The 219410-nt window shown below is 61.5% G+C and carries 229 protein-coding genes and 12 tRNA genes (2 of these 241 running past the window's edge); 123 read left to right on the forward strand and 118 right to left on the reverse strand.

Features of this window, described 5'->3' with window-relative positions; translation table 11 throughout:
- The 5 genes from yajC to AC3WVQ_RS06530 form a co-directional block, all read left to right on the forward strand.
- On the forward strand, positions 1-36 hold the 3' end of the coding sequence (gene yajC / locus AC3WVQ_RS06510; RefSeq protein ID WP_034796611.1) for a preprotein translocase subunit YajC. Its footprint begins 300 nt before the window's first position; only the last 36 of its 336 coding nucleotides appear in the window; its start codon lies off the left edge, out of view; the stop codon is at positions 34-36.
- A gap of 45 nt (positions 37-81) precedes the next feature.
- The gene (gene secDF, locus AC3WVQ_RS06515; protein WP_090295623.1) at positions 82-2652 is read left to right on the forward strand and encodes a protein translocase subunit SecDF; all 2571 of its coding nucleotides are present in this window, start codon (positions 82-84) and stop codon (positions 2650-2652) included.
- Position 2653: 1 nt separating this feature from the next.
- A complete protein-coding gene (locus AC3WVQ_RS06520; protein ID WP_034796607.1) occupies positions 2654-3040 on the forward strand; it encodes an Mth938-like domain-containing protein in 387 nt (128 codons plus the stop codon).
- Between the two features lie 19 nt (positions 3041-3059).
- On the forward strand, positions 3060-3902 hold the full coding sequence (locus AC3WVQ_RS06525; protein WP_060583192.1) for a phytoene/squalene synthase family protein: 843 nt from the start codon (positions 3060-3062) through the stop codon (positions 3900-3902).
- A gap of 139 nt (positions 3903-4041) precedes the next feature.
- Positions 4042-4509 (forward strand): hypothetical protein, encoded by a 468-nt coding sequence (locus AC3WVQ_RS06530; protein WP_034796603.1) that lies wholly within the window; start codon positions 4042-4044, stop codon positions 4507-4509.
- A gap of 86 nt (positions 4510-4595) precedes the next feature.
- Here AC3WVQ_RS06530 and trmFO read toward each other — a convergent pair whose 3' ends face one another.
- From trmFO to AC3WVQ_RS06545, 3 genes are all read right to left on the reverse strand, one after another.
- Positions 4596-6014, reverse strand: coding sequence for a methylenetetrahydrofolate--tRNA-(uracil(54)-C(5))-methyltransferase (FADH(2)-oxidizing) TrmFO (trmFO, locus tag AC3WVQ_RS06535; RefSeq protein WP_034796601.1), 1419 nt, complete (start codon positions 6012-6014; stop codon positions 4596-4598).
- 100 nt (positions 6015-6114) lie between these two features.
- The gene (locus AC3WVQ_RS06540) at positions 6115-6258 is read right to left on the reverse strand and encodes a DUF1127 domain-containing protein (protein ID WP_064816989.1); all 144 of its coding nucleotides are present in this window, start codon (positions 6256-6258) and stop codon (positions 6115-6117) included.
- 432 nt (positions 6259-6690) lie between these two features.
- Positions 6691-6834, reverse strand: a complete 144-nt coding sequence (locus AC3WVQ_RS06545) for a DUF1127 domain-containing protein (RefSeq protein WP_064816990.1) — start codon at positions 6832-6834, stop codon at positions 6691-6693.
- 934 nt (positions 6835-7768) lie between these two features.
- Here AC3WVQ_RS06545 and AC3WVQ_RS06550 point away from each other — a divergent pair.
- The 4 genes from AC3WVQ_RS06550 to tig all read left to right on the forward strand — a co-directional run bounded on the left by AC3WVQ_RS06550 (position 7769) and on the right by tig (position 11382).
- Positions 7769-8878, forward strand: coding sequence for a DUF2157 domain-containing protein (locus tag AC3WVQ_RS06550; protein ID WP_090295620.1), 1110 nt, complete (start codon positions 7769-7771; stop codon positions 8876-8878).
- Positions 8875-9456 carry a GDYXXLXY domain-containing protein gene (locus tag AC3WVQ_RS06555; protein ID WP_034796596.1) on the forward strand — a complete coding sequence of 194 codons (582 nt, stop codon included), beginning with the start codon at positions 8875-8877 and terminating at the stop codon, positions 9454-9456. Before AC3WVQ_RS06550 ends, AC3WVQ_RS06555 begins: the two co-directional genes overlap by 4 nt.
- Positions 9457-9639: 183 nt before the next feature.
- Positions 9640-9724, forward strand: a tRNA-Leu gene (locus AC3WVQ_RS06560).
- A 179-nt stretch (positions 9725-9903) separates the two neighbouring features.
- The gene (tig, locus tag AC3WVQ_RS06565) at positions 9904-11382 is read left to right on the forward strand and encodes a trigger factor (RefSeq protein WP_034796594.1); all 1479 of its coding nucleotides are present in this window, start codon (positions 9904-9906) and stop codon (positions 11380-11382) included.
- A 177-nt stretch (positions 11383-11559) separates the two neighbouring features.
- Here tig and AC3WVQ_RS06570 read toward each other — a convergent pair whose 3' ends face one another.
- Together AC3WVQ_RS06570 and sthA are read right to left on the reverse strand one after the other, a co-directional pair.
- The gene (locus AC3WVQ_RS06570) at positions 11560-12363 is read right to left on the reverse strand and encodes an endonuclease/exonuclease/phosphatase family protein (RefSeq protein WP_090295617.1); all 804 of its coding nucleotides are present in this window, start codon (positions 12361-12363) and stop codon (positions 11560-11562) included.
- A 190-nt stretch (positions 12364-12553) separates the two neighbouring features.
- Positions 12554-13969: a Si-specific NAD(P)(+) transhydrogenase gene (sthA, locus tag AC3WVQ_RS06575; protein ID WP_034796590.1), complete on the reverse strand. Its 1416-nt coding sequence runs from the start codon at positions 13967-13969 to the stop codon at positions 12554-12556.
- A gap of 257 nt (positions 13970-14226) precedes the next feature.
- Here sthA and AC3WVQ_RS06580 point away from each other — a divergent pair, with 257 nt between their 5' ends.
- Together AC3WVQ_RS06580 and AC3WVQ_RS06585 are read left to right on the forward strand one after the other, a co-directional pair.
- Positions 14227-15216, forward strand: a complete 990-nt coding sequence (locus AC3WVQ_RS06580) for a magnesium and cobalt transport protein CorA (RefSeq protein WP_244546742.1) — start codon at positions 14227-14229, stop codon at positions 15214-15216.
- 51 nt (positions 15217-15267) lie between these two features.
- Positions 15268-16446, forward strand: coding sequence for a zinc-binding metallopeptidase family protein (locus AC3WVQ_RS06585; RefSeq protein WP_090295611.1), 1179 nt, complete (start codon positions 15268-15270; stop codon positions 16444-16446).
- Positions 16447-16530: 84 nt separating this feature from the next.
- Here the strand turns inward: AC3WVQ_RS06585 and radC are convergent, their stop codons facing one another.
- The 4 genes from radC to phaC are packed head-to-tail and all read right to left on the reverse strand — an operon-like array spanning position 16531 to position 20763.
- On the reverse strand, positions 16531-17319 hold the full coding sequence (gene radC, locus AC3WVQ_RS06590; protein ID WP_192370799.1) for a RadC family protein: 789 nt from the start codon (positions 17317-17319) through the stop codon (positions 16531-16533).
- The gene (map, locus tag AC3WVQ_RS06595; RefSeq protein ID WP_034796583.1) at positions 17316-18155 is read right to left on the reverse strand and encodes a type I methionyl aminopeptidase; all 840 of its coding nucleotides are present in this window, start codon (positions 18153-18155) and stop codon (positions 17316-17318) included. Before map ends, radC begins: the two co-directional genes overlap by 4 nt.
- Positions 18156-18185: 30 nt before the next feature.
- On the reverse strand, positions 18186-18905 hold the full coding sequence (gene sfsA, locus AC3WVQ_RS06600) for a DNA/RNA nuclease SfsA (RefSeq protein ID WP_034796581.1): 720 nt from the start codon (positions 18903-18905) through the stop codon (positions 18186-18188).
- Between the two features lie 19 nt (positions 18906-18924).
- Positions 18925-20763 carry a poly(3-hydroxyalkanoate) polymerase subunit PhaC gene (phaC, locus tag AC3WVQ_RS06605; RefSeq protein ID WP_060517017.1) on the reverse strand — a complete coding sequence of 613 codons (1839 nt, stop codon included), beginning with the start codon at positions 20761-20763 and terminating at the stop codon, positions 18925-18927.
- A gap of 109 nt (positions 20764-20872) precedes the next feature.
- Here phaC and AC3WVQ_RS06610 point away from each other — a divergent pair, with 109 nt between their 5' ends.
- From AC3WVQ_RS06610 to recJ, 4 genes are all read left to right on the forward strand, one after another.
- On the forward strand, positions 20873-21181 hold the full coding sequence (locus AC3WVQ_RS06610) for a hypothetical protein (RefSeq protein ID WP_089044642.1): 309 nt from the start codon (positions 20873-20875) through the stop codon (positions 21179-21181).
- A gap of 126 nt (positions 21182-21307) precedes the next feature.
- Positions 21308-22525: an LL-diaminopimelate aminotransferase gene (locus tag AC3WVQ_RS06615; protein ID WP_492382616.1), complete on the forward strand. Its 1218-nt coding sequence runs from the start codon at positions 21308-21310 to the stop codon at positions 22523-22525.
- A gap of 87 nt (positions 22526-22612) precedes the next feature.
- Positions 22613-23935 carry a homoserine dehydrogenase gene (locus AC3WVQ_RS06620; protein WP_492382617.1) on the forward strand — a complete coding sequence of 441 codons (1323 nt, stop codon included), beginning with the start codon at positions 22613-22615 and terminating at the stop codon, positions 23933-23935.
- Between the two features lie 233 nt (positions 23936-24168).
- Complete coding sequence (recJ, locus tag AC3WVQ_RS06625; RefSeq protein WP_110818922.1) at positions 24169-25971, forward strand: single-stranded-DNA-specific exonuclease RecJ; 1803 nt, start codon at positions 24169-24171, stop codon at positions 25969-25971.
- A 43-nt stretch (positions 25972-26014) separates the two neighbouring features.
- Here the strand turns inward: recJ and AC3WVQ_RS06630 are convergent, their stop codons facing one another.
- From AC3WVQ_RS06630 to AC3WVQ_RS06665, 8 genes are all read right to left on the reverse strand, one after another.
- The gene (locus tag AC3WVQ_RS06630) at positions 26015-26794 is read right to left on the reverse strand and encodes a hypothetical protein (RefSeq protein ID WP_143034212.1); all 780 of its coding nucleotides are present in this window, start codon (positions 26792-26794) and stop codon (positions 26015-26017) included.
- 14 nt (positions 26795-26808) lie between these two features.
- Positions 26809-27144 carry a hypothetical protein gene (locus AC3WVQ_RS06635; protein WP_127889031.1) on the reverse strand — a complete coding sequence of 112 codons (336 nt, stop codon included), beginning with the start codon at positions 27142-27144 and terminating at the stop codon, positions 26809-26811.
- A 379-nt stretch (positions 27145-27523) separates the two neighbouring features.
- Positions 27524-27598: transfer RNA gene (locus AC3WVQ_RS06640), tRNA-Glu, on the reverse strand.
- A gap of 138 nt (positions 27599-27736) precedes the next feature.
- Positions 27737-27811 (reverse strand) — tRNA-Glu (locus tag AC3WVQ_RS06645).
- A 199-nt stretch (positions 27812-28010) separates the two neighbouring features.
- Positions 28011-28085 (reverse strand) — tRNA-Glu (locus AC3WVQ_RS06650).
- A 199-nt stretch (positions 28086-28284) separates the two neighbouring features.
- A tRNA-Glu gene (locus AC3WVQ_RS06655) sits at positions 28285-28359 on the reverse strand.
- Positions 28360-28495: 136 nt separating this feature from the next.
- On the reverse strand, positions 28496-29839 hold the full coding sequence (locus AC3WVQ_RS06660) for a YcbK family protein (protein ID WP_034790899.1): 1344 nt from the start codon (positions 29837-29839) through the stop codon (positions 28496-28498).
- A gap of 398 nt (positions 29840-30237) precedes the next feature.
- Positions 30238-30678: a VOC family protein gene (locus AC3WVQ_RS06665; RefSeq protein ID WP_060517024.1), complete on the reverse strand. Its 441-nt coding sequence runs from the start codon at positions 30676-30678 to the stop codon at positions 30238-30240.
- A gap of 196 nt (positions 30679-30874) precedes the next feature.
- Here AC3WVQ_RS06665 and AC3WVQ_RS06670 point away from each other — a divergent pair, with 196 nt between their 5' ends.
- From AC3WVQ_RS06670 to AC3WVQ_RS06680, 3 genes are all read left to right on the forward strand, one after another.
- Complete coding sequence (locus AC3WVQ_RS06670) at positions 30875-31453, forward strand: cold-shock protein (RefSeq protein WP_034790903.1); 579 nt, start codon at positions 30875-30877, stop codon at positions 31451-31453.
- The gene (locus AC3WVQ_RS06675; RefSeq protein WP_034790906.1) at positions 31453-31938 is read left to right on the forward strand and encodes a DUF192 domain-containing protein; all 486 of its coding nucleotides are present in this window, start codon (positions 31453-31455) and stop codon (positions 31936-31938) included. The genes AC3WVQ_RS06670 and AC3WVQ_RS06675 overlap by 1 nt, the downstream gene beginning before the upstream one ends.
- 163 nt (positions 31939-32101) lie before the next feature.
- On the forward strand, positions 32102-32755 hold the full coding sequence (locus AC3WVQ_RS06680; protein ID WP_060517027.1) for an outer membrane protein: 654 nt from the start codon (positions 32102-32104) through the stop codon (positions 32753-32755).
- Between the two features lie 65 nt (positions 32756-32820).
- Here AC3WVQ_RS06680 and AC3WVQ_RS06685 read toward each other — a convergent pair whose 3' ends face one another.
- The 3 genes from AC3WVQ_RS06685 to AC3WVQ_RS06695 form a co-directional block, all read right to left on the reverse strand.
- Positions 32821-33450, reverse strand: a complete 630-nt coding sequence (locus AC3WVQ_RS06685; protein ID WP_060517029.1) for a DUF1062 domain-containing protein — start codon at positions 33448-33450, stop codon at positions 32821-32823.
- A 500-nt stretch (positions 33451-33950) separates the two neighbouring features.
- Positions 33951-35132: a GGDEF domain-containing protein gene (locus tag AC3WVQ_RS06690; protein WP_110818921.1), complete on the reverse strand. Its 1182-nt coding sequence runs from the start codon at positions 35130-35132 to the stop codon at positions 33951-33953.
- A gap of 237 nt (positions 35133-35369) precedes the next feature.
- A tRNA-Pro gene (locus tag AC3WVQ_RS06695) sits at positions 35370-35446 on the reverse strand.
- Between the two features lie 225 nt (positions 35447-35671).
- On the opposite strand from AC3WVQ_RS06695, the gene AC3WVQ_RS06700 reads away from it, so the two are divergent.
- Entirely contained in the window at positions 35672-35977 is a 306-nt protein-coding gene (locus AC3WVQ_RS06700; RefSeq protein ID WP_034791376.1) for an ETC complex I subunit, read from the forward strand.
- 37 nt (positions 35978-36014) lie between these two features.
- A tRNA-Arg gene (locus AC3WVQ_RS06705) sits at positions 36015-36091 on the forward strand.
- 384 nt (positions 36092-36475) lie between these two features.
- Here the strand turns inward: AC3WVQ_RS06705 and AC3WVQ_RS06710 are convergent.
- Positions 36476-36856: a hypothetical protein gene (locus tag AC3WVQ_RS06710; RefSeq protein ID WP_176960282.1), complete on the reverse strand. Its 381-nt coding sequence runs from the start codon at positions 36854-36856 to the stop codon at positions 36476-36478.
- Between AC3WVQ_RS06710 and AC3WVQ_RS06715 the strand changes: the two genes are divergently transcribed.
- Complete coding sequence (locus AC3WVQ_RS06715; protein WP_089044651.1) at positions 36786-37766, forward strand: GlxA family transcriptional regulator; 981 nt, start codon at positions 36786-36788, stop codon at positions 37764-37766. The genes AC3WVQ_RS06710 and AC3WVQ_RS06715 overlap by 71 nt on opposite strands.
- A 216-nt stretch (positions 37767-37982) precedes the next feature.
- Here AC3WVQ_RS06715 and AC3WVQ_RS06720 read toward each other — a convergent pair whose 3' ends face one another.
- The 3 genes from AC3WVQ_RS06720 to AC3WVQ_RS06730 all read right to left on the reverse strand — a co-directional run bounded on the left by AC3WVQ_RS06720 (position 37983) and on the right by AC3WVQ_RS06730 (position 38955).
- Positions 37983-38246, reverse strand: coding sequence for a hypothetical protein (locus AC3WVQ_RS06720; protein ID WP_043623603.1), 264 nt, complete (start codon positions 38244-38246; stop codon positions 37983-37985).
- 155 nt (positions 38247-38401) lie between these two features.
- On the reverse strand, positions 38402-38656 hold the full coding sequence (locus AC3WVQ_RS06725; protein ID WP_034790944.1) for a YMGG-like glycine zipper-containing protein: 255 nt from the start codon (positions 38654-38656) through the stop codon (positions 38402-38404).
- Between the two features lie 223 nt (positions 38657-38879).
- A tRNA-Lys gene (locus AC3WVQ_RS06730) sits at positions 38880-38955 on the reverse strand.
- Positions 38956-39146: 191 nt separating this feature from the next.
- On the opposite strand from AC3WVQ_RS06730, the gene AC3WVQ_RS06735 reads away from it, so the two are divergent.
- Together AC3WVQ_RS06735 and AC3WVQ_RS06740 are read left to right on the forward strand one after the other, a co-directional pair.
- Positions 39147-39893: a cytochrome c biogenesis CcdA family protein gene (locus AC3WVQ_RS06735; protein ID WP_034790946.1), complete on the forward strand. Its 747-nt coding sequence runs from the start codon at positions 39147-39149 to the stop codon at positions 39891-39893.
- 116 nt (positions 39894-40009) lie between these two features.
- Positions 40010-40972, forward strand: a complete 963-nt coding sequence (locus tag AC3WVQ_RS06740; protein ID WP_060517046.1) for an AEC family transporter — start codon at positions 40010-40012, stop codon at positions 40970-40972.
- On the opposite strand, the gene AC3WVQ_RS06745 is transcribed toward AC3WVQ_RS06740, so the two are convergent.
- A complete protein-coding gene (locus AC3WVQ_RS06745; protein ID WP_110818920.1) occupies positions 40940-42151 on the reverse strand; it encodes a UbiH/UbiF family hydroxylase in 1212 nt (403 codons plus the stop codon). The two genes, AC3WVQ_RS06740 and AC3WVQ_RS06745, sit on opposite strands and share 33 nt — an antisense overlap.
- 273 nt (positions 42152-42424) lie before the next feature.
- On the opposite strand from AC3WVQ_RS06745, the gene pcsA reads away from it, so the two are divergent.
- The 8 genes from pcsA (at position 42425) to AC3WVQ_RS06785 (ending at position 51336) form a co-directional block, all read left to right on the forward strand.
- A complete protein-coding gene (gene pcsA / locus AC3WVQ_RS06750; protein ID WP_034790952.1) occupies positions 42425-43150 on the forward strand; it encodes a phosphatidylcholine synthase in 726 nt (241 codons plus the stop codon).
- A gap of 9 nt (positions 43151-43159) precedes the next feature.
- Positions 43160-44131, forward strand: coding sequence for a quinone oxidoreductase family protein (locus AC3WVQ_RS06755; protein ID WP_060517050.1), 972 nt, complete (start codon positions 43160-43162; stop codon positions 44129-44131).
- 48 nt (positions 44132-44179) lie between these two features.
- Positions 44180-45754, forward strand: coding sequence for an ABC transporter ATP-binding protein (locus AC3WVQ_RS06760; protein WP_060582171.1), 1575 nt, complete (start codon positions 44180-44182; stop codon positions 45752-45754).
- Complete coding sequence (locus AC3WVQ_RS06765) at positions 45744-46838, forward strand: ABC transporter permease (protein ID WP_060517054.1); 1095 nt, start codon at positions 45744-45746, stop codon at positions 46836-46838. The genes AC3WVQ_RS06760 and AC3WVQ_RS06765 overlap by 11 nt, the downstream gene beginning before the upstream one ends.
- Positions 46838-47758, forward strand: coding sequence for an ABC transporter permease (locus AC3WVQ_RS06770; protein ID WP_090295594.1), 921 nt, complete (start codon positions 46838-46840; stop codon positions 47756-47758). Before AC3WVQ_RS06765 ends, AC3WVQ_RS06770 begins: the two co-directional genes overlap by 1 nt.
- A 49-nt stretch (positions 47759-47807) precedes the next feature.
- A complete protein-coding gene (locus AC3WVQ_RS06775) occupies positions 47808-48878 on the forward strand; it encodes a BMP family ABC transporter substrate-binding protein (protein WP_090295794.1) in 1071 nt (356 codons plus the stop codon).
- Between the two features lie 219 nt (positions 48879-49097).
- On the forward strand, positions 49098-49877 hold the full coding sequence (locus tag AC3WVQ_RS06780; protein WP_051659212.1) for a FadR/GntR family transcriptional regulator: 780 nt from the start codon (positions 49098-49100) through the stop codon (positions 49875-49877).
- Between the two features lie 166 nt (positions 49878-50043).
- Positions 50044-51336 carry a hemolysin family protein gene (locus AC3WVQ_RS06785; RefSeq protein WP_090295591.1) on the forward strand — a complete coding sequence of 431 codons (1293 nt, stop codon included), beginning with the start codon at positions 50044-50046 and terminating at the stop codon, positions 51334-51336.
- A 276-nt stretch (positions 51337-51612) separates the two neighbouring features.
- On the opposite strand, the gene AC3WVQ_RS06790 is transcribed toward AC3WVQ_RS06785, so the two are convergent.
- Genes AC3WVQ_RS06790 through AC3WVQ_RS06810 form a run of 5 tightly spaced genes read right to left on the reverse strand, consistent with a single transcriptional unit; the run spans position 51613 to position 57067 of the window.
- The gene (locus tag AC3WVQ_RS06790) at positions 51613-52824 is read right to left on the reverse strand and encodes a molybdopterin molybdotransferase MoeA (protein ID WP_492382618.1); all 1212 of its coding nucleotides are present in this window, start codon (positions 52822-52824) and stop codon (positions 51613-51615) included.
- A 4-nt stretch (positions 52825-52828) separates the two neighbouring features.
- Positions 52829-53317, reverse strand: a complete 489-nt coding sequence (gene moaC / locus AC3WVQ_RS06795; RefSeq protein WP_090295584.1) for a cyclic pyranopterin monophosphate synthase MoaC — start codon at positions 53315-53317, stop codon at positions 52829-52831.
- Positions 53317-54132: an indole-3-glycerol phosphate synthase TrpC gene (gene trpC, locus AC3WVQ_RS06800; protein WP_090295582.1), complete on the reverse strand. Its 816-nt coding sequence runs from the start codon at positions 54130-54132 to the stop codon at positions 53317-53319. The genes moaC and trpC overlap by 1 nt, the downstream gene beginning before the upstream one ends.
- Before the next feature lie 14 nt (positions 54133-54146).
- Complete coding sequence (gene trpD, locus AC3WVQ_RS06805; protein WP_090295580.1) at positions 54147-55160, reverse strand: anthranilate phosphoribosyltransferase; 1014 nt, start codon at positions 55158-55160, stop codon at positions 54147-54149.
- Positions 55161-55177: 17 nt separating this feature from the next.
- The gene (locus tag AC3WVQ_RS06810) at positions 55178-57067 is read right to left on the reverse strand and encodes a peptidylprolyl isomerase (protein ID WP_090295578.1); all 1890 of its coding nucleotides are present in this window, start codon (positions 57065-57067) and stop codon (positions 55178-55180) included.
- Between the two features lie 350 nt (positions 57068-57417).
- On the opposite strand from AC3WVQ_RS06810, the gene AC3WVQ_RS06815 reads away from it, so the two are divergent.
- Positions 57418-59064: a Na/Pi cotransporter family protein gene (locus AC3WVQ_RS06815; protein WP_034791009.1), complete on the forward strand. Its 1647-nt coding sequence runs from the start codon at positions 57418-57420 to the stop codon at positions 59062-59064.
- Between the two features lie 11 nt (positions 59065-59075).
- On the opposite strand, the gene AC3WVQ_RS06820 is transcribed toward AC3WVQ_RS06815, so the two are convergent.
- Positions 59076-60836, reverse strand: a complete 1761-nt coding sequence (locus tag AC3WVQ_RS06820) for a hypothetical protein (protein ID WP_090295576.1) — start codon at positions 60834-60836, stop codon at positions 59076-59078.
- A gap of 243 nt (positions 60837-61079) precedes the next feature.
- Here AC3WVQ_RS06820 and glmU point away from each other — a divergent pair, with 243 nt between their 5' ends.
- The 4 genes from glmU to AC3WVQ_RS06840 all read left to right on the forward strand — a co-directional run bounded on the left by glmU (position 61080) and on the right by AC3WVQ_RS06840 (position 65725).
- Positions 61080-62450: a bifunctional UDP-N-acetylglucosamine diphosphorylase/glucosamine-1-phosphate N-acetyltransferase GlmU gene (gene glmU / locus AC3WVQ_RS06825; protein ID WP_090295573.1), complete on the forward strand. Its 1371-nt coding sequence runs from the start codon at positions 61080-61082 to the stop codon at positions 62448-62450.
- Between the two features lie 231 nt (positions 62451-62681).
- Positions 62682-64508, forward strand: coding sequence for a glutamine--fructose-6-phosphate transaminase (isomerizing) (gene glmS, locus AC3WVQ_RS06830; RefSeq protein ID WP_034791015.1), 1827 nt, complete (start codon positions 62682-62684; stop codon positions 64506-64508).
- Positions 64508-65005, forward strand: coding sequence for a GNAT family N-acetyltransferase (locus AC3WVQ_RS06835; RefSeq protein ID WP_034791382.1), 498 nt, complete (start codon positions 64508-64510; stop codon positions 65003-65005). Before glmS ends, AC3WVQ_RS06835 begins: the two co-directional genes overlap by 1 nt.
- Positions 65006-65023: 18 nt before the next feature.
- Positions 65024-65725 (forward strand): DUF502 domain-containing protein, encoded by a 702-nt coding sequence (locus AC3WVQ_RS06840; protein ID WP_034791018.1) that lies wholly within the window; start codon positions 65024-65026, stop codon positions 65723-65725.
- A gap of 40 nt (positions 65726-65765) precedes the next feature.
- Here the strand turns inward: AC3WVQ_RS06840 and recG are convergent, their stop codons facing one another.
- The gene (gene recG, locus AC3WVQ_RS06845) at positions 65766-67871 is read right to left on the reverse strand and encodes an ATP-dependent DNA helicase RecG (RefSeq protein WP_110819792.1); all 2106 of its coding nucleotides are present in this window, start codon (positions 67869-67871) and stop codon (positions 65766-65768) included.
- Positions 67872-68026: 155 nt separating this feature from the next.
- On the opposite strand from recG, the gene AC3WVQ_RS06850 reads away from it, so the two are divergent.
- Both AC3WVQ_RS06850 and mfd read left to right on the forward strand, forming a co-directional pair.
- Positions 68027-68332, forward strand: a complete 306-nt coding sequence (locus tag AC3WVQ_RS06850; RefSeq protein ID WP_034791024.1) for an FAD assembly factor SdhE — start codon at positions 68027-68029, stop codon at positions 68330-68332.
- 7 nt (positions 68333-68339) lie between these two features.
- Positions 68340-71843, forward strand: coding sequence for a transcription-repair coupling factor (mfd, locus tag AC3WVQ_RS06855; protein WP_060517410.1), 3504 nt, complete (start codon positions 68340-68342; stop codon positions 71841-71843).
- Between the two features lie 77 nt (positions 71844-71920).
- Here mfd and AC3WVQ_RS06860 read toward each other — a convergent pair whose 3' ends face one another.
- Positions 71921-72583 (reverse strand): DsbA family oxidoreductase, encoded by a 663-nt coding sequence (locus tag AC3WVQ_RS06860; RefSeq protein WP_060517076.1) that lies wholly within the window; start codon positions 72581-72583, stop codon positions 71921-71923.
- An 88-nt stretch (positions 72584-72671) separates the two neighbouring features.
- On the reverse strand, positions 72672-74486 hold the full coding sequence (locus tag AC3WVQ_RS06865; RefSeq protein WP_082572999.1) for an extracellular solute-binding protein: 1815 nt from the start codon (positions 74484-74486) through the stop codon (positions 72672-72674).
- Between the two features lie 272 nt (positions 74487-74758).
- On the opposite strand from AC3WVQ_RS06865, the gene AC3WVQ_RS06870 reads away from it, so the two are divergent.
- The gene (locus tag AC3WVQ_RS06870) at positions 74759-75388 is read left to right on the forward strand and encodes an invasion associated locus B family protein (RefSeq protein WP_034791027.1); all 630 of its coding nucleotides are present in this window, start codon (positions 74759-74761) and stop codon (positions 75386-75388) included.
- Between the two features lie 78 nt (positions 75389-75466).
- On the opposite strand, the gene hspQ is transcribed toward AC3WVQ_RS06870, so the two are convergent.
- The 3 genes from hspQ to AC3WVQ_RS06885 all read right to left on the reverse strand — a co-directional run bounded on the left by hspQ (position 75467) and on the right by AC3WVQ_RS06885 (position 77893).
- Positions 75467-75796, reverse strand: coding sequence for a heat shock protein HspQ (gene hspQ, locus AC3WVQ_RS06875; protein WP_034791060.1), 330 nt, complete (start codon positions 75794-75796; stop codon positions 75467-75469).
- 283 nt (positions 75797-76079) lie between these two features.
- Positions 76080-77489: a type I glutamate--ammonia ligase gene (gene glnA, locus AC3WVQ_RS06880; protein WP_034791062.1), complete on the reverse strand. Its 1410-nt coding sequence runs from the start codon at positions 77487-77489 to the stop codon at positions 76080-76082.
- Between the two features lie 65 nt (positions 77490-77554).
- On the reverse strand, positions 77555-77893 hold the full coding sequence (locus AC3WVQ_RS06885; protein ID WP_003528058.1) for a P-II family nitrogen regulator: 339 nt from the start codon (positions 77891-77893) through the stop codon (positions 77555-77557).
- Between the two features lie 343 nt (positions 77894-78236).
- Between AC3WVQ_RS06885 and AC3WVQ_RS06890 the strand changes: the two genes are divergently transcribed.
- Positions 78237-79712 (forward strand): NAD(P)H-hydrate epimerase, encoded by a 1476-nt coding sequence (locus AC3WVQ_RS06890; RefSeq protein ID WP_110819791.1) that lies wholly within the window; start codon positions 78237-78239, stop codon positions 79710-79712.
- A 71-nt stretch (positions 79713-79783) separates the two neighbouring features.
- Here the strand turns inward: AC3WVQ_RS06890 and gpt are convergent, their stop codons facing one another.
- Positions 79784-80281 carry a xanthine phosphoribosyltransferase gene (gpt, locus tag AC3WVQ_RS06895; RefSeq protein WP_034791068.1) on the reverse strand — a complete coding sequence of 166 codons (498 nt, stop codon included), beginning with the start codon at positions 80279-80281 and terminating at the stop codon, positions 79784-79786.
- A gap of 129 nt (positions 80282-80410) precedes the next feature.
- On the reverse strand, positions 80411-81166 hold the full coding sequence (locus tag AC3WVQ_RS06900) for a competence/damage-inducible protein A (RefSeq protein WP_089044665.1): 756 nt from the start codon (positions 81164-81166) through the stop codon (positions 80411-80413).
- Positions 81167-81330: 164 nt separating this feature from the next.
- Here AC3WVQ_RS06900 and wrbA point away from each other — a divergent pair, with 164 nt between their 5' ends.
- The 3 genes from wrbA (at position 81331) to AC3WVQ_RS06915 (ending at position 82701) form a co-directional block, all read left to right on the forward strand.
- On the forward strand, positions 81331-81930 hold the full coding sequence (wrbA, locus tag AC3WVQ_RS06905; RefSeq protein WP_034791083.1) for an NAD(P)H:quinone oxidoreductase: 600 nt from the start codon (positions 81331-81333) through the stop codon (positions 81928-81930).
- A 229-nt stretch (positions 81931-82159) separates the two neighbouring features.
- The gene (locus AC3WVQ_RS06910; RefSeq protein ID WP_034791085.1) at positions 82160-82402 is read left to right on the forward strand and encodes a DUF2188 domain-containing protein; all 243 of its coding nucleotides are present in this window, start codon (positions 82160-82162) and stop codon (positions 82400-82402) included.
- Positions 82403-82482: 80 nt separating this feature from the next.
- The gene (locus AC3WVQ_RS06915; RefSeq protein ID WP_034791089.1) at positions 82483-82701 is read left to right on the forward strand and encodes a hypothetical protein; all 219 of its coding nucleotides are present in this window, start codon (positions 82483-82485) and stop codon (positions 82699-82701) included.
- Positions 82702-82785: 84 nt separating this feature from the next.
- Here the strand turns inward: AC3WVQ_RS06915 and AC3WVQ_RS06920 are convergent.
- From AC3WVQ_RS06920 to AC3WVQ_RS06935, 4 genes are all read right to left on the reverse strand, one after another.
- Positions 82786-82870 (reverse strand) — tRNA-Leu (locus tag AC3WVQ_RS06920).
- 96 nt (positions 82871-82966) lie between these two features.
- Entirely contained in the window at positions 82967-84037 is a 1071-nt protein-coding gene (locus AC3WVQ_RS06925; RefSeq protein ID WP_492382619.1) for a tyrosine-type recombinase/integrase, read from the reverse strand.
- Complete coding sequence (locus tag AC3WVQ_RS06930; RefSeq protein WP_113080778.1) at positions 84006-84266, reverse strand: hypothetical protein; 261 nt, start codon at positions 84264-84266, stop codon at positions 84006-84008. Before AC3WVQ_RS06930 ends, AC3WVQ_RS06925 begins: the two co-directional genes overlap by 32 nt.
- Complete coding sequence (locus AC3WVQ_RS06935; protein ID WP_492382620.1) at positions 84263-84646, reverse strand: HNH endonuclease; 384 nt, start codon at positions 84644-84646, stop codon at positions 84263-84265. The genes AC3WVQ_RS06930 and AC3WVQ_RS06935 overlap by 4 nt, the downstream gene beginning before the upstream one ends.
- Before the next feature lie 71 nt (positions 84647-84717).
- Here AC3WVQ_RS06935 and AC3WVQ_RS06940 point away from each other — a divergent pair, with 71 nt between their 5' ends.
- Entirely contained in the window at positions 84718-85014 is a 297-nt protein-coding gene (locus AC3WVQ_RS06940) for a hypothetical protein (RefSeq protein ID WP_492382621.1), read from the forward strand.
- Positions 85015-85034: 20 nt separating this feature from the next.
- Here the strand turns inward: AC3WVQ_RS06940 and AC3WVQ_RS06945 are convergent, their stop codons facing one another.
- Genes AC3WVQ_RS06945 through AC3WVQ_RS06995 form a run of 11 tightly spaced genes read right to left on the reverse strand, consistent with a single transcriptional unit; the run spans position 85035 to position 89537 of the window.
- Positions 85035-85229 (reverse strand): hypothetical protein, encoded by a 195-nt coding sequence (locus AC3WVQ_RS06945; RefSeq protein WP_492382622.1) that lies wholly within the window; start codon positions 85227-85229, stop codon positions 85035-85037.
- Positions 85226-85774, reverse strand: coding sequence for a hypothetical protein (locus AC3WVQ_RS06950; protein ID WP_492382623.1), 549 nt, complete (start codon positions 85772-85774; stop codon positions 85226-85228). The genes AC3WVQ_RS06945 and AC3WVQ_RS06950 overlap by 4 nt, the downstream gene beginning before the upstream one ends.
- A complete protein-coding gene (locus tag AC3WVQ_RS06955; RefSeq protein ID WP_492382624.1) occupies positions 85771-86211 on the reverse strand; it encodes a hypothetical protein in 441 nt (146 codons plus the stop codon). Before AC3WVQ_RS06955 ends, AC3WVQ_RS06950 begins: the two co-directional genes overlap by 4 nt.
- Positions 86208-86543, reverse strand: a complete 336-nt coding sequence (locus AC3WVQ_RS06960) for a hypothetical protein (protein ID WP_492382625.1) — start codon at positions 86541-86543, stop codon at positions 86208-86210. The genes AC3WVQ_RS06955 and AC3WVQ_RS06960 overlap by 4 nt, the downstream gene beginning before the upstream one ends.
- Positions 86540-87058, reverse strand: a complete 519-nt coding sequence (locus AC3WVQ_RS06965; protein ID WP_492382626.1) for a hypothetical protein — start codon at positions 87056-87058, stop codon at positions 86540-86542. Before AC3WVQ_RS06965 ends, AC3WVQ_RS06960 begins: the two co-directional genes overlap by 4 nt.
- 3 nt (positions 87059-87061) lie before the next feature.
- A complete protein-coding gene (bet, locus tag AC3WVQ_RS06970) occupies positions 87062-88021 on the reverse strand; it encodes a phage recombination protein Bet (protein ID WP_492382627.1) in 960 nt (319 codons plus the stop codon).
- A 2-nt stretch (positions 88022-88023) separates the two neighbouring features.
- Entirely contained in the window at positions 88024-88557 is a 534-nt protein-coding gene (locus AC3WVQ_RS06975; protein ID WP_492382628.1) for a siphovirus Gp157 family protein, read from the reverse strand.
- Positions 88557-88796, reverse strand: a complete 240-nt coding sequence (locus AC3WVQ_RS06980) for a hypothetical protein (RefSeq protein ID WP_492382629.1) — start codon at positions 88794-88796, stop codon at positions 88557-88559. Before AC3WVQ_RS06980 ends, AC3WVQ_RS06975 begins: the two co-directional genes overlap by 1 nt.
- Complete coding sequence (locus AC3WVQ_RS06985; RefSeq protein WP_492382630.1) at positions 88793-89080, reverse strand: hypothetical protein; 288 nt, start codon at positions 89078-89080, stop codon at positions 88793-88795. Before AC3WVQ_RS06985 ends, AC3WVQ_RS06980 begins: the two co-directional genes overlap by 4 nt.
- Positions 89077-89304 carry a hypothetical protein gene (locus AC3WVQ_RS06990; RefSeq protein WP_492382631.1) on the reverse strand — a complete coding sequence of 76 codons (228 nt, stop codon included), beginning with the start codon at positions 89302-89304 and terminating at the stop codon, positions 89077-89079. The genes AC3WVQ_RS06985 and AC3WVQ_RS06990 overlap by 4 nt, the downstream gene beginning before the upstream one ends.
- A complete protein-coding gene (locus AC3WVQ_RS06995; RefSeq protein WP_255380817.1) occupies positions 89304-89537 on the reverse strand; it encodes a hypothetical protein in 234 nt (77 codons plus the stop codon). Before AC3WVQ_RS06995 ends, AC3WVQ_RS06990 begins: the two co-directional genes overlap by 1 nt.
- 184 nt (positions 89538-89721) lie before the next feature.
- Here AC3WVQ_RS06995 and AC3WVQ_RS07000 point away from each other — a divergent pair, with 184 nt between their 5' ends.
- Both AC3WVQ_RS07000 and AC3WVQ_RS07005 read left to right on the forward strand, forming a co-directional pair.
- Positions 89722-89949, forward strand: coding sequence for a hypothetical protein (locus AC3WVQ_RS07000; RefSeq protein ID WP_492382632.1), 228 nt, complete (start codon positions 89722-89724; stop codon positions 89947-89949).
- Positions 89946-90251 carry a hypothetical protein gene (locus tag AC3WVQ_RS07005; RefSeq protein WP_492382633.1) on the forward strand — a complete coding sequence of 102 codons (306 nt, stop codon included), beginning with the start codon at positions 89946-89948 and terminating at the stop codon, positions 90249-90251. The genes AC3WVQ_RS07000 and AC3WVQ_RS07005 overlap by 4 nt, the downstream gene beginning before the upstream one ends.
- On the opposite strand, the gene AC3WVQ_RS07010 is transcribed toward AC3WVQ_RS07005, so the two are convergent.
- Positions 90248-90934, reverse strand: coding sequence for a LexA family protein (locus tag AC3WVQ_RS07010; RefSeq protein ID WP_492382634.1), 687 nt, complete (start codon positions 90932-90934; stop codon positions 90248-90250). The two genes, AC3WVQ_RS07005 and AC3WVQ_RS07010, sit on opposite strands and share 4 nt — an antisense overlap.
- Before the next feature lie 92 nt (positions 90935-91026).
- On the opposite strand from AC3WVQ_RS07010, the gene AC3WVQ_RS07015 reads away from it, so the two are divergent.
- From AC3WVQ_RS07015 to AC3WVQ_RS07030, 4 genes are read left to right on the forward strand one after another with little or no spacing between them, the layout of a single operon-like run.
- Positions 91027-91284, forward strand: a complete 258-nt coding sequence (locus AC3WVQ_RS07015; RefSeq protein ID WP_492382635.1) for a hypothetical protein — start codon at positions 91027-91029, stop codon at positions 91282-91284.
- Positions 91281-92159, forward strand: a complete 879-nt coding sequence (locus tag AC3WVQ_RS07020; RefSeq protein ID WP_492382636.1) for a DUF2312 domain-containing protein — start codon at positions 91281-91283, stop codon at positions 92157-92159. The genes AC3WVQ_RS07015 and AC3WVQ_RS07020 overlap by 4 nt, the downstream gene beginning before the upstream one ends.
- Positions 92156-92329, forward strand: a complete 174-nt coding sequence (locus AC3WVQ_RS07025; protein WP_492382637.1) for a hypothetical protein — start codon at positions 92156-92158, stop codon at positions 92327-92329. The genes AC3WVQ_RS07020 and AC3WVQ_RS07025 overlap by 4 nt, the downstream gene beginning before the upstream one ends.
- The gene (locus tag AC3WVQ_RS07030) at positions 92326-92514 is read left to right on the forward strand and encodes a hypothetical protein (protein WP_492382638.1); all 189 of its coding nucleotides are present in this window, start codon (positions 92326-92328) and stop codon (positions 92512-92514) included. Before AC3WVQ_RS07025 ends, AC3WVQ_RS07030 begins: the two co-directional genes overlap by 4 nt.
- Positions 92515-92539: 25 nt before the next feature.
- On the opposite strand, the gene AC3WVQ_RS07035 is transcribed toward AC3WVQ_RS07030, so the two are convergent.
- Positions 92540-92791 (reverse strand): hypothetical protein, encoded by a 252-nt coding sequence (locus AC3WVQ_RS07035; protein ID WP_492382639.1) that lies wholly within the window; start codon positions 92789-92791, stop codon positions 92540-92542.
- A 48-nt stretch (positions 92792-92839) separates the two neighbouring features.
- On the opposite strand from AC3WVQ_RS07035, the gene AC3WVQ_RS07040 reads away from it, so the two are divergent.
- From AC3WVQ_RS07040 to nusG, 9 genes are all read left to right on the forward strand, one after another.
- Positions 92840-93244: a hypothetical protein gene (locus AC3WVQ_RS07040; protein ID WP_192493450.1), complete on the forward strand. Its 405-nt coding sequence runs from the start codon at positions 92840-92842 to the stop codon at positions 93242-93244.
- Positions 93245-93295: 51 nt separating this feature from the next.
- Entirely contained in the window at positions 93296-94030 is a 735-nt protein-coding gene (locus AC3WVQ_RS07045; protein ID WP_492382640.1) for a hypothetical protein, read from the forward strand.
- On the forward strand, positions 94027-94236 hold the full coding sequence (locus tag AC3WVQ_RS07050; protein ID WP_492382641.1) for a hypothetical protein: 210 nt from the start codon (positions 94027-94029) through the stop codon (positions 94234-94236). The genes AC3WVQ_RS07045 and AC3WVQ_RS07050 overlap by 4 nt, the downstream gene beginning before the upstream one ends.
- A 244-nt stretch (positions 94237-94480) precedes the next feature.
- Entirely contained in the window at positions 94481-94834 is a 354-nt protein-coding gene (locus tag AC3WVQ_RS07055) for a RusA family crossover junction endodeoxyribonuclease (RefSeq protein WP_492382642.1), read from the forward strand.
- A complete protein-coding gene (locus tag AC3WVQ_RS07060; RefSeq protein WP_492382643.1) occupies positions 94831-95304 on the forward strand; it encodes a hypothetical protein in 474 nt (157 codons plus the stop codon). The genes AC3WVQ_RS07055 and AC3WVQ_RS07060 overlap by 4 nt, the downstream gene beginning before the upstream one ends.
- Positions 95301-96041, forward strand: a complete 741-nt coding sequence (locus tag AC3WVQ_RS07065; RefSeq protein ID WP_492382644.1) for a DNA replication protein — start codon at positions 95301-95303, stop codon at positions 96039-96041. Before AC3WVQ_RS07060 ends, AC3WVQ_RS07065 begins: the two co-directional genes overlap by 4 nt.
- Positions 95983-96783 carry a hypothetical protein gene (locus AC3WVQ_RS07070; protein ID WP_492382645.1) on the forward strand — a complete coding sequence of 267 codons (801 nt, stop codon included), beginning with the start codon at positions 95983-95985 and terminating at the stop codon, positions 96781-96783. The genes AC3WVQ_RS07065 and AC3WVQ_RS07070 overlap by 59 nt, the downstream gene beginning before the upstream one ends.
- Entirely contained in the window at positions 96773-97339 is a 567-nt protein-coding gene (locus AC3WVQ_RS07075) for a helix-turn-helix domain-containing protein (RefSeq protein WP_492382646.1), read from the forward strand. Before AC3WVQ_RS07070 ends, AC3WVQ_RS07075 begins: the two co-directional genes overlap by 11 nt.
- The gene (gene nusG / locus AC3WVQ_RS07080) at positions 97336-97926 is read left to right on the forward strand and encodes a transcription termination/antitermination protein NusG (RefSeq protein ID WP_492382647.1); all 591 of its coding nucleotides are present in this window, start codon (positions 97336-97338) and stop codon (positions 97924-97926) included. The genes AC3WVQ_RS07075 and nusG overlap by 4 nt, the downstream gene beginning before the upstream one ends.
- Before the next feature lie 193 nt (positions 97927-98119).
- Here the strand turns inward: nusG and AC3WVQ_RS07085 are convergent, their stop codons facing one another.
- The 7 genes from AC3WVQ_RS07085 to AC3WVQ_RS07115 form a co-directional block, all read right to left on the reverse strand.
- Complete coding sequence (locus AC3WVQ_RS07085) at positions 98120-98410, reverse strand: hypothetical protein (protein ID WP_492382648.1); 291 nt, start codon at positions 98408-98410, stop codon at positions 98120-98122.
- 682 nt (positions 98411-99092) lie between these two features.
- The gene (locus AC3WVQ_RS07090; RefSeq protein ID WP_060530062.1) at positions 99093-99320 is read right to left on the reverse strand and encodes a hypothetical protein; all 228 of its coding nucleotides are present in this window, start codon (positions 99318-99320) and stop codon (positions 99093-99095) included.
- A gap of 547 nt (positions 99321-99867) precedes the next feature.
- Entirely contained in the window at positions 99868-100152 is a 285-nt protein-coding gene (locus AC3WVQ_RS07095) for a hypothetical protein (protein ID WP_159415515.1), read from the reverse strand.
- Positions 100153-100322: 170 nt separating this feature from the next.
- On the reverse strand, positions 100323-100880 hold the full coding sequence (locus AC3WVQ_RS07100) for a hypothetical protein (RefSeq protein WP_492382649.1): 558 nt from the start codon (positions 100878-100880) through the stop codon (positions 100323-100325).
- Between the two features lie 106 nt (positions 100881-100986).
- Positions 100987-101238 (reverse strand): hypothetical protein, encoded by a 252-nt coding sequence (locus tag AC3WVQ_RS07105; protein ID WP_492382650.1) that lies wholly within the window; start codon positions 101236-101238, stop codon positions 100987-100989.
- A gap of 149 nt (positions 101239-101387) precedes the next feature.
- Entirely contained in the window at positions 101388-101582 is a 195-nt protein-coding gene (locus AC3WVQ_RS07110) for a hypothetical protein (protein WP_156624189.1), read from the reverse strand.
- Between the two features lie 101 nt (positions 101583-101683).
- The gene (locus AC3WVQ_RS07115) at positions 101684-102400 is read right to left on the reverse strand and encodes a GDSL-type esterase/lipase family protein (protein ID WP_492382651.1); all 717 of its coding nucleotides are present in this window, start codon (positions 102398-102400) and stop codon (positions 101684-101686) included.
- A 57-nt stretch (positions 102401-102457) separates the two neighbouring features.
- On the opposite strand from AC3WVQ_RS07115, the gene AC3WVQ_RS07120 reads away from it, so the two are divergent.
- The 26 genes from AC3WVQ_RS07120 (at position 102458) to AC3WVQ_RS07245 (ending at position 128057) form a co-directional block, all read left to right on the forward strand.
- Positions 102458-103102, forward strand: coding sequence for a terminase small subunit (locus tag AC3WVQ_RS07120; protein WP_492382652.1), 645 nt, complete (start codon positions 102458-102460; stop codon positions 103100-103102).
- Positions 103047-104513 (forward strand): phage terminase large subunit, encoded by a 1467-nt coding sequence (terL, locus tag AC3WVQ_RS07125; RefSeq protein WP_492382653.1) that lies wholly within the window; start codon positions 103047-103049, stop codon positions 104511-104513. Before AC3WVQ_RS07120 ends, terL begins: the two co-directional genes overlap by 56 nt.
- Complete coding sequence (locus AC3WVQ_RS07130) at positions 104513-105865, forward strand: DUF4055 domain-containing protein (protein WP_492382654.1); 1353 nt, start codon at positions 104513-104515, stop codon at positions 105863-105865. The genes terL and AC3WVQ_RS07130 overlap by 1 nt, the downstream gene beginning before the upstream one ends.
- Before the next feature lie 48 nt (positions 105866-105913).
- Positions 105914-106630, forward strand: a complete 717-nt coding sequence (locus AC3WVQ_RS07135; RefSeq protein WP_492382655.1) for a hypothetical protein — start codon at positions 105914-105916, stop codon at positions 106628-106630.
- Positions 106631-106752: 122 nt separating this feature from the next.
- On the forward strand, positions 106753-107721 hold the full coding sequence (locus tag AC3WVQ_RS07140) for a major capsid protein (RefSeq protein ID WP_060530069.1): 969 nt from the start codon (positions 106753-106755) through the stop codon (positions 107719-107721).
- A 59-nt stretch (positions 107722-107780) separates the two neighbouring features.
- Positions 107781-108206: a hypothetical protein gene (locus AC3WVQ_RS07145; RefSeq protein WP_492382656.1), complete on the forward strand. Its 426-nt coding sequence runs from the start codon at positions 107781-107783 to the stop codon at positions 108204-108206.
- Positions 108203-108718 carry a DnaT-like ssDNA-binding protein gene (locus AC3WVQ_RS07150; protein ID WP_492382657.1) on the forward strand — a complete coding sequence of 172 codons (516 nt, stop codon included), beginning with the start codon at positions 108203-108205 and terminating at the stop codon, positions 108716-108718. The genes AC3WVQ_RS07145 and AC3WVQ_RS07150 overlap by 4 nt, the downstream gene beginning before the upstream one ends.
- Positions 108718-109077 (forward strand): hypothetical protein, encoded by a 360-nt coding sequence (locus AC3WVQ_RS07155; RefSeq protein ID WP_404526162.1) that lies wholly within the window; start codon positions 108718-108720, stop codon positions 109075-109077. Before AC3WVQ_RS07150 ends, AC3WVQ_RS07155 begins: the two co-directional genes overlap by 1 nt.
- Entirely contained in the window at positions 109074-109247 is a 174-nt protein-coding gene (locus AC3WVQ_RS07160; protein WP_404526160.1) for a hypothetical protein, read from the forward strand. Before AC3WVQ_RS07155 ends, AC3WVQ_RS07160 begins: the two co-directional genes overlap by 4 nt.
- Entirely contained in the window at positions 109247-110299 is a 1053-nt protein-coding gene (locus tag AC3WVQ_RS07165; protein WP_492382658.1) for a putative phage head morphogenesis protein, read from the forward strand. Before AC3WVQ_RS07160 ends, AC3WVQ_RS07165 begins: the two co-directional genes overlap by 1 nt.
- The gene (locus AC3WVQ_RS07170) at positions 110299-110781 is read left to right on the forward strand and encodes a hypothetical protein (RefSeq protein WP_492382659.1); all 483 of its coding nucleotides are present in this window, start codon (positions 110299-110301) and stop codon (positions 110779-110781) included. Before AC3WVQ_RS07165 ends, AC3WVQ_RS07170 begins: the two co-directional genes overlap by 1 nt.
- A gap of 170 nt (positions 110782-110951) precedes the next feature.
- Positions 110952-111383, forward strand: a complete 432-nt coding sequence (locus AC3WVQ_RS07175; RefSeq protein ID WP_492382660.1) for a phage tail terminator-like protein — start codon at positions 110952-110954, stop codon at positions 111381-111383.
- Positions 111384-111440: 57 nt separating this feature from the next.
- On the forward strand, positions 111441-112178 hold the full coding sequence (locus AC3WVQ_RS07180; RefSeq protein ID WP_492382661.1) for a hypothetical protein: 738 nt from the start codon (positions 111441-111443) through the stop codon (positions 112176-112178).
- Positions 112178-112594 (forward strand): hypothetical protein, encoded by a 417-nt coding sequence (locus AC3WVQ_RS07185; protein ID WP_492382662.1) that lies wholly within the window; start codon positions 112178-112180, stop codon positions 112592-112594. Before AC3WVQ_RS07180 ends, AC3WVQ_RS07185 begins: the two co-directional genes overlap by 1 nt.
- A 53-nt stretch (positions 112595-112647) precedes the next feature.
- Positions 112648-112944, forward strand: a complete 297-nt coding sequence (locus AC3WVQ_RS07190; protein WP_492382663.1) for a phage tail assembly chaperone — start codon at positions 112648-112650, stop codon at positions 112942-112944.
- A 3-nt stretch (positions 112945-112947) separates the two neighbouring features.
- Positions 112948-115767, forward strand: coding sequence for a phage tail length tape measure family protein (locus AC3WVQ_RS07195; protein WP_492382664.1), 2820 nt, complete (start codon positions 112948-112950; stop codon positions 115765-115767).
- A gap of 3 nt (positions 115768-115770) precedes the next feature.
- Positions 115771-116505 (forward strand): hypothetical protein, encoded by a 735-nt coding sequence (locus AC3WVQ_RS07200; RefSeq protein WP_492382665.1) that lies wholly within the window; start codon positions 115771-115773, stop codon positions 116503-116505.
- Positions 116505-117104, forward strand: a complete 600-nt coding sequence (locus AC3WVQ_RS07205; protein ID WP_492382666.1) for a hypothetical protein — start codon at positions 116505-116507, stop codon at positions 117102-117104. Before AC3WVQ_RS07200 ends, AC3WVQ_RS07205 begins: the two co-directional genes overlap by 1 nt.
- Positions 117105-117112: 8 nt before the next feature.
- Complete coding sequence (locus AC3WVQ_RS07210; protein WP_492382667.1) at positions 117113-117532, forward strand: DUF6950 family protein; 420 nt, start codon at positions 117113-117115, stop codon at positions 117530-117532.
- Positions 117529-120123: a phage tail protein gene (locus AC3WVQ_RS07215; protein ID WP_492382920.1), complete on the forward strand. Its 2595-nt coding sequence runs from the start codon at positions 117529-117531 to the stop codon at positions 120121-120123. Before AC3WVQ_RS07210 ends, AC3WVQ_RS07215 begins: the two co-directional genes overlap by 4 nt.
- 10 nt (positions 120124-120133) lie before the next feature.
- Positions 120134-122044: a hypothetical protein gene (locus AC3WVQ_RS07220; protein ID WP_492382668.1), complete on the forward strand. Its 1911-nt coding sequence runs from the start codon at positions 120134-120136 to the stop codon at positions 122042-122044.
- A gap of 12 nt (positions 122045-122056) precedes the next feature.
- Positions 122057-122818, forward strand: coding sequence for a hypothetical protein (locus AC3WVQ_RS07225; RefSeq protein ID WP_492382669.1), 762 nt, complete (start codon positions 122057-122059; stop codon positions 122816-122818).
- A gap of 93 nt (positions 122819-122911) precedes the next feature.
- Positions 122912-123331, forward strand: coding sequence for a hypothetical protein (locus AC3WVQ_RS07230; protein ID WP_492382670.1), 420 nt, complete (start codon positions 122912-122914; stop codon positions 123329-123331).
- Between the two features lie 197 nt (positions 123332-123528).
- Positions 123529-124503 (forward strand): FkbM family methyltransferase, encoded by a 975-nt coding sequence (locus tag AC3WVQ_RS07235; RefSeq protein WP_492382671.1) that lies wholly within the window; start codon positions 123529-123531, stop codon positions 124501-124503.
- Positions 124504-127230 (forward strand): glycosyltransferase, encoded by a 2727-nt coding sequence (locus tag AC3WVQ_RS07240; protein WP_492382672.1) that lies wholly within the window; start codon positions 124504-124506, stop codon positions 127228-127230.
- Between the two features lie 32 nt (positions 127231-127262).
- Positions 127263-128057, forward strand: coding sequence for a hypothetical protein (locus tag AC3WVQ_RS07245; RefSeq protein ID WP_492382673.1), 795 nt, complete (start codon positions 127263-127265; stop codon positions 128055-128057).
- Positions 128058-128116: 59 nt separating this feature from the next.
- Here the strand turns inward: AC3WVQ_RS07245 and AC3WVQ_RS07250 are convergent, their stop codons facing one another.
- The 3 genes from AC3WVQ_RS07250 to AC3WVQ_RS07260 all read right to left on the reverse strand — a co-directional run bounded on the left by AC3WVQ_RS07250 (position 128117) and on the right by AC3WVQ_RS07260 (position 130309).
- Entirely contained in the window at positions 128117-128920 is an 804-nt protein-coding gene (locus tag AC3WVQ_RS07250) for an acyltransferase (RefSeq protein ID WP_492382674.1), read from the reverse strand.
- A gap of 113 nt (positions 128921-129033) precedes the next feature.
- Positions 129034-129369, reverse strand: coding sequence for a hypothetical protein (locus tag AC3WVQ_RS07255; protein ID WP_492382675.1), 336 nt, complete (start codon positions 129367-129369; stop codon positions 129034-129036).
- Between the two features lie 727 nt (positions 129370-130096).
- Positions 130097-130309: a hypothetical protein gene (locus AC3WVQ_RS07260; RefSeq protein WP_492382676.1), complete on the reverse strand. Its 213-nt coding sequence runs from the start codon at positions 130307-130309 to the stop codon at positions 130097-130099.
- A 106-nt stretch (positions 130310-130415) separates the two neighbouring features.
- Between AC3WVQ_RS07260 and AC3WVQ_RS07265 the strand changes: the two genes are divergently transcribed.
- The 3 genes from AC3WVQ_RS07265 (at position 130416) to AC3WVQ_RS07275 (ending at position 132211) form a co-directional block, all read left to right on the forward strand.
- Complete coding sequence (locus AC3WVQ_RS07265; RefSeq protein ID WP_492382677.1) at positions 130416-131387, forward strand: peptidoglycan-binding protein; 972 nt, start codon at positions 130416-130418, stop codon at positions 131385-131387.
- Positions 131387-131647 carry a hypothetical protein gene (locus AC3WVQ_RS07270; RefSeq protein WP_492382678.1) on the forward strand — a complete coding sequence of 87 codons (261 nt, stop codon included), beginning with the start codon at positions 131387-131389 and terminating at the stop codon, positions 131645-131647. The genes AC3WVQ_RS07265 and AC3WVQ_RS07270 overlap by 1 nt, the downstream gene beginning before the upstream one ends.
- Before the next feature lie 171 nt (positions 131648-131818).
- The gene (locus AC3WVQ_RS07275; RefSeq protein ID WP_492382679.1) at positions 131819-132211 is read left to right on the forward strand and encodes a hypothetical protein; all 393 of its coding nucleotides are present in this window, start codon (positions 131819-131821) and stop codon (positions 132209-132211) included.
- 34 nt (positions 132212-132245) lie between these two features.
- Here the strand turns inward: AC3WVQ_RS07275 and AC3WVQ_RS07280 are convergent, their stop codons facing one another.
- Positions 132246-132512, reverse strand: a complete 267-nt coding sequence (locus AC3WVQ_RS07280; RefSeq protein ID WP_492382680.1) for a Y4lK-related protein — start codon at positions 132510-132512, stop codon at positions 132246-132248.
- 750 nt (positions 132513-133262) lie between these two features.
- Here AC3WVQ_RS07280 and AC3WVQ_RS07285 point away from each other — a divergent pair.
- A complete protein-coding gene (locus tag AC3WVQ_RS07285; RefSeq protein ID WP_492382681.1) occupies positions 133263-133556 on the forward strand; it encodes a hypothetical protein in 294 nt (97 codons plus the stop codon).
- Between the two features lie 32 nt (positions 133557-133588).
- On the opposite strand, the gene AC3WVQ_RS07290 is transcribed toward AC3WVQ_RS07285, so the two are convergent.
- Entirely contained in the window at positions 133589-134173 is a 585-nt protein-coding gene (locus AC3WVQ_RS07290; protein ID WP_492382682.1) for a GNAT family N-acetyltransferase, read from the reverse strand.
- Between the two features lie 233 nt (positions 134174-134406).
- Here AC3WVQ_RS07290 and ligD point away from each other — a divergent pair, with 233 nt between their 5' ends.
- Positions 134407-135342, forward strand: a complete 936-nt coding sequence (gene ligD, locus AC3WVQ_RS07295) for a non-homologous end-joining DNA ligase (RefSeq protein WP_492382683.1) — start codon at positions 134407-134409, stop codon at positions 135340-135342.
- A 39-nt stretch (positions 135343-135381) separates the two neighbouring features.
- Here the strand turns inward: ligD and AC3WVQ_RS07300 are convergent, their stop codons facing one another.
- The 5 genes from AC3WVQ_RS07300 to AC3WVQ_RS07320 form a co-directional block, all read right to left on the reverse strand.
- Positions 135382-135720: a MarR family transcriptional regulator gene (locus tag AC3WVQ_RS07300; RefSeq protein WP_492382921.1), complete on the reverse strand. Its 339-nt coding sequence runs from the start codon at positions 135718-135720 to the stop codon at positions 135382-135384.
- A 351-nt stretch (positions 135721-136071) separates the two neighbouring features.
- Complete coding sequence (locus tag AC3WVQ_RS07305) at positions 136072-136206, reverse strand: hypothetical protein (RefSeq protein WP_255380875.1); 135 nt, start codon at positions 136204-136206, stop codon at positions 136072-136074.
- A 132-nt stretch (positions 136207-136338) separates the two neighbouring features.
- On the reverse strand, positions 136339-137049 hold the full coding sequence (locus AC3WVQ_RS07310) for an HAD family hydrolase (RefSeq protein ID WP_210187439.1): 711 nt from the start codon (positions 137047-137049) through the stop codon (positions 136339-136341).
- A gap of 4 nt (positions 137050-137053) precedes the next feature.
- Entirely contained in the window at positions 137054-137644 is a 591-nt protein-coding gene (locus tag AC3WVQ_RS07315) for a hypothetical protein (RefSeq protein ID WP_034791097.1), read from the reverse strand.
- Between the two features lie 81 nt (positions 137645-137725).
- Positions 137726-139180 (reverse strand): TrkH family potassium uptake protein, encoded by a 1455-nt coding sequence (locus AC3WVQ_RS07320; protein WP_034791099.1) that lies wholly within the window; start codon positions 139178-139180, stop codon positions 137726-137728.
- 155 nt (positions 139181-139335) lie between these two features.
- On the opposite strand from AC3WVQ_RS07320, the gene ilvA reads away from it, so the two are divergent.
- Both ilvA and AC3WVQ_RS07330 read left to right on the forward strand, forming a co-directional pair.
- Positions 139336-140583, forward strand: coding sequence for a threonine ammonia-lyase (gene ilvA / locus AC3WVQ_RS07325; RefSeq protein ID WP_090295555.1), 1248 nt, complete (start codon positions 139336-139338; stop codon positions 140581-140583).
- A 74-nt stretch (positions 140584-140657) separates the two neighbouring features.
- Positions 140658-140978 carry an HlyU family transcriptional regulator gene (locus AC3WVQ_RS07330; RefSeq protein WP_090295552.1) on the forward strand — a complete coding sequence of 107 codons (321 nt, stop codon included), beginning with the start codon at positions 140658-140660 and terminating at the stop codon, positions 140976-140978.
- Positions 140979-141149: 171 nt separating this feature from the next.
- Here the strand turns inward: AC3WVQ_RS07330 and AC3WVQ_RS07335 are convergent, their stop codons facing one another.
- Entirely contained in the window at positions 141150-143123 is a 1974-nt protein-coding gene (locus tag AC3WVQ_RS07335) for a bifunctional 2',3'-cyclic-nucleotide 2'-phosphodiesterase/3'-nucleotidase (protein WP_090295792.1), read from the reverse strand.
- Between the two features lie 42 nt (positions 143124-143165).
- Here AC3WVQ_RS07335 and AC3WVQ_RS07340 point away from each other — a divergent pair, with 42 nt between their 5' ends.
- Entirely contained in the window at positions 143166-143342 is a 177-nt protein-coding gene (locus AC3WVQ_RS07340) for a hypothetical protein (RefSeq protein ID WP_156552957.1), read from the forward strand.
- Between the two features lie 23 nt (positions 143343-143365).
- Positions 143366-144613, forward strand: a complete 1248-nt coding sequence (locus AC3WVQ_RS07345; RefSeq protein ID WP_176960284.1) for a GGDEF domain-containing protein — start codon at positions 143366-143368, stop codon at positions 144611-144613.
- Between the two features lie 14 nt (positions 144614-144627).
- On the opposite strand, the gene AC3WVQ_RS07350 is transcribed toward AC3WVQ_RS07345, so the two are convergent.
- Complete coding sequence (locus tag AC3WVQ_RS07350; RefSeq protein WP_034791115.1) at positions 144628-145089, reverse strand: Lrp/AsnC family transcriptional regulator; 462 nt, start codon at positions 145087-145089, stop codon at positions 144628-144630.
- A gap of 155 nt (positions 145090-145244) precedes the next feature.
- Here AC3WVQ_RS07350 and ald point away from each other — a divergent pair, with 155 nt between their 5' ends.
- A complete protein-coding gene (gene ald / locus AC3WVQ_RS07355; RefSeq protein WP_034791117.1) occupies positions 145245-146363 on the forward strand; it encodes an alanine dehydrogenase in 1119 nt (372 codons plus the stop codon).
- Positions 146364-146416: 53 nt separating this feature from the next.
- Here the strand turns inward: ald and AC3WVQ_RS07360 are convergent, their stop codons facing one another.
- From AC3WVQ_RS07360 to AC3WVQ_RS07380, 5 genes are all read right to left on the reverse strand, one after another.
- Positions 146417-146884 carry a DUF1203 domain-containing protein gene (locus tag AC3WVQ_RS07360; protein ID WP_090295550.1) on the reverse strand — a complete coding sequence of 156 codons (468 nt, stop codon included), beginning with the start codon at positions 146882-146884 and terminating at the stop codon, positions 146417-146419.
- Between the two features lie 92 nt (positions 146885-146976).
- Positions 146977-147540 carry a GNAT family N-acetyltransferase gene (locus AC3WVQ_RS07365; protein ID WP_034791121.1) on the reverse strand — a complete coding sequence of 188 codons (564 nt, stop codon included), beginning with the start codon at positions 147538-147540 and terminating at the stop codon, positions 146977-146979.
- 4 nt (positions 147541-147544) lie between these two features.
- On the reverse strand, positions 147545-148399 hold the full coding sequence (sseA, locus tag AC3WVQ_RS07370) for a 3-mercaptopyruvate sulfurtransferase (RefSeq protein ID WP_244546735.1): 855 nt from the start codon (positions 148397-148399) through the stop codon (positions 147545-147547).
- A 16-nt stretch (positions 148400-148415) separates the two neighbouring features.
- Positions 148416-149165 (reverse strand): alanyl-tRNA editing protein, encoded by a 750-nt coding sequence (locus AC3WVQ_RS07375; protein WP_090295547.1) that lies wholly within the window; start codon positions 149163-149165, stop codon positions 148416-148418.
- Between the two features lie 7 nt (positions 149166-149172).
- On the reverse strand, positions 149173-150213 hold the full coding sequence (locus tag AC3WVQ_RS07380; RefSeq protein WP_110819790.1) for a cysteine synthase A: 1041 nt from the start codon (positions 150211-150213) through the stop codon (positions 149173-149175).
- Between the two features lie 283 nt (positions 150214-150496).
- On the opposite strand from AC3WVQ_RS07380, the gene AC3WVQ_RS07385 reads away from it, so the two are divergent.
- Positions 150497-151336: an SDR family NAD(P)-dependent oxidoreductase gene (locus tag AC3WVQ_RS07385; protein ID WP_090295543.1), complete on the forward strand. Its 840-nt coding sequence runs from the start codon at positions 150497-150499 to the stop codon at positions 151334-151336.
- Here the strand turns inward: AC3WVQ_RS07385 and AC3WVQ_RS07390 are convergent.
- The 5 genes from AC3WVQ_RS07390 to AC3WVQ_RS07410 all read right to left on the reverse strand — a co-directional run bounded on the left by AC3WVQ_RS07390 (position 151324) and on the right by AC3WVQ_RS07410 (position 155062).
- Complete coding sequence (locus AC3WVQ_RS07390) at positions 151324-151650, reverse strand: SMR family transporter (RefSeq protein ID WP_034791131.1); 327 nt, start codon at positions 151648-151650, stop codon at positions 151324-151326. The genes AC3WVQ_RS07385 and AC3WVQ_RS07390 overlap by 13 nt on opposite strands.
- Positions 151637-152008: an SMR family transporter gene (locus AC3WVQ_RS07395; protein WP_060517105.1), complete on the reverse strand. Its 372-nt coding sequence runs from the start codon at positions 152006-152008 to the stop codon at positions 151637-151639. The genes AC3WVQ_RS07390 and AC3WVQ_RS07395 overlap by 14 nt, the downstream gene beginning before the upstream one ends.
- Before the next feature lie 78 nt (positions 152009-152086).
- Positions 152087-153340 carry an SAM-dependent methyltransferase gene (locus AC3WVQ_RS07400; protein WP_090295540.1) on the reverse strand — a complete coding sequence of 418 codons (1254 nt, stop codon included), beginning with the start codon at positions 153338-153340 and terminating at the stop codon, positions 152087-152089.
- A gap of 85 nt (positions 153341-153425) precedes the next feature.
- Positions 153426-154889: a cryptochrome/photolyase family protein gene (locus AC3WVQ_RS07405; RefSeq protein ID WP_090295538.1), complete on the reverse strand. Its 1464-nt coding sequence runs from the start codon at positions 154887-154889 to the stop codon at positions 153426-153428.
- 98 nt (positions 154890-154987) lie between these two features.
- Positions 154988-155062: transfer RNA gene (locus tag AC3WVQ_RS07410), tRNA-Asn, on the reverse strand.
- Positions 155063-155221: 159 nt separating this feature from the next.
- On the opposite strand from AC3WVQ_RS07410, the gene AC3WVQ_RS07415 reads away from it, so the two are divergent.
- The 4 genes from AC3WVQ_RS07415 to AC3WVQ_RS07430 all read left to right on the forward strand — a co-directional run bounded on the left by AC3WVQ_RS07415 (position 155222) and on the right by AC3WVQ_RS07430 (position 157237).
- Entirely contained in the window at positions 155222-155515 is a 294-nt protein-coding gene (locus AC3WVQ_RS07415) for a hypothetical protein (RefSeq protein WP_090295787.1), read from the forward strand.
- A 222-nt stretch (positions 155516-155737) separates the two neighbouring features.
- A complete protein-coding gene (locus tag AC3WVQ_RS07420) occupies positions 155738-156472 on the forward strand; it encodes a thermonuclease family protein (protein ID WP_090295536.1) in 735 nt (244 codons plus the stop codon).
- A 152-nt stretch (positions 156473-156624) separates the two neighbouring features.
- Positions 156625-156698: transfer RNA gene (locus tag AC3WVQ_RS07425), tRNA-Cys, on the forward strand.
- Between the two features lie 197 nt (positions 156699-156895).
- Positions 156896-157237 carry a hypothetical protein gene (locus AC3WVQ_RS07430; protein WP_034791197.1) on the forward strand — a complete coding sequence of 114 codons (342 nt, stop codon included), beginning with the start codon at positions 156896-156898 and terminating at the stop codon, positions 157235-157237.
- 88 nt (positions 157238-157325) lie between these two features.
- On the opposite strand, the gene lexA is transcribed toward AC3WVQ_RS07430, so the two are convergent.
- Together lexA and AC3WVQ_RS07440 are read right to left on the reverse strand one after the other, a co-directional pair.
- On the reverse strand, positions 157326-158048 hold the full coding sequence (lexA, locus tag AC3WVQ_RS07435; protein ID WP_034791199.1) for a transcriptional repressor LexA: 723 nt from the start codon (positions 158046-158048) through the stop codon (positions 157326-157328).
- A 235-nt stretch (positions 158049-158283) separates the two neighbouring features.
- Positions 158284-158580, reverse strand: a complete 297-nt coding sequence (locus AC3WVQ_RS07440; RefSeq protein WP_034791202.1) for a hypothetical protein — start codon at positions 158578-158580, stop codon at positions 158284-158286.
- 338 nt (positions 158581-158918) lie between these two features.
- Between AC3WVQ_RS07440 and AC3WVQ_RS07445 the strand changes: the two genes are divergently transcribed.
- Entirely contained in the window at positions 158919-159536 is a 618-nt protein-coding gene (locus AC3WVQ_RS07445; RefSeq protein ID WP_089045905.1) for a hypothetical protein, read from the forward strand.
- Positions 159537-159662: 126 nt separating this feature from the next.
- Entirely contained in the window at positions 159663-160256 is a 594-nt protein-coding gene (locus AC3WVQ_RS07450; protein ID WP_492382684.1) for a hypothetical protein, read from the forward strand.
- Positions 160257-160409: 153 nt separating this feature from the next.
- On the opposite strand, the gene AC3WVQ_RS07455 is transcribed toward AC3WVQ_RS07450, so the two are convergent.
- Positions 160410-160485, reverse strand: a tRNA-Ala gene (locus AC3WVQ_RS07455).
- 377 nt (positions 160486-160862) lie between these two features.
- Here AC3WVQ_RS07455 and adhP point away from each other — a divergent pair.
- A complete protein-coding gene (gene adhP, locus AC3WVQ_RS07460; RefSeq protein ID WP_492382685.1) occupies positions 160863-161888 on the forward strand; it encodes an alcohol dehydrogenase AdhP in 1026 nt (341 codons plus the stop codon).
- A 161-nt stretch (positions 161889-162049) separates the two neighbouring features.
- The gene (locus AC3WVQ_RS07465) at positions 162050-164398 is read left to right on the forward strand and encodes an ethanolamine ammonia-lyase (protein WP_110819789.1); all 2349 of its coding nucleotides are present in this window, start codon (positions 162050-162052) and stop codon (positions 164396-164398) included.
- A 137-nt stretch (positions 164399-164535) separates the two neighbouring features.
- On the opposite strand, the gene AC3WVQ_RS07470 is transcribed toward AC3WVQ_RS07465, so the two are convergent.
- The 5 genes from AC3WVQ_RS07470 to uvrA all read right to left on the reverse strand — a co-directional run bounded on the left by AC3WVQ_RS07470 (position 164536) and on the right by uvrA (position 173942).
- Positions 164536-164964: a GNAT family N-acetyltransferase gene (locus AC3WVQ_RS07470; RefSeq protein WP_060517123.1), complete on the reverse strand. Its 429-nt coding sequence runs from the start codon at positions 164962-164964 to the stop codon at positions 164536-164538.
- A gap of 130 nt (positions 164965-165094) precedes the next feature.
- Complete coding sequence (locus AC3WVQ_RS07475; RefSeq protein ID WP_089045908.1) at positions 165095-168892, reverse strand: vitamin B12-dependent ribonucleotide reductase; 3798 nt, start codon at positions 168890-168892, stop codon at positions 165095-165097.
- Positions 168893-169677: 785 nt separating this feature from the next.
- The gene (locus tag AC3WVQ_RS07480; protein ID WP_034791394.1) at positions 169678-170481 is read right to left on the reverse strand and encodes a DUF72 domain-containing protein; all 804 of its coding nucleotides are present in this window, start codon (positions 170479-170481) and stop codon (positions 169678-169680) included.
- Between the two features lie 42 nt (positions 170482-170523).
- Positions 170524-170976 carry a GNAT family N-acetyltransferase gene (locus AC3WVQ_RS07485; RefSeq protein WP_060606523.1) on the reverse strand — a complete coding sequence of 151 codons (453 nt, stop codon included), beginning with the start codon at positions 170974-170976 and terminating at the stop codon, positions 170524-170526.
- Between the two features lie 44 nt (positions 170977-171020).
- On the reverse strand, positions 171021-173942 hold the full coding sequence (gene uvrA, locus AC3WVQ_RS07490) for an excinuclease ABC subunit UvrA (protein WP_034791261.1): 2922 nt from the start codon (positions 173940-173942) through the stop codon (positions 171021-171023).
- 279 nt (positions 173943-174221) lie between these two features.
- On the opposite strand from uvrA, the gene AC3WVQ_RS07495 reads away from it, so the two are divergent.
- Positions 174222-174782 carry a single-stranded DNA-binding protein gene (locus AC3WVQ_RS07495; RefSeq protein ID WP_034791264.1) on the forward strand — a complete coding sequence of 187 codons (561 nt, stop codon included), beginning with the start codon at positions 174222-174224 and terminating at the stop codon, positions 174780-174782.
- Positions 174783-174894: 112 nt separating this feature from the next.
- Here the strand turns inward: AC3WVQ_RS07495 and AC3WVQ_RS07500 are convergent, their stop codons facing one another.
- Entirely contained in the window at positions 174895-175524 is a 630-nt protein-coding gene (locus tag AC3WVQ_RS07500; RefSeq protein WP_090295526.1) for a MarC family protein, read from the reverse strand.
- Positions 175525-175946: 422 nt separating this feature from the next.
- Here AC3WVQ_RS07500 and gyrA point away from each other — a divergent pair, with 422 nt between their 5' ends.
- Positions 175947-178727, forward strand: a complete 2781-nt coding sequence (gyrA, locus tag AC3WVQ_RS07505) for a DNA gyrase subunit A (RefSeq protein ID WP_034791267.1) — start codon at positions 175947-175949, stop codon at positions 178725-178727.
- A gap of 101 nt (positions 178728-178828) precedes the next feature.
- Here the strand turns inward: gyrA and AC3WVQ_RS07510 are convergent, their stop codons facing one another.
- Positions 178829-179743, reverse strand: a complete 915-nt coding sequence (locus tag AC3WVQ_RS07510) for a LysR family transcriptional regulator (protein ID WP_492382922.1) — start codon at positions 179741-179743, stop codon at positions 178829-178831.
- 101 nt (positions 179744-179844) lie between these two features.
- Between AC3WVQ_RS07510 and AC3WVQ_RS07515 the strand changes: the two genes are divergently transcribed.
- Positions 179845-180852: an NAD-dependent epimerase/dehydratase family protein gene (locus AC3WVQ_RS07515; RefSeq protein WP_090295520.1), complete on the forward strand. Its 1008-nt coding sequence runs from the start codon at positions 179845-179847 to the stop codon at positions 180850-180852.
- A gap of 40 nt (positions 180853-180892) precedes the next feature.
- Here AC3WVQ_RS07515 and AC3WVQ_RS07520 read toward each other — a convergent pair whose 3' ends face one another.
- Together AC3WVQ_RS07520 and AC3WVQ_RS07525 are read right to left on the reverse strand one after the other, a co-directional pair.
- A complete protein-coding gene (locus AC3WVQ_RS07520; protein WP_090295517.1) occupies positions 180893-181765 on the reverse strand; it encodes a lytic transglycosylase domain-containing protein in 873 nt (290 codons plus the stop codon).
- 178 nt (positions 181766-181943) lie between these two features.
- Entirely contained in the window at positions 181944-182453 is a 510-nt protein-coding gene (locus AC3WVQ_RS07525) for a GNAT family N-acetyltransferase (protein ID WP_090295516.1), read from the reverse strand.
- Positions 182454-182490: 37 nt separating this feature from the next.
- On the opposite strand from AC3WVQ_RS07525, the gene AC3WVQ_RS07530 reads away from it, so the two are divergent.
- A complete protein-coding gene (locus AC3WVQ_RS07530; RefSeq protein WP_492382686.1) occupies positions 182491-183060 on the forward strand; it encodes a helix-turn-helix domain-containing protein in 570 nt (189 codons plus the stop codon).
- 2 nt (positions 183061-183062) lie between these two features.
- Here AC3WVQ_RS07530 and AC3WVQ_RS07535 read toward each other — a convergent pair whose 3' ends face one another.
- The 5 genes from AC3WVQ_RS07535 to trxB all read right to left on the reverse strand — a co-directional run bounded on the left by AC3WVQ_RS07535 (position 183063) and on the right by trxB (position 187986).
- The gene (locus AC3WVQ_RS07535) at positions 183063-183866 is read right to left on the reverse strand and encodes an aminoglycoside phosphotransferase family protein (RefSeq protein WP_090295782.1); all 804 of its coding nucleotides are present in this window, start codon (positions 183864-183866) and stop codon (positions 183063-183065) included.
- 63 nt (positions 183867-183929) lie between these two features.
- A complete protein-coding gene (locus AC3WVQ_RS07540; protein WP_090295514.1) occupies positions 183930-185051 on the reverse strand; it encodes an alkene reductase in 1122 nt (373 codons plus the stop codon).
- 42 nt (positions 185052-185093) lie between these two features.
- Positions 185094-185384, reverse strand: coding sequence for an ArsR/SmtB family transcription factor (locus tag AC3WVQ_RS07545; RefSeq protein WP_090295510.1), 291 nt, complete (start codon positions 185382-185384; stop codon positions 185094-185096).
- 614 nt (positions 185385-185998) lie between these two features.
- Complete coding sequence (locus tag AC3WVQ_RS07550) at positions 185999-186895, reverse strand: LysR family transcriptional regulator VtlR (protein WP_034791460.1); 897 nt, start codon at positions 186893-186895, stop codon at positions 185999-186001.
- A gap of 116 nt (positions 186896-187011) precedes the next feature.
- On the reverse strand, positions 187012-187986 hold the full coding sequence (gene trxB, locus AC3WVQ_RS07555; protein WP_034791290.1) for a thioredoxin-disulfide reductase: 975 nt from the start codon (positions 187984-187986) through the stop codon (positions 187012-187014).
- Positions 187987-188610: 624 nt separating this feature from the next.
- Here trxB and AC3WVQ_RS07560 point away from each other — a divergent pair.
- Genes AC3WVQ_RS07560 through AC3WVQ_RS07570 form a run of 3 tightly spaced genes read left to right on the forward strand, consistent with a single transcriptional unit; the run spans position 188611 to position 190942 of the window.
- A complete protein-coding gene (locus tag AC3WVQ_RS07560; RefSeq protein ID WP_034791292.1) occupies positions 188611-189081 on the forward strand; it encodes an Lrp/AsnC family transcriptional regulator in 471 nt (156 codons plus the stop codon).
- A gap of 9 nt (positions 189082-189090) precedes the next feature.
- Positions 189091-189912: a glycosyltransferase family 2 protein gene (locus tag AC3WVQ_RS07565; RefSeq protein WP_034791294.1), complete on the forward strand. Its 822-nt coding sequence runs from the start codon at positions 189091-189093 to the stop codon at positions 189910-189912.
- 7 nt (positions 189913-189919) lie between these two features.
- The gene (locus AC3WVQ_RS07570; RefSeq protein WP_060517419.1) at positions 189920-190942 is read left to right on the forward strand and encodes a glycosyltransferase; all 1023 of its coding nucleotides are present in this window, start codon (positions 189920-189922) and stop codon (positions 190940-190942) included.
- A gap of 38 nt (positions 190943-190980) precedes the next feature.
- On the opposite strand, the gene AC3WVQ_RS07575 is transcribed toward AC3WVQ_RS07570, so the two are convergent.
- Together AC3WVQ_RS07575 and greA are read right to left on the reverse strand one after the other, a co-directional pair.
- Entirely contained in the window at positions 190981-192039 is a 1059-nt protein-coding gene (locus AC3WVQ_RS07575) for a glycosyltransferase family 4 protein (protein WP_090295508.1), read from the reverse strand.
- Between the two features lie 87 nt (positions 192040-192126).
- The gene (greA, locus tag AC3WVQ_RS07580) at positions 192127-192603 is read right to left on the reverse strand and encodes a transcription elongation factor GreA (RefSeq protein WP_034791305.1); all 477 of its coding nucleotides are present in this window, start codon (positions 192601-192603) and stop codon (positions 192127-192129) included.
- A gap of 293 nt (positions 192604-192896) precedes the next feature.
- Here greA and AC3WVQ_RS07585 point away from each other — a divergent pair, with 293 nt between their 5' ends.
- Positions 192897-194390 carry an MFS transporter gene (locus AC3WVQ_RS07585; RefSeq protein WP_090295505.1) on the forward strand — a complete coding sequence of 498 codons (1494 nt, stop codon included), beginning with the start codon at positions 192897-192899 and terminating at the stop codon, positions 194388-194390.
- A 53-nt stretch (positions 194391-194443) separates the two neighbouring features.
- Here the strand turns inward: AC3WVQ_RS07585 and AC3WVQ_RS07590 are convergent, their stop codons facing one another.
- From AC3WVQ_RS07590 to AC3WVQ_RS07600, 3 genes are all read right to left on the reverse strand, one after another.
- Complete coding sequence (locus tag AC3WVQ_RS07590) at positions 194444-194779, reverse strand: hypothetical protein (RefSeq protein ID WP_060606488.1); 336 nt, start codon at positions 194777-194779, stop codon at positions 194444-194446.
- A 134-nt stretch (positions 194780-194913) separates the two neighbouring features.
- Complete coding sequence (gene carB / locus AC3WVQ_RS07595; RefSeq protein WP_034791307.1) at positions 194914-198405, reverse strand: carbamoyl-phosphate synthase large subunit; 3492 nt, start codon at positions 198403-198405, stop codon at positions 194914-194916.
- 218 nt (positions 198406-198623) lie between these two features.
- Positions 198624-199652, reverse strand: a complete 1029-nt coding sequence (locus AC3WVQ_RS07600) for a zinc-dependent alcohol dehydrogenase family protein (protein ID WP_090295503.1) — start codon at positions 199650-199652, stop codon at positions 198624-198626.
- Positions 199653-199915: 263 nt separating this feature from the next.
- Between AC3WVQ_RS07600 and ypfJ the strand changes: the two genes are divergently transcribed.
- Positions 199916-200854, forward strand: coding sequence for a KPN_02809 family neutral zinc metallopeptidase (gene ypfJ, locus AC3WVQ_RS07605; protein ID WP_034791344.1), 939 nt, complete (start codon positions 199916-199918; stop codon positions 200852-200854).
- A gap of 61 nt (positions 200855-200915) precedes the next feature.
- Here ypfJ and AC3WVQ_RS07610 read toward each other — a convergent pair whose 3' ends face one another.
- On the reverse strand, positions 200916-201908 hold the full coding sequence (locus tag AC3WVQ_RS07610; protein ID WP_110819787.1) for an aldo/keto reductase: 993 nt from the start codon (positions 201906-201908) through the stop codon (positions 200916-200918).
- A gap of 121 nt (positions 201909-202029) precedes the next feature.
- On the opposite strand from AC3WVQ_RS07610, the gene AC3WVQ_RS07615 reads away from it, so the two are divergent.
- The 3 genes from AC3WVQ_RS07615 to AC3WVQ_RS07625 all read left to right on the forward strand — a co-directional run bounded on the left by AC3WVQ_RS07615 (position 202030) and on the right by AC3WVQ_RS07625 (position 205970).
- Positions 202030-202938 carry a LysR family transcriptional regulator gene (locus AC3WVQ_RS07615; protein ID WP_090295498.1) on the forward strand — a complete coding sequence of 303 codons (909 nt, stop codon included), beginning with the start codon at positions 202030-202032 and terminating at the stop codon, positions 202936-202938.
- 166 nt (positions 202939-203104) lie between these two features.
- The gene (locus AC3WVQ_RS07620) at positions 203105-204418 is read left to right on the forward strand and encodes a TCR/Tet family MFS transporter (RefSeq protein WP_090295496.1); all 1314 of its coding nucleotides are present in this window, start codon (positions 203105-203107) and stop codon (positions 204416-204418) included.
- 142 nt (positions 204419-204560) lie between these two features.
- Entirely contained in the window at positions 204561-205970 is a 1410-nt protein-coding gene (locus AC3WVQ_RS07625; RefSeq protein WP_110819786.1) for an MATE family efflux transporter, read from the forward strand.
- A gap of 133 nt (positions 205971-206103) precedes the next feature.
- Here AC3WVQ_RS07625 and AC3WVQ_RS07630 read toward each other — a convergent pair whose 3' ends face one another.
- The gene (locus AC3WVQ_RS07630) at positions 206104-206232 is read right to left on the reverse strand and encodes a hypothetical protein (protein WP_255380878.1); all 129 of its coding nucleotides are present in this window, start codon (positions 206230-206232) and stop codon (positions 206104-206106) included.
- An 11-nt stretch (positions 206233-206243) separates the two neighbouring features.
- Positions 206244-206366 (reverse strand): hypothetical protein, encoded by a 123-nt coding sequence (locus AC3WVQ_RS07635; protein ID WP_255380879.1) that lies wholly within the window; start codon positions 206364-206366, stop codon positions 206244-206246.
- 226 nt (positions 206367-206592) lie between these two features.
- On the opposite strand from AC3WVQ_RS07635, the gene coaD reads away from it, so the two are divergent.
- The 5 genes from coaD (at position 206593) to tgt (ending at position 210514) form a co-directional block, all read left to right on the forward strand.
- Complete coding sequence (gene coaD, locus AC3WVQ_RS07640) at positions 206593-207087, forward strand: pantetheine-phosphate adenylyltransferase (RefSeq protein ID WP_060517145.1); 495 nt, start codon at positions 206593-206595, stop codon at positions 207085-207087.
- 35 nt (positions 207088-207122) lie between these two features.
- Complete coding sequence (locus AC3WVQ_RS07645; protein ID WP_034791360.1) at positions 207123-207695, forward strand: peptidylprolyl isomerase; 573 nt, start codon at positions 207123-207125, stop codon at positions 207693-207695.
- A 22-nt stretch (positions 207696-207717) separates the two neighbouring features.
- Positions 207718-208227, forward strand: a complete 510-nt coding sequence (locus tag AC3WVQ_RS07650; RefSeq protein ID WP_034791362.1) for a peptidylprolyl isomerase — start codon at positions 207718-207720, stop codon at positions 208225-208227.
- A gap of 73 nt (positions 208228-208300) precedes the next feature.
- On the forward strand, positions 208301-209383 hold the full coding sequence (gene queA / locus AC3WVQ_RS07655) for a tRNA preQ1(34) S-adenosylmethionine ribosyltransferase-isomerase QueA (RefSeq protein ID WP_090295490.1): 1083 nt from the start codon (positions 208301-208303) through the stop codon (positions 209381-209383).
- Positions 209384-210514 (forward strand): tRNA guanosine(34) transglycosylase Tgt, encoded by a 1131-nt coding sequence (gene tgt, locus AC3WVQ_RS07660; RefSeq protein ID WP_034791366.1) that lies wholly within the window; start codon positions 209384-209386, stop codon positions 210512-210514.
- Positions 210515-210536: 22 nt separating this feature from the next.
- Here tgt and AC3WVQ_RS07665 read toward each other — a convergent pair whose 3' ends face one another.
- The 3 genes from AC3WVQ_RS07665 to AC3WVQ_RS07675 form a co-directional block, all read right to left on the reverse strand.
- Complete coding sequence (locus AC3WVQ_RS07665) at positions 210537-210959, reverse strand: DUF4864 domain-containing protein (protein WP_090295488.1); 423 nt, start codon at positions 210957-210959, stop codon at positions 210537-210539.
- A 231-nt stretch (positions 210960-211190) separates the two neighbouring features.
- A complete protein-coding gene (locus tag AC3WVQ_RS07670) occupies positions 211191-211988 on the reverse strand; it encodes an SRPBCC family protein (RefSeq protein ID WP_090295485.1) in 798 nt (265 codons plus the stop codon).
- Positions 211989-211999: 11 nt separating this feature from the next.
- Entirely contained in the window at positions 212000-212620 is a 621-nt protein-coding gene (locus AC3WVQ_RS07675; protein ID WP_090295482.1) for a helix-turn-helix domain-containing protein, read from the reverse strand.
- 285 nt (positions 212621-212905) lie between these two features.
- On the opposite strand from AC3WVQ_RS07675, the gene AC3WVQ_RS07680 reads away from it, so the two are divergent.
- Positions 212906-213382, forward strand: a complete 477-nt coding sequence (locus tag AC3WVQ_RS07680) for a hypothetical protein (protein WP_244546734.1) — start codon at positions 212906-212908, stop codon at positions 213380-213382.
- A 269-nt stretch (positions 213383-213651) separates the two neighbouring features.
- On the opposite strand, the gene AC3WVQ_RS07685 is transcribed toward AC3WVQ_RS07680, so the two are convergent.
- Positions 213652-215025, reverse strand: coding sequence for an ISNCY family transposase (locus tag AC3WVQ_RS07685; protein ID WP_112984237.1), 1374 nt, complete (start codon positions 215023-215025; stop codon positions 213652-213654).
- A 116-nt stretch (positions 215026-215141) separates the two neighbouring features.
- Complete coding sequence (locus AC3WVQ_RS07690) at positions 215142-216152, reverse strand: IS30 family transposase (protein WP_060517157.1); 1011 nt, start codon at positions 216150-216152, stop codon at positions 215142-215144.
- Positions 216153-216387: 235 nt separating this feature from the next.
- Between AC3WVQ_RS07690 and AC3WVQ_RS07695 the strand changes: the two genes are divergently transcribed.
- Positions 216388-217335 carry a phosphoribosylaminoimidazolesuccinocarboxamide synthase gene (locus tag AC3WVQ_RS07695; protein WP_090301558.1) on the forward strand — a complete coding sequence of 316 codons (948 nt, stop codon included), beginning with the start codon at positions 216388-216390 and terminating at the stop codon, positions 217333-217335.
- Positions 217336-217367: 32 nt separating this feature from the next.
- Here the strand turns inward: AC3WVQ_RS07695 and AC3WVQ_RS07700 are convergent, their stop codons facing one another.
- The 3 genes in view from AC3WVQ_RS07700 to metG are tightly spaced (at most 10 nt apart) and all read right to left on the reverse strand, a layout consistent with a single transcriptional unit that may run on beyond the window.
- Positions 217368-218201, reverse strand: a complete 834-nt coding sequence (locus tag AC3WVQ_RS07700) for an MBL fold metallo-hydrolase (RefSeq protein ID WP_060517160.1) — start codon at positions 218199-218201, stop codon at positions 217368-217370.
- Position 218202: 1 nt separating this feature from the next.
- Positions 218203-218982, reverse strand: coding sequence for a TatD family hydrolase (locus tag AC3WVQ_RS07705; protein WP_492382687.1), 780 nt, complete (start codon positions 218980-218982; stop codon positions 218203-218205).
- A 10-nt stretch (positions 218983-218992) separates the two neighbouring features.
- Positions 218993-219410, reverse strand: partial view of a methionine--tRNA ligase gene (metG, locus tag AC3WVQ_RS07710; RefSeq protein WP_110819174.1) — the end only. 1136 nt of this gene lie beyond the right edge of the window; 418 of the gene's 1554 nt are visible here — the last part of the coding sequence; the start codon falls outside the window, past its right edge — the gene reads right to left on this strand; its stop codon occupies positions 218993-218995.

Consider the following 219410-nt stretch of genomic DNA (forward strand, 5'->3'; position numbering starts at 1 on the left):
GAAGTTCGCGTCAAGGGCGAGCCTGTCAAGGAATAAGGCAGGAACAGCCACCACCAGCCGAGCAACTGGAGCGTTTGAGGCATGCGCAGATTACCGCCGTTGAAACGTATCCTCGTCTGGTTGGTGGCGCTTGCCGGCATCGCCTTTGCGCTGCCGAACGTTCTAAGCCGGGAGGAGGCAGCCGAACTTCCGTCTTGGCTGCCCCATCGCCAGGTGGCGCTCGGGCTCGATCTCCAGGGTGGCTCCCATTTCATGCTGCGGGCGGCGCGCAGCGACATCGTCGCTGAACGGCTCGAGACGATCGCCAACGAGGTCGGCAAATCGCTGCGCGATGCCGACATCGCCTATATCGGCCTTTCCGGCGAAGGCCAGTCGATCGCCTTCCGCGTTCGCGACCGGTCGCAACTCTCTGCCGCTCGCGAGCGGCTGAGGCCGCTGACGGCGCCCGTCGATATCGGGGGGTTCGGCTCCGAGCCGATTTCCGAGGTCGTGTTCGACAGTGCAGAACCGGATGAACTGGTTCGCCTGCGCCTCACGGACGAAGGCATCGACTACCGGCTCTCGCTGGCCGTGGCGCAGTCCATCGACGTCGTACGCCTCCGCGTCGCCGAAGTTGGCGCCATCGAGCCGCTGATCCAGCGCCGTGGCGATGACCGGCTGATCGTGCAGGTGCCTGGCCTCGGCGATCCGCAGCGGTTGAAGGATCTGCTCAGCCAAAGGGCCAACCTGGCCCTGCGGATGCTGGATACCTCCGTGCCCGTGCAACGCGCCGTGGAGGGCCAGCCTCCGTCCGGCACGGAAGTCCTATATTCCTTCGACGACCCGCCAGTGCCCTATCTCGTCGAAAAGGCACCGCTGCTTGCAGCGGCGAATTTTGTTGCAGCCCAGCCGGAACCTGATGCTTCCGGCGAAAGCGCGTCGGTCGCCATCAAGATCGATACCGCTTCGCAGCAGCGTGTTGCCGCCCTTGCGGCGCAGCAGCCGCCAAAGGATGCAGCGATCGTTCTCGATGGACAGGTCATCGCGACGCTCAAGCTGTCGGAGGCTGTCAACGGCGACACCTTGCGCATCTCCGCAGACCTGCCGACCGAAGGTGCGACCGACCTTGCCGCTCTCGTGCGCACAGGGCCACTCGCGACGCCCCTGACCTTCGTCGAAGAGCGAACGGTCGGCCCCGGCGTCGGTGGCGACGCCATCGCAGACGGCCTGAAGGCGGGTCTGGTTGCGGCTGTCGCAGTCGCCGCATCGATGATCTTTTTCTACGGCGTCTTCGGCGTCTTTGCGGTCATTGCGCTCGCCCTGAACATTGTCCTGATTATCGCGGCGCTTTCCCTTTCGGGCGCGACGCTGACCCTTCCGGGCATTGCCGGCATCATTCTGACGATCGGCGTGGCCGTCGATTCGAACGTGCTGATCTACGAGCGCCTGCGTGAAGAGGTTCGCGGCGCCGAGCCCCTGCGGCGCACCATCAACAACGCCTTTTCGCGTGTCTTCAGCAGCATCTTCGATGCCAACCTGACGATGCTGATTGCGAGCGCCATCCTCTTTTATCTTGGCTCCGGATCGGTGCGCGGCTTTGCCGTTACGCTTGCGATCGGTAGCGTGACGACGCTCTTCACCGCTTACACGGTCACCCGCCTGATCGTGAAGCGCTGGCTGCGCCAATGGAAGTCGGAACGCTTGCCGAAGGGTATTCGGACCGGCCGCTTCAGCGACCTGGACATCCGCTTCATGCGGATCCGCAACCCGGTCTTCATCCTGATGGCGGCGCTGTCGCTCGCCTCCGTCCTGCTGCTTGCCGGCATCGGGCTCAATCTCGGCGTCGACTTCAAGGGCGGCTCGATCATCGAGCTGCATTCCAAAGGCGGACCGGTCGATGTCGCCGATCTTCGCGCGCGCCTCGACGAGCTGAATTTCGGCGAGGTCCAGGTGCAGCAGCTCGGCTCGGGCGAGGACGTTCTGGTGCGGGTACCGTCGCAGGAGGCGGGAGACAACGCCGAACAGACGGCCGCCGGCGTCATCCGGTCGGAACTTTCGGACGAGTATGATTTCCGCCGCGTCGAGGTGGTCGGCCCCGTCGTATCCGGCGAACTGACACGCGCCGGCACTATCGGGCTTGCTGTTTCGTTCCTTGCTATCCTGCTCTATGTGTGGCTGCGCTTCGAGTGGCGCTTCGCCGTCGGCGCGATCATTGCCACGACGCACGACGTCCTGCTGACGATCGGTTTCCTCGTGCTGACCGGCATCGAGTTCAATCTCGGCAGCATTGCCGCGGTTCTGACGATCGTCGGCTACTCGCTGAACGACACGGTCGTCATCTACGATCGCATCCGCGAAAACCTTGCACGCTACAAGCGCATGCCGTTGTCGGTGCTGATCGATACGTCGATCAACCAGACACTGTCGCGCACCATCCTGACAGCGCTGACGACCGTTCTGGCACTGACAGCGCTTTATCTCTTCGGTGGCGGCCTTATCCGCGCCTTCAGTGTTACAATGCTGTTTGGCGTTATCGTCGGAACGATCTCGTCCATTTACATCGCCGGGCCGATCCTCATCCTCTTCAGAAAGCGCACCGACCACATTCCGGGGGACGAGAACGCCTCCGGCGCGGATACGGGTGCGGCGGGCGCGGCAAAGGGTGCTGTTTGAAATGCCTAAGGGAATTGAAATTCGCGAAGCCCATTTTCCGGGACGTGCGCCCATTGATGCCTACGGCAATGGTGGCTTTCGCTTCGCAGACATGTCGCATCGTGGCTCGATCCTGATGCTGCCCTCGGGCGTCTATGCATGGGACGTCGCGGAGGGCGATGCGCTGACGGTCGAGAAGTTCTACAAGGTCGTCGATGAAGCGAAGGACATTGAGGTGCTGCTGGTCGGCACCGGCAAGGACATTCGCCCGCTGCCGGCCGATGTGAAGACAGCTTTACGCGCCGCCAACATATCGTCGGATCCCATGAGCACCGGGGCCGCTGTCCGCACCTACAATGTGATGCTGGCCGAATCGCGCGCAGTCGCCGTCGCACTGATCGCAGTCTGATCGGCCTGGGGAAGACGACGTGCACGACAATTCTGCCCAGATTCTGGCTGACCTGCGGGATACGGACCGCGACCGCTATCTCGCCTGCCTGCTTGCGCCGGCCGACAAGCAGCCCGCGCTTGCCGCACTCTATGCCTTCAGTGCGGAGATCGCCCGCATCCGCGATCTCGTGCACGAGCCGATCCCCGGTGAGATCCGCATGCAATGGTGGCGGGACCTCATCGGCAACGACGCATCGACCGGAGAAGGGCATCCGCTTGCTGAAGCGCTCCTTGGCTGCATTCGCACGCATCGGCTGCCGGTCTCCGTGTTCGAGAACATGATCGATGCCCGGATCTTCGATCTCTACGACGATCCGATGGAAGACCGTTCGGCGCTTGAGGGCTATGCCGGCGAGACCGCCTCGGCGCTGATCCAGCTCTCATCCCTGGTCCTTGATCCAGAGAATGCCGCGAAATCGGCCGAAGTCGCCGGTCACGGCGGTGTCGCGCAGACGGTCGCAGGCCTCCTCATGCTGTTGCCGCTGCATTTGCGCCGTGGCCAGGTCTACCTGCCGGCTGAATTGCTGCGCGCCACCGGTCTCGATCGCGAAACGCTGATCGCCGGCGAAGACAGCGCCGCGATCAGCCAGGCGATCCGGGCCTTCGCGGGCTTCGGGCGAGATCATCTCGCCAGGGCGCGTGCGCAGCTGGCGGCGATCGCGCCGTCGAATTTCCCCGCCTTCATACCGCTTGCGCTTGTCGAGCCTATCCTTAACCGCGCGGAGGCTGCGGGCGCCGGGCTTCTGCAGAAACCCATCCGCCCGGCCCAATGGCAGCGGCAATGGTGGATGTGGCGCGCGGCACGGCGCCGCCGCTTCTGATACGTCAGAGGTTCGGCCTGATCGGTCTGCTCGGGGCTTTGGCGCAGACGCGCACGCCGTGACGACAAATTGGCGCAAGCCTCGCAGCGTATAGAAGCGCTTTATCGGCGTCATGCCGAGCGAAGGGGAGCGCCCGCGGATGCTTTGGTTATTGCTCATCGCCGTCATCGTCTTGGTCGGCGCATTCTACATGTGGATGAACGCCCGCGCCGAGCGGGACTGGGACAATCCCGATGCCGGCTCTGCGATGGTGGAATTCGGGCGTGCCTTTCCGGACGAGGCGATCCGGGCGCTGCACTCGACGGCGGACCGCACGGCGATCTTCCTGCGGCTGCATGACGGCAAGGCGGGCTTCATCCAGTCGCACGGCACCCACTATGTCTGCCACGTGATCCAGCCCGGAAAGGTTCGGGTCAATAGCTCCGAGACCGGCCGAGGCCTCATCGTGCATTTCCCCGATTTTGCTTATCTCGACAACGACTTCGAGTTTCAGAGCGCCGGCGAGGCGGCCGAGGTTTCGCTCTGGCTGCTCGGCAGCTTCAGTCCGAAATCGGAGTTCGAGCAGCCCGCCGCCGAGCCGCCGCATACGGCACAGGCGACCGAGTAGCTCTCACCGCGTTCTTCCATAAGAAAAGGCCCGCTTGCATCACTGCAGGCGGGCCTTTTGTCGTGGAACAAATGCGTGTCCGCCTGTCAGGCGGACTTGCCGAGCCAGGCGGCGCAATCAGCGAGCGCGCGCGACGCCGTCGCCTGCTTCTTGGCGACTGCCTTTTCCTTACCACGGAAGCGCTTGACGCCTTCCGGCTTGGTGATCGCGCCCGGATCGAGCGGCGGGAACAGGCCGAAATTGACGTTCATCGGCTGGAAAGAGCGCTTGCCCGGTTCATCGTCGGAAACGATGTGGCCGCCGGTGATGTGGTTGAGCAATGCGCCGAAGGCGGTGGTCGCCGGCGGGGTCGCCAAAGTCTCGCCCTTGCGTTCGGCAGCGGCGAAGCGGCCAGCGAGCAGGCCAATGCTGGCGCTTTCGACATAACCTTCGCAGCCGGTGATCTGTCCGGCAAAGCGCAAGCCCGGCCGCGACTTCAGCGTCAGCGTTCCGTCGAGCAGCGTCGGCGAGTTGATGTAGGTGTTGCGGTGCAGGCCGCCCAGACGGGCGAATTCGGCATTCTCGAGGCCGGGAATCATGCGGAAGACTTCGGCCTGAGCGCCATACTTCAGCTTCGTCTGGAATCCGACCATGTTGTAGAGCGTGCCGAGCGCATTGTCCTGGCGCAGCTGTACGACGGCATAGGGCTTGACGGTGGGGTTATGGGCATTGGTGAGGCCCATCGGCTTCATGGGCCCGTGGCGCAGCGTCTCGCGGCCGCGTTCCGCCATCACCTCGATCGGCAGGCAGCCGTCGAAATAGGGCGTGCCTTCCCATTCCTTGAAGCCGGTCTTGTCGCCGGCGATCAACGCATCGACGAAGGCATTGTACTGCTCCTCGGTCATCGGGCAGTTGATATAGTCCTTACCGGTTCCGCCGGGGCCGACCTTGTCGTAGCGCGACTGAAACCAGCAGATGTCCATGTCGATCGTCTCGGTATAGACGATCGGCGCGATGGCGTCGAAGAAGGCGAGCGCATCGGCGCCCGTTTCCGCGCGGATCGCTTCGGCAAGACCGGGTGCGGTCAGCGGGCCGGTCGCGATGACGGCGAGATCCCAATCTTTCGGCGGCAGACCGGTGACTTCTTCGCGCACCACCGTGATCAGCGGATGAGCGGCGATCGCCGCGCTGACCGCGTCGGAGAAGCCGTCACGGTCGACCGCAAGCGCACCGCCCGCAGGCACCTGGTTGGCGTCGGCGGATTTCATGATCAGCGAGCCGGCAAGGCGCATTTCCGCATGCAGCACGCCAACCGCGTTGCTGGTCGCGTCATCCGAGCGGAAGGAATTGGAACAGACGAGTTCGGCAAGGCCGTCGGTCTTGTGCGCGTCAGTGCCGCGCACGCCGCGCATCTCATGCAGGATGACCGGTACGCCGGCTTCGGCGATCTGCCAGGCGGCTTCCGATCCGGCAAGGCCGCCGCCGATGACGTGGATGGGGGAGTGGGAAGAAGTGTCTTTGCTCATGGCCGGCTTCCTATCACGGCTCGGCCTTTCGTTCCAACGCCTATAAACGAAAACGGCGCCTTGAAGGCGCCGTCTTGGAAGTCCTGGTCGTTCGTTCCGATTAACGGAAGGAACGGGCCGCAATGTTGCGGATGTCGTAACGGGTGATGCCGATGTCATTGAGAGCGTGGTTCGACAGGTTGCCGAGCTCGCTGACGGTGCGGCGGTAGTTGATCCAGCTTTTTGCGATACGAATCGGGTTCATGGTCTTTTCCTCAAAATCAGGTTGTCGCGACAGCCATCTGTCTGCGTCGTTGAGGTTCTTATACGCTTGTCTAATTAGAAGGTGGAGTGCAAAGAAAATGCAGCTGCTATGCATTTGTGCAGTGCATCGCCGCATAGATGGGCACCGCTTCAAAAGGCGGCATCGATTAATGATTGATTAAAAGCTTAATTGCCCGTTGATAAGCGATTGTTTTCAAAGGGACTTACGAGCCGATGGTGAGCAAGGACGCAGCGTCTGTCGATGGACGCGGTTCGGCCGCATGGGCAGTCGCAGATGGCGAAGCATCCGGGCCTCTCGCAAGTGCGAAGGCGTCACCTGGATCGTACTCGCTGCGACAAAAGAAAACGCCCCCCGGAATGAACCGGAGGGCGTCTTACTTGGAGGTCGGTTGCGCTTGACGCGCAGCCTGAACTACTTGATCGCCTGGCGAGCAACGTACGGGATGTCGCCACGGCCGATGCCGAGGTCAGACAGTTCGCGGTCGGTCATACGGCCGAGTTCGTTGCAGGTCTGACGATACTTGCGCCAATTGTTGAAAGAACGTGCGAGGTTCATGATCCTATCCTTTCTAGGGTCGTGTGCCAGCGCTCATCTCTCTTGCTGGCCGTAATCTGATGCTCTGAAATATAATCTTTTTGAGCAGAAGTTACAGAGACAATGCTGCATCGCACCCATGCAGGCCGTGCAAGCCTCTACGCGATGGCGTGTTCGCAGCTGGCGCCTAAAACGCGCGGCGCAATCGAGTTGTCGTGGCTGGAAAGCTGCCCGAAATGTGAGGGGCCAAAAACAAACAACGCCCGCTGGGGGAGGAGATCCAGCGAGCGTCGCTTTGTTCTGATCGGCAACCGGGAGGAGGAGTGTCGCCGATCCAAATCGAGGGGCGCTGGGAGGAGGAGTGCGCCGCCCCGATCGATGAGTTGAAGATAGTACGCAGGCGGGTGGAAGGGTAGCGCTGTTCCAGAATGGCACCTATGCATCCAGTGCATGGCGTGGGGCGAGCGCAGCGAAATTATGCACGAATATTGTGCAGGTGCGCAGACGCAGGCTTCTTTGTGGAGAGGAGGGCTGAAAAGAATAACGCCCGCTGGGGGAGGAGGTCCAGCGAGCGTCATTAGGGGTGATTGGCAACTGGGAGGAGGAGTGTTGCCAATCTGATCGGAAGAGCGCTGGGAGGAGGAGTGCGCTCGTCCGAATTCCGTCGGTTTTACCCGGGCCTTTCTCAGCAAACTGAGGCGGCTGGCCATTTCCGCTGGCGACCGTCTGGCTTCATGCCTTCGTTCGCCTTTGATGATTTGAATATAGGACCTTTAAATCGATTTGTGCAGTGCAATATCTGCATGGAAGATATGCGCATTGCGCAAGCCGTTCGTTCGTCCTCATCGGTTTGGTGCGCAGTCGCGAGTGAGCGATTGTGTTTCCGCACCGATACGTGATTAGTTGGGAGCTGAACCGGACCATTTCAAGCATCGGATTCTAGGCTGGGGGCAGGATGTACCGCGCGCGTCTCGAACGAGACTTCAAGCACTGGATGGACAAGGGGCTGCTGCAGGAGAATGCAGCACGCGCAATGCTGGCCGAATATGACGGTCGCGAGTCCACGTTCCGGGCAGGGCGCGTCCTGCTCATTCTCGCCGCACTCCTGTTGTCCGCCTCAATCCTGCTGCTTGTCGCCGCCAACTGGGAGGCGCTGCCACGCCTTGCGCGGGTGGCCGGCATCGTCGCTCTGGTCTGGGGCTTTCATTTCGCCGCTGCCTGGCTGACCCAGACCGGCCGCACGACGCTTGCCGCAGCGGCCCTCGTTCTGGGGGTGGCCGCCTTTGGGGGCGGCATCGCGCTGATCGGGCAGATGTATCACCTGTCGGGTGACGCGGCCGATGCCGCGCTGCTGTGGTTTGCCGGCGCCGTCCTCTCTGCCTTGGCATTTCGCTCAGCAGCAATGACCGCAGTTGCGGGTGGGCTTGCCTGGTTCTATTTCGGAACGGTGCTGCAGGACAATGGGTTCGGCGCCACGCCGGACTGGCGCGTGTGGTCCGTTCCGGTGCTCGCGGTGATCGTCGTTCTGCTGGTGCGCCTCACGGCCGCCGACCGGGCCCGTCATCTCCCCTATCTGCTGGTCCTGTCGTGGCTGGCCTGGCTTTACCTCGACAACGCGTCGCTTGCCTTGGCAGGTGGCCTTGCGGCGTTCGGCCTCGTGGCCTTTCTGGCGGCGACGCTGCCAGGCTCTCCGCTTCGCGCCCTGGCGGTCGATGCCGGTTCGGCACCCGCTTTCTATTCCTTCGCGCTCGCCTTGCTCGGATTTACCGCTCTTCAATTTGAAGCCGTCGGAGTGACAACGGAGGTCGCGACCGGGGCGGGCACGCTGCTGGTGGCCCTCCTTGGGATCGCGCTTGCCGGGGCGCAGAACGGCGCCGTGCGCTATCTCGGCTACGTCGCCTTTGCCGGTGAGCTTCTCTATCTCGCCTTCGAAACCCTCGGCTCCATGCTCGGTACCTCCGGTTTCTTCCTGATCTCCGGATTGGTGGTTGCCGGCATCGCCTGGCTCGTCATCCGCATCGAGGGGCACTTGGCAAATGCGCGCGGGACGGAGGCGCCACGATGACCACCGCAAAGACCCGTTGGTTGAACCCATTGCTGGCGGCCCTGCTGGTTGCGGGCGTACAGACGGCGGCACTTGGCTATATGATCGAGAGCAGGGCCTCGATCCTCAGAAGCGGCCGTGACGTGCTGTTGAAGACCGTGCCTGTCGATCCCCGCGATCTGCTTCGGGGCGACTACGTGATCTTGAGCTACGACATTTCAAGGCTCCAGCCGGAATTGTTCAAGGGCGATACGCCGAAGCAGTCGGAAGAGGCTAAGGTCTACGTTCGGCTGGAAAGGCAGCTCGACGGCTTTTGGGCGGCGACCGAAGCGTCCTTCGCGCCGCTTAGCCCTGCCGGCGACAGCGTCGTCCTTCGCTCTCTGCCATTTACCTACTATCCCTCGTCTGCGCTCTCGTCCGTCAATGTAGAATACGGGATCGAGCGTTTCTATGTGCCGGAAGGCGAGGGGCGGACGCTGGAGGAGGCGCGCAACGCCGAGGCGCTCTCCGTCAATATCCGCGTGGACGCCAAGGGAAAGGCCCAGATCCGCGAGATCGCAGTCAATGGCAGCCCGGTCTATGAGGAGCCTCTCTATTGAGGCACGCCGTGCCAACCCGCTTGGTCGTGGAATTCCCGCATTTTCCCTTTGATCCCGCGAAAACGAGTGATATAGAGACGCCGCGCTCGGGAAAGCCCTGAACTTTCAGCATGCCCATTCTATCCGCGGTATTCCGCTGGTTGGTCTTGCGGGAATACGGTCAGGCGGTGCGATTGTCTGAACGCGGGTATGGTGAAATTGGTAGACACGCCAGATTTAGGTTCTGGTGCCGTAAGGCGTGGGAGTTCAAGTCTCTCTACCCGCACCAGATCAGCGATCGCGCCCAAAGTCCGGATTCTGCGAGGATGAGGGGGGCTGGAGTGCCATTTTGCTTGCAAAACGGTTGCAGAACTGCGTAAAGCCACTCCCGGCAAATGGATCGGCTCACGTGCTCGCCAGACCTTTCGAAGGGGAAGAGCACAGTCAACGTGAAATGAAGGTTTGAACATGCAGGTTATCGAAACGCTCGCTCAAGGGCTGAAGCGCGAACTCAAGGTCGTTATCCCGGCCAAGGACATGGAAGCTCGGATGAACGAGCGTCTGGCCGAAGTGAAGGACCGTGTGAAGATCAACGGCTTCCGTCCCGGCAAGGTGCCGGTTGCGCATCTGAAGAAGGTCTACGGCAAGTCGATCATGGCTGACCTGGTCAACGAGATCGTTCGCGACAAGCCGACCGAGATCCTGTCGGGCCGTGGCGAAAAGTCGGCCACCCAGCCGGAAATCGCGATGACCGAGGACGAGGCCGAAGCCGACAAGATCCTCAACGCTCAGGCCGACCTCGAGTTCACCGTTGCCTACGAAATCATCCCGGCGATCGAACTCAAGGACGTCAGCGGCATCAAGGTGACCCGCGAAGTCGTCGAGATCGCTGAAGACGAAGTCAACGAGCAGATCCTGAAGATCGCCGAAAGCGCCCGCAGCTACGAATCGAAGAAGGGCAAGGCCGCCAACGGCGACCGCGTCACCATCGATTACCTCGGCAAGGTCGACGGCGTCGCCTTCGACGGCGGCAAGGACGAAGACGCTGAGCTGGTTCTCGGTTCCAACCGTTTCATCCCGGGCTTCGAAGAGCAGCTCGTTGGCCTGAAGGCTGGCGACGAGAAGGTCATCACCGTGACTTTCCCGGCTGAATACCCGGCTGCAAACCTTGCTGGCAAGGAAGCCACCTTCGACATCACCGTCAAGGACGTGGCTGGCGCCCAGGACATCGAAATCAACGACGAACTGGCCACCAAGCTCGGCCTCGAATCGGCTGACAAGCTGAAGGAAATCGTCCGCGGCCAGATCGAAAGCCAGTACGGCAACCTGACCCGTCAGAAGGTCAAGCGTCAGATCCTCGACCAGCTCGACGAACTCTACCAGTTCGAAACGCCGGAGCGCCTCGTCGAGGCCGAATTCGAAAACATCTGGCGCCAGATCAACACCGACCTGCAGCAGGCCGGCAAGACCTTCGCCGACGAAGAAACCACCGAAGAAGAAGCCCGCGCTGAATACCGCAAGCTCGCTGAGCGTCGCGTTCGCCTCGGCCTCGTTCTCTCGGAAATCGGTGAAAAGGCCGGCGTCCAGGTCAGCGACGACGAACTGCAGCGTTCGCTGTTCGAACAGCTCCGCCAGTTCCCGGGCCAGGAGAAGCAGATCCTCGACTACTTCAAGAACACCCCCGGCGCTGCTGCTTCGCTGCGCGCTCCGCTGTTCGAAGAAAAGGTCGTCGACCACCTGCTCGGCGAAATCTCGGTAACCGACAAGACGGTTTCCAAGGAAGAGCTGACGGCTGACGACGAAGAGACTGAAGGCAAGGCTGCCAAGAAGGCTCCGGCCAAGAAGAAGGCCGCCGCCAAGGCTGAAGCCACGGAAGGCGAAGAAGCCGCTGCTCCGAAGAAGAAGGCTCCGGCCAAGAAGAAGGCCGCTGACGACAGCGCCGAGTAATCGGATCGAAGCCTTAGGAATCGAAAGGCCCTGCCGCTTGCGGCAGGGCCTTTTTCGTTGCGGGAGGCGAGCTCTTCGTCCAGCGCTGGCCGAGAGCATGCTGCTTTCAGCGACACACGGAAGTGTCAGCTGATTCAGCCAGAGCCGACTTCGTGGCTCAGTGAAACCCGCGGCGCGCTAAGCGATGTCGAGGAGGAGGGCGCGATGGTCGGAGACTTCGGGCTCTGCGACGACATCGAAGCGAGCGACGCTGACTGCACCGTTCGCCAGCATGTAATCGGCAAAGCGGCCGCTCTTTAGATAGTGCGACGTGCGCGTGTCCGTGTGGCCGCGGGAAACGACGAGGTCGACGAGCCCCAACTGGCCGAGCGTCTGAAACGTTTGGCTGTCTGGGAGCACATTGAAATCACCGCACACGACAAGCCGCTCGTCTCCGGGCCAGACCTGGTGGACGAGACCTACCAGCGCCTCCGCCTGCGCGCGGCGTGCCGGACTGTCGTTCTTGCCGCCGACCTCCCGCAGGCCGTGCATCTGCGCGATGGTGATGGGAGTGCCAGCGTCGTGATCGAACAGGCGAATGCAATGGGCGTTGCGCGCACGCGGATGCGGCCCCCAGCTGTCGGGCGAAAAACTGCCATGCACAAAACCGAGGGCCTGGCCGATGACGGAATAGCCCCGCCGAACGAATGTTGCCAGACCGAATTCCGATGCCACGGGCGTGTCTCCAGAAAAGAGCGTCCCTCGCGCGGTCGGGCAGAAGAATCCATCATGTCCCGGTAGTACGGCGGCGATCTCGTCGAAGAGGTTGGCGCGTTGCGGCAGTTCCACATCCGCATCGCGATAGCTCAGCCATTCGGCCTCGGTCGTCGGTGATCGTGCGACCTCCTGCAGGCACAGGACATCGGCGTCGACATCGGCGAGATATTTCATCAAGGGCGAATGGAGCTTGCCGCCCCAGGCATTGAGCGAAAGGATGCGCATGGTGTTCGGCTCTCTTGATCGGGAGAGGTGAAGCTAGCCGATTCGCCGGCGTCCTGCGCACTTCGGATGCGGTCTGCGGGATGGCAAACCCGGAGAGATCGGTTCGGCAACGCGGAACCAAAATCGTTGCCCTCTAGGCACGTGGCCGCCGCCGTCAGCGTTGACGGCGGTCAGCTCTGTCGCTGGATGCTTACGCTTTCGGCGCTTCCTGCTTGATCTCGCCCATACGGTTCCAGGCGTCGAGGCCGGCGATCTTGTAGGCCTCGGCCAGCGTCGGGTAGTTGAAGGTGTTTTCGACGAAGTACTCGACCGTGCCCTTGAGGTTCAGCACGGCCTGGCCGATATGCACTAGTTCTGTCGCGCCTTCGCCGATGATATGCACGCCGAGCAGGCGGCGGGTCTTCAGCGAGAAGATCATTTTCAACAGGCCGGAATCGAGCCCCATGATGTGGCCGCGCGAGGTCTCGCGGAAGCGGGCGATGCCGCATTCGTAGGGGATGCCGCGTTCCTTGACCTCTTCTTCCGAGAGACCGCAGGTGGAGATCTCAGGCACGGCGTAGATGCCGTAGGGGAAGTATTTCTGCGGCTCCATCGCGATCGCGCCGATGGCGACCCGGGCGGCGATGCGCCCCTGTTCCATCGAGGTTGAGGCGAGGCTCGGGAAGCCGACGACGTCGCCGGCGGCGTAGATGTTCGGGACGGAGGTCTGGAACGTCTCGGGATTGACCTTGAGGCGCCCTCGGTTGTCGGCTTCGAGCCCGGCTGCGGGCAGGTTCAGCGTATCGGTGGCGCCCATGCGGCCCGCGGCAAAGAGCACCATGTCGGTTGTGATCTTGCGGCCGTTGTCGAGCGTCAGCAGCACCTTACCATCGTCGAGCCGCTCCACCGTGTCGGCCTTCTGCCCGAGGTGCAACTTCATGTTGCGGTCACGCAACTGGTAGATGAAGTCTTCGACGATTTCCTTGTCGATGAAATCGAGCATCGTCGTCTTCGGATCGATCACCGTCACCTGGGTGTCGAGCGCGCTGAAGATCGTCGCGTATTCGATACCGACGACGCCGGCGCCGATCACCACCATGGAGCGCGGCAGGGTCTCGATATCGAGCAGTTCATCGCTGTCGAGCACAGTCTTGCCGTCGAACGGCATGTAATCCGGGCGGAAGGGCTTGGTACCGACGGCAAGCATGATGCTGGTGCCGGACACGAGCATGGTCTCGCCGTCGTCCTTGACGACTTCGAGCGTGGTCGGATTGACGAAGCTGGCTTTCCCGCGCATCTGCTGCACGCGGTTGCGCGCGAACTGATGTTCGAGAACCTCGACTTCATGATTGAGGGTGATGATCAGCCGCTGCCGGAGGTCATCGGCGCTGATCTCCTGCTTGACGCGATAGGAGCGCCCGTAAAAGCCGCGCTCGCGCCAGCCCGAAAGATTGAGCGCCGTTTCGCGCAGCGTCTTGGAGGGAATCGTACCGGTGTGAACCGAAACGCCGCCAACGCGTTTTCCCTGTTCGATGACGAGGACCTTCTTGCCGAGCTTGGCTGCCTGGATGGCGCCGCGGCGGCCGGCAGGTCCGCTTCCGACAACGATGAGATCGAACTGGTTCATAGGCGTTTCCGTTAGAAGGTGGAATCGTTGTGCGTTGCGAAAACTCTCGCTCGCAAGCCTCTATACCGTCAATGGCACGGTTTGATGAAGTGGTTTTCATAGCCGAAACAGTCGGATGAGAATATATAAGGGAGTGCGCGTATGCTTGGCTTCGTTACGACATGCGGAGCCCGTCGGTGTCGTATTTGCCTGGGAGGCTGACGATGGGATTGGAGCTGACGAACAGGGCTTTGCCACAGTCTGGCGCTGAGGGCGTCATGCCGCATTCGCAGCCGCAGCCGGGCGTCGTAGCGGCCGCGGTCTACGAGAACGGCGTTCGCGTCCGCGATATCCGCATCGAAGACGCAGGCAAGTGGCGCGGCCGCCCGGGCACAGTGATCTGGATCGGCCTGCATGAGCCCGATGCGGAACTGTTGCGGCAGATCCAGCAGGAATTCGATCTGCATGACCTGGCGATCGAGGACGCCTGCAAGGCGCACCAGCGGCCGAAACTGGAGATCTATGGCGACTCGATCTTCGTCGTCGCCCGCACCGCGCATATGGTTGGCGACGAGATCGCCTTCGGCGAGACGCATCTGTTCGTTGGGCGCGGTTACGTCATCTCGGTCCGGCACGGCGCGTCGACCTCCTACATGGCCGTGCGCCAACGCTGCGAAGCATCTCCTGCAGCCTTGGCCCACGGCGAAAACTACATCCTCTATTCGATCCTCGATTTCATCGTCGACAACTACATGCCGGTGATCGAGGCGATCCACGAAGAGGTCGAGGAACTGGAAGACCGGCTGCTGCGCGAGCGGCTGGTCAAGGGCGACATCGAACGCCTCTATCTGCTGCGGCGCAATCTCTTGCGCCTGCGAAACGCGGTCGTGCCGCTGGTCGACGTCTGCCGACGGCATGAGCACATCGATCTACCGGGCATGGATGCAGCACTGCAGCCGCTCTTCCGCGACGTTACGGACCACGTGCGCCGCGTTCAGGAGGATATCGACGCTTTGCGTGAGGTTCTTGCCTTCACCTTCGAGGCGAGCCTGATGGTCGGTCAATCCGAGCAGACGGAAATCTCGCGCAAGCTCGCGTCCTGGGCCGCGATCCTCGCGGTGCCAACGGCGATCGCCGGCATTTACGGCATGAACTTCGACGACATGCCGGAACTGAAGTTCCGCTACGGCTACTTCGTCGTCCTTGCAGTGATCATCGGTCTTTGCGGCACGCTCTACCGGTTCTTCCGCCGCGCGAAATGGCTTTAGGCCGGAGCACCGACCGGCAGACCTTACCAATTCCCGAACTCGGAGGATGTGGTGGCAACCCTTCTGCAAACGCTCGGCGACCTGATCGGTACGAACTGGAAACATCGCGAGGTACCCAAGCGGTACTCGCGCACCTTTGTGTGTCGCTGTGGCAGTCACGTGTTTTTCGGCAACATGTTTTGTAACAGCTGCCAGACGCCGCTCGGATATCTGCCAGGTGAAGATGCGTTGCTGCCGCTCGACCCCGGCCCACAGCCAGGTATCTGGGCCGCAGGCGAGGAACGGCCATTGCTGAAGTATTGCGGCAACCGTGACACGCCGGCGCAGTGCAACTGGATGCTGATGGCCAGCGAGCCGGGGGAACTTTGCATCGCCTGCCGGCTGAACCGGACAATTCCGAATCTCGATCGCGAGGACAATGCCCGCTACTGGGGTCTGCTTGAGGTGGCGAAGCGACGGCTCGTGTCGCAGTTGCTGGCACTCGGCTTGCCCGTGAAGTCCAAGGTCGACGAGGACGAGAAACACGGTCTGATGTTCGATTTCCTGCGTTCGCCACCGAGCGGGCCGCGCGTGCTGACCGGGCACGCCGACGGTTTGATTACGGTCAACATCGAGGAGGCGGATTCGGTCCAGCGCGAGAAGATGCGGCTCGAATTCTACGAGCCCTATCGGACGCTGCTGGGCCATCTTCGACATGAGGTCGGTCACTACTACTGGAACCGGCTCGTTTTCAACGGACCCTGGCTGGAGCCGTTTCGCACGCTGTTCGGCGATGAGCGGGCCGATTACGCGGCGGCATTGAAGGCGAACTATGACAATGGCGCACCCCCAGACTGGGCCGATCGGTACATCAGTTCCTATGCTTCCACACATCCCTGGGAAGACTGGGCCGAAACTTGGGCGCATTACCTGCATATGATCGATAGCCTGGGCACGGCACTCGGCTTTGGGCTCGATGCAGAGGATCTTGAAGCGATTGTCGAGCCATTCGAGCGCGACGCCTTGTATGCGCCCGACGACACCGGCGCCGACGGGTTTCTGTCGCTGTTGAACTCCTGGATCGAAATGACGATGGTGCTTAACGAGTTGGCGCGCAGCATGGGCCAGCCGGACTTCTACCCCTTCGTAATGTCGAAACCGTCAGTGGCGAAACTGCAGTTCGTGCATATGGTCGTCGAGGCTTCACGCTCGGCGGGGACGGAGTCTGTCGAAGCCGGCTTTTTGGGGTAAACGCCTTCGCCACTGTTTGCGGCAGGGCGGCGTCACCACCGGGCTGCTACCTCCGCCGCGCGAAACGGCTGGGTGCCAGCGCGCTCAGAACAGCCGCAGCCCTTTCAGGCTCACGTGGCCGTCCTTGCCGATGATGATGTGGTCGTGCACGGCGATCCCCAGCGGTTTCGCCGTTTCGACGATCAGCTTCGTCATGTCGATATCGGCGCGCGACGGGGTCGGATCGCCGGATGGATGGTTATGCGCCAGGATGATCGCGGTGGCCGAGAGTTCCAGCGCGCGCTTGACCACTTCACGCGGGTAGACCGGCGTGTGGTCGATCGTACCTTTCTGCTGCACCTCGTCGGCAATCAGCGTGTTGCGCTTGTCGAGGAACAGGATGCGGAACTGTTCCTTCGTCTCGTAAGCCATCGCCGCGTGGCAATAGTCGATGACGGCGCTCCAGGACGAGAGAAGCTGCTTCTGGCGAAGTTCGCTCTTCAGCGTGCGGTGACCAATTGTGGAGATCAGCTTGAGGTCGAGGGCGACGGCCTCGCCGATACCGCTCACCTCCTGCAACAGCGCGATCGGGGCGCCGAAGACACCGGCGAGCGTGCCGAAGCGCGCGAGCAGAGCCTTGGCGATCGGCTTGGTATCCTTGCGTGGGATCAGCCGAAACAGCAACATTTCCAGGATTTCGTAGTCGGCGAGTGCGGCATCGCCGCTTTCGCGGTAGCGCGCCCTGAGGCGATCGCGATGACCGTGATAGTGCGCCTCGAGTGCCGGCGCCTTCTTGGCGGCCGGCGAGTTATCTAACTGCAATTGCGGAAAAAACGTCCTCTCGTCCGCCGATGGCACAAAATCGCCGTCAGGGGAGATCGAGCGTTTCGTCATGCGGCGCCGAGCGTGCTGACGCCGGGCTTGAACAGGCCGGCGGGCGAAAGCGTGAAGATCTCGCAGCCATCGGCGGTGACGCCGACCGTGTGCTCGTATTGCGCCGACAGCGACCGGTCGCGGGTCACGGCGGTCCAGCCGTCCGAGAGCACCTTCACATGCGGGCGGCCGAGATTGATCATCGGCTCGATGGTGAAGATCATGCCCTCGCGCAGTTCCGGCCCTTCATTGGCGCGGCCGTAGTGCAGGATGTTCGGCGCGTCGTGGAAGAGCTTGCCGACGCCGTGGCCGCAGAAATCGCGCACGACGGAGCAGCGCTCCGCTTCGGCATAGACCTGGATCGCTTCACCGATGGCGCCGGTGCGGGCGCCCGGGCGCACGGCGGCTATGCCGCGCATCAGGCTCTCGTGGGTGACGTCGAGCAGTCGCTCGGCCGCGCGCTTGATCTCGCCGACCGGATACATCCGGCTCGAATCGCCATGCCAGCCATCGACGACGTAGGTGACGTCGATGTTGACGATATCGCCCTCGCGCAGCGGCTTGTCGTTCGGGATGCCGTGGCAGACGACGTGGTTGATCGAGGTGCAGGACGATTTCGTGTAGCCGCGATAGTTGAGCGTCGCCGGCAGCGCGCCATTGTCCATGCCGAACTCGAAGACGAACCGGTCGATCTCGTCGGTGGTGACGCCCGGCTGTACCCGCGAGACGAGCTCGTCCAGACAACGCGCAGTCACCTGGCAGGCCTTTCGCATGCCCTCGAAACCTTCCGGTCCATAGAGCCGGATTACGCCGGTGTTCTTGTAGGGCGCAGACCCTGCCTCGATGTAAGTCACCATTCGAAAGCTTTCAGTTGTTCCAGTCGGATTTCATAGAGCAGCGAGGGCCGCTTCGTCCACTGTCATCAATCCAGTTGGGCGGATTTGCGTTGGCGAAACCTGACATTTGACCGCATAGGCCTCAACCCCACGTGACATCGCGCGGTCGAATGCGCGCGCATAGGCGGGATCGAACTCGCGGCAGATCCTCAACCGGTCACAATCGTCGCGCTGCACGAGATAGATCATCACCGCGCGGTGACCGGCCTCAACCATATCACCGAGTTCGTCGAGATGTTTCGCCCCCCGCGTGGTCGGACTGTCAGGAAATTCGGAAAGACCGGGCGAGCGGCTGAAATGCACGTTCTTGACCTCGACATAGGCACGGCCGCGCTCGGGATCGCTGAGGAGAATGTCGATGCGCGAGTTGCGTCCGTATTTTTGCTCGCGTGCACTATGCTCATAGGTATGCAGGTCGGAAACGAGCCCCAGCCGGATGGCTTCTTCCGCAAGCCGGTTGGGCAGGCCGGTATTGATGCCGACCATCGTTCCGTCGGCTTCGACGATTTCCAGCATCTGGCGGTACTTCCGCGTCGGGCTGTCGTGTTCTGACATCCAGATGCGTGAACCGGGTGTCGTCAGCCCGCGCATCGATCCCGTGTTGGGGCAGGATCCGGTCATGGCCGTGCCATCAGGCAACAGGGCGTCGAAGAGAAAGCGCTTGTAGCGCTGCACAAGGGTTGCGGTCGTCAGCGGAGGATCGAAGATCAAGGCAGGTCCTGCGAATGATTCAGGCGCGGGCGCGTACGTAGGAGCCCGGCGCTTCCTCGAGCGAGTTCAGCGGACCGCCCGGCTTGCGGGGCGCAACGCGTCGCTTGTCGAGTTTCTCGATCCATTGGTGCCAATGCGGCCACCAGGATCCCGGTGTTTCCTTGGCGGCCTTGAACCAATCGTCGAAGTCACCCGTGGGGGCGCCTCCGGTCCAGAACTGATACTTGCCCTTGTCCGGCGGATTGACGACGCCAGCAATGTGGCCCGAACCCGAGAGAACATAGGTGACCTTGCCGCCGAACGAAGCGCTGCCGAGAAATACAGAGCGCGGCGGGGCGATGTGGTCTTCCTTGGTCGCGAGATTGTAGATCGGGATCTTCACGTCGCCGAGCGATACCTGCTTGCCGGCAAGAACCATCTCGCCCTTCGAAAGCTTGTTATCGAGGTAGCAGTTGCGCAGATAGAAGGAATGGTTGGCGGCCGGCATCCGCGTCGAATCGGAGTTCCAGTAGAGCAGGTCGAAGGGCAGGGGTTCCTGGCCCTTGAGGTAGTTGTTGACGAAGTAGGGCCAGATCAGCTCCGAGGCGCGCAGCATGTTGAAGGCGGTCGCCATCTTCGAGCCGTCGAGATAGCCGGTCACGCTCATGTTCTGTTCGATCTGGCTTATCTGGTCCTCGTCGACGAAGACCTTGAGGTCGCCAGCGTGAGTGAAATCGACCTGCGTCGTGAACAGTGTCGCCGAGCGGATGCGATCGTCGCCCTCGGCCGCATGCAATGCGAGCGTCGCGGCAAGCAGGGTGCCGCCGACGCAATAGCCGATGGCGTTGACTTCCCGCTCACCGGTGGCCTGCTCGACGATATCGAGCGCAAAGCCGATGCCTTCGCGGGCATAGGCTTCCCAGTCCTTGGTCGCGTGCCGTTCGTCCGGGTTCACCCAGGAGATGACGAAGACCGTGTGTCCCTGATCGACCGCCCATTTGATGAAGGATTTCTGCGGGTTGAGATCGAGCACGTAGAATTTGTTGATCCAGGGCGGGCAGATCAGCAACGGCCGCTTCAGCACGGTTTCCGTCGTCGCCTCATATTGCAGCACCTGGCAGACGTCGCTCTGGGCAATGACCTTGCCCGGCGTCATCGCGATATTCTCGCCGATCGCAAACTTGCTGGTGTCGGTTTGCCGGAGCTTGAGGTCGCCGCGACCGGCGGCGATGTCCTCGGCAAACATCTGCATGCCCTTGACCAGATTGGCGCCGCTTGAGGCAACCGTCTCGCGGTAGAGCTGCGGATTGGTGGTGACGAAGTTGGTCGGAGACAGCGCGCTCGAAACCTGGCGAACGTAGAAAGCAGCCTTGTGTTTCGTGTGGTCGTCGAGCCCCTCGGCGTCTTCGACCATGCGTTCGGCCCAGTCCGACGTTACGAAATAGGCCTGGCGAATGAAGTCGAAGAACGGGTTCTTCACCCAGTCCTCGTCGGTAAATCTCTTGTCGTTGCGCTGGAGGCCGGCCGGCTCCGCCGTCTCTTCGCCGGACATCCGGTGCAGCGTGCGCGACCAGATCTCGAAGAAGCTGCCCATCAAGTGAGTCTGCGCTTCGAGCGTGCGGCGCGGATCGGAAAGCCAGTACTCCGAGACCTTGGACAGCGTCTTGACCATGTCGGTGACGGGTTCGGCGAAGGTATCGGACTTCTGGCCCGATTCCCGCGGCGCCAGCCAGGCGGAAGCCGCTTTGCCAAGCTGTTCCATGGCGCGGGCGAGGTTGACTGCGAGGCTTTCCGGATCCTTGACGATATAAGGTTCGACGGATTTGGGATCGAAGCCTGCGTAGCCGTCCTTGCCTTCCGCATTCCTCTCTGCTGTCACCCGGCGTCCTCCACAGCATCTTGTTTGTTTTGTATTTTTACATTCTGCCCGAAAATGATTACAAGGGCTAGCGCATCGTCGCGCCATCAAAATAGAGGTCGTCTCCAGTATGCTTGCCGTCGGAAAACAGCGTTCCATCACCTGGGTTGCCGGGATCGTTCTGCTAGGCACGCTTGCAGGCTGCAACAGCCAGGGGACCAACTTCGAGAACTATCCGTCGGTTTACGGCCAGAAGCCGGCCGCAACGACGCAGATGACCAACGATGAAGCGGCAAGCATGCAGGCGCGCCTGAGCTCTCTCGGCGCTGCACGCAAGTCCGGCGCGATCTCCGAAGCCGAGTATCAGCGTCGCCTGAAAGAAATGCGCGCGCTGGCCGAACAGCACGGCGCCGACACGCTGAAAGAGATCCAGAATTAGCGCTTGCCTTTCCGGTGATTTGGACGCAAAGCGTTCAATGGCCGCATGGACGGCCGTTCACCACAGCGCACGGTTTCGCAAAGGCTTGAGCCGCTGGCGGGAGCGTGCGCCAAACGAGGTTTGGAGATGGAAGAGTTTCACAAAGTCCGGCGTTTGCCGCCCTATGTTTTCGAACAGGTCAACCGTTTGAAAGCAAGCGCGCGAGCGGCCGGTGCTGACATCATCGACCTCGGCATGGGCAATCCGGATCTACCCACACCACAGTCGATTGTCGACAAGCTCTGCGAGGCCGTTCAGGACCCGCGCACGCATCGTTATTCGTCGTCGAAGGGCATTCCCGGGCTGCGTCGTGCCCAGGCCGCCTATTACGCCCGCCGCTTCGGCGTCAAGCTCAACCCGGATACCCAGGTCGTCGCTACCCTTGGCTCCAAGGAAGGCTTCGCCAACATGGCGCAGGCGATCACCGCACCTGGCGACGTCATTCTGTGCCCGAACCCCACCTATCCGATCCACGCCTTCGGCTTCCTGATGGCCGGCGGCGTCATCCGCTCGATCTCGGTCGAGCCGGACGAAACCTTCTTCGGACCGCTGGAACGCGCCGTTCGCCATTCAATCCCCAAGCCACTGGCGCTGATCCTCAACTATCCGTCGAACCCGACGGCGCAGGTTGCGACGCTCGACTTCTATAAGGACGTGATCGCCTTTGCGAAAAAGCACGACATCATCGTGCTTTCGGACCTTGCCTATTCGGAGATCTACTTCAACGACGCGCCGCCGCCGTCGGTGCTGGAAGTGCCGGGCGCGATCGACTGCACGGTCGAGTTCACCTCGATGTCGAAGACCTTCTCAATGCCGGGCTGGCGCATGGGCTTTGCCGTCGGCAACGAGCGGCTGATCGCAGCCCTGACACGCGTGAAATCCTACCTCGACTATGGCGCCTTCACGCCGATCCAGGTGGCCGCCGCCCAGGCGCTGAACGGTGACGGCAGCGACATCGCCGAAGTGCGCAATATCTACAAGCGCCGCCGCGACGTCATGGTCGACAGCTTCGGCAAGGCCGGCTTCGAAGTGCCGCCGCCGGCAGCGACGATGTTTGCCTGGGCAAAGATCCCGGAGAAGTTCCGTCATCTGGGCTCGCTCGAATTCTCGAAGCTCCTCGTCGAGAAGGCGGATGTCGCGGTCGCTCCGGGCATCGGCTTCGGCGAACAGGGCGACGACTATGTGCGCCTCGCTCTCGTCGAGAACGAGCACCGCATCCGCCAGGCGGCGCGCAACATCAAGAAATTCCTGTCGACCGCCGACGAGACGATGCACAACGTCATCTCGCTCAACGCTCATAGGTAAGAAGTCGGGAGGCGGGCTTGACGCGCGCCTCCTTCCACACTGGCCCCGCTGTTCTCGCGGGCGCCCTCTACATGTTAGGAAATGGCTATGGCAGATGCCCTCAAAATCGGCATTGCGGGCTTGGGTACCGTCGGTGCCTCGCTCGTGCGAATCCTCCAGGATCGTCACGAGATGCTTGCGACAACGTGCGGACGGGCAATCGAGACCACGGCCGTAACGGCGCGCGACCGCAACAGGGACCGCGGCGTCGATCTTTCGAAGACCGCCTGGTTCGACGATGCCATTTCGCTTGCGCGTGACGCCGATATCGACGTTTTCGTCGAGCTGATGGGCGGTGCCGGCGATCCCGCCTATTCGGCCGTCAAGGCGGCGCTGCAGCGCGGCATTCATGTGGTGACCGCCAACAAGGCGCTGCTGGCTGCCCATGGCATCGAACTTGCAAAGATCGCCGAGGAGAAGGGCGCGCTGCTCAACTACGAAGCGGCTGTTGCCGGCGGTATCCCCGTCATCAAGGCGCTGCGCGAATCCATGACCGGCAATACGATCTCGCGCGTCTATGGGATCATGAACGGCACCTGCAACTACATCCTGACGAAGATGGAGAAGGAACAGCTTTCCTTCGTAGCCTGCCTCAAGGAGGCGCAGCGCCTCGGCTATGCCGAAGCCGATCCGGCCTTCGACATTGAGGGCAACGACACGGCGCACAAGCTGTCGATCCTGACGAGCCTTGCATTCGGTACGGCGATCGCTGCCGACGACATCTACCTCGAAGGCATCACCAATATCTCGATCGACGACATTCATGCAGCCGCCGATCTCGGTTACCGCATCAAGCTCCTCGGTGTCGCCCAGCGCACCGAAAGCGGCATCGAGCAGCGCGTCCACCCGACGATGGTGCCTTACGATTCCGTCATCGCCCAGGTCGATGGCGTGACCAATGCCGTTGCGATCGAATCCGACATTCTCGGCGAGCTCCTGATGGTCGGCCCGGGTGCCGGCGGCAACGCGACGGCGTCGGCCGTGCTCGGCGATATCGCCGACATTGCCAAGAGCCGCCCGGGCGCCCAGCACGTTCCGGCCTTCGGCCGTCCGACCAATGCGCTGCTGCCCTATAAGCGCGCGCAGATCCAGAGCCACGAGGGCGGCTACTTCATCCGCCTGAAGGTCGTTGACCGCACCGGCGTCTTCGCCAGCATCGCGACCCGCATGGCCGACAACGGCATCTCGCTGGAATCGATCATGCAGCATTCCAAGCATCTGATGGACACGGGCGAGCCGCAGACGATCATCTTGGTCACGCACGCGACATCGGAGCACTCCGTTCGCGATGCGATCAAGGCGATCAAGGGCGAGGGCTACCTCGTCGGCGAGCCGCAGGTCATTCGCATCGAACGCCCGAAGGCAAACTGACGGCGAAGGACCTCGGGCCGTTCGGCATGACGGTGCGCAGTGCCGTTTGTGGCCAACAAATTAGAAGCCTCGCCGCGCAAGCAAGCCGGCGAGGCTTCTTTTTTGGGAATTGGGCGCCTGCGGCGGCCCAACCCCCTACGAAACGTGGATCTCTGTGTATGCCGTTCCAAAAACGGTCACGATTTCCAGGGTTATGCGCTAAGAGGAATGAAGCGCCAAGCGGATGGACGAGCATGGAAGAATTGGTGGATCCGGTACAGCGGGCCTTTCTGAATGTCGAGCGGTCGGTCAGCGGCCAGCGATGGGTGTCGCGCCTCGACCAGGCGGGCCAGAACCGCGCGCTCGCCATTAGCCAGGTTCACGGCTACTCCGATCTGCTCGGTCGCGTCCTTGCCGGCCGCGGCGTCGTACTCGACGATGCCGCAAGCTTCCTTGATCCGACGCTTCGCTCGCTTATGCCGGACCCGGACACGCTTACCGATTGCCGCAAGGCTGCAGAGCGTCTGGCGGCCGCCATCAAGCGCCGTGAAAAGACGGTGATCTTCGGTGACTATGACGTCGACGGTGCCGCGTCTTCGGCTTTGATGGCGCGTTTCCTGCGCCATTTCGGCGTCGACGCGGAAATCTACATTCCCGATCGGATCTTCGAGGGCTATGGCCCGAACCCGACGGCAATCGAGCAGCTGATCGACAAGGGCGCCGATCTCATCGTCACCGTCGACTGCGGCTCGACCAGCCATGAGGCGCTCGCCGTTGCCGATAAACGCGGCGTCGATGTCGTCGTCATCGACCACCATCAGGTCGGCTCGGCGCTGCCGCCCTGCCATGCGCTCGTCAATCCCAATCGGGAGGACGATCTTTCGGGGCAGGGGCATCTTTGTGCTGCCGGTGTCGTTTATCTGGTTCTCGTCAATACCTTGCGCGTTTTGCGCAACGCCGGCGACAGCCGCGTTTCTTCGTTCGACCTGCTGTCCCAGCTCGATCTGGTGGCTCTGGCGACGGTCTGTGACGTGGTGCCGCTCAAAGGGCTCAACCGCGCCTATGTCGTCAAGGGACTGATCGCGGCGCGTCACATGGGCAATGTCGGGCTTTCGGCACTGCTGCGGAAAGCTGCGATCGGCGGCCCCGTCACGCCCTATCACCTGGGCTTTCTCGTCGGCCCGAGAATCAATGCCGGCGGACGCATTGGCGATGCGGCGCTCGGCAGCCGCCTGCTGGCGATGGAGGATGCGGCCGAGGCGGAGAAGATCGCCGCGCAGCTCGATGAGCTCAACCGCGAGCGGCAGGCGATGGAAGCCGTCATGTTGGCCGAGGCGGAAGCTGAGGTTCTGGCCGAATACGGCACGGGCGAGGGCGCTTCGGTGATCGTTACCGCGCGCGAAAACTGGCACCCGGGCATCGTCGGACTGCTCGCCGCCCGCATCAAGGAAAAATTCCGACGACCGACTTTTGCCATCGCCTTTGATCCGAACGGACGCGGCACCGGTTCGGGCCGCTCGATCAATGGCTTCGACATGGGCAAGATGGTTCGGGCCGCCGTCGATGGTGGCCTGCTGGTAAAGGGCGGTGGCCATGCCATGGCTGCCGGTCTCACCGTCGAGCGCGCGAAACTCGGCAAGCTCAGGCAGTTTTTCGAGGGACGTGCGGAAGCGGCGGTGCGCGAACTCGTCGCCATCCAGACGCTCAAGGTGGACGGCGCGCTTGCAGCCTCCGGCGCGACCCTGGAACTCATCGATCTCCTGGAGCAGGCCGGCCCCTACGGCTCGGCCCACCCGCAGCCGGTCTTCGCCTTCCCGCAGCATCGCCTGCGCGACAGCAGGCAGGTCGGCGCCAACCACATCAAGGTGATGCTGGAGGGGCAGGACGGCAGCCGCCTTGACGGTATTGCTTTCCGGGCGACCGAGACACCGCTCGGCGACTTCCTGCTGTCGAGCCGCGGAACATCCATCCACGTCGCGGGATCGGTGTCCGCCGATCTGTGGCAGGGCCAGCGACGGGTACAGCTGCGCGTCACGGACGCGGCAAAGGCGCTGTAGCACCCGTCGCGAAGTGTGCTGACAGATATTTCGCTGGGCCGTGTTATGGCTGACCGTACCGCACACGCTTCAAAACATCTCGAGGATTCACAGCGAGGATGGTGTTGAAGAACGTCGTTTCGACGATGGTGTCGCCATCGGCTTGCAGGCGAAAATGCACGCTCTTGTTGCCGCCACAGTTCGTTGCGTCGATCATCGCGATAACTCTTTCGACCTCGTCGGGCGTCTTTTCGTCCAGCCTGACAAGGGCAGGATAAAGGGGGGCGCAACTTGCATCGCCGTCGCGAACAAGTTCTCCTTGTCGATCAAAGAGATAGCTGAGGCGTGCGAACTCTCCCTTGTGCGAGCCGCTATGGGCGCTGCCCCACATGGCACTTAGGTACTGAGCCACAGCGCTCAAAGATCCGAGATCATTGAACGGTCGCAAGGCTTCAACATTGTAAACCACGGAGTAGAGGCGACTGCCGCTGAGTGGTGAATTCAGTGTGAGCGAGTAGGTACGACGGAAACCCTGCTGCTGGTCCAGTCGGGTAATGTGTATGCGCTGCAGATAGGGTGCTTTGGCATAAGCTGGGAGCTTCGGGTCTTTGCGATTGTTCAGGCTTCGCGTCGTTTCGGAGCGTTCCCAGTCTTTGAAATCCCGCTCGAGCAACGTTTCTAACTCTTCAATTGGCATCCCCAGCTTGAACACCGGACTCGGTACCAAGTCTGCAGGCGTCAGCGTTTGCTCGCCAGAAACCGCGTTGGTTGGGGCCGCAAAAGGAGATCCGGGACAGCACGAAATTGTGATTGTGGCGAGCGCGGCAGCAATGACGCGAAACAAAACTAGATTCCCGTTCAACTGATTCGAGGAACGCCCGACTTGCGATCGGAGCGTGTTTCCCCAGCGATCAAACGATCAAGAATCAGGTCGAAATCGTCGGCGCGTTGAAGTTGCTCCTGAAGAGCAGGAAGATATTTCGCACGGCTTCGGATGGCGTCGCCAGCAGATCGAAGGCTGAGCAGAATCTGTTTAGAGATTGCGTATTCGCTCTGCAGTCCTTCTGCCTTTTGCCAGATATGGTCTTCCAGAGCGTCAAATGCCGACGCATCGAAGGTATCGGACTTGAGAAGCCGGCCGACTGCTTGATCCGTCAGCCTCTCCAATACGACGTCAAACTGATTTTCCGACACCCGAGTGCGCCTCATTCTGTTGAGCTGTAAACTCAAAGCAGAACTGCAATATTTCGTCGAGTCCGGGTTTTGACATCTGTAGCCGCATCAGAAATCAGGCGGTGAAGGCTGCCGCGCGTGGTCGAGAACGCGAGTCGCCACCGATGCAACAGAACGGCCCCTGCGACCGCGCCGTTGCAGGAGTCCCTGCTTTGGAAAGCTACGCACATACCCCTGGTGTGCGGAAACCGGCCACGATCCTGTTGCCGCTCACGTCGCTGTCTCTTCCAAAGGATATCTGCGAAACACCAGTATGCGCTTGGGAATTACGTGAGACGCGCATCAGTGTGGGCACCCGCATTCGCCAGCAATAGCAATCGGGAATTTGCCGAACCGGCCTTGGCACGCCCAACGGGAATCGAACCCGTGTTGCCGCCGTGAGAGGGCGGCGTCCTGACCGCTAGACGATGGGCGCATCTCTATTCGATTGAGCGCAAGCGGTTGCTGCGCAACGCGCTATCCTAGTCCTGTTCGACGAAAACGACGAGAAGAATCGAAGGCGATCCGTCAGCCGATGGAACAAGGCTTTCGATGTAGGGGAGGTTCAACACAGTGGCACGCCCTAGGGGAGTCGAACCCCTCTTCCCAGAATGAAAATCTGGTGTCCTAACCGATAGACGAAGGGCGCACTCGCTGTGTGGGCGCCTTATAGCCAGCGACTCTGAATAGAGCAAGCGCCAATCTCGGGAATGTTGTGATTTTCCTGTTCAAAATACCAAGAAAGATTCATGGCGGCACGAGGCGGAAATTTAGGTGTCGAAACGCGCGGTAAATCGCTGTTCCAACAACAGAAAATCGATTTTCATTTGGGGAGAAGATCAACACAGTGGCACGCCCTAGGGGAGTCGAACCCCTCTTCCCAGAATGAAAATCTGGTGTCCTAACCGATAGACGAAGGGCGCACTCGCTGTGTAGGCGCCTTATAGCCAGCGACTCTGGATACCGCAAGCGCCAATCTCAGTTTTTTTGTGCTTTCCCTGTTAAAACCGGTGAGAAAAATTCGGCGGTCAAAGAGCTGGAATCGGAGATGCGTACGGTGCAGCGGAGTTGCTGCTTCAGATGCTTAAAACGTCGATTTTCGGGAGAAGGAGATCAACACAGTGGCACGCCCTAGGGGAGTCGAACCCCTCTTCCCAGAATGAAAATCTGGTGTCCTAACCGATAGACGAAGGGCGCACTCGCTGTGTGGGCGCCTTATAGCCAGAGGATTTCAGAACCGCAAGCGGCAATCTTCATATTTCTGTAAAAATTCCACAGGCCGGAAGCAAAGGAGGCTTCTCGTCGAATCCTCCATGGAAACAAATGCTTGCCTTCAGCCCTTGGCGCGCCGGCAGCGCCAGTTCCAGTCCCGCTGTGCGCCGATATCGATATGGACCGACTCCGTGTGGCAATAGGTGCCGACGCCGCCGCGGCCGGGGACGCTACGCAGGAATTCGGCGAGATCCCACTTGCTGACGCCCTGAACCTGAATGTCAGCCGCCTCGCAGCGTGTATGCAGCGATTGCTTGGCGCGGTTGACCTTGATCGGCCTGAGGCCCGAGGTCACCATGACCTGCTTGCCGTAATGCGTTTCCACCTTCTTCAGCATCTGCATGAGCTCGGGCTTGAAACAGCCGGCATCGACTTTCTCGGTCTGCAGAATGAGCCCGCTCGGCGCCAGTCGAGCGAGCCCCGAGAGCGAGGCGACCTGAACCGGTGCGCCGTCGTCGTCATCGCCGAGGTGCTCTTCGTGCTCGTAGTTGTAGAGCGAGTTCAGTTTGACGCCCGGAAGCGTGTAGGCGAGGGAGGCCGTTTGCGGCTGGCTCGCATTGCTGGTGGTAATCGTCTTCTTTTCCGCCGGCGGAGCCGAGCGAAGTGCCGCCTGCTGCGGCTTCTCCTTGCGCTTGCCGGCAAAAAGGGCCGCGAGCGTCCAGGTTTTGGACGTGTCCTTGTTATCGTCTGCTGGCGTGGCTTCTGGTGCTGCCTGCTGCGCGGCGGCGACCTCGGTCGCTGCTGGTGTGGCGTCGGCATTGGCCACCGCCTGTGGCGTCGAAGAGGTCTGGCCGCTGGCGGCAGCCTCGGCGCTCAGCGGCACCGGAACGGCAACAGGAAGGGTGGCGTCCTGCGCGGGAGAGGGAGCATAGGCGGCGACAGCGGCGTCCGTCACGACGTCGTTGGCCGTGTTGGCGGCCCCCTGTTGCGGCGCTATTACCGGCAGCGGCTGTCGCTGGGTGCCGCTGAAAAGACTGTTGTTGGTTGCGTTCATGCCGGGCTGGCCGGCGGGTAGCGGAACAGTTCCCGTCGTCTGCGGCTGGACGGTCGTCGTTGCCTGTGCGGCAGGTGCCTGGCCATAGATGCTTGAGGAGGCGGCGCGCAGGCCGGTGCCCTGCATCGTCAGCGATTGCGGCTGTCCGCCATCGTGGGGAACTGTGGCATTGCCGGCTGCCTGTTGCGCCTGCGGATTGCTGCCGAGCGCAACCACCTGTCCATCCTGGACTGTGGCCTCCGATTCGGCGGTTTGCACAGGGGCTGCTTGCCCCTCGGCCTTCAGCGCGGTCGCTGCATCGTTTTCCCCGACCGCCGACATGCAGCCGCTCAAGGCCAGCAGCGATACGGATAAGGCTGCCGCCCGCGCAATGGTGACGAGCACCGCGCCCTTCGTGTCCGGATGTTGCAACGTCCTATCCCCGCTCTCCGTGCATGACCGACGAAGCCTCGCCTTGTCATGCATTAAGTCTCAGTTCCGAAACATCGCTCAGAACAAACAAACTCATGCTTCTCGCGGCGATCGGAATGAGCGCCACGGGAAAAGATCAGGCCAAGTACAAAAGGGGGTCGCCGCCACGAGATATCGCGGATAGGACCCGGCATCAACGTTTCGCGCGAAAAAGTACTCAACGACACGCGATTTGTAAACCGGCGCTAACCTTGAGCCCGCATGTTTCCAACATGCAAAGGCCCGGATAGACCGGGCCCTGGATCATTCATAGCTGCTGCTGATCGACGGCTCGGCCATGCCCGCCGGATTTCACCGACAGCACGGGGCCATCTTCGTTCGCGAGAATTGTGCGGAGCTTACCAGGCGCCCGTATTGGCCATCGACGCCCAAGGTTCCTGCGGCGGCCGGTTTTCGCCTTTCTGTAGGATCTCGATCGAAATGCCGTCGGGAGAGCGCACGAACGCCATGTGGCCGTCGCGCGGCGGCCGGTTGATGGTCACGCCGTTCTCCATCAGGTGCTGGCAGAAACCGTAGATGTCGTCGACTTCGTAGGCGAGGTGCCCGAAGTTGCGCCCGCCCGTATAATCTTCCGTATCCCAGTTGTAGGTGAGCTCGAGGCAGGGAGAGAGTTCGCCGCGGGCGCGATCGATGTCGCCGGGAGCGGCCAGAAACACCAGCGTGAACCGGCCCTTTTCATTTTCGTAGCGGCGGATCTCCGTCAGGCCGAAAATCTTGCCGTAGAAGTTCAAGGCCTCGTCCAGATTCTTGACGCGAACCATCGTGTGCAGATAGCGCATTGCAATGTCCCTGTTTTGCAGAAGATGGCGTATACTGGTCCGTCAGCAAGCCAGAGGCAAGGCTGCGTCCCCATATTAGTTCTCGGCCAAAATATGCCGAGGGTCTTGCGTATCCGCGGCGGGACGATGTTATTCTGGTCAATAAGAATCAGTTAACCGTATCGGTAGTCGCGCGTAAACGAGGGGCTGGGAGAGAATGGCGGATAGGACATCTTCAAAAGACGTCATGCATGGTGACGACTTTGGCAGCGACGCTCTCGACCTCATCGAAATCACCGGCGTGATCAAGTGGTTCGACGTCGCCAAGGGCTTCGGCTTCATCGTTCCCGACAACGGCATGCAGGATGTGCTGGTGCACGTGACCTGCCTGCGCCGCGACGGCTACCAGACGGTTCTTGAGGGTGCGCGGGTCGTTGCTCTCATCCAGAAGCGGGACCGCGGTTACCAGGCGTTCCGTATCCTATCGATGGACCAATCCACGGCGGTGCATCCGTCGCAGCTGCCGCCGGTCCGAACCCACGTGCAGGTAACGCCGACCAGCGGCCTTGAGCGCGTTCTCGTCAAGTGGTTTAACCGCACCAAGGGCTTCGGCTTCCTGACCCGCGGCGAGGGAACCGAAGATATCTTCGTCCATATGGAAACGCTCAGGCGTTTCGGCCTGACGGAACTGCGGCCAGGCCAGGTGGTGCTCGTCCGGTTCGGCGATGGCGAAAAGGGCCTGATGGCCGCTGAGATACATCCGGATGGACCGTCGCCGACGAGCCGGGCGCACTGATGGTCGCGGCTCGAAACCTTGTCGGAAAAAGCGCCTTCCTGGCGCTTTTTTTGTTGCTTGCCCTGACGGTATCGTCTTTCGCCGACGTTCAGTTCACAACGGACAAGATGCGCCTGGTCACCGCGGACAAGGCTGTGCACGAACTGACGGTCGAACTGGCCCTCGATCCGGCCCAGCGTGAGCAGGGCCTGATGTTTCGTACCTCCATGGCGCCGGATCACGGCATGCTGTTCGATTTTGGCGAGACACGCCGCGTGATGATGTGGATGAAGAACACCCATTTGTCGCTCGATATGCTGTTCATCGACAACAAGGGCGTTGTGCGCACGATCCATGAAGGCGCCGTGCCTTTTTCGGAAGCGATCATTGATTCGAAAGAACCGGTGGCTTTCGTGCTTGAGCTCAATGCCGGCGCGGTCAAGCGGCTGAATATCCGGCCCGGAGACCGGCTGGAAGGTGCCCGCATGCCGTCTTCGAAGCCGTAGACGCCGGGGCCACTTCGCGGTCCGCCTTGCCCTTGCCCGATCATTTCCTAAATTATGTGTCTGAACCCCACGGGTTTCATGGTTGAGATCATGGAGCCTTTCGGGCAGACTGCGCGTTAACGAGTTGCTAATATTCTTCTGGCGACAACAGGAGGCAGCCGTGATGATCCGGAGTGTGCTTGTTGCAATGGTAGCGGCCTGCGCCGTTGCGCAAACAGCGATGGCAGCGGACTTGGCAGCCGATCTGAGCCAGCCGCCGGCACCGGTCGCGCAGCCATCTCCAGGATTCGTCTGGACCGGCGGTTATGTCGGCCTCCAGGGCGGCGGCGGGTGGCTCAATGGCGATTTCAGTGCGCCCGGCAGCAGCGCTTCAGAAGACTTCAATGGCGGATTGCTCGGCGCCTTTGCCGGTTTCAACTTTCAGCAGGGCGACTGGGTTTACGGCATCGAGGGTGACGTCAACTACAATTGGAACGACAAGACGTTCGACGTCGGCGGAACCTCGACCGAAGTTGGTACCGACGTTTCCGGCGCAATACGCGGCCGGGTCGGCTACCTGCTGAATGACAAGGCGCTGCTCTATGGCGCCGGCGGCTGGGCGGTGACCCGCGGCTTCGTCGATGTGCCCGGCGCATCGAAGGAAAAGGAAACCTTCAACGGTTGGACGATCGGTGCCGGTGTCGACTATTCGTTCACCGACAGCGTCTTCGGCCGCGCCGAGTACCGCTACAACGACTACGGTGACAAGGACTTCGGCGGCGTCAATGTCGATCTCGACCAGCACCAGTTCACCGTTGGTGTCGGCGTAAAGTTCTGACCAGCAACCATTGGCATCGCGGAGCGCGCCGGCATGCTGCCGGACGCTCCGCGGTATCCTTTCAACTACGGGCCGCCGCGGGCACGCCGGGCAATCTCGGCACGGTCATCTTCCGCGGTAAGATCGAGGACGATGCGGCTGCCGTCTCTGATCGGGCGTCGCAGGGCCTTCCGCGACTCGGGCAGAAGCGTGAGTCGCCCTTTGGTTTCGAGCTTGCTCAGTCTGGCGCGTGAAAGCGCGAGTTCCGCCGATAGCAGGCGGTCGACGCGCAGGCTGCTTGCCTGGCGCACGACAAGGACAATCTCAAGCCGTGCGCAACCTGCACTCCCACCCAATACGTGCCGTTCCACGTTAGAATCGGCCAAATCCTCGATCCGGTCCGTGCATTGGCGAAGACCTTCGATGTCGAACGCCGCCTGGCGGACCCAGACGGGATCGTTGCTTTGAAGCGCTGCGAGCGCATCCGGGGCGACGCTGGCGACATTCCGCCGCTCGAAGATCGGACGGTTCCAGGTGTCTTCGCAGACGGCGCAGCGATAGATCAGCCAGGCGTCGAGCCGCCGCCCGTTGGCGTTCAACCGTGTCTTGCCGCTGCATACGAAGGGGCGGTGGCCGCCGCAGCGGCTGCAGACAAGCCACGGGCGGGGGGCGGATTGGGGTTCGATGGTCCACTGGACCGTCAATGTATGAGACATGTCGTCTGGTTCTTCCAATTGGAAGTCCATCGAGACGACGGTTTGAGTACCCGTTCCGGGGACGCGGCCTGGCAGCTGTTGGACGTGATGGTTCCGCCTGACGAAGTTACGTCGGGCTTGAGATCGGCAATGCCATTCCGGTCTCGAACCGCCACCTCAACGAACGCATGAAAATTCTATCCGACAGCTGGAGTGCTATCGGGCGTACGGGGTGAAACTAGCGAGACCGGATTTTACAAAGGCAAAGCGAAACTCCAGGAGAGACAGCGCAATCGTGGCTGCCTGAACGTCCTATACGCTTGCGCGGATGGCGAAAAGTGCAACGATGCCACAGGCTCGCGCCAAGGTGGCGTGCGATGGCGCGCTAGGCGAAATTTGGCCACAAGCGAATTCGGCGCATTGCGGTAAAATACGCCTTACACCTCCAATCTGAAGCGGATCGGAAATGCTTGGATCCGCTTCTCTTTTTTGAAGGTGGTCTGCGGCGAAGCATCGCCTGATTAGCCGGCGCGGTGAAGGCTCGCCGCAAGCGGCTTCGAATCCGCAAGCTCCGCATCGGACGCGACACGGTTACGCCCGCCTCGTTTGGCCGCGTAGAGCGCCGCATCTGCCCTATTGAACAATTCCTCCCAGGAACGCTCCGTGCCGCTGGCGGTGGCAACCCCGATGCTGATGCTGACTGCTACGCTTTGCCCGTTGCTCACGACCCGCAGTTCTTCCACGGCGCGGCGTAGCCTTTCGGCGATTGCAAACGCCTGTGTCTCGCTTGTCCGCGGGAGATAGAGCCCGAATTCCTCGCCTCCGAGACGCGCGAAGCTGTCGCCCCTGCGCAGGTTCTTCCTGACCAGATCGGCGAAGGCGACGAGCACCTGATCACCCGTATGATGACCGTAGCGGTCGTTGATACGCTTGAAATGGTCCAGGTCCATGACGAGGAGGCAATCGCCCTGCCAGCTCGCCTGAGGCAGTTGCGCCAGAAACCAGCGCCGGTTGCCGACGCCGGTCAGCGCATCGGTATCGGCAGACCGGCGCAGCTCCGCTTCCGCCCGCTCCTTGACGAGCACGAGGGCGAAGAGCGCGATGGCGAAATGGCAGATGATCGAGAGAAAGAAGGCGTAGGTCGTGGTGATCGGCACGATGCCGGGCTTGAGGAGGCCAATGACCACCGCGAGGCAAAGGCAGGCCCCGACGGCCATGGCGGCCGCCAGCATGGCGCGCGCCGGCAGCGGCTCCTTCGAGCGATCGGCGATGACGGCGACAGCCGAAGCCGCGAGGAAAAGAAAGGCGGCGGCGTTGAAGACGCTGGCCCTGACGACGTTGACGACATGGAAATCCGTGGCGAGTCCGATGAGCGCGCCGGCAAACGGCACAAGAAGCGCCAGCCAGTCCGCCAGCCGGCGCCGGCCGCCGCTGAGGCGTCGCACGCCGATCCAGAACAGGGCGTATCCGCCGATCCCGAGCGTGAAGCTGGAAAGCCTCCACAGAGTGGGCGGCAACAGCTTTTGCTCGCCATAGCCCGCGAGCGTCGAGGCGAGCGCCAGGAAGAGGAAGCCGCTCGCCAGGATACCAAGCCCTTCGTCTCGCGGCGATTGCCAGCGCGCATAGAGGAAGCAGAAGGCGCCGATCAGGAACGACGACTTGTGAAGCAACAGAACGGTGGCAAGGTCGAGTTGGGCAGTCATTGGATCGCTCGGGCGGGCTTGGGGGGCGCGCAGGGCACAAAAGCGCGCCGATTCGCTCTATCCACAATGGATTTAGCGATTCCTAAATTCGTATGACAAATAGGCATTCTTGTCCCAACTCGGGACGATTCGATCGTTTGCCAACGCAATCGAGTGATCTACGGCGATGTTAGCCTGCAGATCTGCGATCACGAACAGATTGAAAAAAAAGGAGAATGACGCTTCCGTCTCAATGAATGGTCGGAGTGGAGAGATTCGAACTCCCGACCCTCTGGTCCCAAACCAGATGCGCTACCAGACTGCGCTACACTCCGTGCCAACGGCGCCGGAGATACACGCTTCGCAGCAGGGCTGCAACAGCAAAATTTCCCAATGCCTCATCTTAGACTGGGACAAGCCCACAAGTTCGCTCATCTCCGACTGAAAGCCAAATTTATCCGCCCAAAAGTCATTCCGTTTTAAATCATTCTGCGTTATGGGAAGACGGAATGCTGGCGCCCGTGAATGTTGCCAGCGAAAGTATGGAGCCGTTCGAAACCATGTCCGCAAAGATCTATCGTCCAGCAAAGACCGCCATGCAGTCTGGCAAGGCCAAGACGAATCTGTGGGTGCTGGAGTTCGATCAGGAAAAGCCGCGCACCATCGACCCGATCATGGGCTACACCAGCTCGGGCGACATGAAGCAGCAGCTGCGGCTGACCTTCGAAAACGCCGAGCAGGCGATCGCATACGCCGAGCGAAACGGCATCGAATACCGCGTCATCGCGCCGAAGGAAGCGACCCGCAAGAGCGTGTCCTATCCGGACAACTTCCGTTTCAACCGGATGCAGCCCTGGACTCACTAAGGTCCTTCAGCCGCATTCGACGGGCACAGCCCGGGACGGCCCCTTAGCTCAGTTGGATAGAGCACCTGCCTTCTAAGCAGGTTGTCGCAGGTTCGAATCCTGCAGGGGTCGCCAATAATTTCAAGAACTTAGAAGCTTTTTTTGGGAGTTCGAAAGAAGCTCGTTTGCAGCTTCCTATTGCCGATAGCCGAATGCGTCGGCCTGGTGATCTCTCATCCGCGAAACGGCACTGTCGCTGGCCCGTTGTCTCCCGGTAGATTTGTTCGTCCGCCGTGAGCGGCAGATCTCCGGTACGCCACCACGCGGCGGATAAGTCCGGCGGTTCGCGCCGCACCACTCAAGGAAAGCTACGCGCTCGTTTCCGGAAGCAGGAAAGAAGCGCGGTAACAGGCTTGAACAAGAGCCTGTGGCCCTTGGTGAACATGCGGCCCGGACGATGGATCGTCAGTGCGTAGAGATACGAGCGCTTTCCTTGCAGGTAGGACCGGAATTTCTGGATCATCTGGCGCCGGGCATCGTTCTCCTGGATTCGACACTTCCGTGATCGAGAGGCGGATCGTTGCAGAGCAGATGGAGCGCAACCGTGTCGCTGACCATCGGAAGTGTAAATGCCCGTGCGCTGAAATCGCTCCATAAAAAAACGGGCCGGCGGACGGTTTCCGACCGGCCCGTTCCGGCAAAAGGCGGAAAGGGGAACGTCTCTGCGCGGGGCTGCAGCGCCGCGCGTAGGGAGATCGATACGGTCTGATAATGCCCGAAAGGCAGCATTGGAATTGACATTTCCCGCTTGAAATTTGACATTTCCCGCATGCCTTCCGATGGACGTCTACAATCTGTGATCGAAGTTTCCGTCGTTATCCTGCCGGAGTCGTCGATCATGTCGCTTGCCTCAGTGCTGGACCCGATGCGCGCCGCAAACCGTATCTCGGGGCGCGAGGTGTTTCGCTGGCGGCTGCTCTCGGCCGATGGCAAGCCGGTGGTCCTGACCTGCGGCGTGCCGATTGCGGTCGAGGGCACACTTCGCCCGCCGCTTGCCGGCGACGCGCTGCTGGTGATCGGCGGCTTCAACCTTGATCGTCACGCCGGCAAGAAATTCATCGGTGCATTGCAGGAGTGCTCGCGCCATTTCGATATCGTCGCCGGCATCGAATCGGGCTGCTGGCTGCTCGGCCGCAGCGGTCTGCTCAATGGCCGCAAGGCGACAGCGCATTGGGAGGAGCTCGAGGATTTCAGCCAGGCCTTTCCGGAGTTGACGGTGCTTGGCGACCGGTTCGTCATCGACGGCAAGTTCTGGACCTCGGGCGGCGCTTCGCCGACCTTCGACATGATGCTGCACTGGATCACCCAGCGGCTAGGGTCTGCACTGGCGCTCGATGTCGCCAGCATCTTCGTCTACGACCAGACGCATAGTGCAGCCGACGTGCAGCCCTATGTTTCGCTCGGGAGGATCGAGACGCGCGACCCGAAGCTCGCCGAGGCCATCCGCCTGATGGAACGCACGCTGGAGCGTCCCTTGACGATCGCCGCGTTGACGAAGCGGCTGTCGATCTCGCAGCGCAAGCTGGAGTTGCTGTTTGCGCGCGGACTATCGACGAGTCCCGGCGCCTATTACCTACGCCTGCGTCTTCAGTTCGCCCATCGGCTGGTGCGCGACTCCGCTAGCCCGATCCGCGAGATTGCCCTTCGATGCGGTTTCGACAGCCTGTCTGCATTTTCGCGCGCCTATAGCCGCGAGTATGGAATGAGCCCGCTGAAGATGCGACTGGCCCGCAGAGGAGCGGAAGCATAGGCAGCGCCGTCAGGCACGCGACTAATGGGAGGCCGGGGTGAGGGGCCCGCGAATTGCTCACGGCATAGCCGATCCGGATTGTTCGCGTGTTTTGAGGCAACCGCGCAGACGGCACCCGCTGATGCGTCCCCATCATGCATGGAGTGCGACGTCGTTCCGCACGCCCGGCGTCGCCGGGCCGCATCCGGCCGGGCGCAGTCGCGGGGTCATTATGCCCTAATGAACCGTTTGTGGCGGCTCGTCGGTAAAGGCTTGGATGCCGTCGCGCTGGACCGTGGCGATAAACTCCTCGAAAGCTTCCCTGTCGGTCGGGAAGGGCTCCTCCCATGTCGTAGAGAAGCCTTCCTCGTCGATGACCTCGAGGGTCCAGTCGCGATTCGTGCCCGCCTCCCGGTAGATCCGCAATTCCACGACGACGCCATCGTCACTGAATTGGCCGGAAAATTCCGAAAACTCGTAGTTCTGTTCTTCGTCAGTCATGTCTGAAGTGTAACACGCTTGCTTGAGGACGTCCTGCCATGTTCGGCCTCGACGATATTGCTCGCAGCTTCAGCCGGGCACACAGGCGCATTCGCCGGCCTCCACGAAGGTTTGGACCGGGGATGCGCCTGTCACCTTGGCGAATGGTCTTGCTGTTACCGGCAGCGGGCTTCGTAGCGGCGGCCGTAGCGGTCGCGATAGATGCAATAGCCCTGGCGCTCCTGGGAGCGTCCGATCAGGTTGCCGATAACGCCACCGGCGACCGCGCCGATTGCCGCGCCGCCCCAGCTGTCGCTGACCGCGCCACCAATGATCGCACCGGTGCCGGCGCCGATCGCCGTGCCTTTCTCGGTCTGCGTGCAGGAAGCAAGCGTACCAATCATCAAAACCGCAATGACAAGCTTTCTCATGCCTTCACCCCTTTGCTCGATACCAAACTGGGCAGTTCACCGCCTTGCATCCTCAGCGTGAGCCTCAGCATCTACTCAACGCGTCGAATTGTCGATAGCACGGAATGCAACAGGCGAAGATACGGCGGGGTTCGCTCCAAAAAGTGTAGAGAATGGGCTCGCATGGCGATGCATTTTGATGTCCAAGGACACCAGCAAGCGATTGATTTCGATGGGGTTTGCGTGGTGAGCGCGCAGGGATTCGAACCCTGGACCTACTGATTAAAAGTCAGTTGCTCTACCGGCTGAGCTACGCGCTCCCTGGCCGCGGCGGTGAAGCCCGGCGGAAGTGGCCGGACATATGCACGCGTGTTTCCCCCCGGTCAACCGAAAAATTGCGGGTTTTGTGAAGAAACGGTGCATGGCGCAATGATCGCCAAAAGGTGATTGGTATCATCATGATCCTGCGGCTAAGGAATGGCCCAAATGCCGCGTGCCGGAGTTGTTGCCGTTGTCGATCGCCGATATTTCCATCTGGACCGCCGTCCTTGCCGGCGCCCTTTCGTTCCTTTCTCCCTGCGTTCTGCCGCTCGTACCGCCCTATCTCTGCTATATGGCGGGCGTCTCGGTCGATCAGTTCCGCAGCGGTGATGCGGCGACCATCGGCAGCACGAGACGCGCTGTCTTGCCGGCAGCCCTGTTGTTCACGCTCGGTTTTGCCACCGTCTTCGTGGCGCTCGGGGCGGGGGCCTCGTCGATCGGCATGCTGCTTCGGCAGCATATGGACCTGCTGTCGCGCGTCGGCGGCGTGATCATCATCATCATGGGCCTGCATTTCCTTGGCGTGTTCAAGATCGGGCTGCTCGCGCGGGAAGCGCGATTCCAGGGCGGCGGCAAGCCGGCGACGCTCTCGGGCGCCTACATCATGGGTCTTGCCTTTGCCTTCGGCTGGACGCCCTGCATCGGCCCGGTACTCGGCACGATCCTCGGCGTTGCTGCCGCACGTGACACCGTGTCCGACGGCGCAATGTTGCTGGCGATCTATTCGCTGGGCCTTGCCGTGCCGTTCTGGATCGCGGCTGCGTTTTCCGGCTCCTTCATGCGCTTCCTCTTCCGCTTCCGTCGCCATCTCGGTCTGGTCGAGAAGCTGATGGGCGGCCTTCTGGTGCTGGCGGGCCTGGCTTTTCTCTTCGGCTTCATCAGTTCCGTCGCCATCTGGTTCCAGACGACCTTCCCGATCCTGATGAAAATCGGCTAGGGCATACCCTCGTATTTTAGAATCACTTTTCGGCTTAACCGGCCTAATCGTCAGGCCGGTTCGTGCGCTAGGCGTGCGGGCGTCGGCGCGGGAAGGTGAAGGATGCGAGGGACAAGATGACGGAAATCGCGGGCCTGGTGCTGCCGTTCTTCGGCCTGATCTTCCTCGGTTATCTGACGGCGCGCTTCGTCCACCATCCGGGCGAGGCGATGGGGTGGCTGAACACCTTCATCATCTACCTCGCGCTGCCGGCGCTGTTCTTCAAGCTCGTCTCGCGCACGCCGATTGAACAGCTGGCGCGTGCCGACTTCATCCTGACCACCGTCGGGGCGACCTACATCGTCTTTTCGCTGATCTTCCTCATCGGGGTTTATGTCAGGCGAAACTCCATTGCCGAGGCGACGATCCAGGGTTTTGGCGCTGCTTATGGCAATATCGGCTACATGGGGCCTGGCCTTGCGCTCCTGGCGTTGGGCGATGCCGCTGCCGTACCGGTGGCGCTGATCTTCAGCTTCGAAAACGCCGCGCATTTCGCGGTCGCACCGGCGATGATGGCGATATCAGGCGGTCGGCAGGAAAAGCCGCTGGCGCTTGCAGCCAGCGTCGCGCGCAAGATCATTCTGCACCCGTTCATCCTGGCCACACTTGCCGGTGTGGTCGCCGCTTTTTTCGCCGTGCAGCCGCCAGTTCCGGTTCAGCGGCTGATCGATTATCTCGCCCAGTGTGCGGCGCCCTGCGCGCTCTTTGCCATGGGGGTGACGCTGGCGCTGCGCCCAATCAAGCGCATTCCCGTCGAGATCGGCTACATCGTCCCGGCGAAGCTGCTCTTGCATCCGCTCGTCATGTTCACGGCAATGAGCCTGACGGGGAATTATGATCCGGTCTGGGTGCAGACGGCGGTACTGCTCGCAGCCCTTCCGACGGCGACGAACGTCTTCGTTATCGGCCATCAATATGGCGTGTGGCAGGAGCGAGCCTCGGCGACGATCCTCATCACGACGACACTGTCGGTCGCAACGGTGACCGGCCTGCTTTACCTGATCCGTTCAGGCGCTCTTCCGCCCGATCTTTTCCCTTAAGCCTTCCTTGAAGACGTTGAGCGCGCTGCCGGGGTGCACGCCTTCGCGCATCAGCAGGCTGCGGAGCGGCCCAACCGCGGAAAGCACGTGCAGCCCCAGCGCGCGCAGCGCCTGCACCGGCAGGAAGCCGGAGAGCAGCGAGCGGTTGAGCAGATCCACACTTGCGGTGCGGCTGATGATGTCCGGCCGGCGGCGGCTGTCGAAGCGGTCACCGATATCGCCGGCAAGCGGCTCGCCGCTGGATACACCGATGATATCGACGAGCGTCATCACATCGCGGAGGCTAAGGTTGAGCCCCTGAGCGCCGATCGGCGGGAAGGCGTGCGCTGCTTCGCCAAGAAGCACGGCGCGGCCCTTGCCGAAGCGCTGGGCGGTCATGCCCGAGAGCGGGAAGGATTGCGGCGTGCCCTCGACGGTTACCTTGCCGAGGATTGATTGCATCCGGTCTTCGACGGCGCGGGAGAGTGCTGCGAGATCCAGCGTCAGCGTTTGTGCGGCATCCTCGGGTTTGCGGACCCAGACCAGGCTGGAGCGGTTGCCCGGCAGGGGCACTTGCGTGAAGGGACCGCTTTCGGTGTGGAATTCGGTCGAAATGTTCTGGTGCGGCAGCTCGTGCGCAAAGTTCAAGACGACCGCCGTCTGCGGATAGGACCAGGTGCTGACGGAGATCTTCGCCGCTTCGCGCACCGGCGACCGACGACCATCGGCGCCGACGAGGAGATAGGCGCTGCATTGGCTGCCGTTTGAAAGCTCGATCGTTGCGACAGCGTCCGAAAGTTCAAAGCCGATCGCCGACGTGGTGATGCGTGTCAGCGTCGGGCTCTCTTCGGCGCGGTGGCAGAGAATATCGATGAAGGGCGCATTGGGGATATTGTAGCCGAAGGCGTCGAGCCCGACTTCCGAGGCACGGAAGTTGACCGGTGGCGCCCGCAGCAACCGGTTGGTGCCGTCGAGGATACGCATGGTCGAAAGCGGAGCCGTCAGCGGCTCGACCTTTTCCCAAAGGTTGAGCGTCTTCAGATACTCGATCGATTGGTCCATCAGCGCGGTGGTGCGTCCGTCGGCAACCGCCGGCTCCGGTCCGATCAAGGCCACGCGGTAGCCCGCATCGGCAAGCGCGATGGCCGCAAGCGATCCGGCAAGGCCCGCACCGATAATGGAGATGTCGAAGTGGTCCATGATGCAAAAGCCCTTTCGTGCAAGCTGTGAGGCGTCTTTGCCCAGCCTCGATCATACCTCTAGTCGCCGGCGCCTGCGAAATAAATGGGTAGAATCAGCGCAGAAGCAATTTGCAGGTGTCCACAGGACAATGGGGCGAGGGGAGGCTGTAATACTTGAATTTTAGTGGCGATGCGTTGCAAAGGGTGCATATTACGGGCAACGCGCCGCACAGCGGTCGAGGCGGGTCAAGGCCCGCACGGGGAAAACAGCAGGGGTGGGCGGCATCCGCAGATGAAGTTCTTTAACTATAGACGAGTTCCCTACGCCGAGATTCGCGCCTTTTCCGTGCATATCTTGACCGCCTCGGGGTCGTTTCTCGCCTTCCTGGGTGTCGTGGCTGCGGCCGAGCATCGCTTCGTCGACATGTTCTGGTGGCTGGGGCTGGCGCTGCTCGTCGACGGCATCGACGGGCCGATCGCCCGCAAGGTGCGCGTCAAGGAAGTGCTGCCCAACTGGTCGGGCGATACGCTCGACAACGTCATCGACTATGTGACCTATGTGCTGTTGCCTGCCTTTGCGCTCTACCAGAGCGGCATGATCGGCGAGCCCTGGTCCTTCGTGGCGGCCGGCGCGATCGTGGTTTCGAGCGCGATCTACTATGCCGATATGGGCATGAAGACGGACGAATACTTTTTCTCCGGTTTCCCCGTCGTCTGGAACATGGTCGTCTTCACATTGTTCGTCATTCAGGCGAGCGAGCTGACCGCGTCGATCGTCGTTTTCGTGTCGGTGGTCTTGACCTTCCTGCCGATCAACTTCCTTCATCCGGTTCGCGTCCAGCGCTTGCGACCGCTGAACCTCGGCATCTTCCTCTTGTGGTCGGCGCTCGGCATCTATGCGCTGCTCCTGCATTTTGCGACGCCGGCATGGGTCGTGACCGGCTTCGTCGTCACAGGCATCTATCTCTACGTGATTGGCTTCGTGCTGCAGATTTTCCCAAGTCTCGGCCGGAAATAGGAGCAGGCAATGGCACAGGCGATTGTGGTACGCGAACTCGGAGGACCAGAGGTCCTGAAGCTCGAAGGCGTGACACTCTCGCCGCCGGGGCCGGGTGAGGTACAGATCCGGCAGGTGGCCGTCGGCCTCAATTTCATCGACGTCTACTTCCGCACCGGCCTCTACAAGTCGGCTTTGCCCTTCGTGCCGGGCAAGGAAGGTGCCGGCATCGTCACTGCGGTTGGCGACGGAGTCAGCCTGTTTTCCGTCGGTGATCGCGTCGCCTATGCCTCGGCCGATGGTGCCTATGCGAGCGAGCGCAACGTCGATGCTGCGCAGTTGGTGAAGGTGCCCGACGGCATCAGCCTCGAGACTGCGGCTGCGATGATGCTGAAAGGCATGACGGCACAATACTTGCTCAACCAGACCTATCAGGTCGGTCCGGGCACGACGATTCTCTTCCATGCCGCAGCCGGCGGCGTCGGGCTGATTGCCGGCCAATGGGCGAAGGCGCTTGGCGCGACCGTTATTGGCACAGCGGGCTCGCAGGACAAGATCGATCTGGCGCTGGCGCATGGCTACGACCACGTGATCAACTACCGCACCGACAATTTCGTCGCGCGGGTCAAGGAATTGACCGACGGCCGCGGCGTTGATGTCGTCTACGATTCCGTCGGGCGCGACACCTATCCGGCGTCGCTGGATTGCATCAAGCCGCGCGGCCTCTGGGTCAGCTTCGGCAATTCGTCCGGACCGGTGGAGGCTTTTAGCATCGGCATCCTGGCGCAGAAGGGGTCGCTTTTTGCGACGCGTCCGACACTCTTTGGTTACGTTGCCACGCGGCCTGCGCTGGAAGCGTGTGCAAATTCCCTGTTTGATATTGTGCAAAGCAACAAAGTGCGTATCAATATAAATCAGACTTATCCGCTTGCCGATGCGGGGCGAGCGCATACGGATCTCGAGACAAGAAAAACAAGTGGAACAACACTGCTGATTCCGTGATCGAAGCCTTAAGGCGGACGCGGATCAACAGAGGGGAAAGAGGGCAGCGTGCCTGTTGAGGGAGTAGCGGCGAACGGTCATCTATTGGCTGTGAGCAACCTGACGAAATTGTTTGGCAGCTTCGCGGCCTGCAATGGGATCAATCTGCAGATTGAACCGGGCGAAATTCACGCCCTTCTCGGCGAAAACGGCGCCGGAAAATCGACCTTGGTGAAGATGCTGTTCGGCGTATTGGCGCCGACGGCCGGCGAGATCCTCTGGCAGGGCCAGAGCGTGCGCATCGCCAATCCCGCGGCTGCACGCAGGCTCGGCATCGGCATGGTTTTCCAGCATTTTTCGCTGTTCGAGGCGCTGACGGTCGCCGAGAACATCGCGCTTTCCATGGATGCGAACATCTCGCTGGCGAGGGTAGCGGAAGAGGCGTCGCGCCTGTCGCATGCGTACGGCCTTCCGCTCGACCCCAAGGCGCATGTGGCGGATCTCTCGGTCGGCGAGCGCCAGCGCATCGAGATCGTGCGCGCGCTCTTGCAGAACCCGCGCCTCATCATCCTCGACGAGCCGACCTCGGTGTTGACGCCGCAGGAAGCCGACCGCCTGTTCGAAACGCTCTACAAGTTGAAGGCGGAGGGGCGCTCGGTTCTCTATATCAGCCACCGACTGGAAGAGGTGCAGCGCATCTGCGACCGCGCCACGGTGTTGCGTCACGGCAAGGTAACGGGCGCCTGCGACCCGAAGGCGGAAACCCCGTCGTCGCTGGCGCGCATGATGGTTGGCGGTGACGTCGCGGCGGTGACGGCCGAAGGCACCAGCGCCAAGGGCCAGGTGCATCTGGAAGCGCGGCACTTGACCGTGCCGGCGCGCACGCCCTTTGCCGTTTCGCTGAAGAACATCTGTCTCAAGGTGCATGCCGGCGAGGTGCTGGCGATTGCCGGTGTTGCCGGCAACGGCCAGGGCGAACTGTTCGATGCGCTCTCGGGCGAGTACCCGGTTGCCGACGATAATGCGGTGCAGATCCGCCAGAAGCCGGTCGGCAACCGCAACATCAATGCGCGCCGCCTGATGGGCGCGGGCTTCGTTCCCGAGGAGCGCCACGGCCATGCCGCGGTATCGGCGTTGCCGCTTTCGGACAATCTCGTGCTTGCCCGCAGCCGCTCGGACGCCAAGGCGTTTCTCGGCGGCGGCTTCCTCAAGATCATCCGTCGCGATGCGGTGACGAGCGCCACGAAGCGCATCTCCGAGGCGATGGACGTGCGCAAGAGTGGTGAGGATCCGCCGGCCGGCTCGCTTTCCGGCGGCAACCTGCAGAAGTTCATCGTCGGGCGTGAGCTCGACCGTCAGCCGAGCGTGCTCGTCGTCAATCAGCCCACCTGGGGCGTCGATGCGGGTGCTGCGAGCCGCATCCGCCAGGCGCTCGTCGACCTCGCCAAGGCCGGCTCTGCCGTGCTCGTCATCAGCCAGGACCTCGACGAAATCTTCGAAGTGGCGACGGAGATCGCCGTCATCAGCGACGGAAAGCTATCCGATCCCTATCCGGCAAAAGAGCTTTCGCGCGAAAAGATCGGCCTGCTGATGGGCGGCATGTACGGCAAGACGGAAGGCACGGAGGCCGCACATGCGCATTGAACTGGAAAAGCGCGCCAAGGTCTCGACGCTGTTTTCGATCCTGTCGCCGTTCATCGCCTTCCTGCTGACGATCGTCTTCGGCGGCATCATGTTTGCGCTTCTCGGCAAGAATCCGGTCATGGCGCTCTACAGCTTTTTCGTCGAGCCCTTGAGCGAGGTCTGGTCGCTGCACGAGCTGGCAATCAAGGCAGCGCCCCTGATCCTGATTGCCGTCGGGCTTTCGGTCTGCTTCCGCTCCAACAACTGGAACATCGGCGCCGAGGGCCAGTTCATCATGGGCGCGATTGCCGGCTCGATCCTGCCGGTGGTGTTTTATGACTGGCAGTCGCCGCTGGTGCTGCCGCTAATGATGCTGATGGGCATGCTCGGTGGTGCGCTGTTTGCCGCCATCCCCGCCTTCCTAAAGGCGCATATGAACACCAACGAGATCCTGACGAGCCTGATGCTGGTCTATGTCGCCCAGCTCTTCCTCGATTGGCTGGTGCGTGGACCCTGGCGCAATCCAGGCGGCATGAACTTTCCGGAGACGCGCACCTTCGCCGTCGATGCGATCCTGCCGGAAATGCTTGCCTCGGGACGCACCCACTGGGGCTTCGCCTTCGCCATCATAGCGGCGATCCTCGTCTGGTTCATGATGCGTTACACGCTGAAGGGCTTCGAGATTTCCGTGCTTGGCCAATCGGAGCGGGCAGGGCGCTTCGCCGGTTTCTCCTCGCGCAAGATGATCTGGTTTTCGATGCTGCTTTCGGGCGCTTTTGCCGGTCTGGCCGGCATCTCCGAAGTCAGTGGCGCGATCCAGCAGCTGCGCCCGGTCATCTCGCCCGGCTACGGCTTCACCGCCATCATCGTTGCGTTCCTCGGCCGCCTCAATCCGCTTGGCATCGTCGCCGCCGGCCTGGTGCTGGCGCTCACCTATCTCGGCGGTGAGGCGGCGCAGCTGTCGATCGGCGTTTCCGAGAAGGTGACGCGCGTCTTCCAGGGTCTCCTGCTCTTCTTCGTGCTCTCCTGTGACACGCTCATCCACTATCGCATCAAGCTGGTCTTCGACCGGTTGACCGCGACCAATAGCGAGGGGAGCCGCTGATGGGTATCGTCGAAGCGATCCTTCTGAGCGTCATCACTGCCGCAACGCCCCTGGTGTTGGCCGCGATCGGCGAACTGGTGACCGAACGGTCCGGCGTGCTGAACCTCGGCGTCGAGGGCATGATGATCATGGGGGCGGTCTCCGCCTTCGCGATTACCCAGATTACCGGTTCGCCCTATCTGGGCATACTTGCCGGCATCGCCTGCGGCGCACTGTTCTCGCAGCTCTTTGCCTTCCTCACGCTGAGCCTGGTAGCAAACCAGGTGGCGACGGGCCTGGCTTTGACCCTGCTCGGCATCGGCGTCTCCGGCATGATGGGCGAGAGTTTCCTCGGCATGCAGGGCGTCAAGCTGCAGCCGATCGCGATACCGCTTCTCGCGGATATCCCCTATATCGGGCCGCTGCTCTTTCGGCAGGATATCATTTTCTATCTTTCGATCGCGATCGTCGCGGGCGTGCATTGGTTCCTGTTCAAGAGCCGTGCTGGCCTCAAGCTTCGCGCCGTCGGCGATAGCCACGCCTCCGCGCACGCGCTTGGCGTCAACGTCATTCGCACCCGCTATCTCGCCGTGATGTTCGGCGGCGCCTGTGCCGGGCTTGCCGGCGCGCAGCTGTCGCTCGTCTACACGCCGCAATGGGTGGAAAACATGTCGGCCGGTCGCGGCTGGATCGCACTGGCGCTGGTGGTCTTTTCGTCCTGGCGCCCCTGGCGGCTGGTGGCCGGTGGCTATCTCTTCGGTGCCGTATCGATCAGCCAGTTGCATGCGCAGGCCTTCGGCCTCGGCATTCCCTCGCAGCTCCTTTCGTCGCTCCCCTATGTCGCGACGATCGTCGTCCTCATTCTCATTTCGCATAACCGGCGCATGACCCTGATCAATACGCCGGCATCGCTCGGCAAACCGTTTGTGCCGGACCGATGATTGCAAGCATTTCATACTGACGTTTCTCAAACCGACAGAGGTCAAGAAAATGAAAAAACTACTGCTCGTTCTCGCAAGCTCCGCGGCAGCGATCGGCTTTGCCACCGGTGCAAGCGCCCAGGAGAAGGCCAAGGTCTGCTTCGTCTACGTCGGTGCCAAGACCGACGGCGGCTGGACCCAGGCGCACGACATCGGCCGCCAGGAGCTGGAAAAGGCGCTCGGCGACAAGATCGAGACGCAGTATCTCGAAAGCGTGCCGGAAGGCCCGGATGCCGAGCGCGCGATCGAGCGTCTCGCACGCTCGGGCTGCGGCCTGATCTTCACGACGTCCTTCGGCTTCATGGACGCGACGATCAAGATCGCGCAGAAGTTCCCGGACGTGAAGTTCGAGCATGCGACCGGCTACAAGACCGCGCCGAACGTCGCGACCTACAACAGCCGCTTCTATGAAGGCCGCTACATCCAGGGCGTGATCGCCGCCAAGATGTCGCAAAAGGGCGTCGCCGGCTACATCGCCTCCTTCCCGATCCCGGAAGTGGTGATGGGCATCAACTCCTTCATCATCGGCGCGCGCTCGGTCAACCCGGACTTCAAGATCAAGGTCGTTTGGGCAAACACCTGGTTCGACCCCGGCAAGGAAGCCGATGCTGCCAAGGCATTGGTCGACCAGGGCGTCGATATCCTGACGCAGCACACCGACACGACGGCACCGATGCAGGTTGCCGCCGAGCGTGGCATCAAGGCCTTCGGCCAGGCCTCCGACATGATCAAGGCCGGCCCGGAAACGCAGCTGACGGCGATCGTCGATACCTGGGGCGCCTACTACATCAAGCGCACGCAGGCCTTCCTCGATGGCAAGTGGGAAACGACGTCGAGCTGGGACGGCCTGAAGGACGGCATCTTGACGATGGCGCCCTACACCAACATGCCTGACGACGTGAAGAAGCTCGCTGAGGACGCCGAAGCCAAGATCAAGTCGGGCGAACTGAAGCCCTTCACCGGCCCGCTGAAGAAGCAGGACGGCAGCGAGTGGCTTGCTGGAGGGGCGACGTCTGACGACGGCACGCTGCTTGGCATGAACTTCTACGTCGAAGGCGTCGACGATCAGCTGCCGAAGTAAGCAAGAGCCTACGAAACAGAATGCAAACCCCGCCATTTCGGCGGGGTTTGTCGTTTGGAAAACGCGTAAGGGTTGTTTCATCGTTCGGCGGTGCGCGGTTTACGGTTTTGCGGCCACCCTGGGGCTTTCCGGAATCGACTGTTCAAACTACATTCATTTGCGCAGGTTTAGGGGTGCCCCGCGTGCTCCGCACGAAGGCCTTGTGGCGCGTCGCGCCGTATGAAATCAGGCAGGGGAGTGCCTGGAGGAGATGGATTGAACAGGAGTTTGCTGGAAACCGTCGTGTCCGGCTCGCGCAAGCGCACGAGCCACGCACATGTTGTCGATCAACTCGGCAAGGCAATCATATCCGGCGAATTTCCGGTCGGCTCCATTCTTCCGGGTGATCCGGAACTTGCGGCACGCTTCAAGGTATCCCGAACTGTTCTGCGCGAAGCCATGAAGACGCTGGCCGCCAAGGGGCTGGTCGTGCCGCGTGCCCGCATCGGCACCCGCGTGACGCCGCGCAACGACTGGAACCTGTTCGACAACGACATCCTGACCTGGCACTTCGAATGCGGTGTCGACGAGGACTTCCTCTATCACCTCAGCGAAGTGCGCCTGGCCTTCGAGCCGCATGCGGCAGCACTTGCGGCGCGAAACGCGTCTGAGGCCGAAATCAGCCGCATGATGCGGCTCGCGGTTGCGATGGGCGAGGAGGGGCATAGCGCCGAGAGCCTCGCAAGCGCCGACCTGAAGTTCCACCTGGCTGTCGCCGAGGCCTCCGGCAACCCATTCATGCGCACGGTCGGCGGGCTGATCGAAGCGGCGCTGGTCGGTGTCTTCAAGCTGAGCTCTCCGGTCGCCGAAAAGGGCGGCATAGACGAGGTTGCCCGCAACCACATCCGTATCGTTGAGGAGATCGGCAGGCGTGACGAGGTCGGCGCACGGCTTGCCATGGAAAACGTGATCAAGATCGGGCGCGAGCGCGTTCGCAGCGCGCTGCAAAGTCGCAGTTGAGGCTGCGACCGGTCGAGATTGTTCAACAAAACAGCGCTCGGCCCTTCCAATGTTCAGAAGATTGCAGCGATTTCATTGCTTGTGCTTGCTCGGATCGCGCGCTGGCCTTATTTGGTGAGGGCTCGCTCCTTGTGGAGCGGCTTTCGTCAACGGTGATCTGGAGACCATGTCCGAGTTTTTTGTCATTTTCGTCCTGCTTTTGATCAATGCATTTTTTGCTCTCTCGGAAATGGCAATCGTCTCGGCAAGCAAGCCAATGCTTCGCCAGATGGCAAAACAGGGAAATGCCCGCGCCGAAGTGGCGCTGAGGCTCGCTGAAGATCCCGGCAAGTTTCTTTCTACCGTACAGGTCGGCATCACGCTCGTCGGCACCTTAGCCGGCGCCTACGGTGGCGCGACAATCGCTGCGAAATTTGCACCGCTGCTCGATGAGGTCGCTTGGATCAATCCTTACGGCAACACGGTTGCCCTCGTACTCGTCGTTACCCTCATCACCTTCCTGTCCGTGGTTATCGGCGAGCTCATTCCGAAGCAGCTGGCGCTGAAGAATTCCGAGGCGCTGGCCATGTTCGTCGCGCGCCCGATGCACTTCTTGTCGCGGATCACCGCGCCGGTCGTCTATCTCTTCGAGACCGCGGCGTCGCTTGCCATGCGTCTCCTCGGCATCCGTCCTGACGATCCTGATCATGTGACGGAAGAGGAAGTCCACGCGATCATGGCCGAAGGCGTCGAAAGCGGCGCCATCGAAAAGTCCGAGCACGAGATGCTTCGGCGAATCATCCGCCTCGGCGACCGCAACGTGAAGTCGATCATGACCCACAGGACCGAAGTGAGCTTCATCGACGTCAATGACAGCTTGGAAACGGTCGGTCGTAAGATCGATCAGTTCGGCCATTCCCGCTATCCGGTGGTCGATGGTCCGAGCGGCGACGTTCTCGGCGCGGTTCTCGCCAAGGAAATCCTGAACGCGCCGACCTCCGGTCCGTTCGACGTGCGTAGATACATCAAGGAAATCCACACCTTGCCGGAGACGGCGTCGTGCCTAAAGGCACTGGAAGCCTTCAAGTCGTCAAGCATCAACATGGCGATGATCGTCGACGAATATGGAAGCACTGAGGGCATTATCACCATCGCCGACATTCTCGAGGCGATCGTCGGCGTGCTGCCGTCGAACTACGACGACATCGAGCATGCGTTGATCCGCCAGCGCGAAGACGGAAGCTACCTTGTCGACGGCCGCACGCCGATCGACGAAATCCACCTGACGATCGGCATCGAGGGAATCGACGCCGACGGCAACTTCGAGACCATCGCCGGCTTCCTGGTGCAGCAGTTGCGCAAGACGCCGGAGGAGGGCGATGTCGCGATTGCCCATGGCTACCGCTTCGAAGTGGTCGACATGGATGCGCGCCGCATCGACAAGATCCTGGTCAGCCGCTCCGACGAGACGGTCAACTGATCCATGCGCGGCCAGGGGCGCACCCCGGCCTGCTGCGGCAAGAGCGGTGGCTGCCCCATGCGGCCACTTACACCGCTGCAAAGTGCTTCGTCACAAAACGTAGAGGGTCCGTGTCACGGCGCCGAATTGATGGCGCTCAATGACGAGGCCACGTGATCATCGCTGAGATTGTCCGAATAAGGATGATCGAGAGGACCCGCCATGAACGCGAAAAAGGTCGGGTTCTGCCCGGTCTTTTGTTTTTGCGCTCCCAGAGGTGGCTCGCGCTTGGTTCGTTCAGCGAAGCCTGAGAATGTCGCAGGTTGTGCCCGCAGGCGCTTCGGTGGCGTGCGGCGGGCGCACGATCAGGCAATCAGACTGCGCGAAAACCTTCATCATCGACGAGTCCTGCCGCGAGAAGGGATGGGCGACCAACGTGCCGTCGCTGTCCCGCGTAAGGCGCGCGCGCACATAGTCCTGCCTGACGTCGTTGCCCGGAAGCGGGCCTGCAAGCCGCGCGGTCGTTATGCGGTCGCGCGATGGTAAGCGGGCGAGCTTACGGGTCAGCGGCTCGAGGAAGAGCAGGGCGCAGACGAGGCTGGAGACCGGATTGCCCGGCAGGCCCAGCACCGTGGCCGTTCCGAGCTGGCCCACCATGAGCGGCTTTCCCGGCCGCATGGCGATGCGCCAGAAGTCGAGCGTCATGCCGCAGGCAATGAGCGTCGATTGCACCAGGTCATGGTCACCGACCGAAGCGCCGCCGAGCGTGACGATCACGTCGACATCGGCGTCCTGCGCCCGCCTGACCTCGGCACTGATCGCGTCCCGATCGTCGTAGACGATGCCGAGATCGATGACCTCGGCGCCGTTGTCGCGCGCGATCGCCGCGACGCCGAAGCTGTTGGAGGCGATGATCTGATCGTCGCCCGGCCTGTTGCCCGGAGCCACCAGCTCGTCGCCCGTGGCGAGGATTGCGATCCGCGGGCGCTTGAAGACCGGCAGGCTCGCATGGTTCATCCCCGCAGCGAGCGTCAAGCGTCCGGCGTCGAGCACGTCGCCCGCCGAAAGTGCCGCTTCGCCGGCGATAAAATCCTGGCCGGCCGTTCGAATATGCCGCCCCTTGCCGGGCACGAATTTGGTGCGGATCCGGTTGCCCGGCAACCGCTCGGTATCCTCCTGGATGATCACCGTATCGGCGCCCAATGGCACCGGCGCACCGGTGAAGATGCGCACGGCTTCGCCCGCTTTCATCTCCCCCTTGAAGCCGTGGCCCGCAGCCGATTGGCCGATCACGGTCAGTTCGGCCCCGACGGTCTCAATGTCCCCGTGGCGCACGGCGTAGCCATCCATCGCCGAATTGTCGAAGGCCGGATGGGTGACGCGCGCCGGGATATCTTGAGACAGCACGCGGGCGAGCCCGTCATGGAGGCCGACGAGCTCTGTCAATTGCGGTGGCGTGGCGCCGTGTAGGATCCGCTCGAGCGCGTCTTCGACGGACAGCAACACCATGGCCTCAGTTCCCTTCGCGTCGATAGTCGCCGGATCGCCCGCCGGACTTGCTGACCAGCTGGATGCCGCCGATTTCCATCTCGCGATCGGCCGCCTTCGCCATGTCATAGATCGTAAGGCAGGCGACGCTCACGGCCGTCAGCGCCTCCATCTCGACGCCGGTGCGTCCCGTCAGCTTGGCAAGCGCCTCGACCCGGAGGCCAGGAAGCGCCGGGTCCGGCGTGATATCGACCGTTACCTTGGTCAGCATCAACGGGTGGCAGAGGGGAATGAGGTTGGCCGTCTGCTTGGCGGCCATGATGCCGGCAAGCCGCGCCGTACCGATGACATCGCCCTTCTTGGCGTCGCCTTCGAGAATGAGTGTCAGCGTTTCAGCCTTCATGCTCACATGGCCTTCGGCGACGGCGATGCGTACCGTCTCGGCCTTGTCGCCGACATCCACCATGTTCGCTTCGCCGCTGCCACCGATATGCGTGAGCTTCGGCTTGCTCATCACTCGGCCGCCAGCGTGGTCGTAGCGCCGGTCAGGAGCGTGCGCGTTGCCGATTCGACGTCGCTCTTGCGCATCAGGCTCTCGCCGACGAGGAAGGTGGTGATGCCGCTCTTTTCCAGCCGCTGGCAATCCGCATGCGTGAAGATGCCGCTTTCGCCGACGAGCAGACGGTCGGCAGGCACCATTCCCGCAAGCTGCTCGGAAACCGAGAGATCAACCTCGAAGGTCCTGAGGTTGCGGTTGTTGATGCCGACGAGCGGCGAGGTGAGCTTCAGTGCCCGTTGCATCTCTTCGGCGTCGTGCACCTCGATCAGCACGTCCATGCCAAGCTCGAGGGATGCGTCTTCGAGGCGGCGGGCGTCGTCGTCGCTGAGCGAAGCCATGATGAGAAGGATGCAGTCGGCGCCCCAGGCGCGCGCCTCGAACACCTGGTAGGTGTCGAACATGAAGTCCTTGCGCAGCGCCGGCAGGGCGCAGGCCGCACGCGCCGCTTCGAGAAAGGCAGGCGCACCCTGAAAGCTCGGGGCGTCCGTCAGCACCGACAGACAGGCCGCTCCACCCGCTTCATAGGCCTTGGCGAGCGCCGGCGGATCGAAATCCGGGCGGATCAGTCCCTTCGACGGGCTTGCCTTCTTGATTTCGGCGATCAGTCCGAACGTGCCGGCGGCCTTGCGTGCGGCGAGCGCCGCATGAAAGCCGCGCGGGGTGGCCTGATCAGCGATACGCGCCTTGAGTTCGTCGAGCGAAACGTTCGACTTGGCAGCGGCGATCTCGTCGCGCTTGTAGGCTTCGATCTTGCGCAGGATATCCGTCATGTGCTGATCCTTCCTCAGGCCGCGTTCGATACGCTGATCAGGCGCTGCAGCGCGGTCTTGGCGCTGCCGCTTGAAAGCGACTGGCGCCCAAGCGCCATGCCTTCGGTGAGGTCCTTTGCCCGTCCGGCTATCATCAGCGATGCGGCCGCATTGGCAAGGGAAATGTCCCGGTAGGGGTTCTCGGCACCATCGAGCACTGCCTGGAGCGCGACCGCATTGTACGCGCCGTCGCCGCCCTTGAGCGCATCGATCGTCACCGTCTGAAGGCCGAAATCGGCGGGCGTCAGGGTGAAGGTGGAAATCTTGCCGTCCTTGAGTGCTGCGACCTCGGTCGTGCCGGTCGTCGTGATCTCGTCGAGGCCATCGCCGTGAACGACCCAGACATTGTCCGAGCCGAGATCACGCAGTACTTCGGCCAGCGGCTGCACCCATTGCGGCGCGTAGACGCCGACGAGCTGGCGCTTGACGCCTGCGGGGTTGGAAAGCGGGCCGAGCAGGTTGAAGATCGTGCGCGTTCCGAGCTCCACCCGCGTCGGGCCGACATGGCGCATGGCGGAATGGTGCTGCTGGGCGAACATGAAGCCGACACCGGCCTCGCGGATGCATTTCGATATGGCGTCCGGACCGATGTCGAGCTTGACGCCGAGGCAGGAGAGCGCGTCGGCGGTGCCTGACTTCGAGCTCAGCGCGCGGTTGCCGTGCTTGGCAACAGGCACGCCCGCGCCGGCGACGATCAGCGAGGCAAGAGTCGAGATGTTGTAGGTGCCGGCGCCGTCGCCACCGGTTCCAACGATATCGACCGCATCCGCTGGCGCATCGACCGGCAGCATGCGGGCGCGCATCGCGCTCACCGCGCCGACGATTTCATCGACGGTTTCGCCGCGCACCCGCAATGCCATCAGGAAGCCGCCGATCTGCGACGGCGTTGCGGCACCCGACATGATGATTTCGAAGGCGGCACGTGCGTCTTCGCGGTTCAGCGCCTCGCGGGCGGCGACCTTGGCGACGAATGGCTTCAGATCACTCATCGATGGTTTCCTTGGGCCTATCGTTGCGCAATGGCGGTTTCAGCGAGCGTCTGGTTGATCGAAACGCCGTAGGCGGCCTGCAGCGTGGCGACCATCTGGTCCAGGATGTCCTCGCCGCTGACACGGGCGAGGGCCTCGATCTGGCGGCTGTCGTCCTGCAGCACGTCTGCCGGGCCGGCGGTGTCAACCGAGGTGACCTGCAGGAGGATCTGCCCTTCGCCGCCGATTCCGGGAGCGTTGGTGACGTGGCCGTTCGCGCCGGAGAAGGCGGCAGCGACGGCTGCCGGGCTAAGGGCAGCATCAGCGGTCGCGCGCGTCAGGCCGGCCTTGGTTTCGACGACGAGGCCGAGTTCGGTCGCGACGTCGGCAAGCTTTGCGCCCTGCTCGACGCGCTGCTTCAGTTCGCCGGCCTTCGTGGCAAGTGCTGCGCGCTGCTGCTCAGCCATCCAGTCGGCGCCGATTTCGTCGCGGGCTTCGTCCAGCGTGCGATCGCGCGCCGGGATGACTTCATCGAGGTCGAACCAGACATAGCCTTCGCGGCCGACGTTCACCGGCAGGGTTTCAGCACCGACGTCGGCCTTGAAGACTTCCTGGAGAAGGGCTGCCTGTTCCGGCAGGCCGGCGACGTCATCGCCGTTCTTGTCCTTGCCGGTCGCGTCCACCGCATCGACGGTTACGAGCTTCAGCTTGAGCTGGTCGGCGACTTCCTTGATCGGCGCGCCGGAAGCGCGCTCGTCTTCGATCTTGTCGTGCAGGCGCATGACTTCTTCGCCCGCTGTGGAAAGGGCGATGTCCTTGCGCAGTTCTTCCTTCACTTCGTCAAGGCTGCGGACGGTTTCCGGGCGGATGTTCGTCACGCGCAGGATGACCGGCCCGAAGGCACCGTCGACAACCGGCGTCACGCCGTCGGCCTGAAGTGCGAATGCTGCTTCGCCGATCTTGGCGTCGGGAACGCGATCCCTCGTGAACTCGCCGAGAAGTACGTCGGCAGAAGACTTGCCTTCGGCCTTTACGAGATCGTCGAAGCTGGTGCCGGCAGAGAGCTTTGCCGACGCAGCGTCAGCCGCTTCACGCGACGTGAAGGAGAGCTGTTCGATTGTCCGCGCAGCAGCGCTGCGGAAGCTTTCCTTGCGGCGTTCGTATTCGGCGCGGATCTCGTCGTCGGTGACAACGGTCGGGTCGGCAACGTCAGTCGGCTCGAGCTTCACATAGGTGATCTTGCGATATTCCGGCGCACGGTAGTTCGCCTTGCGGCTGTCGTACCAGGGAGAAAGCACGTCGTCGCCCGGCACCTTGACCGGATCGATATTGGCGTTCGAGAGCAGCAGGTAATCGATCGTGCGCTTCTCGTGCCGGTAGGCGCCGATCGCGTCGGTGAGAACCTTCGGAGCGACATAGCCGTCAGACAGCGCGTCGACGATCTGCGAGCGGATCGCCGTCTGGCTCTGGCTGTTGATGTAATCCTGTTCGCGCAGGCCCGCATTGCGCAGCACGCTCGAGAACGTCAGTCGGTCGAACTGGCCGTTGACGCTGTGGAATGCCGGATCGTCGGCGATCAGTTTTGCGAGCCGATCCTGCGACAGGCCGAGATTCATGTCGTTGGCGAGTTGGTCGAGAGCCGCGCCGGCGACGATCTGCGAGTAGACCCGCTGCTCGATGCCGAAGGCACGTGCCTGCTGCGGCGTCAGCCGCGTGCCGAGCTGGCGGGAAGCCTGTGCCAGCATGGTCTCGTAGGCGAGCCGGAATTCCGGTGGCTTGACCTTGACGTCACCGACGACCACCACCGCATCCGACTGGTTCGTCATCGTCAACGATGAGCCGCCCCACACCATGAACGACAGAACGAGAACGATTAGCAGGCCTTTGACGACCCAGGTCTGGGCGGCGCTTCTCAGAAATTCGAGCATGGGGGCAGAAACCTCGTTGCAATGCGGTGGCCATCGGCCAAACGAATTCGTTCCTTAAAACAAACGAAACAGGAAATGAAGGGTTGTTTGCCGCAAATTGCGCCCATGCAACGGGATCGGCCGCCCGGAGCAACCGTCTGGTTTTCAATGGCTGCCGCGACAGCTGCGCGAGCTGCCTGGATGAGGCGGGCGGCGTCCGTCGATCGGACCGGCGCGGGTGACCAACTCGATGTCGGATTCGTTAGCCGGCAACCGAAAATTATCTGTCACATTGGCTCGAACATGCCGCGGTTCTGTGGTTCTGTTGCAGGGGCGGAGCGATTCTTTGGAGCTTCCGCGGGAAAGATTCCATGCAGTCGACAATCGTGATGGTAAACCTGTTTGGAGCAGTGGCACTGCTTCTCTTCGGCCTGTCCCTCGTCAAGGACGGGGTGACCCGTGCCTTCGGGGCTCGGCTGCGCGCCGGCCTTGCCCAGGGAACCGACGGCTCTCTCCGTTCCTTCGTGACCGGACTTGTCGCGACGCTTGCGCTGCAAAGTTCCACGGCCACCGCATTGATGACCGCATCCTTCGTGGAAAAGGGGCTCATCCGCTCGCGCATGGCGCAGATCGTGCTGCTTGGCGCCAATCTCGGCACGGCGATGACGGCCTGGATCGTGGCGACCGGAATAGAATGGCTGTCGCCGCTCGTCATTCTCATCGGCGTGGTCTTGCACCGCGCAAGCCGGTCGAACGCGCGCCAGGGTCTGGGTGCTGCTTTCGTTGGCATCGGCCTCATGCTCCTGTCGTTACATCTTTTGGGCGCGGCGACGGAGCCGATGCGTGACAGTCCGGCCCTTGGGGCCTTCCTCTCGATGCTCGACAGCGCCTGGCCCGTAGCGCTTCTCATTGCCGCGGGACTTGCCTTTGCGTCGTCGTCCAGTCTGGCTGTGGTGATGCTGGTGCTGTCACTCTCGACGACGGGCATCCTCAGCGTCGGGTTGACGGTGGCACTCGTGCTTGGCGCCAATCTCGGTGGCGCCGTTCCGCCTGTCATGGCAACGCTCGGTTCCGCCCCGTCGGCGCGCCGCGTCACCATAGGCAACCTTGTCGTTCGCGCCATTGGCTGCCTGATCGCGCTTCCGCTGACAGGCATGAGCGTGGAGTTTCTGCAGAGCCTGCCGCTGCCGCGCCAGAACCTGCCGGTCGACATTCATCTGGCCTTCAACCTCGCGGTCGCCATTCTTGCCTGGCCCTTTGCCGGTTTGCTGTCGCAGCTGATGGCCCGGTTCATTCCGGATGGAGAGGCCGAGGAGACCGGCCCGCGTTATCTCGATGAGACGACGCTGAATACGCCGGTCATGGCGCTTTCGGGAGCCACCCGCGAGGTCTTGCGCGTCGGCGATCTGGTCGAGGCGATGCTGATGCGTGCCGCGAACGCCTTCAACAACAATGACCTCTCGGATATTCGCGATATCGGCAAGTTCGAAAAACAGGTCGATCAGCTGCAGCAGGAGGTCAAGATCTTCCTGTCGCGCTTGGGCCGCGATGGCCTGAGCGCCGAAGACGGCCGCCGCTCGATCGTCATCATCGACTACGCCATCAATCTCGAGCATATGGGCGACATCATCGAGAAGGGGCTGTGCGAGCAGATCACCAAGAAGGTCAGTAACGGCCTGAAGTTCTCGGAGGAGGGCTATCAGGAGCTCAAGAGCCTCTTCAACCTGACGATCGACAATCTGCGAGTCGCCCAGACCATCTTCGTCACCCGCAATGCCGATCTCGCCAAGCAGCTCATCGAGGTGAAGGTCAACGTGCGTCACATGGAGAAACGCTCGGCGGAGCGCCATATCGAGCGGCTGCGCGACGGGCTGGTCCAGAGCCTGCAGACGAGCTCCCTGCATCTCGACATGCTCCGGGATCTGAAGCGCGTCAACGCGCATATCGCTTCCGTCGCCTATCCCATCCTTGAGGAAAATGGGCTGTTGAGCGAGAGCCGCTTGCGGCCGGGCGCCTAGCGTCGCGTCGATCAGCCGCCGGTGTTGGCAGCGGGCTTCAGGCTGTTTCGGACAAAGGCGTCGTAGCAGCTTGTCAGCGTGATCCGGCTGTGAGCCGTTTCAAGGCTCGGCAGATAAAGCGACAGCAGCGTCTGGTTGACATTGGTCACCGGGCAGGTCGGCACCAGCGCGACGTCGACCGCATCGAGGGCGGCGCGAACATTTTCATCCGGCGGCGGAATGGCGCGGAAGGGATCTGCGCCGATCGCGACATGCAGCGGGGCACTGCGGTCCATCAGCCACGGAAAGGGATTGGTGAAGTCGACGTTGAAGATCGTCCGGAAGCGTACGCCGCTCGAAGCCTCGTAGGCCGTCAACGCGTCGATCGCTTCGTCGACATTCATCAGCCATCCCGTCTGAAAATCGAAGTCGCTGTAGAGCAGGAACGACGGCAACTCGCCAGTTTTGGCGAAGGCGTCGAATGCGGGACGCTCGGTCGCGTAGAGGATGCGCAGACGCTCGGCGCGCAGTGCCAGGATGGGCCGTACATTGACGGCGCCCATGGTTTTGAGGTTGCGGCTTTCCAACGGCACGTTGTTGACAGCCCCGATCCATGCGCGGGTGCTTTTTTGCACGACGGCTGTGGCCGGCGGCAGGGCTGCCGCGAGGGCGAGAACAGCGACGGCAACTGCGACAGGCCGTGTTTTGGCGGCTGCGACCTCATCGATCGCGAGCTTGAGGAGCAGCGGCAGCAGGAAGATGAACGCCTGACTGCCGGTGTTCTGGCTCTCAAAGACGATACCGGCAAGAACGAAGGCTGCAAGCCAGAAAAACGGCTGGTCGAAACTTCGGCAGAGAGCCGCCATTGACGGGCCTTTTCCAAGCTGGCGCAGCGACTGGGCGAAGGGCGCAAGCTGCGTGCCGAGGAGCACCAGGCACAGCAATCCCGCCGGGATCAGCAGACCGGCATTGAGGGAGGCGGCCTGCAGCAGCCGCGGCAGCAAGCTGCCGTCATTGACGGAAAGCAGCGCCAGGATATCGGCAAGATAGGCAGAGACGCCGCCGCGGGCGAGTTCGACGCTCGCAAGGATGGCGATGACCACGAGCCCCGCCATGATAGCCGACCGGAACGGCAGGCGCCCCGCAGCAAAGGCCATGAGGCACATGAGCGTGCCGGCAACCGCGCCGGTGATCTTGACGAAGAACAGTGCCGCCATGGCGCCGGCGACCGTCGCGACGAGCAGCCGACGATCGCGTACGTGGACAAGTGCGGCTGCGAGTACATAGAGAAGCTGGCAGACCTGGCGGTTGTAGATGCCGAAACCGTCGGACCCGGGATAGGGGTAGAAGTCGCCGGTGTTGAACGGCAGCACCGAAAACACCAGGAACGGCAGCAGGATCGCATAGGCGACTGCCGTCGAACGCTTCTGGACATCGGTGACGACCAGCGCGATCAGCGGCCCACTGACGAGAAGCAGGCACCAGCTCGCCAGGAGCAGCGGCTGGCCGTTCGGAAAGATGCCCTGCAGGGCGGCGAAGAGATAGTAGCCGAGGGCGCCGACGGGGGTGAAGAAATCGACCGACGGGATCTGGCCGTCGCGGATACGATTGGCGGCATCGAGATAGAGATAGTGGTCCCAGAACATCGGACCGATCGGCTGCGGGATCGTGAAGCTGAGCAGAACCGCGAGCACACCGAGCACAAGGGCAAGCAACAGAAGCGGAGATCGCGCGAGAGGAATGACCGCGCCGGTAGACTTTGCCGGTGTGTCGATGTCAGTGCGGCTGTGCATTGCGGCTTGATCCCCCGAAGGAGCGATGCACCCGCACGGTTTTGCTGACACAGGCTCCGCGCCTTCTTATGCCATCATCCGGTTTTAAGCCGGTTAATGCGACGTGATTGTGAGAATTATGCTTCTCGCAATATGTTGCTGCTAGCACCGCGCCGAATCGAAAGGCGATTTTGTACTTGAGCCGATTCCGATCTAAGGGATTGTGCAGTGGGCGTGAGCCTGGAAGAGACCAAGGAGAGATATATGGAACGGACGTGCCTGGCCATCGTTTTGGCTGCGGGTGAAAGCACGCGGATGAAATCGTCCATGTCGAAGGTGCTGCATCCGGTGGCGGGCCGGCCGATGATCGCCCACGTCGTCGAGGCGCTCTCAAACGCTTCCATCTCGGATATCGCTCTCGTCGTCGGCCGCGACGCCGACGCGGTCTCGGCTGCCGCCGACATCGGCGGCGTGTCGGTTTCGTCCTATCTGCAGAAGGAACGGCTCGGCACCGGCCATGCGGTGCTTGCTGCCCGCGACGCCATCGCAAAGCGGTTCGACGACATTCTCGTCGTTTTCGGCGACACGCCGCTGATCCAGCCTGAACCACTTCGGGCCGCTCGCGAGGGACTTGCGGCCGGCAACGATGTGGTGGTGATCGGCTTCGAGGCGGCAGACCCGTCGGGCTACGGCCGCCTGATCGTAAAGGACGGCGCGCTGCTCGCCATTCGCGAGCACAAGGACGCAACGGAAGAAGAGCGCCGCATCACCTATTGCAACGGCGGCCTGATGGCGATCGACGGTCGCAAGGCACTCGATCTTCTCGGCCGCATCGGTAACGCCAACGTCAAGGGCGAGTATTACCTGACCGACCTCGTGGAGATCGTCCGCGAGATCGGTGGGCAGGCGATTGCCGTCGAGGCCCCCGAAGAAGAACTGACTGGCTGCAACACGCGCGCCGAGCTCGCCTTCATCGAGCGGCTTTGGCAGCAGCGCCGCCGCCACGAGCTGATGCTGTCGGGCGTATCGATGATCGCGCCGGAAACCGTGTTTCTCGCCTGGGATACCGCGCTGGAGCAGGATGTCCTGGTCGAGCCGAATGTCGTCTTCGGCCCGGGCGTGCGCGTCGAGAGCGGCGCGATCATTCATGCCTTCTCGCATGTCGAGGGTGCGACGGTGCGCGCCGGCGCGACGGTCGGTCCGTACGCACGCCTGCGCCCGGGTGCCGATCTCGGCGAAAACTCCAAGGTCGGCAATTTCTGCGAGGTCAAGAAGGCTGAGATCGGCGCCGGCGCCAAGGTCAATCACCTGACGTATATCGGCGATGCGTTCGTCGGCGCAGGCACCAACATCGGCGCCGGCACGATCACCTGCAATTACGATGGTGTGAACAAGCACGAGACGCGGATCGGCGAAAATGCCTTTATCGGCTCGAACTCGTCTCTGGTTGCGCCGGTGACGATCGGCAACGGCGCCCTGGTCGCCTCCGGCAGCGTCATCACCGAGGATGTGCCGGCCGACGCCGTCGCCTTTGGCCGCGCACGCCAGGAGATCAAGCCTGGCCGGGCACGGCTGCTGCGCGAGCGGTACGAGGCGGTGAAGGCAGCCAAGAAGTCGGCGAAGGCTGCCGGTTAGGCCCGTGGTGCCCGCGTGTCCGCGGGTTCGCCTCGGATTTGCTGCATGTCGCTTGATTCCGCTAGGATTCGCGGGAACATGCGGCGGCGTTAAACATTGAAATCGAAAGTGAAATCGGGGCGGATTGCCTCGACCTGCAAATGCTTTACCAAGACAGCGCGCCGGGCGGCATTTCCGCCCTCGTTGAACAGGGGCGCCGATCGCGGCGCGGGGACGAATTCGGAGACGACTATGTGCGGTATTGTAGGCATCGTTGGCAACCAGCCGGTATCGGAACGACTGGTCGATGCGCTGAAGCGCTTGGAATACCGCGGTTATGATTCCGCCGGTGTCGCCACCGTCATTGGCGGCAAGCTGGAGCGGCGGCGCGCCGAGGGCAAGCTCGTCAATCTGGAGATCAGGCTGCGCGAAGAGCCGCTCGCCGGCACGATCGGCATTGCCCACACGCGCTGGGCAACCCATGGCGCGCCGACCGAACGCAACGCCCACCCGCATTTCACCGACGGGGTCGCCGTCGTCCACAACGGCATCATTGAGAACTTCGCCGAGCTGAAGGACGAACTGATCGCCAGTGGCGCAAAGTTCGAGACCGACACCGACACCGAGGTTGTGGCCCATCTGCTCTCCAAGTTCCGTCGCGAAGGCCTCGGCCGGCGCGAAGCCATGCACGCGATGCTGAAGCGCGTCACCGGTGCCTATGCGCTGGCGGTGCTCTTCCAGGACGATCCTTCGACGATCATGGCGGCGCGTAACGGCCCGCCGCTTGCGATCGGTCACGGCCGCGGCGAAATGTTCCTCGGCTCCGACGCGATCGCGCTTGCGCCCTTCACCAACGAGATCACCTATCTGATCGATGGCGACTGGGCGGTGATCGGGGCGAACGGCGTGCATATCTTCGACCTCGACGGTAACGTCGTCGACCGGCCGAAGCAGCTGTCTACGGCCGCCGCCTACATGATCGACAAGGGCAACCACCGGCACTTCATGGAGAAGGAGATCTATGAGCAGCCGGAGGTGATCGCGCACGCGCTCAGCCACTACATCGATTTTGCCGGCAACCGCATCAAGGCGCTCTCAGGCACGATCGATTTCGCCAAGATTCCGAGCCTTGCGATTTCCGCCTGCGGCACCGCCTATCTCGCAGGCCTCGTCGGCAAGTACTGGTTTGAGCGTTACGCGCGCCTGCCGGTGGAAATCGACGTCGCGTCCGAGTTCCGCTACCGCGAGATCCCGCTGCCTTCCGAGGCGGCCGCGTTGTTCATCTCTCAATCCGGCGAAACCGCTGATACGCTGGCGTCGCTGCGCTATTGCAAGGAACTTGGCCTGAAGATCGGTGCCGTGGTCAACACGCGTGAATCGACCATCGCGCGTGAATCCGATGCGGTCTTTCCGATCCTTGCCGGCCCGGAAATCGGTGTCGCCTCGACCAAGGCCTTCACCTGCCAGCTCGCAGTGCTGGCGTCGCTCGCGATCGGTGCCGGTCGCGCCCGCGGCACGGTGAGTGCTGAGGAAGAGCAGGTCTTGGTTCGCTATCTCGCGGAAATGCCGCGCATCATGGGGCAGGTGCTGAACGCCGTTCAGCCGAAGATCGAGCTTCTTTCGCGCGAGCTGTCGAAGTGCCGCGACGTTCTCTACCTCGGCCGCGGCACCAGCTTCCCGCTGGCGATGGAGGGGGCGCTCAAGCTCAAGGAGATCTCCTATATCCATGCGGAAGGTTATGCCGCCGGCGAACTGAAGCATGGACCGATCGCGCTGATTGACGAGAACATGCCGGTTATCGTCATCGCGCCGCACGACCGCTTCTACGAGAAGACCGTTTCCAACATGCAGGAAGTCGCGGCCCGCGGCGGCCGGATCATTCTCATCACCGACGAGAAGGGCGCCGCCGCCTCGAAGCTCGAGACCATGGCGACGATCGTGTTGCCTGATGTCGATGAGGTCATCGCGCCGATGATCTTCTCGCTGCCGATCCAGCTCCTTGCCTATCACACGGCGGTGTTCATGGGCACCGACGTCGACCAGCCCCGCAACCTCGCCAAATCGGTGACCGTCGAATGATCTATGTCCGGCACGAGCGCCCCGGCGACGAAGCGGTGATACATGCCGTGACCGCGGCCGCCTTCGAAGGGCATCCGCACAGCGACCAGAGCGAACCCTTCATCATCGAGCGACTGCGTGAGTCCGGTGCGCTGAGTGTGTCGCTGGTCGCCGAGATGAACGAGGAAGTCGTCGGGCACATCGCCTTTTCGCCCGTCACTCTGACGCCGGAAGAGCCCGGCTGGTTCGGGCTTGGGCCGGTCTCGGTCAAGCCGGACGTTCAGGCCCAGGGCATCGGCCGGCAGCTGATCCTCGAGGGGCTCGAATGGCTGCGGGCGGAAGGGGCCGCCGGCTGCGTTGTCGTCGGTGATCCGGCCTTGTATCAAAAGTTCGGTTTCCGTAACGAATCGGCTCTTGTATTCCCCGGTTGTGCGCCGCAATATTTCATGGCGCTGGCTCTCTCCGGCGCGATGGCGGCCGGTACGGTCGCCTATCATCCGGCCTTCGGCGTCGAGTGAGGTTGAGACGGAAGAAGCATGACGGAACATTCGAAACGCGGCTATATCGGCACCCGGCTGCGCAACTACTTCCTGACGGGTTTGATCATCTGCGCACCGGTCGCGATCACCGTCTGGCTCGTGCGCACCTTCATCGACTGGGCCGACGGTTGGGTGAAGCCCTACCTGCCGAACTTCTATAATCCGGACACCTATTCGCCCGTGGCCATTCCCGGCTTCGGTCTGCTCGTCGCCATTTTCGTGATCACCTTCGTCGGTTTCATGACCGCAAACCTCGTCGGTCGGTCGATCGTGAATTTCGCCGAGTCGCTCCTCAATCGGACGCCTCTCGTCCGCACGATCTACAAGTCCACCAAGCAGATATTCCAGACGGTGCTGCAGGAACAGTCCTCCTCCTTCAAGAAGGCCGGGCTGATCGAGTATCCGAGCCCGGGCATCTGGTCGCTGGTGTTCATCGCAACGGATGTGAAAGGCGAGATCGCCTCGAAATTCAAGGAACGCGGCATGGACATGGTCGCGGTCTTCCTGCCGCCGACCCCGATCCCGACGGCGGGGTTCCTGCTGTTCATCCCGCGCGACAAGATCATCCCGCTTGACATGAGCGCGGAGGACGCGGCGAAGCTCCTGATCTCGGGGGGCCTCGTGACGCCCGACCAGAAGCCGCTCGCCAATGCACCTTTGAAAATCGGTCAGCAGAAGACTGAGATTCCCGTATCTTGATGCCGGGCCGCCGTGATCGTCGGTTTGGCAGGGTGGTCGGTCAGCCGGCGCGCAGGAAGCGGATCGCCTCATCGCGGCGGTAGAGATAGAGCAGCGTACGGAGCGCTTCGCCGCGCTCCGAAGTGAGGTCCGGATCGCGCTCGATCACGTAGGCGGCGTCCTTCCGCGCGATTTCGAGCAGATCGCCGTGGGCCTCCAGGCTGGCGATGCGAAAACCGGGCGTGCCTGACTGGCGCGTGCCGAGCAACTCGCCTTCGCCGCGCAGCTTCAGGTCTTCCTCGGCGATCAGGAAGCCGTCCTCGCTGTCGCGCAGGATCGAGAGCCGCGCGCGGCCGGTTTCGCCGAGCGGTCCCTTGTAGAGCAGGATGCACGTCGATGCCTCGTCGCCACGGCCGACGCGGCCGCGCAACTGGTGAAGCTGGGCAAGGCCGAAGCGTTCCGCATGCTCGATCACCATGATTGTTGCGTCGGGCACGTCGACGCCGACTTCCACGACTGTTGTCGCAACCAGCAGGCGGACCTCGCCGTTCTTGAAGGCGAGCATGACGGCGTCCTTCTCCGCCCCGTTCATACGGCCGTGTACCAGGCCGACATTGTTGCCGAAGCGCTTGGCGAGGCCTTCGTATCGTTCTTCGGCCGACATGACGTCGACGGCTTCGGACTCTTCCACGAGCGGGCAGATCCAATAGGCCTTCTTGCCTTCGCGAAGGGCAGCGTCGAGCCGATCGACGATGTCGCCAACGCGCTCCGTCGGGATCGTCACCGTCTGGATCGGCTTGCGTCCGGCGGGCTTTTCCGTGAGCTTCGAAACGTCCATGTCGCCGAAGGCGGCAAGCACCAGCGTGCGCGGGATCGGCGTTGCCGTCATGACCAGCATATGCGGCGAGATGCCCTTGGCGGTCAGGCGCAGGCGCTGGTGAACGCCGAAGCGATGCTGTTCGTCCACCACCGCCAGTGTCAGCTCCTTGTAGCTCACCGTGTCCTGGAAAAGCGCATGCGTGCCGATCACCATGCGCGTTTCTCCGGACGCGATGCGCTCGAGAATGGCGCCGCGCTCCTTGCCCTTGGTGCGGCCGGTCAAAACGTCGATGGCGATGCCGGCGGATGCGGCCATCCTTGCAAGCGTCGCATGGTGCTGGCGGGCGAGAATTTCGGTCGGCGCCATCAGCACCGCCTGACCGCCGGATTCGACGGCGGCGAGCATCGCCATCAGCGCCACCATCGTCTTGCCGGAGCCGACATCGCCTTGCAGCAGCCGGAGCATACGCTCGGTGCCGGCCATGTCCTTCAGGATGTCGGCGATCGCCGTCGACTGACTGGCTGTCAAGGAAAAGGGAAGGGCGTCGATGACCGGACGGGAAAGCACACCGGTCGCGTGAACCGGTACTCCCGCGACCTTGCGCAGGCGCTGGCGAACGAGAGCCAGGGACAATTGCCCGGCGAGAAACTCGTCATAGGCGAGGCGGCGGCGGGCAGGTGCCTGCGGATCAAGGTCGGTCGCGTCGCGGGGATCATGCAGCGCGCGGAAACTTTCGGCTGCGGTGCTGAAACCTTGTCGCGTCAGCAGCGCGTCGTCCATCCATTCGGGCATGTCCGGAACGCGGGCGACGGCGGCCTCGATCGACTTGCGCAATATCCTTGGTGAAAGTCCCGCTGTCAGCCCGTAGACCGGCTCGACCAGCGGCAGGTTTTCCGCCTCGCTTGCCCGGACCGCATAGTCAGGGTGAACCATGGAGGGGCGGCCGTTGAACCAGTCGACCTTGCCGCTGACGATGACTGTCTCATCGACCGGCAGCGATTTTTCCAACCAGTTGCCCTTGACGCGGAAGTAGGTGAGCGCCAGCTCCCCGGTCTCGTCATGCAGGAAGACGCGATAGGGCAGGTTGGGCTTTCCGCGCGGGGGCGGCTGGTGGCGATCGACCCGACCGGTGATGGTGACGATAACCCCTTGAGGCGCGTGGGCGATGCCAGGCTGTTGGCGCCGGTCGATCAACGAATGCGGCGCGTGAAAAACGAGATCGACCACGCGGCAGTCTTCGATCGTCTCGCGACCGAGCAAACGGGCATAAAGTTCGCCGATCTTCGGGCCGATGCCTGGAAGCGTGTCGAGCGGGGAGAAGAGCGGATCTAGCAGGGCGGGGCGCATGGCGATGAAATTGCGATGATAATTCGGGCTTTGGCAAGGCTGACAATCGGCTATTCAGAGTTTATAGAGCCGTTGACGACAAACCGTACCCCAAAGGCCTCGCGCGTTCGTCCGAGCGTGCAGGCGTCATCGCGGGCGGCAGGAAGGAATTTCCCATGACCGGTATCTCTCGCACCAGCGCCGATCTCGATCCGCGTCGACGGCGGATCCTGTTCCGTGCCTGGCATCGCGGCATTCGCGAGATGGATTTGATCCTCGGGCAATTTGCAGAGGCTGAGCTCTCGACGCTTTCTGAAGCACAACTCGATGAACTCGAGACGATCATGGGCGAGGAAGACAACGATCTCGTCAAGTGGATCATCGGCGAACAGCCGGTGCCGGCTTGCTATCAGACGCAGATGTTTCAGCGCATCGCTGCCTATCGTCCGGATTTCGACAAGCTTCCCGAAGGGATGAAATAGACCGATGATGCTGGCTGGCCTTGATCCGAAGAAGATTGTCGAAGCACAGCGAGAGATCACGATCGGGCCGGTGCCCTCCGGGGCCGAGGCGCTGATCCTTGCTGAGCTCGCCCGCGCCGGCCAGCCGGTCGCCTACATTCTATCGGACGGCCAGCGGATCGCCGATCTTGAGCAGGTCCTCTCATTCGTCGCGCCCGACATTCCGGTGCTGACGCTTCCCGGCTGGGACTGCCTTCCCTATGACCGCGTCTCGCCGAGCGCCGACACGTCGGCACGGCGGCTGGCGGCGCTGAGCGCCTTGATTGCGCACAAGAAGAAGCCGCATGCGGCGATCGTGCTGGTGACGGTCAACGCCGCCCTCCAGAAGATCTCGCCGCAGGACGTGATCCAAAGCCTGGCGTTTTCGGCCCGTCCGGGCAATCAGGTGCGTATGGACGACATCGCGATGCGGCTGGAGCGCAACGGCTTCGAGCGTGTCGCGACCGTGCGTGAGGTTGGCGAATACGCAGTGCGCGGCGGCATCCTCGATGTCTTCGTGCCGGGGAGCGGCGAGCCGCTGCGCCTTGATTTCTTCGGCGATACGCTCGAAACAATCCGCTCGTTCGATCCTGCAAGTCAGCGCACGACCGGTCAGGTCCGCTCCCTCGATCTCAATCCGATGAGCGAGGTGTCGCTGACGCCCGAAACGATCAGCCATTTCCGTAAGCACTACCTGTCGCTGTTCGGCGCGACGACCCGCGACGACGCGCTTTACCAGGCTGTCTCCGAAGGCCGGCGCTATGCCGGCATGGAGCATTGGCTGCCGCTGTTCTATGACGGGCTGGAGACAGTCTTCGACTATCTCGACGGCTTCCGTATCGTCACCGATCATCTGGCGCGCGAAGCTGCGGCTGAGCGCTCGAAGCTCATTCTCGACTATTACGACGCCCGTTTAGCCTCGGCGTCTCCGGGCAAGGCGCAGGCCACCCAGGGTACGCCCTACAAGCCGGTTCCGCCGGAGCTGCTCTATCTCAGCTCGCAGGGCTTCAACGCCGGCCTGAGCTCACGCGACGCCATTCGCCTGTCGCCCTTCAACGAGCACGAGGGCGAAGCCCGCCAGGTCATCTCGGTCGATGCGCGCCAGGGCATGCGTTGGGCGAAGTCGGCGGGTGAGGGCGAAGCCGAAGACGAACGCGTTAACGTCTTCGATCAGGCGGTCAAGTACATCGCCGAGCGGCGCTCGAAGGGCGCCAAGGTGGTGATTTCAGGCTGGAGCGAAGGATCGCTCGATCGCCTGCTCCAGGTTCTCGCCGAACACGGTCTCGGCAACGTCAAGCCCATCAAGGCACTCGCCGAGATCAAGTCGCTGAAGCCGGGCGAGGCGGCCTCGGCCGTGCTCAGCATCGAAGCCGGTTTCGAGACGGGCGATCTCGTTATCATCGGCGAACAGGATATTCTGGGCGACCGCATGGTCCGCCGCTCGAAGCGGCGCAAGCGCGGTGCCGACTTCATCGCCGAGGTGGCTGGTCTCGACGAGGGCAGCTATGTCGTGCACGCCGAACACGGCATCGGCCGTTTCGTCGGCCTGCGCACCATCGAGGCGGTCGGTGCCCCGCATGATTGCCTCGAGCTCGTCTATGCCGACGATGCCAAGCTGTTCCTGCCGGTCGAAAACATCGAGCTTCTGTCGCGCTACGGTTCAGAAGGCACCGATGCGATCCTCGACAAGCTCGGCGGCGTCGCCTGGCAGGCGCGCAAGGCCAAGCTCAAGAAGCGGCTGCTCGATATGGCGGGCGGCCTCATTCGCATCGCCGCCGAACGCCATACGCGCCGGGCGCCGGTGCTCGCCGCACAGGACGGCGTCTATGATGAGTTTGCCGCTCGCTTCCCCTATGACGAGACCGAAGACCAGCTGAACTCGATCGAGGCGGTGCGGGAAGATCTCGGCAGCGGCCGTCCGATGGACCGCCTCGTCTGCGGCGACGTCGGCTTCGGCAAGACGGAAGTGGCGCTTCGTGCCGCCTTCATCGCTGCCATGAACGGCGTACAGGTCGCGGTCGTCGTGCCGACGACGCTGCTTGCCCGCCAGCACTTCAAGACCTTTTCCGAACGGTTCCGTGGGCTGCCGATCCGCATCCAGCAGGCGTCGCGCCTCGTCGGTTCCAAGGAACTGGCGCTGACGAAGAAGGAAGTGGCCGATGGCAAGACCGATGTCGTCGTCGGTACCCATGCGCTCCTCGGCACGTCGGTCAACTTTGCCAATCTCGGCCTCTTGATTATCGACGAGGAACAGCACTTCGGTGTCAAGCACAAGGAGCGGCTGAAGGAGCTGAAGTCCGACGTGCACGTGTTAACGCTTTCGGCGACGCCGATCCCGCGCACGCTGCAGCTTGCCCTGACCGGGGTGCGTGAACTGTCGCTGATCACGACGCCGCCGGTCGACCGCATGGCGGTGCGCACCTTCATCTCGCCCTTCGATGCGCTGGTGATCCGGGAAACGCTGATGCGCGAGCACTATCGCGGCGGCCAGAGCTTCTATGTCTGCCCGCGCCTGAGCGACCTGTCGGAAATCCATGATTTCCTGAAGTCGGACGTTCCGGAGCTGAAGGTAGCCGTCGCCCACGGCCAGATGCCGGCAACCGAGCTCGAAGACATCATGAACGCCTTCTATGACGGCCGTTACGATGTGCTGCTGTCGACGACGATCGTCGAATCCGGTCTCGACGTACCGACGGCCAACACGCTGATCGTGCATCGTGCCGACATGTTCGGTCTTGCGCAGCTCTACCAGCTTCGCGGTCGCGTCGGTCGCTCGAAGGTGCGCGCCTTTGCGCTGTTCACTCTGCCGGTCAACAAGACGCTGACGGGCATGGCCGAACGCCGGCTGAAGGTGCTGCAGTCGCTCGACACGCTCGGTGCCGGTTTCCAGCTCGCAAGTCACGACCTCGATATCCGCGGTGCTGGCAACCTGCTCGGCGAAGAGCAGTCGGGCCATATCAAGGAGGTTGGCTTCGAGCTTTACCAGCAGATGCTCGAGGAAGCGGTCGCCGAACTCAAGGGTGAGGAAGAAATCCACGACACCGGCTGGTCGCCGCAGATTTCGGTCGGAACGCCCGTCATGATCCCGGAACACTACGTTCCGGATCTGCATCTGAGGCTCGGCCTTTATCGTCGTCTCGGCGAACTGACGGACCTGAAGGAGATCGACGGCTTCGGCGCCGAGATGATCGACCGCTTCGGTCCGCTGCCGATCGAGGTCCAGCATCTCTTGAAGATCGTCTACATCAAGTCGCTCTGCCGCACGGCGAATGTCGAGAAGCTCGATGCCGGGCCGAAGGGCGTCGTCGTGCAGTTCCGCAACAAGGAATTCCCGAACCCTGCGGCACTGGTGGGTTACATCGCCAAGCAGGGCACGCTTTCGAAGATCCGGCCCGACCAGAGCATCTTCTTCCAGCGCGAACTGGCGACGCCGGAAAAGCGCCTGTCCGGTGCAGCAATGGTGATGACGCAGCTCGCCGGCCTGGCGAAGTAAGAAAAAACCGTACTGCCGCGTGGTGCGGCAGTACGGTCGAGGTCTGTCGAGCAAGTCTGTTTCAGGTCGTGTCGAGATCAGTTCGGCTTGCCGCTCGCCTTCATCTCGGCGATTTCGCGCAGCGCATTCGTCAATACGTCGACCGATTGCGCGCCCATCACGGCATATTGTCCTTCGAGGATGAAGCAGGGAACGCCGGTCACGCCCATCTCGCGGGCCATGCCAACCTCTTCCTTGACCGCATCCTTGTCGGCATCGGAGCCAAGCAGAGCCGCAACGACGGGGCGATCGAGGCCTGCTTGCTCGGCGATATCGAGCAGGACCGCGTGATCACCGACATTGCGGCCTTCTTCGAAATTGGCCTTGAACAGCAAGCCGACGACGGCCGACTGCGCCTGCTCGCCGTTGGTCGCGGCCCAGCGGACAAGCCGATGAGCGTCAAGCGTGTTCGGGCTGATCTTCACCGCATCGAAGTCGAAGGCGATGCCGTCGGCATTGCCGAGTTCGCGCAGCGTGTCGTGGGCGCGATCGACGGCCGCCTGGCCTCCGAGCTTCTCGGCAAGATGCCGCTTGTGATCGATCCCCTCGGGCGGCAGGTCGGGATTGAGCTGGTAGGGGCGCCAGTTGACCGTGACCAGCACGTCCGGAAGATTGGCAATCGCCTGGTCGAGCCGCGCCTTGCCGAGATAACACCAGGGACAAACAACGTCCGAGACAATATCGATGCTGACGGTTTGCATGGTGTGGGCGCCTTTCCTTGTTCGGTTGAAGGCGAGATAAGCCGGTTTCATCCGGCTTTCAATGCGTTACCAAAAGGGAACCAACCCTCTATTGTGCGTTTTGATCCCACCAGGTCGGAAGCTGGTAGCCGTAGAGCGGCATGGTATCGGGCCGGCCGATATGCTTGCGTCGCGCCACCCACTGTGCGTCGAGGTGATAGAGCGGCACCAGATAGGAATTGTTGACGAGCAACCGGTCATGCGCACGCACCGCCGCCGTGAAGTCTTCGCTCGTGCGGGCCTGCAGGATGTTATTGACCATCCGGTCGACGTCCTTGTCGGCGACGCCGGCGAAGTTGTCGCTGCCCTGCCGGTCGCGCGCCTGTGAGGTCCAGCGCCCGGCCTGCTCGATGCCGGGTGACAGCGTCGAGGGGAAGGATTTGATGATCACGTCGTAGTCGAAGGACTGGCTGCGCTGCTGGTACTGCGAATCGTCGACAGTGCGCACGGACGCCTGGATGCCGAGAGGTGCGAGAAATCGCTGGTAGGCGAGGGCGATTTTTTCCTGGCCGGCATTCTGGCTCATGATCTCGAACGCGAGCGGTTTGCCCTGCGGGTCGACCATCTTGCCGTCCTTGATCTGATAGCCGGCCTCGCGCATCAGAGAGACGGCAACACGCAGCACGTTGCGATCGCGCCCGGACGCGTCGGTCACCGGCAGGCGATAGGTGCCGTCGAGGATCGCCGGGTTGATTCGATCGCGGGCGTCGCCGATCAGGCCGAGTTCGCGGTCGTCGGCCGGTGCGCCGAGAAAACTCAGCGCCGAGTTCTGCCAGTAGCTCTGCGTGCGCGTATAGGCGCTGTCGAAGAGGTTCTTGTTGACCCACTCGAAGTCGAAGACCAGCGCCAGGCCCTGGCGGAGCTTCAAGTTGTCGAACATTGGCCTGCGGGTATTGAAGACGATGCCGAGCATGCCGGACGGCGTCTTCGGCGTGAAGGTTTCCTTGACGACCTCGCCGGAACGAACCGCCGGGAAATCGTAGCCGCGCGCCCACTTGGTGGCGCTGCCTTCCGGATAGATGTCGATCTCGCCCTTCTTGAAGGCTTCGAACAGCGAGTTCTCCTGGAGGAAATACTCCACGGAGATCTCGTCGTAATTGTCCTGGCCGACCTTCGAGGGCAGGTCCTTGGCCCAATAGTCCGGGTTTCGCTTGTAGACGATGCGCTCGCCCGGTTTCACCTCCGCGACGCGGTAGGGGCCGGAGCCGAGCGGCGGCTTCAGCGTGGTCTGGTCGAAGGTCGCAAGGTCGATGGCATGTTTCGGCAGCACCGGCGACAGGCCGAGCAGGAGCGGCAGCTCGCGGTCGGCATCCTCGGTGAAGGTAAAGCGCACGCTGCGCTCCCCGACCTTTTCGAGCTTCGCCACCTTGGCCATGCGGTTGCTGAAGGGGACACGCCCCTTGTCACGCAGCAGCTCGAAGCTGAAGATCACGTCCTCGGCGGTAACAGGTTGCCCGTCGGCCCAGCGGGCCTTCGGGTTGAGATTGAACTGGATGAAGGTCCGGTCGTCATCCCACTCCACTGTTTCGGCGAGCAGGCCATACATGGTGAAGGCCTCGTCGCGCGAACGCTGCATCAGCGATTCGTAGACGAGGTTGCCGTATTCCGGATCCCACATGCCGCGTGCGGTGGTGCGCATGCTCTTCAGGATGAAGGGATTGAGGCTGTCGAAGCTGCCGACGACGCCATAGGAGATCTTTCCACCCTTTTTTACGTCCGGATTGACGTAGGGAAAGTTCTTGAAATCGGCAGGCAGCGCCGGCTCTCCGTGCATGGCAATCGCATGCACGGGAGCGGCTGCCGCAGCAGTGCCGAATGAAGTGGCGGTCAGGATCAGCGCCAGACCGGAAAGAATTGCACGCAAGGTCACCTCCCGTGAGGGGTATCAACAGGCCGATTCCCCGAACGTTACCAATGCCGACGGATGAATCCAACCGATCCGCGGTCCAAATTCCGCCTAGTATGAAGTCAAAAAATGACAGGAAACACTGGATAATCGAAGCGAGCCAATGTAACAGGTGTTTCCGGAAACGGGGTCATGCATTTGCCTTATTTGGCCAACAGGACAACGGCGGCTGACGATACTCACCTGCGGAACAACTGTTCCGTTACCGGATTTCAGGAGACGGAATCACAATGATCTTCAAGTCGAATATTGCAAAACGTTCGGGCATGGCAGCGCTGGCGCTCACTGTAGCTGCTGCGGGCGTTCCGAGCGTTGCGTCTGCACAGCAGGCTGGCGGCAAGCCGCCGCAGGGCTGGTTCAAGGTTTGCACCAAGCAGGAAGACAACGATGTCTGCATCGTTCAGAACCTGCTGACCGCCAACAACGGCCAGCTCGTGACCGCTGTCGGCCTCATCACCGTCTCCGGCAAGGTCAACCGCAAGATCATGCAGGTTTCCGTACCGTCCGCGCGCCTCATTCCGACCGGCGTTCAGATGCAGATCGACGGCGGCAAGCCGGTCAAGCTCGACTACGCCATCTGCATGCCCGACAAGTGCGTTGCAGAAGCGCCGCTTTCCGACCAGCTGATCGCCAGCCTGAAGAAGGGCAATGAGGTCGTCTTCACCTCGGTCAACTTCCAGCGCGCTCCGAACCCGATCAAGATGGCCCTGACGGGCTTCACCGGTGTGTTCGACGGCGAGCCGATCGAGCAGTCGCAGCTCGAAGAGCGTCAGCGCCTGCTGCAGGAAGAAATGCAGAAGAAGGCCGAGGACGCGCGCAAGAAGCTTGAAGAAGCCCAGAAGGCTGCCAAGCAGAACTAAGCGGTCCTCCGCAAACTCATAAAGAAACGCCCGGACCTCGCGGTCCGGGCGTTTTCATTTGTTCGAGAGCGCAGTGCCTTAGTGCCGGAACGTCGCCTTGGGTCTGTAGTGGCCGACGCCATCCTTGTCGAACAGGGCATCGACTTGCGCGTGGCGCATCGGCCGGTCGCTGTCGTCGAATTCCAGGTTCTGCTCGGAGACGTAGGCGACATACTCGCTGTCGTCGTTCTCGGCGAACAGGTGATAGAAGGGCTGATCCTTGCTCGGGCGGATCTCCTGCGGAATGGCGTTCCACCACTCCTCGGTGTTGGCGTATTCCGGGTCGACGTCGAAAATGACGCCGCGGAACGGGAAAACCCGATGGCGAACCACCTGTCCGATCTCGAATTTGGCGTTTCTCTGTTTCATGACGCAACACATCCTTTCAGGAGATTATCTGGGTTGGCGAACCCAAAACATCAATAGGGAATTCCCTACACCCTCCATTGATCGATCTCGCCGCGCGTGTCCCGCGGACGCGCAAAAGTTGTTGGCAACATAATATCACACAATTCGACGGTTTCGTGCCGCTCCTTGTTCAGGGCGCTCGCAATCGTGCGCGCCAAAGAAAAGGCCGGCGGCTCCGTTTGAGAAGCCGCCGGCCCTTGAGCACGGCTTGAACCGGTTGCCGATGCCGCCGGTTCCAATGGTTTTAGACCGAGTAGTACATGTCGTACTCGACCGGATGCGGGGTCATTTCGAAGCGCATGACTTCCTGCATCTTAAGTTCGATGAAGGAATCGATCTGGTCGTCGTCGAAGACGCCGCCGGCCGTCAGGTACTTGCGGTCCTTGTCGAGGCTTTCCAGCGCTTCGCGCAGCGAGCCGCAAACGGTCGGGATCTTCTTCAGTTCCTTCGGCGGCAGGTCATAAAGGTCCTTGTCCATGGCCTTGCCGGGGTGCAGCTTGTTCTTGATGCCGTCGAGGCCGGCCATCAGCATGGCTGCGAAGGCGAGGTAGGGGTTGGCGGTCGGGTCCGGGAAGCGGACTTCGACGCGCTTGGCCTTCGGGTTGGTGCCGAACGGAATGCGGCACGAAGCCGAACGGTTGCGTGCCGAATAGGCGAGCAGAACCGGTGCTTCATAGCCCGGGACGAGACGTTTGTAGGAGTTCGTCGACGGGTTGGTGAAGGCGTTCAGCGACTTGGCATGCTTGATGATGCCGCCGATGAAGTAGAGGCAGGATTCCGACAGGCCGGCATATTCATCGCCGGCGAAGGTCGGCTTGCCGTCCTTCCAGATCGACAGGTGTACGTGCATGCCCGAGCCGTTGTCGCCGAAGATCGGCTTCGGCATGAAGGTTGCCGTCTTGCCATAGGCATTGGCGACCTGGTGCACGACGTACTTGTAGATCTGCATCTTGTCGGCGTTGCGCACCAGCGCGTCGAACTTGACGCCGAGCTCGTGCTGGGCGGCCGCCACTTCGTGGTGATGCTTTTCGACGGTGACGCCCATTTCGGACAGAACCGTCAGCATTTCAGAGCGCATGTCCTGGCAGCTGTCGATCGGCGGAACCGGGAAGTAGCCGCCCTTGACGCGCGGGCGGTGGCCGAGGTTGCCGGTCTCATAATCGGTGTCGTCGTTCGACGGCAGTTCCGAGGAGTCGAGCTTGAAGCCGGTGTTGTACGGGTCGGCCTTGTACTTGACGTCGTCGAAGACGAAGAATTCTGCTTCCGGGCCAACGAAGACGGTGTCGCCGATGCCGGATGCCTTGAGGTAGGCTTCAGCCTTCTTGGCCGTGCCGCGCGGGTCGCGGTTGTAGGATTCGCCCGAAACCGGATCGAGAATGTCGCAGATGATGACCATCGTCGACTGCGCGAAGAACGGGTCCATATGCGCTGTTTCCGGATCGGGCATCAGCACCATGTCGGACTCGTTGATGGCCTTCCAGCCGCCAATCGAGGAACCGTCGAACATGACGCCATCGGCGAACATGTCTTCGTCGACGCAGACCACATCCATCGTTACGTGCTGCAGCTTGCCCTTGGGATCGGTAAAGCGCAGGTCGACGAACTTGACGTCGTTGTCCTTGATTTGCTTCAGAATATCGCTTGCAGTCGTCATTTGCCGTTATTCCCTGTGTGAGATGACGAGGATTTGAAAAGAACCGGGCCGAACGGCCCGTGATGTCAGATGGCGTCGAGGCCGGTTTCGCCCGTGCGAATTCGGATGACTTCTTCCACATTGGAAACGAAAATCTTTCCGTCACCAATGCGGCCGGTTTGCGCGGCGTTGCGGATCGCCTCGATGACGGCCTCCGCGTTTTCATCCGCCAGCACGACTTCGACCTTTACCTTCGGCAGGAAGTCCACCACGTATTCGGCGCCGCGATACAGCTCCGTGTGACCCTTCTGCCGCCCGAAGCCCTTGGCTTCCGTGACGGTGATACCCTGCAGACCGACTTCCTGAAGGGCTTCCTTCACTTCGTCGAGCTTGAAGGGCTTAATGATCGCTTCGATCTTTTTCATGAGAAAATGTCTCTCCGCTTCTCCCTTGAAAGCAGGATCATGCCCGCTCGCCCTGAATATGCACGTTGCATGCCAGTTTTTCTGCGAAAATCTGTCAGAACGACAAAAAATCTGCTGTCGGCGCGCCGATTGCGGGATTTCCATACCTTCGGCGGGCGCGATCTGCCTATTTTTTATGATTTCCGATCTAAAGATGCCCGCTTTTTGCGGCGTCTCCGCGTCATTGCTGGCGCAAAGCTTGTTATTTGAGCAACAATTATGTGCAAATGCATGATTTTAAGGCAATCGTGAAGGAGGAGCTGAGGCCTTGCTTCACGCGCGTGGGCATGGATAAGTCTGGCGCATGCGCTCCGACCTTCAGCACCTGTTGATCACGCCCGCCGAAATGACGGCAATCGACCGGGCGGCAGCCCAATCCGGCATCGATAGTTTTACGCTGATGCGCAACGCCGGACTGGCGGTGACGGCGGCGGCCCTGCGACATTTTCCGGATGCCCGCCGCTTCGTCGTGCTCTGCGGTCCAGGCAACAATGGCGGTGACGGGTACATCGCAGCCCGCGGCCTTGCCGAAAGCGGGGCGGATGCCGCGGTGTTCGTCCTCGGCGATCCCGCCAGGCTTCAAGGCGATGCAGCGCGGGCCTGGTCCGACTGGAGTGGTCCTGCTGCGCCAATCTCTGCATTCGAACCACAGGCTGGCGATGTCGTCATCGATGCGCTCTTTGGGGCGGGCTTGTCACGCGACCTCCCTGACGACGTCGCTCACCTTATAGAACGGGTCAATGCCAGCGGCGTTCCGGTCGTTGCCATCGATCTGCCGAGCGGCATCGACGGCCGGACGGGCGAGATCCGGGGCGCCGCCTTTGCCGCTCGCCACACCGTCACGTTCATGGCGCCCAAGCCCGGTCATTGGCTTCTGCCCGGGCGATCCCTCTGCGGCACACTCGAGGTGTTCGATATCGGCATTCCCGCGCGGATTGTGCGTGCCGGTGCAGGTTCGCTGCGCCTCATCGCGCCGTTCCTCTGGGCGGGCTGGGGAGGTGACCTGGCGGCCTCGACCCACAAGTTCAAGCGCGGGCATCTGGTCGTTTTCTCAGGCGACCGCCAAGCAACGGGCGCGGCGCGACTTTCGGCGGCAGCGGGCCTTGCGGCTGGCGCTGGCCTGGTTACCGTCGCCACCGGCAAGGCCGCGCTCGGCATCAATGCGTCTCATCTGACGGCGGTGATGGTGAAGGAGATAGAAGGAAGGCGGGAGCTTACCAAATGGCTACAGGACCAGCGCCTGGGAAGCTTCGTGCTTGGGCCGGGTTTTGGCATCGGCAAGAAGGCGAGGGACTTTGCGCTTGCGCTCTGCGATCGCTCTCTGGTGCTCGACGCCGATGGCATCACCTCGTTCCAGACGAACCCCGGCGAACTGTTCGCAGCGCTGGCGAAAGGCGGCGGGCAAATGGTGATGACGCCGCATGATGGCGAGTTCGCTCGCCTCTTTCCGGAGATCGCCGGAGACCATGGGCTTTCGAAGATCGAGAAAGCGCAGGCCGCGGCGCGGGCGAGCCATGCCGTGATCGTCCACAAGGGCGCCGACACCGTCGTTGCCGCGCCGGACGGGCGGGCCGTCGTCAACAACAATGCGCCGCCGTGGCTGGCAACCGCCGGATCAGGGGACGTACTTGCCGGCATCGTCGGCGCGCATCTGGCGAAAGGAATGCCGGCCTTCGAGGCGGCGGCCGCCGCGGTCTGGCGCCATGGCGCAGCGGGCGCCAAGGCAGGGCCAGGCTTGACCGCTGAAGCGCTAATCGGCGCGATACCGCCGATCAGCTGATCGAAAACGCGCGGCCCGACAAGTCACCGCTTGGAAAGGCGACGTACGCCGCATCCGGAACGTATGGGCAGTTAGCCGCGCGTGCCCTTGGCGATCGGCTCCTGGTAGGTGAAGCCCAAGTCCCAGGGGAAATAGATCCAGGTGTCCTGGCTGACTTCGGTCACGAAGGTATCGACGAGCGGCCGGCCCTTCGGCTTTGCGTAGACGGCAGCGAAATGCGCCTTCGGCAGCATTGCCCGTACTTCGGCCGCGGTCTTGCCGGTGTCCGTCAGGTCGTCGACGATCAGCACGCCTTCACCGCCGTCCTTGGTGATTTCAGGCGTGATGCCCTTCAGCACTTTCATCTGCCCCTGCGTGTCGTAGTCATGGTAGGAGGCGACGCAGACGGTTTCGATCATCCGGATATTGAGTTCGCGCGAAATGATCGCGGCCGGAACCAGGCCGCCACGGGTGATGCAAACCATGGCACGCCATTCCTGGCCGTTGTCGGCTAGCCGCCAGGCAAGCGCCCGGGCATCGCGGTGGAACTGGTCCCAGGAAACGGGAAAGGCTTTATCGGGCAGCGACATGGGTGGGCTCCGGCTTGTCTGAACGAGGGTAAGGCGAAGCGTCCGGCAGATCGGGCAGGCGGGAACGCGTCATCCTGATTTGCCGACATGCAATAACGGCATTGAGGCCTTGAGTGCAAGGGCTTCGCGCTATCCCTTTGCCCGCGCATCGGCGATTGCCTGGATCATCGCCTGGACATCAGCCTCCGCTGCAGCAAGCGCTTCCGGATCGCGGGCCCGCACGACGATATCCGTCGAGAAGGTCTTGCCGTCAAATTTCGGGTAGGAGCCGATGCTCGTCTCCGGATGGTTCTTCTGCACTTCGGTCAGCGGGCTGCCGATATCGCCCTCGCCGAAGGGCGAGCGTACGGTGCGGGAGAGGAGGGGCGAGCCGACGTTCAGGCCGGGCAGCAGCGCGTCGAGCATGGCCTGGAAGACCTGCGGCACGCCGGCCATGACATGCACGTTGCCGATGGCGAAGCCAGGCGCTGTCGATACCGGGTTGGGGATATGGCGTGCACCGAATGGCATGCGCGCCATGCGCTTGCGCGCGTCGGTAAACTCCATGTTGCGGCGTTCGTACATGGCGCCGAGCAGCGCCATCGCCTCGGACTCGTAGATGCATTCGACGCCGAAGGCGCGAGACACGGCATCGGCCGTGATGTCGTCATGCGTCGGGCCGATGCCGCCGGATGTGAAGACGTAATCGTAGCGGCTGCGCACCGCGTTGATCGCCTCGACGATCGCCGCCTCGTCGTCGGCGACGATGCGCACTTCCTTCAGGTCGATGCCGACCATGGTCATCATGTCGGCGAGGTGACCGATGTTCTTGTCCTTGGTTCGCCCCGACAGAAGTTCGTCGCCGATGGCGACCATGGCGGCAGTGACGACTTTTATGCTGCTCATCGGGTGATCCTGTTTGTTTAGTCAGTCATTTAACAGTGAATTATTATTGTTCACATTGCGAGAACAGTCTGTTTCCCGGACGGCTCCTCGCATGCGGCTGCATTTTGATAAATCTTCCGCGCAGCAGTGATCAAGTGGGATCGCTTGTATCCAAAGGAGCAATTATGGCCAAGGTTCTCGTTCTCTACTATTCGGCATACGGACACGTCGAAACCATGGCTTACGCCGTGGCCGAAGGCGCCAAGTCTGCCGGCGCCGAAGTCGACGTCAAGCGCGTTCCGGAACTGGTGCCGGACGAGATCGCCAAGGCCTCTCATTTCAAGCTCGACCAGGCCGCGCCGATCGCCCATGTCGAGGAGCTTGCCCAATACGACGCGATCATCTTCGGCGCCGGCACGCGCTTCGGCACCGTTGCTTCGCAGATGCGCAACTTCATCGATCAGACGGGTAGCCTGTGGGCGTCTGGCAAGCTGGTCGGCAAGGTCGGCTCGGTCTTCACGTCCTCGGCCACCCAGCATGGCGGTCAGGAATCCACCATCCTCGGCTTCATTCCGACGCTGATGCATCACGGCATGGTCGTCGCTGGTCTTCCCTACGCCTTCCAGGGCCAGATGGGCCTTGACGAAATCAAGGGCGGCTCGCCCTATGGCGCCTCGACGATCACCGATGCCGACGGCTCGCGCCAGCCGTCCGAGGTCGAACTCCAGGCGGCCCGCTTCCAGGGCGCGCACGTCGCCAAGATCGCTGCGAAGCTTTCGGCCTGATCATTTCGACGCAATCGTTTCAAGAGCTTAGGCGGCACCGCAAGGGGCCGCCTTTTTGTTTTGCGGCTAGCCTTTCCGGGTGATTCGCGAATGTGGCAATTCGTACCACACTTGTGCTAATATCCGCGGCGTTCGGCATTGAGTATGCCTTTGACGAGGAGGAATGCAGGGCCGTGCGGCAACGGCCCGCCGAAGACGGAAACGTCTTTCGGATTATCGGGAGGGAAGTATGGCGCGAATTACGTACACCATCGTTCCTCATGACGGCGGATGGGCCTATAAGGCCGCCGACGCCTTTTCGGAACCCTTTCCCAACCGCGAAACGGCGCTTGCCGCCGCCAAGGCCGCCGCCGCCGAACAGCAAGTCGGCGGCGACGACGAGGAGATCAGCTTCCAAGACGAAGAGGGCCACTGGCACTTCGAACACACGGATGGCGGCGATCGGCCTGAAGCGACCGTCGAAGACGGCTGAAACGGTCAAGGCGACCGGCTCATTGCGAACACATAGCGTTTAGTATTGCGTGCACACCATCTCTCCACGGAGGATATTCGATGCACTACAGCGTTCAGATCTTCACCTGGACCCCGCGGCAGGGTGTCCACCAGGTCGGATCGGCAATCGAGGTGGACGCCCCCAATTCCAAGGCGGCAGCGGTCTCGCTTCTCGGCCTCAGGCTGGAAAACCAGGGATGCGCAACGAAACTCGCCGTCCGCGTCTGGCACGACGACGCCTACCAGGCGGAATGCGATTGTTATTACTACAACAACTGAGCGGCCAGTCTCGCCGGCGCAACGTCTCGCTCTCCTGAGAGCGTCGGATGCGCCTATCCTGTTGATCCTTGAAAACCGATTGCCTGGTGCGGGCGGCGGGGATCGAACCCGCACAGCCAAGGCCGAGAGATTTTAAGTCTCTTGCGTCTACCAGTTTCGCCACGCCCGCATGCAGCCTAAATCAGATACTTAGACCCTTTCGTCAAGGGAATGTTTTGCAGGTTTTCCTTCGCGTTTTGCAAAATGCGTTCGCGAGGCGTTCCCGTCACTTCTTCGTTTTCCCCTTGAATGCCCTGATAACCTTGGCCTCGTTCTCGACGTGGCGGGTGTAGTGAGCGCCCATGCGCTCCGACTTGTCGCCCAATGCTGCGGCAACGTCTCCGGTCTCAGCGCCTGACCTTTTCAGGTCGGCGGCATATGTCGTCCGAAGGCCGTGCAAGGTAGTTCCTTCCCCGATATGACCCTTCTCCTCCAGGTCGCGCAGGTAGTGACTGACAGCCGTCTGCATCTGCACTTCCGACTCCCATGGCGTGCCGTCCTGGCGCGTGCAGATTTCCAGAGCTGTTCTGTCGAGTGCGTCTAGGTGATCCTGCAGCTCGACAACGGCCGGCACCATCACCAGTTCCTTGTTCTTATTTGCCACCTTCTGAAGGCACTTCCAGCCATAGACGGGATGAACGCCGTAGTCATTCCATCGCAGCTTGACGATCGTCTGCCCTCGATAGCCGGCGTAGCGAGCAATGATCATGGGCGTGAGCAGATACCTCGGTGCGTTGGCGGCAACGTATTGCCACTCTGCCGCGTGCCACTCCCGGTTCGCGTTCGGATCGGCCTCGTGGCACTTATCCATGCCGAGCGCCGGATTGTTCGGCATTTTTCGGCGTTTGACCGCTTGTGAGAACATGGAGGAGAGCGCCGAGATCATCTGATCGGCGAAACGTGGCCACTTCTGCTTCGCACACTCGTCTCGGAGATCATAGAGATCGGCTTGCGTGATGTCGGCCAGGATATAGTCAAACTCTGGCCTCAGATACCGGAACGCCTTGGTGTAGTTCCCCTTCGTGGACTCGGCGAGCGCCGCGTACTTGGGACAGTCGTTCTCGTACCATTCGATCAAAGCGCCAAGCGTGCCTTCCGGATAGGTGCGCTTCAGATTGCGCAGACGCGGAGCATTGTATGCCGCCATGAAGTCCGGCATTTCCATCCGCTTGTACAGATCCTGCTTGGTGCCGACGAAGCCGCCGATTAGCTTTTCCTTCGTGTCGCGGACGTAGACGTACCATTTCCCCCGCGCCTGGACGATGTTAAGCCCTTCCAGCTTCACCGTGACCACCATAGATCCGCTCCCCGAATTTCCGTTTTGGCGCGGCATTCTGCTTGTTTGGATCAAGCATGGCTAGCCAGTCGTCGATGCTCGACCGCAAATAGCGCTCGCCTCGGGCCGATTGGGTGAATTGTAGCGGCTTGACGGGACAGACCTTCTTGAAGGTATCAGCGCAGAGGCCGCAGTAGGCTGCAGCTGTTTTCAGATCCATCGCTGCCGGCCAGTAGGGAAGAGCGCTCATCGAACGACTTCTCCCGTTCTGCGATCAACGACCGTGCCGTCCATGCAGCGCTTGAACCGCGGGTGGGACAGGCTGGATTTCGGCTTAGCGATGCCCAGGTGCTTCTTGCGGGTGCGGGCGATCTTGGATTTGACCTTCATCTCGACCGCCGTTTTCCGGCGGTGAGGTTCCCGTTTGGCCGGGAATAGGTTGGTCTCGCGGTGTTCGCCGCCGAGGATCAAGGCGACCTTGTGGTCGAGGTCCCACTCGTCGCGCACCGGGTCGATCTTCTCGCCGGTCAGGTGGCAGATGCCGGCCTCACGGTCGAAGACGCGCTGGCGCACGCGGTCGGGCACCTTCTGGTCGTCGTGTTTGGCAATCCATTCGGGGAGGCTTCGCATCAGAATGCCTCCCCGTACGGAACTTTACCGACGGCATCCAGTTCGTCTTCGAGTTGGAAAGGAGCCGAAACATGAAAGCCGCCAAGGTCAACGAGACCGAAACCAACAAGACGATGCCGGAGCCCATTGCAAGGCCACGCCCGCCGGAGATGGATCTTGAGCCGATTCCGTTGCCAGACCGATCTGGAGCGGATGCCAGCGAACGGCATGCCGACGGGGGACTCGTGCCGCCCGTTCCAAGCCGGGACGAAGCGAACATGGAGCCGGATGAAGCCTTGCCGGATGACGCCGAAGAGGAGATCCTCGACCACGACCCGGGACGCGAAAAGACCCGGTTCGACGAAGAGGTTCCCAAGAGCAGCCGATAGGCGTTGCTGACGGTGCGACATCACAGCCCCGCTTTCAGCAGCCGGGTCATCTCCTGCTGCAGTTCGTCTTGAAGGTGTTTCGTCTTCCGGTGCTGGCCTTGGGCGACCTTGATCGCCTCGCGGCGCTTCTTGAGCTCCGGGTGTGCCCGGTCGAGGGCCCGGTCGATGCTTCTTAGGAACCACCAGGTGCGGAGGGGGCGGAGGAGGGCTCTCATGCTGCACCGGCTTTACGAGCGAGGTGCCGTTCGTAGTAGTCTTTCGCCGTTTCACCGTCCCAATTGATCCGCCGGCCGATCTCTTGCCAGTCGGCGCCCTCAGCAATTGCGGCATCGATCGTTGGAATGTGGCCTTGGGCTTCAAGGCCGAAGGCCACAGCCGATTCAGCGATCTCGTTGGCGTAGGCGCGGTAGGCCTCTGCATCGGGTGCGCCGTGGGTGACAGGAAATGTCACATCGAACTTGGCGAACAACGGAATGGAGAAATACTCCTCGTTGTTCTCGATGGGATCATTTTCAACGGTCCAGTTGTCCTCAGGCAAAGCGCGATGGCCGTTGAGATGGGCATAGGGGCCGAAGAGTGGTTGAGATGCGACGGCCTGACGTGCGGCTTGCCAGTAATGCCAGCCAGCATTGATGACCTCATCCTGATAGCCTTCGCCGCAGCGTACCAAGCACTCGACGCGGATTTCGATTTCGAGAAATCCGCTTTCCTTCATGCGGGCGACGACAGCCGCTTCGAATAGTTCTCGCGTGTCGGTCATGCTGTCACCGCCTTCTGGGTGAGGCGGACCGATGCAGCGCGAGTGAATTTCGCGAAGGTCAAATCGCAGAAGCAATCCGAGATATCGAGCCAAAGGCTGTACTTCGCCTTCGCCGCAGACACCGCGACCACGGCTTGGGTCTGCCCCTCATAGGTCACGTCATAGAGGCGGTGCTTGTCGCCGATCTGCTTGAGGTGTTCGGCGAGCGCCTTGCGGCCGACGTCGGTGACCGAGAAGTAGGCCATGCCACGCACAAGCCCATCAAGCTCCCAATTCCCAGACGCGCCGAAAGCTTTGGCCTCAGGACTATCCACGCCGGTCGCAAAATGGTTGCGATAGGTCTCGCCCATCGGGTCGACCGGGCGGCCAAGCGCATGGTCGATGTGATCGAACGCCTTGTCTTTGAGATAGCGGTTGACGGTCGGGTTGCTGGTCATGCTGCCAGCTCCTTCGCGCTGTCGACGAAGTGCTCGCGGTACGTCCGGTCGAAGACCGCCTGAAACTGAGCAACGACATCGTCGGCGCGGTCAGCGTCGACGAAGGTCGCGGCGAAGCTCGCGTGCATCTGCATCACGTAGGCGGCAATGCCGATGAGCATGTGATCGACGTTCGCGCCCGGCCGCTGGATTTCCGAGTTTACGAAATTGACCAAACTCTCATGAACGGTGGAAACCGACAGGCGGGCGATCAGGGCGGTGATCGGATCATCGCACGTCAGCGCGTCCACTTCCGACAGACTTCCGGGCAATAGCCGTGCTTCGTTGCTCATGCTGCGCTCCCTGCGTTTCGGTGCGTGGTGCCGCGCTCAACGCCGATCAGGTCGTCGAGGAAGTCGAGAACGGCCACCGTGCTCTGTTGGAATTCCTGCTTGTCCATCGCCTTCATGGACTGGCTTTTCGCCACGTACCGGGTGACGGTCGCCTCTTTGACGTCGACGATGGAAAAGCCATCGATCGGGCGGATGAACGCCGCCATGCGGGACGCCTCGGCCTTGCTCGAGCAGACGATCGTGTGCGCGTCGCAATAGCCGGTGCGGATCAGTGCATAGGCGCGCAGATGTTCCGCGGATTCGGCGAAAGGCAGGCCGGAGAAATGCTCCGGCAGGTTCCGCCAGGCCTCGGCGACAGAGGCGAAATAGTGTCTGTGGCTGTTGAGGCTGCGGTCGTTGTGCTCGGCGAGGTAATACTCCTCGCCGACTACAAGGTGCCGATCCGCCAGCGATTGCCAGCGGCTGTTCACGGGCACCAACTCTTCACCGGTCCAGCGGAACATAAGCGGCTGCATGGCTTAGCCCGCCATCATCGGATGATTGCGAAGCCCGTCGTTCGCCGGCCGCGAAGGTCTGCGGGCGATCGCTGCCTCAATTTCCTTCTTGAGCGCGAGGGCGTCGCCCGGCTGCAGAGCCCAGAAGCGTTTCAGCGGCTCCCGGTTCACGTCCTGCCATTTGGCAACGGTTTCCGGCGGCGATTCTTGCAAGAACCGCATAACCTCGTCGGCGAATTTCCCGACGGGCACATTTTCCAGTGCCCAGTTGTCGCCCCAGGTGACGGTGATCGAGTTGTCGGCGCCGATCACGCGCATGCGGTGGTCCTCGCGCTCTTTCTCGACGACTTCGGAGGCGGTGAGGTCGAGAACCTTGGCGCGGTCCATCTCGGCTTCGTCATAGAGGCCAGTGAACTGTTCCGGCCAGCCGGCGCGCAGGGCTTGCATCTCGGCGCACTTCGCGATCATCAGTCGCGGCATGCGTGCCCAGTTGCCGCTATCGTCGAGCGTCTGCTTGCCCGTCTTGTAGCCCTTGCCGGTCTGCTCGTTGTTGGCCCACTCGTCCTTGATCGGGGCGAACTCTTCCCAGAATGACTGGCCGGCGACCTCGTACCATTCGCTCGATTTCGGGTCCTGCTTCCACAGATAGACCGTGGCGGAAACGATGCCCTGCGGATTGAGCGGGCCTTTCAGGTCCTTGTCGAATTCATAGATCGGTGGCTTACTGGCGGGGCGGTAGTCGCCGCAGCGCTGCGCAATGACGCGCTGGCCGTCGCGGCTAATGATGATGGTCATCTTGCGCTTGGCAGCATTCCCCTTTGAAAAGACCATCGGGATGATCTGCCCGAGGAAAGGGTCAAGACCTTTGCCTCGCGCCACTTCCATGTACAAATTGAACTCGTCGTCGTTGCAGTCCTTCGCAATGGTCTGCTTGACCAGCGCGACCTGCTTGGACGTCATGTCGTACTTGGTGATCGCATTCATGGTCACTTCCTCCGGACCGTGAGAGAGAACGAACCGTTGTCGAGGGTGGCGCCGGGGATAGGGGCGGCGTTCTCCTTGCGCAGGTCGGCGGTGAGGGCTTTCTTGTCGAGCTTGGGAGCCGGGAGGGGCTGCTCAACCCAGTACTTGGACGGGATGTCGGCTTCGTCGGTGACGATCAGGCCGGGCGCGCGCTTCGAAAGCGACAGGGTTGCCGTCGGCAGCTTCATCGACATCTGGTCGGTTGCCAGCATCGCCTGTTCGATCAGGGCGCGGATGCGCTCGGCGCGCTTCTCGACCGATTTGCGGCGGGCTTCGAACTCGGCTTCCTTGCTCTTGAGCCCGGTCACGAGGACGTCGCACTCGTCGAGTTCGGCGATGGCCTCCTCGATCGCCTCCATGAGGTTTGTTTCGCCCTCGATGGTGTCGGCGACGAGCTCGGCGTCGTCATCGGCGCCCTGGTTGCGGAGATCGACGAGGAGGGCCTTTGCCGCCTCGGTCTGCCTGCGCATGCTGTGTTCGATTGCGGGAGCGGTCATTAGACGGTCCTCTCGGCTACGATTTTGCGGTGGATCTCCTCGGTGTTTGCGAAGCCGATCGCCATGAAGGCGAGGAGGGCTGCGAGGAGAATGATGAAGGTGGCGGCGCCGTAGGTGGCGCGGTTGAACTCGGCGAGCTCGTCGTCCAGGTCGATGTTGCGGGTCGGCGGGAGCGCACAGTGGCCGCATTCGCAATATCGGGCTGCCGGGTCGCAGGCGTATTGGACGGGGCGGGTCACTGCTCACCTGCCTCTCGTGCGGCGAGCATGGCGTCGGCAGCCGCGTAAGCGAGACGGGCGTCCTCCCCAAAATGCCGTTCCTGAATAGCTTGGCCGCCTCTTCCTGCGTACAAACCCGTCATCGCCTGACCGGCGAACCAGTCGCGAAGGCTCATGCCCGGATGGGTAACGTGATCAAATGTTGGGGTGTCATCGTCGGAAAACCCGTGGTCAGCTACGGTGCCAACCTGTTGCCATCGGGTTCCTGGGAAGGCCAACCCGCCGTCGTTGATCTTCGTGCTCACAGCGTCGCTCCTACGGAAGGAGCGAACTCGCGACGGACGCGGTTCTCGTATTCGCGCTGGTCGATGTAGAAACCGTCACCGAAGCCGGAGGCGCGCAGGATCGACAGAACATCGTCGACGGCGCGGTTGTAGACTTCGTCCTCGGACGTGTGCGAGGCGCCGCCAAGGGCTTCGACCTCTCGGTACAGTTCGTGCAGCTTCACGCGGCGGGGCTTGAAGGACATTACGCGGCCTCCTTCTCGATCGAGGGCGTTGCGGTGAAATCGGGGAAATCGGAGAGGCGCTGGTAGGTCTCGACCGTGCAGCCACGGCATTCGGGGTTCGTGGCCAACTCTTCGTAGGCCTCGTCTTCGTCCCTGAACTCGACTGCATCGGCGTCGTCGTAGGAGAAGAAGCCGTCGATCGTCAGGAACCGGCCAACCTCGTCTTGGATGCTGTATCGGGTGACCATCGCCATTTGCTTCGTCCTCTCGTCGGCGCCTTGCTGATGAAAGGAGTATGCGATAATCGCACAGTTGCCGTCAATATTGATTGTGCGAAAAAAGCACGATTTGTGCTGTCGGCTTGAATTAACAGCCCGAAGAATTCGACTCGACTCGGTTCATTCGTTCTGCTTCGATGAGAACAGAAGGAGAACAAAAATGGGTCTAGCGGTTGCCAAGTCGAACGTCGCGTTCACGCTCCATATCCGATGCGTGAATTGCTACCGGGAGAGCGTGAAGTGCATCGAGGTTCCGGTCGTCGACGATGCGCCGCTGGATACGGATGAACTGATGGAGAGCGCCTATCTCGATGGCGTTCGCTATCGCTGCGGCAGCTGTGAAGGGCTTGCCGGCCAAATCTTCGGTATCAGTGGAGGTCTGCGATGATCGAGAGAGAAGTCACCGAGTTTGTCGTCGTTCCGCCGTATGCGGAACGCCATCTCGTCGAGGCCGCGAAGGAACGGATGAAGCACTATCTGGAGAACCGGTTCCCCGGCTATACCTTCCGGATCGCGCAGTTTGCGCCGGTTGGAGATGAGGGCGATTTCTGTGTCGTGCCTATGATGGGCTTCGTCGGGGATGACGGGAAAAGCCGTCTGTGTGACGAGCCAAAGCGCTGGCTCGTGTCAGATATCCACCAAGCTTGCAGGGAATTTGATTTGAGAGGCAGGCGGCACTGCGCCGCCTAAAACCCCGGCATTTCGTTGACGATGCGGCGTACCAGGGCGATCACCTCGACCTTTACTCCGTCGTCAGCCTCAAAGTTCCGGTGCACGACGATCGGCTTGTGCTTCGGATTGGTGGAACGGGGATGGAATTCCGTCCGGTCAGCGTAGATCTCAATCTGCTTCACTGACCATTCACGGAAGTGCCCAGAATCGCGGGTGCGCTCGACCACCACTACCATGCCATCGCGCAGCACGACCTGGCTCGCGATATCCTCATAGGCAACGCATACCGCGCAGTCGCCAGCCAAAATCGGCCGCGGCTTCAGGTCATTCATCGAATCGCCGGAGACGTCAAAGCCGATCTGTCGGGCGTTTGGAAACCGATCGTCGCGCGGCAGTGTCAGCGTGCGCGGCTCGGACTGGTCGAAGTCGTCGACCTCACGAAATGCGCCAGCCTCAACCGTTCCTATGATGGGGATAAGAGATAGCGGTCCGTTATAGGGCGTTAGCTCTGTACTGGGGGCGGCCTCGCCGAAGTATGTGGCCGCGAGCGCAACCTCATGAGACTTCAATCCACGCTTCCCACTGACGATCTTATTCACCGCCGACGGGTGCACGCCGAGCACCTTTGCTAGCCCAGTTTGAGACATGCCGGGTTTTTCGAGGTTTTCGATAACCCACTTTTTATAAGGATCTTCAAGCATATGGCATTTTCGCACAGTGAAAATGTGCGGTCGTGTGCGAAGATCGCATAAATCTCTTGACGGAGTGTGTGCGATTATCGCATAGTTTCCGCATGGAAACGAACGCACCCACCCCTACACTAGAGCCGGCTGCAACGATCATCGATCGGTTTGGTGGCCCGGATGCTGTCCAGCAGATCACCGGCGCCAGCAGGACCCGCGTGTATCGGTGGACGCAACCCAAGTCGAAAGGCGGTACCGGGGGAATGATCCCGACACCGCACGCGCTCAAGCTCATTGCCCACGCGAAGGAAGCTGGTCTGCCGATCACGGCAGAGCATTTCCTGCCTGTCGCGGAGCCGGTCCAATGAGCGCCGAAGGTCAGATCAAAGCTTTCATCGACCGTATCCTGCGCCTCAAGGAAGAGCAGGACGTCATCGGTGACGACATCCGCGACATCTACGCGGAAGCCAAAGGCATGGGCTTCGATAAGACCGCCATGGGCAACGTCGTCGCTCATCTGCGCAAGGTCGCGAAGAAGGGTTCTGAGACCGTCGCCGAGCAGGGCGCCATCTTCGACATCTATCTCGCAGCTTACGAGGGTCATGCGCCTGCGCCCGCCCGCGTACGAGAAAACATTGAGAAATTTGACCCGGTCACTGGCGAAGTTCTCGACGACGTAAACCCGCGCCTCGTCAAGCAGGTCGTCGACGGCATGCAGACCGAAGCCGGTCGCGCCGCCCTGACCGCTGCCATTGATGTCCTGATCGAGCAGGGAGAGGCGGAAGAACAGAACACCGATGCTGCTATTTCTCGCCCCGAGTTGGATCGGCCCGAGATTGAAAACAGATCGGACGAGGAGGCGCCAGAAGCTGATGCCTCCGGCGGGATGCAGGACGAGATTGCGATCCATCCCGCCACCCCCATTGCTTCGGCCTCTCAAGGCGAAGCCGAAGCCCACAGCGACCAGCGCGAGACCGACCGCAAGGCGGCGGCAACTGGCGTCGGCGCCAACGAAGGAGGCGACAATGTAGAGAGCAGCGGATTGCCCGCAGGTCTCAAAGGAGGCCCCGTCAACCTTGAACCCACTGGCCCGGTGGCTGAATGGGCAAACTCTCTCACCGCCAAGCCGCCATCCCCGTTGAGGCCGCATTGCCGGAATCCGGGTGAGACATGCGGCGGCTCTGGCTCCAAGCACTGTCATTCGTGCACCAAGGCGATGCGAGAGCAGGAGGAGTTCGCATGAACCTCCACGCCGTCGAGCATCAGCACGACATCGAGACGAGCAGGGCAGAGGTCTACGCGGTCGAAATCGCGACAGGCGTCCCGCTTCCCGACGAGCAGTTTGACCGAGCCGTGATGCTCGACGTCGAGCGCCGGCCACCCCGCGTCAATTCCAGAAGGAGAGCAGCATGATTGCCATTCAGATCTTGTTCGCCGCGACATTGGCTTCCGCCTTTCCGCTTCTCGCTGGTGTGGCCGGGTTCTGCGAAGCGCAGTTCCGACGGGAGACGGCTCAGAAGAATTTCCACGCCATGACCGACGACGAAATCGCGACGGTGATCCTGTCCGATCACCGCCGTCCGGTCTTCAAGGATTGATCGCGGTTCTCCTCCTCCCTCGCGATCAACGAGAGCCCCAGTCCTCCTCCTCCCGGCTGGGGCTCTCAACCCGAATTCGGATCCTCTTGTTCGCCAGGCGCATGACCACGGCTCGAACAGCAGATCCCAAAGGAATGGCCGGTGACGACAGGGGATCGTCACCGGCGGCAAGACCATCGAGTGCGGCGGCGGTCTTGCGGAACTGAATGACCTGGGAGGGACCGGCGGCCGTTGGCGCGGCGCCGTCCTCTCCATCGGAAGTAATGCCTGTGCGCATCAGTCTTCTCCATCAACACGAGAAGAGATCGCACAGGAGAACGACAAGGTGTTGGGAACCGACAACAAGGGCTTGGGGTCTCGCCCCAAGGAAAAAATTCTCAATGAAGGCGGCGACATGAGCGCGGACGTTTTAGAGGCACGAGACTTACTGAGAGGGGCTTTCCCCCTCGGCCGTTACGGCAAGCTGGACAACGTCTTTTTCGAAGCCAGCAAATTCATCAATCGCTTTGTCCAGAAGGAGTTCACCCAGCGACGGGCGCGCTCGATCTGGGAGGGCACCGCACGGCGGATTGACGCCGAAGAAATGGATGCGCTGCGGGCAGCAGCAATCGAGGAGAGCAAGCGTGAACAAAGAGAACTGCGTGCCCGTCTGGCTGCGCTGGATGCGAAGCTTGCCCGCGTCAACGCGGCTCCGGCTCGCTCGTCGGTGGCAGCGGATCGCCGGCCGTAGGCTCGATTGGGCCGAGTACCTAGCACCGGAACTGAAGGACGAGGATCAGTGATGCAGCGATCTCTGCCGCTCATCTTACCGAAGACCAGCGCCACCCGGTCGCTCCGCGTCCTTGTGGGGTGCGAGTTCACCGGCACGGTCCGCAATGCCTTCCTTGATCTCGGTCACGATGCTTGGTCTTGCGATCTCCTGCCGGCGGAGAACGGCCACAACCGGCACATCCGCGGCGATGTCCGCGACTATCTCGCTGACGGCTGGGACCTGCTCATCGTCGCTCATCCTCCATGCACCCGGCTTTGCCGCTCTGGACGCCGTTGGCTCTCCGGCCCCGGCAACATGACCCCGCCGAAGAAGCTGCCGAAAGGCCGGACATGGGAAAGCATGAAGGCGGAGTTTGAAGACGGCGTGGACCTCTTCGTGTCGTGCTGGCGCGCGCCGATCGATCGCGTGGCTATCGAGAACCCGGAAATGCACGACCTCGCCAAGGCCAGAATGCCGAAGGATCTCCCGCGGCCACAGATCGTCCAGCCGTTCTGGTTCGGACATCCCGAATACAAGGGCACGGGCTGGTACCTCCGCAATCTTCCTTCGCTTCAGGAAACCGATCGCCTTCGCGAGCCGGAGAAGGACAGCGCCGAGTGGAAAGCGTGGAACCGGGTCTGGAGGATGTCGCCCGGGGCCGACCGAGGCAAGGAACGCAGCCGGTTCTTCCCCGGGATGGCGAGTGCGATGGCCGACCAGTGGGGCGGCTACGCTCATGAGCAGTTTCATTTGGAGGCAGCGTGACAGACCCCGCCGAAATGATCGCTTGGCTCGATCGCCGCATGGCCAGTGCAATGACCTGGCTGGACGACCACGGCCACGGCTCGAAGAAGCCACGCCCCGAAAACGAGATCTCCACCAAGGAATACGACATCGCCCGGTTCGAGGAGATCAAGGCCGCGTATCTGAAAGCGCTTGAGCGGCGAAATCAGGAAGGAGCGGCAGCATGACGGTCCTAGCGGTTAATATGCTTCGGCGGCCGGTCATTCTCATCGGGGTTCGGGTTGGGAACTTCGTCCGGAAGGATGTCGGGCTCCGGTTCCTCGATCGGTGGCACTGGAACGTCTGGCGGCATTCCGGGCGGGAAATCTGGGTCGGGTGGTCTCGGGATCGGTTCGGTAGGCATCATCATGGACTCCTGTTTAGGAGGGCAACTGATGGCGCGCTGGGTTTGTTCCAGGATGCGGTCGCCGCATGATCAAGCTCTATCTCCCATACCCGCCTTCAGGCTGGGACCTATACGATGGCTGGGGCGCGAAGCGCCGGCTGGCGCCGACCTATAAGAAATGGCGCACTGACGCAAGGTACTTCATCAAGGCGCCGTCGGCGCCGATCGACAAGCCGTTCGCGCTCTACGTCGCGCTGCGCCGGCAGAACATGCGCCAGGACCTCGACAACCGGTCAAAGGCAATCCTCGACTGCCTTCAGCACTACGGCGTCATCAAGAACGACAATCTCTGCGAGCGGCTGACCATGTGCTGGGACAGCGAGCTCCCGGCCGAGTGCGTAGTCATTGTCGAGGTATGCGAAGAGGGGATGGCGACATGAGCGAGCAGCCTTTCCTTATCGGTGACGGCTGGATGGAAGTTAAAGACGGCAACGACACCGCGCGCTCCCTCTTTAACCGGCACTACAGCCGATACATCTATGCCGACGGACGCAAGCCAAAGCTCTTTGCTGGGCCAGGCGCTAAGATAGTATTGCTGACGGCCGACGCCCGAGCCCTATGCGTCTGGCGTAAGTTCAAGAGTGCTGACGGTCAAACGGGTGTCAACTGCGCCATCTTCCGCAATGAGAGTGCAGAGCGCGCCAGCGACCTGCTGAAAGCGGCTATGGCTATCGCGTGGGAGCGTTGGCCGGGCGAGCGTCTTTACACCTACATCGACACCTTTGCGGTTCCCGCCAAGATCGTCCGCGGCAATCCCGTTTGGGGCTACTGTTTCCGCAAGGCCGGTTGGCACTTCTTCGGGGTCACGAAGGCGCGCAAGCTGATTATCATGGAGGCGCTTCCGCGATGAGCGTTTCCGCTGCAATCCGCCGTATGCTCGAAGCCGGTCTGACGATCGAGCAAGCCCTTGTTGCTGCCGAGGCCTTCGAAGCAGAAGCGAAGCCGGTTGAGCCGGTGCTCTCTGCCCGCCAGGCCCGCAATAGGCGTCACTATGAGCGTCTTAAAGCGTCTAAGCAGCGTCTTAATTCAGACGATCAAGACATTTCAGACGGTGGTGACGCCCTTTCTTCCCCGGAAGGTTCTTCCCCCACACCCCCTTCTCCTAAACCCCTTCAATCCATACCCCCTTCGCCCCCTAAAGGGGGCTCTTCCCCCGCCGAAATCGATCAGGTCGTCAGCGCTTTCTCGGCGATGGCGAAACGTTCGGGTCTTTCGGTGCCAAAGGCAGTCACCGCCAGCCGCCGCCGTTCGCTGCTGCTGCGGATCGAGGAACACGGCTTGCCGGTCGTCCTCGACGCCATCGAGCGCATCGGCCGCAGCCGGTTCTGCCGTGGCGAGAACGATCGAGGCTGGCGCGCCGACCTGGATTTTCTCTGCCAGCCGAAGAGCTTCGTCTCGATCCTCGAAGGCAAATACGACGACCGACCGTCGCAGCAATCCCAGGCGCCGCCACGGCCCATGAGCCCTCACATGCAGCGCCAACACGACATCCATCAGAAACTGAAACGAGACCTCTACGGTGAACCAGATGACCAATTTGCCGGCCAGACTGTCGACCTTGGAGCAGGAGATTTCCGCTCTCACTGAGAAGCTTTCGCCGTGCGGCGTCGACGAAGTCGGCAAGTGCGTCGCCTCGCTGATGGACGCCGGCATGATGATCCCCGCATCGATCCAGGCCGAAGACCCGATCGAGGAATACCGCGTTGCGCTCAAGGGCGTTCCGCTCCATGGCCTGCGCACCGTCTTCGTCCGCCTGAAGCGCGGCGAGTACGACCTGCCGAACCGCTCCTTCTTGCCGATCCCGTCCGAAATGGCGGCTATGGCGAACGCCGAATGCCGGAGCCTCCGCGAAGAGCGGATGCGCGCCTCGGAGATGATCAAGGCCGCCCGCGACAACGCCGAGTTCGGGTCACCGACCTTGACGCGCTTCGGCCTCAAGGACCTTCGCGTCACCCATCAGGAGCGGGCGAGGGAACTGGCCGGCCACGGCTACGTCAAGGTTGCCGATGGCATCAATCAGCAGATGTTCGGCAGCCTTACGAAGAGCAGGGGGCTTCCCGCCGGTTCGGTCCTCCTCTGGGCGATCGACGAGGTATGGGCGCCGGAGGCAGTTGCTCGTTTCGTCGACCTGTCGCGGGTCGAATCCTCGAAGCGCATGGCAGCGCCCGAATGCGGAACCCTTTCGCCGGAGCGCGCAGCCGAGCTCGAGAAGATGCTCGCGCTTCCCGACGCTAAGGACAACCGCGCCGAGCCGATGGCCTATCGGAGCCTGGTCGAGAACGAAGTCGCCGCGGTGAAGAGCGACGAGGAGGTCAGCCATGCAGCCTAAGCGGACCCCTGAACTGTATCGCCAGCACGCAAACGCGATCGAGATCCGCGCTAGGCTGTTCGGCATCAGCCCGACCGTGAAGAAGGTTCCTTCGCTGACACTGGTTCGGCCGGAACTCCTCGCGGAACGGGAGACGAAGCCGCGGAACCTCGGCGGCAAGCCTCGAAAGCTCAAGCCGCGTCAGGACGCGAACGATCACGTCTTCGCCTTCCGGGTCTACCAGCTGCAGCAGAAGGATTATTTGACCCCGACGGAACAGGCGAAGCTGATCACTTTCGAGGCGCGCGTGTCTTGGGACATCGTGATCGGAAGATCGCGTAGGCGCGACCTGACCGGGCTTCGCAACCGGATCGCATGGGAGCTTCGCCAGCGGGAACTCTCATATCCGCAGATCGGCGCGATCCTGAACCGCGACCACACATCGATCCTGCACTCCGTTCGCCGCGTCGAAGCCGCCGAAGGGGACCGGGAAGCCGAGAAGTGGATCGGGCGCAAGAACAGGCAGTCCCTCGAAAGCCAACATCGCATCAGAGCAGAAAAGGAAGCGGCACTATGAGCTGGTACGCAATCAAGACCCGCCCCGGAACCCAGCGGCCGGCGACGCCGCGGATCGGCGCGCCGGAGGAACGCAAAGGCGAGTTCATTATCGAGCGGAACCTCCGTGACGCCGACATCGAGATCTACATGCCGTCGTTCCGGAAGGACATCAAACACCACCGGACCAAGGAACTGATCGAACGCCGCTTCGCTATGATCGTCGGCTACTCGTTCGTGTACCTGCCGACGGCGGATTTCTACCGGCTCTCGCGCGTCGACGGGGTCACCTCGATCCTCGGTGTGGCTGGCTATCCGACCCGGATCTCCAATTTCGACGTCGAGAGTATCCGGGACGCTGAGGCTATCGCTGGCGCCTCTCTGCAGCGCGAGCGCGACGCCCGCAAAAAGCGCACCCGCAAGGAGCTCCAGGAAGAATTCCCAAAAGATGTCACCGTCCGGATTGCGCCCGAACACCGCCTGGTCGGCGGCATGCTGGCCACCGTCCTCGATGTCACCGGCCGTAACACGGTGAAAGCTGTGGTGGAGATGCTCGGTGGCCTCGTCCACGTCGATCTTCCGCTTGAACTGATCGACAAAGTCGCTTAATGTCGCTGCAATCATTGGTGATTTGCAGGCTGTTCTGATCGCGGACCTCGATTAGAGGGAACACTCGCCGGGCCTTAGGGAGGACGTCACCGCCTCCCGCCTTTGACGAATATTGCCGAAATTCTGAGATTTAGCGCCACGCCAATGGCGACCTTTGCCTCCCGCCGGAGAGGCGGATGAATCCGGCAACAGATTAGACGCGGCGCGATCTCCCTTTGTAAAGCAGGAACAGAAACAAGGCGCCCAGTACGGTGATAAACAGGGCGGCGCCGCCGCCGATAAGTATGAGCAAGTAGAATTCGAAGACATCGTCCTTGGCAGACGCTATTACCCCACCCCATTTGTTGCGGATTTCACCAGCTATCGTTGCTTCAAGCACACCGTAGAGAGTCGCAGGGCCAAATGCCGCGAGGCCGATCGCCGCTGTTATCTTTCTTAGACGGGGGAACCGTTCTACTTCCGTCGACTGTCCTGTGTCGCTCATGATCACGTAACTTTGGTTGACGCAAAACCACTATCACGAGGACGCTAAGTCGCGGTTAAGTTTGGCAAGCGCGACCACCCAACGACCGCAGTCTATGCGCTGGGTGGTCGCGTGACTTAAAAGATCTATTGAGCAGGCGCTGTCGTCGACGGTTGCGTCGTAGAAGGCTGCGTCGACGGGGTCGTTGTTGACGGCTCAGTAGTGGACGGAGCTGTCGTCGACGGGGCCGTTGTTGATGGCTGGCTAGTAGCCGGCTCAGTTGTCGATGGGGTGCTTGTTGACGGTTGAGATGTCGTTGGTTCGGTCGTCGTTGCTGGCGGCGTCGCAGTTTCCGTAGGCGCTTCCTTCTTTGGCATTAGAAGGACCACCAGGATGATGACCACCACGGCGAGAATTATTCCGAGGACGGTATTTCGGCTCATGCTTCACTCCTCTTGGATGCATCCGACTCGCGAATTGTATCACGGCAACCAAAATCGGAGATGAACGGGCAAGCCAGCCGCCCGTCTATGCGGAGGGTGATCGCCTTCATTTTGAGGCTAAGGCCAACTGGTGGTCACCACGAACTAACGTGGTGAGTAACGGCGACGCGGAGAAGGCCAATCAAGCTGCTACGCTGAGAAGGGGTGGTGGCCGATCCCCCTCCACGGCCCAGCGGCTACCCGGAAGGTAGCGCGGCAAATTAAGGCCGGCCGTATCCCGCTCCAGCAACCGGACCAGATGGGTTGTTCTTCTCGTTGCGGTCAAGAACGCCCGCCATGAAGCGCAGTAGCACCGAGCGGGATTGTTCTGCCAAAGGGCCGACGAGGGGCTTCATTCGGCTCGTGACATACCCGGCCTTGTGAAGCATTTGGTTGAGGATGCGATTGCTCGCCGGATTAAAGTCCGCATTGCAGATCATGGCAGACATCGTGTCATTCTTTCGTAAGAGCGGGTCCAGCCCGATTTTTAGGTAGGAGCGTCGAGCGCCGCGCCACTTGCGTGCTTGGGGGCGGTCGGCAGCGGCCGTTAGATTGCCCTTTGAGGCCTCGCGACTGTCTTTCGGCCGACCAGGCTTACGCCTACCAAAGCCAGCCATCCGCAAGGACGTAGACGATCATAACTATGCTTGTAGCCACAGCGATTTGCGACGCTGTCGTAGCAATGAGATATCGATTTTGAAGAAGAGTGAAGGCGGAAGACACATTGTCCTCCTCTCGTTTGGGGCCAGGGTAGCAAGCCCTCAAACAGCAGCGCCCGTATCGATGGCTACTGGAAGATCCACCATGCGCGCTTGTGGTGAACATAGCAAGAGATGAAAGAAGTCATATGGAGCCCGCCCCGGTTTGTCGCCCGGCGGCGGGGTTTTCGTCGTCACTGACCGCAGTCCACGCGGAGGGGGCGCCTTCATCTTCGTCACTTACTCCGGCAGAGGCTCAAAACGCCCTGCGCGCGCAACGAGGGGCGGATGCGTCACATCAATGGTCGGCGAAGGCCTGAAGCACTACACCGATGCCGGCGACGACCACGGTAACGCCGACGGCGATTGCCGATATCTTCGTCCAGTAGGCAGTTTTCACAGTGGCGTCTGCGGCCCGAATTTGAGATTCAGCCGCCGCTATTTGGCTTTCAGAAGCCAGCTTCTGCATAATGAAAAGGCGACGCTTTATCTGAATGTCCCGCCAGTAGGATGCTTGAGATCCTATCTGCTCATGCGGGTTTTCGAAGACTTCCTCGTCGGTCTTTTCGTCCCATGCTTCCATTCACGTCTCCTTTCTCTCGTTGGGTCGGCGAAGAAACGATGAAGGACCATGAGTCGCGAGCGCGATCAAGTTTCACCCGTAATTCACAAGTCGGAGTAGAGCAGCCCGATAGCTCGCCAGCCCGTATCGGGGAGACAGGCCGTAAGCCGCCCACGGCCCCTGAGCACTTGTTAGGTGGCCTTAAACTCACGGACTTGCATTTCGTCCCAGCGCGTCATCACCTTTTCGTTGAAACGATCTCTGCTGTAAGTCACGCGGCAGAACGCGTCGACTTCAAAAATATCGTCCCTGGCAGCGACGGCGTCTAAGAACCGAGGAGATGTAAAGCTGAGATGATCATCATCCGCCACATGCTGGTCGAGAGTAAACATCGCGTAGCAGTAGTTATCGAAGGCCTCGAAACTCGAAAAGTCGGTCGCGTGACAAGCCTCTAACGTCATGGCTGGGGTATAGAATGGGGTCGAAACGGTCCGACGCTGTGCATCGCCCCGAAGTGCAGGGAGATCAGGCGGCTCAATGGGGATTATTGCTCCGACTTCCTTGAGTATGCTGGCGCTCCATTCCCACTTGCTCGTGAATCCGTGATCAAACACCCCGAGAGGCGTCGCTTTCTCGTCCGAAAGCCAGCTTAGATGTGACCGATCGACCCCTATCATTCTGTAGGCGTCGTATAGAAATTCGTAGATCAGGGCTGCGACCGGAGCGTTTCTGAAACTGGCCTGAGTCATGAGTTGATTCCCTCGGCTGGTAGTCGTGATCCCGTCAGGGTAGAGAGGTATCGGACGAGAAAACCGAGTAGGATTTGCGTTGCTTTCGCTCGTCTTTATCGCCTCATCAGTCCTGTTGTTTTGGCCCTGACGAGCCGGTTCGTGACGCTCGCCCTTTCAGCGCCACGATCAGCAAAAAAACAGCCACGGCCGTACCAAGGGTAGCGCCCACGCCACAGGTGAGCACCAGGCTGTAGAATGCGACGGGGTCTTCGCTGGCGACGACCCCGCGACTGCTGATTTCGCCGGTAACAAGCGCATTGATGACGCTATAGAGAGCGGCGGGGCCCATAGAAGCTGCGCCCATCGCAATCAGCATTTTGTGGATCCATCCTCCGTCGAGAATGCGCTCCCCCATCTCTAGGAGTCTATCCAGTCTCCGTTTCGCTGCTTTCGGCATCCGTCGACGTTTCCCCGATGTCTCAACTTGTGCCCTCAGGAGAGGGTAGAGGTTGGAACATGCCCACCTTACTCACGCCACAATAGACCTCGCGCCCGGAATACCGTCCTCAATTGCTCGAGTATTTCCTTCTCGGAACGGTGTTGGAAAAGATGAGACAGCACTGCAGCTATCGCCGGCAAATCTACCTCTCGCGGTTTAGCCTGTTCCGCGTAGCCAGCGTGAGCTTCGATTTGAGCAAGCAGCAGTTCGTCGTCGTTCATATAGTTCCCCTGTCGCCGAAGGCTCAGGTTGGGCGATCAGCTGGTCTATAGCAAGGGTGATTTGATGCGACCGCAACCGCCGTCGTCGATGTTCGACGACATCAAAAGCCATAGCGGCTTAGACCAGCCCGAAGAACAAAATAACCATCGGGATTAAGGTGTAGGTTATCTGGCCGGTAATTGACGCAGCGTTCAAGTGACCAGCTGCAGGTGAAGGCGGCCTCGTCTACGTTCACCACGGTGGCCCCTTTGATGGTTTCAGAGATTGTGCGGTTGATTACCAGCCGATCGCTTGCGCGGAAGCCAAACCCTTCGCCCCGTGGAAGGACGGGCACTACGAATAGCCTCGCCTCCGGCCACAGCGCCTTGATGTCTTCCGTAACACTCGATATCCCAGCGGCGATGCCGCAGGCGGACATCGTTTTTTCGCGCAGATTGTTCGTGCCGACTACAAGAACAACGCGGCTGGGCTTCACCTTCGGCGTCAGTTGACTAAGTCGCCATCTGAGTTCCTGGGTCGTTTCCCCGCCCAAACCCATGTTGACCACTGACATACCGTCGAAATCGCGGGCCTGAGCCTTCTCCCACTGCCTGGCGATTGAGTCACCAATGATGAGGACGTCGGGGCGCGCCTCAATCGTCGCCATCAGCCGCGCCGCGGCGAGGCGGGCTGGCGATTGTTCGATGACCGGGGTCGTAGCGATTTCGACGGTTTCTTGGTCGCACTGAGTTGCGAAGGATGGCGAGGGAGAGACAACTGCTGTCAGGGCAATCAGCAACCCCGCGACCAGCGTGGTACGCAAGTCGTCGTAAGCCATCAGCGCGGTCTCCTCGCTATCAAAGACGTAGGTCAGTGACCCTCCGAAGGATTTTACATGCCCGTCCTACAGAACGCGCGGCACGAGAAATTCGCGCAAGAATTCGCTAAAGGCAAGACAGCTGACGAGGCCTACCAACTTGCAGGCTTCAAACCGAACCGAGGGAATGCCTCTGTATTAAAGCAGAAGGAAAGCATTTCAAATCGGGTCGCTGAAATCCTCAGGCTGTCCGAAGAGAATGACCGTAAGGCCAACGACCGCGTAATCGAGAAACTCGCCATCACGAAAGAGCGGGTCGCCGCCGAACTAGCAAAGATCGCCTTCCTCGATATCCGTGACTCCGTCCGATGGGGCAGGAGCCCAGTCGATACCGAATCTGAGAACGCTAGCCCGAACGGCCTTGGCATTTACCCGGTCGAACTCATTCCCAGCGACCAGATCAGCGATGAGGCTGCCGCCGCAGTGTCAGAGGTCTCGCTTACGCAGAACGGCGTGAAGATTAAGATGCACGACAAGCGCGCGGCGCTGATGGATCTCGCAAAGCTCATGGGCTTCGTGATCGATAAGCAGGATCACACCTCAAGCGATGGGAGCATGAGCCCGAAGCCGGCATCCTTCGATCTTGCCACAATGACGGACGAAGAGCTTGAAGCGTATCGAACTCTCGCTGCCGCCGCTGACAGAAATCGAAAGGGAGATTGAGCGACGGTCCTGCGCGCGGTCACTCGCCGAGTTCGCCAGACGGGCGTGGCATATCCTTGAGCCAGCAACCCCGCTGAAGTGGGGGTGGGCGCTGGACGCGATCTGCGCCCACTTGGAAGCAGTCAGCCGAGGGGAGGTCAAGCTCCTCCTCATGAACGTGCCTCCTGGCACTATGAAGTCGCTCTTGACCGGCGTCATTTGGCCGGCGTGGGAGTGGGGCCCACTCGGTCAGCCTGAAAAGCGCTTCCTCTCGACGGCGCATAAGCAGGATCTGGCGATCCGCGACAACCTGAAATGCCGTCGGCTCATCCAGTCGGAATGGTATCAGGATCGTTGGCCGATCGCCCTGACCACCGACCAGAACGCCAAGACGAAGTTCGAGAACGATCGGACAGGCTTTCGCGAGGCGATGGCCTTCCAGAGCATGACCGGCTCTCGCGGCGATCGAGTGATCCTCGACGACCCGCTGTCGGCTGACGATGCGAATAGTGATGCCGAATTGCTCGCCGCGGAGCGCACGTTCCTTGAAGCGCTGCCAACGCGCGTCAACAACGACGAATCGGCGATCGTCGTCATCATGCAGCGGCTGCATGAGCGGGATACGTCCGGGCTGATCCTGACGAAGGGGCTACCGTACATCCACCTCATGCTTCCGATGAGGTTTGAGCCTGATCGGCGGTGCGTTACGCCATACTTCGCGGACCCGCGAACGAAGGCGGGGGAATTGCTGTTCCCCGAGCGTTTCCCGAAAGAGCAGGTTGATCTGCTCGAGCGGACACTAGGCAGTTACGCATCTGCCGGCCAGTTGCAGCAGCGCCCCGTCCCGCGTGGCGGTGGCCTCTTCAAGCGGTCATGGTTCGGAACGGTAAAGGCGCTCCCCACCGGCTGTCGTTTCGTGCGTGGTTGGGACTTGGCGGCGACGGAAGATGAGGAGGCAGCGGCGACGGCTGGCTGCCTGATGGCGCTGGCGCCGGATGGGCGGTTCATCATCGCCAACATGGTGCGCGAGCAAGTCGGACCGATGGCGGTCGAGAAGCTTCTCCGCAATACCGCAGACCAAGACAGGGCAGAGCACGGCCAGGTGCGCGGCTCTATCCCGCAGGACCCAGGACAAGCGGGCAAGGCACAGGCGCAGCACATGCTGCGTCACGTCCTCGTCGGGCACGACTACCACGCCAGCCCGGAGACTGGTGACAAGGAAACCCGCGCTCTTCCGCTCGCGGCACAAGCCGAGGCGGGGAATGTCTTCCTCCTTCAGGGAGGATGGAATGAGGCGTTTTTGACTGAGGCAGAGAGCTTCCCGACCGGGAAATGGAAAGACCAGATCGACGCGGCCTCTCGCGCGTTCACCGAACTGACGACGAAGCGTCAGCCAAGCAGCACCACAACAGCGGTCCAGGGGCTTTTCTGATGCAAGATGTGAAGACAACGCACCCTGACATCACCCCGGATCGGATCGCCGATTGGTGCCTTATGCGGAACACGATGCAGGGCCAACGCGCGGTGAAACGCGAGGGCGTTCGCTACCTGCCTATGCCTTCCGGCTTCAAGTCGATGCCCGATGGCGGGGTCGAGGCGTACGAAAAGGCCTACAAGCTGCGCGCGATCGTGCCCGAGCTGCTAGCGCCGTCGGTCGCTGCTATGATCGGCATCATCCACGCCAAGGAAACGCAGATCACCATCCCCGACGGCCTGTCGTCGATCTGGGAGAATGCGGATGGCGAGGGCATGAGCCTTGAGGCCTTCCATCGTCGGATTACCCGATATCTGCTGTGGCTCGGTCGCTATGGCGTGCTGACGACTGCGCCGGTGGACGGCGGCGAGCCTTTCCTTGCCGGATACGCCGGCGACAGCATCATCAATTGGGACCGGGATTTCTTCGTCCTGGACGAGACCGGTAAGAAGCGCTCCGGCTTCGAATGGAAGGACAACCCGAAGTTCCGCGTTCTTGAACTTGTGGACGGCCTTTATGTCTCGACGGTCTATGAGGGCGAGAGCCTCGACACGATCACGGTCACCCAACCTGTCGCGCTCGGCGGCCAGCGGCTCGATTTCGTGCCGTTCTATGTCGGAAATGCTCGCGATGTCGTTCCGGCCGTTGAGACGCCGCCCCTGATCGGGATCGCGAACGCTATCATCAACGCCTACCAGTTGTCCGCTGACTGGCGCTGGCAGCTTTTCATGTCCGGACAGGAGACCTTGGTCGCGATCAACGGTGAGGCACCGAAGACCGTCGGCGCCGGCGTCGTGCACCAGATGATGGGTAACGATACCGTCACCCCGGACCTTAAATACGTGTCGCCAACGTGCTCCGGCATCGAGGCGCATGAAGCCGCGATCGAGAAGCAGGTCGAAGCAGCCGTGATGGCCGGCGCTCGCATGTTCGAGCAGGAGAAGTCCACGCAGGAGAGCGGCGAGGCGAGGCGGCTCCGGTTCGCCAGCGAGACGGCCAATCTTCAGAGCATATCGCAGGTCTCGGCCGCTCTGCTTGAGCGCGGCTTGAAGGCAGCGGCGCGCATGAAGGGGCTCGATGACAGCGACATCGTCGTCACGCCGCCCAAGGACCTGCTCGACAGCACCATGTCGGCGGCAGACTTCGCGCAGCTGTTCACTGTCTACACCCAGGGCGGCATGTCCTGGGAGACCTTCTACGAACGCGGCCAGGCGGGCGGGATCTTCTCGACAGAGCGGGACGCGGACGAAGAGTACGCCCTCATCGAACCTGAAGGCACCGAAGACGAGCGGCGCGCTGCCCTCGTCTAGTTCAGGCCGGAACCCGGCCACAACCACCACCCACAGGAGATAAGGCCAATGGCCCTGAAACTCGTTCTGGACTCGCTCGACAACGTCGACGAGGCCCTGAAGGCCCTTTATGTCGAGCATTCGGATGGCAAGTTCCATCTCGATACCGACGCCGATAGCGTCCGCGGCCATCGCGACGTTCTTCCTCTTGCCAACGCCTATGACCGCACGAAGACCGATCTTGCCACCGTCAAGGGCGAGCTCGCCGACGCGAAGAAGAAGGCAGCGCCCGACGATTTCGACGCGGAAACGTGGAAGAAGCTGAAAGACGGCAAGACCGACGACGCCGCGCACCAGCGCCAGCTGGTCGAACTGCGCAAGACCCTTGAAGGCGAGCGCGACGACTGGAAGGGCAAGTACGAGGGCGAGGTCACGAAGGGTAAGAAGGCGAAGATCAACGCCGAACTGACCGACGCTCTCTCCGCCTCGGGCATCACCAACCCGTCGTTCGTCAAGGCAGCACGCGCGCTCCTGGAGCCTCGCGTCGCCATGGACACTGAAGACGCTTCGATGGACATCGGCCTCGGCCCCATGGGCATCGCCGAAGCGGTCAAGCGCTGGGCGGCCGGCGACGAGGGCAAGTCCTTCGTGGCCCCGGCCAAGGGCGACAACGCCAAGGGTAACGACGGCGGCCATCAGCAACAGACGACCAAGGGCGATTTCGGCGGTGATACCAAGGCACGTACCGCGGCAATCGCGGCGAAGTTCCCGGAGCTTGAGGCCTAGCTACTTCTGACCAATTCGCGCCACTCCGGCGCAAACCCGTGATCTCAACGAGGTGACGGGCATCTGGGCAATGCCCGCATCCACCTCCCAACCAGAATCACGGAAACAGAAAGGATCAGGCCATGTCTCTCGCGCAGATGCAGGTCTTCAATAAGTACTTCATGCCCGCCACCATCGAGACGCTCGCGCAGATGGTCGAGAAGTTCAACGCGGCCTCCGGCGGTGCTATCCGCCTGACCACGGAAGGCTTCGAAGGCGACTTCCTTCAGGAGTCGTTCTACGCCGCCATTCACTCGGCGCAGCGTCGCGTCGACCGCTACGCGGCACAGGCCAGCGCCTCGGCCACCGACCTGACGCAGCTCAAGCATTCGTCCGTCAAGGTCGCCGGCGGCTTCGGCCCGGTTCGCTACGAGCCGTCGCAGATGACCTGGCTCGACAAGCCGACCGCCGAAGGTATCGAGGTCGCGTCGCGCAACTTCGCTGAGGCGCTGCTTCGCGACCAGCTCAACACCGCTGTTTCGGCTCTCGTCGCCGCGATCAGCAACCAGGCCGGCGCCACCAATGACGTATCGGCCACCCTCGGTGTCAGCTACGTCACCATGAATGACGGTCACGCGAAGTTCGGAGACCACTCGGGCAACCTCATCACGCAGGTGATGAATGGCACGGCCTATCACAAGCTGATCGGTCTCAACCTCGGCAACGCCCAGCAGCTCTTCCAGGCTGCCAACGTTCGCGTCGTCGACATCCTCGGCAAGATGGTCGTCGTCACCGACGCACCGGCCCTCTACGAGGCTGGCACGCCGAACAAGCTCAAGGTGCTCTCGCTGGTGGCCAACGCCGCCACCGTCTCGGACAGCCGCGACATCATCTCGAACATCGAGACGAAGAACGGCCAGACCCGCATCGAGACCACCCTGCAGGTCGACTATTCGTTCGGCCTCGGCCTCAAGGGCTACACCTGGGATGAGGGCAACGGTGGCAAGTCGCCGACCGACGCGGAACTCGCCACCGGCTCGAACTGGGACAAAGTCGCGACCGACATCAAGCACACCGCTGGTGTGATCACCATCGGCGACGCGACCAAGTAACCGAAGCGGGGCGGGATACATGCCCGCCCCGTCTCCATTCTCCGTTGAGGAACAGAGACATGACGAAACAACGTGAAGTCATTTATGAGCCGCATCCAGTCTCGATCGAGCGGAAGCGCGAGCTGTTGGCCTCCGGCTTCAAGATCATTGACGCCCGGTTCGATCCAGATCGGCAAGAGGAGGCAGCTGACGAGGGCGAGGGTAGCAAGGACGGAGGCTCCAAGCCGGCTGACGGCGATGACCTTAGCACCGCCCGCGCTCGATACCTCGAAGTCGTCGGCAAGCGCCCGTTCAACGGCTGGGATCTCGAAACACTGAACGCGAAGGTCGCCGAAGCGATCTCGGAAGAAAAGGCCGCCAACGGTCTGACCCGCCGCCAGATCTCTGCCGACCTCGAAGCTATGCAAGTCGAGTTCGATCCGAACGATGGCCTCGAAGACCTCGCCGCACTGCGTGACCTGGCTCGCGAAGAGCGGAACAAATGATGTTCTACGGGACCTTGGCCGGCGCGCTGGCTTATCATGAAGACCGGGGCAACGTGGCGTGGTCTGCCGGCACGGTCACCGACCCGCAGCGCGAGGCCGCGCTCCTCCGGGCCTCGGAAGCGTTGGACGGCATCTACGGCCCGCGCTTCCCCGGCAAGAAGGCAACCCGCACGCAGGAGCGGGCATGGCCGCGCGTTGGCGCAGTCGACCACTGCGCTGATGAACCAATCCCGGAGGGTGATACCCCAGCCGAGATCGAGACAGCCGCCTATGCGCTGGCTCTCGCCGAACTACAGTCCCCGGGCTCGTCGACGCCGACACTCACGCTCGGCAAGTCCGTCAAGCGGCAGAAGGTCGGAAACATCGAGCGCGAGTTCTTCAGCCCGGAAGAGGGTGTACCGATCACTCTTGAGAGTCTTCGCCCGGTGCTGACGGCGGTTGAGGACGCGCTTCGCTGCATTCTCACGCCTGATACCAGCAAGGGCGGCACCTTCACTCTGGATCGTTTCTGATGTCGTTCTACATCGAAATGCAGGCCACGGCGCACGAGCTCATCGAGGAGTTCGGCCAAGTCGGCGTCGTAACCCGCCTGACGCCTCCTGACCCGATCCTCGGCGGCGAGCCGGTGTCTACGCCACACCCGGCCGCGCTGGTCCCGATGGCCTACGAGGCCCGCTACATCGACGGAACGAACATCCGCACAGGCGATATGCAGATCTACATCTCGTCCGTCGGGCTGGCGATCGAGCCGACCGTCGGCGACGTGGTGGCCGCCAATGGTACCGACTACGCCATCGTGAATGGCGACCCGAACAAATACGACGGCGTCACGGCTGTCGTCTTCATCGTCCAAGGAAGGATCGCAGCATGAAAATCCGCTTCGTGAAGGCCTACACGCACTATGAGGTTGGCAAGGTCGTCGACGAGCTCGAAGTCGGCGGCGCCACCATGGCCAAGGGGCTGATCAATCTCGGCCTCGCCGAAGAGATGCCCGAGGAGAAGGTCGCCAAGAAGGGCGAGAAGGCAGCCGCGGCTGAGTGATGGCCAGCCTTCGCCAGCAAATCGAAGCCCTCATCAACGAACTCTCCCCGAACATGGAGAAGGCATTCCGTGAGGCAATCGACGACATCAAGTCCGAGATCGTGCTCAAGGAAGTCGTCGAGCGTTTGGAGCGTCAGGACATCGAGGGCGCCATCGCCGCGCTCCACATCGACCCGGCGGCGTTTCGTCCGCTCTCCGAGGCGATCCGCGAGGCATTCAATGACGGCGGCTTGCTGGTCACCCGAAACATGCCGCGCCTCTCCGATCCAGCCGGCGCCCGCGTCGTTGTCCGTTGGGACATCGGCAACCAGCGCGCCGAGCAGATCATCCGTGAGCAGTCGTCGAAGCTGATTACGCATGTGACCGAAGACACGAAGGCGATGGCCCGCGAGGCGATCCACGCCGGCTACGCTCAAGGGCAGGGGCCGCGCACGATCGCGCTGGATCTCGCCGGCCGCGTCAACCGGGTCACCCAACGCCGAGAAGGCGGTTTGATTGGGCTGACGTCGCAGCTGGCCCGCACCGTCGAGAATGCCCGCGCCGCGCTCTTGTCGGGCGATGTCGTGAGCATGAAGCACTACCTGACACTGACACGCCGGGATAAGCGGTTCGATCGGCAAGTCGCCAAGGCGATCCGCGAGGGCAAGCCGCTTCCGGCTGATGTCGTCGCCAAGATCACCGGGCGGCTCGCTGACCGCTATGTCCAGTTCCGCGGCGAGACCATCGCGCGGACGGAAACGCAGTCCTCGGTCCATGCCGCCAAGCATGAGGCCTATCAGCAGGGCCTGGACAGGTCGGGCAGGGATAGCACGCTGGTCACCCGCCGCTGGCGCTCTGTCGGCGATCGCCACGTTCGTCATACGCACCAGGTCCTGAATGCAGAGGAAGTGACCGGCATGGATGTGCCGTTTCAGTCGCCGTCGGGCGCGCTGATGCGATTTCCGGGCGATACCAGCCTCGGCGCTGGCCCGGGTGAGATCATCGCTTGCCGCTGCCACGTCGAATACAACTTCGACTTTGCCGAGGAATACGCCCGCTCACGAGGTCGATGATGGCCACCGAGAACCTTTCCTTCGCCGCCCAGGTCTCCGACTGGGTGAAGCAGGAGCAGGCCCGCGAGGCGGCTGTCTTGCGCACCGCCGCGCAGATGGTCGCCAATGACGTCCGCATCACCACGGCGCAAGGCGGCCGGATGCCGTTCGACACCGGTAACCTGAAAAACTCGCTGATGGCCTCGACCACGGCTATGCCGACGGTCGACCAGGGAGAGAAGCAGTATCCTGACAACACCGGATCGATCGAGCTCATGATCGCGGACCTATCGATCGGCGAGACGCTCTATCTCGGCTTTCAGGCCGCCTACGGTCCACGCATGGAATACGGCTTCGTCGGGGCTGACAGCCTCGGCCGCGTCTTCAATCAGCAGGGCTTCGGGTTCGTAGACGCAGCCGCCCAGGACTGGCCGCAGACGGTCAAGCGGGCGGAGGAGCAGGTTCGCAGTCGTTTTGAAGCGGGTGGGAGCCCTCGGTCATGATGATCAGGGCCTTCTGAAGGATATCCAGATCTCGGATCGCGGCCGCGAGCACCTGACGTCCCGTTTCGGTGCGCACGACCTTGTTGCTCATGAGCAAGATCGCCTCATGCAGCACTTCATGCACATCGGTGTCTGACAGGACTTTGTCGGCCATTCGGAAGGGGTAGCAGATGGCCGACACGGTGGAAATGAAAATCTATCAAGCGCTCGCGCAGCGTGCGCAGGCGTTTGTCCCGCCAGCCGGCGTCACGGTCGTCCTGCCGGGCGTCACCTTCACCCCGACAGCGACAAGCAAATTCGTAGTCTGCGAGTTCCATTTCAATCGCTCGATCGAGACCGACATTTCCCTGGTCATGGACCCGATCCGGCAAGGCTTTTTCCGAACCAACGTCATGTGGCCGAAGAGCTTGGCCATCGTGAACGGCTACGACCTCGCCGGCCAGCTTCGCGAGCACTTCCGCCGCGGCACCAAGCTCTTACGGGCCGACACTCAGGTCCGCATTGATGAGGATCCGGAAATCGGCGTCCTCGTCACCGGTGAGACGCACCACAACATTCCCGTCACCACCCGGTGGCGCTGCTACCCGCAAGTTCCGGCCTGATTGGCCCGCCGTCTCCCGCCCCTTCGGCAAGGGCCCCACTGAAAAGAGGAAACGACCATGGGTCAGCTCTATCCGGTCGCCGGCGCCAAAATCTATATGGGACCAGCCGTCACCACCGTGCCCGATGACGCAGACATCAACGAGGCTCTGTTTTCGTCCACCGTCTTCACCGAGATCAAAGGCTGGCAGACCATGGGCGCAATCGGCGACGCCGCCGCGCTCATTACCGAATCCATCATCTCTTCCGGTCGCGACTGGAAGGGCAAGGGCACCCGCAACGCCGGCTCGATGCAGAACAACTTCGTTATCTTGCCGGAAGACCTCGGCCAGATCGCGCTGATCGCCGCCGAAAAGACCGACTACAACTACCCCTTCAAGCTTGCGTTCGATGATGCACCGCCAGCGAAGACCGCCACGGTCACGATGACCATCGCGGCGCCGGGCGTCGTCTCCTGGAATGCTCACGGCCTCGCTGCCGGCGTCGGCGTCAAGTTCACCACGACCGGTGCCTTGCCGACGGGCCTCGTCGCTGGCACCACCTATTACGTGGTCAACCCGAGCGCCAACGATTTCCAGGTCGCAGCGACGAAGGGCGGCTCGGCAATCACCACGACCGGCACCCAGAACGGCGTTCACACCGCGACCTCTGTCCCGACCGGTACCTTCAAGTACTTCTATGCGATCGTCATGACCGCGCAGGAGAACGGCGGCGGCGCCAACACGGCACGCCTGCTTCAGGGCAATGTCGAGGTCAACAGCGCCGTTCTCACGGTCAATCCGGTTGGTGGTGCATAATGGCTGATGCTGAGTTCGTAGACCTTTCTGGCCTCGAAGCCCTCGTCCAATCTCAGGAAGCGGGCATCGAGATCGTCGTCGTCAACGAGAAGGGCGAGCCGATCGGCCTCAAGATCGGCGTCGTCGGCCCGGACAGTGAGCGCATGCAGAAAGCCATGCGCGATGTCGCCGCCGAGTTCGCCAAGGCGGCAGCCGAACGCGAGAACCTCGGCGAGGCGCCGGCCGACGAGGCGGATGCTCGCCTCATCGCGATCCTGGCAAAGGCAACCACACACTGGTCACCAGACCCGAAGATCGGCGGTCAGGTTGTTCCCTTCTCGGAGGAGAACGTCCGGAACCTCTACACCCGGTTCAAGATCATCCGCGATCAGGTGGAGGCGAAGGCCGCGCGCCGTAGCTCTTTTACAAAAGGCTGATCGACCGGCTCTGCCAACTCATCGTCGATCAGCACGAGGGCAAGAAGCTGGTAGTGCCTGCTGCCGGCCAGCAAGTCTGGTTCTGGTTTCAGGAGCTCGACGCGCAGCGCACCGGCAACGGCTACGGGCCCAATGCCCTCGGGTTTGTGGCAATCGCAGAATGGGCGAGGCTTCGCGGCCTCGTCCTCAAGCAGTGGCAACTCGACGCGATCCTCGCTCTCGATATCAAGCGCCGTGAGGTCATGGCGCCTAAGGTTGAAGAGCAGGCTGAGCCAGAGAAGCCCAAAATCTCCGAGCGACCACTTACGGCGCGCCTCTTCGACGCGCTTTTCCCGAACAAGAGTAGATAGCCCGTGACCGAAGCGACCCTTGGTTTCAAGATCGACAGCACGCCGGCAGCGTCCGCCGCAGCTGATCTCGACAAGTTGACGGCCTCGGCCATCCGCACCGGGCAGGCTGTCGATAAGCTTGAAGCGGAAGCTTCGGGTCTCGGAACCGTGCTGAAGCGAGCAGGCGACGACGCGCGCAGCGCGTTGCCGCCGGTCGAAAACCTTGGCCGTTCGTTCGGTTCGCAGGATGACCACGTCCGCGCGTTCCGGATGGAAGTGGAGCGCCTCACGCTTAAATTCCGCCCACTCGCTCAGGCAACGCAGCAGTACGAGGCGACCGTCGGCGAGATCCAGCGCGCGCACAAGCTCGGCGCGATCACCGCGCAGGAGATGACGGCAGCTCTCGATCGGGAGCGGCAGGCATTCGAACGGCTGAAGACGTCGGCCACGGCTGCCGGCTCTGCCGTGAAGGCTGCCAACAGCAACCGTGGCGGGGCGCAGAGCTTCAACTCGGCGAACGCCGCGTTCCAGTTCCAGGACATCGCCGTCACCGCGGCCATGGGCATGAACCCGCTCATGATCGGCCTACAGCAGGGCACACAGCTTGCGTCGGTCGTCGGGTCGATGGAGAAACCCGTCTCCGGGCTTGCCTCGGCGTTTGGCGCGTTGATCAATCCTATTTCGCTGTCGACGATCGCGCTGACGGCTGGCAGCGCCGCGCTGATCCAGTACTTCACTACTGCCGAGAGCGGGACCGAGAAGACCAATCGGCTGTTCGAGGAGCAGAACGACATCATCCGTCGGGCTGCGGCCCTCTGGGGAGACGCAGCGCCTCAGTTGAAGGCCTACGTCGACGAGCTCGATAGGGCTGACAAGATCACACAGGGGCGCGAGGCGAGCAGCATCCTTGCTGGCCGCGAGCTTGAGGAGATGGGTGCGAAGCTCGAAGGGCTGCGCGACAAGGCCATCACGGCATTCTCTGCCCTGCGGGCGCGACCCGGTACCGATGAGACCGTTCGGGCTCTTGGCTATGCTTGGGACGATCTCCGGGAGCGAGTTGCCAAGGGCACCGCCACCGTTGCCGACTTTGACAACGCGAAGAGCACGCTTGCCGCTGCGATCGAGAAAGAAGGGCTGCCGGCGCTTAAGGACTTCAGCAAGAGCGTCGATGCTGTCACAGCCTCCTTCTATCGCAGCCTTGAAGCCGCTAGGAAGGCCCAGAGCGAGTGGATCAAGAGCATTGCGGGCGCTGACAACGTCCAGGACATCATCAGCGGCTCCACCTTCACCGAAGGCGGCCGCACGTTCCGCTCCGCCGACTTCGTGCCGTTCAACGCTCCGACGCCAGGTCGTCGCCCGAACATCGAGCTGAGCGGCGACCCGGATCCGGATCGCATCCTCAATTCCGATGGCAGCCTGACGGATATCCCGGTACCGGGCCGCCGCCCGAACTTCTTCGAGCTCGAAGAGCAGAAAGAGAAGATCGACGACGTCACCAAGGCATACCGGCAGGCACAGGACGCAAAGGCAGACTTCTGGCTCGACATGTCGTTTCAGGAGCGTCAGGGCGAACGGAGTGCGATGGACCGACAGGTCGCGAGCACCCTCAACCGCTACGGCTTCGATGAGAACCTCAATTCGCCTGAGGCGAACGCCATCCGTGGTCAGCTGCGGCGAGAGCAGAACAAGGAACTGATCGGTGGCTTTATCACCGACCTCCGCGACGGTCTGCTGTCCAGCGGCGGCGATATCGGCAAGGCCCTCGGCGACGCGATCAAGAACGCCCTGATCAATGCGTTGGCGAAGGCCAGCGATCAAGCGATCGAGCGCCTCACCAACTCGCTCGTTAACGGGCTGTTCGGTGGCACGTCCCTATCTTCGTCGTCTGGGTTCGCCACTTCCAGCGTTTCCGGTGCCACGACAACGCTCGGTTCGCTTCTCGGCTATAGCGGCGCTGCGAACGACAATCGGTCGGTCGGTGGCATCTCCGCCTACGCCAAGGCGATCCAGTCGATCGAGAGCAGCGGCAACTATGGCGCCCTCGGCCCGGTCACTCGCAACGGTGATCGTGCCTATGGCGCATATCAGGTCATGGGCAACAACATCGGGCAGTGGTCGCAAGCTGCGCTCGGCCGCACGATGTCCGCTTCGGAGTTCCTGACCGATAAGGGGGCGCAAGACGCGATCTTTGCGCACCGGTTCGGCGGCTATGTCGACAAGTACGGGGCTTCCGGCGCTGCGCAGGCGTGGTTCGGTGGCCCGGGCTCGGTCGGCAAGGGCGGGATGGGTGCAGATGTTCTCGGCACGACCGGCAACACCTACGTCGCCAAGTTCAACGGCGCCCTTGAGAAGGCCAGCGGCAGCCTGGGCCAGTTCGGCAACGGCTTGGGCCAGCTGGGCACCACACTCGCCTCTGGCGCAGCCGGTGGCGGCGGTGGTCTGCTGTCGGCGCTGTCTGGTATCGGGCGGAGCATCTTCGCCTCGTCGGGTCAGTTCGCCAGCGCATGGATGGGCGGAGGCATCGGCCTCTACGCCAACGGCACCAACAACGCGCCTGGCGGCCTCTCGATCGTTGGCGAGCGAGGTCCGGAGCTGTTGAACCTGCCCCAGGGCTCCGGCGTCGTGAGCAACCACAAGCTCATGCAGGCCTTGAACGACAACGGTCGGCGCGCGAGCGCAGCGCCGGCAAATCTCAACGTCAACGTGATGGGCGCGAATGGCGACGATCATGTCCGCGCTCTCGTGCGGCAAGGCGTCGGCCAGGCGCTCTCGCAATACAACGAGCAGCAACGGCGCGTCGGCTTTGGGGAAACCCAGAAACGCTTCGTGGCACAGAAAGGTTGATCGATGGCAGTCTACACCGGTCAGCCTACCGTGCCGATCATGTATCTCAGGCCGACCCGGGCTAGTTTCGACAATCCCGGTTCGGCGCTCGACGGCGGCGTCAACGGTCTCGGGGAGTCGATCGCGATCGAGACCAGCGGCGGCGGGATCGTCACCGCGACCTATGAGCGCTGCGTGCTGCAGGCTGACGATCCGGAGCGCCACGAGGTCATCAACTGGCTCGGTGCGCGAGGCAACGGGGGGTATCGGTTCTTCAATGTACCGATCATCAACGATCAGATAGGACCATTCCCGTTGGTAAACGGGAAGCGACAGCTGAACATCGGAGGCATACCGCATTCCGACGGCGCTTTGTTCTCCGATGGGTCCGGCTACAGCCAGACCGCCGTCTATGCCGAAATCACGCAAGCAGCCGCGCTCGGCGCCGGCGTCATCAAGATGCGGGTTTTTGGGGCGTCTCGCCCGTTGCGATGGTCTGATTGGTTCTCAATCTTTCACCCGAACAAAGGCTGGCGCGCGTATCGGTACTGGGAAGTGATCAGCAAGACTAACGAGGCCGACCCCGTATACACGCTCGCGGTTGCCCCGCCGCTCCGCGAAGCGATCACAGTCGGGACACGTGTTGAGCTCGTTCGACCCATGTGCGTCATGAAGTTCCCCCGCGGCTTCACGCTGCCGTGGGACTATGAGGGCTGGTATCAGTCGAGACCGACGCTGCAGTTTGTCGAGGCGTTCTGATGGACTTCATCCCGGCGCCCATCATCGAGGAGATGCGAGGTAGCCACCAACTCGGCATCTTTCTGCGGATCGACGCCGACCCGGCTCTGCACCTCTGGTTCGGCATAAACGATATACCGGCCAATTTCGATAGCATCGAGCCGAGCGGGACCGTCTACCTCGGCGGGGGCCGCCTCATTGGTGTCCCCACGCTTGAGGTGTTGGTCAATGGCACGGCCGACAGCGTCGAGTTCACGCTTTCCGGCTTGGATCCCTCGACATCGGCCCAGACGATCGACAGCCTGCCGCCGGTGCGCGGGGCGACGGTCCAAATGGGGCTGACGACGCTTGATCGCTACTTCCAGCCGATGAGCAATATCATTCCAATCTGGACCGGGACGGCATCTCATACCGGCGAGATCAGTCCTCCGGTTGAGGAGAGAGAGAATCCCAGCATCACGCTCTCGCTCGCTGTTGTGACCGGGGAAGCAACGAGGTCCCGCGGCGCGAGATCTGTGTGGTCAACCCCGCATCAGAAAGCGATTTCACCGACCGACAAGTTCTGCGACGGCGTCAGCCGGCTCGCCAGAGGCGTTCAGCCGGTCTGGCCGAATTTCTAAGGATCATCATGACCCTGCAAGACTTTCTTGCCCTGCCGCATCAGTTCAGATGGGGCGGGGTGTTCGGCGACGACTGCACGACGTTCTGTGGCACATGGCTGCGCGAGAGCGTCGGGGTGGACCCGGCGCAGGCCTATCGCGGCACATACAGCACGGCCGACGGCGCGCATGAAATTCTGGCACGCGCTGGCGGGCTCGTCCCTTTCGCTGCTGCCGCCCTTGAGCCCCTCGGCTTCGTTCACACCGATGACCCGCAGGACGGCGACGTCGGCGTAGTGCTGGCGCCTGCTGGCATGGGCGATGCCAAGGAAGTCTGTGCGATCCGCTTCGGCCCGCTCTGGGCAATCCTGGCGCCGTCCGGCGTCATCGCCAAGAAACTCGATCACGTTGCAGCATGGCGCGCGCCGGATGGAGACCGTACCGAATGAGTTTCCATCATCGCATGATGCTGCAGCGATACGGGCTGGGGAGCACGACGTCGCTCTACAGCGCTGCCGTCTTTGATCCGATCTTCACGCCAATCTTCACGGCTGTGCTCGGTACGGGCGGTTTCGCGATCGGTGCGTCCACGATCACCTATGCGTCCATCGCGTCGGCTATCGCGACGACCGCTATCTCGATCGGCCTGCAGGCGCTCCTTGCGCAAGCACCGAAGCCACCCAAGCCGGAGGACGGCAGAGCGCCGCTGAACCAGGCTATACCATTCCGGGTCTATGCCGTCGGCCGCACGCGCGTTGCCGGCGCCCGCATGATGTGGGAAGCGAAGGGTTCAAATCTCTATTCGGTGCAAGCTATCGCGGGTCATCGGATCAAGTCGTTCAATCGGTTCTTCCTCAACGATGACGAAGTGACCGTAGTCGACAACGTCGTTCAGCCACTCACCACCGGCGGGCGCTACGGCGCGGGCTCCGCCAACGTTCGCCTCTACACTCGTCTCGGTGCCAATCCAGAAACGCCTTACGCAGAGATTGTCTCTGCGCTTGGGCCAGATGGCATCTGGACGAACGATCACCGCGGCGACGGTCAGGCATCGCTGGCGATGCGTGCTCACAACGCCGATGCGCAGGATCAGCAGACCGCGTTTCCCTATGGTGCACCGTCGCCATCGGTGGAGATTGACGGTGCTTATTGCTGGGATTTTCGTGACGGGGCGCAGAGCCCAACCAACCCTGCCACTTGGACCTGGACCCGCAACGCGGCCATCATTCTCGCGTGGCATCTCTGCTTCAATGAGTTCGGGTTCGGCCTCGACTACCAAAAGGCGCTGCTGCCCGTCATCGACCTTTGGAAGGAGGAAGCCGACATCTGCGACGAGGACGTTCCTCTCGCCGGCGGCGGCACAGAGAAGCGCTACCAGTGCAACGGTTGGGATACGACCGAGAACGGTCCAAAGTCCGGTCTGAACGCCATCCTCTCCACCTGTGACGGCCATCTCGTGGCGCGGGGCGATGGCGCTCGTATTCTGACCGTCGGCAAGTTCCGTGAAAGTCGGTGCGCAACGCTGAGCGATGCGGACATCGTCGGCCACAACGTGCAGTACGGAGTGCTCTTCGAGGACGAGTGCAACCGCTTAGTCCCGAAATTCACCTATCCAGCCACGAATTACACCAGTTGCGACACCGACTTTTTCGAGGACACCGACGCGCAGATTTCCGCCGGCCGTGTTCTGACACTGGAGGGAAGCTATGAGTGGTGCAATCAGTGGCGCCAGGCGCGCCGCCTCGGCAAGCGTGACTGGTTGCGCCAGCGGCAGGAGGTCAAGGGCAGCATCGATGTTCGCCTGTCGGGTATCAATGCGGTCTACGCCCGCTGGATCCGGCTCGAAACGCCTCTCCGGTTGCCAAGGCTCAATGGCAAACTGGTCGAGAACCGCAGATCCGTCGTCGCCCTCACAAAGGGCGGGTTCACGATGGACTACATCGCGCATCCGGAGAACATCGACGCCTGGAACCCTGCCGTCGACGAAGGTCAGCAGCCGCCAGTCCCGCCAGCGGCCAACGCTCTGGAAATACCTACGCCGGTCATCAATCTGATCCAGGCGAAGGCTAATGGCGGAAGCGTCTACATTCGCGTCGTGATCATCGATCCGGAAGATGGCAGTTTGACACCCGTTGTCAGATACCGCGTCGCTGACGCAGACGGACTTGGAACACCCGGCGCATGGGTAGAACAGCCTAATCCGAATGCTGAGTCCGCTGGCGGATACATCGACCTATCTACAGGCAATGTGCCGGTTGATCAGGTTCTCGACGTGCAAGCGGCCTTCATAGCTTCGAACCGCCGCTATTCCAACTGGTCGGTGACTGAGACCGTTGTCTCCATCGCCGATCCTGTGGCGCCGCAGTCGCTCGCATCCTTCTCGATCACCGACAGTGCGCCGCACCTCGGACGTGCCGTGCTCAGCGTCGCCACCAAGAATGACGCTCGCGTGCGGATGGTGTCTCTCTACCGCGTCGCGGCGGGATCGGCGTTCAACCCCAATCTCGTCACCCCGTTCGCAACCTTGGCCGTGGCTCCGTCCGCGACCTATGGCTACACGGATGGGGATTCGACCAGAACCAACCTTATTACTAACGGAGATTTCGCCACCGACACGGTTTGGGCCAAGGGCGTCGGTTGGACCATCAGCGGCGGGAAGCTCAATGGCGCGGCCGGGACGACATCTTTCGCTACGGAAGCGTTCACGTCCGCAAACGCCGACAAGGTACGCGTCAAATTCGACGTCTCGTCCTATTCGGCAGGCAACGTCCGGCCACGCATCATTGGCACGCTTTTCGCCGACGGTACCAACCGGGCGGCGAACGGCACGTTCCTGGAAACGCTCATAGCGCCGTCGGCGATCACCAGTTTTGGAATCCGCAAGGATACGCCGTTCGTCGGCTCAGTGGATGACGTCGTCGCCTTCATTGAAACAGCCACCTGCGCGCCGCAGGGCGTCTGGGACTACTACGCGATCCCTCGCAACATCTCCAACGTGGCTGGCCCGACCTCTGGCCCGGTCACGGCAACCATCATCTGAGGAAATCCTTATGGCAAACGAAATTCAGTCGGCATTCAACTCTGTCTACGCCGACGGGCCTTCGGGTGAACGCTACGAGCCGCCTAAGCCCCGCATTCGAGACGAGGTAGGAGGTGCGATCCAGAAGAAGGTCGATGCGCTCGACACAACCATCGCGCAATTGCAAGCAGGTGTGGGACCGTCGCGGGTATTTTTCAACACCAAAGCGGACATGCTCGCCAACTTGAATTTCGAGGCGGGTGTCGAAGCAGTTGTCACCGCAGACCCGACGCTTTCGAACAATGGCACCTATGAAAAGCTCGGCACCATCGGCGCGGGGTCTTGGCTGTTCCGCCTGCCGTCGAACGAGGCCCTGATTAACTCGGCACTGTCGCCGACTGCAGGTATCACCGAAGTTTTTTCGGCTGATTTCTCGATCGAATTCCGCAACGAAGAAGGCACGTCTATCCATATGGCGAGCACGCCGGAAGGGGATTGGGTCTCGTCCTCTGAAGCTCCGGCCGATCTCGACGCTCTTTTGTGGAACGGGGAAATCTTCATGAGATCTGGCACCGCTGACGACGACGAGACCATCGCGCCGCGGCGTATCACCTATGGTTCGATCATCGGTGATACCTACCAACCGATGCCTTCGTTTGGCAGTGCCATCGAGTATGCCATGACGGAGGCAAACGGGAACTTCCCGCCATTGCGCGAGAAGGCGTCGCTGCTTCCGCTCAAGCCCTTCCTATCGTCAGTGAGCAAGATCGCGATTCTGTTCGTTATCGGCCAATCGACGTCGGTCGGCCTAACTCCCGGAGCAGCCGTCGCTCTGACGACGTCGGCTATTTCCACCGGCAAGGTTGCCATGGGCAAGAAGGGTGTCCGTAACCTTGGCAATACGCAGTCGGCGATCTGGAAGACGTTCCCAGCCCGATCCGAGAGCTATGACGGGTTCGTCGACGCGCTTGAAGTGCGCAATTCGGATGCCGGCGAAACCGGCTGGGCACAGGCTGCAAAGCTCTGGGCCGACAGTCTGCCGTCCGACACTGGCGTCATTGTCTTTACTGCGGGTATCGGCTCCGCGCAGAGCAGCGAGATCGCCAAGAACACCGCGCCATACCGGAATGTGCTGCGCACGATCGCCGCTATCAAGACCTTCGCCGAAGCCTATGGCATGACGATCTCCGACTGCCGAGGCGTCCTCGAAGACGGGCAGTCGGAAGCCGCCTCGAACATGAGCGCGTTGGCCTGGTCGTCGTTCATCCAGCAGCTTCGTTCTGACTTCCAGACCGACATCAACGCGATCACCGGGCTCTCATCGAACATGAAGCTCTACGTCAACCAGGTCCATTCGCATCCGGAGAACACCGGGTCACTTGGACGTACGCGGGTGCAGACGCCCCAAGGCGTGCTGGACGCAGCCGCGGCAAATGCCGCCGTTGTCCCCGCCGGCGCCCACCATTTCTGGGACCTCATCGATGGCGTCCATTACACGTCGGCGGCCTACCGCGACAAAGGCTATGCACTCGGTCTGGTTCTAGCCAGTGGAGCCTATACGCCGATGAAGATGGCGTCCGCCAGCCGAAGCGGGACAGCGGTAACCGTGACCTTCACCGGTATCTCCGGGGCGCTCACCCAGGACACAACGCGATTTCTAGATCCCGGTCAATTCGGTATCAGGTTCTACAACTCAAGCGATGTCGAGATCGCAATGGCCGGGGCCCCGACGATTGTTGGCAGCACCGTTCAGTTCACCTTGGCATCTGCGCCACCCGACACGAACAACAAGATCGAGTTGGGCCTGTACGGCGCGCTGTATACCGGTGGCAGCAAAACGACCGCCGGTCACTGCCTCCGTAGCTCGACGAGTATGGGAACCGACCCGTCAGGCAGTCCTGTCTACAAGTGGGCGCACTGCGGCGCCGTCGCGTGCAACTGAGGAACATTTTCTATGGCAATTATGATCAAGCTGTCCGGGTCGCCATCCAAGATCTCGACACCCCCACTCAGCAACACGTTGCTCAACGCAATCACTGGCATTCCCGGCAAGCGTCACTGCGTTTTCGCTGACGCGCTGCGCGTGAAAAATTCTGGCTCGGCTCCGGAGATCAACGCCTACGACCTCTGGAGCCAGCACCGGCTGACCGCGCCACTCACCCGCTCGCCTGATGTTGTCACGCCCGTCTCCGGCTGGAACGGGCGCAAGGCGATCGAGGGCGCTGGCGTCACCAATAACTTGCTGGCGATCCAGAACGTCAAGTTCACCGGCGACATCAGCTTTGCCTTCGTCGCGAACATCGACAGCGCCAAAGGCGGCACGCTTCTTTCGAGCCCGGATGAAAACTTCAAGATCTTTCAGAACGCCTCGAACTACATCTTCATCCAGACGAACAAGAGCGGCGGAAACCGGTCATTTGCGCTGACCGCCGGCGTGCGTGCGGTGATCGCCACCTTCAACGGTACCACCGGTCAAACCAGCTTCTATGTGGACAACGACCCGGATGGCGGCACTTTCGAACCCGCCGACGGCGCCTTGCCGCTGCCAACGGTGACCAGCCCGGCCGACTGCTACATTATGAACGCCGGCGCCAAAGAGCCCTTCAGCGACAAGCTCGGCTTTGCGCTGATCCTCGGCATCGATCTCGCCAGGACGGAATACAACGATCATCGCAACGCACTGATGGGGGCGATGATCTCCTATTACGGGCTTTAACTGGCCAGGGATGTGCGCTGTCCGTCGTGATCGGTTGTCCTGCGCCTCGATTGTGTCGTATCAGTTCCCTTGAATAGAAGGAACTGACAGACCGTGAACATCCGTACCTTGATCCTCGAAATGTTGAACCTACAAGGCCCAAGCCGGGCGCACGACGAAGCCGTGGCAAAATTGGGTGGATGGAAGGCGGTCGAAGAAAACGTCGTTTACGAGGGGCGGAGCTATCCAAAGACGTTCTGGGAACTCGACGGGGAAAGACTTCGGAAGCTGCCTCATTTCACCGGTTCGATCGACGCGGCGCTCATGATCCATAAAAGACTCTGTCCTGAGGCGCCAGATGCTGGGTTCAGCTGGCACGATGGTCGCGGCAAGGCCATTGTTGGCGAATATGACCCCATCGAAGCGGCCAATCCAGCAATTGCTCTCTGTCTGGCTTCCATCCAGTATCGTGTAGAGCAGATTAGGGAAAAGACAGCTGCGGAGGCATCTAAGGTGGAGCCGGCCGAAGGTTAGGCGGTTAGAAGTTGTGGCGCTCCGTTAATTCAAAAAAGACCACAACTTCAACGGATTACCTAATTTAGCGCATCTCCGGTGCTAAAGTGTCTGATAACCCCAGAAATAGCAATTTCTGATGATAGACCGCTGACAGAGTTGTTGTCATACACCCTCAGGAAAAAAGCGCAGCAGCGCGTAGGGGAGCGCAAAGATCGATGAAAACGCTGGAGCAGGCTATCTCATTCAATGCTTCGTATCGGGAATCATGGCGAGAGTACCTCGCTAAGATGACCCGAGCTCAGGTGACGGAAAAGATGACCGACCTGACGTCCGGAATGGACCATGAATCGAAAGACCTCTGTCAGCGGCAAATTGATCTAGTCCCTTATCTGCTACCTCACCCCTTGCTTAAACAAGTTTTTCTTTCGGAGAATGTCAAACGGGATCTACTTCCGCCCAAGACAGCGGCGACCTTGGAACAGTTCGGCTTCTTCGGGAATATGCAAGCTGGGCTCGACAAGCTTCAGAGGGATCTTGATCTTCCCGAAGAGCCGCTTCCCGAGATCCTTCTCCATAGCGGCCTGAAATACATCCCCAAGGAAGCCAGGGCGCTGATCAAGGGCAAAACCATCATCGATGGCGGTGCCTACATTGGGGACACAGCCAAGCTGTTCTGCGATCACTACGATCCGGCGAGTGTTTACGCTCTGGAACCGGAAAAGAAGACATTCGACACCCTCTCGGGATTAGTAAGTCGTTGGGGCAAGGAAGACACAATCGTCCCGCTCCGGCGGATCTTAGGCGAAGAGCGTGGCCAGCAAGTGCTGTGGGGGGCCGGAGTTGGTGCCTCGGTCATTAAGAAGGCCGGCGGAGACGAGATTCCGTCGGAAACAATAGAGTCGACGTCGGTCGATGCGATCGTCGAAGAGTTCAGAATTCCTTCGGTCGGAATGATCAAACTCGACGTCGAAGGGAACGAACTTGCCGCCATGCGCGGCGCGATCGAAACGATCAAACGCGATCGCCCCCTCTTGCTGATTTCGATCTACCATACGGCCCGCGACTTCTTTGAGGTAAAGCCGTTCGTCGAGAAATTGAATCTCGATTACAAATTCCTTGTCAGGAAGATCACTGACGATCTAATGAAGGAGCTAGTTCTTATTGGCTTGCCTGTCGGCAAAGAGGGGTAAATGCTCAACTACAAATCGTATGGAGATCTTGCTCGGGACGTTGCAGGAAATTTGCAGAAAATCCCGAGTGTAGACATCGTTGTCGGCGTGCCGAAGTCGGGCCTCGTTCCCGCTATCATGATCGCGTCGTTCAAGAACACGAAGTTCTATGATCTTGATACGTTTTTGTTTTCCTTCTCCAGCAGGAGCGGGGTGAGGAAGTACAGCGGGCAAATCGCCGCGAAGACTCGCGTTTTGATCGTTGACGATTCGGTCAATACAGGCGCCGAATTCCGACGAGTTCGGAAGCGAGTCGAGCACGTCAGCGCGGAGTTTGAGTTCGTATATTGCGCCGTGTACGGTCGAGACCCGACTGAGAAGGTCGTCGACGCGGATGTGATTCTGTCGTTTGTGCCGCAGCCTCGAATCTTCCAGTGGAACTACCGCAACCACATCATCGCGGAGCACGCCCTTTTCGATATGGACGGCGTGCTTTGCGTCGACCCGACCGACGACGAGAACGATGACGGCGAAGCGTACATCAAGTTTATGTCGACGGCGGCGCCACTTGTAATCCCGACGAAGACGATATCAGCAGTCGTGACGTCCCGCCTGGAGAAATATCGTTCCCAGACCGAGGATTGGCTTCACCGCAACGGAGTGAAGTTCAAGGAACTGTTGATGATCGACCTACCCAGCGCCGCAGAGCGCCGGCGGCTGAAGGCCCACGCCCCATTCAAGGCGGAGGTCTACAAGGGCAGGGACGAATTCCTGTTCATCGAGAGCAACTGGAAGCAGGCTCAGTTCATCGCTAACGCCGCCGATAAGGCCGTGTTGTGCACCGACAACGACATGATGCTTTTCGGCAAGGATCATCTGGCGACACTCGACAAGAACGATCGCTTGTTGTCGTCGGATGGCATGAAGCTTGAGGTCGACCTGCAGCAGAAGATCAGGTTGCTGATTGACCGCCTGGTCGTAACGGACCCGTATGCGGCTAGTTGGCTGGCAAAGTCGGGGCTGAAATTTGACTATGGTCGGATTGCCGAGATAACGCCGTTCCATAAGACGCGGTTGATCCTCTCGTCGCTCGCTTCGAAGCCTCAGGCTGAGGTCTTGCCTCCTAAATCTGAGGCTGTGAAGCGGATCTTGATGATCTCAACGACCTTCGACGTCACCCGGGGCGCAGGCGCCGCGGCATCGAGCTCGCGCTTGAGGGACTCTCTACGGGATGCCGGCTATGACGTGCATACACTCAGCCTGGACGATTTCCCTGAACGGCGCGACGCAAACGTTGATCAGCCCACCTCGGGAACGAACATCGGGATGTGGATCAACTACGCCGACGGTCAGCATTCGCGGCGCCTCGCCGACAAGGTAGCGAAGATCGATCCTGACTGTATCGTACTCGGCGCCGTTGATCGCGGCATCGTCTCGATGTTCGACATTGCCACGTTGCGGTATCCGATCGTATGGATCAACCGGGACAACTGGGCTCACACTGGCGGCTGTCTTTTCAAACTTCCGAAGAGCGAAGTCGAAGCCGAGCCGGCAGTCTACGAAAAATACATGACGAGCCTGACATGCGACGGCTACAAAACTGGCTGCGTTCAGTGCCCGGCGCTCGTTGACGTTCGCGAGAGCGGCAAGACCAGGACGAGCTTTGAGATCAAGCGAGCGGTGCTCTCCTATCGTAAGGATCTCGTGTTTGCTCCGATTTCCTCCTGGCTTGGCGAGTTGATGAAAGTTGCTCCAATCACGGAGGGGCATTCGATCGTGACCGTCAGCAATCCGATTGACTTGACGCGGGTTACGAAGCTTGCCGAACGACCCACGAAGATCAGGGACAGCCTGAAAGTCTCAGCCAATGAAAAGCTGGTACTTCTTGCGGCGCATTCGCTATCCAACCCGCGCAAGGGACTGAAGCTGGCGCTGGAAGCTTTAGCTAAAGACCAGCGGTTCAAGAACTGCACTTTCGTCACCATGGGGCAGGAGGGCCTAGACACCAAGATCGTGCCCAAGGGCATGAAGGTCCATTCACTCGGCTTTGTCGCTTCGGAAGAGGACAAGGTCGAGATCTATAACGAGGTGGATGTCACGTTGCTCCCCGCGCTGCAGGAGAGCCTGTCGGTCGTAGGGTCCGACTCCGTCTGCTGCGGAACGCCCGTGGTGGCATTCAAGACCTCTGGCCTGGCGTCTTTTCTGCGTCACCGAGAAACGGGGTATCTTGCGCGGGCGTTCGATGCGTCGGATCTCCTCGATGGCCTTCATTGGGTCCTGAATGAGGCTGATCGTGACGCCCTGTCGCAGAATTGTCTTTATATTGCTCAACAGACTTTTAGCGCCGAAGCGAATGTGGCTGCGCTGGTGTCGGCGGTCGACCAGGCTGCGGCCAAGTTCGCCGACCTGGGTGAGGTCCCCGCTGAGATCGAAATGTTGAGCAATGCCATGCGCCTTGTGAACGAAGACCATCAGTTCAGATCGATGGCGATGAGGGTCCAGAGCAAAAAGATGAAGGAGATGGCTGGCATGCAGGGCATGCCCCCGGAGAAGATCCTCAACCAGATCTACGACCTTCAGGAAAAACTAGAGTGGAATCGCAAGAAGCGTGCGAGTCTTGAAAGCGTCGTCGGAGATGGCGAGGCAAAGTACCGCGCTGAGATCGAAGATCTGAAGATGAAGCTTGAATGGAACCGAAAGAAGCGCGAGGCTCTCGAAAAGAAACTCGGGATAAGCACATCGGGGTAATGAGAGACACCCCTAATCAACAAGAGGTGTAGATGCAGTTTGAATGCAATTTCTGCGGCGGTACCGAGTTCTTGGATATGAACTCGCGGCCGAACGCCAGGTGTCAGAAGTGCGGCTCACTGGAGCGGACGCGCTTGATGTGGATGTACATTGAGCGGCTCAATATCCTTCCGCACTGGCGTATCCTGCATGTCGCGCCCGAACGGAGCCTGTACAACGTTCTCTCGAAGCTGGTCGACAAGGGCAATTACGTCACTGCCGACTTGCAGGAGGATATGTATCGCAGGTTTGCTCCCGACTGCCGGCATATTGATCTCTGCGACTTGGATCATTGGCGATCGGATTACTTCGATCTGATCATTCACAGCCATGTGCTGGAGCACACCCCATGCAACATCGCATATACGCTGTTCCACCTGCACCGCATGATGACCGATACCGGTAAGCATGTGTGCATCATCCCGTTCATGAATGGTGAATTCGACGAGTCATTCCAGGATATAGGCGATGAGGAGAAGTTCCGCCGTTTTGGGCAGCATGACCATGTCCGCCGATTCGGTAACCAGGATATCCACCGTCACCTTGGTGCGGTGCTGAAGTTGCCGGAAAATTTCGACGCCTCGCAAGACTTTTCGGAAGAAGCGCTCGAAAAGGCGAACATTCCGCGCACGCAGTGGAGGGGTTTCGGCATTGCGACCGTCCTGATGCTCGGGAAGTATGACATGAAGTTTATGGCACGCGCGCCGCGTTGCGAAACGACCATCTCGTATGAGCCCAGCGACGGCTCCTACGACGAGAGCCCGTTGGTGAGTTACGGCTCCCTGTAGAAGGAGCATGGCGGCCGCTTCTCGGGCGGCCGCATTTTGTCGATATATTTCTTTGGGTGTTAACCGTTTACAAGAGCTATCGCCGGCGACGACATAGAGGTGAGCGCATCGATTTCATCTATATCCAGTCCGTCGATCTTATCGAACCTCTCACACCAAGAAACTCCATGACGCACGGGCCTAGCAGGGTTCCCAACTGCGATGCAGGTTTGAGGGAGGCTCTTTGGAACGATGGATCCAGCGCCAACTATGCTGCCTTCGCCGATCGTCAACCCCTTAAGAACCATGCAACGGCGCCCTAACCATACATGCCTATGGATGATGGTTTCTGACTTTTCTAGGTTGATCAGCTCTTTTGTACTGAGGTCTACGATGCCGTGCTGGTCAGATGCTTGAAGGATTACTTCATCTGACCAGAGTCCATTGCAGCCGATCGAAACGTGGGACCTGTTCAGGAGCATTCGAGCCCCCATAATTGCGGTGTTTTCGCCAATTAAGAGCTGCGAATCTCCAACGAGCCTTGCGGAGAAATTCATTGCCGAATCGGAGAAGATTCCAATTCGCTGCTTGCTACCGCGAAGTGCGAACGAAACCTTGCCATTACCTGGGTTAGCGAGCGCCAGTACACTGTCGGTAGGGTTCGACAATATTCTGAAATTGTAAGACTTATTGGATGGTTTCGCTCCCGCCGGTGTCCAGACCTTTGTTTTTGAAAGATCGTAACCAGACGGATTGTCGACTTGGAAGTATTCAAGTGGCGTCTCTTCCCAACTCTCCGCCGATAAGTTCTTTCGATTGGTAAAGGTGTGGTAGGCGTCCGCGAAAGAAAAATATCGCGACACCAAGTCATATCCTGAAATCATGATGTTTCTAAGTAACCCCAGTAAGCCCACAACCCTTATAATTTAACGGGGGAAAACTGGCTACAACTTTTTGTCGGAGTCACCGGCCGAGACATGGCCGAACACAGCGGGAGCTAGGAGCGGTGGCTTTTTCGGTTGCGAGCGATCAAAAGCAGTGCCGCAAAAACTATGATTGCGACGGGCCAAAAGTCCGTGGACTGATCCCAGTTCCAGAGCCAGAATTTGTACGCCTCCAGATGAGGTGGAGGCATGTGCACGCTTATCTCATAGTCGCGCTTCTCGCGCCCATGAAAGTGGCCGGCGCCGAAGGCAAGCCCGATGATGATCGCGTCGCGGCGTGAGTAGAAGAGCATGCCAGGAACGGCAACGACAAAGGCTATGCACAGCGCCTCAACAATGTGACCAAGCCAGTCGAAGTTCTCGTGAATGTAGTGCCAGGGGATTTCCATCAGCTTCGTTTTTTACTAAGCGCCAAGCCAAATCGATAGGAACAGCATGGCGGCCTGAACGAGGAGGATAGCTGAAAAGGCTGCCAAGACGATCAAGCCAAGCTGCTGGTCGAATTTCCGTGTATCGCGCTGATTCATACGACGATCTCTACCAGGCCGTTGGCTAAGTGATAGGCCGCCCCTGATACGCGATCATTTTGTTCGTTTCGAGGGGCTGTGGCCGAATGCCGCGCTCCTAGCGTCAAACGAAAGCAACCCTCGGGCGAGGTAACGATTGCGTTGTGAAGGAGTTGGCGGCATAGGATATGGCGTCTGTAGAAGTCGAACGCTCAGACAGAAGGCTCTGGATCGTCCCCGTTTCGATCCGGAGCCTTTCCACATCAAGATCAGACGAGGCAGACTGCCCTAGCGTCGGGCCATCAGCCTCTACATACGGCACCCGCAGCGAATGGTAGCCTCGTCACCGCTCAGCGATCGCTCTGACGACGTCGCTGTTTTCGCCGCAACATTCGATGGCGATTTCCAAGCATCGTTTCCGCTCCAGCGCAATTGCCTCAGCCACCATCTTTGTCGGATCGCGTTGCCCGCGTGCGAGGTGATACGCCGAGAGGCTCCACGCTACTCTGGTAATTTTCTCTGGAATCATAGTTCCCCTCGGTCGACGCTCAACCAAGCGTAGGCGGTGTCGCTTTCCTGAAACGTGTGCCGCACTTAGTGGACCTGGCGGTCACATCGCATCATCGAACTCTGCGGCCTGTCCCTGGGCAAGGAACTGGGCAAGCGACGACATCAACACCTCGGCGCTGTATTGATCCAACAGCACCTCGATCGTCGCACCTGCCGAAGTTGAAAACTCAAAGACGCCCAGGAGGGGATCGAGCGAGGCAACAGAAAAGTTACCCAGAAACTCCCCTCTGATTGTCGTCTCGCCAAGACCCATGGACGCCTCCTATCGGCTGCTCGTTAATACATAAGACATAACTAATATAAATCGATTTCCCCCATTGGGAAAGCAACAACCTCAAACCGAAAAATTGGAGCAACCAATGAGCATCACCGCTCAGCAGGTTCGCGATGCCTCGAAGGGCAAAGTGAACGAGAGCAACCTCGCGTCCGTGCTTGTAGCGCTGGACAAATACGGCAGCAAATTCGGCATGGATCGGCCGCACCGGCTCGCTCAGTACTTCGCGCAGCTGATGCACGAAAGCGGCGACCTCCGGTACGATCGCGAGATCTGGGGGCCGACGCCGGCGCAGCAGCGTTACGATACCCGCACCGATCTCGGCAACACGCCGGAGAAGGATGGCGACGGCTACCTCTACCGCGGCCGCACCGGCATGCAGTTGACCGGCAAGGACAACTACCGCCAGTTCCGGGATTGGTGCCGCGCCGCCGGCCTGGCCTGCCCGGACTTCGTCAAGGATCCGGACGCGGTCAACACCGACCCTTGGGAAGGGCTCGTGCCCTTGTTTTATTGGGACACTCGCGGTCTGAACCGCTGGGCCGATGAGGGCGACGCGGAAACCATCACGAAGAAGATCAACGGCGGGAAGAATGGCCTTGCCGATCGCTTCGACCGGCTCGCCCGGATTTCGCTCGTTCTTCTCGGCTACCGAGCCGGCAATGTTCGGCAGTTCCAGGCCGATCAACGCCTCGATGTCGACGGCGATGTTGGTCCGAAGACACGATCGGCCATGCACAAGGCTCTCGTGGCGCTCACGCCGGGTGAGGCCGCCAGGCCTGAGGTGAAGGTCGCGCCGGTGACCGAAGAGAAGCCGGTACCGGTTCCCGTTCCAGTGACCCCGCCTAGCCTCGATGCGCCGTGGTGGAAATCGAAAGAGGTTCTCGTTCCGGCCGTCAGCGGCGGCGGGGCCTCAATCCTGACCGCACTCGCGGGAATTCCCTGGCAGAACCTGCTGATCATCATTGCCGCACTCGCTGGCATCGGCGCATTCCTTTACTGGCGGAAGAACGCCGATAGGAAGGCAGTCGCGATGCAGGTCGAGAGGTTGGCGTGATGTTCAGCCGAATCTCTCTGGCCGCTGGCGCTGCTGCTGGCGGCCTTGTCGTCTTCCTCGGTATGCAGGCGGTCAATGCTGTCTGGCTGCTGCCTCGAGCGAAAGAGGAGGGCAGGGCCGAAGAGCGCGCGGCGGCGCTAACACGTTCCATGGAAATCATCAAGGAAAGGAGCCGCACCAATGCGGAGGTTGAAGCTTTGGACGATCGCGGCCTGTGCCTTGAGCTTGGCGGCGTGTTCGAAAACGGGGAGTGCCGTTGATGGCGCTGGCTATGAGGCGCTGACGCCGTCGTCGGCCACTCGGCAGTTCATCATCGCAAACGATCCGCCGTTCGCGCGGCAGGTCGTCTCCCACAATCGGACGTGCGCGGCGCACGACGGTTGCCGGAAGTAAGTCATCAGAAAGTGCGGCAGGCAGACACGAGGGGCACAATGGGGCAGCAACAGGGTGATGAGATGACAACCGTCAGAGCGCCAGCGTGGAAATGGGAGTGGAACCTGAACACAGTCGTGATCCTACTTGGCTTTGCCGGCGGGCTCGTGGCGTGGGGGGCCACGTGGGAACGGCTTAGTTCCGGTCAGGTCGCTCAGGCGGCGAGCCTTGAGCGGCTCGACAGGCGAGTGACGGCGATCGAGGCTTCCATGCGCCAGGTCGATAACCATGAACTGCGCATTGCTGCTGTAGAGAAGCAGGCCGCCGAGGCCGCCACCTCTATGCGCGCCGTAGAGAACACGTTGAACAGCCTATCCGTCGATACGCGCGTAATGCGCGAGATCCTACAACGAATCGAGGCAGGACAGAGGGAAGGCCAACTGCGGCGGTAGCCCCTTACGATCAGCGGGGAGATATCCGCGCCGGCTAATGCCGTGTAACCTCCGGCTCAAGCTCTATGTATCGGTCGATTGACCAGAGATAGGCGACGATCTGCAGCTTCAGGTGATCGCGGTCGCCGTATTTCTCTCCGATGCGGTCAAGATCCTCGATCGCTGCATCCTGCTCTTCGATGTCGCCGAGCACATACTTGTCGTGCCCAATGGCGGTGATGTCGCAACCGGCCTTGATAATCTGAGCCACGAAATCCGGTATCTCGCTCGGCTTCATCTTTCGCCGCTTGCTTTGAGCCATATCAATCCTCCTTTGATCGAGCAGGAAGGGTGGGCGGATTCGGGAGATCCGCTCGACTATTGCGCTGAAGCGAGAGCGACCACCCATGCTGCGAAGGCAATCAAAAGCCAGAGCCGCGCGTGCCTGTACCGTCGACGCCTGGCGCGTTCCCAATCGTAGGACATGAGCTTCCCCCTCTCGGCCGCGCACAATGCCAGATTGTGGGTGGGTGGGAAAGGCGCTTTCCTCGGAGGAGCAATGTGCTCCCCGCCACAAAGTATGGCCTCGCCGGGGAGAGCGAGGCCATTGGGCAGCTTCATAACCGGAGGGGTTGTGAAGGCGTCATCCTGATCGGGGGACTCAGGCTGCCATAGCCGAAAAACGCCGAGGCCCGACTTGAGTTCCCGCCTCCGCAAAAAAATGGCCCCAAAGTGCGGGGCCGAATTGTGTGCTGTGCCAAGAAGCCCGAGCAGGCGAAAGGACCACTCGGGCGCGTTCTAAGACTATCACGTGCGGCGACAAATTCCGAGCCTTTTAGAGAATCCTACAAATTGCGCGTCGGGCGAAAGCCTGATCTGATGCGGGCATGACGACGAAGCTTTCAGACTTGAACTTACCCCTTTTTGTTCTGCATGAACTCAATATCCGCGGATATGAGACTGCGGAGGAGTTGAGGAACATACCTTGCGCCGAACTGCTGACGATCCCCAATCTGGGCGGAATCGTTTGGCGAAGGATATGCAAAGCAGCCGGCCGTGAACGGTTTAATCCGTGACCGAGCCCTATCAGCCGAAATACCTGTGGCGCCGCACCGAACTGGATGCCAACGACCCGCCGACCGATTTCGATTGGCTCGGCTTCGATGGTATCGGCTATATCGGCCGCATACGGAAAGAGACAGGCGGGCCGACGGCTGGCCGCTGGCAATGGGCTGGGTCTGTCCCTCGGACCTTCAGAGGATCTCCGCCGACACCGAACCAAGGCTATTGCGACACGGCGCGCGAGGCCACTGAGATGGTCGAGACCTATTGGGATTGGTGCCTGCGACGCATGCAGGGCGAATAGGTCAATGGAGCGGGGGGTGCCTTCGCTTTTGCTCAAGGCCGAGGCGTTGCTTTTTCAAGCAACACCACATCGTAGCGCCGGCCGGACTCGGCGCGAAAATGCTCCTTCATATTCCCCACGATTTGGAATCCCATGCTCAAATAAAGCCGCAGGGCGACGGTGTTGTCGGCCCGAACTTCCAGCAGTAATTTTTCCAGCCCGAGTTCCCCGCCTGCTAGCACGAGCAGCTCGTTCATCGCCGCGCGGCCAGCACCTCTACCGCGAGCACCGGGAAGCAATGCTATGCCACCGAAACCGTAGCGATTGCGGCGATGGACTTGGCTTACCTGGACGAAACCGAGCGCGGTCTCGTCCGTGTTGTTCACGATTACCTTGAAAGCTCCGCCGGGATCTTCGGAGCGCCGCTGTATCCATGCCGCGATCGCCTCGTCGTCTGTGGTTTCCGGCACGACAAGGAGCATCGCCTGCAACTCTCGATCCCGTCGCATTTCAGCAAGCGTCCCGAAATCGTCGGTTGTTGGGCTTCGCAACGAAATTGACGGCGGCTCGCCTAACTGAGGCCTTGACTGCACTTGCTTGCGGCTCTCAAAGGAAATTCGGTCATCTATCGAAGTCATGTGCGGAACCCTCTGGTCAAATCGGAAGTCCATCGGATGCCTACACTGAGAGCCTCGCGCGAAGCTGGCGATTAATATTCTTCCTTAGGCGCCGGCGCGCGTTGGTGGCGAGAACGTCGGCGGTTTGGCGGTCCTTGTGCTTCGGAGCTTAGGCGTTTTCGCTTTTCATGCGTTAATTCGTCATGGCTAAAACGCTCAGAAAAAAATCTGTTCCCGCGACGTTGCCCGAGCCGATGCCCCGCCGCGTCGAGCCGTGCGTTGCTACTCTGGTCGACAAGCCGCCGAAAGGTCCGGAATGGGCCTTCGAGGTAAAGTGGGACGGGTACCGGCTGGCAGTCCATGTCGAGCCCGGCGGGGTGAGTGCGATCACGCGCGGCGGCTACGACTGGACGAAGAAGTTCGGGGCAATCGTAGCCGAGGCGCGCAAGCTCGGCCATACGACCATGATCATTGACGGGGAGGCGGTCGTGCTCGACGACCAGGGCCGCTCCGATTTTGGTCTGCTGCAGCGTGCGGTCGGCAGGCGTCCGAGCTCGCACGATGCCGCCGAGATCATCTTCTTCGCCTTCGATCTTCTCTATCTCGACGGCCAAGACCTCCGGATGATGCCGCTTGCCGAACGCCGGCAACTGCTCGAACCGATCGTCTCTGGAAGGACTGGCGCGATCCGCTTCTCCGAGGAGGTGCGCGTCGACGGCGCCGAGTTCTTCCGCGTCGCGTGCGAGCACGGTCTCGAAGGCATCATCGCGAAGCGACGGGATAAGCCCTATCGGTCGGGGCGCCGGCCGGAATGGCTCAAGATCAAATGCGCGCGCCGGGATACCTTCGTGATCGTCGGATACGAGCCTTCCACGATGCCCGGCGCAATCGGCCGGCTCCTGCTGGCAGCTAGGAAGGGCGACGGCCTCGTCTATGTCGGTGGCTGCGGTACCGGATGGAGCAATAAGGAATCTTCACATCTTCGTGAACTGCTCGACGCGATCCCGGCGAAGCGGCCGCCCGTGGCGCTGAAGCGCAAGGGCGTGGTCTTCTCCCAACCGCTGCTCGTCGCCGAGGTCGAATATCGCGCCTGGACTCAAGACGACAAGCTCCGGCACCCGGCATTCAAGGGTGCGCGGGCTCTGGACGAGGAGACGAAAGTTTACGAGATTAATACCCACCCATTGTGAACTGCGGTGCAGTCGTCCCACCCACGCTCGGCAATCACCCTAAGTCAGCCGATCGAAAACGGACGGACTGAACTCAAACTGCCTGGCAGTTCCTCGCCCCATCGAATTCTTGACGATCGTTTCTGTCAGTATCCCCCGCTGAATGAGGGGATTAATCGATTCCGCCGCGCCATTGCGCGTCAAACCGGTTATTTCGATTATGTTGGAGAGCGTTAGTTTCTGGTGGTTCTGATGCATCATGTAGAGCACCGTCAGCATCCCGACTTGCTTTAAACGCGATTGCGGCGTTTCGGCCTCGATCGGCTTGCCGAAAACTTCCTGCAAAGCGTAGGCCGAAAACAGCTTGCTCTGCCGATGAACATCAAATGCGCCTGTCATATCTCTCTCGTGGGCCGTCATCGTTGCCGTCAACAGATCGTCTCCTATCAGGTTTTCGGCCGAACCGCGCCCCTGCCTCAGGTTCCGAAATAGACGAACCTTGATATTCAAAGTGCGGGGAGCATGACGGTTTGAGACTGCCCGAAAATGTTTTGCAAATCTCGTTTTGTTCCGTCGTTTTCAGTCACCTGACGGGGGTGTGTTTGCAGGTAATATGTAGGAAAATCAAACGGGTGTAGGGATTTTAAGTCTCTTGCGTCTACCAGTTTCGCCACGCCCGCATACAGCCTAGATCAAACACTCAGGTCAAACAGTCAAGGGTGATCGGGGGTTTCGGGGTGGACAACGCGCTTAGGCGCGCTGTTCTCTCGTCTTCATGAAGTAGAAGACGGCCGCGGCAATCAGTGCCCCAAGGCCGTAGACGATAAACGCGTCGACAAACGGCCAGCCCGAATTGAACGAGTAGATGGCGGGTGCGGGAAACAACAGAACCGCCGAAAACAAGCGCCAACATTGGTTCCCCTCATCTAAGCCACCATGGGGACGATAAGCTGACTCGTGTATCATCGATACGAATCATCTTATAGTTTCAATCGACTTGGCGCTTGCGGACGACAGTCAAGCCTTCAGTGTCAAGCGCTCAAGGACCGTGGCCAACCCGCCGAGATCCGCAATCTCGCGAAAACGCGGATGGTCCTCCGGCTTATCGTGGTGTTCGAACGACCAGGTGAGCGCGTGCGGGACATAGACACCCCAGCTTCCGGCACCGAGTGCAGGCACGATATCCGACTTCAGCGAATTGCCGACCATCATGCTTTTCAGCGCTCCGTCGCCGTGGCGTTTGAAGATGCGCTCGTAGGTGGCGACGGTCTTGTCGCTGACGATCTCGACGGCGTTGAAGTAGTCGCCAAGGCCGGAGGCGGCGAGCTTGCGCTCCTGGTCGAAGAGATCGCCCTTGGTGATCATGACAAGTCGAAAATGGCCGTGAAGCGCCTCGAGGGTTTCCTTGACATGCGGCAGCGGCTCGACCGGGTGCACGAGCATGTCGCGCCCAACGGCGAGGATTTCTGCGATGACCGAGGAGGGGACTTTGCCACCGGTAACGTCAACGGCGGTTTCGACCATGGAGAGCACGAAGCCCTTAATGCCGAAGCCGTAGAGCCCAAGGTTGCGCTTCTCTGCGGCAAGCAGCCGGTCGGAGAGATGTTCGGTGTCGGTGTGCGGCCTCAGAAGCTCGGCGAAGCGCGCTTCCGTCAGCCGGAAGAACTGCTCGTTCTGCCAGAGTGTATCGTCGGCATCGAAGCCGACGGTCGTTACAGTATGGGGCATAATATTACGGTCCGGCAATCTTGAAGGGTTGGTCGACGCTGGCACTTTTGCCGCTGTTGACGTCATTGAAGTGGAAGCGCAGCACATAGTCGCCGGCAGGCGCGCCGGAAACGTCGATGGTCAGCGTCGAATAGATTTCCTGGTTTCTGAGGTGGCCGGTGAAGGTGAAATCGCCGAACGCCTTCTGGCCGGCGAGCACGTCGCCCTTCGGATTGAGAATATCGAAATCAACGGTGAAGTGGCTTTCGAGTTGGCCTTTCGTTGCCGAATCCTTCCAGGTGAGGCCGATCGGCTCGATATAGGAGATCAGCGACTCTCCCTCCTTGAAGACTGCGCCCTCGCGCGGATCGTACATGGCGTAGCCAGTCGGCGCCTTGGTCACGAAAACCGCCTTGCCGATCGCCAGCGGCAACGTTTGCGAAAAGTCGCTCATCGCCTGGCGGAGCAGGTCATGGGCTTTCGCCGCGTCGCCGGAAGCCGCGAGCTTTTCGGCCTGCACCGCCGCGTCGGCAAGCGGGCCTGCATGGGCCGCGAGACCAGCCGAAAGCGTCACGGCGGCGGTCAGCATCGCCAGACGACGTATATGTTTCACCATGACGTTCCCCCATCGCCGGTTTCGACCGACTTTCGGCATCTGCTGCACCGAGTCAAGACGATAGGGCCGCCAGGCGAATGGTCAATGCTTCCAGAAGACCGGCGTCAGGATTACCAGCACGGTCAGCACTTCGAGACGACCGAGCAGCATCATCAGCGACAGCAGATAGAGTTCGGGATCGCCGAGCGTCGAGAAGTTGCCGGCCGGCCCGATGATCGGACCAAGGCCCGGGCCGACATTGGAAAGGCAGGTAATGACGGCCGAGGTGGCGGTGACCAGATCGTAGCCGAGCGCGCCCATGGCGAGACTGCCGAGCACCCAGAGCAGCATATAGGTGATGAAGAACAGGAAGATGGAGCGCTGCGTGTCCGCGTCGACGGTGTTGCCGCCATAGCGCACCGCATAGATCGCATTGGGGTAGACGATCTTGTTCAAACCCGACCGGATCGCATTGAAGAGCACGATGAAGCGATAGGCCTTGATGCCACCGGCGGTCGAGCCGGAGCAACCGCCCATGAAGGTGGCGATGAAGGCTGCGATGACGACGAAGGGTCCCCAGAGGCTGTAGTCCTGGCTGGCATAGCCGCTGGTCGAGAGGATAGAGGTGATGTTGAAGAAGGAGTGTGCCAGCGCCAGATGGAATTCCACGCCATTGGCGAGCCGATGATAGACGGCAACGGCAATCGAGAAGGCCGAGAGATAGCCGAGGAACACGATGATCTGCGGGTCGCGCAGCGCATCCAGCCTGCCACGGGCGACCAGCACGATCAGGATCGAGAAGGGCAGGCTGCAGAGCGCCATAAAGAAGGTGGCGGTCCAGAGCAGCGGAATGCTGCCGAAATAGGCGAAGGATGCGTCATGGGTGGAAAAGCCACCCGTCGCCACCGTCGACATCGCGTGGTTGATCGCATCGAAGCGGTTCATGCCCGTCAGGAAATAGCCGATCGTGCAGAGAAGCGTGATGACGACATAGATCGCGAGGAAAGCGCGGCTGAAGCTCGCGAGCCGGGCAAATGGTTTGTCACCGGTGTCGGAGGATTCCATCTTGAAGAACGACATGCCGCCGACCCTGAGATAGGGGATGATGAACAGGCCGAGCACGACGATGCCGATGCCGCCGAGCCAGCACAAAAGTGACCGCCAGAGGAGGAGCCCGGGCGGCGCATCGTCCAGACCGACGATCACTGTCGCACCGGTCGTCGTGATGGCCGAGACGGATTCGAACAGTGCCTGGGCAAAATCGAGCTTCATCGATGACAGCCAGAGCGGGATCGCGCCGACAACCGAGAACACGGCCCACAGCATATTGACGAGAACAAAGCCGAACTTCTTGGAGAAGGGCGGCGGGCCCATGCGCGTCGCCATGAAGGTCGCAAGCGAAAGGCCGCCGACCATGAACGCCGAAGCGGCAAAGATCTGCCAATCCGAATGGCCGTAATAGAGATCGACCATCGCCGGCACCAACATGGCGCAGGCAAGATATATGCCGAGGATCGCCGAAATGTGCACGGCATGCCGGATCAGGGTTGCGTTCAAGCGTTTATTTCCCGGAAGAACAGTGTGGCCGTGCCGGTGGAACGGTCAGTGCGTCATTTTCAACGTCGGCCCGATTCGAGTCAAAGCCATGGCTTCGGGCGTTGCGATGTGCAATAGCGACGGCCAGCGACCAACTCAACGGAAGACCGCACGTGATGAAGCAGGATGTCGAAACCGCAACCGAAGCCTTGCGGGAGATCTTCCCGCCGACGCCGCTGCAGCTCAACGAGCATTTGAGCGCACGCTACGGTGCGAATATTTATCTGAAGCGCGAGGATCTTTCGCCGGTTCGCTCCTATAAGATCAGGGGCGCCTTCAACTTCTTCCGCAAGGCGATCGGTGCCGGCGCCTCGGGTAAGACCTTCGTCTGCGCCTCGGCCGGCAACCATGCCCAGGGCTTCGCCTTCGTCTGCCGCCATTTCGGCGTTCCGGGTGTCGTGTTCATGCCGGTGACGACGCCGCAGCAGAAGATCGACAAGACCAGGATGTTCGGCGGCGAGTTCATCACCATCAAGCTGGTCGGCGATATCTTCGACCAGTGCTACAAGGCGGCCCGCGATCACGTGGACGCAATCGGCGGTGTCATGGTGCCGCCTTTCGACCACGCCGACATCATCGAGGGACAGGCAAGCGTCGCGGCGGAAATTGCCTGGCAACTGCCGGAAGAGGTGGTTCCGGATCTCGTCGTGCTGCCGGTTGGCGGTGGCGGTCTTGCCGCCGGCGTCACCGGCTACCTCAAGGATAAGGTTGCAGCCGATCACTTCATCTTCTGCGAGCCGTCGGGTGCGCCGAGCCTGCGCGAAAGCCTGGAAACCGGCAGCGTCGTGACCCTCGATCAGGTCGACAACTTCGTCGACGGTGCCGCGGTTGGGCGCATCGGCGACCTCAATTTTGCGGCACTTCGGCGTTTCTCGCCTGACCAGGTCATGTTGCTGTCGGAGAACGCGATCTGCCAGACGATCATCGACATGCTGAATGTCGAAGGCGTCGTGCTTGAGCCGGCTGGCGCTCTTTCGATCTCGGCGCTGGAAGCGCTGGGACCGGAGACGCTTGCGGGCAAGACGGTGGTCGCGGTCGTTTCCGGCGGCAACTTTGATTTCGAGCGCCTGCCTGACGTCAAGGAGCGGGCGATGCGCCACGCCGGCCTCAAGAAGTACTTCATCCTGCGCATGGCACAGCGGCCGGGCGCGCTCCGCGACTTCCTCAACCTGCTCGGCGACGAGGACGATATCTCGCGCTTCGAATATCTGAAGAAGTCAGCGCGCAACTTCGGTTCCATCCTGATCGGCATCGAGACGAAACATGCCGAGAATTTCCCGGTGCTGAAGGCTCGCTTCGACGCCGCGGGGCTGCGCTACCAGGACATTACCGAGAACGAGATCCTTTCCAACCTCATCATCTGACGGGAGTGGGCGTCGCGGTCAATTATCGGCACTTAGGCTTTGACAGTGTCGGCCGCGGCGTCTAAGTCTTGGGCATGGCATCGTTTTTCTCGAAATTGTTCGGCCGATCCGGCAACTCCGAAGACCAGGCGCAGGCAGCACCGGGGAAATCCGAGGCCTATGCGGATTGCACCATCCGTGCGACACCGATGCGCGAGGGCTCGCAGTACCGTCTGGCGGGTAACATCGAGAAGGCCTCGGCCGAAGGCGGCGCCAAGGTTCGCAGCTTCATCCGTGCCGATCTCTTCACGTCCGAGCAGGACGCGATCGACGCGGCGCTGCGCAAGGGGCGCCAGATCATCGACCAGACTGGCCCGTCGCTGTTTTCCGACGTCGCCTCGTCGCGCCAGGTCTGAGCCGGCCTGTCTCTTCAAGATAATCTAATGTAAACATAAGCTTGCCTGTCGAAGCTCATGTCTTGCGGTAGGAATGCCGTGGACTTGTGTCGGCGGTTCAGCCGGCTGGTCGACTGCGCGCCAAGTGTGTGGGCGGCCGCAAGCGGCAGCCCACACTGATCGGTTGGGGGCTCAGAGCTTAATGCGGAAGCGCGCAAAACCTTCGGCGGCGTCGCCAGCGTCCTCGATCGTCACGCCCTTCACCTGTGCCAGGAACTGCCGTGCCTTCGGTCCACTGTCAAATGTCACGCTCGTCCCGGCGAGCGGAACGAAGGTCCAGTTGGCGTCGGCCGACGGATTGATCGTGCCCTGGTCGATGATGTAGCGCACCACCACATCGCGGTTGGTGTCGGGAGCCACGAACACCACCTTGTCGGCGGTGATGTCGGGGAAGTTGCCGCCGCCGCCGGCCCGGTAGTTGTTGGTGGCGACGACGAATTTCTGCGCCGGATCAATCGCTTGTCCATTGAACTGCAGGTTCTTGATGCGGTTCGAGGCGGCGTTGATCGTGTTGCCGTCCTTGTCGAACTTCGGCGGTACGGAAAGGTCGATTTGATAGGTGACCCCATCGATGACGTCGAAATTGTAGGACGGGAAGCCACCATTGATCAGCGGCGCGTCGGAAGCCCCCGGCTTGACCTCGTTGAAGATGCCGGCCGACATTTCCAGCCAGTTGCGCACCTGTTCGCCTGTTATGACCACGGCCTGCACCGTGTTCGGATAAAGGTAGAGATCGGCGACGTTCTTGATCGCGATGTCGCCGGCCGGGACGTCTGTGTAGTAATCGGCGCCGCCGCGGCCGCCGGCCTTGAAGGGGGCCGCGGCCGAAAGCACCGGCAGGTCGCGGTGCTCGGTGTCCTTCAGCATGTCCTTGATGTACCAGGTCTGCGCCTGGCTGACGATCTGGACCGACGGGTCGTCGGCAACCAGGGCGAAGTAGGAATAGAGCGGCGCGCTGGTCTTGCCGACGGGTGTGCGCACATAGGCAAGCGTCGCCTCGTGGTCCTTTTGTGCGGCGGCCAGAACGTCTTTTCGATCGGCGACTTCAGCCACGACTTTCTTTTCAACGCGCCGATAGATCGGCCGCGCTTCGCTTGTCGAGTTGACGACGCGCCAGGCGCCACCCTCACGCTCGATCAAGAGGTCGATCAGGCCGAGATGCGAACCCCAGAAGCCGCCCATGACGCCGGGCTTGCCGGAGATCAGGCCCTTTTTGTTGTCGACGCCGCCAACGCCGTCGAACTTCGGCCCAGGAAAATCGAGATGGCTGTGACCGGTGACGATCGCATCGATGCCTTCGATCGCGGCGAGCGGAACGGATGCGTTCTCGAGGTTCTCCGCATAGGCTTCCTGGCCAATGCCGGAGTGGGAGAGCGCCACGACGATGTCGGCGCCTTCCTCGCGCATCTGCGGCACCCAGGCTTCCGCCGCCTTGACGATGTCGCGGGCATTGGCCTTGCCCTCCAGGTGCTTGGCGTCCCAGGTCATGATCTGCGGCGGTACGAAGCCGATGAGACCGATGCGGATCTGATGCTCCTGGCCGGAACCGTCCTTCACCTTGCGGTCGAGGATGACATAGGGCTTCAGGAACAGCTCATCCTCCCGCGCACTGGCGGCAAGCGCTCCCTTCGTCAGGTTGGCGCAGACGAGCGGGAACTTCGCCCCGTTCAGCACCTTGAACATGAAGTCCAGGCCATAGTTGAATTCGTGGTTGCCGAGCGTGCCACAGTCATAGCCGAGCACGTTCATGGCCGCGACGATCGGGTGGAGATCGCCGTCCTTCATGCCACGCTGATAGGCGATGTAGTCGCCCATCGGGTTGCCCTGCAGGAAGTCGCCGTTGTCCACGAGGATGGAGTTGGTCGCTTCGGCGCGGATGGCGTCGATGATGGAGGCGGTGCGCGCAAGGCCGACTGTGTCGTTCGGCTTGTCGCCGTAATAGTCGTAGGGGAAGACGTGGACGTGCAGGTCCGTCGTTTCCATGATCCTGAGATGCGCCTGGTTGGCGGCAGCGCGAACCGAGAATGGATGCAAGATGACGAGTGCCGAGGAGGCTGCGGCCCCCGCAAGAAGCGAGCGGCGCGTGAGGTTAAGCGGGGAAGTCATCGATGTCATGCGGTCCTCCATTGATCAAGAATGCGGGTCTTCATGGAAAAGGAATACAATTGGGGGTTTTGTTCGCTGGCGGGCGAACGACGGTGGGTTGGCGCTGAATATGCCGGAAAGCTGGCGTTTCCGAAAGCGGCAGATTTTCGCACTGAAAGGTCGAGCAACAGCGGACACCCGGTAAAGTTTTCTTCAAGTTTCCTGGTTAACGGTGCTTGAGGAAACGGAACCTTCTCAAGCACATGCCAAACGCCAACCTTATTCTCTTCGTCGGCGAGGCACTGGTCTACGTCACGGCGATGATCGGGCTTTTGCACCTTCGTGCCCGGTTGGGTCTCGGGGTCTTTGTCGCGGCCCTCGGCGTCATGCACTTCATCGAGACCTATCTTGCCGCGGTCTTTTATGTGCAACTGCCGTTCGGCGTGATTTCGCCCGGATCGGCCGTGCTGTTCTCCGGCAAGCTGATGATGATCCTCCTCCTCTATGTGAAGGAGGACGCAGCAACGGTGCGCCAGCCGATCTATGGTCTGCTCGCCGGCAATTTCCTGACGGTGGCGCTCAGCCTTCTGCTGCGGCAGCACGATACGGTGTCGATCGTGGCGGAGCGCTCCGCCGACCTCGCCTTCATCGACGAGATGGGGTGGCTGATGGTCTGGGGAACGACGATCCTCTACTTCGATGCGCTGATGATCATCCTGCTCTATGAGCGCCTCGGGCGGTGGTTGCGTCACTTCGTGACCGTCCGTTTCCTCATCTGCGGTTTCGTGGTGCTCACCTTCGATCAGGCCGCCTTCTATGCGGCGCTGCGCTGGTGGAACGGCGCGCCGGCCGAGGTCTTCTGGGGCGGCTGGATGGCGAAAATGCTGGCAGCACCCTTCTATGCCATTGCCGTCGGGCTTTATCTCAACCTCTCGCGCCACCCGTCGCTTGCCATGTCGGACCGGCCGCTTGGCGACATCTTCAACACGCTGACCTTCCGTGAGCGCTACGAGGACCTCTTGTCGCGCTCCGGGCAGGACACGCTGACGGGCTCGCTCGACCGTAGCCGGTTCGAGGCCGAGGCACCGGCAATGCTGCGCGCCGCGAGCGCCGAAAACGCAGCCGTGACGCTGATGATCATCGACGTCGACCACTTCAAGGGTGTGAACGATCGATTTGGCCACCTGGAAGGGGACCGTGTGTTGCAGCGTCTGGTGGAAACGGTGAAGTCGAAATTGCGCCCGGTCGACCGGCTGTTTCGCTATGGCGGCGAGGAATTCGTGATCCTGTGTCCGGCAATGATGCATGCCGATGCGCTGCGCCGCGCCGAGGAGATCCGGATTGCGATCTCAGATCAGATTGCGACGCCGGACGGTCGCTCGGTTACGGCGAGTATCGGGCTTTCTTCGACGCCTACCGATGGGGTCTCTGTCGAGGATTTACTGGCGCAGGCCGATCTGAGGCTCTACGCCGCCAAGGGACGCGGCCGCAATTGCGTCGTCGGCCGATAGGTTTTCGGCCGCTTTCAGATGCCGACATTGGGCCGATCGATGATTTCGCGCAGCGAGAAGCTGGAATTGATCTTCACCACATGGGGCAAGGCCGAAAGCCAGTCACGGTGAATGCGTTCGTAGTCTTGCAGATCCTTGGCCGCGACCCGCAGGATGTAGTCATATTCTCCCGACATCAGGTAGCAGACAAGCACGTTCGGACAGAGCTTTACCGCTGCCTCGAATTCGGCGAGCGTCTTTGCGAACTGCCCCGAGAGCGAAATATGCACGATGACCATGATCTGGTAGTCGAGCGCCTTGTGGGCGATCCGCGCATGATAGCCGGCGATCGTTCCCGATTTTTCCAGGATGTCGACGCGCCGAGAACAGGCGGACGGAGAGAGTCCGACCTTCGCTGCGAGGTCGGCATTCGAGATCCGGCCGTTCTGCTGAAGAATGCGCAGAATCGCATGATCGATGGCATCAAGTTCGCTCATTCGTGATTTCCCTCAATCCTGCGCCCATTGTCGCAACATTCTTCGAAATCAATGCGCGCTGGCTTTCGTCTTTGCAAGGACATTCGATTGTCGGCGTGTTTTGCTGATTGCCTCATCAAAAGCGGCGCAAAGCCCAACAGGAGAGGAACGCAAGGATGCGTGTCGGTTGCCCGAAGGAAATCAAAAACCATGAATATCGTGTCGGCTTGACGCCCGGCTCGGTGCGTGAATATGTTGCCCATGGCCACGAGGTAATCGTGGAGACCAAGGCCGGGGCAGGGATCGGCGCGGACGACGATGCGTACCGTGCCGCTGGCGCGAAAATCGTCGCGACGGCGAAGGACGTGTTCGAAAAGTCGGACATGATCGTCAAGGTCAAGGAGCCGCAGCCCTCCGAATGGGCGCAACTGCGCGAAGGCCAAATTCTCTATACCTATCTGCATCTTGCGCCCGATCCGGAACAGACCAAGGGCCTGTTGAATTCCGGCGTCACGGCGATTGCCTATGAAACCGTCACCGACGATCGCGGCGGCCTTCCGCTGCTTGCGCCGATGTCGGAAGTTGCCGGGCGCTTGGCGATCCAGGCCGGTGCGACCTCGCTGCAAAAGGCCAATGGCGGCCGCGGCATCCTGCTCGGCGGCGTGCCGGGCGTGCTGCCGGCCAAGGTGACCGTCATCGGCGGCGGTGTCGTCGGCCTGCATGCCGCCCGCATGGCGGCGGGTCTTGGCGCTGACGTCAGCATCATCGATCGCTCGATCCCGCGTCTGCGCCAGCTCGACGATCTCTTTGCCGGCCGCGTGCACACGCGCTATTCGACCATTGACGCGCTGGAAGAGGAAGTGTTTTCAGCCGATCTTGTCATCGGCGCCGTGCTCATCCCGGGGGCGGCAGCACCAAAGCTTGTGACCCGCGAAATGCTGACCGGCATGAAGAAGGGGGCTGTCATCGTCGATGTCGCCATCGACCAGGGCGGCTGCTTCGAAACCTCGCATGCCACGACCCATTCCGATCCGACCTATGAAGTCGACGGCATCGTGCATTACTGCGTTGCGAACATGCCGGGTGCCGTGCCGGTGACCTCGGCGCATGCGCTCAACAACGCGACACTGCATTATGGTCTGCAACTCGCCGACAAGGGCCTGAAAGCGATTGCCGAAGACCGGCATCTGCGCGCCGGCCTCAACGTGCACCGCGGTCGCGTCACAAACGCACCCGTCGCTGAAGCACTCGGCTATGATGCCTATGCGCCGGAAGCGGTGCTGAACGTCGCCTGACGGAATTGATCCAGCGGCCCGGCAGCGATGCCGGGCCGGTTGCCACGAAGGCGTCAGGCGGTGACGATCCGGCACTGGTAGCAGCTGTACTTGGTCGAGCGCACATGGACGGCTGAAATGTCGGATTGTGCCAGCAGTTCATTCGCTCGAGTTTCAAGCTGTTCCCTGGCGATTACGTCACCGGTCCCATAGACGATCCGTTCGTCGGGGCCGTAGCCGCGCAGGAGATAGCTGTCACGCGAGCTCAGGATCGGCGGCAGGGTTTCGCCATCATGCGCCGGGCACGCCTCGGCGTGCATGAACACCGGGCCGGTTTCCGCATAAGGCTGCAATGAGGAAAACGGTCGAAGCGCGAAAACCAAATAGGGCGCGCCGGCTTCGACATAATCCAGGCAATGACGGCACGGTACGCCGTCGCCATCGGAGATCTGTCGCTCCGGCGCATTGCCATACGCGTCCAGCCCGCCCTCTCTCATCCGGCGGGCTTCCGCGTCAGACATCGGAATATAGCGCAGCGACATCGTGTATCTCCTTGATCGGCTTGAATTGTTCGATCAGGAGAGTGCACCGGCCGCAGCCATCGGGACACCCGGAACTTGCCGGATGGTGTTCGTCAGAGGTTTTTCACCAGGCTCAGAAGCTCGGCATCGGTCAAAGGCTCGACCGTGGCCTCGCGGGTCGCGACTGGCGAGAAGCCGAATTGCTGATAGAGCTGCAGCGCGCGGGGATGGTCGAGGTTGTTGGTGGTCACCTTCAGCTTGCTCGGATTCAGCGCCCAGGCGGCAAACAGCGTCTGCAGCAGGAACCATTTGCCGAGCCCGAGGCCGAGTGCGTGTTCCATCAGCCCGAAATGCACAAGTTCGACCACATCGTCGTCGCCCTGATGCAGTTCGAAGAATCCGGCCGGCGCGCCGTTGACGTAAAGAACCGTCACGCTCCTCCGCTTGTCGCCAAGCAGTGCTGCCAGATCCTCGTCGCTCATCCGCAGCCGTTCGGTCCAGTGCCAGCGACGTCCGACGCGCAGATAGAGAAACCGATAGTAGCCGAGCGGAATGTCGGAGACGCGCAGGATCGCCGTCTGGATATTGACCGGCATCGGCAGGCTCTGCTTCGGCGGAGCGGTCATTTCGAGTTCGGTGACGTGCGCCGTCAGTGAGGCGAGCTTCGGAGGGCGCATGGCGTCACTCGCGACCTGTGACGACGGCGGTGTCGGTGCGGCCACCCCATTCCGACCAGGATCCGTCATAGAGCGTGTTGTCGGTGTGGCCGAGCGACTGTAGCGCCAGGGTGATGATGGCGGCAGTTACGCCCGATCCGCAGGTCGTGACCACGGGCTTCGAAAGATCGACGCCGGCCGCTGCGAAGGTCTGGCGGAGGCTCTCAAGATCCTTGAGCTTCCCGTTTTCCGAAAAGACGCCGGAAGGAAGGCTGTGGGCGCCGGGCATGTGACCGGAACGAAGGCCGGCACGCGGCTCGGCTTCCTCGCCATAAAAACGCGGGGCGCCACGGGCATCGGCGATCTGGATCGCGCCGTCGGCGACGATCTGCTTCATTCCGGCCAAGGAGGTAACGGCGGTGGGCGTAAAGCTCGGCTTGAACGTGGCCGGCTTGGGCGAGGGGACATCCGTGCTGACGGGTCGGCCTTCCCGGTTCCAGCCGTCCATGCCGCCATCCAGCACATAGACATTCTTGGCACCCATGATGCGCAGTTCCCACCAGACGCGCGGCGCCGTCATGATGCCCGGGCCGTCATAGACGACGATCGTATCCGTCTCGCTGACGCCAAGCGTGCCGACGGCTTCAGCAAAGGCTTCCGGCGAAGGCAGCGTATGCGGCAGGCCGCTCGTATGGTCGGCAATGGCGTCCTGGTCGAAGAAGACAGCACCGGGAATGTGGCCGGCGTCGTATTCCGCCTTCGGGTTGCGCTTCTGTGCCGGCAGGTACCACGAGGCGTCCAGGATCCGGATCGAGGGATCGCCGAGGCGCTCCTGCAGCCAATCGGCGGAAACGACAAAGGCGCTCTTGTTGTTGGTCACGATCGCAACTCCTTACTCAAACTGATGCGCGGTCTTCGGCGCTGCCGAAGCGGATACGGAACCGGCGGTTCTCCTTACCCTTTTTCTCGATCTTGGCGATGTGGATGGCGCCGACTTCCTGCGTCTCCGACACATGCGTACCGCCGCAGGGCTGGCTGTCGACCGCCGAGTTCTCGCCGATGCAGACAAGGCTGACGCGCCCAAGGCCGATCGGCGGGCGAACATTCTTCGACTTGACGATGCCGGGGTTGGCGGCCAGCTCGTCATCGGTGATCCACTGGACGTAAACGGGGTGGTTTTCGTCGACGAGCTTCATCAGTGCTGTTGTGACCTCGTCCCGGTCGATCGTCTCGTTCATGTCGAAATCGACACGGCTCTCGTCCTCGCCGACCGACGCTCCGGTGATCGGGAAGGGGCAGACGACCGAAAGCAGATGGCAGGCCGTGTGCATGCGCATCAGCCGGTAGCGGCGCGGCCAGTCGATGTGCAGAACCAGCTTCTCGCCGATCTCGGGCGCCGGCTGGCCCTCGGCTGGCACATGGATGATGATATCCTTGGTCTCCCCATGGCGGGCGACCGCGATGTCGATGCGGCTGCCATCGGCGCGCTCCAGAAAGCCCGCATCGCCAGGCTGGCCGCCGGAGGTGGCATAGAAGCAGGTCTGATCAAGCTCGATCCCGCCATCTTCGAGGATTCCGGTGACGCTGGCCTCACATGTCGAGAGGTAGAAGTCGTCACGGAAGAGGGCAGTCACGGTCCTGGTCATCGCATTCCTATCCAACTGATTCGTATGGCACTGCAATGTTGGAAGCCGTCTTCAACCACGTCGGCACCGGCAGCCCCTTGGAGGCGAGGAGGTCCGGGTTGAAGAGCTTCGACTGATAGCGGTTACCATAGTCGCACAGGATCGTCACGATCGTATGTCCCGGCCCGAGGTCCTTGGCGAGCCGCACGGCCCCGGCGATGTTGATGCCCGTCGAGCCACCCACGCAAATGCCTTCCCGTTCGATCAGGTCGAAGACGTAAGGCACGGCTTCCGAATCGGGAATCTGGTACGAGAAGTCGGGTGTGAAGCCTTCCAGATTGGCGGTGATTCGGCCCTGGCCGATGCCCTCGGTGATCGAGCTTCCTTCGGATTTCAGTTCGCCATTGGCGTAGAAATTGTAGAGGGCCGCACCTTGCGGGTCCGCCAGGCCGATCTTGACCGCGGGGTTTTTGGCTCTGAGGCCCTGGGCGACGCCGGCCAGCGTGCCGCCGGAGCCGACGGCGCAGATGAAGCCGTCGACCTTGCCGTCCGTGTCGCGCCAGATCTCGGGCGCCGTGGACTCCACATGGGCGTCACGGTTGGCGACGTTGTCGAACTGGTTGGCCCAGATCGCCCCGTTTGGCTCGGTCTTGGCCAGTTGCTCGGCGAGGCGGCCGGAGATCTTCACGTAGTTGTTGGGGTTCTTGTAGGGAACGGCCGGTACTTCGACCAGCTCGGCGCCGAGCAGCCGCAGGGCGTCCTTCTTTTCCTGGCTCTGGGTTTCCGGAATGACGATGACGGTGCGGTAGCCGAGCGCCTGGCCGACCAGCGCCAGGCCGATGCCGGTATTGCCGGCCGTACCTTCGACGATGACACCGCCCGGCCGCAACTGGCCGGTGCGCTCCGCATGGCGAATGATCCAGAGCGCCGCGCGGTCCTTCACCGATTGTCCGGGGTTCAGAAACTCGGCCTTGCCGAGGATCGTGCAGCCTGTCGCGTCGGATACGGATTTCAGCCGGATCAGAGGCGTGTTTCCGATTGCTTCGAGCACGGACGGGAGAATGGCCATTTTCAGAACCTCGTGTTTGAGGACAGGCACCGCGGTAAGGCGGCACGTACCAGGTAAAAGCGAACGGCGGCCAGCGAATATCGACAACGTTCCGGGACCGCCGAAATGTTGGCGTGTTTTCGGCTCAGCCTGCACTTCAGGCAAGAAATAGCGTTTCGCCGTCGCTCTGTCCCGAACAAAAATCGTCTCCAGGGACTGCGAGAGCCGGCGGCAAGGAGCGCTGCCGCGAAGAAGGGTCGGGCAAGGGCGTACGTGTTTCCCGGCGCGTGCCGAGGAGTGAGTGATGAGTATTCAATCTACGAAATCGGAACAGAAACTGGCTTGGGTGACGGGCGCAAGCTCGGGAACCGGGCGGGCACTGGCGCTCGCGCTGGTGCGGGAAGGCTATTCCGTCGTCGTGACGGCGAGAAACCACGACAGGCTCGTGGACCTGCAGCATGAAGCAGCAAGCGAAGGGCGGATCACCGTGCTCGACGGCGATGTCACCGACCCTGCCGACATGGAGCGGGTGATGGCGGCGATCGAATATGATCACGGGCACCTTTCACTCGTGGTGCTGAACGCCGGGGTCGCGCTGCCGGTGCGCGGAGACGAGCTTCACCGCGAGGCCTTCGAGAAGAGCTTTGCCGTCAACCTCAACGGCGTCGTCAACTGTCTCTTGCCGGCGGTGGACCACATGAAGACGCAGGGGTACGGACACATCGCCATCGTCTCGTCGGTGGCCGGCTACGGCGGACTGCCGACCAGTGCCGCCTATGGCGCCACCAAGGCCGCGCTGATCAATATGGCGGAAAGCCTGAAGTTCGATCTCGACCGGCTCGGCGTCCGGCTGCAGATCATCAGCCCCGGCTTCGTCGATACGCCCGGGACCGCGCGCATTCGCTTTCTGCGACCGGCGCCGGTGAACAGTGAAGAGGCGGCAAGGCGCATCGTTGCCGGCCTGAAGTCGCGAAGGTTCGAAATTGCCTTCCCACGCCGGTTTGCCTACGCGGTGAAGCTCATGGACCTGCTGCCCTACAGCCTCTATTTCCGCCTGCTGAACTGGCTGACCCGCGGCAAGACGGAGGCCATGGAAGGACAGAAGCGCGCCGGACCCGGCGGGCGCCCGCGTCAGGCGGTGTGAAGCACCAGCACCGCGCCGAAGATGAGCGCCAGTCCGACCCAGCCGATCGGCTTCAGCTTCTGACCGAACAGGAAGCGGCCGCAGATGGCCGTCCCGAAGATCCCGGTTGCGCCAAGTACGGCATAGGCGATGGCGAGCTCCATGCCCTTGATGGCTTCCGCCAGGAAGGCAAAGGCGGCGAGCACTAGCAGAATCGAAAGGATGCCCCAGCCGCGGCGGGCGAACCCTTCCGATTTCGTCGAGGCGAGGTTGGCCGCAATATCGAGGATGCCGGCCACGACCGCGAGAACGAAGTAGATGCTAGGCGCGCTCATCGGCGGCTCCTTCACGCGCTGCCTCGTCCTCGTCATGATACTCGCCGGCATTGACGAGCAGGATGCCGACGATCGCCATCGAAAGCCCGAGCATTTCGCGTCCGGTCAGCACATGGCCGAAGACGAAAACCGAAACCAGGGTGATGATGGCGACGCCCGAACCTTCCCAGATCGCATAGGCGACGCCGACCGATATCGTCTTCACCGCCTTTGCCAGGAAGACGTAGGAGAGTGCGATCGAGACATACATGACGATGTGGCCGAGATAGGAGCCGCTTTCGGAAGCGGCCTTCATCACCGTCAGGCCCACCACTTCGGTCGCGATGGCGAGCGCGAGGAAAAACCATGCAAGACGCATGCTGTACCTTTGAACAGAAACTTGGATCGACCGCCTCTTAAGCGCTACGGGTGACGCGGTAAAGACGCGCCGTGCGCTTCACTCGAAGACGATCTGCCGGACGTCGATGTTGCGGGCACGGAACCCGGCCTCGCAGTAGTAGAAGTAGAACTCCCACAGCCGCTTGAAGCGCAGGTCGAAGCCGAGCGGCTCGATCCTGTTCCAGACCGCCCAGAACCGCTCCCGCCATTCGCCGAGTGTGCGGGCATAGTCGACGCCAAAGCCGAAGTCGTTGATCATCTGCAGGCCGACATTGCGGCCAAGCTCGACCAGATGCTCGCGCGTTGGCAGCATGCCGCCCGGGAAGACGTATTTCTGGATGAAATCCGGATTGGAACGATACTCCTCGTAGGATTCGGGCTTGATCGTGATGATCTGCAGTCCGGCCTTGCCCCCGGGTTTCAGGCACCGCTTCAGCTGCGAGAAATAGGTTGCCCAGAATTTTTCGCCGACGGCCTCGAACATCTCGATCGAGACGATGCGGTCATAGGTACCCCTTTCTTCACGATAGTCCTGGAACTTCAATTCGACCCGGTCGGCAAGGCCCGCACGCTGCATGCGTTCGCGTGCGAAGGCCAGTTGCTCGCGGCTGATCGTCAGCCCGGTGATCTTGCAGCCGATTTCCGTTGCCGCAAATTCGGCAAAGCCGCCCCAGCCGCAGCCGATCTCAAGCACATGATCGCCGGTGCGCAGGTTCGTCGCTTCCGCGAGCGCGCGGTATTTGGCTTTCTGCGCTGAGCGAAGATCATTGGCGCCCGTTGCATAAAGCGCAGACGAATAGGTCATGCTCGGATCCAGCCATTCGCTGTAGAAGGCGTTGCCGAGGTCGTAATGGGCCGAGATGTTGCGGCGCGCGCCGGAGTGGGTGTTGGCATTGCGCCAGTGCAGGAACTTGTCGAAAAGGCGCAGGAGCCCGCGCGCACGGTTCGGAAAATTCCTGCCGATTTCGGCGTTGACGAGGAACAGTTCGAGAAAGGCGCCGACATCGGGACTGTCCCAGTCGCCGTCGATGTAGCTTTCCGCAGCCCCGATGGTGCCGCCCGAGATAGCACGCTGCGGCAGGTTCCAGTTGTTGAGGTTGAGGATGGCGCTGGGGCCGGCCCTGGCGCCTTTGATCACCAGCCTGCGGCCGTCTGGCGTGGCGAGCATCAACGTTCCCACCTGAAGGTGCACCAGGGCGCCAAGCACCATGCGCGCCTTGAGCGGAAATTCCCGCACGGCCGTCGCCAGATTTTCGGAAGATAGCTCCACCGCACCGGCAAATGCAGCAAAATCGGCTTCCAGGTTACGCATACACCACCCCCTCAGCTGTTGCATCCGTAACGTGAGCCTAGCCGCAATCGGGCGAGACGCCAACTGAGGAATTCTACCGGAGGCTCTACGTCTCCTCGGAAACTCCCGGTGCGCTTGTGATCTGCCGGAAGGCTGCCAGTGCCCGATCGCGGGCAAGGGCATGGTCGACGATCGGTTTCGGGTAGGTCGTGCCGAGTTCGATGCCGGCTTCGGCAAGGGTCGTGGCGGGCGCTGCAAAGGGGCGATGGACATAGCGCGGGTGGAGGCGCTCCAGCTCTGGCACGAAGCGCTTCACATAGAGACCGTCGGGATCGAATTTCTCCCCTTGCAGGAGCGGGTTGAAGATGCGGAAGAACGGTGCGGCGTCCGCGCCCGATCCGGCGACCCATTGCCAGCTTGCGGCATTGTTGGCCGGATCCGCGTCGACCAGCGTGTCACGGAACCAGGCTTCTCCCTTGCGCCAGTCGACGAGCAGGTCCTTGATGAGAAAGGAGGCGACAATCATGCGAACGCGATTGTGCATGTAGCCGTGGCGCCATAGCTGGCGCATGCCGGCATCGACGATCGGGTATCCGGTGAGCCCTCTGGTCCATCGAGTAAAATCGTCCTCGTCGTTCAGCCAGTGGAAGCGGTCGAATCGACGGTCGAGGTTGCGGCGGCCAAGCTCAGGATAATGAAACAGCAGATGATAGGAGAATTCGCGCCAGGCGAGTTCCTTGCGGAAGGTGGCCGCCCCTTCGCCGCTATCGGCCTGGGGCCCAGCTGCCGCATGCCAGGCCTGCGCCGGCGAAATTTCGCCAAAGGCGAGATGAGGCGAGAGCAGGGATGTGCCATCCGCGTCGGGAATGTCGCGGCAGCGTTTGTAGGCGTCGAGCTTCTCATCGACGAATTCTTCGAGACGGGTGGCCGCACCGTCTTCGCCCGGCGTCCAGACCTCGCTGAATGTCGCCGCCCAGTCCGGTTTCGTCGGCAGCAGCGACCAGTCGTCAAGGCGTTCCGATCGCGGCCATGCTCCCGGGGCTGCGATATGGTGCGGCCGGTCGATCGGCGGTGCTGGCTCGTTTTTCAGTTCGAGCGCGCGCCAGAACGGCGTGAACACGCGGTAGGGGCCGCCCGTCGTCGTCAGCAGCCGCATGGGCTCATGCAGCAATTGTCCTGCAAAGCTCTCCGCGATGATTCCCCGCTCGGCCAGCGCCTTCTTGAGCGCGGTATCCGTGGCGATGCCGTTCGGGTCGTAGCGCCGGTTCCAGTAGATGCGCTCCGCACCGCTTGCGCGCGCAATCTCGACAATCACGTCAAGCGGCGCGCCTGATCGAAGAACGAGGCGAGAAGCGTGCCGCGCGAGACTTGCGCCCAAGGCCTCGAGCGAATGGTGCAGCCACCACGCCTGCGCCGCCCCGAGCGGACCGTTGCCGCTGTCGGCGGGTTCGCGAATATAGAGGGGAATGACGGCTGCCTCGCCGGCGGCAGCCGAGAGGGCGCGATTGTCGGCCAGGCGGAGATCCTTGCGGAACCAGACGATGATGGGCGGCGCCGCGGCCTTTGTCATAAAGAACCATCGGGAGGTTGGGGATTGATCACTTGGAGAACATAGGTGCAAAATGAAAAAGAGCCATTCGCATCGCTGCAAATGGCTCTTTTAGAAAGTGGCTCCCCGGGCCGGATTCGAACCGGCGACCTGTCGATTAACAGTCGAATGCTCTACCGCTGAGCTACCAGGGATCATCCGCGCCGCTGTTGTGCTGTGCGCTTCAGAAGTGAGGCTGCTAATACGCATGCTTTTCTGATTTGCCAAGCGCTTTTTTCAAAAAAAATGACAAGTTCCGTTGCGAGGCTGTGGAGAAGTCCCCAATTGTGGGAAAACACGCCGGATAGGGAATGATGAATAAAAACAGGAAGCAGACGCATTTCGGCATTGATCCGCAAACACGACAAGTCGTGCTGGGAAAATGGCGTATCGCGTTGCCCGACTCGCCCCTGCTGCGGATCCTGCTGGGTTCGCTGCTGGTGTTTTGTGGTTTTCTCGGTTTCTTGCCCGTGCTGGGCTTCTGGATGATACCGTTGGGCCTGATCGTGCTTTCCCACGACATTCCCTCGGTTCGCCGCCGCCGTCGTCGTCTGGCCGTCTGGTGGGCGCGCTGGCGCGGGAAGGCCAACTCCTCGAACGGCTCCTGAGGCGGACGCCGATTTAACGATCTTGTTGTCGAGGGCAGGGCGGTCGGCAGTTTTCGGTTCCTCGCGGCCGTCCCGTAGCAATTCCGAATCTCTCAACAAGGGCCGTGGCCGCGCAGGCGAATGACCGGTTCCTCGCGGTCTTCCCCTCTGTTGGGGTGCCCTCGAAAACTTTTCGGCAACCCATCAAACGCATAATGCGGTCTCGAATCAGGATGGGGACCGATGGCCAAAGCCACTACGAAACGTCGACGCCGCAGTTCGGGCCGAAGCACCAGCAAACAGGGCGGCATGGCGCCGTGGTATCTGGCCGCAGCGCTCACCCTTGGCGGCGTCATGGCCCACGACCATCGCGCCGAGTTGCGGCACTGGCCGGTGGTTTCCGATGTCATGGCCTTTGCATCGCGATCGGAAACGAAGCCGAAGCCTCAGCGCGCGGTTCCTGAAGCGCAGGAGCGCGTTGCGCAGCAGGCGGATAGGCACAAACCAAATCCGAAGCCCAACCCGGCGACGAAGGTTGTCCTGGCCGCCCCGGTGCCGTCGGTGAATGTCGGCGTCACGCCGCCAACCCCTCTCGTGCGGCCGAATGAAGAGGTGAAGACGGCATCCATCCGTACCGATCAGTTCTATTTTTGCGGCATTCGCAACGACAACTGCGTGATCGATGGCGCGACCTTCGTCTTCCATGGCGAGACGATCCGCGTCGCCGATGTCGATGCACCGCGAATCCGCCAGGCAAGCTGCGACAAGGAGCGTTCGCGCGGCTTCTACGCCAAGCAGCGCCTGCGCGAATTGCTGAATGCAGGCGACTTCAGGCTGATCTCGGCGGGAGGGCGATCAGATGCCAAGGCCGGCGAGAAACTGCGCCTGGTCACCCGCGGTGACCAATCTCTTGGACGTGTACTCGTTTCCGAGGGGCTCGTGCGGCCGTGGGAAGGGCGCCCGACGCCCTGGTGCTGAGATCAGCTGGGAGACGATCGGCGGACATCGTCGATCGTTCTGTGGAAAGTATCCGTCCTGCAATTCGACGGCGCGTTTTTCAGAAAATGCCTCTTGCGGTTTTTCTGCAATCATTCTAAATCCGCGCCAACGCTTGGTTATCCGAGCTGTGAGGCCTCGTGGCGGAGTGGTGACGCAGAGGACTGCAAATCCTTGTACCCCGGTTCAATTCCGGGCGAGGCCTCCAAAAATCTCACCTCGTTAAATTTGGTTTGGCGTTCTGCCTTAGGGCAGCGCGGTAAAATTCGCGACACGTCCGCGCAAGCCACGTCTCCTATGCCTCCGTCGGATCTTATCGCTTCGGTGAATTCGGTAGAGGGGGAACGATGACTCCGCTGAGATCAACCGCATCGGTAGCGTCCGTCAACATTAAGAACGGAGGCAATGGCATCAATGAAAAAGAGACTGATCCTGACGGCGTTGGCGTGTTTTGCGGCGACCGCTATGGAGGCGCGCGCGGACGACCTGGTTTTCCAGCTGAAGAACAACACCGGCGCGGTACTGACGAATTTCTATACGTCGCCGGTCGGCGTCAATGAATGGGAAGACGATGTTTTCGGTCGGCAGGTCCTGAACCCCGGCGAGAGCATGGAGATCACCATTGCCGACGGGCGGGACGTCTGCAAATACGACATGCGATTCGAATTCGAGGAAGGCTCGGCCCTCGATACGACCGAGGACACGCAGGATCTCTGCGAACTCGGCGAATACACGATCCACGAATAAGCGATCTGGATTTCAGGTCGCCTTAAATGGAAAGAGCCTCGCCACTTTCAGTGGCGAGGCTCTTTTGATTCGGCGTTCTGCCTGGAATTCAATGGTAGCGGCGGATCAGCCCGACGAGCTTGCCCTGGATTTTCACGCGATCCGGTCCGAAAATGCGCGTCTCGTAGGCGGGGTTGGCCGCTTCGAGCGCAATCGACGCGCCCTTGCGACGGAAGCGCTTCAGCGTCGCTTCCTCGTCGTCCACGAGCGCCACGATGATGTCGCCGGGATTGGCCGAGTTGCCGTTGCGGATGATCACCGTGTCGCCATCGAAGATGCCGGCCTCGATCATCGAATCGCCCTTTACTTCGAGGGCGTAATGCTCGCCGCTGCCGATCATGTCGAGCGGAACGGTAATGTCATGGGTGTTGTTCTGGATCGCCGAGATCGGCACGCCGGCAGCGATGCGGCCCATCACCGGGACGGAAACAGACGTGCTTTCGGCGACCGGCGCCGGCTTCGGCGTGGCAGGAGCGGCGGCCGGCGGCTTTCCGAGGCTGCCCTCGATCACGCTCGGCGAGAAGCCTCTGCGCGGCTGTTGCTGGCCGGCGGCGTAGGCTTCCGGAAGCTTGATGACTTCGAGCGCGCGCGCCCGGTTCGGCAACCGGCGAATGAACCCGCGCTCTTCGAGCGCCGTGATCAAACGGTGAATGCCGGACTTCGACGCCAGGTCGAGCGCATCCTTCATTTCATCGAAAGACGGCGGTACGCCCGACTCCTTCATGCGTTCGTGGATGAACAGAAGCAATTCCTGTTGCTTGCGGGTCAGCATGGCACGTCGCTCCAGAGGCGTGAAACAAATCAAGAACAGACACTATCTGTTCCATATGTGTTCCGCAAGTGCCTAAAATTCCGTGAATTCAGGCAATTGGCTGCTTCTGTGGGGGCGATTGGTCACTTTTGCGGGAGCGGGGCGGTTTTCGGCGACGGTTGCGTCCCAAAACAGCGCCGGGCAGGCCGGTCGCGCGCGTGATTCGAACGAATCGCGGCTCTCTTCGCGGAGAGACTTAAGTCGCTTGCGAGGCCGAGCAGGCGTCTTCGAACTCCTTCACCGTTTCGGCGCTGTTGTCTTCCGGAAGCACTGCGTCGGCCGCATCGGTCGCAACGGGCGTATCGCCGTCATAAACGAAGGACTGGATGTAGAACGCGAGCGCGCCCTTCCAAACATTGCGTCCATCGATCTGATGGCACGGCACGGCCCGTTCGAAATCGGTCTGGAGTTCATCCACCGTCGCGGCACTGAGCTTGACGTCAGGCATATTGGGCGATGCGACTATCGAAGCGAGAAGCAGGGCGGCAAGCACGGTGATCGTCCACTTGATGAAGGGGTGGGACTACGGGTTGGTAAACGATGTGAACCGCGCTTTCGTTCCGAAGTCCAGCAAGCATGGCGATCACTCTGCCATGTTCAACAGCTCTTTGCCCGCAGGCTGTGGCTGATTTGCGCCAGCCGCTCCATCTCAACCTCGTCTCGGCCGTTCTTCATGGACCGGCGCGGAGAATGCATCGGAGCTGCCAGCTTTCGCATCGGGCCTGGGGCGCGCAAAAATCCCTGCGGGGAAGGGCCTTCACCGTCTCGACAGGCCTCTAAAAAAAGATAACTTTGCGTGGAAAGTGGGGTGGTTGCATGCATAGATTGTCGTTGGTGGTGCTCGGCCTGTTGCTCACGGCTGGAGCGGCGTCTGCCGAAGAAGGGCGTTCGAATATCTGGAAACGGATCAACGCCTGGACGGTGGGATCCGATCCTTCCCTGGGAGGCTCGTGTTACGCGGCGACGAGCTATGACGCCGGCGCTATCCTTCGTATCGGCTTTTATCCGCGGGGATCGACGAACCTGGCGTTTCTTTCGATCGGCAATGCCGAATGGAAATCCATCGAGCCGCAGCGGGAATACGATGTTGCCTTGCAGCTCGACCGTGGTCGTCAGTGGCCGGCCGTTGCGTTCGGTGTTGATCTGACCGGCGCCAAGGCCCTTGTCGTCAACTTTTCCAACACCGACTTCTTTACCGAGTTCGTTCGCAAGAACACCTTGGCGCTGGCCTTCGAGGGGCGCGTCGTCGCGAGCCTCAGCCTGCGTGATTCGATGAAGGCGGTAAGCGAGATGTTCAAGTGCCAGGAGGCGGTGAGCGCCTTGATCCCGAATGGCGATCAGGGAGCGGCGAACGATCCCTTTGCGGGCGCCGGTGGCAATGCGCCGAACAACGATCCCTTTGCCGGCGGCGGCCAGACCAAGTCATCGAAAGATCCTTTCGCCATGTGATGGGCAGTCCGCTTGCCGCGGAGAGGTGAATATTCCTAAAATATTGCCTGGGATCGGCTAGGCACCCTCGACAGCGATGCGGGGACCTATCAAAATGCGGGCAAACGGGGGTTTTGCATGCGTAGATTGCTGGTCGGATTGGTAAGCTGTCTGATCGCCGCGGGATCGGCCGCGGCTGAGGAGTCCGAAATCATCAAGTGGAAGGATGTCGACGGCTGGACCGTTGCTTCCGACACCTCGATGGAGGGCTCCTGCTTCATCTCGTCGGTATTCGACGGCGGGGTCACCTTGCGCCTTGGGTTCTATCCCAAGGGCTCCGAGTCGCCGCTCTATATGAGCTTCGCCAGCGACGACTGGAGGTCGCTCGAGGTCGGCAAAGAGTACGACCTGACCTTCCACTTCGACAAGACCGATCCCTGGAGCGCTTCGGCGACCGCTGCCGGTGATGCGAGCGGAAAGTTTCTGTTCGTGAACGTCACCGACGCCGAGTTCCTGACGGGCTTCGTGCGCAAGCGGGCCTTGGCCATCGCGTTTGAAGATCGCGTCATCGCGAATCTCAGCCTGCGCGGCACCGGCCCGGCGGCCGACGAGCTGATGAAATGCCAGCGGGCGGTCGACGAGATTATCGCCGACGAGGGCCGCAAGTCCAAGGAGAAGAAAGCCGACCCGTTCAGTGCACCGAGCGAGAAGCGATCGGCGCGGGATCCGTTCAGCCTCTGAAAACAGGTGGCCACGGGATCGGGCAGCGTTTCGCGAAGGCCGGACGGTGGCTTAGCATGGTGGTGTCCCCAGAGAGACTCGAACTGGCGATCTGCTGATGACAAATCAGCCGCTGTTCCGATACCTCGGCAACCGGGCACCTACTGATCGTTTTGGTGGAGCCGAAGGGAGTCGAACCCTCGACCTCCGCAGTGCGATTGCGGCGCTCTCCCAACTGAGCTACGGCCCCGTAGCATTCAGTCAACACGACCGGCGCCGATCCTGTCAATACGCGCGCCAGCGCGCCCGCTCGAACGCCGTTGCACGATATGCGTTGTTCGATCCGGCCGGGCGCCGAAGGCGGTCGGTCTCTGAACCGCTTCTGCACTCCACCCATTGTCGAACTCTGCCGGCGGGTTTACGCTGCAACCTGACGATGGCGCTACGTGAACCGCGTTGAAGTGTTGGCGGTATACGCCAAGCAGGAAATGACGTCCGGGCACTGGCTGTGAGCGCCATGATGCTCGAGCCAATTACACGATTTTCGTATGTGAGATAGGCCCCTGCCGGCCCACTGTTCCCATAAGAAACCTCTCCGTGGCCCGGCGATTGGAGGAGGATTGGCAAATGGCTCAGGCGATGAAGGCAGCCGTCGTTCGGCAATTCGGCGCGCCCCTGACGATCGAGGAAGTGGCAGTGCCCACGCCGCAGCCGGGACAGATCCTGGTGAAATACGAAGCAACGGGCGTTTGCCATACCGATCTCCATGCTGCAAATGGCGACTCGCCGGTGAAGCCCAGCCCACCGTTCATTCCCGGGCACGAGGGGGTCGGCTATGTCTCGGCGGTCGGCGCCGGTGTCAAAAGAGTGAAAGAGGGCGACAGGGTCGGCGTTCCCTGGCTTCACAGCGCCTGCGGCTACTGTCCGCATTGCCGCACCGGTTGGGAGACGCTGTGTGCGGCCCAGTCGAACACGGGATACTCGGTCAACGGGACGTTCGCCGAATATGGCCTGGCGGATCCTGATTTCGTCGGCAGCCTGCCCAATGGGCTGGAGTTCGGTCCTGCCGCGCCGGTTCTGTGTGCCGGGGTCACCGTTTACAAGGGGTTGAAGGAAACGGAAGTCCGTCCCGGTGAATGGGTTGCCATCTCCGGCATCGGGGGGCTTGGCCACATGGCCGTGCAGTACGCAAAGGCGATGGGCATGCATGTCGTCGCGGCGGACATCTTCGACGACAAGCTGGCACTTGCAAAGCAATTGGGCGCCGACCTGACAGTCAACGGCAAGGCCAAGGATGCGGTCGAGCAGGTGATCAAGGCCACCGGCGGCGTGCATGGAGCGCTTGTGACTGCAGTCTCGCCCGCTGCGATGGAACAGGCGTTCGGTTTCCTGCGTTCGCGCGGCACCATGGCGCTCGTCGGCCTGCCCCCAGGTATGATCTCGGTGCCGGTCTTTGAGACTGTTCTTAAGCGCATCACCGTGCGTGGATCGATCGTCGGCACCCGCCAGGACCTGGAAGAGTCGCTCCAGTTCGCCGCTGAAGGCAAAGTCGCGCCGCATTTCTCGTGGGATAGCCTCGAGAATATCAACGAGATCTTCCGCCGCATGGAAGCCGGGAAGATCGACGGTCGCATCGTGATGAGCCTGCAGTAGTCGACTTTGACAGGCCCGGCTGGTCGAGGCTCGCCGGGTCCGTGTCGATGCCTAAGGGACACGTGTCGAGCATTTACTCTTATGCGCCTTCCTTAGATCGCCGGTCACCAGAGGGCCGTCGGGCGAGATGCCGATAGACCTTTTGCAGAAAGGAAATGGCAATGAGCAAAGGCATGTTCTCAGACCAGCATGCACTGTCCAGGCGCGATCTCCTGCTAGTGGCGGGAACTGCGGCGGCCACGCTAACAGCCTACAGTCATGCTGCCCGTGCTGCGCCAGGCCCAAGCAACCTCGTGATCGACGACGTGAAGCAGGATGAGGACGTCTTTGCCTATATCAGCAGGATCAAGGGCGGCTTTGACGAGACGACCTATCGGCAGGTTCTGGGATGCGCGAATGCGTTCAAGGAAGGAGACCAGACGATCGCCGTGGCTGCGGAAAATGATACGTCCCGAACGAACGCCCGAGCCCTCCTGGCAAGAACGAAGATCGCAGACCTCGATCAGCACCCGCTGTTTGAGGACGATCTGCAACGACTGATTTGGCAGACCACCGACAGGGCTCAACAAGAAAAGCTGAAAGATTGGACGATGGGCCAGCTGAAGGAATTTCTTCTGACCAAATCGGAAGATGAGATCAAAGGCGTCATGCATGGCCTGACCAGCGATACCATCGGCTGCGTGCCGAAGCTGATGAGCAATGAAGAGTTGATCGCCGTCAGCCAGAAGATTTTCAATGTCATGCCCGGCACCAAGTTGGGCGCCAAGGGATACATGGGCGCACGTATCCAGCCGAATTCGCCGACCGACCACCCCGACGACATCATGTGGCAGGTCTTCGATGCGTTTTCCTATGCGACCGGCGACATCGTCATCGGCACCAACCCGGTGGACAGCACCGTCGACAGCGTCGTCACGGTGGAGCGGGCGCTCAAGGACATCGTGGATACGTTCAAGCTGGTCGACGTCATTCCGTGGTGCGTGCTCGCTCACATCGACGTCCAAGGTGAGGTAAGCGAAGACTTCCCCGGCACAGTTTCCACCGTGTTCCAGAGCCTTGCCGGTACGGATGATTGCAACAAGATCTTCGACATCACCAATGAGAAGATCCTGAAATATGCGCGCGCCAAGGCAGGGGAGCGGTACGGCCTTTACTTCGAAACCGGACAGGGCTCGGAATTCACCAACGGCGCGGCAAACGGCGTCGACATGATGGTGCTTGAGTCCCGGAAGTACGGGTTCAGCCGGGCTGTCGGCATGGAGCTTGCGAAAGTGCAGCCGAAAGGCGCATGGCTGCATGTCAACGATGTTGCCGGCTTCATTGGGCCGGAGGTCTTCAAGAGCCGAGAACAACTCGTTCGGTGCTGCCTCGAGGACATGGTCATGGGCAAGCTCCATGGGCTGACCATCGGTCTCGATATATGCACGACCCTGCACATGACCGTCAGCCTGGACGATCTGGATTGGTGCCAGGATCAGATCATGCCGGCCAATCCGGCCTATCTGATTGCTCTGCCGACCAAGAACGACCCGATGTTGAGCTATCTCACGACCGCATTTCAGGACCACGTACGCGTGAGGGATAAGTTCGGCTTCAAGGTCAACGATGCGATGTGGGATTTCTACAAACGCCTTGGAATTATCGGCAAGGACAACAGCTACACGTCAAAATACGGCGATCCTCTTTGGGTCTATTATCAGTACCGCCTCGCCAAGGGGGACAAGCGCTCCAAGGACTCCGTTTACGCCGAGGGCAGGCGGATGATGACGGAGGTCGAGGCAAGAGGCGTCGACCTGGCCACGGGCCACGGTGAGAAGATATGGGATCTCAACCCGACGCTCGCGACGAAAGTGAGGGGTCTTTATGACGACGCCAAACTCTCTCTTTGGGCCGAGCTTACGCCGGAGTTCATAGCGGCAGTGCCCAGCGTCGTTCCGGTTCGCACCCTGTCCAAGGACCGGAACGACTACATCGCGCATCCGACGACCGGTGAAACGCTGAGCCCGGACTCAATCAGGGCGATTGACGCGATCAGGACGTCCTGGAAAGGCGATATGCCCAAGGGCCAGATTGTCATCTCAGATGGTCTGAACGCCAAGGCCATCATGGATGACGGCCATCTTTCGCCCTACCTGGAGGAGATGCGCAGGCTGCTCGGCGATGCCGGCGTGTCGGTGAGCGACAAGAATATCCTGGTCACCAGCGGCAGAGTGCGGGCCGGCTACCGGATTGGCGAGATGCTGTTTGCCGACGCCGATCCCAACACGTTTCGCGGAATTCTCCACATCATCGGCGAGCGGCCCGGAACCATGCACCACGCCTACTCGGTCTACATCACGGTTGCGAAGGGCAAGCGTTGGGCTGAGAAGGATATCGATCACGATATGACGAAGCTGGTCAGCAACGTCGCCGATACCGCACTCGCACCCAGGGAGGCGGCGAAGGAAACCCTGACCATTATCCGGGAGATCATCGGCAAGGACGTAAACGGCAGCCGGCGATTCGGGTGACCACAAACGCGCTACAGGGCAACAAGGGCGTCCGTCCGGAATAGGCGTCGGGCCGTGTATACCGTTGGGGCAGCCGCATACTCTCGCTTTCGGGCCCCCAAAGCGCGGTTGCTTCTTCGGATCGTGGCTTTCCGGCGTCAGAATCGCTTCTTTAGAAAGTAGCGCGCAATCGCCCCATCACCACCTTCAAGCTCGCCGAAAACTTCGAAGCCGAGTTTTTCATAAAAGGGCCTGGCCTGGAATTCGAAGGTGTCGAGCCAAAGGCCGACATAGCCGCGCTGGCGCGCGATCTTCTCCGCTTCTTCGACAAGGCGCCGGCCAAGGCCCTGGCCGCGGTACTCATCAGGGACGGCGAGGTAACGGATAAAGGCCCAGCCATAGCCATCCGTCGCATAGAGCCCGCCCGTCGCGACTTTCGTCTCCGGATCGCGAAGCACGATTGCAAAACCGGGCAGATCGACCATGCCGCTATGGGCATCGTTATAGGCATCCAGCGGCGCAACGATGCCGCTGAGGTCATTCTGACTGGGGTCTTCGAGAAGGATGTCTATGATCGGGGTGAGCATGATGGGAACTTGGTCGAATGGTGGTTCGGTCTATAAATTCTCGTTTTGTTCTCTAGAGAAATCCAACCCGAGGAAAACCTCGGGTTGGCAATGATGGTGGTCGTCGTCGTCATCAACGACGACGGGCCGCTTAGCTGCAGCCGCTCGTCGCGCCGCAGGTGTCGCACTTCTCGCAGGTACCGTTGCGCACCATCGTGAAGTTTTGGCATTCGGTGCACATGTTGCCGGTGTAGCCCTGCATGATCGAGCGGGCGCGGCGCTCAGCTTCCACCTTCTTGGCGTCCGACTTGGCCGATGCCGCTTCGGCGGCCGCCTTGTCGGAGAAGAGGGCGGTTACTTCCTGCTCGACTTCGTCGGCGATCTCTTCTGCCAGTTCCGCAGCGCGCTCTTCATAGTCGCGCTTGAAGGCGACGATTTCGGACGTTGCGATCGCCGTCGTCGTCTCGATCTTGCGCACCGTGTTTCCGGCGATCGCCGTCACGGTTGCGCCAGAGGAGGCGCGGGCAGGGGCTGCCGTCGACGAGCCCTTCGGCTCGCTGGAGGCCCGGTCACCGGTGCCACCGACGATCGTCGGCTTGTAGCCGCGGGTCCAGCCGGTCGAGATCAGGTTGGTCTTGCCTTCCTGAATGCCCTTGCCGAGCGCGGTATTGCCGAAGTCTGACGTGTCGACATGGGCGAGGTCGTGACGGCCGAGATAGGAAACCGCCAGTTCGCGGAAGACGTAGTCGAGGATCGACGTCGCGTTCTTGATCGCGTCGTTGCCCTGGACCATGCCGGCCGGCTCGAACTTGGTGAAGGTGAAGGCCTCCACATATTCTTCGAGCGGCACGCCGTACTGCAGGCCGAGCGAGATGGCGATGGCAAAGTTGTTCATCATCGCACGGAAGGCGGCCCCTTCCTTGTGCATGTCGATGAAGATCTCGCCGAGGCGGCCGTCACCGAATTCGCCGGTGCGCAGATACACCTTGTGACCACCGACGACGGCCTTCTGGGTGTAGCCCTGGCGGCGGTTCGGCAGCTTTTCGCGGGCGCGGATCACCTTCTCGATGACGCGCTCGACGATCTTCTCGGTGATGGTGACGGCCTGGGCGGCGGCGGGCGCCTGGATCAGATCCTCCAGCGCATCCTCGTCCTTGTCGTCCTCGATCAGCGAGGCGTTCAGCGGCTGCGACAGCTTGGAGCCGTCACGGTAGAGCGCGTTTGCCTTCAGCGCCAGCTTCCACGAAAGCATGTAGGCGTTCTTGCAGTCCTCGACGGTCGCCTCGTTCGGCATGTTGATCGTCTTGGAGATCGCGCCCGAGATGAACGGCTGGGCGGCCGCCATCATGCGGATGTGGCTTTCGACCGAGAGATAACGCTTGCCGATCTTGCCGCAGGGGTTGGCGCAATCGAAGACGGGCAGGTGCTCGTTCTTCAGGAACGGTGCACCTTCGAGTGTCATCGCGCCGCAGACGTGAATGTTCGCCGCTTCGATGTCCTTCTTGGAGAAGCCCATGTGGTCGAGCAGGTTGAAGTCCATCGCAGCGAGCTGTTCGTCGGAGACCTTCAGCGTGCCCTTGAGGAAGTCGGCGCCGAGCGTCCACTGGTTGAAGACGAACTTGATGTCGAAAGCGGACTTCAGGGCGGCGTTGACGGCTTCCACCTTCTCGTCGGTGAAGCCCTTGGCCTTCAGTGTCGACGGGTTGATCGCCGGAGCCTGGTTCAGGTTGCCGTGACCGACTGCGTAAGCTTCGATTTCGGCGATCTGGCTTTCGCTGTAGCCGAGAGAGCGCAGCGCTTCCGGAACGGCGCGGTTGATGATCTTGAAGTAGCCGCCGCCGGCGAGCTTCTTGAACTTGACCAGCGCGAAGTCAGGTTCGATGCCGGTCGTGTCGCAGTCCATGACGAGGCCGATCGTGCCGGTCGGCGCGATAACCGTTGCCTGGGCGTTGCGATAGCCGTGCTTTTCGCCGAGTTCCAGTGCCTTGTCCCAGGCGCTCATGGCGTGGATGACGAGGTCCTGGTCCGGATTGTCGGCATGGATGAGCGCGACCGGGTTGACCGAAAGCGCTTCGTAACCGGTCGTCTCGCCATAGGCGGCGCGGCGATGGTTGCGGATGACGCGCAGCATGTTGTCGCGGTTTGGCGCAAAGCCCGGGAACGGACCGAGCTTTTCGGCCATCTCGGCCGAGGTGGCATAGGAGACACCGGTCATGATCGCCGTCAGCGCACCGGCGATGGCGCGGCCTTCGGTCGAGTCATAGGGAATGCCCGAGGACATCAAGAGGCCGCCGATGTTGGCGTAGCCAAGGCCGAGCGTGCGGTATTCGTAGGAAAGCTCGGCAATCTCGCGGGACGGGAACTGCGCCATCATGACCGAGACTTCGAGAACGATCGTCCACAGGCGGACGGCGTGCTCGTAGTCTGCGATGTTGATGCGCTTGGTCGCCGCATCCTTGAACATCATCAGGTTCAGGGAGGCGAGGTTGCAGGCGGTGTCGTCGAGGAACATGTACTCCGAGCACGGGTTCGATGCGCGGATCGGGCCGGCAGCGGGGCTCGTGTGCCAGTCGTTCATCGTCGTGTTGAAGTGCAGGCCCGGATCGGCCGACGCCCAGGCGGCGTAGGAGATCGATTCCCAGAGGTCGCGTGCCTTCAGCGTCTTCATGACGCGGCCGTCCTTGCGGGCGGTCAGGTGCCAGTCGCCATCGGCTTCGACGGCGCGCAGGAAGTCGTCCTTGATCGAGACCGAGTTGTTGGAGTTCTGTCCCGAAACCGTGAGGTAGGCTTCCGAATCCCAGTCGGTGTCGTAGGTCTTGAACTCAAGGTCCTTGTAGCCTTGCTTCGCGAACTGGATAACGCGCTGGACGTAGTTTTCCGGAACCAGCGCCTGCTTGGCGGCGCGGATTTCGCGCTTCAGCGCCGGGTTCTGCTTCGGGTCATAGCAGGCGTCGTCGGTGCCTTCGCAGTTGACGCAGGCCTTCATGATCGCCTTCAGATGCTTGGCGACGACCTTGGAACCGGTGACGAGGGCGGCAACCTTCTGCTCTTCCTTGACCTTCCAGTTGATGTATTCCTCGATATCCGGATGGTCGATGTCGACGACGACCATCTTCGCAGCGCGGCGGGTGGTGCCGCCCGACTTGATGGCACCGGCAGCACGGTCGCCGATCTTCAGGAACGACATCAGGCCGGAGGACTTGCCGCCGCCCGAGAGCTTTTCGCCTTCGCTGCGCAGATAAGAGAAGTTGGAGCCGGTACCAGAACCGTACTTGAACAGGCGCGCTTCACGCACCCACAGATCCATGATGCCGCCTTCGTTGACGAGATCGTCACCGACCGACTGGATGAAGCAGGCATGCGGCTGCGGATGCTCATAGGCCGACTTGGACTTGGTCAGCTTGCCGGTAAACGGGTCGACATAGAAGTGGCCTTGGCCGGGGCCGTCGATGCCGTAGGCCCAGTGCAGGCCGGTGTTGAACCATTGCGGCGAGTTCGGCGCGACGCGCTGGGTGGCGAGCATGTAGGCAAGTTCGTCCTGGAAGGCCGAAGCGTCTTCCTCGGTGTCGAAGTAGCCGCCCTTCCAGCCCCAATAGGCCCAGGTGCCGGCCAGGCGATCGAAGACCTGACGGGCATCGGTTTCGGAACCGTACTGCTCATCCTTCGGCAGCGCCTTCAGCGCATCCGTGTCGGGAACCGCGCGCCAGAGGAAGGAGGGGACATCGTTCTCCTCGACGCGCTTCATCTTGGCGGGAACGCCGGCCTTGCGGAAATACTTCTGGGCGAGAATGTCGGCGGCAACCTGGCTGAACTGAGCCGGCACGTCGATATCGGCAAGGCGGAAAACGATCGAACCATCGGGGTTCTTGATTTCACTCGTAGCCTTGCGGAATTCGATCTCCGCATAGGCGGATTGCCCGGCTTTTGTGAAACGACGTTCGATCTTCATTGTCCCTGGTCCTTCGTGTTGCCTAGCGCCCGCCACAGGCGCAATTGTCCCCGCCCGGCCGCGAGGGCATCCCGCAGCCAGTCTCAGCTTCCGTCCTTGGAGAGAAACCCATAATTGGGTGACCCTGTATCTTGTGAGATAGGCTGTCTGCAAATACTAAATATAGTATCAACAACTTCTTGATGCCAGCCAAATATTGCCCCGGTGGACCCGAAAAATCGCACAGAAATCCTCAGGGCGACCCCATGGTGAAATCCATGACTGCCGCCTTTCAGAACCGCCGATTTGGGGAGAGGAACCGGGACTTGAACAATCCGGTCCGCCGCCGTTGCAACGTGAAATCCATTAACCGTGAATCGTCCGGAGGCGTCAAGGGGTGGTTTGTGACGGAAGTTTGAGCCCTAGATGTTGTGTGGACCGGCTGTGGAAAACGGGGACATCGGTCAACGCCATGAAAATCAGGCACTTCCGGAGGTTGCCTGTGAGACTGACGCAACGGTCGGCACGCAATCGAAATTTTGACGGGTAAAAACCCGCATAAAAAGTGTCCCTTACAGCAGGCTCGGTTGCATCGGTGAAAGCGATATGGGTGGGGCAGTGATTCGTTTTTTGGCGGGCCCGTAAGCACCGGCATTTGGTTCGCAGCCGACGTCGGCGCGGCCTCAGCACGCCTGAACATCAACGCCTTGCGACAGGCCCGAAACTCCAAGCGTGGTGGGGCTCTCGGGCGCGGATGCGCCCTAGGCGGGCCAGACGCGTCTGCGCGCGGTCTGGCCCTGCTGATCTCAATCGACGCGCTTTTGCAGCTCGCGTGCGCCGTTCGGCGCATTCACCTTGCCCTCGGTGATGAAGTAGGCAAACACGTCACGCGGCTCCTTCTTGGCCGTGCGATCAGGCGCACTTTTTTCAAGCCCACTCGGCTCGTCGCCCGCCGCAAACGCCTTGGCACGCTCGGCCCAGAGGTCGAGCTTGTCGGCAGCATAGCAAGTCTTGATGTCGTCGCTGCCCTTTTGCAGGCGCAGATAGACAAAATCGGCAGTGACATCGGCGATCATCGGATAGTCCGCATGCTCGGCGAGCACCACGGCGACGCCGTATTTCTCCAACAGGGAGACAAAATCCGGAGACTGAAAGGTCGGGTTGCGGACCTCGACCACATGGCGCAGCGGCAAGCCGTCCTGCTTATCCGGCAGAAGCTTCAAAAAGCCTTCGAAATCGTCGGGCTCGAACTTCTTCGTCGGCGCAAACTGCCAGAGGATGGGGCCGAGATGAGGCCCAAGCTCGGTCAGTCCCTGCGTCAGGAATCGCTCCATGGATTCACCGGCTTCCGAGAGAACCTTGCGGTTGGTGACGAAGCGGCTCGCCTTCAGGGAGAAGATGAAATCATCAGGCACTTCCGACGCCCACTTGGCGAAGGTCTCCGGCTTCTGCGACGAATAGTAGGTGCCGTTCACCTCGATTGCCCGCAACTGCTTGCCGGCATATTCGAGCTGCCGCTTCTTTGCCAGCGTGTCGGGATAGAAGGTGCCTTCCCAGGGCTCGAAGGTCCAGCCGCCGATACCAACGCGGATCTTTCCGGATTTTGCCATGCCATCCTCCTCAACAACGGCCATCGCTTGACCGCGTGCTTTTCAGTCTTTGATCGATTTCGTCATGTCCACGAGTGCCCACCCTGGACGATAGGGATTGGGTCGGCGACCCGTTTCTTGAAATCCATAGGCGCGATAGAGCGCGATGTTTCGCTCCATGCGTGAATTGGTGTAGAGCCGCACCTCCGGCAAGCCCCACTCGGCCGCTTTGGCATCCACGAAGCGCAGCAATTCGATGCCGAACCCCTGGCGCTGATAGGCCGGGGCAACCGCAAGGCTGAAGATCATAAGGTGATCGGCGTGCCGTTCGAAAACGGCAAGCGCCGAGACAACCTCATCTCGCTCCCGAAGCCAGACCTCGTCGCGAAGGATGCGAGGCGCGTAGTCCTCGGTGACCGGGAGCGGCGGCCCACCAAAGAGCGCCCGATAGGGCTCATAGGCCGCCTCCGTCACGCTTTGCACGGCGGCCAGATCTTCCAGACGAGCAGGCCGCATCATGCCGTGATCACTCCTAAAGCGCGCCGACCAGATCGGCAGACTTACTCTGCTGCTTCGACCTTCTTCATCGGCCGGCGCTCCAGCAGCTCCTTCAGGAACTGGCCGGTATACGACCGCTTTTCCTTGACCACGTCTTCCGGCGTGCCCTTGGCGATGACTTCGCCGCCGCCGTCGCCGCCTTCAGGGCCGAAGTCGATCACCCAGTCGGCAGTCTTGATGACTTCGAGATTGTGCTCGATGACGACGACCGAATTGCCCTGGTTGACGAGCTCATGCAGAACTTCAAGAAGCTTTGCGACATCGTGGAAATGCAGGCCGGTGGTCGGCTCGTCGAGAATGTAGAGCGTGCGACCGGTCGAGCGCTTCGACAGTTCCTTGGCGAGCTTGACGCGCTGGGCCTCACCGCCCGAGAGCGTGTTGGCCTGCTGGCCGACCTTGATATAGCCGAGGCCGACCTGGTTGAGCGTGACGAGCTTGTCGCGCACCGAGGGAACGGCGGCGAAAAAGTCGACGCCTTCCTCGACGGTCATGTCGAGCACGTCGGCGATCGACTTGCCCTTGAAATGCACGTCGAGCGTTTCGCGGTTGTAGCGCTTGCCGTGGCAAACGTCGCAGGTGACGTAGACATCCGGCAGGAAGTGCATCTCGATCTTGATGACGCCGTCGCCTTGGCAGGCCTCGCAGCGGCCGCCCTTGACGTTGAAGGAAAACCGGCCCGGCTGATATCCGCGTGCCTTGGCTTCCGGCAGGCCGGCGAACCAGTCACGGATCGGCGTGAAGGCGCCGGTATAGGTTGCCGGGTTCGAGCGCGGGGTACGACCGATCGGCGACTGGTCGATGTCGATCACCTTGTCGATATGCTCGAAGCCATCGATGCGGTCGTGCTCGGCCGGGTTTTCGCGCGCGCCCATGATGCGGCGGGCGGCGGCCTTGTAGAGCGTCTCGATCAGGAAGGTCGACTTGCCGCCGCCGGAGACACCGGTAACGGCGGTGAAGACGCCGAGCGGGATCGAGGCGGTGACGTTCTTCAGGTTGTTGGCGCGGGCGCCGACGACGGTGATTTCCTTTTTCTTCTTCGGCTTGCGGCGTTCGGAGGGAACGGCAACCGAAAGCTCGCCGGACAGATACTTGCCGGTCAGCGATTTCGGATTGGCCATGATGTCCGACGGCGACCCTTGCGCGATGACTTCGCCGCCATGGATGCCGGCAGCCGGGCCGATATCGACGACATAGTCGGACGTCAGGATCGCGTCTTCGTCATGTTCGACGACGATCACCGTGTTGCCGATGTCGCGCAGATGCCGAAGCGTGTCCAGCAGGCGGGCGTTGTCGCGCTGGTGCAAGCCGATCGACGGCTCGTCGAGCACGTAGAGAACGCCGGTGAGGCCGGAGCCGATCTGCGAAGCCAGCCGAATGCGCTGGCTTTCACCGCCTGAGAGCGTTCCGGAATTGCGCGACAGGCTCAGATATTCGAGACCGACGTCGTTGAGGAAGCGCAGTCGGTCACGGATTTCCTTCAGGATGCGGACGGCGATTTCGTTCTGCTTGGCATTCAGATGCTCCGGCAGGACCTCGAACCAGTCGCGTGCAACGCGGATCGACATTTCGGTCACCTGACCGATATGCAGCTTGTCGATCTTGACCGCCAGCGCCTCCGGCTTCAGGCGGAAACCGGCGCAAGCCGGGCAGGGCGCAGCCGACATGTAGCGCTCGATCTCCTCGCGCGCCCAGGCGCTGTCGGTTTCCTTCCAGCGGCGTTCGAGATTGGGCACGATGCCCTCGAAGTTCTTGGTGGTGTTGTAGGAGCGGGCACCGTCCTCGTAATGGAAGACGATCTTCTCTTCCGTTCCGTGCAGGATCGCGTTCTGCGCCGCAGTCGACAGCTCGTTCCAGCGGCTGCCGAGTTTGAAGCCGAAGACCTTGCCGAGCGCTTCCAGCGTCTGGTTGTAGTAGGGAGAGGAGGATTTCGCCCAGGGCGCAATTGCGCCGTCGCGCAGCGTCCGGTGCTCTTCCGGCACGATCAGCGCCGTGTCGATCTTCTGCTGGCTGCCGAGACCGTCGCAGGTCGGGCACGCGCCGAAGGGGTTGTTGAACGAGAACAGCCGCGGCTCGATCTCGGAAATGGTGAAGCCGGAAACCGGGCAGGCGAACTTTTCCGAAAACAGCACGCGCTCGTGGGTTTCGTTCAGCGACTTGTTGGCCGAGCCGCCGGCAGCGGTCTCCTCGGGTGGCAGCGGCTTGTCGGCGAATTCGGCGACTGCGAGGCCATCGGCGAGCGTCAGGCAGGTCTCAAGGCTGTCGGCAAGGCGCGAGGCGAGGTCGGGCCGCACGACCACGCGGTCGACCACGACGTCGATGTCATGCTTGTACTTCTTGTCGAGTGCGGGCACCTCGGCGATCTCGTAGAAGGTGCCGTCGACCTTGACGCGCTGAAAGCCCTTCTTCATCAGTTCGGCGAGTTCTTTCTTGTACTCGCCCTTGCGGCCGCGCACGAGCGGCGCAAGAATATAGAGGCGCGTGCCTTCACCGAATTCGAGCACCCGGTCGACCATCTGGCTCACCGTCTGGCTTTCGATCGGCAGACCCGTCGCCGGCGAATAGGGGACCCCGACGCGCGCAAAGAGCAGGCGCATATAGTCGTAGATTTCGGTGACGGTACCGACCGTCGAGCGCGGATTGCGCGACGTCGTCTTCTGCTCGATCGAGATCGCCGGAGACAGGCCGTCGATCTGGTCGACGTCCGGCTTCTGCATCATTTCGAGGAACTGGCGCGCATAGGCCGAAAGGCTTTCGACATAGCGGCGCTGGCCTTCGGCATAGATCGTATCGAAAGCAAGCGAGGACTTGCCCGAGCCGGAAAGGCCGGTCATCACGATCAGCTTGTTGCGCGGCAGATCGAGGTCGATGCCTTTCAGATTGTGCTCGCGCGCACCACGAATGGAGATGGTCTTGAGTTCACTCATCGGAAGCCAGCTTTTGCATGTCGGTTGAAAGCCCCCTATGTAATGACGCCAACGCCCATGTCGAGGCGCAATCGGCAAAACAGGCGGCCAATTCGAGTCGGTTGACAGGATCATAGCCAAATACTAGAACAAATAAAGAACAAATCGCCCATAAAACGACCAAAACTGTTGTGGATTATGTGCGAGGCGGGGCGTATCGGCGGCATCAGGCCGCTAAGATGCGCGCTCTTGAAATTCCAAGCCGGGTCCATGGCCCGGTGAAACCACGGGAAAAGCAACATGGCTGGAAGCGTCAACAAGGTGATCTTGATCGGAAATGTCGGGGCAGACCCGGAAATCCGGCGCACGCAGGACGGCCGGCCGATCGCCAACCTGCGCATTGCAACGTCGGAGACCTGGCGCGACCGCAACAGCGGTGAGCGCAAGGAAAAGACCGAATGGCACACGGTCGTGGTCTTCAACGAAGGCCTCTGCAAGGTTGTCGAGCAATATGTGAAGAAGGGCGCCAAGCTCTACATCGAGGGCGCGCTGCAGACCCGCAAGTGGCAGGACCAGAACGGCAACGACCGTTACTCGACCGAAGTCGTGCTGCAGGGCTTCAACTCGACGCTGACCATGCTTGACGGCCGCGGCGAAGGCGGCGGCTCCGGTGTCAGCCGTGGCGGCGGCGGTGGAGCGGGTGACTTCGGCGGCGGCGGCAACTATGGCGGCGGCGGTTACGACGATTACGACCAGCCGCGCCAGTCCTCTGGCGGCGGTCGCTCGGGCGGTGGCCAGGGCGGTCAAGGCGGCCAGGGCGGCGGCTTCTCGCGCGACATGGACGACGATATCCCGTTCTGATCGCAAGCGGATCCTGTTACAGAAAAAAACGCCACGTCCTCGGGACGTGGCGTTTTTCGTTTCCGGTCTTCTTCGACTGCATCGGGCGAAGGATGCGCCCAGCCATCCGACCTCAGGTCGCCATCGCGGATTTGACGCCGTCGACGACGAACTGCACCGCGAGTGCTGCCAGGATCACGCCGAGCAGGCGGGTGAGGATGGCGCGGCCGGTGACGCCGAGAAAGCGATCGACGCGTTCAGCGATGACCAGCGCCAGAAACAGGCTGAGCATCGACAGCGCGATGACGATCAGGAGCTGAGTGCGCTCGACAGCGGTCGGGAACGAGCCGGCAAGCAGGATCGTTGCCGAAATCGCGCCCGGCCCGGCAATGAGCGGCAGGGCCAGCGGGAAGACCGCGATGTTGTGAATGTGGTCCTTGACCGTCGCATTCTCGCCGGTCTTTTCCTTGCGCTCCTGGCGCTTCTCGAAAATCATCTCGAAGGCGATCCAGAAGAGCAGCAGGCCGCCGGCGATGCGGAAGGCGCCGATCGAGATGCCGAGCAGGCCGAGGATGCTGTTTCCGAAGAGCGCAAAGGCCGCCAGGATGAAGAAGGCGATCAGCGAGCCACGGGTGGCCACCTGAAAGCGCTCCTGCCGGCTGAGGCCGACCGTGAGGCTCAGGAAGATCGGCGCGAGGCCAGGCGGATCGAGCGTGACGAGAAGCGTCGTCAGCGCATTGACCAGGAGGTCGACATTGAACATCCGTTTCCCCTTCCGGATTTTTGCCCCGGGTTTTCCCGGTGGCATGCCTACATTGTTAGGCAAGCGGCCGGGCATTGGGAAGGGGCAGACAAACAAAGTCTCAGCAATGACTTAATCAGCAATCGCTGCGAGCGTAGAGGCCGGAAATCCGCGGCGAGTCGGGCTTTGACGGACAGGCTCTTCCGATTTCCGGCGCGATGCCCTAGAAAAGCCTGCTCCGGCGGCAAAAGACTGTTCACAACTGCTGTGCGGCTCACCGGTCCCGATTGGGATAACTGGGTGAATCGTACAGCGAATCAAGGCATTACAAGGACATCTTCACAGTCCGGCGGGCAAGTGGCGCCAAAGGCCGCAAATTGGCGCTTCCGATGGCAATCCGCTATAAATATCCGACTGATTCTGAACAAAGATCGTGATCACCATTGACTGAGCAAAGCACCCCCGGCGGCGGAAAAACTCCGCCAGGCATCGAGCCGATTTCCATCATCGAGGAAATGCAGCGGTCCTATCTCGATTACGCGATGAGCGTTATCGTCAGCCGCGCGCTTCCCGACGTGCGTGACGGTCTGAAACCCGTGCACCGCCGCATCCTCTACGGGATGAGCGAGCTCGGCATCGACTGGAACAAGAAATACGTCAAATGCGCCCGTGTGACCGGGGACGTGATGGGTAAGTACCACCCGCACGGCAACGCCGCGATCTACGACGCGCTGGCACGCATGGCGCAGGACTGGTCGCTCCGCCTGCCGCTGATCGACGGCCAGGGCAACTTCGGTTCGGTCGACGGCGACCCGCCCGCGGCCGAGCGCTACACCGAATGCCGCCTGCAGAAGGCCGCGCATTCGCTGCTCGACGATCTCGACAAGGAAACGGTCGACTTCCGCGACAACTATGACGGCACCCTGCAGGAGCCGGCGGTCGTTCCCGCGAAGTTCCCGAACCTGCTCGTCAACGGCGCCGGCGGTATTGCCGTCGGCATGGCGACGAACATTCCGCCGCACAACCTGGTCGAAGTCATCAACGGCTGCATGGCGCTGATCGACAATCCGGCGATCGAACTGCCGGAACTGATGGAAATCATCCCCGGCCCGGATTTCCCGACTGGCGCGCTGATCCTTGGCCGCTCGGGCATCCGCTCGGCCTATGAGACCGGCCGCGGCTCCGTCATCATGCGCGGCCGTGCGCATATCGAACCGATGCGCGGCGACCGCGAGCAGATCATCATCACCGAGATCCCGTTCCAGGTGAACAAGGCGACGATGATCGAGAAGATGGCCGAGCTGGTCCGCGAGAAGCGTATCGAAGGCATCTCGGACCTGCGTGACGAATCGGACCGCCAGGGCTACCGCGTCGTCATCGAACTGAAGCGCGATGCCAATGCCGATGTCATCCTGAACCAGCTTTACCGCTACACGCCGCTGCAGACCTCGTTTGGCTGCAACATGGTGGCACTGAACGGCGGCAAGCCCGAGCACATGACGCTGCTCGACATGCTGCGTGCCTTTGTCTCGTTCCGCGAGGAAGTTGTTAGCCGGCGTACGAAATACCTGCTGCGCAAGGCGCGTGACCGTGCCCATGTGCTCGTCGGTCTTGCCATCGCGGTTGCCAACATCGACGAAATCATCAAGCTCATCCGCCATGCGCCCGACCCGCAGACGGCGCGCGAGCAGTTGATGGAGCGCCGCTGGCCGGCCCATGACGTCGAGAGCCTCATCCGCCTCATCGACGACCCGCGCCACCGCATCAACGAGGACGGCACCTACAACCTCTCGGAAGAGCAGGCCCGCGCCATCCTCGACCTGCGCCTGCAGCGCCTGACAGCGCTCGGCCGCGACGAAATCGGCGACGAACTCAACAAGATCGGCGAGGAAATCAAGGATTACCTCGACATCCTGTCGTCGCGCCTGCGTATCATGAGCATCGTCAAGGACGAACTCGTCGCCATCCGCGACGAGTTCGGCACCCCGCGCCGGTCCGAGATCATGGAAGGCGGCCCCGACATGGACGATGAGGATCTCATCGCCCGTGAAGACATGGTCGTGACCGTCTCGCATCTCGGCTACATCAAACGCGTGCCGCTGACGACCTACCGCGCGCAGCGCCGTGGCGGCAAGGGCCGTTCGGGCATGGCGACCCGGGACGAGGATTTCGTTACCCGGCTATTCGTTGCCAATACCCATACGCCGGTTCTGTTCTTCTCCTCGCGTGGCATCGTCTACAAGGAGAAGGTCTGGCGCCTGCCGATCGGCACGCCGCAATCGCGCGGCAAGGCGCTGATCAACATGCTGCCGCTGGAACCCGGCGAACGCATCACCACGATCATGCCGCTGCCCGAGGATGAGGCAACCTGGGAAAACCTCGACGTCATGTTCTCGACGACCCGCGGCACGGTTCGCCGCAACAAGCTGTCGGACTTCGTCCAGGTCAACCGCAACGGCAAGATCGCGATGAAGCTCGAGGAAGAGGGCGACGAGATTCTCTCCGTCGACACCTGTACGGAGCATGACGACGTCATGCTGACGACAGCGCTCGGCCAGTGCATCCGCTTCCCGGTCGACGACGTGCGCGTCTTTGCCGGCCGCAACTCGATCGGCGTTCGTGGCATCAATCTCGGCGACGGCGACCGCATCATCTCGATGGCGATCCTTGGCCATGTCGAGGCCGAACCGTGGGAGCGTGCCGCCTATCTCAAGCGCGCTGCGGCGGAACGTCGGGCGACGAACGGCGACGAGGAAGAAATCGCTCTGGTCGGCGAGGAAGTCGCTGACGGCGGAGAACTGTCGAACGAACGCTTCGAGGAACTGAAGGCACGCGAACAGTTCGTGCTGACGGTCTCGGAGAAGGGCTTCGGCAAGCGCTCGTCGTCCTACGATTTCCGGACTTCGGGCCGTGGCGGCAAGGGCATCCGCGCCACCGACACCTCGAAGACGACGGAAATTGGCGTGCTCGTCGCGGCCTTCCCGATCGAAGACAACGACCAGATCATGCTTGTATCCGACGGCGGCCAATTGATCCGCGTGCCGATCAATGGCGTCCGGCTTGCGAGCCGCGCGACCAAGGGCGTTACCATCTTCTCGACCGCCAAGGACGAGAAGGTCGTTTCGGTCGAGCGCATCAGCGAACCGGAAAGCGACGAAGAGGAAGGCGAAGAGGCGGCCGTCGAGAACGGCGCAGCGGAAACGCCAGCCGAATCCGAAGATTAAGCGCTCGACTTGAAGTGCCAAGGAAACTGAAAGCCCGCCATTTTGGCGGGCTTTTTTGTGCGTAGGACTAGTATTGAGCAGCAGCGGGAGGTGTCTGAAAGTCAGATTTCGGTATTCGCGTCTGCAAGCGCAGTGCCACGAATATAGGCCCGCAGTCCCGCGGCAAGTGCGTCGAACGTGACGCGACAGCGGGGAGCCGTCTTCAGGTTCTCATGCATCACCAGCCAGGTATCGAGCTTCATCTCGAACAGGCCGGGCAGCACTGGGCGGAGGTCGGGATCGCGTGCCGCAAGTCCGTTCTGGCAGATGCTGACGCCGAAGCCGGCGCGGATTGCGGCCAATTGGGCAAGATTGCTGTCGGCCCTCAGCGCAAAGCGTGTAGCCGGCAGTTCGGGCGAGCGGGCGATGATCGCCCGGATCGCAGCAGTCTCTCGGTCGTAACCGATCAGGCTGTGATTGCTAAGGTCTGCCAGTGTCTGCGGCATGCCGCGTCGCTCGATGTAGCGGCGATGGGCGTGAAAGCCTAAGGGAACCGCGCCGAGATGGCGGGCGATCAGCGCATCCTGTGCGGGCGCCACCATGCGCACCGCGATATCGGCCTCCTGGCGCAAGAGGTCCTCGACCGTGTCCGAGGCGGAGAGCTCGATCGTCAATGCAGGATAGGCGGCGTGCAGTTCTGAAAGGATCGGCGGCAGGACCTCGATGCCGATGACTTCGCTGGCGCTGATGCGCACAGTGCCGCTGACCGTATCGCGCTGGCCCGACGCGGCGCGCAAGAGCGCAGCCGACGTCGCGGCGAGCGTCTCGGCATAGGGCTTGAGTGCCAACGCGGCGTCGGTCGGCAACAGACCGTGCGGGGAGCGCACGAACAGCGGATAGCCGAGTGTCGCTTCCATGGCGTCCACGTGCCGGCCAACGGTCGGTTGCGTCAGGCCAAGCTCGCGGGCGGCGGCTGACAACGATCCCTCCTTAAGCACGGCGAGGAATGTTCGGTAGAAATCCCAGCTCAAATCCATCTTGCTCATGGATTTCAGTATAGCCGCGCAAGGTTTTTCGGCAATTCCGTTTAGCTCGTGAATGCGTGATCCTGCCTTCATCGAAGCGGATGGAGTGTGACATGACCGAGATGCAGCAGAGAACAAGACGTGTGCTGGTGCTCGGCGCGACGGGCGGTATCGGCAGCGCCGTCGCCCGTGGGCTCCTCAGGCGCGGCTGGCAGGTGCATGCCTTGAACCGAAACGCCGCGACGGCGGCGCAGGCCGAGCCGGCGTTCGACTGGCGGCAAGGCGATGCCATGAACGCGGACGACGTTCGCACTGCTGCCGAAGGGGTGGATCTGATCGTGCACGCGGTCAATCCGCCGGGTTACCGCAATTGGGGCACCTTGGTGCTGCCGATGCTGGACAATACGATCGCCGCCGCCAAGGCCACCGGTGCACGCATCCTTTTACCGGGAACGATCTACAATTTCGGCCGCGACGCCTTTCCCGTCCTGACGGAGGACGCGCCGCAGAACCCGGATACCGACAAGGGTCTGATCCGCAGGGAGATGGAGCGCCGTCTGAAGGACGCCTCGGAGGCAGGTGTCGGCGTCATCATCGTGAGGGCAGGCGACTTCTTCGGTCCCGGTGCGGCCAATAACTGGTTTTCGCAAGGGCTGATAAAGCCGGGCAGAGCGTTGGGCGCGATTTCCTACCCGGGCCGCGAGGGGATCGGCCACCAATGGGCCTATCTGCCCGATGTCGCCGAAACCATGATCCGCCTCGTCGAGCGCGCCGAGGACCTGCCGCCTTTCGCCGTTTACCACATGCGCGGCTTCCTCGACCGCAATGGAACCGAGATGATCGCGGCGATCCGCCGGGTTGTCGGCAAGCCGGCGCTTCCCGTCCGGGCCTTCCCGTGGTGGCTGATCGACTTGGCTTCGCCCTTCGTTCCGCTCTTCAGGGAGTTGCGCAAGATGCGCTATCTCTGGCGCGAACCGTTGAGAATGCCAAACGAGCGGCTGCTTGCCGTGCTCGGCGAAGAGCCGCACACGCCGATCGACGAGGCGGTTGCAACGACGCTCGTCGGACTTGGCTGCCTGAACGCCCCGCGGGCGCTTCCGCAAGGGATTGCCGCAGGCTAGCGCGCGCTCATGTCCAGGATCGGACAGGCCTCGATAGCTGTCAGTTCCGGAAGACGAGGCAAGCGCCGCCACTCTTGCGGATGGTGGCGCAAAGCTTGTTCGCGTCCGCCTGGGTCTCGCGGCCGATGCGTGCGGCGTAGCGGATTCGCAGGCCGAAGCTGGCATTGCGCTCGCGCAGCAGAAGCGCCTTCTCGCTGCGGATCGGCTCCGGCAGGCGCTTGACGGCGCTGACGAACAGTCGCTGCGCCACTGATTTCTGGAAATGCGCGGCAAGCTGTACGCCCCAGGGCGCCCATTCGGCTTCGTCGATCACCTCGATGTCGCGGAGGTTGCGGGTGCTGGCGAGCGCCACACAGCCGTCGATGAAGCTCTTGTTCTTGTCGAGCGTCAGGTCGAGGATCTTCGGCGGATTGTCGCGCCAGTCCTCGACGCTGTAGGCGGTGATCGCGAGCACGTAGTTGCGCGTTTCCGCCGGCAGCCAATCGACCTCGAGAAAACGCTCCAGCCCGTTCTCGCCGGCATTGTAGGCGGCAGCCGCATAGCCGAGATTGCCGTAGCGCGACTTGAGTTCGTTCAGATACTCTGCCGACTTGCCAAGCGCCTCGACGACATCGAAGCTGTTGTTGAGCCCTCGCATCTTCGCCGTTCCAGGCATGAATTGCGCGATGCCTTCGGCACCCTTGGGGCTGACGGCATTGGGCCGGAACAGGCTTTCGCGCCAGATGAGCCGGGCGAAGAAGGCCGCGGGCAGGTCGTTGACCGTCGCATAGTGGTCGATCACGCCGCAGATATCGCGGGCGAAGTTTTCCTTGCTGATGCAGAGCGACTTGGCGGAGTCGGTGGCCGACGGGCCGGAATAGACGCACTTGGGCTGCGCGGCGAAGTCGTCGATACGAGCCTCTGCCTCGCTCATGTTTAATGCAGGAATGCTGACAGCCAACGCCAGTGCCGCTCTCGCGATACGCGCCCAGGCGCCCGATCTGACCTTCCGCCGAAGACCCACGTCAAAACATTTCCAGAAACAGTCCTTGAAGGTTCATAGCATCTCCCGCCGCCTAGACAAACGGCCATTGTCGAGGCGCCGCCGCGGGTTAGCGCGGCGAGCCCGTCGGAAGCACCAGTTGCATGAATGTCAGATCAAGCCAGCGGCCGAACTTCGTGCCGACCTCACGCTGCCGGCCGGTATCCTCGAAACCCAGTTGGGCATGAAGGCGGATCGAGGCTGCGTTCTCCGATTCGATGCCGGCGATCATCACATGTTTGCCAAGCCGTTCGGCCTCGGCGATCAACGCGACCATGAGTTTCCGGCCGATGCCGCCACCGCGCCGATCCTTGTGAACATAGACGGAGTGCTCGACCGTATGGCGATAGCCATCGAAGGCGCGCCAATCGCCGAAGGATGCATAGCCGATGACATCGCCTTCCTCGGAGACCGCCACCAGTACAGGATAACCCACGTCCGTGCGCGCCTTCAACCAGGCCACGCGATTGGCGACATCGACCAGGGTCTCGTTCCAGATCGCCGTCGTGTTCGCCACGGCGTCGTTGTAGATCTCGCAGATGACTGGCATATCGTCTTGGATGGCCGCCCGGATCAGCATGCTTGCTCCTCGCATTCGTTCACTATATGACTACGATATGAATACTAAAGTAGACAGTCTGGATCAACGGCTCAGTGAACGAATTCGTCTGGAAAGAGAGGGGCGCGGCTGGTCGCTGAGCGAGCTTTCGGAGCGATCGGGCGTCTCGCGCGCGATGATCCACAAGGTAGAGCGGGGCGATAGCAGCCCGACGGCGACGCTGCTGGCAAAGCTCGCCGGCGCGTTCGGGCTCACCATGTCCAGCCTGATCGCGCGTGCGGAGATTAGCCAGGGCAGGCTGTCGCGGCGCCAGGATCAGGCGGTGTGGCGCGATCCGCAGACCGGATATCTTCGGCGCCACGTCTCGCCGATGTCGGACCTGCCGCTGGAGCTCGTCGAGGTCGAGCTTCCGGCCGGCGCCGAGGTGCCGATCCCGGCATCCGCCTATGCGCTCCATCGCCGGTGGATATGGGTGACTGCGGGGCGCCTGACCTTCGTGGAAGGACTGGAGACCCATACGCTCGGCATCGGGGATTGCCTGGAGCTCGGCCCGCCGCAGGATTGCGTCTACCGCAATGTCGGCGGAGAGACCTGTATCTACGCCGTCGTCCTGTTGCGGACGGGTTGAGCCTAGCTGCCGAGCTCGGCGATTGCGATCCGCGCCATCGTAAGGTCGTTCTCGACGCCGAAATCGTCATGGTCTTCCAGGAACCAGGCTGCGGAAAGCCCGGCATAGGCAAGCACCCAGTTGAGAATGCGGTGCGGGTGAAGGCCGGTCTCCTTCGCGACAATCGGCAGATGCCGCTGCAGCCGGCCCGGAGCGGTGACCAGGGGCAGTTCCGGATTGCAGAACAGGTTGGCGTAGTCGTATCCGCGATCGCCGAGGACGCGTTTCGGATCGATCGCCAGCCAGCCGCGGTCGCCAAAATCGAGGATGTTGGCGTGGTGGACGTCGGCATGCAGCACGACCGGCGGTTCGGGATCTGCAAAAAGGCTTTTCGCCGCCTCGAGCGCGCGGGCAAAGAGACCGCCTTGAGCGGGAGCAGCCGTCTCCAGGGAAGCGAACCATTTGTCGAGTGGAACGAGACCGCCGGGAACCGGTGTTGAGCGCGGCGCATGGAGCTCGGCGACGGTGCGGCAGATGATGCGCGTCACTTCCTCGTCGCTTCCGGTCATCGCCATGTGGAAAAGGTTGCGCTGGCTGTCCGTGCGCTCCATCAGCACCGCGTCGCCATCGGCTTCATAGACCTTTGCAGCGCCATGCCCGTTCCAGTAGAGCAGGGGCAGGCGACCATACTTCTCTTCCGGGTCCTCGGCGACCTTGAGCATCGCCTGCTGGCCGCGATAGCGGACGGGGTAAAGACGGCTGGAGGGGGTTACGATGACGTCGCCGTCAGGATGCAATGACCATTTTTCTGAATATAGCGAAAACATAAGCTCTTCATTCCCAAAGACAAATGCCCCGCCGAAGAGGCGGAGCATTGCCATGTGGGAGTGTCAGGCGACCTGTTCAAGGGCTGGATAGTCGGTATAGCCCTTGGCGCCACCGCCGTAGAAGGTTGCCTGATCCGGCGCGTTGAGCGGCGCATCGCGCTTCAACCGTTCGACGAGATCCGGGTTGGCGATGAACGGCTTGCCGAAAGCGACAAGGTCGGCTTCGCCGTCCTTGACCGTCTTTACCGCGAGTGCCCTGTCATAGCCATTATTGGTCATCCAGGCAGCCTTGCCGCCGGCAGCGACATAGGTCGAACGCAGGGCGTCGTAGTCGAATGGCTGGTCGCCCTGCTGGTGGTCGCGCGGGCCGCCGGTCGCGCCTTCGATGATGTGGACATAGGCGAGGGGGTAGCGAGCGAGGTTCTTGACCACATGGCCGAACACCTCCTGCGGTTGCGGATCAAAGGCATCGTTGGCGGGAGTGACGGGCGAAAGGCGGATACCGACCCGGCCGGCGCCGATTTCATTCGTCACGACATCCATGACCTCGAACAAAAAGCGGGCGCGGTTTTCGATCGAACCGCCGTAGGTATCCGTGCGGTGGTTCGAACCCGAACGCAGGAACTGGTCAATGAGATAGCCGTTGGCCGCATGGATCTCGATGCCATCGAAGCCGGCGTCGATCGCGGCGCGCGCAGCCTTGCGATAGTCCTCGACGATCGCTTCGATCTCGGTGGTCTCCAGTGCATGCGGCTCGGAGGTTTCGGCAAAGGAGCCAGTACCGTCCGAATTGACCAGATAGGTCTTCGACTTGGCGCGAACGGCCGACGGCGCAACAGGCTTGCCGCCACCCGGCTGCAGAGAATCATGCGAAATGCGACCGACATGCCACATCTGGACGACGATCCGGCCGCCCTTGGCGTGCACCGCGTCCGTCACCTTGCGCCAGCCTTCAAGCGCTTCCGGCGTATAGAGGCCCGGAACGTCGGCATAGCCCTGGCCCTGCTGGGTGATCGCCGTTCCCTCCGAGATCAGCAGGCCTGCCGTCGCGCGCTGCTCGTAGTAGGTCACATTCAGGGTGTTCGGAACGGCGCCCGGGGATCGGTTGCGGGTGAGCGGCGCCATCACGATGCGGTTTTTCAGCGCGATGTCACCAATGGTGATGGGGTCGAAAAGCGAGGCCATGGGAGGTCCTTTCAGGGGGCTGCTTGGGAGAAGGTGGTTGATTCAGAGATCGCCGATGCTCTCGAGGAAGGCGGCGATCGTCTCTTCATCGCGGCGGTAGAAGATCCATTGGCCAACCTTGCGGGTTGTCACGAGGCCGGCGCGCTGAAGCACAGCGAGATGCGAGGAAACGGTCGACTGCGACAGGCCGCAGCGTTCGAACTGGCCGGCACATACGCCGAGATCGAGCGGATGCTCCTGGGTCGGAAAATGGCGCTGCGGCTCCTTCAGCCAGGCGAGGATGTTCACCCGCAAGGGATGGGCAAGCGCCTTGAGGATTTCGTCTCGGTCCATGGTATATCGCCATATCGTGTTTTAACGATAAATGTATCGCTAAAACACGATATTCAAATCACAAGACCGTGAGCGTGCTGCAGGCAAAAAAAGAGGGCCTCAAGAAAACTTGGGCCCTTGTAGTTGTGAAGGTAATAAGAACCTCCAGAGGGGAACAGCTAATGCGGTGGCGGGGAGGAGAAGCCACCAAGAATGCATCAGCTGCATTTTAATATGGGAAGCGAAGTATCGGCTTTCAATAGCCGGCTGTGATTTTCGTCACGTTTCGCCTGTATCTAACAGTAGACAAAAAAAGAGGGCCACAAGATGACTTGGGCCCTTATAAGTTGTGAAGGTAATTAAACCTCCAGAGGGGAACAGCTGCTGCGGTGGCACTGGGAGGAGAAGCCACCAAAGATGCATCAGCTGAGTTTGGTATGCTGCTTTTTTGGGCGCGCAACAATCATTTTCTGTGCATGACAGCCATGTCATGCGCGCATCCCTGCCTATTTCTGCGGCGAACAATAAAAATGCGCCGCACAATATAGACGGCGCATCCGTAATATCGATGTAAAAACAGATGGTTGACGGCCTCTTGGGGAAATGCTCGGAAAATGAGCATTCGCCGAAGCGTCTTAAAAGTTCCAGTTGCGGGCCTTGGCGACGATGTAGTCGCGGAAGACCTTGAGCTTCGCGGCGTTCTTCATCTCGTCCGGATAGCAGAAATAGGTATCGAAGGACGGGATGTCGGCGCTGATCGGCAGCTGGATGAGGCCAGGATCGCGGCCGACGATATAGTCGGGCAGCATGGCGACGCCGATGCCGAGCAGGCAGGCGCGCTTGATCGAGGTCTGGCTGTTGATCTGCAGGTGCGACACGCGTGGATTGTCGGAATCGCGGCCGGCGATCTCGAGCCAGTTCACGTCGAGCAGATAGTTCGGCGCCGGCTCGCCGAATGTGATGATGCGGTGGTTGTCGAGGTCCTCGACCGACTGCGGCTCGCCATACTTGTTGATGTAGGAGGGGGCGGCGTAAACGTGCATGTGCACGGTGAAGAGCTTGCGCTGGATGAGGTCCGACTGCTGCGGCTGACGCAGGCGGATGGCACAGTCCGCGTGGCGCATGTTCACGTCCAGCTCCTCATTGTCGAGGATGAGCTGAACCTGCACGTCCGGGTGCAGCGACATGAACTCCTGGATCTTGTCGGTGAGCCAGCCCTGGCCGAGCCCGACCGTGGTGGTGATGCGCAGCTTGCCGCTCGGCTTGTCCGTGGTTTCGCTCAGTTGGACCTTGACACTCTCGAGCTTCATCAGCACTTCATGCGCGGTGCGATAGAGGATCTCGCCCTGTTCCGTGAGGATCAGGCCGCGCGCATGGCGGTGGAACAGCTTGATGCCGACATCCTGCTCCAGCGAACTCACCTGCCGGCTGATCGCGGACTGCGAAAGATGAAGCTTGTCTGCCGCATGGGTGAACGACCCAGCCTCGGCCGCCGCGTGAAAAATGCGCAGTTTGTCCCAGTCCAGCGACATGTAGTCCCCCATAAGAAACCACTCCGGAAGACGGGGTCCTGTCTTCCGGGCGTGGCTGATGCATCTGTTCCCACACGGGCGAGGTGCCTCAGCGGCACCACCCCGATTCGCAGCTTCTATTCGGCTGCAATTGCGACGGGCATATGACCCGCCAGGTATTTCTCGGCCTCAAGCGCTGCCATGCAGCCCATGCCGGCCGCCGTAACCGCTTGACGGTAAATGTCGTCCGTCACGTCGCCTGCGGCAAAAACGCCGGGCACGTCGGTCGCCGTCGAATCGGCCGCGGTCCAAAGATAGCCGTTGGACTTCTGCCGAAGCTTGCCTTTGAAAAGTTCGACTGCCGGCGCGTGGCCGATCGCGACGAACACGCCGTCGGTGACCATGTCGGAGGTTTCGCCGGTCTTGGTGTTGCGCAGCTTCACGCCGTTGACGGAAGCGGGCATCGGCGGCTTGGCCGGCGCACCCAGGTATTCCGTGACCTCGTGATCCCAGATCACCTTGACGTTCGGCTTGGCGAACAGGCGCTCTTGCAGGATCTTCTCGGCGCGGAAGCTATCACGGCGGTGAACGACAGTGACCGTCTTGGCGAGGTTCGAGAGATAGAGCGCTTCCTCAACGGCCGAGTTGCCGCCGCCGACGACGATCACGTCCTTGTTGCGATAGAAGAAGCCGTCACAGGTGGCGCAGGCCGAGACGCCGAAGCCCATGAAGGTCGGTTCGGTCTCGATGCCGAGCCACTTGGCCTTGGCGCCGGTTGCGATGATCAGCGCGTCCGCCGTCCAGTCGTTACCGCTGTCGGTCTTGATGCGGAACGGGCGCACCGACAGATCGACATCGGTCACGAGATCGTTGACGATCTCGGCGCCGACATGGGTCGCCTGCTTCAGCATCTGTTCCATCATCCACGGGCCTTGGACCGGATCGGCATAGCCCGGGTAGTTTTCGACGTCAGTCGTGATCATCAACTGGCCGCCCTGTTCCATACCGGCGATCAGTACGGGCTCGAGCATGGCGCGCGCCGTATAGATGGCGGCGGTATAGCCAGCCGGGCCGGAGCCGATGATCAGCACTTTCACGTGACGGGCAGTCATAATCTTGTCCTTCGCTCATCGGAGAGGATTGCCTCCACATCCGATTCCATTGCGTCAATGGGAAATCGTCCCATACTTTAGGTATTCCCCACCATGACTTTCAAGAGTGCGCAGCCTGATACACACAAGTGCTTGAGCCTCAAGCCCGCTTTTGCCACCAGATGACGCGCTTAGGGCACAGGCGTCGGCCCGGCATCGATCCGCGCCTCGCGCCGACAATGGAGCGCTCTTCGCGTCGCTCCTGAAGATGTCCACCTCTATTTGCGCATCTACCGGCATCGCCAACGCCATTTTCCCGCGAATAGTCGGCCGGGCTGCTTGTTGTCCAGCGGGTTTGACGATATTTCACGCGGATTCACTTTGCTGGAGAAGCATATGGGGTTGAATGCCGGCCGTGCATGGTTGCACTGCGAAAGCGCTGCGCTCGGCCACGCACCGACTCGAGACGACCTTGCCCTTGACGAGCGCGCCTTGCTGAAAATCTCGACCGAGATGATCGCGGCAGCGCCGGGATAGGCAGACATCAGTCGACGTCGCCCGCCATCGGGGCAACCTCACCATCGGCAGACACAAGTTTTCGACTTTGCCTCGCGCTCAAAGTCACCACGAAAAGGACGAACGTTCATGACGAAACAAGTCGAGCTCGACGCTATCGATCTCAAGATCCTTCGCGAGCTCCAGCGTGATGGCCGGATGACCAATGTCGATCTCGCGCAAAGGGTCGGCATCTCCGCGCCGCCCTGCCTCCGGCGCGTGCGCAAGCTCGAAGAGACCGGCGTCATCAAGGGCTATCACGCACTGCTGAACGCACCGGCGCTCGGCTTCGATCTCGTCGCTTTCTGCATGGTCGGCCTGAAGCGTCAGTCGGAGGCCGACCTCAAGGCGTTCTCGGCCGCTACTGCAGAATGGCAGATCGTCCGGCAGGCCTGGACGGTTTCCGGCGAAAGCGACTTCCTGCTGCATTGTGTTGCCGAAAACCTCACGACTTTCCAGGATTTCGTCATCGAAGTGCTGACGGCCAATGAACGGGTCGACACGGTGCGCACGATGCTGACCATTCGCCAGGTCAAGGATATCGGCCTCGTCCAGATCTAAGGCCCGCCCATGAACAAGCTTCCGCTGTCCGCCTTCATCATCTGCCAGAACGAAGAAGCCTATCTCGGCAATTGCATCGAGAGCCTCGAGCAATGCTCAGAAATCGTCATCGTCGATTCCGGCTCGACCGACGGAACGGCAGCACTCGTGCAGTCCTACATCGACAAGGGTTGGCCGATCCGTTTCCTGCATGAGCCGTGGCGGGGCTATGCCGGCCAGAAGCAGTTCGCGCTCGACCAATGCACGCAGCCCTGGTGCTTCAACATCGATTCCGACGAACGCCTGGACGAACCGCTGAAGGCACTGCTGCCCTCGCTGCTCGATGCGCCGCCGGAGACGGTCGGCTGGCGCGTCGCGCGCAGGCCCTACCTCATCGGCTACGGCTACACGCCGGAGCGGGCGCACGAGCGGCGAAACCTGCGTCTGATCCGCCAGGGCAGGGGACGATACGATCTCAATCAGAAAGTCCACGAGGGGATCGTGCCGGATGGCGCGGTCGGCGCCGCTGCCAAGGGCAGCCTGCTGCACTATCGGCCGCTGATCATCGACGAGCAGATCCTCAAGGAAAACAAGTATTCGACGCTGAAGGCCGATCAGCAGTTCGCCGCCGGTAAGTCGGCGCGCCCTTACAAAATGCTGTTCAGCCCGCCACTCTATTTCCTTAGGCTTTATTTCCGCAACGGCCTGTGGCGCTGCGGTTTTCCAGGCTTCATTGAGGCGATGACGGGAGCGGTGTACGCTTTCCTGACCGCCGCCAAGATCTATCAGAGGCACGCGCTCAAGCGGCATCCGAACCATGACGACATGGATCGGCGCGCCAGCAAGCGGTGAGGTTTTCATGAAAGTCATGCATTTTCACTTCGGCAAGGATGGCGGCGCTGAGCGTTTCTTCGTCCACCTGGTCAACGCGCTCGCCGAGCGTGGCGTCGAGCAGACCTCGGTCATCCGCCATGGTCGTATCTGGAAGAAGGACATCGAGGGTGCGACGCGCATCATCGAAAGCAACTTCCGCAACCTGTCGCTCGACCGGATCCTCCTGCCGATGAAGGTCAGCAGCATGGCACGCCGCGAAAAGCCGGATGCGCTGTTTGCCTGGATGCCGCGCGCCAGCCGCCTGATGCCCAACTACAAGGGCTGCATCAAGATCTCGCGTCTCGGCGACTATCCGCTGCGGCTCGACTATTTCCGCAACACCGATTGCCTCGTCTGCAACACGCCGGGCATTGCCGAGCATGTGCGCAAGATCGGCTGGAAGCGCGACGTCGAAGTCATCTCCAACTTCACCGGAACCGAGCGGGTCGCGCCCATCAGCCGCGCCACGCTCGACACGCCTGAGAACGTGCCTGTGGTCATGTCGATGGGGCGCTTCGTTCCGCGCAAGGGCTTCCACACGCTGATCCAGGCGATCGCCAAGGTGCCGGACGCCTATCTGTGGCTCGTCGGCGATGGCGAAGAACGTGCAAATTTGGAGAAACTGGCCGCCGACCTCGGCGTAGCAAAGCGCGTGCGTTTCGCCGGCTGGCAGAAGGACACGCGGCCTTTCCTTGCCGCTTCCGACATCTTCGTGATGGCGTCGAGCCACGAGCCGCTCGGCAACGTAATCCTCGAATCCTGGGCGCAAGGGACACCGGTTGTTTCCAGCCGTTCGGAAGGGCCGCAATGGTTCATGCGCGATGGCGAAAACGGCTTGATGGTCGATATCGGTGACGCCGACGGCTTTGCCCAGGCAATCGACCGCATCGCGGGCGATACGTCGCTCGGTGAACGGCTTGCCGAACGTGGGCACGAGACCCTGATGAACCAGTTCTCGAAGCAGGCGATTACCGACGCCTATCTGAAGCTCTTCGCTTCGAAGCGCTGAGAGAGTCTAGTGCGAGGCTGCCACGCGGTGGCAGCCTGTCAGGGACGCATCAGGCGTTCATAGACCGCGTTGATCGCGCGGGCCTCGCCCTCTATCGCAAAGGATGCGCGGGTCAGCCCCAGACCGTTCGCGCCAGCCAAGGTCCGGCGATGATCATCGTCCATGAAGCCAGCCGTTGCCTCGACCATGGCCTGTAGATCGTTGGCGGCGATCACGGCGCCGGTTTCCTGCTCTCCGACGACGACCAGTTCCGAAAACGCGCCGACGTCGGTTGCGATAACGGGCACGCCTGTCGCCATCGCTTCGAGCGGCGTCAGCCCGAAACCTTCCCAGCGCTGCGGCGCGATGAAGAGATCGAGCCCACGATACCAGTCCGGAATGTTGGTGTGTTCGCCAACGAAACGGATGCGGTCGGTGAGCCCGGCCTTTGCGACCCGCTCTTTCAATTCGTTCTCGAAGGCGACGTGCGGGCCGGTGGCGCGACCGGCGACGATGGCACTCCAGCCAGGCCGGCACGGCAGAAGCCCAACCATGCTGTCGACGAAGAGATCCGTGCCCTTCTGCTTACGCACCCGCCCGAAGCAGCCGACATATTTTTGGTTGGGGTCGAGCCCGAGCGCAGCTTTGGCTGCCGCTGTGTCAACCGGCGGCTGGAAGCGCTTGGTATCTATGCCGTGCAGGATCACCGTGTTCGGCACTTGCAGATAGGCGGCGGTCTTGCCGCTGGTCGCGATTACCGCGTCCATTCGCGAAATCAGAAACTTGCTCCAGCCGGTGTGGCGGCGCTGCGACGCAGAGGTGAAGACGATCCTCAGCTTCATGCCGAGAAGGTCGCGCAGCACGATCGCCGGCAGCATTTCGACATTGCGGCGGGCATGCCAGACCCGGCAGGGCCGTCCGTCCGGTGCGCTCCACAGGCGCAGGAGATCGCGGAAGCGGATCGAGGGCAGGGTGTCAGGCAAACCCGGGCCAAGCACGGCGATCTTTTCGCCGAGCGCGCGCTGGATCGGAATTAACTGGATGATGGTGGACGTCACGCCCGAGAGGCGGCGCTTGAAATTGGGAGCGATGACCTCGACGTTCCGGATATCGGCCACGAAAGCGCACTCCTTGCGCGAGCAACGATCGTCTTTTGAAAAGGAGAAACGGGGCGAAGGCAGGCTTCGCCCCTTGGCTAGGGCTGATCAGCCCCAGTTGACGGCGAGAATTTCGTAGGCCTTGGAACCGCCAGGCGCGTTCACTTCGATGGAATCGCCGACTTCCTTGCCGATGAGCGCGCGCGCGATCGGCGACGAGATCGAAATGCGGCCAGCCTTCACGTCGGCTTCCTGGTCGCCAACGATCTGGTAGGTCTTTTCTTCTTCAGTGTCTTCGTCGACGAGTTTGACCTTGGCGCCGAACTTGATCTTGGAACCGGACATCTTCGAGAGATCAATGACTTCCGCGCGGGCGATCAAGTCTTCGAGCTCGGTGATCCGGCCCTCGTTGTGGCTCTGCGCTTCCTTGGCAGCGTGGTACTCGGCATTTTCCGACAGGTCGCCATGTGCACGGGCTTCGGCAATCGCCTCGATGATTCGCGGTCGTTCTTCCTGCTGGCGCCAGCGCAGCTCCTCCTGCAGGTTGACGAATCCGCCCTGTGTCATCGGCACTTTTTCGACCATTTCAATGTCCTTCATCAAGCACGAGGCGCCGCCCTTAGGGCGGCGCCAACGCAAAAGAAAACGGTCTCCGGCGCGTAAACGCCGGAACCGTCCGAAACTTCGAACCTTGGTTATAGCAGAAACGGAAGCGCGAAAGCCAGATATTTCGCCATCATCCACCGAACCCTGAAAGGCGACTGCAACTTGTGGGGGAAGCGATGGGGTGGCAAGCTACGCAGAAAGCGCTTTACCTCAACCGCGGTTGAGGTCGTAACAAAGGTGTTCCGAAGAGATAGCAGCGAGGAACGTTGGGCATGGTTCTGGCGAGGGACGAAACCAAGGCAGGCGGGGGCAATACCGCACTTCAGGAGGACGGCCGCTGGAGCGAACTGTTGCGGCCGGACTATCTGGCGACGACGGCTGCCCTTTGCCTCGGGGTCGCGTTGTTCGCATTCAACGAGTTTTTCGTAGCGACCGCGCTGCCCACAGCCGTCGAAGAGATCGGCGGCGCTACGCTGTTGTCCTGGGCCGTCACGCTCTATCTCGTCTTTGCCATTCTCGGCGGCGCTGTTGCCGCCACGCTCAAGTCAAGGTTCGGCGCACGCGGGACGCTGATTACGGCCGCGCTCATCTTTGTCGTCGGCACCCTCATCGCGACCGCCGCCGGCAGCATGCCGCAGGTCCTCGCCGGTCGCGTGTTTCAGGGATTCGGCGAGGGGATCATTGCTGCGGTCTGCTACGCGCTGATTCCCGAACTCTTCCCGCCGCGCCTGGTCCCAAAGGTATTCGGAGCCGAGGCCATCGTCTGGGCAACGGCGGCCTTTGGCGGGCCACTCGTGTCCGGATTCCTGACGGAACACTGGTCATGGCGGGTGGCTTTCGCCGTCAACGTTCCCGCAACCGTCATCTTCGTTGCGCTCGTTCTGCTGATCGTACCGGCACGCAAGGTGCCATCGACCGACACGCCTCGTCCAATCCCGCTGCTGCGGCTGACCGTCGTCGGTTCCGGCATATTGCTGATATCGGTCTCAAATACGGCGAGCAGCGTCCCATTGATGGCGGCGGCGCTGGCGACGGCGCTGACCATCCTCTGGGCGGCCGTCGCAACCGACCGTCGGGCGGAGCATCCGATCCTGCCCGCGGGCGCCTTTCAGCTCACAAAACCGCTCGGCACCGGACTTTGGGTCGTGCTGCTGATGCCGCTCGCTCAGGCGTCCGGCTCGGTGTACCTCATTTATGGCCTGCAACATGTCTGGAATTTCAGCCCCACGGCCGCCGGTTTTTCCGCGGCATTGATGGCGATCTCCTGGAGTGTGACCGCTATCGCCGTCGCAAGCCTGCACTCGCACGCTCTGCGCGTGAAGCTCATCCCTGCGGGACCTGCGCTTCTCAGCCTCGGGCTCGCTGGTCTGATGATCGCCTTCGCGATCGACGATTACCGGCTGATCTTCCCGAGCCAGATCGCGGTCGGGGCCGGGTTCGGCATGTCGTGGGGCACGCTCAGCCAGCTGATGATGGACGTCTCCTTGCGAGGAGAGCGGGACAAGACCTCAGCGTTTCTGCCGACGTTGCAGTCGGCCGGTTATGCGATCGGCGCGGCGATCTGCGGGCTGACGGCCAATCTTCGCGGTTTCGACGAGAAGGCGAACGTTGCCACGATGCACGCCGCCTTGTTCACGGTTTTCGTCGTCGCGTTCCTGATCTCCACGGCTTCTCTCTATCTGGGCGTCAGAACCGTGCGGCTCGCAGCGAGCCACGCGCGTCGTGATCGGGCCAGAACTGCTGCCGAGGCCCTGGCGGCAGACTAACAGTGTGATCAAGCGCAGGATGGATGTTCCTGCGCTTTGCTCGTGGCGCTGCTTCAGGCTGCAGCGTAGAGAGAGGCGCCGACGTGGCGGCGGGCAAGCAGAGCCCGCTGTTCGGCGCCGCGGCCGATGGAGGGCACGATTGTTGCCAGCAGCCTGCGGTTGCTGGAACGGACCTGAACCTTCAGCGAACCATAATCGGCATCGCGGCCGATCTTGTCTGCGATCCGCTGGCCGTAATAGAGGGCCGATCCCTCGTCGAAATGGCTGATACCGTCTTCATCGACGAAGTGCTCGTCGCCCCACAGCAAATCAAAGAAATAGAGTTGCACGATCTTGCCCCATGTCGCGCCCACCGGCGAAGCCGCCGATCTCTCAGTGCGCAGGGTCATAGAAACATGTGCCGGGGGAATGCAGGCTGAACCGGTCGTTCATGCGGCGTTCAGCGGAGGGGCGGGCTGTTGAAGCGCATCACACCCTCGGGGATGGCGGCGGCGCGCGACGGTTTCGCGCGCCGCGGTCTTTCTTAGGCCTTGAAGTAGCTCTGCAGCGGGCGCACTTCGAGGCTGCCTGCCTTCAGAGCCTTGATTGCGTGCGCAGCCGCTTCAGCACCGGACATGGTGGTGTAGTAGGGCACCTTTTGCATCAGCGTGGCGCGGCGCAGCGACTTGGAGTCCGAGATCGCCTTGTTGCCGTCCGTCGTGTTGATGACGAGCTGAACGTGACGGTTGCGGATCGCATCCTCGACGTGCGGACGACCTTCCTGAACCTTGTTGATCTTGGTGGCGGCAATGCCGTGTTCACCGAGGAATCGAGCCGTGCCGCTGGTCGCCATCACCTTGAAGCCGATGTCGACGAGGATGCGGATTGCCGGCAACACCCGGGTCTTGTCCTCGTCGCGCACCGAAACGAACACTGTTCCATCGCGCGGCAGGTCGACGCCGGCGCCGAGCTGCGACTTGGCAAAGGCCAGTGCATAGTCGGTGTCGAGACCGATGACTTCGCCGGTCGAGCGCATTTCCGGGCCAAGCAGCGTATCGACGCCGGGGAAACGTGCGAACGGGAAGACTGCTTCCTTGACCGCGATGTGCTTGAGGTTGCGCGGATCCGGCTTTTCGCCATAGGCGGCGATCGCGACATCGAGCGCTTCGCCGGTCATGACGCGGGCCGCGATCTTCGCGATCGGTGCACCGATCGTCTTGGCGACGAAGGGTACGGTACGCGAAGCGCGCGGGTTGACTTCGAGCACGTAGATCGTGCCGTCCTTGATCGCGAACTGCACGTTCATCAGGCCGCCGACATTGAGCGCCTTGGCAAGGGCTGCCGTCTGGCGCTCGAGTTCGTCGACCATGTCCTTGTCGAGCGTGTGTACCGGCAGCGAGCAGGCGCTGTCGCCCGAGTGGATGCCGGCTTCCTCGATATGCTCCATAATGCCCGAGACGAAGACATCCTTGCCGTCGCACAGGCAGTCCACGTCGACCTCCGTGGCGTTGGTCAGGTAGCTGTCGAACAGCAGCGGGTTCTTGCCGAGCAGCGTGTTGATCTGGCCGGTCTTGTCGTTCGGATAGCGCTGCTTGATGTCCTCAGGAACGAGGCCCGGCACCGTGTCGAGCAGGTAGCTCTGCAGCATGCTTTCCGAATGGATGATCTGCATGGCGCGGCCGCCGAGAACGTAGGACGGGCGCACGACCAGCGGGAAGCCGATCTCGGCAGCGACAAGGCGGGCCTGCTCGACCGAGTAGGCAATGCCATTGTTCGGCTGGTTGAGGTCGAGCTTCATCAGAAGCTTCTGGAAGCGGTCGCGGTCTTCGGCCAGGTCGATCGCGTCGGGTGCCGTGCCGAGGATCGGGATGCCGTTCTTTTCCAGCGCTTCGGCAAGCTTCAGCGGCGTCTGGCCGCCGAACTGGACGATGACGCCGACCAGTTCGCCCTTTTCCTGTTCGGCGCGCATGATCTCGATCACGTCCTCGGCCGTGAGCGGCTCGAAGTAGAGGCGGTCGGAGGTGTCGTAGTCGGTCGAGACCGTTTCCGGGTTGCAGTTGATCATGATCGCTTCGTAGCCGGCATCCTTCAGCGCGAAGGCGGCGTGGCAGCAGCAATAGTCGAACTCGATGCCCTGACCGATGCGGTTCGGACCGCCGCCGAGAATGACGACCTTCTTGCGATCGGAGACTTCTGCTTCCGAGCGGGCGGCACCGACGAAGGGGGTCTCGTAGGTCGAGTACATGTAGGCGGTCGGCGAGGCGAATTCGGCAGCGCAGGTGTCGATGCGCTTGTAGACCGGGCGGACATTAAGCGCATTGCGCAGTTCCGCGACTTCCTTCGGGCGCTTGCCGCCGAGCGTTGCGAGGCGGGCGTCGGAGAAGCCCATGGCCTTCAGCATGCGCAGGTTCTCGGCATCGGCAGGCAGGCCGTGCTCGCGGATGCGTGCTTCCATGTCGACGATCGCCTTGAACTGGGCGATGAACCACGGGTCGATCTTGCTCGCCTCGTGAACCTCGGCTTCGCTCATGCCAAAGCGCAGCGCCTGCGCAACCATGCGCAGTCGGTCCGGCGTCGGCGTGCCGATCGCCGCACGAATGGCGTTACGGCCATCGCCGTTCTCGTCCATGTCGGGGATTTCGATTTCGTCGAGGCCGGTAAGGCCGGTCTCGAGGCCGCGCAGCGCCTTCTGCAGCGATTCGGCAAAGGTACGGCCGATCGCCATGACTTCGCCGACCGACTTCATGGCGGTGGTCAGAACCGGCGAGGCGCCCGGGAACTTTTCAAAGGCGAAGCGCGGGATCTTGGTGACGACGTAGTCGATCGACGGTTCGAACGAGGCCGGGGTTGCGCCGCCGGTGATGTCGTTGTCGAGTTCGTCGAGCGTGTAACCGATCGCGAGCTTCGCCGCGATCTTGGCGATCGGGAAGCCGGTCGCCTTGGAGGCGAGGGCCGACGAGCGCGACACGCGCGGGTTCATTTCGATGACGACGAGACGGCCATCCTTCGGATTGACGGCGAACTGCACGTTCGAGCCGCCGGTCTCAACGCCGATCTCGCGCAGAACCGCGATCGAGGCGTTGCGCATGATCTGATATTCTTTATCGGTCAGCGTCAGCGCCGGCGCAACGGTGATCGAATCACCGGTGTGCACGCCCATGGGGTCGATGTTTTCGATCGAGCAGATGATGATGCAGTTGTCCGCCGTGTCGCGGACCACTTCCATCTCGTACTCCTTCCAGCCGAGCACCGATTCTTCGATCAGCACTTCGGTGGTCGGCGACGCATCGAGACCGCTGCCGACGATGTCGAAGAATTCCGTGCGGTTATAAGCAATGCCGCCGCCGGTACCGCCGAGCGTGAAGGACGGACGGATGATGGCGGGCAGGCCAACATCGTCAAGCGCCTGCGCGGCAATCGCCATCGCGTGGTTCATGTAGCGCTGCTTGCGGTCGCCTTCGCCAAGGTTCCACTGGTTCTCGAGGTCATCGAGCGCCTTGTCGAGCTCGGCGCCGGAAAGCCGGCTCTTCAGTTCGGCGCGCTCGGCCTCGTGCGTCTTGCGGTCATGGTCCTTGATGTCGGTGGCATTCGCCAGCCGCGACTTCGGCGTTTCGAGGCCGATCTTCGCCATGGCTTCGCGGAAGAGGGCGCGGTCTTCGGCCTTGTCGATGGCGTCCGGCTTGGCGCCGATCATCTCGACATTGTAGCGGTCGAGAACGCCCATGCGGCGCAGCGAGAGCGCCGTGTTGAGCGCGGTCTGGCCGCCCATGGTCGGCAGCAGCGCGTCCGGGCGCTCCTTGGCGATGATCTTGGCGACGACTTCCGGGGTGATCGGCTCGACATAGGTTGCGTCCGCCAGACCCGGGTCGGTCATGATCGTCGCCGGGTTGGAGTTGACGAGGATGACGCGGTAGCCTTCCTCCTTCAGCGCCTTACAGGCCTGGGTGCCGGAATAGTCGAATTCGCAAGCCTGACCGATGACGATCGGCCCCGCGCCGATGATAAGAATGGACTTGATATCTTGGCGCTTCGGCATGGTCGATCATCCGTTTCTAGCTGCGCGAAAAACCGGCCGAGGTGGGAGGTCACCGGCCGGGCACGCATTGATGGGTCTTTTCAGGCTAGAAGCGGCTTATAGGCAAATGTTTCTGCAAGCGAAACCCCGAAAATTCCGGAATCGACAGGAACCAGCCATATTTGCGCACCTCCGGCCATGCAGCGCGCTTCGCGCGCGGCGAAACAACGCCGGGAATGTCAGGGGCGGCCGGGGATGACGAGAACTTTGACCTCTCCGGCCGCCGGCGGATGCGCAATGACGTCGGCTGCTTCGCCGAGCGTCACTTGCCGCGAGATCAACTTGTCGATCTCGATGGCGCCTGAGGCGACGAGGTCTGCTGCACGGCGGTGGACGAAGGGGTTTATGAAGGATCCGAGCACCCGCAGTTCGCGAAAGAGAATGTCGAACGGTTCGATTTCCACGGTCTCGCCCTTCGGCATGACGCCGAGGATCACGACGGTGCCACCGGACCTGGCAAGGCGAGTCGACTGCATGACGGTTTCGGCAACGCCGGCGCATTCGATGACGACATCGACCCCGCTGGGAACGAGCCCGGTGTCACCGGCGATCTGTTCGATGATATCGGTAGAGGAAGGATCGACCGTCGCCGTTGCGCCGACCTCTTCGGCAAGACGGCGCTTTGCCGCCTGTCGTGTGGAAAGAATGACCGTCGTTGCGCCGGCGAGGCGGACGAGCTGCACGACCAGTAGGCCGATCACACCGCCGCCAAGGACGACGACGGAGGAGCCGGCGCGGATGCCCGCCATATCCACGCCATGCAGGCAGCAGGCGAGCGGCTCGCAGAAGGCGCCATGAACGGGGTCGAGGCTCAGTGGTATGTCATGGGCCTGCTTGCGGGGCATAACCACGTACTCGGCAAAACCACCATCACGATGGATGCCGATCGCCCGGAGATTGCGGCAGAGATTGATGCGCCCCGCGGTACATTGCGGACAGATACCGCAAGCGATGTTGGGGTCGCCGGTGATTCTCGCGCCGATTGCGATATCGGAGACCCTGCTTCCGACCGCCTCGACGATGCCGCAGAATTCGTGGCCGAGCGTCACCGGCGGGCTGGAGGGGAATTCGCCGTGCAGCAGATGCCGGTCCGTGCCGCAGATGCCGCAGGCTTCGACCCGCACCAGCAGATCGTCCGGGCCGGGCAGGGGCTTTGGCACTTCTGCGACCCGCAGCTGACCGATACCTTCGAGCCGCAATGCCTTCATCGCCCTGCCTCCTCGTCCTGTCCGCATGGGCATAGGAGCCGCAAAGCAGGTTTGCGTCAAGGCGAGCGCGGCTGTTCAAGAGAGGGCGGCCGGTCGGGCCGGCGGCCCGGCTGCCGGCAGCGCCTTGGCGAAGTGTCCGCCTTGTCAAAAAGATTGGTGAGATCGCGAACTTACGGGGCGCGATTGCGTTTTACAACGACGTTAGGGCCGTCTTATAAAAGAGCAGACCGACAACGCCTTTCAGAGGCCGGGGAGGACAGATCATGGAATGGAAGGGCCGCCGCCAATCCGACAATATCGAAGACCAGCGCGGCGCGAGCCCCGGTGGCGGCAACCCGTTTGGGCGGGGGGGCGGTTTCCGCATGCCAGGCGGTGGCGGCGGCATGCGGCGCGCCGGAGGCGGTATGAGCTTCGGTACGATTATCTTCCTCGTCGTGCTCTATTTCATCCTCAAGGCCATGGGCATCGACATGCTGCAGGTGCTGGAAGGCGGCGGCGGCCAGGTGCAGATGCCGGGCTTCGAGCAGAGCGATGGTTCGCCGGCACCGCGCGGATCCGCTCAGGAAGAGGAAATGAAGCAGTTCATGGCGACGGTGCTCGCCGAGACTGAAGACACCTGGAACGGCATCTTCCAGGCAAACGGCCAGCAGTATGAAGAGCCGAAGATGGTGCTTTTCCGTGGCCAGGTGCGTTCTGCCTGCGGCTTTGCTTCGGCTGCCTCCGGGCCGTTCTATTGCCCGGGCGACCGCAAGGTCTATCTCGACATGAGCTTCTTCGACGAACTCGCGCAGAAGTTCGATGCGGCCGGCGATTTCGCCCAGGCCTATGTCGTCGCGCATGAGGTCGGCCATCATGTCCAGAACCTGATCGGCGTTCTGCCGAAGTTCAACCAGATGCGCCAGTCGATGAGCGAGACCGAAGCCAACCAGATGTCGGTGCGCGTCGAACTGCAGGCCGATTGCTTCGCCGGTGTCTGGGGCAAGTACACCCAGCAGAAGGGCCTGCTCGAACAGGGCGACCTTGAAGAGGCGCTGAACGCGGCCACCCAGATCGGCGATGATACGCTGCAGAAGCGCATGCAGGGCTATGTCGTTCCCGAGAGCTTCAATCACGGGACCTCCGAGCAGCGCATGCGCTGGTTCAAGCGCGGCTTCGACAGCGGCAAGATGACGGCCTGTGATACTTTCTCGGGCGCAGCCTGATTTCTTTGAACCAGAATCATTCGAAAGGGCCGGCTTGTCTGCCGGCCCTTTCGTTTGTGGCTTAGCGCTCGCTGTCCATGTGGGCGAGCTGGGCTTCTGGATACCGCGCGCCGGCTGCCGCATTCTTCGGCACTGCCTGTTCGATCACCGTCAGATCGTCTGCGCTGAGATGGACGTCGCGCGACGACAGGGCCTCTGCCAGTCGATCACGCCGCCGCGCGCCGACGAGCGGCACGATGTCCTTGCCCTTGGCCGCAACCCAGGCGATCGCGGTCTGAGCCACCGACACGCCCTTGCCTTCGGCGATTCGTCTCAAAGCCTCGACGAGGGCGAGGTTTCGATCGATGTTGCCTTCCTGAAACCGCGGGCTCATGGCGCGGAAATCGCCCTTGCCGGCCGCGCCTTTCTGCCAATGGCCGCTGATCAGCCCGCGTGAAAGGACGCCGTAGGCGGTGATGCCGATACCGAGTTCGCGGCAGGTCGGCAGGATCTCATCCTCGATGCCGCGCGAAATCAGCGAATACTCGATCTGCAGGTCGACGATCGGATACACGGCCGCCGCACGCCGGATGGTTTCTGATCCGACTTCCGAGAGGCCGACATGCCTGACGTAACCCGCCTTCACCAGATCGGCGATTGCGCCAATGGTGTCCTCGATCGGCACATCCGGGTCGAGCCGGGCGGGACGATAGATGTCGATATGGTCGACGCCGAGCCTCTGCAGCGTGTAGGCGAGAAAATTGCGAACGGCCTTGGGCCGGCAATCGTAGTCCAACCAGTTGCCGGCGGCATCGCGCAGGGCGCCGAACTTCACGCTCAGCAGCGCCCTGTCGCGCCTTCCGCCCTTCAACGCTTCGCCGATCAGCATCTCGTTGTGACCCATGCCGTAGAAATCGCCGGTGTCGAGCAGCGTGATGCCGGCTTCCAGCGCTGCATGGATCGTGGCGATGCTTTCGGCCCGGTCCGCAGGGCCGTACATGCCGGACATGCCCATGCAACCGAGGCCGAGCGCCGAAACCGAGAGACCGGTCTTTCCGAGTGAAACGTAATCCATCTTCGTTCTCCTTCGACAAGGCCGAAAACCAGCCGGCCGTTTGCTCGGTCTCCTGTTTACTTCGTCCGATGCCGTGCGATAATCCGATCTCAATCGAACGACTTGTACGAAATTCCGCACAATGGACGACTTGCCGCTTGCCGATCTCGATGCCTTCACCGCAGTGGCCGCGGCGCGGAGCTTCCGCGCGGCTGCGAAGAAGCGCGGCGTTTCCGCGTCGGCGCTGAGCGAGGCGCTCCGCCGCCTTGAAGCGAAGCTGCAGGTGCGCCTGCTCAACCGCACGACCCGCAGCGTCACCGTGACGGAGGCGGGCACGCGGCTGCTCGATCGGCTGACGCCGGCCCTTGGCGAGATCGCCGGTGCGCTCGATCAGGTCAACGAGATGCGCGACAGTCCGGCGGGAACGCTAAAACTGAACGTTCCGACCATCGTCGCGCGCGAAATTCTACCACCGATCATCGGCCGGTTCTTGCGCGAGCACCCGGCAATTTCCCTGGAGGTGACGGCGGAGGACGGTTTCGTCGATGTCCTCGCTGCCGGTTTCGATGCGGGCGTCCGCTACGAGGAACGCGTCGAGCGCGACATGATCGCGATCCCGATCGGGCCGAGCCGCCAGCGTTATGTCACCGCCGCAGCGCCGGATTATCTCGCAAGGCGCGGCGTGCCCGGCCATCCGCGCGACCTGCTTGAACACGCCTGCATTCGCCACCGCTTCGCCAGCGGCTTCTCGCTTCCCTGGGAGTTCGGCGAGGGCGAGGCGGCGCTGACGATCGCGCCGCCAGCCGTCGTCACCGCCAACACGATCGATCTCGAACTCGGGGCGGCCATCGACGGCCTTGGCGTGATCCGGACGTTCGAGGAATTCATCGCGCCCGCGGTGGCCGCAGGGCGCCTGATGCTCATCCTTGAGGCGTGGACGACGAGCTTCTCCGGTCCGCTTCTCTATTATGCAAGCCGCAAGCATATGCCGGCGGCGTTGCGTGCCTTCGTGGACTTCCTGAAGCGCGAACAGCGGCGGGATCATCGCTGAGGCATAGGCTGTAGATCGCTCGACCTATCAACCATTGCGATAGTCCCATCAGAAAATTTGAGACGTTCACGGATTGTTTCGTGCGAAATGATCCGTTACACCTAAATTGGTAGCGTTGTTCACGTTCTGTCTCTTTTCCCGGGGCAGGCCGCCGGGGAGGGATCGCATGCGCGACGAGAAATTTGTGCGACGCGGCCTGTTCCTCGTCTTCCTCATCCTGTTTCTCGATATCATTGGCATCGCAATCATCGTGCCGGTGCTGCCGGCCTATCTTAAGGAATTGACCGGCGCCAATGTCAGCGAGGCGGCGATCGATGGTGGATGGCTGCTGCTCGTCTATGCGGCGATGCAGTTTCTCTTTGCGCCGCTGATCGGCAATCTCAGCGATCGATTCGGCCGCCGCCCGGTGCTGCTCGCATCCGTCTTCACTTTCGCGCTCGACAACCTGATCTGCGCGCTCGCCACCAGCTACTGGATGCTGTTCATCGGTCGTGTACTCGCCGGCGTCAGCGGCGCCAGCTTCGGCACGGCATCGGCCTACATCGCCGACATCAGTCATGACGGGAACCGAGCCAAGAATTTCGGGCTGATCGGCATTGCCTTTGGTACCGGCTTCGCGCTCGGGCCGGTGCTTGGCGGTCTGCTTGGCGAACTCGGCCCGCGGGTCCCGTTCTACGGCGCGGCAGCGCTGTCCTTCGTCAACTTTATCCTTGGCGTATTCCTGCTGCCCGAGACGCTCGACAGCGCCAACCGCCGCCGCTTCGAGTGGAAACGCGCCAACCCGCTCGGCGCCCTCAAGCAGATGCGCAATTACCCCGGCATCGGCTGGGTGGGGCTGGTGTTCTTTCTCTTTTGGCTTGCCCATTCGGTCTATCCGGCCGTCTGGTCCTTCGTTTCCAGCTACCGCTACGGCTGGAGCGAGGGGCAGATCGGACTTTCGCTCGGGATCTTCGGTATCGGCGGTGCCTTCGTCATGGCCGTCATCCTGCCGCGCGTGGTGCCGCGGCTTGGGGAGTGGCGCACGGCCGTGCTCGGCCTGACCTTCACCACGCTCGGAGCCATCGGCTATGCCGGCGCCTGGCAGGGGTGGATGATCTATGCGGTGATCATCGCGACCGCGCTCGAAAGCCTCGCTGATCCGCCGCTGCGCAGTATCGCCGCGGCCCACGTGCCGTCGTCGGCACAAGGCGAGCTTCAGGGCGCGCTGACCAGCATCGGCAGCATCACCACGATCATCGGTCCGTTGATCTTCACCCAGGCCTTCGGTTATTTCACCAGCCCTGCCGCGCCCGTCGCCTTTGCCGGCGCGCCCTATGCGCTCGCCAGTTGCTTCCTCGTCGGCGCGCTTATCGTGTTCTTCCTGAAGATACCGAGAAGCAGGGCGGTCGGACCGCAAGGCGCAGAGAATGTCGGGCCGGCCGACGCCGTAGCGCCGGACGAGCCAGAGGCGATGGAGCGGCCACGATTGCACGGAAATTGATCAATTTTCGTGATCTATCGATGAAACTTTGAGCAACCTCGCCCTTGCGGCTGGCTCTTTGCCCGACGGTATTCTATTTCCGGATTCCTCCCCCCGATCTTCGGTTGCGGCCCGGAGCCGCATTGACTGCCAGGAATCTGCCATGCTGACCGCGAATGCGAGCCCGATACCGTTGACGACCGACAATTCCTGGCGGACGCACTATCGCGCGAGCTTCTGTCTGGGCGTGCCGTTCATCGGTGCGCAGCTTGCGCAGCTCGCGATCAACACGACGGACGTCCTGATGGTCGGTAAGCTCGGCGCCACCGAGCTCGCGGCGATCATCCTCGCGACCCAGATGTATTTCACCGTCTATGTTTTCGGCAACGGATTTGCCAATGCGGTGGTGCCGATGGCAGCACAGGCCGTCGGCCGTGGCGACAAGGTTTCGGTGCGCCGCTCGGTGCGCATGGGCATGTGGGTGGTGATGCTCTACGGCCTGTTGACCGCGCCGATCCTCTGGATGGCCGAGCCGATCCTGCTATTTGCCGGCCAGCAGCCCAAGGTCGCAGCCCTTGCAGGAGAATATGTCCGCATCGCGCAATGGGCGATCTTCCCCGGCCTCATCTTCATGGTGCTGAGGGCCTTCCTGAGCGGCCTGGAGAGGGCAGGGATCATTCTCTATGTCACGCTGGCGACGCTCGTGCTCAATGCCGCGCTCTGCTACGTGCTGATCTTCGGCCACTTCGGCTTCCCGAAACTCGGCATCTTCGGTGCGGCGGTCGCAGCGCTTGGCGTTGCCGTGCTCGGCGCTGCGCTGACGATCGGCTATATCAAGACCAAGCCGGAACTCAACCAGTACGAACTCTTCGTCCGCTTCTGGCGGCCCGACTGGGTCGCCTTCCGCGAAGTCGTTTTTCTCGGAATTCCGATTTCGCTGACGATCCTTGCCGAGGTCAGCCTGTTCACCGTCGCCTCGCTGCTGATGGGCACGATCGGCACGGTCGAGCTTGCGGCGCACGGCATCGCGCTGCAATTCGCCTCGATGGCCTTCATGATCCCGCTCGGGCTTGCGCAGGCCGCCACGGTGCGGGTCGGGCTTGCCTATGGCCGCGGTGACCTCCTGGGCGTTCGGCGCGCGGCGATCGCTTCGCTGGTGCTCGGCGCCGGCTTTGCCATTGTCGGCAGCGCCATCTTCGCATTCTTCCCCAGCCAACTGGCTGCCCTTTATCTCGACACAGCCCGTCCGGACGCTGCGGCGGTGCTTGCCTTCGCGGCTCCGCTCATTGTCATTGCCGGTGCGTTTCAGCTCGTCGATGGCATGCAGGCGATCGCCGCCGGCATGCTGCGCGGCCTGAAGGACACAAAGGTGCCGATGCTGCTGGCGATGGTTTCTTATTGGCCGATCGGCTTCGTCTGCGCCTGGCTCTTTGCCTTTCCCTTCAATTTCGGCGGGATCGGCGTGTGGTTCGGCTTCGTCCTCGGGCTTGCAGCCGCCGCGGTGCTGTTGAACTGGCGCTTCTTCCGGATGCTCGGCGAGATCACGGCGAAGGCTGCCGCTAAGGGCGCCTGACTTGGGGCGAAGAAGAGAAAAGAAAAAGCCGGACGGGCAGGGGATGCCGTCCGGCTTACAATGGCGGTCGCCTCAGGGGAAGGGAACGACGGCCGCTTACTACCACGCTTCGTTTTACGAAGCTTTGGAACTGCTAGACGTTGAAGCCGTCGAGCCGTTCCGAACCCTGGCGATCGCGCTGGAGGTCGCGTATCGTCCGGGCAAAGTCGATCAAGAATACGAGACTAATGACCGCTGCCGCGATCATGAATAGGGTGGCCATAGTGCCCTCCATCAACGGAAGATTTTCTGGGTCGCGTAGCGCTCGCGCCGGTCACGGGACTCGTTGCGCAGTCCATGTATCGTCGCAAAGATCATCGCGAAAAACATCGCCATCGAAAACAGAGCAAGTCCCATAGCCGTAATCCTTTCGCATCCTAAACGGCAGTACGTTCAAAAAAGTTCCGTTGTTACTGGCACTACACTTAACGTCTTTGCTGTGAAGCACCGTTGAACATGGCATTCATCTAGCATTCATTCTTTCTGTCCCGCTGTTTCCCAGGGAACAGGGTCAACCGCCGTACAACTCTTGCGATCTGTCGCCGTCCGTGACAAAAGGCTTCACCAAACGGAAACAGGTGCGATGACCACGGCATTTTATCCCGGCTCCTTCGATCCGATGACGAACGGGCATCTCGATGTGCTCGTGCAGGCGCTGAACGTGGCGGCGAAAGTCATCGTCGCGATCGGCATCCACCCCGGCAAAGCACCACTCTTCTCCTTCGACGAACGCGCCGAGCTCATCCGCCGCTCGCTCCAGGAATTTCTGCCGGACAGGGCAGGCGACATCGATGTCGTTTCCTTCGACAATCTGGTCGTCGACGCGGCGCGAGAGCGCGGCGCAAAGCTGCTTGTGCGCGGCCTTCGCGATGGCACCGACCTCGACTACGAGATGCAGATGGCCGGGATGAACCGGCAGATGGCGCCGGATATCCAGACCTTGTTCTTGCCGGCGGGCACGGCATCACGGCCCATTACGGCCACATTGGTCCGCCAGATCGCGGCCATGGGCGGCGACGTCAGTGCCTTCGTGCCCAAGTCCGTCTACGAAGCACTGCAGGCCAAACGCCGTACCTGACGGGCGGCCCCAAATTCACCACGCAGGGAGAAACCATGAAAATCCTCCACCTCGCATTTGCCGGCGCCATCGCGCTTGCCTCCTTCACGGGCACGGCGCTTGCGCAAGCGGCCGACAACTTCATCACCATCACGCTCAAGGATGGTCCGGTCGTCGTCGAACTCAGGCCTGACATCGCGCCGAAGCATGTCGAGCAGATCAAGGCGCTGGCCGCGGCCGGTGAATACGACAACGTCGCTTTCCACCGCGTGATCAAGGGCTTCATGGCCCAGACCGGCGACGTGCAGTATGGCGACATGGAAAACGGCTACCAGCCGCAGGCTGCCGGCACCGGCGGTTCGTCGCGTCCGGACGTCCCGGCAGAGTTCTCCGACGTCCCGTTTGAACGCGGCACGGTCGGCATGGCTCGCTCGCAGGACCCGAACAGCGCGAATTCGCAGTTCTTCATCATGTTCGCCCCGGGCGACTTCCTCAACGGCCAGTACACGGTCGTCGGCAAGGTCGTCTCCGGCATGGAGAATGTCGACAAGATCAAGCTCGGCGACGACGCCAACAACGGCTCCGTCACCGATCCCGACCGCATGATCAGCGTCAAGGTCGGCAAGTAAAATCAACAGAAGGAGAAAACCCATGGCCGAGATCAAGGATCCGGAAAACACGATCATCCTGGAGACCACCAAGGGCAAAGTCGTCATCGAGCTTCTGCCCGACGTCGCTCCGGGGCATGTCGCCCGCATCAAGGAACTGGCCCGCGAAGGCGCCTATGACGGCGTGGTATTCCACCGCGTGATCGAGGACTTCATGGCCCAGACCGGCGACGTGCAGTACGGCAAGACCGGCGGCGAGCACTTCAACCCGGCCCGCGCCGGCATGGGCGGCTCCTCAAAGCCGGACCTGAAGGCCGAATTCTCGAACGTCAGCCACGTTCGCGGCACGTGCTCGATGGCCCGTAGCCAGATGCCGAACTCGGCCAACTCGCAGTTCTTCATCTGCTTCACCGACGCGCCGTGGCTCAACAAGCAGTACTCTGTCTGGGGCCAGGTCATCGAAGGCATGGACAACATCGACAAGATCAAGCGCGGCGAGCCGGTGCGCGATCCCGATACGATCGTCACGATGCGGGTTGCCGCAGACGCCTGATTTGCGCTAATGCACGAACCCGCCCCGGTCGCCAACTGCGCCGGGGCGGGTTTGCTTTTGTCTGAAGATAACAATGCGCGTAGACCTGTTCGACTTCGACCTCCCGGAAACTTCGATTGCGCTTCGGCCCGCAAGCCCGCGCGACAGCGCCCGTATGCTCGTGGTGCGCCCCGATGGCGCCGACGTTCTTGCGGACAAGGGCGTGCTCGACCTGCCGTCGTTCCTGAGGGAAGGCGACGCGCTTGTCTTCAACGACACCAAGGTGATCCCGGCGCAGCTCGAAGGCATCCGCCGCCGCGGCGAGGAGATCGCGACGCAAGTTTCGCTGACGCTGCATATGCGGGTCGCACCCGACCGCTGGAAGGCTTTCGCCCGCCCGGCACGACGCCTCAAGGTCGACGACCGCATTGCCTTCGGCCACGGTGGCTCAAGCTGCTTTCTCGGAACGCTCGACGCGACCGTCGAGGAAAAGGGCGATGCCGGCGAAGTGACGCTGCGCTTTGATCTCTCGGGTCCCTCGCTTGACGAGGCGATCATGGCGGTCGGCCACATTCCCTTGCCGCCTTACATCGCTTCCAAGCGCGCCGAGGATGCGCAGGACCGCGCCGACTACCAGACCATGTATGCCCGAGAGGAGGGCGCCGTTGCGGCGCCGACCGCCGGTCTGCATTTCACCGACCGTCTTTTCGCCAAGCTCGACGAGGCCGGCATCGAGCGCCACTTCGTGACGCTGCATGTGGGCGCGGGTACGTTCCTGCCGGTCAAGGCTGATGATACCGACGACCACGTGATGCACCAGGAGATCGGCCACGTCGATGCCCGGACCGCCGAGAGGCTGAACGCCGTCAAGGCGAGGGGCGGGCGCATCGTCTGCGTCGGCACTACCTCGCTGCGGTTGATCGAAAGCGCCACCTCGGAAGACGGCACGGTCAAGTCCTGGTCCGGTCCGACGGGTATCTTCATCACGCCCGGCTACCGCTTCCGCGCGGTGGACATGCTGATGACCAATTTCCATCTGCCGAAATCAACGCTGTTCATGCTGGTTTCGGCCTTTAGCGGCCTGGACACGATGCGCGCGGCCTACGCGCACGCGATCGAAACCGGCTACCGCTTCTATTCCTATGGCGACGCCAGCCTGCTTTTCCGGAAAGACTAAATGACCGAGACCTTCCAGTTCAAGCTACACAAGACCGACGGCAAGGCCCGTCGCGGCGAAGTGTCCATGCCGCGCGGCACGATCCGCACACCGGCCTTCATGCCCGTCGGTACCGTCGGCACGGTCAAGGCGATGTATCTCGACCAGGTGAAGGATCTTGGCGCCGACATCATTCTCGGCAATACCTACCACCTGATGCTGCGCCCAGGCGCCGAACGCGTCGCGCGGCTCGGCGGTCTGCATGGCCTGATCCGCTGGCAGGGCCCGATCCTCACGGATTCGGGCGGCTTCCAGGTCATGTCGCTGGCGGGCCTTCGCAAGCTCGACGAGCAGGGCGTCACCTTCAAGAGCCACGTCGATGGCGCGCTCTTCCATATGTCGCCGGAGCGCTCGATCGAGATTCAAGGCTTGCTCGACAGCGACATCCAGATGCAGCTCGACGAATGCGTGGCGCTGCCGGCCGAGCCAAAGGAAATCGAGCGCGCGATGGAAATGTCGCTGCGTTGGGCCGAGCGCTGCAAGGTCGCCTTCGGCGACCAGCCGGGCAAGGCGATGTTCGGCATCGTGCAGGGCGGCGATATCCCGAAGCTGCGCGAACGCTCGGCTGAAGCGCTGAAGGGCCTCGATCTCAAGGGCTATGCGGTGGGCGGTCTCGCCGTCGGCGAGCCGCAGGAGGTGATGCTGCGCATGCTCGACATTACCTGCCCGATCATGCCGGTGGACAAGCCCCGTTACCTGATGGGCGTCGGCACGCCAGACGACATCCTGCGGTCGGTCGCCGAGGGCATCGACATGTTCGACTGCGTGATGCCGACCCGCTCGGGACGCCACGGCCTCGCGTTCACGCGCCACGGCCGCATCAACCTGCGCAATGCCCGCCACGCCGAAGACATGCGCCCGCTCGACGAGCAATCCTCTTGCCCTGCGACGCGCGACTATTCGCGTGCCTATCTGCACCATCTGATCCGCTCGAACGAATCGCTCGGCGGAATGCTGCTCAGCTGGAACAATCTGGCCTACTATCAGGAACTGATGGCCGGAATTCGCCTGGCGATCGAAGAAGGTCGCTTCGCTGACTTCATGGCCGAAACGCAGGAAACCTGGCGGCGAGGGGACCTTCCCCCGGTTTGATGGCCGCCAGCGGACCGGTGTCTCAGATGGCCGGTCCCGACGCCGACTGCAAAATCATCACGCCGTTGATCTTGTAGCTGCCATCCGGCTGCTTCACGAGTTCGTAGACTGCGGTCCAGTCCCTGCCGTCTGGCGCCGAGATCAGAACTTCCTGCAGCACCTGGTCGCCAACCACCTTCGATCGACCAAAAGCAAAGTTACCAGGCCGGTAGACGGGCTGGTAGCCGCGCTTCACCATCTCGAAGAAGCTTTCCTTATCGGGAAACTTGCCGCGGATCGCGGGTGAAGCGAAGGAGTAGGCGGTCTCCGCATCATCCTGCAGAAAGGCAGTGATCTGTTCCCGTATGATCGTTCGCGCCGTATCGACGGGTTCCTCCGCACAAGCGGCAGTCGCGGCTGCCAGTTGTGCCACCATACCGAGGGCAATCGCAAAGCTCCTGAACATCGTCGATCTCCATAGCCGCAATGAAAGACCATAGGACAGTCGCGGCTTTTGGAAACAGGAGCTTTGGTGGCAGCTTCAGATAGTTGCTCAGATCTGTCTATGTAAATCGTGTTAATTCAATTTGTTGCCTGGCGATATGAAAGTCAGATATCAGATATCATAAGTTGGTGATGTCCGCGTAATGGCGTGCGCAGGCTGGCGGCGGCGAGGCGCCCGCTGCCAATGGGCGATCTAGTTGAACGTTGTCGCCATCCATTCCTGCCATTTCGGCTCGCTGCCTTTCGCGCGCGACTTGGCACCGTCTCCATAGTGATAGAGCGCGATGCTGGCATTGGTGCCTTCGCCGGTCGAGTAGCTTCCGATGAGCGCGATGCCGGCGCCGGGTTCCTTCAGGCGCAGCAGCAAATAGCGTTGCTTGGTGTCCTGCTGCACCCGTTCGACGATGCCGGCAAGGCGTTCGGGCCGTGGTGGCGTGCTGCGCTCCTCGCCGACATTGGCGCCGACAAGTCCCAGCGCTTCGGTCAGGCGTTCCCAGACACTTGCCTGCGGTTCCCCGGTTGAAACCATGGCGAAGCTGCTGACCGCCTTCTCGCCGGCGAAATGTGCGAGATAGATCTTCAGGATCTCGAAGAACGCCGGCCATCCGCCCTCGAAGCCTTCCAACTGGTCGTCCCAGTCGTCGTTCGCTGTGAACAGCGAATGCACCATGCGCAGCACGCAACGATTGCCGGAACGCGCCGTGACGGTGATTTCGGTTGCGACCGGCGGCGCGCCCTCGCTCCACTCGCGTTCCACATAGGCAAAGCGGGCAGGCGGCTCCCAATGCGTCACTTCGCCGGTCGAGCTGCCGTTCGGACCGAAGTCGAAGGCGATCTTGCCCCCGACCCGCTCATCGATTTCCGTCTTGGTGAACCAGGCATTGTTGCCGCTGCCGGTTGCGATCGCCTGCCAGACCTCTTCGGGCGAGCCGGGCACGATCAGTTTCATTTCAACCCAGCGCTTTCCGCTGCCATCCTTCTTGATCGGCATGGGTTATCCTTTCAGGAGTTGGTGTCGTCGGGTTCGCCCTTGGCTGCGCTCTCGTCGCTCGGCCCAGGGTAGGAGGCGATGATGAGCCGGTGCGGCCGGGCGTCCGGCGCGCCTTCGTCGTGGTAGCGCGCAGCGAGCGCGCTCACCGCCTGGGCGAGATCGGCGGTAAAGGTGGCGCGCTCCGCAGGCGAACGAAAGTTGATCACGGTGTCGATCGACAGCGTTGCCAGGCGCTTGTCCTGCGTGCGGGCGCTGCGCAGCAGTCCGCCGACCTCACGGACCATGCGGGCCGCCAGTGCGACCAGATAGCTCGCAGACAGGCGATCGCTGCTCCGCCCGGGGTCGGCAGCAATCGGCCCCAGCGCCGCCGGCGAAACTACATAGGACGTGGCGGTTGCGACCATCAGGCGCTCGGTCAACCCGCCCCAGCGGCGTTGCTCTGCCGGTTCTATCAGTTTGTGCTCTTCGAGCGCACGCAGATGGTAGTTGACCTTCTGGCGCGTCAGCCCCACCCGCACAGCCAGCGCGGCAGCCGATGCGGGCGCGGCAAGTTCCGCCAGCAAACGGGCCTTGATCGGCTCCAGGGCAAGTGCGGCGGCGGCCGGCGCGTCTATGACATCGAGATCGAGCATGGTGCAATCATCGCCTTGACAGATTTTTTTGTCAAGGCGATGATTGCACCTAATGCGGGTAGGGGAATGCCGAGTGCCCGCTGACATGCGCGACCTCAGCTATGCGGAGCCTTCCAACCATTCAGGCTCGCCCAATGGAGGCAGCCATGCGGAAAGGCGCTGAGCCGGGTTAGGCTCCCGGTTGAGCTTCTCCACGCGATGCGACGCTAACGTTTGCCGACCGCTTGGCAGTTCGTCGTTTTTCTCCGAATGTCACCACCCAAGGTGGCGGGAGGCAATGTATCGATGGGAGCGCCGATGAATGCCGGAACGATCGAGATTTACCGCCCACGTGATGTTTCTACCCTGGGCGACTGGAACATCGGCGGCCTCAAAGCCTATGGCCTTGCCGCCGATTGCAGGCGCATCGATGACGCGATGGTGACGCTGGCTCAGTCATTCGTCCGACAGGACGTCATTCCGCGCGCGGCGGCTGAGGGCGATAGCAATGGCCCCGGCTTTGTCATCGTCCATCCCGGCAGCCTCGGCATCTCCATCTCGGCTCACTGGTGGATACAAGGTTCGGTTCTGTGTCAGCGCAACTATCGGAAGCTCTATACGGCTTCTGAGCCGATGGATGCTGCAAGGAGACCGGCCATTGCCTGTGTTTGGGAATTGGCGCTGATCAACGCCGAGCAGGAAGCCTGGCGAAAGACGATGATGAAAGACGAACCTGATCCATTGGCCTACATGGAAGAGCGTGCCGCGTTTGGGACGGCTTGAGCGCCAGGGGCGTGCTGCAAGTGGCGAGGGCGCGCTTTGCGCAAACGTTGGAAAGAGGGTCGCATGTCATCCTTGAACCCACCCGGCTACATGCAATGTGGCAGCCAAGTTGAACTGTCCGCTTTGGCGCAAAGTTAAAATGTCAATTTGAGCTGCCCTACGGCACGACGACCAGCCCCGATCTGACCGGCTGATCCGGTTGCAAGATCAGATCGGGGTGGGTGGTGGCCACCTCTTCGGCTTTAGCTTTGAGATGTTGCGATGACGGATCATTCCGCAGCATCAAGTCGGGAAAGGGCCTTCTCACGTCGCGCGATCACCACCGGATCGTTCGTGAAGTCCGTCCACTTGCCCGGCTTGCGGCCACGCGGTTTGTAGCCATTCTTGTCGCTGTTCGTCTTCACGGCCGGCTGCGTCTGCTGGTCCTGACGTTCCTTAATGTAAGCCAGGACATCGGAAAGCCGCTTGTTCTCGGTGATCGCCGCATGCGTCACCCGCTGGTCCTTGTCGAACACCCTGTAGGACAGGGAATGGCCTTTCCACCGCACATCCAATCGGCCATCCGCATAGGCATAGGTTTCGACATAGCGACCAGCCAAACCGCGCGTCACCTCGGTCTCCTCGAGCATGATCCGCCGGCGCTCAAACGAAAACGTCAGTTGCGCTCCGACATAGCGCTGCTCGCGTTTGCACAGGATCTCGGCCAGCCGATCCGGTGCAAGGTTCATCGGCCGGTGCAGGTCATCGGGTCGGGCAGGGACAATGGCAAACCGCGCGTTGTAGTGCTCTATGAAGCCAGGCAAAAATGCATTGCCAGCCTCCATGTCGTCGATACCCGCCAGCCTTAATTCCTTGACCAAGCGATCTTGCAGCGTCCGGTTCATCCGTTCGACGCGACCTTTGGCTTGACTGGAGTTTGCGCAAAGAATCTCGATGTTTAACTCGCAAAGCGCTCGCCCGAACTGCGTCATGCCCTGGCCACCCTTGGCATCCTTCTTCGCCACCCGGAACACCGAATGCTTGTCGGAGTAAAAGGCGACCGGTGCCCCGTGATGCTTGAGATACAGCGCCAGCGCTTCAAAGTAGGTGAAGGCGCTTTCCGAACGCACAAACCGCACCTGCATCAACTTGCCCGTCGCATCATCGACGAACACCAGCAGCGAGCATGACGGCCCACGATCCTCAAACCAGCGATGCTCCGACCCGTCGATCTGCACCAGCTCGCCATAGGCCTCGCGTCGCAAGCGTGGCTGATGAAACGTCCGCCGCTGCTTGCGCGACAGCCAGAGGCCGTCGTCCGACATCCATTGGCGCAGCGTCTCGCGCGATACCGTCAGTCCATCGCGTTCGGCTAGCTTCTCGGCCGCCAACGTCGGTCCGAAGTCCGCATAGCGTTCGCGAACGAGCGTCACCGCATAATCCCGAACACCGTCGCTGATCCGGTTGTTCGAGGGTCGGCCGATCGCCTTATGCCGGATTGAAGCCGCGCCGCCAGTGTTGATCCGCTCCAGCAGACGACGGACCTGACGGGTGCTCAGTTCAAGCACGCGCGCCGCCGACGCCAACGTCATGCGTCCGGCGATCACTTTCGACAAAACCTCAATCCGTTGCAGATCGCGCTCGCTCATCGCAATCAATCCCATCCGCAACCTCCCAGGTCATCAAAACCCGGGGAGAGTGACATTCCAACTTTGCAGGATCAGGACACTTTAACTTTGCGGTGTGAGTTCACGCCGAACTGCGACTTGCGCGTGCAACGCTAACCGACACGCCGCATTTGCGCGAGCAGTTTCTTGCGGAAGACTTCCGCGGGCGTTCGATAGCCGAGGCACTTTCGGGGCGTCGAGTTAAGCCGATCGCAAATGTCCTTCAGGTCACCGTCGGTGATCGATAGAGGATCCACCTCTCTCGAAAGCCATTTGCGAGCACGGCGATTGGTGTTCTCAACGGTGCCTTTTTGCCACGGCGCCTGCGGGTCGCAGAACCATGTCTGCGTTCCGATGCCAGCCTGGAGATACGGCCATTCGCTGAATTCGGTGCCACGGTCAAAGGTAATCGACCGGCGGGCGAGATGGGGCAGGGACTGCAGCGCCTGGATCAGCCCGTCCATGATCGGCTTCGATTGCCGGTCGTTGTTGCGCAGGAAGACGGCAAAGCGACTGACTCGCTCGACCAGCGACGTCACATTGGCCTTGCCGAACTTCTTGCGAAATTGAATGAGATCGCACTCCCAATGACCGAACTGCTTGCGCTCGTCGACCGCGTCAGGACGATGGAGAATGTTGAGTTCCGGGCTGAAACGGCGGCCGTAGCGCCGCCTGGCATGCCGCGGTCGACGTCTCGCGCGACGTTCCGGCAGATGCCGCCACAGCTTGATGGCAAGGCCGTCTGCGGAATAGGCGAATTTGTAGATCGTCTCGTAGCTGACGGAAATCGGATGACGCTCAAGCCGCATGCGGCCGGCGATCTGCTGCGGCGACCAGCCATGCATGATCCGCTCGATCACCGATCGGCGCACATGCGCAAACCGAGCAAGCTTGCGCAGCTTGGCTCTGCGCTCACGCGCCATCTCGTTGGCCGTGACACAGTAGTAGCCGCTGAGCTCCGGCATTTGCACATCGTCGAAAGCATTGCGGCTGAGTTCCCGGAAAATCGTCGAGCGATGCCGCCCAAGCTTCTCGGCGATCACAGTGACACTCAGGCCAGCCGCTCGCCACCGGGCGATCCTACGACGTTCATCCATATCGATTTGGGAGTAGGTGCGTCTCATGAGCCATTCCTTGCGAGTGACAACCCATTGGTATCTATCGCAAGTCGCACTTCATCCTTGAACCCACCCGGCTACATGCAAAGATCACATAAGATAGATTATGGAACTAACGTATATGCCGGAAAGCATGGATTGCGGCTGAACGTTGCCTTGGCGAGCTTGACCGGGCCTTTCCAGCCTGCTTAGCGTTCCCGAACCGAACACCTCATTTTCAAGGCCAGATGTGATGAGCGAATTGCGCGTTCTTTCAGATGCTTTCATTCCGGAACTGCCAAACCGCTACAAAGGCAAAGTTCGCGAAAACTACGACTTGCCCGATGGCAACCGCATCATCATCGCGACGGACCGCCTCAGCGCCTTCGACGTCATCCTGACGTCGATCCCGAACAAGGGTCACGTGCTGACGCAGACGGCGCGCTACTGGTTCGAGGAAACCGCCGACATCTGCCCGAACCATGTGGTCAGCTATCCGGACCCCAATGTCGTCATCGGCAAGCGGCTCGACATCCTGCCGGTCGAGGTCGTCGTGCGCGGTTATCTCGCCGGAACGACCAGTACCTCGATCCTGACGAAATACCGCAACGGCGAGCGCGAGATGTACGGCATCACCCTGCCGGACGGAATGCGCGACAATGAGAAGCTTCCCCAGGCAATTATCACGCCCACCAGCAAGGCTTTCGACGGCGGCCATGACGAGCCGCTTTCGGTCGAAGCGATCATCGAGCAAGGACTGCTGACGAAGGAACAGCTCGATACCGTCTGGCAATATGCGCTTGCGCTGTTTGCCCGCGGTCAAGAGCGCGCCGCCGAGCGCGGCCTGATCCTCGTCGACACCAAATACGAGTTTGGAACCGACGAAAACGGCACGATCATTCTCGCCGACGAGATCCACACACCCGACAGCAGCCGCTACTGGATCGCCGACAGCTACCAGGAAAGCTTCGAGCGCGGCGAACGTCCCAGGAGTTTCGACAAGGATTTCGTCCGTGCCTGGGTCACTGCGCGCTGCGATCCCTACAAGGATCCGATCCCGGAAATTCCACTTGATCTCATCGAGCAGACCTCGGCGGTCTATATCGAAGCCTTCGAAAAGATCACCGGCCAGCGCTTCGTTCCGGACCTGTCGGGTGCGACGGTTCTGGATCGCATTCGCGCCAACCTGACGCCATATTTCTCGAAATAAATCAGTATATTATAGATTTATTCTAATCTGATTTAGGCGCCGGGCGTAGGATCATCGACATCGAATTCGAGCCGCATCAGGTCGTATGCCGGCTCGATATGATCAGGCGTCTCGCCTTGCACCGTGTCGTAATCCAGCGGCACATGCATGTGTGTTAGCACCGCCCGCTTCGGCTTGAGGCGCTCGATCCAGCCGAGCGATTGCACCAGTGACAGATGGCTCGGGTGGAACTTGTACTGCAGCGTATCGATCACCAGCAGATCGAGGTCGCCGAGCTTGGCAATGGTCTCGGCCGGAAAATCGCTGACATCGCTGCAATAGGCAAAGTCGCCGATGCGGAAGCCCAGAGAATGAATATTGCCGTGAAACTGCATCAGCGGCCGGAACGCGATCGGCCCGCCGGCGCCTGATATCACCACCGGCGACAGATCATCGGCAATGATGTGCGGCTCGACGATCGGTGGATAGCCGCTGCCTGGCGGTGATTCCAGGCAATAGCCAAACCCCTCGCGAATACGGCCCATCGTATAGGCATCGGCCCAGATCGGCACCCGCCTGCGGTTTTCGATGACGTAACCGCGCAAGTCGTCGATCCCGTGCAGATGGTCGGCATGGGAATGGGTATAGATCACCGCATCGATGTGGCGCACGTTCGTTGCGACCATCTGCGCACGAAAATCCGGCCCGGTGTCGATGACGACGGTCGTCTTGCCGCCGTCGGGCGCGATTTGCTCGACGAGCAAGGCCGCGCGCATGCGCCGGTTTTTCGGATTGTCAGGATTGCAGGCGCCCCAGTCCCCGGTAATGCGCGGCACGCCTGGTGACGAGCCGCAGCCGAGAATGGTGAACGTGCGCCGGAACGCCACGTCAGAGCCTCGGCATCGTGGAGAAGACGCGGAAGGCATTCTCCGTGGTGATCCTTGCAATCTCCTCAGTGGTCACCCCGATCGTCTCGGCAAGCACGGCTGCCGTATGGGCAACGTAAGCCGGCTCGTTGCGCTTGCCGCGGAACGGCTTCGGCGCGAGGTACGGCGCGTCGGTTTCGACGATCATCCGGTCATGCGGCACGGTCTTGGCGATTTCACGCAGCTCTTCGGATTTCGGGAAAGTCAGGATGCCCGAAAAGGACACGTAGCCGCCGAGCTCCACGCCGACACGGGCGAGCTCCGGACCGGAAGAGAAGCAGTGCAGAAGGAAAGGGAAGGCCCCCTTCCCGGTTTCCTCGGCCAGGATCGCCGCCATGTCCTCATCGGCCGAGCGGCTGTGAATGACGAGCGGCAGGCCGGTCTCGCGGGCAGCCGCAATGTGACGACGCAGGCCCTCGACCTGGGCCTCGCGCGGCGCATTGTCATAGAAGTAATCAAGACCTGCCTCGCCGATCGCCACCACCTTCGGATGGGCCGAAAGCCGCACGAGATCCTCGGTGGTGATATCAAGCTCCTCGTCCGCATTGTGCGGATGAGTGCCGACGGAACAGAAGACGTTCGGATAGGCCTCGGCGATCGCAAGGATCGTCTCGAACCGCTTCACGCGGGTCGAGATCGTGATCATCTGCTCGACGCCCGCGTCCTGAGCCCGCGCGATGATGTCATCGCGCTCGGCTTCGAAATCGGGGAAGTCCAGATGGCAATGGGTATCGATCAGCATGCTCGACGCCTTACTGCGCTTCCGGTGCCACGTAGCGCGGGAACACCGGCTTAGGCGCTTCGAGGGGCGTGCCAGAAACGAGGCGTCCCGCCTCGCCCAGTGCCGCAAAGTCGCGCTTGTCGGCCGGTGCTGCCACCAGGTCGAGCAGCTTGGCCGAGGATTCCGGCATGAACGGCTGCAAGAGGATGGCGATCTGGCGCACGACTTCGGCCGTCACGTAAAGCACCGTGCCCATGCGGGCCGGATCGGTCTTCTTCAGCGCCCATGGCTCCTGGCCGGCGAAGTAACGGTCGGTCTCGGAGACCACGGCGATGATGGCTGCCAGCGCCCGGTGGATCATCTGCTTGCCCATCTCGTCGCGGGTGATTTCAAGCAGTGCGTCGGCCGCAGCCAGCATCGCCTTGTCCTCGTCGGTCAGGGGGCCGCAC

Source organism: Ensifer sp. EB106-05-01-XG146 (assembly GCF_058791875.1).

What these genes read in the sequence shown, in the direction of transcription:
- secDF (WP_090295623.1), top strand. Translation starts at nt 82, where the DNA reads ATGCGCAGATTACCGCCGTTGAAACGTATCCTCGTCTGGTTGGTGGCG.
- AC3WVQ_RS06520 (WP_034796607.1), top strand. Translation starts at nt 2,654, where the DNA reads ATGCCTAAGGGAATTGAAATTCGCGAAGCCCATTTTCCGGGACGTGCG.
- AC3WVQ_RS06530 (WP_034796603.1), top strand. Translation starts at nt 4,042, where the DNA reads ATGCTTTGGTTATTGCTCATCGCCGTCATCGTCTTGGTCGGCGCATTC.
- trmFO (WP_034796601.1), bottom strand. Translation starts at nt 6,014, where the DNA reads ATGAGCAAAGACACTTCTTCCCACTCCCCCATCCACGTCATCGGCGGC.
- AC3WVQ_RS06540 (WP_064816989.1), bottom strand. Translation starts at nt 6,258, where the DNA reads ATGAACCCGATTCGTATCGCAAAAAGCTGGATCAACTACCGCCGCACC.
- AC3WVQ_RS06545 (WP_064816990.1), bottom strand. Translation starts at nt 6,834, where the DNA reads ATGAACCTCGCACGTTCTTTCAACAATTGGCGCAAGTATCGTCAGACC.
- AC3WVQ_RS06550 (WP_090295620.1), top strand. Translation starts at nt 7,769, where the DNA reads ATGTACCGCGCGCGTCTCGAACGAGACTTCAAGCACTGGATGGACAAG.
- AC3WVQ_RS06555 (WP_034796596.1), top strand. Translation starts at nt 8,875, where the DNA reads ATGACCACCGCAAAGACCCGTTGGTTGAACCCATTGCTGGCGGCCCTG.
- tig (WP_034796594.1), top strand. Translation starts at nt 9,904, where the DNA reads ATGCAGGTTATCGAAACGCTCGCTCAAGGGCTGAAGCGCGAACTCAAG.
- AC3WVQ_RS06570 (WP_090295617.1), bottom strand. Translation starts at nt 12,363, where the DNA reads ATGCGCATCCTTTCGCTCAATGCCTGGGGCGGCAAGCTCCATTCGCCC.
- sthA (WP_034796590.1), bottom strand. Translation starts at nt 13,969, where the DNA reads ATGAACCAGTTCGATCTCATCGTTGTCGGAAGCGGACCTGCCGGCCGC.
- AC3WVQ_RS06580 (WP_244546742.1), top strand. Translation starts at nt 14,227, where the DNA reads ATGCCGCATTCGCAGCCGCAGCCGGGCGTCGTAGCGGCCGCGGTCTAC.
- radC (WP_192370799.1), bottom strand. Translation starts at nt 17,319, where the DNA reads ATGACGAAACGCTCGATCTCCCCTGACGGCGATTTTGTGCCATCGGCG.
- map (WP_034796583.1), bottom strand. Translation starts at nt 18,155, where the DNA reads ATGGTGACTTACATCGAGGCAGGGTCTGCGCCCTACAAGAACACCGGC.
- AC3WVQ_RS06610 (WP_089044642.1), top strand. Translation starts at nt 20,873, where the DNA reads ATGCTTGCCGTCGGAAAACAGCGTTCCATCACCTGGGTTGCCGGGATC.
- AC3WVQ_RS06615 (WP_492382616.1), top strand. Translation starts at nt 21,308, where the DNA reads ATGGAAGAGTTTCACAAAGTCCGGCGTTTGCCGCCCTATGTTTTCGAA.
- AC3WVQ_RS06620 (WP_492382617.1), top strand. Translation starts at nt 22,613, where the DNA reads ATGGCAGATGCCCTCAAAATCGGCATTGCGGGCTTGGGTACCGTCGGT.
- recJ (WP_110818922.1), top strand. Translation starts at nt 24,169, where the DNA reads ATGGAAGAATTGGTGGATCCGGTACAGCGGGCCTTTCTGAATGTCGAG.
- AC3WVQ_RS06665 (WP_060517024.1), bottom strand. Translation starts at nt 30,678, where the DNA reads ATGCGCTATCTGCACACGATGGTTCGCGTCAAGAATCTGGACGAGGCC.
- AC3WVQ_RS06670 (WP_034790903.1), top strand. Translation starts at nt 30,875, where the DNA reads ATGGCGGATAGGACATCTTCAAAAGACGTCATGCATGGTGACGACTTT.
- AC3WVQ_RS06675 (WP_034790906.1), top strand. Translation starts at nt 31,453, where the DNA reads ATGGTCGCGGCTCGAAACCTTGTCGGAAAAAGCGCCTTCCTGGCGCTT.
- AC3WVQ_RS06680 (WP_060517027.1), top strand. Translation starts at nt 32,102, where the DNA reads ATGATCCGGAGTGTGCTTGTTGCAATGGTAGCGGCCTGCGCCGTTGCG.
- AC3WVQ_RS06685 (WP_060517029.1), bottom strand. Translation starts at nt 33,450, where the DNA reads ATGTCTCATACATTGACGGTCCAGTGGACCATCGAACCCCAATCCGCC.
- AC3WVQ_RS06690 (WP_110818921.1), bottom strand. Translation starts at nt 35,132, where the DNA reads ATGACTGCCCAACTCGACCTTGCCACCGTTCTGTTGCTTCACAAGTCG.
- AC3WVQ_RS06700 (WP_034791376.1), top strand. Translation starts at nt 35,672, where the DNA reads ATGTCCGCAAAGATCTATCGTCCAGCAAAGACCGCCATGCAGTCTGGC.
- AC3WVQ_RS06715 (WP_089044651.1), top strand. Translation starts at nt 36,786, where the DNA reads ATGCCTTCCGATGGACGTCTACAATCTGTGATCGAAGTTTCCGTCGTT.
- AC3WVQ_RS06710 (WP_176960282.1), bottom strand. Translation starts at nt 36,856, where the DNA reads ATGATCGACGACTCCGGCAGGATAACGACGGAAACTTCGATCACAGAT.
- AC3WVQ_RS06720 (WP_043623603.1), bottom strand. Translation starts at nt 38,246, where the DNA reads ATGACTGACGAAGAACAGAACTACGAGTTTTCGGAATTTTCCGGCCAA.
- AC3WVQ_RS06725 (WP_034790944.1), bottom strand. Translation starts at nt 38,656, where the DNA reads ATGAGAAAGCTTGTCATTGCGGTTTTGATGATTGGTACGCTTGCTTCC.
- AC3WVQ_RS06740 (WP_060517046.1), top strand. Translation starts at nt 40,010, where the DNA reads ATGACGGAAATCGCGGGCCTGGTGCTGCCGTTCTTCGGCCTGATCTTC.
- AC3WVQ_RS06745 (WP_110818920.1), bottom strand. Translation starts at nt 42,151, where the DNA reads ATGGACCACTTCGACATCTCCATTATCGGTGCGGGCCTTGCCGGATCG.
- pcsA (WP_034790952.1), top strand. Translation starts at nt 42,425, where the DNA reads ATGAAGTTCTTTAACTATAGACGAGTTCCCTACGCCGAGATTCGCGCC.
- AC3WVQ_RS06755 (WP_060517050.1), top strand. Translation starts at nt 43,160, where the DNA reads ATGGCACAGGCGATTGTGGTACGCGAACTCGGAGGACCAGAGGTCCTG.
- AC3WVQ_RS06765 (WP_060517054.1), top strand. Translation starts at nt 45,744, where the DNA reads ATGCGCATTGAACTGGAAAAGCGCGCCAAGGTCTCGACGCTGTTTTCG.
- AC3WVQ_RS06770 (WP_090295594.1), top strand. Translation starts at nt 46,838, where the DNA reads ATGGGTATCGTCGAAGCGATCCTTCTGAGCGTCATCACTGCCGCAACG.
- AC3WVQ_RS06775 (WP_090295794.1), top strand. Translation starts at nt 47,808, where the DNA reads ATGAAAAAACTACTGCTCGTTCTCGCAAGCTCCGCGGCAGCGATCGGC.
- AC3WVQ_RS06780 (WP_051659212.1), top strand. Translation starts at nt 49,098, where the DNA reads ATGAAATCAGGCAGGGGAGTGCCTGGAGGAGATGGATTGAACAGGAGT.
- AC3WVQ_RS06785 (WP_090295591.1), top strand. Translation starts at nt 50,044, where the DNA reads ATGTCCGAGTTTTTTGTCATTTTCGTCCTGCTTTTGATCAATGCATTT.
- AC3WVQ_RS06790 (WP_492382618.1), bottom strand. Translation starts at nt 52,824, where the DNA reads ATGGTGTTGCTGTCCGTCGAAGACGCGCTCGAGCGGATCCTACACGGC.
- moaC (WP_090295584.1), bottom strand. Translation starts at nt 53,317, where the DNA reads ATGAGCAAGCCGAAGCTCACGCATATCGGTGGCAGCGGCGAAGCGAAC.
- trpC (WP_090295582.1), bottom strand. Translation starts at nt 54,132, where the DNA reads ATGACGGATATCCTGCGCAAGATCGAAGCCTACAAGCGCGACGAGATC.
- trpD (WP_090295580.1), bottom strand. Translation starts at nt 55,160, where the DNA reads ATGAGTGATCTGAAGCCATTCGTCGCCAAGGTCGCCGCCCGCGAGGCG.
- AC3WVQ_RS06810 (WP_090295578.1), bottom strand. Translation starts at nt 57,067, where the DNA reads ATGCTCGAATTTCTGAGAAGCGCCGCCCAGACCTGGGTCGTCAAAGGC.
- AC3WVQ_RS06815 (WP_034791009.1), top strand. Translation starts at nt 57,418, where the DNA reads ATGCAGTCGACAATCGTGATGGTAAACCTGTTTGGAGCAGTGGCACTG.
- AC3WVQ_RS06820 (WP_090295576.1), bottom strand. Translation starts at nt 60,836, where the DNA reads ATGCACAGCCGCACTGACATCGACACACCGGCAAAGTCTACCGGCGCG.
- glmU (WP_090295573.1), top strand. Translation starts at nt 61,080, where the DNA reads ATGGAACGGACGTGCCTGGCCATCGTTTTGGCTGCGGGTGAAAGCACG.
- glmS (WP_034791015.1), top strand. Translation starts at nt 62,682, where the DNA reads ATGTGCGGTATTGTAGGCATCGTTGGCAACCAGCCGGTATCGGAACGA.
- AC3WVQ_RS06840 (WP_034791018.1), top strand. Translation starts at nt 65,024, where the DNA reads ATGACGGAACATTCGAAACGCGGCTATATCGGCACCCGGCTGCGCAAC.
- recG (WP_110819792.1), bottom strand. Translation starts at nt 67,871, where the DNA reads ATGCGCCCCGCCCTGCTAGATCCGCTCTTCTCCCCGCTCGACACGCTT.
- AC3WVQ_RS06850 (WP_034791024.1), top strand. Translation starts at nt 68,027, where the DNA reads ATGACCGGTATCTCTCGCACCAGCGCCGATCTCGATCCGCGTCGACGG.
- mfd (WP_060517410.1), top strand. Translation starts at nt 68,340, where the DNA reads ATGCTGGCTGGCCTTGATCCGAAGAAGATTGTCGAAGCACAGCGAGAG.
- AC3WVQ_RS06860 (WP_060517076.1), bottom strand. Translation starts at nt 72,583, where the DNA reads ATGCAAACCGTCAGCATCGATATTGTCTCGGACGTTGTTTGTCCCTGG.
- AC3WVQ_RS06870 (WP_034791027.1), top strand. Translation starts at nt 74,759, where the DNA reads ATGATCTTCAAGTCGAATATTGCAAAACGTTCGGGCATGGCAGCGCTG.
- hspQ (WP_034791060.1), bottom strand. Translation starts at nt 75,796, where the DNA reads ATGAAACAGAGAAACGCCAAATTCGAGATCGGACAGGTGGTTCGCCAT.
- glnA (WP_034791062.1), bottom strand. Translation starts at nt 77,489, where the DNA reads ATGACGACTGCAAGCGATATTCTGAAGCAAATCAAGGACAACGACGTC.
- AC3WVQ_RS06885 (WP_003528058.1), bottom strand. Translation starts at nt 77,893, where the DNA reads ATGAAAAAGATCGAAGCGATCATTAAGCCCTTCAAGCTCGACGAAGTG.
- AC3WVQ_RS06890 (WP_110819791.1), top strand. Translation starts at nt 78,237, where the DNA reads ATGCGCTCCGACCTTCAGCACCTGTTGATCACGCCCGCCGAAATGACG.
- gpt (WP_034791068.1), bottom strand. Translation starts at nt 80,281, where the DNA reads ATGTCGCTGCCCGATAAAGCCTTTCCCGTTTCCTGGGACCAGTTCCAC.
- AC3WVQ_RS06900 (WP_089044665.1), bottom strand. Translation starts at nt 81,166, where the DNA reads ATGAGCAGCATAAAAGTCGTCACTGCCGCCATGGTCGCCATCGGCGAC.
- wrbA (WP_034791083.1), top strand. Translation starts at nt 81,331, where the DNA reads ATGGCCAAGGTTCTCGTTCTCTACTATTCGGCATACGGACACGTCGAA.
- AC3WVQ_RS06910 (WP_034791085.1), top strand. Translation starts at nt 82,160, where the DNA reads ATGGCGCGAATTACGTACACCATCGTTCCTCATGACGGCGGATGGGCC.
- AC3WVQ_RS06915 (WP_034791089.1), top strand. Translation starts at nt 82,483, where the DNA reads ATGCACTACAGCGTTCAGATCTTCACCTGGACCCCGCGGCAGGGTGTC.
- AC3WVQ_RS06925 (WP_492382619.1), bottom strand. Translation starts at nt 84,037, where the DNA reads ATGGTGGTCACGGTGAAGCTGGAAGGGCTTAACATCGTCCAGGCGCGG.
- AC3WVQ_RS06930 (WP_113080778.1), bottom strand. Translation starts at nt 84,266, where the DNA reads ATGAGCGCTCTTCCCTACTGGCCGGCAGCGATGGATCTGAAAACAGCT.
- AC3WVQ_RS06935 (WP_492382620.1), bottom strand. Translation starts at nt 84,646, where the DNA reads ATGCGAAGCCTCCCCGAATGGATTGCCAAACACGACGACCAGAAGGTG.
- AC3WVQ_RS06940 (WP_492382621.1), top strand. Translation starts at nt 84,718, where the DNA reads ATGAAAGCCGCCAAGGTCAACGAGACCGAAACCAACAAGACGATGCCG.
- AC3WVQ_RS06945 (WP_492382622.1), bottom strand. Translation starts at nt 85,229, where the DNA reads ATGAGAGCCCTCCTCCGCCCCCTCCGCACCTGGTGGTTCCTAAGAAGC.
- AC3WVQ_RS06950 (WP_492382623.1), bottom strand. Translation starts at nt 85,774, where the DNA reads ATGACCGACACGCGAGAACTATTCGAAGCGGCTGTCGTCGCCCGCATG.
- AC3WVQ_RS06955 (WP_492382624.1), bottom strand. Translation starts at nt 86,211, where the DNA reads ATGACCAGCAACCCGACCGTCAACCGCTATCTCAAAGACAAGGCGTTC.
- AC3WVQ_RS06960 (WP_492382625.1), bottom strand. Translation starts at nt 86,543, where the DNA reads ATGAGCAACGAAGCACGGCTATTGCCCGGAAGTCTGTCGGAAGTGGAC.
- AC3WVQ_RS06965 (WP_492382626.1), bottom strand. Translation starts at nt 87,058, where the DNA reads ATGCAGCCGCTTATGTTCCGCTGGACCGGTGAAGAGTTGGTGCCCGTG.
- bet (WP_492382627.1), bottom strand. Translation starts at nt 88,021, where the DNA reads ATGAATGCGATCACCAAGTACGACATGACGTCCAAGCAGGTCGCGCTG.
- AC3WVQ_RS06975 (WP_492382628.1), bottom strand. Translation starts at nt 88,557, where the DNA reads ATGACCGCTCCCGCAATCGAACACAGCATGCGCAGGCAGACCGAGGCG.
- AC3WVQ_RS06990 (WP_492382631.1), bottom strand. Translation starts at nt 89,304, where the DNA reads ATGTCCTTCAAGCCCCGCCGCGTGAAGCTGCACGAACTGTACCGAGAG.
- AC3WVQ_RS06995 (WP_255380817.1), bottom strand. Translation starts at nt 89,537, where the DNA reads ATGGCGATGGTCACCCGATACAGCATCCAAGACGAGGTTGGCCGGTTC.
- AC3WVQ_RS07000 (WP_492382632.1), top strand. Translation starts at nt 89,722, where the DNA reads ATGGGTCTAGCGGTTGCCAAGTCGAACGTCGCGTTCACGCTCCATATC.
- AC3WVQ_RS07005 (WP_492382633.1), top strand. Translation starts at nt 89,946, where the DNA reads ATGATCGAGAGAGAAGTCACCGAGTTTGTCGTCGTTCCGCCGTATGCG.
- AC3WVQ_RS07010 (WP_492382634.1), bottom strand. Translation starts at nt 90,934, where the DNA reads ATGCTTGAAGATCCTTATAAAAAGTGGGTTATCGAAAACCTCGAAAAA.
- AC3WVQ_RS07015 (WP_492382635.1), top strand. Translation starts at nt 91,027, where the DNA reads ATGGAAACGAACGCACCCACCCCTACACTAGAGCCGGCTGCAACGATC.
- AC3WVQ_RS07020 (WP_492382636.1), top strand. Translation starts at nt 91,281, where the DNA reads ATGAGCGCCGAAGGTCAGATCAAAGCTTTCATCGACCGTATCCTGCGC.
- AC3WVQ_RS07025 (WP_492382637.1), top strand. Translation starts at nt 92,156, where the DNA reads ATGAACCTCCACGCCGTCGAGCATCAGCACGACATCGAGACGAGCAGG.
- AC3WVQ_RS07030 (WP_492382638.1), top strand. Translation starts at nt 92,326, where the DNA reads ATGATTGCCATTCAGATCTTGTTCGCCGCGACATTGGCTTCCGCCTTT.
- AC3WVQ_RS07035 (WP_492382639.1), bottom strand. Translation starts at nt 92,791, where the DNA reads ATGCGCACAGGCATTACTTCCGATGGAGAGGACGGCGCCGCGCCAACG.
- AC3WVQ_RS07045 (WP_492382640.1), top strand. Translation starts at nt 93,296, where the DNA reads ATGCAGCGATCTCTGCCGCTCATCTTACCGAAGACCAGCGCCACCCGG.
- AC3WVQ_RS07055 (WP_492382642.1), top strand. Translation starts at nt 94,481, where the DNA reads ATGATCAAGCTCTATCTCCCATACCCGCCTTCAGGCTGGGACCTATAC.
- AC3WVQ_RS07060 (WP_492382643.1), top strand. Translation starts at nt 94,831, where the DNA reads ATGAGCGAGCAGCCTTTCCTTATCGGTGACGGCTGGATGGAAGTTAAA.
- AC3WVQ_RS07065 (WP_492382644.1), top strand. Translation starts at nt 95,301, where the DNA reads ATGAGCGTTTCCGCTGCAATCCGCCGTATGCTCGAAGCCGGTCTGACG.
- AC3WVQ_RS07070 (WP_492382645.1), top strand. Translation starts at nt 95,983, where the DNA reads ATGACCAATTTGCCGGCCAGACTGTCGACCTTGGAGCAGGAGATTTCC.
- AC3WVQ_RS07075 (WP_492382646.1), top strand. Translation starts at nt 96,773, where the DNA reads ATGCAGCCTAAGCGGACCCCTGAACTGTATCGCCAGCACGCAAACGCG.
- nusG (WP_492382647.1), top strand. Translation starts at nt 97,336, where the DNA reads ATGAGCTGGTACGCAATCAAGACCCGCCCCGGAACCCAGCGGCCGGCG.
- AC3WVQ_RS07085 (WP_492382648.1), bottom strand. Translation starts at nt 98,410, where the DNA reads ATGAGCGACACAGGACAGTCGACGGAAGTAGAACGGTTCCCCCGTCTA.
- AC3WVQ_RS07090 (WP_060530062.1), bottom strand. Translation starts at nt 99,320, where the DNA reads ATGTCTGCCATGATCTGCAATGCGGACTTTAATCCGGCGAGCAATCGC.
- AC3WVQ_RS07095 (WP_159415515.1), bottom strand. Translation starts at nt 100,152, where the DNA reads ATGGAAGCATGGGACGAAAAGACCGACGAGGAAGTCTTCGAAAACCCG.
- AC3WVQ_RS07100 (WP_492382649.1), bottom strand. Translation starts at nt 100,880, where the DNA reads ATGACTCAGGCCAGTTTCAGAAACGCTCCGGTCGCAGCCCTGATCTAC.
- AC3WVQ_RS07105 (WP_492382650.1), bottom strand. Translation starts at nt 101,238, where the DNA reads ATGCTGATTGCGATGGGCGCAGCTTCTATGGGCCCCGCCGCTCTCTAT.
- AC3WVQ_RS07110 (WP_156624189.1), bottom strand. Translation starts at nt 101,582, where the DNA reads ATGAACGACGACGAACTGCTGCTTGCTCAAATCGAAGCTCACGCTGGC.
- AC3WVQ_RS07115 (WP_492382651.1), bottom strand. Translation starts at nt 102,400, where the DNA reads ATGGCTTACGACGACTTGCGTACCACGCTGGTCGCGGGGTTGCTGATT.
- AC3WVQ_RS07120 (WP_492382652.1), top strand. Translation starts at nt 102,458, where the DNA reads ATGCCCGTCCTACAGAACGCGCGGCACGAGAAATTCGCGCAAGAATTC.
- AC3WVQ_RS07130 (WP_492382654.1), top strand. Translation starts at nt 104,513, where the DNA reads ATGCAAGATGTGAAGACAACGCACCCTGACATCACCCCGGATCGGATC.
- AC3WVQ_RS07135 (WP_492382655.1), top strand. Translation starts at nt 105,914, where the DNA reads ATGGCCCTGAAACTCGTTCTGGACTCGCTCGACAACGTCGACGAGGCC.
- AC3WVQ_RS07140 (WP_060530069.1), top strand. Translation starts at nt 106,753, where the DNA reads ATGTCTCTCGCGCAGATGCAGGTCTTCAATAAGTACTTCATGCCCGCC.
- AC3WVQ_RS07145 (WP_492382656.1), top strand. Translation starts at nt 107,781, where the DNA reads ATGACGAAACAACGTGAAGTCATTTATGAGCCGCATCCAGTCTCGATC.
- AC3WVQ_RS07150 (WP_492382657.1), top strand. Translation starts at nt 108,203, where the DNA reads ATGATGTTCTACGGGACCTTGGCCGGCGCGCTGGCTTATCATGAAGAC.
- AC3WVQ_RS07155 (WP_404526162.1), top strand. Translation starts at nt 108,718, where the DNA reads ATGTCGTTCTACATCGAAATGCAGGCCACGGCGCACGAGCTCATCGAG.
- AC3WVQ_RS07160 (WP_404526160.1), top strand. Translation starts at nt 109,074, where the DNA reads ATGAAAATCCGCTTCGTGAAGGCCTACACGCACTATGAGGTTGGCAAG.
- AC3WVQ_RS07165 (WP_492382658.1), top strand. Translation starts at nt 109,247, where the DNA reads ATGGCCAGCCTTCGCCAGCAAATCGAAGCCCTCATCAACGAACTCTCC.
- AC3WVQ_RS07170 (WP_492382659.1), top strand. Translation starts at nt 110,299, where the DNA reads ATGGCCACCGAGAACCTTTCCTTCGCCGCCCAGGTCTCCGACTGGGTG.
- AC3WVQ_RS07175 (WP_492382660.1), top strand. Translation starts at nt 110,952, where the DNA reads ATGGCCGACACGGTGGAAATGAAAATCTATCAAGCGCTCGCGCAGCGT.
- AC3WVQ_RS07180 (WP_492382661.1), top strand. Translation starts at nt 111,441, where the DNA reads ATGGGTCAGCTCTATCCGGTCGCCGGCGCCAAAATCTATATGGGACCA.
- AC3WVQ_RS07185 (WP_492382662.1), top strand. Translation starts at nt 112,178, where the DNA reads ATGGCTGATGCTGAGTTCGTAGACCTTTCTGGCCTCGAAGCCCTCGTC.
- AC3WVQ_RS07200 (WP_492382665.1), top strand. Translation starts at nt 115,771, where the DNA reads ATGGCAGTCTACACCGGTCAGCCTACCGTGCCGATCATGTATCTCAGG.
- AC3WVQ_RS07205 (WP_492382666.1), top strand. Translation starts at nt 116,505, where the DNA reads ATGGACTTCATCCCGGCGCCCATCATCGAGGAGATGCGAGGTAGCCAC.
- AC3WVQ_RS07210 (WP_492382667.1), top strand. Translation starts at nt 117,113, where the DNA reads ATGACCCTGCAAGACTTTCTTGCCCTGCCGCATCAGTTCAGATGGGGC.
- AC3WVQ_RS07215 (WP_492382920.1), top strand. Translation starts at nt 117,529, where the DNA reads ATGAGTTTCCATCATCGCATGATGCTGCAGCGATACGGGCTGGGGAGC.
- AC3WVQ_RS07220 (WP_492382668.1), top strand. Translation starts at nt 120,134, where the DNA reads ATGGCAAACGAAATTCAGTCGGCATTCAACTCTGTCTACGCCGACGGG.
- AC3WVQ_RS07225 (WP_492382669.1), top strand. Translation starts at nt 122,057, where the DNA reads ATGGCAATTATGATCAAGCTGTCCGGGTCGCCATCCAAGATCTCGACA.
- AC3WVQ_RS07235 (WP_492382671.1), top strand. Translation starts at nt 123,529, where the DNA reads ATGAAAACGCTGGAGCAGGCTATCTCATTCAATGCTTCGTATCGGGAA.
- AC3WVQ_RS07240 (WP_492382672.1), top strand. Translation starts at nt 124,504, where the DNA reads ATGCTCAACTACAAATCGTATGGAGATCTTGCTCGGGACGTTGCAGGA.
- AC3WVQ_RS07245 (WP_492382673.1), top strand. Translation starts at nt 127,263, where the DNA reads ATGCAGTTTGAATGCAATTTCTGCGGCGGTACCGAGTTCTTGGATATG.
- AC3WVQ_RS07250 (WP_492382674.1), bottom strand. Translation starts at nt 128,920, where the DNA reads ATGATTTCAGGATATGACTTGGTGTCGCGATATTTTTCTTTCGCGGAC.
- AC3WVQ_RS07255 (WP_492382675.1), bottom strand. Translation starts at nt 129,369, where the DNA reads ATGGAAATCCCCTGGCACTACATTCACGAGAACTTCGACTGGCTTGGT.
- AC3WVQ_RS07260 (WP_492382676.1), bottom strand. Translation starts at nt 130,309, where the DNA reads ATGGGTCTTGGCGAGACGACAATCAGAGGGGAGTTTCTGGGTAACTTT.
- AC3WVQ_RS07265 (WP_492382677.1), top strand. Translation starts at nt 130,416, where the DNA reads ATGAGCATCACCGCTCAGCAGGTTCGCGATGCCTCGAAGGGCAAAGTG.
- AC3WVQ_RS07270 (WP_492382678.1), top strand. Translation starts at nt 131,387, where the DNA reads ATGTTCAGCCGAATCTCTCTGGCCGCTGGCGCTGCTGCTGGCGGCCTT.
- AC3WVQ_RS07275 (WP_492382679.1), top strand. Translation starts at nt 131,819, where the DNA reads ATGGGGCAGCAACAGGGTGATGAGATGACAACCGTCAGAGCGCCAGCG.
- AC3WVQ_RS07280 (WP_492382680.1), bottom strand. Translation starts at nt 132,512, where the DNA reads ATGGCTCAAAGCAAGCGGCGAAAGATGAAGCCGAGCGAGATACCGGAT.
- AC3WVQ_RS07290 (WP_492382682.1), bottom strand. Translation starts at nt 134,173, where the DNA reads ATGACTTCGATAGATGACCGAATTTCCTTTGAGAGCCGCAAGCAAGTG.
- ligD (WP_492382683.1), top strand. Translation starts at nt 134,407, where the DNA reads ATGCCCCGCCGCGTCGAGCCGTGCGTTGCTACTCTGGTCGACAAGCCG.
- AC3WVQ_RS07300 (WP_492382921.1), bottom strand. Translation starts at nt 135,720, where the DNA reads ATGACAGGCGCATTTGATGTTCATCGGCAGAGCAAGCTGTTTTCGGCC.
- AC3WVQ_RS07310 (WP_210187439.1), bottom strand. Translation starts at nt 137,049, where the DNA reads ATGCCCCATACTGTAACGACCGTCGGCTTCGATGCCGACGATACACTC.
- AC3WVQ_RS07315 (WP_034791097.1), bottom strand. Translation starts at nt 137,644, where the DNA reads ATGGTGAAACATATACGTCGTCTGGCGATGCTGACCGCCGCCGTGACG.
- ilvA (WP_090295555.1), top strand. Translation starts at nt 139,336, where the DNA reads ATGAAGCAGGATGTCGAAACCGCAACCGAAGCCTTGCGGGAGATCTTC.
- AC3WVQ_RS07330 (WP_090295552.1), top strand. Translation starts at nt 140,658, where the DNA reads ATGGCATCGTTTTTCTCGAAATTGTTCGGCCGATCCGGCAACTCCGAA.
- AC3WVQ_RS07335 (WP_090295792.1), bottom strand. Translation starts at nt 143,123, where the DNA reads ATGACTTCCCCGCTTAACCTCACGCGCCGCTCGCTTCTTGCGGGGGCC.
- AC3WVQ_RS07340 (WP_156552957.1), top strand. Translation starts at nt 143,166, where the DNA reads ATGGAAAAGGAATACAATTGGGGGTTTTGTTCGCTGGCGGGCGAACGA.
- AC3WVQ_RS07345 (WP_176960284.1), top strand. Translation starts at nt 143,366, where the DNA reads ATGCCAAACGCCAACCTTATTCTCTTCGTCGGCGAGGCACTGGTCTAC.
- AC3WVQ_RS07350 (WP_034791115.1), bottom strand. Translation starts at nt 145,089, where the DNA reads ATGAGCGAACTTGATGCCATCGATCATGCGATTCTGCGCATTCTTCAG.
- ald (WP_034791117.1), top strand. Translation starts at nt 145,245, where the DNA reads ATGCGTGTCGGTTGCCCGAAGGAAATCAAAAACCATGAATATCGTGTC.
- AC3WVQ_RS07360 (WP_090295550.1), bottom strand. Translation starts at nt 146,884, where the DNA reads ATGTCGCTGCGCTATATTCCGATGTCTGACGCGGAAGCCCGCCGGATG.
- AC3WVQ_RS07365 (WP_034791121.1), bottom strand. Translation starts at nt 147,540, where the DNA reads ATGCGCCCTCCGAAGCTCGCCTCACTGACGGCGCACGTCACCGAACTC.
- AC3WVQ_RS07375 (WP_090295547.1), bottom strand. Translation starts at nt 149,165, where the DNA reads ATGACCAGGACCGTGACTGCCCTCTTCCGTGACGACTTCTACCTCTCG.
- AC3WVQ_RS07380 (WP_110819790.1), bottom strand. Translation starts at nt 150,213, where the DNA reads ATGGCCATTCTCCCGTCCGTGCTCGAAGCAATCGGAAACACGCCTCTG.
- AC3WVQ_RS07385 (WP_090295543.1), top strand. Translation starts at nt 150,497, where the DNA reads ATGAGTATTCAATCTACGAAATCGGAACAGAAACTGGCTTGGGTGACG.
- AC3WVQ_RS07390 (WP_034791131.1), bottom strand. Translation starts at nt 151,650, where the DNA reads ATGAGCGCGCCTAGCATCTACTTCGTTCTCGCGGTCGTGGCCGGCATC.
- AC3WVQ_RS07395 (WP_060517105.1), bottom strand. Translation starts at nt 152,008, where the DNA reads ATGCGTCTTGCATGGTTTTTCCTCGCGCTCGCCATCGCGACCGAAGTG.
- AC3WVQ_RS07400 (WP_090295540.1), bottom strand. Translation starts at nt 153,340, where the DNA reads ATGCGTAACCTGGAAGCCGATTTTGCTGCATTTGCCGGTGCGGTGGAG.
- AC3WVQ_RS07405 (WP_090295538.1), bottom strand. Translation starts at nt 154,889, where the DNA reads ATGACAAAGGCCGCGGCGCCGCCCATCATCGTCTGGTTCCGCAAGGAT.
- AC3WVQ_RS07415 (WP_090295787.1), top strand. Translation starts at nt 155,222, where the DNA reads ATGAATAAAAACAGGAAGCAGACGCATTTCGGCATTGATCCGCAAACA.
- AC3WVQ_RS07420 (WP_090295536.1), top strand. Translation starts at nt 155,738, where the DNA reads ATGGCCAAAGCCACTACGAAACGTCGACGCCGCAGTTCGGGCCGAAGC.
- AC3WVQ_RS07430 (WP_034791197.1), top strand. Translation starts at nt 156,896, where the DNA reads ATGGCATCAATGAAAAAGAGACTGATCCTGACGGCGTTGGCGTGTTTT.
- lexA (WP_034791199.1), bottom strand. Translation starts at nt 158,048, where the DNA reads ATGCTGACCCGCAAGCAACAGGAATTGCTTCTGTTCATCCACGAACGC.
- adhP (WP_492382685.1), top strand. Translation starts at nt 160,863, where the DNA reads ATGGCTCAGGCGATGAAGGCAGCCGTCGTTCGGCAATTCGGCGCGCCC.
- AC3WVQ_RS07465 (WP_110819789.1), top strand. Translation starts at nt 162,050, where the DNA reads ATGAGCAAAGGCATGTTCTCAGACCAGCATGCACTGTCCAGGCGCGAT.
- AC3WVQ_RS07470 (WP_060517123.1), bottom strand. Translation starts at nt 164,964, where the DNA reads ATGCTCACCCCGATCATAGACATCCTTCTCGAAGACCCCAGTCAGAAT.
- AC3WVQ_RS07475 (WP_089045908.1), bottom strand. Translation starts at nt 168,892, where the DNA reads ATGAAGATCGAACGTCGTTTCACAAAAGCCGGGCAATCCGCCTATGCG.
- AC3WVQ_RS07480 (WP_034791394.1), bottom strand. Translation starts at nt 170,481, where the DNA reads ATGGCAAAATCCGGAAAGATCCGCGTTGGTATCGGCGGCTGGACCTTC.
- AC3WVQ_RS07485 (WP_060606523.1), bottom strand. Translation starts at nt 170,976, where the DNA reads ATGCGGCCTGCTCGTCTGGAAGATCTGGCCGCCGTGCAAAGCGTGACG.
- uvrA (WP_034791261.1), bottom strand. Translation starts at nt 173,942, where the DNA reads ATGAGTGAACTCAAGACCATCTCCATTCGTGGTGCGCGCGAGCACAAT.
- AC3WVQ_RS07495 (WP_034791264.1), top strand. Translation starts at nt 174,222, where the DNA reads ATGGCTGGAAGCGTCAACAAGGTGATCTTGATCGGAAATGTCGGGGCA.
- AC3WVQ_RS07500 (WP_090295526.1), bottom strand. Translation starts at nt 175,524, where the DNA reads ATGTTCAATGTCGACCTCCTGGTCAATGCGCTGACGACGCTTCTCGTC.
- AC3WVQ_RS07510 (WP_492382922.1), bottom strand. Translation starts at nt 179,743, where the DNA reads ATGGATTTGAGCTGGGATTTCTACCGAACATTCCTCGCCGTGCTTAAG.
- AC3WVQ_RS07515 (WP_090295520.1), top strand. Translation starts at nt 179,845, where the DNA reads ATGACCGAGATGCAGCAGAGAACAAGACGTGTGCTGGTGCTCGGCGCG.
- AC3WVQ_RS07520 (WP_090295517.1), bottom strand. Translation starts at nt 181,765, where the DNA reads ATGAGCGAGGCAGAGGCTCGTATCGACGACTTCGCCGCGCAGCCCAAG.
- AC3WVQ_RS07525 (WP_090295516.1), bottom strand. Translation starts at nt 182,453, where the DNA reads ATGCTGATCCGGGCGGCCATCCAAGACGATATGCCAGTCATCTGCGAG.
- AC3WVQ_RS07530 (WP_492382686.1), top strand. Translation starts at nt 182,491, where the DNA reads ATGAATACTAAAGTAGACAGTCTGGATCAACGGCTCAGTGAACGAATT.
- AC3WVQ_RS07535 (WP_090295782.1), bottom strand. Translation starts at nt 183,866, where the DNA reads ATGTTTTCGCTATATTCAGAAAAATGGTCATTGCATCCTGACGGCGAC.
- AC3WVQ_RS07540 (WP_090295514.1), bottom strand. Translation starts at nt 185,051, where the DNA reads ATGGCCTCGCTTTTCGACCCCATCACCATTGGTGACATCGCGCTGAAA.
- AC3WVQ_RS07545 (WP_090295510.1), bottom strand. Translation starts at nt 185,384, where the DNA reads ATGGACCGAGACGAAATCCTCAAGGCGCTTGCCCATCCCTTGCGGGTG.
- AC3WVQ_RS07550 (WP_034791460.1), bottom strand. Translation starts at nt 186,895, where the DNA reads ATGTCGCTGGACTGGGACAAACTGCGCATTTTTCACGCGGCGGCCGAG.
- trxB (WP_034791290.1), bottom strand. Translation starts at nt 187,986, where the DNA reads ATGACTGCCCGTCACGTGAAAGTGCTGATCATCGGCTCCGGCCCGGCT.
- AC3WVQ_RS07560 (WP_034791292.1), top strand. Translation starts at nt 188,611, where the DNA reads ATGACGAAACAAGTCGAGCTCGACGCTATCGATCTCAAGATCCTTCGC.
- AC3WVQ_RS07565 (WP_034791294.1), top strand. Translation starts at nt 189,091, where the DNA reads ATGAACAAGCTTCCGCTGTCCGCCTTCATCATCTGCCAGAACGAAGAA.
- AC3WVQ_RS07570 (WP_060517419.1), top strand. Translation starts at nt 189,920, where the DNA reads ATGAAAGTCATGCATTTTCACTTCGGCAAGGATGGCGGCGCTGAGCGT.
- greA (WP_034791305.1), bottom strand. Translation starts at nt 192,603, where the DNA reads ATGGTCGAAAAAGTGCCGATGACACAGGGCGGATTCGTCAACCTGCAG.
- AC3WVQ_RS07585 (WP_090295505.1), top strand. Translation starts at nt 192,897, where the DNA reads ATGGTTCTGGCGAGGGACGAAACCAAGGCAGGCGGGGGCAATACCGCA.
- AC3WVQ_RS07590 (WP_060606488.1), bottom strand. Translation starts at nt 194,779, where the DNA reads ATGACCCTGCGCACTGAGAGATCGGCGGCTTCGCCGGTGGGCGCGACA.
- carB (WP_034791307.1), bottom strand. Translation starts at nt 198,405, where the DNA reads ATGCCGAAGCGCCAAGATATCAAGTCCATTCTTATCATCGGCGCGGGG.
- AC3WVQ_RS07600 (WP_090295503.1), bottom strand. Translation starts at nt 199,652, where the DNA reads ATGAAGGCATTGCGGCTCGAAGGTATCGGTCAGCTGCGGGTCGCAGAA.
- ypfJ (WP_034791344.1), top strand. Translation starts at nt 199,916, where the DNA reads ATGGAATGGAAGGGCCGCCGCCAATCCGACAATATCGAAGACCAGCGC.
- AC3WVQ_RS07610 (WP_110819787.1), bottom strand. Translation starts at nt 201,908, where the DNA reads ATGGATTACGTTTCACTCGGAAAGACCGGTCTCTCGGTTTCGGCGCTC.
- AC3WVQ_RS07615 (WP_090295498.1), top strand. Translation starts at nt 202,030, where the DNA reads ATGGACGACTTGCCGCTTGCCGATCTCGATGCCTTCACCGCAGTGGCC.
- AC3WVQ_RS07620 (WP_090295496.1), top strand. Translation starts at nt 203,105, where the DNA reads ATGCGCGACGAGAAATTTGTGCGACGCGGCCTGTTCCTCGTCTTCCTC.
- AC3WVQ_RS07625 (WP_110819786.1), top strand. Translation starts at nt 204,561, where the DNA reads ATGCTGACCGCGAATGCGAGCCCGATACCGTTGACGACCGACAATTCC.
- AC3WVQ_RS07630 (WP_255380878.1), bottom strand. Translation starts at nt 206,232, where the DNA reads ATGGCCACCCTATTCATGATCGCGGCAGCGGTCATTAGTCTCGTATTC.
- AC3WVQ_RS07635 (WP_255380879.1), bottom strand. Translation starts at nt 206,366, where the DNA reads ATGGGACTTGCTCTGTTTTCGATGGCGATGTTTTTCGCGATGATCTTT.
- coaD (WP_060517145.1), top strand. Translation starts at nt 206,593, where the DNA reads ATGACCACGGCATTTTATCCCGGCTCCTTCGATCCGATGACGAACGGG.
- AC3WVQ_RS07645 (WP_034791360.1), top strand. Translation starts at nt 207,123, where the DNA reads ATGAAAATCCTCCACCTCGCATTTGCCGGCGCCATCGCGCTTGCCTCC.
- AC3WVQ_RS07650 (WP_034791362.1), top strand. Translation starts at nt 207,718, where the DNA reads ATGGCCGAGATCAAGGATCCGGAAAACACGATCATCCTGGAGACCACC.
- queA (WP_090295490.1), top strand. Translation starts at nt 208,301, where the DNA reads ATGCGCGTAGACCTGTTCGACTTCGACCTCCCGGAAACTTCGATTGCG.
- tgt (WP_034791366.1), top strand. Translation starts at nt 209,384, where the DNA reads ATGACCGAGACCTTCCAGTTCAAGCTACACAAGACCGACGGCAAGGCC.
- AC3WVQ_RS07665 (WP_090295488.1), bottom strand. Translation starts at nt 210,959, where the DNA reads ATGTTCAGGAGCTTTGCGATTGCCCTCGGTATGGTGGCACAACTGGCA.
- AC3WVQ_RS07670 (WP_090295485.1), bottom strand. Translation starts at nt 211,988, where the DNA reads ATGCCGATCAAGAAGGATGGCAGCGGAAAGCGCTGGGTTGAAATGAAA.
- AC3WVQ_RS07675 (WP_090295482.1), bottom strand. Translation starts at nt 212,620, where the DNA reads ATGCTCGATCTCGATGTCATAGACGCGCCGGCCGCCGCCGCACTTGCC.
- AC3WVQ_RS07680 (WP_244546734.1), top strand. Translation starts at nt 212,906, where the DNA reads ATGGGAGCGCCGATGAATGCCGGAACGATCGAGATTTACCGCCCACGT.
- AC3WVQ_RS07685 (WP_112984237.1), bottom strand. Translation starts at nt 215,025, where the DNA reads ATGGGATTGATTGCGATGAGCGAGCGCGATCTGCAACGGATTGAGGTT.
- AC3WVQ_RS07690 (WP_060517157.1), bottom strand. Translation starts at nt 216,152, where the DNA reads ATGAGACGCACCTACTCCCAAATCGATATGGATGAACGTCGTAGGATC.
- AC3WVQ_RS07705 (WP_492382687.1), bottom strand. Translation starts at nt 218,982, where the DNA reads ATGCTGATCGATACCCATTGCCATCTGGACTTCCCCGATTTCGAAGCC.